We start from the raw sequence: 230,686 nt of genomic DNA, 5'->3' as shown, positions 1-230,686 counted from the left end.
TGCGGCACGGCATTTTGCCAATGAGCTGCTGAAACCTGACGGGGGGATGCTATCCAATACACTTAATCAGAATTCGCCCGCATACAAAGCCGGTTTTGAATGGGCTAAACATGTTTGCATCAACTTTATTGGCCTATTTGATACAGTCGCTGCAATGGTCGATCCACTGAGTGGCGACCTGAATCCCGGAAATGCGCGAAACCCAGGTATCAATCTGTATTTGCCGCCAGATTGTGCGCGCAAGGTAGTGCAACTGACCGCCCAGCATGAGGAACGCTATCTGTTCAGCCTCAATCAGGTTGGCCCCGCCCATGAGGAAATTGCCCTGCCGGGTGTGCATTCGGATATCGGGGGTGGGTACCCAGCAATGATGCATGAGCGGCTGCTGGTTGATCGTCCCAGGGTCATTCCTTTCCAACGCGGTGGAGACAATAGCAGCGCAAATGCCATTCGCGCTACTCGGCAGTGGGACGAGCGCAATACCGTGCAAATGCAACTGATGGGGCTGGGTCTGCCCGGGTCCGGTGAGTTTAAACGAGAGCAAATCAGCCGAGTCGCTCCGAATCAGCGCAATCTGGACGCTACCGATACCGTATTAACTCTGGGGCTGGATCGAAAGGTCAGAGGGGAATTGTCGAGAGTGGCGCTGCGGGTAATGCACGGATGGTCGGTGAAATTTTCGGTACCGTTCAGAAGCATACCCGATACCGAAAAATTTAAACTCCCTAGCGAGCTGCAAGCTATCGCCCAAACCATTATTTCTCAGGCACTCCGCGGCATAAGCGCTCCGCTCTCCCCCGATGAATCTCGCTTTCTTCAAGGCTATTACATACATCGCTCGGCCAACTGGACTACGTCAAGAGGCCTCCTACTTAATCGCCCCAGGGCAGGCGGTAGGGCTATTTATCCAGATCAACCGCAAAAAGGTTATCCCCAATGAAATCGCTTTGTCTGCTGCTCGGCTTGATCATCAGTCTGAGTGCCTGCGCTCGCGACCCGCTTAATCCGCCGCCGCCCAAGCTACCCTACGACCGCTGGAGTATCGGAATGATGGCGCCGAACTATATGGAGGTCTGGGTGGAAAGTGTCGACGTCTTGGACCAGCGAGGTCTTGCCTATTACCGGGTTCACGGCGGGTTGGCCTCAATTCAAACCCCCCCGGATAATCGGGGCAATCCCACTGGCTGGCCTGAGCGTGTGGGCTCCGGGGCGCTCAAGCCCATGACAAACATAGACCTTCCCGAAATAATCTTTGTACGGTGGCAATCCCTAGTGGAGCCGCAGACCTACCATGTTCGGATCAATATTCCCGAGTGGGCGCGGGAGGAAATGCTCAAACCTGACGAGGCCTATTGTCGATTTGACGGCAAGAATGTTACGAGTTACCGGAAGAATGTCACTCTTGGCCTCGCCCCAGGCGGTATCGCCAAAGCCTGGTTAATCGGCGGTTGTCTTGAGCCCATCGAGATTGGACGCTTTGTAGGCAAAATTCACCCGGAAGGCCCGGATCAGGGTCGGTCGGAGGGCCGCTATGCCTTGCCTCTCTCCGAAGAGTCTAAAGCCTATATCAAAGCCCACGGCATTCCCTACGACAGCTGGTAATCCACTGCCCGCTGGGTTTTCACAAATATCAGCGTGCTCTCCGCCGCAGTCAAACGCAATGCATCAAAACTGGGAACGCGTAGCCAGCTGCCCGCTGGCAAGGGCTCACCATTCAGCGCAATGCTGCCCTCCAACACCAGAATTTCGCCCCGGGTCTGACCTGGCAACGGCACCGGCATCGCCTGGGCGTAACGTTGAAGGTTGCTGCATTCGTTAGCAAAGGTATGCAATTGGGCCTGCTCCATGCCTTGGTCCAGTGTCTGCCAGGAGAACTGCTGTGGCTCGAGCCGCAGCGTAGTCATGTCTCCCTGGGCAAACTGGTTGAGCTTGACGAAGATCTGGCAGCCGGGCTGCGAAAACGGACTGTGCCGGGAGCCGGCAGGGCTGCGCAGGTAACTGCCCGCAGGATAATCTCCGCCCTCGTCGCTGAACACGCCGCTCAGCACCAGTATTTCTTCGCCATTGGGGTGACGGTGCTCGGGAAAGCGCGCTCCAGGCAGATACTCGACCAGGCTGGTGACTTCGCCGCTCTCCGGCGCTTCCCGTTCCAGAGGCCAGCGTCTGACCGGCGCCTGCGGCGCATCCAGCCAACGTTGATCGCCGGGGCGGACCAGTACCGCCAGCCGGCGATCCATATTCAGCGGCGTAAAGGAATTGGGCAAGATGATCTCCACAGGCATGAGTGAGTTACCAGCATAACCCCAGTTCCGACCGCTGAGAGGCCGCGCTTGTTACAGAACAAGTAGCCTACTCCGGCAACTGCAAATCCAGTACCAGCGCTTTGAGAAACCGCGAGGCCTCGCCGCCCGTCACTGCACGATGGTCGAAGGTCAGTGATAACGGGAGCAAAGGATGTATCACTACCTGATCTTCCCATGCCACCGGCTGCTTACGCAGGGTGCCGGCACCGATGATGGCCACCTGCGGCGGCATCACTATTGGATTGGCATAGCGGCCAAACAGCGTGCCGAAATTGGACAGCGTAATGGTCGCACCCATCAACTCCCTGGGCGGAATCGAGCGTTTCGCAACATCCTCGCGCAGCTGTGCCAGACCGCGTCTCAAGTCGTCAGGGTCACGCTCGGCGATATCCCGCAGCACCGGCACAAATAGCCCGTCCGGCGTATCCACAGCGACTCCCAGATCGATCTGCGCATGCAGTTGTACCGTAAGCCGCCTTCCATCAAAGCCCGCATTCAAGGCTGGTTGCGCCTTGCAGGCGACGGCGATGGCCCGGGTCAGCCGGATCATCGGATCGCGCACCGGGGCCGTCCAGGCATGCAGGTCGGCATCCTCTACCAGCATCACCGGCACCACCTCGGCATGCGCGCGCGCCATGTTCTTGGCCATGGTCCGGCGCACGCTGCGCAGCGCTTCGCCCTGCCCCTGCCCAAGCGGCTCTGCGGCCCGGCGCACATCTTCTTCGTTGATCAGCCCGCTGTCACCAGAGCCATGCAGGCGCGCCAAATCCACATCCAGTTGCTGCGCCAGACGGCGGATTGAGGGCGTGGCTCTGGCAGGCTGAAAATCCCGGGTGGAGGGCGACATGCCGATATGAAACTCCTCCGCAGCCAGGCCCGCTCTGGCATCCGCCTTGCCCAGATTGCCGACCCCAAGATCACCGACCCCAAGATTACCAACTACAGTACCGCTGTCTTCGGCTTCGCCCTCGAAAACCACCAACGGCTCGCCCACGTGCAACTGGTCGCCCGGCTTACCGAAACAGCGCGCTATCACGCCCGCCTGGGGCGAGGGTACATCGACGATCGCCTTGGCCGTTTCCACCGAGACCAGCAACTGATCCACCTCGACCTGATCACCAGCCTGCACATGCCACTCGACAATCTCCGATTCCTGAAGCCCCTCTCCCAGGTCTGGCAGTTTGAAAGTTTTCATAGCTGTTCTCCGTTCATTACCGCACGCGCGGCCTGACAGATACTCTGCACGTCGGGCAGATAGGCCAGCTCTTGACGCGCGTAGGGAATTACACAGTCGAGCCCGGTGACGCGCAATATGGGTGCGCGCAACGCCTGCCAGGCGTGCTCCTGCAGCAATGCGGCGATTTCCGCGCCCGGGCCATAACTGCGCGCCGCTTCGTGAACAATCACGCAGTGCCCGGTCTTGCTTACCGAGGCGATCAGCGTTTGGCTGTCCAGCGGCTTGAGGCAGGCGACATCAATCACTTCGGCATCCACGCCCTGTTCCGCCAGCAGTGCCGCGGCTTCCAGCGTTTCCTTGAGCGCCGCCCCCCAGCTGATCAATGTAAGATCCTGGCCTTCGCGCAGGGTAAAACAGCTATCCAGCGGCAAAGCCTTACCGTCGTCAGGCACCCGCTGCTGCACCGAGCGATACAGACGCGTGGGTTCAAGAAAGATCACCGGATCCGGATCGGCAATTGCCGCCAGCAGCAGGCCATAGGCCCGCCGGGGCGAGGACGGAATCACTACGCGCAGGCCGGGAATATGCGCGAACAGCGCTTCGGTACTTTCGCCATGATGTTCCGGCGCGTGGATGCCGGCACCGTGCGGCGTACGCACCACCATCGGACAACTTAGCCGGCTGCGGGTACGGCTGCGCAGGCGGCTGGCGTGCGATATCAACTGCTCCATGCCAGCGTAGATAAAGCCCATGAACTGGATTTCCGCGACCGGTTTTAGGCCTTGTGCCGCCATGCCCACGCTGATACCGGCAATCAGCGTTTCGGCCAGTGGCGTATCCATCACCCGGCGGAAGCCAAAGCGCTCGTGTAAACCCACCGTCGCACGGAATACGCCCCCATTGCCGGCCACATCTTCGCCCAGCACGACAACGTCCGGGTCGTCCTGCATCGCCCGGTGTAGCGCCAGATTGATGGCCTCGACCATGCACAGGGATTTGTCCTCACTCATGGTCACCTCCGTTCAGCGACGCCACCCGCTTGCCAAGCTCGGCACGTTGCTGATCGTACTCAGACGGTAACTGGGCAAACAAATGATCAAAGGCGGCGGTGGCCTCTGCCTTTGGCGTACCGCGATAGCGCTCGACCGCGGCAGTGACTGCTTCGCCAAGCTCGGCCTGCAGCGCCTGTTCCTTGTCCTCATCCCATAGATGCTGGCCATGCAGAAAGCGCCGCATGCGGCTCACCGGCTCATGCTTCCAGGCGGCGTTCAGTTCGTCATCAGAGCGATAGCGGCTGGCATCGTCTGCGGTGGTGTGATCACCCAGGCGATAGCTGACGCACTCGATCAGGCTTGCACCTTTGCCTGCACGAGCTCGCTCAATCGCATGCAGCACCCGGTCATAGACAGCCAGCACATCGTTGCCATCCACTTGCTCGCCCGGCACGCCGGCACCCAGCGCTTTGTGCGCCAGGGTGGGCGCAGCGCTCTGCAGGCTGCGCGGTACCGAGATCGCCCACTGGTTGTTATTCACCACAAAGACCACCGGCAGTTGCCAAACGCCCGCCAGGTTCAGGCTTTCGAGAAAGTCGCCCTTGCTGGTCGCTCCATCGCCGCAGGTAGTTACCGCCACCCGTGGCTGCTGGCGCACCCGAAAGGCGGTCGCTACGCCGCAGGCATGACAGGCCTGGGTGGCAATCGGTACGCAGATGGGAAAATCCTCCGCCACCGCCGGGTTTTCCCAGGCGCTGCCCCGCTCGTCTCCGCCCCAATAGAGCAGAATTTCGTGCATGGCCACGCCGCGCTGCAACTGGGTGGCTGTGTCGCGGTAATAGGGAATGAGTACGTCTTCTGAGGCCATGGCCCGGCCGACGGCCGAGCCGATCGCCTCCTGCCCGAGCGTCGAGGCATAGGTACCCAGTTGGCCAGTGCGCTGCAAGGCCACGCACTTTTGATCAAAGCTGCGAACGCGTTGCATGTTTTTGTATAACGACAACAAAAGCGCGTGATCTGCGGTCCAGGCTGGCAGTTCGCCCAGCGGCTGGCCTTCATCGTCAATCAGGCGGGTGTAAGGCAGATTTACCGTCAAAGACATAATGTTTCTCCTCAACCGCATGCTCTGGTGGCTGCCGATGGCGAGTGCCGGTCCGGCCGGTAGGCCGCGACCCCTGATCCACCTGCTTGTGGCCGGCGGACTGACCCGCAGCCGGATGACGCTGCGTGGGCAGGATTCTGCATGACCGAGGACGGTCAGGCAGAACTCGATATGAGTATAGGCAAGAATGCTCCAGGAGCCCCTTTGCCGGCAGCTTTTACTCAAAGGTGCAGCCGCAAGCCATCCTGCAACCCATGTGGTCTATGCTGGTGAGGGAACCGGAGGCGATTTCTCGCGTCCGAGCTGGTAGTTTGCAGCACCTCAACACGCTTGCTCCGCCTTGTGCGTAGCCCAGGCGGATTTAAAAGACCATGGAACAAGGCGCCAATAGATGATTGTCCTCTTACTGATTTTTGCACTGCTCGGATTAGCGTTACTGGCCGGAGGTCTTTGGCTGGCGGCATTAGGGGGCAGCGTCTATTACGCTATCGCGGGCGCAGCCCTGTTGGCAGTGGCCATGTTGATGCGCTCGCGCCGCACGGCAGCACAACTGATCTACGCCTTGCTGCTCGCCATTACTGCGGTATGGGCTCTGTGGGAAAGCGGATACGACTGGTGGCCACTGGCAACCCGGCTCGGCGTGTTATTGCTGCTCGCCATTCCGTTATTGTGGCCGGCCAGGCAGGCAAGCCGGGCACCGGCGCTGGTCTTGTTCGGCGTTTGGGCGGTGACCGGGTTGGTTCTGCTCGGCAGCCTGTTCAATGATGCCCACCGTATTGAAGGCGAACTGACGACCGACTCCGTCGTTACCAATCCCGAGCTGGGTCTGGCAGCGGATCAGAACGACTGGCCAAGCTATGGCCGCAGTAATTATGGCCAACGCTATTCGCCGCTGGAGCAGATCACGCCAGACAACGTAGCCGAATTGGACCTGGCTTGGGAGTACCAGACTGGCGATCTGAAAGGCCCGGAAGATGTACTTGAAACCACCTACCAGGCTACCCCGCTTAAAATCGGCAACAGCTTGTTCTTGTGTACGCCGCATAACTGGCTAGTGGCACTGGACGCAGACACCGGCGAAGAACTCTGGGTGTATGACGCCAAGGTACCCGCCGAAAGTCAGCGCCAGCATCAGACCTGTCGCGGCGTGTCCTATCTGGCACCGGCAACTGAGCGCACCAGCGATACCGCCAGCGTGCCTGCCTCGGAGCCAGCCCAGGACCTGGCTGCGATCCGCTGTGATGCGCAGCTGTATATGCCCACCTCGGACGCACGACTGATCGCGGTAGACCCGCAAACCGGCGCCCGCTGCAGCAACTTTGCCGATAACGGCGTACTCGATCTGATGCACAACATGCCCCATACCCAGGACGGCTTCTACTACTCAACCTCGCCTCCTGTGGTCGCCGCCGGCCTGATCGTGGTCGCCGGTGCGGTGAATGACAATTACGACATCAATGCGCCCTCCGGCGTGATCCGTGCTTACGACGCCCGCACTGGCGAGTTGCGCTGGAACTGGGATTCAGCCAACCCCGAAGACACCGCGCCGATCGCCGAAGGTGATACCTACGCCACCAGCTCGCCCAACAGCTGGGCCGTGGCCAGCGCGGATGAAGAGCTGGGGCTGATCTATTTCCCGATGGGTAACCGTACCCCCGACCAATTGGGCATATATCGCACTCCCGAAGAGGAAAAGTACGCCAGCTCCGTGGTGGCCCTAAGCCTGGAAACCGGGCAGGCGCAATGGGTGCAACAGTTCGTTCATCACGACCTGTGGGACATGGACACGCCGGCGCAGCCCAGCCTGGTCGATATTCAGACCGAACAGGGGCTGCAGCCCGGCCTGGTAGTGCCAACCAAACAGGGCGATGTGTACGTGCTGAATCGGGAAACCGGTGAACCGCTGCTGCCGATCAGCGAAGTACCTGCCCCGCAAGGCGCCATTGAAGGCGACTGGACTGCGCCGACCCAACCGGTGTCTGCGCTGAGTTTTGCCCCTGAGCCGCTGCGCTCCGCAGACATGTGGGGCGCCACCCTGGTGGACCAGATGATCTGCCGTATCCAGTTCGAGTCGCTGCATTACGAGGGTCGTTACACACCGCCCTCCGAGCAAGGCACACTGGTCTATCCGGGCAACTTCGGCGTGTTCAACTGGGGCAGCATTGCCGTTGATCCCGAGCGTCAGGTCATGTTCGGCATGCCGGTTTACCTGGCCTTCACCTCCAAACTAGTCGCCAAGGAAGAGGGCAAAGACCTTGAAGGCGCGACCAATTCCGGCGAGCAGGGCCTGAACGAGAACGCCGGGGCCAATTATGCGATAGAGCTGGGGCCGTTCCTCTCCCCGCTTGGTATCCCCTGCCAGCAACCGCCGTGGGGTTACGTGGCAGGTGCTGATTTGCGGACCGGTGAAACTCACTGGAAACACAAGAATGGCACCGTCCAGGATATGACCCCGCTGCCGCTGAAGATCAAGATGGGCGTGCCCGGCATCGGCGGTCCAATCATCACCCGGGGTGGCGTGGCCTTTCTGGCAGCGAGTGTAGACAACTACTTTCGCGCCTATCGTCTTACCGACGGTGAGCAGCTCTGGGAGCAGCGCATACCCGCCGGCGGTCAGGCTACGCCGATGACCTATCTGAATAGCCAGGGCGAGCAGATGGTAGTGCTGGTAGCCGGCGGACATGGTTCGGTAGGCACCACCATTGGCGACTATGTACTCGCGTACAAGCTGGGTTCCGAGGAATAAGTTCCGAGGAATAAGCGGTCAACTGCAGTAGAAACAACAACGGTCGCCGAGCACGGAGGTGCTACGGCGACCGTTGTTCACAAAAGCCTTGGCGGCTACGACTCAAGCGTTATGACGTACATTCCGGGTTGCCGGCAGAATATTCCAGGCTCGGATCTACCATCGCATCAAACTGCTGCAACGCAGTCGAGCCGATCAGGAAAGGGTAGGAAAACGAGGTACGATCAGTCAGATTGACCTCAATATTCTCTTTCACACCACCCATGCACACGGCCATTTCAATCACCGGCCGGGACGTGTAATCCTTGGTTTCGCCTTCAGGTATGTCCGCTGCGCGACGCTTGATCTGGCTGATGCGCACTACCGGCAGCTCCAGCTCTTTACCTTCCTGCTCACCCTCAACAGCCAATTCGAAACGCACCCAGTCTTCGCCATCACGCTTGAACAGCTTGATGTTCTGCGCGCTGAGCGACGCGGTAACCGCACCGGTATCCAGCTTGGCCGGTACTTCCAGATCCAATTCCGGCAGCAAGGCCTTTTCACTCAGCCCGTAAACGTTAGGCTGGTTCGCCGTCGCAGCGCCACAGGTCATTAGCAAAGCAGAGCACAGTGTCAGCATTTTCAGTCGCATGAATAACCTCTTTGAGAACAATTCGCTATGTGTGACTGACACTTGGCGATTTTCGTTCCAATAGGCGACTCCGCGCTCTTGCTCTAAACTGCCCAGCTAATTGCCCGACGCCATTAATTTACCGTTAAGAGCCTGATGATGAACAAGCACCTGCTTTTCACCCTCGTCCTGCTGCTCAGTTGGATGCCACTGGCGCAGAGCCAACAAGGCGATAATCTGGAGGCGGAAATACGCGTCATCGACGCTCCCCAGGACGAGGCCATCCAGCAGCGCTTGACCCAGGTGCTCGGCGCCATTGACGGCCTGGATGCCATTCAGATTCAGGTCAATGCCGGCGTGGTCACCCTGAGCGGCAATGTCAGCAACCTGCGCGTCGCTCGGGATATCGACGACATTGCCCGTCGAGTTGAAGGCGTGGTCTACGTTCAGAATCGCCTGGAAGATGATGTGAACATTTCAGCGCGGGTCCAGCCGCTGACGCGCCGCTTCAGAGACATGAGCGCCAGCGCATTGCAGACGCTGCCAGTGGGCCTGATGGCGCTGGCGATCTTTATCGTCTTCGCTTTGCTTGGCCGCTGGGCCGGCAACCACGACGCATGGCTACGACGAATCGGCCTGTCCGAGCAGGCTTCTAGCCTCGGCAAGCGGATGGTTCGCCTGGTTATCACCGCTATAGGGGTGCTAATCGCTCTGGAGGTCATGGACGCCACAGCATTGGTAGGCGCCATTCTGGGTATCGCCGGCGTAGCCGGCATTGCCGTCGGCTTTGCCTTTCGCAACATCGTTGAGAACTACCTGGCAGGCATCCTGCTCAGCGCCCGCAATCCCTTCAGCATCGGCGACCAGGTGGAGGTCGGCGCATTCAACGGCAAGGTCATGCGTCTGACCTCGCGGGATACGGTATTGATGACCCGCGACGGCAATCATCTGCGCATCCCCAACAGCGTCATCATCACCTCAGCGATGACCAATTTCACCCGCAACCCGCTGCGCCGCTTTGAGTTCAATATCAGCATCCCCAGCCCTCACGACCTGGCCAAGACTCGCCAACTGGGGCTTGACGCGCTTCGCGGCATGCCTGGTGTACTCGACGATCCGGAACCCCAGGGCCTGATCATGGAGCTGGGTGACAGCGCAGCGCAACTGCGCTTTATGGCCTGGATCGATCAACGCGACAGTGATTTTCACAAGTCCCGCAGCGAAGCGATTCGCATAGTGAAACGGGCTTTCGACCAGGCGGCGATAGTCGCACCTTTAGCGACCTACCGGGTGCTGCTGGACAATGATGCACAGTCTGTTTCACATCCACCCGCGATCACAGAAAATCCTGCGCCGACCTCCCACTCAAGCGCCATGGATACCGCGACCGACCTGAGCATAGACAAGCAAGTGGCGGAGGAATTGCGCACATCGGATGAGGAAAACTTGTTGAAATGATCACGCTGTTCTCATAGAGCAGCGCCCATAAAAAAGGGCAGACCAAAGTCTGCCCTGCTGTAATGCAACCACGTGTTTACATACCCGGCATCAATACCGTGTCGATCACATGGATCACACCATTGCTGGCTTTGATGTCCGTATCAGTAACAGTAGCGTCATTGACCTTCACGCCGTCAGAAGCATCAATCGTAAGCATACCGCCCTGCACCGTTTCAGCGCTGGTCATGCTGATCACGTCGGCTGCCATAACTTTACCTGGCACCACGTGGTAGGTGAGTACTTCCGTCAGCTTTTCCTTATCGGCCAACAAGGCTTCCAGATCGGCTTGAGGGATTTTGGCAAAAGCCTCGTCAGTAGGCGCAAACACGGTGAACGGGCCGTCGCCTTTCAGCGTGTCCACCAGGTCAGCCGCTTGTACTGCCGTGACCAGCGTCTCGAAGCTGCCAGCTGCTACTGCAGTATCTACGATGTCCGCCGCGGCTTTCTTGTCGCCATGGTGATCCGCATAAGCGGGAGCCGCTATCAACATGCTGGCGCTGAACATGGCCAGCAAGGTGTAGCGAGCGCGTTGGGTGAAGTTTTGAGTCAGTGCAAACATAGTATTCTCCAAGGAGGGTGTTATGTGAGTTGCACTATCTTTGTACAGTACCTGTACAATAAATTCCTCAATGTACAATCCATGTTACACACCTTGACTATTTCAGCTCATCTCTGAAGTGGTCGATTAGATAGGCAGTAATTGTCGCTACATCCTGCGGCTTGCTATACAGATAGCCCTGCCCGACATCGCACTTCATCTCCCTGAGCAGCTCGTGCTGCGCTTGAGTCTCGATACCCTCGGCGACGATGGACATTTGCAAACTCTGGCCCAGGGCAATGATCGCCCGGGATATGGCACTGTCGTTTGCCGAACCCGGCAAATCGTTGATAAAACCGCGATCAATCTTCAAGGTATCGACCGGCAGGCGTTTGAGCCTGAGCAGCGAAGAATAACCGGTGCCGAAATCGTCAATCGATAGTCGGACTCCCATGCCACGCAGGGCGTCGAGAGTATCTATACAGCGATCGTCCTGTTGCATGATTTCGCTTTCAGTCAATTCCAATTCCAGGTGTGCGGCAGGTAGATTGGCGCCAGCGAGGGCCTTTTTAACGTTGCTAACCACATCGCCACGTTCCAGCGTGGAGCCGGACATGTTCACCGCCACGCAGGTCAGCGGATACCCCGCATCTAGCCACTGACGCATTTGCAGGCAGGCCTGCTGCAGCACATATTCATCAATCGGGATCAGCAAGCCAACATGCTGCGCTACCGGCAGAAACTCCGCCGGAGGGATCAGGCCGCGCTGCGGATGCTGCCAGCGCACCAGCGCTTCAAGAGCGATGACGCGCCCGCTGTGCATGTCGATCTGCGGCTGATAGAACACCTGCAGTTGATGCAGCTTGATCGCCTGGTGCAGATCGGCCTGCAAGGACATCTGCAGGCGGGCATTGTCGGTCAGCGCCTGGGTGTAAAACGCGTAGGTATTGCGGCCATTCTGCTTGGCCTGGGTAACCGCGGCATCGGCATTGGTCAGCAGCTCGCCACCTTCCTGGCCGTCTTCGGGGAAGATGCTCATCCCCAGGCTCACGCTCAGGTGAATGAGTTGCCCGTTAATGTCGAAGGGCCGGGCAAAGCCGCGTTGCAAGCGTTGCGCGATGGGCGTGATGTCGTCAGTCTCGGCAAGGTTTTCCACCAGCATGACAAACTCATCACCCCCTAGACGGGCTAGCGTGTCTTCTTCGCGGCACAGGCGCGACATCCGCTGAGCCGCCTGACGCAGCAGTTCATCGCCGGCGGTATGCCCGAGACTATCGTTAACCGTCTTGAAGCGGTCCAGATCAATAAAGATCAGACCTAGCCGTTGCTCCCGGCGCTTGGCGCGCACCAGGGCGTTGGTCAACCGCTCGGTCAGCAATAGTCGATTAGGCAACCGTGTGAGCGGATCATGGTGCGCGAGAAAGTCGATCTCCTGGCGCGACTGCTTGAGCACGGATATATCCGAGAATACCGCTACGTAATGCGTGAGCTTGCCGCTTTTGTCGTTTACGGTATTGATGGCCTGCCATTGCGGGTATATCTCGCCATCCTTGCGCCGGTTCCATATTTCGCCCTGCCAGCTACCCGTATGGGCCAAGGTTTCCCACATTTCCCGATAGAACAGCTCGTCATGCCAACCGGATTTCAGCAGCCCGGGCTTCTGCCCGACCACTTCATCGTGGGTGTACCCGGTAATACGGCAGAAGGCGTTATTGACGTTGGTAATACGATTACGGCTATCGCTGACCACGACGCCTTCATTGGTACTGTCGAACACCACCGCGGCCTGCTGCAGGCGCTCGTTATCCAATTTCTGCTGAGTGACATCGCAAACGATGCCGACCATGCGGATTGCTCTGCCCTGCGCGTTGCGCACCGCCTGGCCGCGCGCCTGGACCCAGGCGTAAAACCCATCGCGACGGCGGATCCGGTGCACATGATCCAGGCGCTCGGTCTCGCCCCTTATATGCCGGCGCAATTCCGCTTGCAGTGAAAGGCGATCTTCGGGATGCAGGCGCTTTAGCCAGGTGTCCTGTTGATTCATGTCGAACTCGGGCGGATACCCGAGGACCAATTTGCAGCGATCAGAAAAATACAATTCGCCGGAGACGATATCCCAATCCCATACCCCATCATTGGAGCCGAGCAACGCCAGATCGAAGCGTTCTTCACTATGACGTAGCGCCTGCTCCTGTTGCAGACGGCGACGTAGATGGTGGCGCGTGGAGTAGAACAACAGGACACCGGTAACCGTGACGAAAAGCAATCCTTTGAGCGTCTGCAGGCGCTGCTGGGTGATGATTTCCACACCCAGCCATAGCAACACTTTGTCGCTAAACAGAATCCACAGGGTAGCGACTACCATATATGTAAGGCTGATGTGCCAGGCACTGCGACTGGATGTCATGCATTACTCAGTTGTATTCAAGCTTAGTTAGCAATATAGCACTCGCCGATTGTCTGACGGACGTGTCATTTAGCTGTGTCCTGGTCCATAATCGAAATTCCGGTGTTTTTCCGGAAATGCTGAAAGAGGAATAGAAGCCCTATGTGGTATCAAGGTTTACTGCAACTCAGCGGCTGGCAAATCCTGGCCGTCACCCTGGTTCTGACGCATATCACCATCGTCAGCGTCACTGTTTATCTGCACCGTTACTCGGCCCACCGTGCGCTCGAGCTACACCCCGCGCTGCAGCACTTTTTCCGTTTCTGGTTGTGGCTCACAACCAGCATGAACACCCGCGAGTGGACCGCCATCCACCGCAAGCACCACGCCAAATGCGAAACACCGGAAGACCCTCACAGCCCGGTGCATAAAGGTCTGTCTACCGTGCTGCGCAAAGGCGCCGAGCTGTATATGGAAGAGGCCAAGAACGAGGAAACTCTGCGTATCTATGGCAAAAATTGCCCGGACGACTGGATCGAGCGCAATCTCTACAGCCGCTTTCCGATTGCTGGCGTGACCCTGCTGGCGTTCATTGATCTGGCGCTATTCGGCGTGCTCGGCCTGACCGTATGGGCTGTGCAGATGATGTGGATCCCGGTGATGGCCGCAGGCGTGATCAATGGTCTGGGCCACGCATTGGGCTACCGCAACTTTGAATGCAAGGACGCAGCGACCAATATCATGCCCTGGGGCATTCTGATTGGCGGGGAAGAACTGCATAACAATCACCACACCTACCCGAACTCCGCCAAGCTGTCGGTGAAGAAGTGGGAGTTCGATATGGGTTGGTTATGGATCCGCCTGTTCAGCCTGCTGGGGCTGGCCAAGGTGCGGCGTACCGCGCCGATCGCGCATCAGGTCGAAGGCAAGCAGACGCTGGACATGGATACCGCGATGGCGATCTTGAATAATCGCTTTCAGATCATGGCCCAGTACCGCAAGTTGGTGATCAAACCCCTGGTGCAGCAGGAAATGCATCGGGTTGATGAGTCGGTCCGCCACCTGTTTCGCCGCGCCAAGCGCCTGCTCAGCCGCGAAAGCAGTTTGATGGACAGCCAGAATGAAGAAAAACTGCAGCGTGTACTGGCTGAAAGTCAGGCACTGAAAGTGATCTACGAGAAGCGTCTGGCACTACAGCAGATCTGGGGACGCACCAGTGCCAACGGCCACGATATGCTGCAGGCTTTGCGTGAATGGTGTCACCAGGCAGAAACCAGTGGGATCAAGGCGCTGCAGGATTTTGCTGCGACGCTGCGGACCTATTCCCTGCAACCTGCGCCGGGCATGGCACGCTGATCACAGCGCCCTGTTGTGCGTGTCGCCACCACGCGCACAACAGGATAGACTCGGCTTTTTCGCCAACACGCATTATGTGAGGTTGCAAAGGATGCGGACCTTCTTCACCGGCCTGGCTTTGCTGCTGGCAAGCCCTGTGCTGCTGGCATCGACCATCTATAAATATGTCGACAGCAATGGTGTAGTGACCTACACCGACAAGGAAACCAAGGGCGCCGAGATATTCGTGTTTCGCGATGCCATGGTCGAAACCTTCGATAAAGACGTTTACGTCACCACCGACAAGCATGCCGGCGGCGAGACCCTGGTGGTGCACAACGATCTGTATGCGCCAGTGGAAGTTGAGCTGAGCATCGAGTCGGCAAAGAATCTGATCGGCGTACCGGCCAAACCAGTGCGCTGGATTTTGCAACCACGCCAGCAGATGCGCCTGCTGACCCTGGCTCCCGAAGTCGGTGCCGGGCCACCCAGCTACAGCTACAAGCTGAAGCACGCCGTGGGTGACCCACGTGCTAAACATGCGTTGAAGGATTACCCCTTGCCTTGGCAGGGTGGCCCCTTCCGCGTGACACAGGGCCCCGGCGGCGGTTATAGCCATACCGGGGCCAAGGGCCGCTACGCCATTGATATTGCCATGCCGGAAGGCACGCCGATTGTGGCTTCGCGACCTGGCGTGGTGGTGAAAACCGAAAACAACCAGTCTGGCCGCGGTACCAACCCCTCAGGTAACTTTGTACGGCTGCTGCACGATGACGGCACCATGAGTGTGTACCTGCATCTCAAACACCGCTCGGTGGTGGTACAGGAAGGCCAGCGCGTGAATGTAGGTACGCCACTGGGCAAGTCCGGCAATACCGGTAACAGTACCGGCCCGCACCTGCATTTCGTGGTGCAGAAGAATGTAGGGCTGGATACCATCTCCATTCCCTTCGCTTTCACCCAGGCCGTGGACCGGCTGCCCAACTTTGCAGTGGGCGGCGAGCCTTAAGAGCCGACCGGCAACCAATACAAAGCAATATCCAGACAACAAAAAACCCGCCGAAGCGGGTTTTTTGTTGCGGGAGGCAGACCTTATTTGATCTTGCCTTCCTTGTACATCACGTGCTTGCGAACGACGGGATCGAACTTCTTGATTTCGATCTTATCGGGCGTAGTACGCTTGTTCTTATCGGTAGTGTAGAAGTGACCAGTACCGGCAGAAGAAATCAGACGAATTAATTCACGCATGGAACTGCTCCTTAAACTTTTTCGCCACGGGCGCGCATTTCAGACAGGACGACATCAATGCCGCGCTTGTCAATAATACGCATACCCTTGGTGGACGTGCGCAGACGCACAAAACGCTTCTCTGACTCTACCCAAAAACGATGATGCTGCAGGTTAGGCAGAAAACGACGCTTGGTTCTGTTGTTAGCGTGGGAAACGTTGTTCCCAGTCACTGGACCTTTACCGGTCACCTGACATACTCGAGACATGGTTAACCCTCTCCAACCACTTGCCCAACCCGAACTGGTTGGAAGCCATAAAAAATGTGTTTTCCAGCCGGGGCAAGCCTTTATGCCGACCTGCAAATGCATCTGTGCAGGCGCAGCCCCGAGAAGAGCGGAGCTTTATATCAAAAGCAGGCCCTGCAAGCAACGACTTTTGATTATTTCTACTTTATAGCAGGCCCCGTTCAGCAAAGGAAACCGGGTCCCCATCACCTACCACCAAGTGGTCAAGCACGCGTATATCCACCAGCCCCAGCGCTTCTTTCAGGCGCCGTGTAAGCATCTGATCAGCCTGACTCGGCTCGGCCACACCCGACGGGTGGTTGTGCGTAAGAATCACCGCAGCAGCGTTCAGTGCCAACGCCCGCTTGACCACTTCACGCGGGTAAACGCTGGCACTGTCGAGCGTGCCCTGGAACAGCTCTTCGAAGGCGATGACACGGTGCTGGTTATCCAGAAACAGACAGGCGAAGACTTCATGTGGCAGATGCGCCATACGGCTACGCAGGTATTGGCGCACTGCACCAGGCGAGGTGAGCGCCGTGCCGCGCTTGAGCTCCTCGAACAGATGCCGGCGGGCCATTTCCATCACTGCCTGCAACTGCACGTATTTGGCAGGCCCGAGCCCGGGATGCGTGCAAAAATCGGGCATATCCGCCTGCACCAGGGCGCGCAGGCTGCCGAAACCGCTGAGCAGATCGCGCGCCAAGTCCACCGCGCTGCGGCCGGGAATACCCGTGCGTAGAAAGATCGCGAGCAATTCGGCATCCGACAGCGCAGCAGCGCCCTGCTTGATGAGTTTCTCCCGCGGACGTTCGGCGAGCGGCCAATCGGTGATAGGCATGAGCATTTCCCTGCTAGTCAGGCACGTACTTCCTGTTCGTGCGGTGTAATATGGTCGCAGTATAAAAGCTGACGACAAGCGGGTCGATACCCGCCTGCGCAGTCAAATAGCGGCCTTGTGCTAGTATCACTAGGCTGGAATGTGTTCGCCATAGGTCGGCGTAGCTCAGGAGTCAAGCATGCAGCGGTTGGTCAACAAACGGGTTCTTCTGGGCGTCAGCGGCGGCATTGCCGCCTATAAAAGCGCGGAACTGATACGCCGGCTGCGTGATGCCGGCGCCGAGGTGCGGGTGGTCATGACCCAGGCCGCGCGCGAGTTCATCACTCCGCTGACACTGCAGGCGTTGTCGGGGCACCCCGTGCATGGTGATCTGCTCGATCCGGCTGCCGAGGCTGCCATGGGTCATATCGAACTCGCGCGCTGGGCTGATGTGGTGCTGATCGCGCCTGCCACTGCCGATCTGATGGCCCGCCTGGCCCAGGGCCGTGGCGATGATCTGCTGACCACACTGGTACTGGCTACTGATGCCCCGATCGCCCTGGCACCCGCCATGAATCAGGCAATGTGGCGCGATGCCGCGACCCAGGCCAACCTCGATACCCTGCTGCAACGCGGCGTCAGCATCTTCGGGCCCGGCGCCGGCGAACAGGCCTGTGGCGATATCGGCCCCGGCCGGATGCTCGAGCCGACTGATATCGCCATGAAGGTCGCTGGCTGTTTTGAGCGCGGCAGCCTCGCCGGCCTGCATCTGCTGATCAACGCCGGCCCCACGCGCGAGGCCATCGACCCGGTACGCTACATCTCCAATCACAGCTCCGGAAAAATGGGCTTTGCTCTGGCTGAAGCTGCCGCCGAAGCCGGGGCACGGGTCACCCTGGTTGCCGGACCGGTGAACCTGCCGACCCCGCCACGAGTGCAACGGGTGGATGTGGTCAGCGCTGAAGATATGCTCCACGCCTGCCAGGATGCCCTGCCCGCCGATGTATTCATTGCCTCTGCTGCGGTAGCCGACTACCGCCCTGCGCACTGCGCCGACAGCAAGTTGAAGAAAGATCCGCATTCAGGAGACGGCATGACGCTGAGCCTGGTACGCAATCCGGATATTCTCGCCACCCTCTCTTCGCCACCAGCAGGCCAGGCACGTCCCTGGTGCGTCGGCTTCGCCGCTGAAACCAATGAGGTGCTCAGCTACGCCCAGGGCAAACTGAAGCGCAAGAATCTCGATCTGATCATCGCCAATGACGTCAGCCAACCGGGTATTGGTTTTAACAGCGATGACAACGCCGTGACCCTGATTGACCGAACGCTGCAACAGCACAGCCTGCCGCACGCCAGCAAACAGAAGCTGGCCCGCCAGATCATTGCTTTTATAGCCGAACAGCTTGCCCGGCAGCCCTCTTCTCAGACCCCATGACTGACGATTTCATGATCCAGACTTCATAAGGACGCCGTATGCACACACTTCAAGCCAAGGTAATGGACCCGCGTCTGGGTCAGCAGTGGCCTTTGCCGCATTACGCCACCGAAGGCTCCGCCGGACTGGACCTGCGCGCCATGCTGGATGAGCCCCTGACACTTGAGCCTGGCCAGACCCAACTGCTGCCCACCGGACTGGCCATCCATATTGCCGACCCCGGCTTGGCTGCGATGATTCTGCCGCGCTCCGGTATGGGCCATAAGCACGGGATAGTGCTGGGCAATCTGGTCGGCCTGATCGACTCCGATTACCAGGGCCAACTGATGGTCTCTTGCTGGAACCGCAGCCAGAGCGCCTTCACCATAGAGCCTGGCGAACGCATCGCTCAGCTGATTCTGGTGCCGGTGCTGCAAGCAAAGCTGGACATCGTCGACAGCTTCGATAACAGTCAGCGGGGCGCTGGTGGATTCGGCCATACCGGCAGCCATTAACCATTCACGACGCAGTGGGCAGGGAGGCGGTAAGCAGTGATCAAACTAAAAAAACAACAGACGGCCAAAGCAGGATCAACCCTGCCCAGTACTTTGACGCCGTTGCTGCTGGCACTGATAGGTTTGGCTTTGGCGGCGATTCCGATCTGGATTGCGCTGTTCGGCATGGGCAGTGAACGCTACCGCACAGACATGACCAGAGCCTATGCGACGCAACAGGCTGGCGCCCTGAACCAGAGCATTCGTCAACTGGATGCCGACCTTAGCCGGCTGGCCGCCAATCCGCAGTTGCAGGTCGCTCTGCAGCAAGGCGGCAGTGCCAGCATGCAGCGCTTGCTGCGTTACAACCTGGCCGGCAATCTGGCGATTTACACCAACGCCGTCGGCCGCGCTGAGGTGACCGATGCGCAGGATGCGCCGCTCAGCTTTGCCGCCCTGGACATGATTCGGCGCGCCGAACGCAATATGCCGGTACCCATGGAGGTCCACCCGGTGGACGGCCAGTGGCGCCTGTATGCCGTCAAACCCTTGCGCGCTTCAGAGAACGCACCGATTGGTGGCACGCTGATTGCCGTCTTCGAACTGCAGCGGCTTACTTCTGCCCTCCCCGCCCTGCCTGAAGACAGTGGCCAGATTACCCTGACTCAGACCTTTCCCGGCGCCACGGCACAAACGCTATATCAAGCGGGCAGCGGCTTCGGCGAACCGGTGTCGATCTCCAGCGTCAATCCGGCCTGGAGTATCCAGTTCATGGCCGGTCCCGCGCTCAGCGCCGGCCTGGTCAATCCACTACTGTTGCTGGCAGCGGTTCTACTGGCTCTGTTTGGCCTGATGATCGGTCTGTGGCAGTTGCAGCGCAGCTGGACCTCGCGGCTTAACGCGGACGCCGAGGTCCTCATCCAACTGACGCATGGCCACAAGGCCGCCGGCCTGCAACTCGGCCCGCTGGTGCGGGTAGGCCAGAGCATCATGCAATTGGCCAGTGGCAGCGGCCGTACCTTGGGCCCTAGCCCCGAGCGTGAAAACGCTGGCCGGAAACCGTCCAAACCCATCGCCCGCGAAGTGCCTGACAGCCCGGCATTTCAGAACCGGGACATTCTGGATATCGACATCGTCGACAGTGACGATGACGCCTTTGGCATGTCTGGCGAACAGCCCGCCGGGCCTGTGATCCCGGAGATACCTGCAGAGATTTTCCGCGCCTATGATATCCGTGGTGTGGTCGGCAAAACCTTGACTGAAGAAGCGGTGTACTGGCTGGGCCGGGCAATCGGTAGCGAGTCCATCGCCGCAGACGAAGCCAAGATAGCCGTTGCCCGCGATGGCCGGCTCTCGGGGCCGGCGCTCAGTGAGCAGCTGATTCGCGGCCTGATGGACAGTGGCTGCCACGTCACCGATCTGGGCATGGTGCCGACACCCGTACTCTATTACGCCACCCACACCACTGAAGCGACCTCTGGCGTGATGCTCACCGGCAGCCATAATCCGGCCGACTATAACGGCTTGAAGATCGTGATTGCTGGCGAAACTCTCTCTGAAAAGCGCATCAGCGATCTGCACCGGCGGCTGCGCGAGAACGATCTGCACGAAGGTGCCGGCAGCCGCAGGCAACTCGATCTGTTGGACGCCTATCGCCGTCAGATCACCGAAGATGTGGTGCTGGTACGCCCGTTGAAGGTGGTCATTGATTGCGGCAACGGCGTCGGCGGTGTGATCGCCCAGCAATTGATCGAAAGCCTGGGCTGCGAAGTGACGCCACTGTATTGTGAGGTGGACGGCAACTTCCCTAACCATCATCCGGACCCGGGCAAGCTGGAAAACCTGCAGGACCTGATCGCCGAGGTAGCCCGTCAGGGTGCCGACGTCGGCATTGCCCTGGACGGCGACGCGGACCGCCTCGGCGTGGTCACTGCCAAGGGCGATATGATCTATGCCGATCGCCTGATGATGCTGTTTTCCGAAGACATTGTCACCCGTCATCCCGGCGCCGACATCGTCTTTGACATCAAGTGCTCACGGCGCTTGCCGATGCTGATCAGCCGCATGGGCGGCCGGCCGGTGATGTGGAAATCCGGCCATTCGCTGATCAAGGCCAAGATGATTGAAACCGGCGCGATGCTCGGCGGCGAGATGAGCGGGCACATCTTCTTCAAGGAGCGCTGGTTCGGCTTCGATGATGGTCTGTACAGCGCCTGCCGTCTGTTGGAGCTGATGTCCATCCTGACGCAGAACAGTGGCGAGAGCGCCGATATCTTCGATAAGTACCCGGTTGGCCTGGTGACCCCCGAGATAAACCTGAGCGTGGGCGAAGCGCGCAAGTTCGAGATCATCGAGGCGTTGAAAAAGCAGGCGCAATGGGGCACTGGCAAGGTCTCCACGCTGGATGGGATCCGCGTCGACTACCCCTCAGGCTGGGGTCTGGTACGTGCTTCCAACACCACGCCGATGTTGGTGCTGCGCTTCGAGGCCGATCAAGCCGAAGAACTCGAGCGGATCCAGCAACTGTTCCGCGAGCAGCTGGCGCTGGTCGCCAGCGATATACAGCCAACATTCTGAACAATTACCGGCCCGCCCCTGTCATACAGCGGCGGGCCTTGCTTTGCATAGCGGTGATGCCAGGCATCCCGGACTGAATATCTTATCGATAGGAGAATGAGACCCACCATGTTGAGTCGTGACGCCGCCACCCAGGTTTCCCGGGTTCTTACCGAAGCTCTGCCCTATATCCAACGCTTTACCGGCAAGACCATTGTCATCAAATACGGCGGAAACGCGATGGAAAGCGACGAGCTGAAAAACAGCTTCGCCCGCGACATCGTGCTGATGAAAACCGTGGGCATCAATCCGGTGGTGGTGCATGGCGGCGGGCCGCAGATCGGCGATCTGCTCAAGCGTCTGAATATTGAAAGCCAGTTCATTGAAGGGATGCGCGTTACCGATACCCAGACCATGGACGTGGTGGAAATGGTTCTCGGCGGCCTGGTGAACAAGGACATCGTCAACCTGATCAACCAGCACGGTGGTAGCGCCATCGGCCTGACCGGCAAGGATGCGGGGCTGATCAAGGCGCGTCAGCTCAAGGTCACGCGCAACACCCCCGGTATGGACAAGCCGGAGATCATCGACATCGGCCACGTAGGCGAAGTGGTGGAGATCAATACCAAGCTGATCAACAGCCTGGTCTGCGATGACTACATCCCGGTGATTGCCCCGATTGGCGTCGGCAGCGATGGCGCTTCATACAACATCAATGCCGACCTGGTAGCGGGCAAGGTTGCCGAGGCGCTGCAGGCAGAGAAACTGATGCTGCTGACCAACATCGCAGGCTTGATGGACAAGGCCGGCAATGTGCTCACCGGGCTGACCACTGCTCAGGTCGATGCATTGATCGCCGACGGCACCATCTATGGCGGCATGCTGCCGAAGATCCGCTGCGCGCTGGATGCGGTCCAGGGCGGCGTCAGCAGCGCGATCATCGTCGACGGTCGGGTACCAAATGCTGTCTTGCTGGAAATCTTCACCGATACCGGCGTGGGTACCCTGATTACCAATCAGAAGCAGGACTGAACGATGCAACTGGATGACTTCCGCTTCCATCACACGCTGCGCGTGCGCTGGGCCGAGGCCGATATGCAGGGCATCGTGTTCAACGGCCATTATCTGACCTATGCCGACGTCGGTATCACCGAGTATTTTCGCGCGATGGGTCAGACCTACAGCGGCGAAACCGGCGTGAATGGCAGCGACTTTTTCGCCGTGCGTACCCTGCTGGAATACCGCTCACCGGCACGCTTCGATGATCTGCTGGATGTGCATGTGCGCATCGCCCGGCTGGGTAATTCAAGCATGCAGTTTCTGATCGGGATTTATCGCGCTGAGGAGCTGTTGGTCAATGGCGAAATCGTCTATGTGCATGCCGACCAGAGCAGTCGCAGACCGAGCCCGATTCCTGCCAGCTTTCGTAGCGCAGTCAGCGAATTCGAAAAAGTGCTTCCCGAAGGCGCCTGAACGGCGCCCGAGTGGTTGAGCTTGCGGAAAGAGTACTGAGGCGGGGCCGTTCAGCTGTGATCAGCTCTCGCTGTCGCTGGCGCCCAGCAAGTAACCCAGACGTGCGCGCTGATGTACGAAACTGGCGCGTACTTCTTTTATTTCCAACTGCTTGGCTTCGATCAAACGCTCCAGACGCTCGGTTTCATCGTCGGCATGCGCCAGCTCCTGCAGAATCTGCGCATCTATCTCGCGGCCAGCACGTTCCTGCACCGCAGCCCGTTGCTGTAATTCTTCGCGGCGATCCTGCACTCCGTCGATCTCACCGCGAGCGGACTGAATGAGGCTCTCGATCTGGGCCAACTGGCGTGCGTGAGCACGATCCAGATCCGCCTGACTGCTGTACAGCCGCAACAGAGTGGTATCGGATTGGCGTTGACGCGCCTGTGCTTCCCGGGCTTCACGGGTGGCCTGGAGCTCTTCGGGGGTTGGCGCAGCGGGAATGACTTCACGCACGCGGCCGTTGCTGTCCAGCACTTCGTAGCCACGGCTGACAAACTCGGGAGGCACCCGATTGCCCAATACGGTGACCCCCTTGTCATCAACGTAGCGATAGAGCTGCGCCTGCTGACCATAAGCAGCCACACTGATCAGCAGCCCGACGAGCACGCCGGAAAACGACCTCAGCATAAAAACAACACCCCTGTCCTTGGAGCCATGGCTCCCAGTGTACGACCAGACAACCTGCGACAGGGCTGCCGGGACTTATATGCCGAACTCAGCGCGGTACGCCCGCACGGCTGGCAGGTGATGCCGCAAATCGGCGTCTTCTTGCAGAAAATCCAGAACCTGGGTCAGGGAAACAATACTGACAACCGGAATGCCGAAATCGCGCTCGACCTCCTGAATTGCCGACAGCTCGCCCTGTCCGCGCTCTTCCCGGTTAAGGGCAATCATCACCGCAGCGGGCTCGGCGCCAGCGGCCTTGATAATCTCCATCACTTCGCGCACGGCGGTCCCAGCGGTGATCACATCGTCAATGATCAGCACCCGGCCCTCAAGTGGCGCGCCTACCAGCGTGCCGCCCTCGCCATGGTCCTTGGCTTCTTTTCTGTTGAAGCAGTATGGCACATCGCGATCAAAACTTTCAGCCAGAGAAACCGCAGTGACGGCCGCTAACGGGATGCCTTTATAAGCGGGGCCAAAAATCACGTCGATATCGTCCAGCCCGCTGTGCACAAAGGCTTGGGCATAGAAACGACCCAGACGCCCTAACGCAGAGCCGGTGTTGAACAGGCCGGCATTGAAGAAATAAGGGCTCCTGCGACCGGATTTCAGCGTGAATTCGCCAAAGCGCAATACCTGTCGGTCCAGAGCAAAACGTATGAATTCCCGCTGATATTCGTGCATCCCCACCCTCTTCTTAACAAAATCCCCTCAAGCTCGGTTATCATACACGTTCGATTTTTGGGGAGCCATGTATGCGAATTATCAGTCTGAATGTCAACGGCGTCGAGGCGGCGGCCGCCCGAGGTCTGTTTGACTGGCTGCGCACACAAGATGCTGATGTGATTTGCCTGCAGGACATCCGCGTTACCGCCCCCGAACTTGAGCAGGACCCCTACTGGATCGACGGCTACTGGCAATACTGCTTCGAGGCGGAAGTCCCCAGCCAGGGCGGCGTGGCGATCTACACCAAAACCGCGCCCAAAGCGATCATCATGGGGCTGGATTTTGAGCTGGCCGACCGTTACGGCCGCTACATTCAAGCCGATTTTGACAAGGTCAGCATTGGCTGCCTGTTGCTGCCGTCCGGGCGCAATGGCGACGCCGACCTGAATCAGAAATTCAAGTTCATGAACGACTTCACCGGCTACCTGAACAAGCAACGCCGGAAACGTCGAGAGTTTATCTACTGCGGTTCGCTGTTCAGCGCCCACCTGAAGCTGGACGTAAAAAACTGGCGCGACTGCCAGAATGAACCCGGCTTTATGGCGCCGGAACGCGCCTGGATGGATGAGATTTTTGGCAATCTGGGTTATGTCGATGCACTACGCGAAGTGACCCGCGAAGCTGAGCTGTACAGCTGGTGGCCAGATAGCGAGCAGGCCGAGAGCCTGAATCTGGGCTTGCGCTTCGATTACCAGATCCTGACCCCCGGCCTGCGCCGTTTCGTCACCAATGCACAGATCCCCCGTGACGCGCGTTTTTCACAGCACGCGCCGGTGGTCATTGATTATGACTGGACGCTGAGTATCTGAGACGCACTGGCGGTTTGCCGGACGATTCGCGGCGAGGCCGCCGCTCCCACAAGACCACCGCTCCCACAGATGCTGTCTCAACCCGGTAGGAGCCGCGGCCCCGCGGCGAAAGCTTCAAGCTATTTAATGATTCGCCAGCAGAACGGATAGCGATAGGCCTTGCCCTCATTGGCCTTGATCGCGGCGATGATCATCAAGATTACCGCCCCGATAATTACCGCCCAGATCAGCAGAAAGCCGATTACCACAACCATCAGCAGTACACACAGCAATCCCGCCAGCGCGACGCTGATCTGGAAGTTGAGCGCTTCTTTGCCCTGATCATCGATAAAGGGATCCTGATCCTTTTTCAGCTGCCAGACCAACAGCGGCCCAATCAGGCTGCCAAAGGGGATCAGGCAACCCAGAAAGCCCGAGAGGTGGGCAAACATTGCCCACTGACGCGCTTCCGGACCGGGCATCCCGGCATCTACTACCGTTTGAGCTTCATCGATCATTGCCTGAACTCCCTATCGTGGGCTGATGTTGTACAAGCTGAGTCACCGAACCGCGCCAGGGGCGCTTACTCGGTTTCCAGCGCGGCAAGCTGCAAGGCAAACAGCTGATCAACGCCTTGCTTGGCCAATGCCAGCATAGCATTCAGCTCTTCCGCGCTGAACGGCGCAGCTTCGGCAGTGCCCTGCACTTCAATAAAGCCGCCTTTGTCAGTCACGACCACGTTGAGATCAGTGTCTGCGGCGGAATCTTCCAGGTAGTCCAGATCCAGCACTGGTTCGCCCTGATAGATGCCCACGGAAACTGCAGCAATCATCTGTACAGCGGGCATTTTCTTCAGTGCGCCGCGCTGTTTCATGACCCGCAAGGCGTCGACCAATGCCACACAGGCGCCGGTGATGGATGCGGTACGGGTGCCACCGTCGGCCTGGATCACGTCACAGTCGATATACAGGGTATTTTCGCCGAGGCTTTTCAGGTCGACCGCAGCACGCAGTGACCGACCGATCAGCCGTTGAATCTCCAGGGTACGCCCGCCCTGCTTGCCACGACTGGCTTCACGCTGCATGCGCCCACCGGTCGAACGCGGCAACATGCCGTATTCAGCGGTAATCCAGCCCTGGCCAGAACCGCGCAGGAAGCGCGGTACACCGGCCTCGACGCTGACAGTACAGATCACCTTGGTATCACCAAACTCCACCAGCACCGAACCTTCGGCATGCTTGGTGTAATGTCGGGTCAGGGTCACCTGACGCATCTGATGGGCTTCGCGGCCACTGGGACGTTTCATCTATTGAATCCTTGTACTGCAAGTATGTGTGCCTGGGATTATACGGCTCAAGCAGGCGGGGCGACACCTGAGAGTGCGCAGGGGTACAATGCGTTTCCGTTTCCCCTCTGCGAGGCCCACCGATGGTGTATAGCATGACTGCCTTTTCGCGCTGCGAATTGAGCACAGATCAGGGCAACCTTGCCTGGGAAATCCGCTCGGTCAACCATCGCTATCTGGAGCCGAGCTTGCGCATGCCCGAGGCTTTTCGTGAGCTGGAGGGCCCGCTGCGCGAGCGTCTGCGCAAGGAGTTCGCCCGCGGCAAACTGGAATGCACCCTGCGCTTCAACCCCGCCGACCAAAGCGTCGACAGCCTGAAACTGAACCAGCCATTGGTCAGCCAGCTGCTTGCTGCCGCCAGACAGGTGAGCCAGCAATTGGACAATCCAGCGCCAATCAATCCCCTGGAAGTGCTGGCTTGGCCCGGCGTAATGGGCGGCGCACAGGACCACCAGGCGGAAATGACGGCCCAGGCCAACAAGCTGTTCGAACAAGCCGTGGCCGAGCTCAAGACCCAGCGCGCGCGTGAAGGTGCGGAGCTGAAAAAGTTGCTGGAAGAACGCCTTGAGGCAATTTCCGAGCGGGTCGAGACCCTGCGCGAGATGATGCCCAGCTTGCTGGCGGCGCACCGGCAGAAACTGATCGACCGTTTCAACGAGGCGCGCCTGGAGCTCGACGGTACTCGGGTCGAGCAGGAACTGGTGCTGCTGGCACAGAAAATTGACGTTGCCGAAGAGCTGGACCGGCTCGATACCCATGTTACCGAGACCCGCCACGTGCTCGGCGGCAAGGCGGCGATGGGCCGACGACTGGATTTTCTGATGCAGGAGTTCAATCGTGAAGCCAATACCCTCGGTTCCAAAGCCATTGATAGCCGCAGTACTCAGGCTGCCGTGGATCTGAAGGTGTATATCGAGCAAATGCGCGAGCAAGTGCAGAACATCGAATGATGTGGCTGATAATCTCCTGAACCTCTAGAGCGTCCATTTGGCCAGCCAAAGCCCTGACCCAAGCCTCAGCCGTCCCAACGTCTATCGACAGCCGGGCTTTCTGCCCTTTGTCATCGCCCGTCTGATCGCGGTGTTCGCGATGCAGATTCAGGCCATTGTCGTGGCCTGGCAGGTTTACGAGATCACCAACGATCCGCTGTCGCTGGCCTATGTCGGTCTGGCTCAGTTCGTCCCTATGGTCTTGCTGCTGATGCCCGCTGGCGACCTTATTGATCGCTTCGACCGCAAGCGCATTCTGGCCCTGGCCTGGAGCGGTGCTGCGCTATGCAGCGCTGCGCTCTGGTGGTTGTCGGTGACAGGCGTTGAAGACGTCTACTGGTTCTACCTGGCGCTGATGCTTTACGGTAGCGCCCGGGCGTTTATCGGCACCTCATTGCAGAGCCTGTTGCCGCAGATTGTGCCTCGCGATCATCTGGCCCAGGCGATCGCCACCAACAGCATGATCATGCGGGCCGCGACCATTCTGGGTCCGGTGATGGGGGGTGTGCTGTTTGCGCTGGGCGGTGGCGTGCTGACCTATGCGGTCTGTCTCGGCTGCTTTCTCGGGGGTCTCGGGCTACTGCTGCGGGTGCCGGTGCTCTACGCCGAAAAACGGCAGATTCTGGAAGCCACCGCCTGGAAACGTTTTACCGCCGGTATTGGCTTTATCCGCTCGCGGCCGATCATTCTCGGCACTATCTCCCTGGATCTGTTTGCCGTGCTGCTCGGCGGTGTGGTCGCGCTGCTGCCAATTTATGCCAAGGAGGTGCTGCAAGTCGGGCCAGAAGGGCTGGGCGCCTTGCGCAGCGCCATGGCCATCGGCGAAATCATGGTGGGCATTTACCTGAGCGCACGGCCATTCAACCGCAATGTGGGGCGCACCATGTTTATTGCCGTGGCCATTTTTGGCGTCGCCAATCTGGTCTTTGCCCTGTCGACGCTGTTCTGGCTGTCTTTTGGGGCGCTGATGGTCGCCGGCGCCGCGGATATGGTCAGCATGTACATTCGCTCGGCACTGATCCAGTTTTCTACGCCGGATACCATGCGCGGCCGGGTGAATGCGGTCAATATGCTGTTTATCGGCTCATCCAACGAGCTCGGCGTTTTCCGCGGCGGCACCAGTGCCGCCTGGTTTGGCGTGGTGCCGGCGGCGGTGATCGGTAGCTTGTGCACACTCGGTGTGGTCAGCGGCCTGGCGCTGGGCTTCAAGTCCTTGCGCCAGGTCAATAGGTTCGAGGATGCTTCACCTGCAAGCCGCGCCGAAAGCCCTGCTCAGCTTTGAAGCTTGCCAGCCAGTTCGCGTAGCAGGGCCACATCGTCATCAAGCACCATCACCGCTTCGGCGCGCCTGAATGCCACCTGAGCATGCCGCACGGCTACCGGGCGGAACTGGCCGCCCCGCTCCGCCAGTGCCTGAAAGGCCTTTTGCAGGCGCAATTGCACCTCGATCAGCGAGGCACCGTCGCGGGCGATAGGTGGGAAGATATCCTCGAACAACTCATCCAGTTGCAGTGCAGGGACCCACACACGCTGGCAACTTACTTCCTTGCTCTGGTGAATTTCAGCGTCGACGGGCCAATGGGAGAGAATACGCACCGCCCGGCCGATCACGTCAATCGCCGTGCCCGGGTCATTCATGGATGGCGACAGAGCGCGGGAAGCGATCTCGGCCAGCACCGCCAGTCCAAATCGCGGATCCTGATCAAATGAACGCGTCTTGCCCACGGTAAACGCGGCACGCAGGGTATCAAACTGGGCGCTGTCAGTATGAGGGTCGACCCACGCCAGCGGCCGCGACTCGTGCACAAAACTGCCCGGCAAGCTGTTTACATATACCTGCAGACCATGTTCCTGAGCGCAATCCGAGATCTCCTCAACGTCCAGATGCTGTACATAGCCGATGCTATCGGCGTACATCGGAACCCAGCCCTCCGGGAGCTTGCCATCCAGCCAGGGATGACCGCCGACACAGGGATTGTCGATACGGTCAGCCAGCGCCTTGAGCGTCGCCTGCTCCACCCGGTCCGTGGTATCACCAACGCGGCCAAAGGAAGACAGATGATCGATCCAGCGCAACATGGTGATCACGATCATCAGAATCACCAGCAAGGTGAAGGCGAACAACACAATACGCCCGCGTTCGCCGTATATCTCGGTACTCAGGGCGATAATGCCGACCAGGCTGAAGAGAAATGAGCCGAGAAAGGTGGCCAACACGTTCTGCGTGGTGGTGTCCTGCATCAGCAGCCGAATGGCTCGCGGCGTTACGCTGGTGGTCGCGGCCGCATACGCTGAGACCATCACCGTCAGGGAAAAGGTCGTCACCGTCAGCATGCTGGAAGCAAGAATATGCAGGATGGTCTCGACCGAGTCACCGCCGATGCTGATCGGCAAACCTTCAGGCATGACCCGGTCGGCGGCGCTCGCCAGCAGCGCCGCGAGCACTGCCAGCAAGGCGAACAGCGAGGCGCGCACCCAAAGCATTCGGGTCAATTGCGCCAGCACCCACTGCCATTTCGAAATCATGCATTACTCCAGATAAAGGACGGCGCAAGCGCCTTGCCCCGCTAGAATAGCCGCATGTATGCCTACGTAAAGTGCTGAATCATGACGCGGGAGCGCAATCCCCCTATAATCACCCGCATTATTCCAGCCGTTGACCCGCAGGACACCCCTCTGATGACCCAAGCCACTGGCACTCTGTATATCGTTTCTGCGCCCTCGGGCGCAGGCAAAACCAGCCTGGTGAAGGCGCTGATTGATCAGCTCGAGAGTCTTAAAGTTTCCGTCTCCCACACCACCCGAAGCATGCGTCCCGGGGAGCTGGACGGGGTCAATTACCACTTCGTCAGCCGTGACGTCTTCGTTGAGCAGATCAAGCAGGGCGACTTTCTCGAGCACGCGGAAGTGTTCGGCAACCTCTATGGCACCTCGCAAAGCGCGGTAGAGAAAACCCTCGCTGAAGGCCACGACATGATTCTGGAGATCGATTGGCAAGGCGCCCAGCAGGTGCGCCATGCCCTGCCCCAGGCGCGCTCGATCTTCATTCTGCCACCCTCGCGCGAGGCGCTGCGCGAACGCCTGACCAACCGCGGTACGGACGACAATGGCGTGATCGACAAACGCATGTCCCAGGCCCGCGATGAGATCAGCCACTACGTGGAATATGACTTTCTGGTAATCAATGACGACTTCAATACTGCCCTGGATGACCTCAAATCCATCCTGCGCAGTCATCGCCTGAGCCAGGCCTGCCAGCAGGACCGCTATCAGGGTATGTTGGCAGCGCTCTTGTCAGACTAGGGCTCGATTCAGTACACTACACGGTCCGGCGACCCGTTCTGGGCGCGCCGAGCTACGATATTAAAGCCGTTCCGGAGTACACCCATGGCCCGCGTTACCGTTGAAGACTGCCTGGAAAATGTAGAAAACCGTTTTGAGCTGGTTATGCTGGCCACCAAACGCTCGCGTCAGCTGGCCACCGGCGGCAAGGAGCCGAAGGTAGCCTGGGAAAATGATAAGCCCACCGTAGTCGCCCTGCGTGAAATCGCTGGCGGCCTGATTTCCAACGAGATTTTGGCACAGGAAGCCATTCAGGATCAGCAGGAACCGCTGTACTCGATGGAATCAGATCTGGACGAGTAATCGCCTTGCGCAGGTCGGTGACAGGCCACCCGCGGGTGCCAACCACTGGCGCCGAAGCCTGCGCACGCGTGACCGGGAGAATCCCATGCCCGGTATAGAAGCTTTTGCCGAACGGCTCGACCGTTATCTTGAGCCGGACCAGGTCAACCTAGTCCGGCGCGCGTATTTCTATGCCGAGCAGGCCCACGACGGCCAAACCCGTCGCAGTGGCGAGCCTTACGTCACCCATCCCCTTGCCGTAGCCAATATCCTTGCAGACATGCATATGGACCATCAAAGCCTGATGGCCGCCATGCTGCATGATGTGATCGAAGACACCGGCATTCCCAAGGATGCGCTGGTCACCCAGTTCGGTGACACCGTGGCCGAACTGGTCGATGGCGTCAGCAAACTTACGCAGATGACCTTCGAGACCAAAGCCGAGGCGCAGGCGGAGAATTTCCAGAAGATGGCCCTGGCGATGGCCCGCGATATTCGCGTGATTCTGGTCAAGCTCGCCGATCGTCTGCACAACATGCGCACCTTGGGCGCACTGGCACCGGAGAAGCGCCGGCGCATTGCCAAGGAAACCCTGGAGATTTACGCGCCCATCGCCAACCGCCTGGGCATGCATAGCCTGAGTACCGAGTTCGAGGACTTGGGCTTCAAGGCGATGCATCCGATGCGCTCGAACATGATTGATCGCGCGGTGCGCAGCGCCCGGGGCAATCGCAAGGAGTTGCTGAACAAGATTCTCGAGTCTTTGCAAGGCTGCCTTGAGCGCGAAGGCATGCCGGGCAAGGTGATGGGCCGCGAAAAGCATTTGTATGGCATCTATCAGAAAATGCGCGGCAAGCGCAAAGCCTTCACCGAAATCATGGATGTGTACGCTTTTCGCATCATCGTCGACAAACCCGATACCTGTTACCGGGTGCTGGGCGCTGTGCACAGCCTGTATAAACCCTTTCCGGGGCGCTTCAAGGATTACATCGCCATTCCCAAGGCCAACGGCTACCAGTCATTGCATACCACGCTGTTTGGTTTGCATGGGGTCCCCATCGAAATCCAGATCCGCACCGAGGAAATGGAAGACATGGCCAACAACGGCATTGCCGCGCATTGGGTGTACAAGTCCAAGGACGATGTGATCAACGGCCACCACGCGCGCACCCGCCAGTGGCTGAAGGGCGTGTTGGAGCTGCAGCAAAACGCGGGTAACTCGCTGGAATTCATCGAGAACGTCAAGATCGATCTGTTCCCCGATGAGGTTTACATCTTTACCCCAAAGGGCCGCATCATGGAGCTGCCCAAAGGCTCAACGCCGGTTGATTTTGCCTACGCAGTGCATACCGACGTGGGTAACAGCTGCATCGCCTGCCGGGTCAACCGCCGCCTGGCGCCGCTATCCGAGCCGCTGCAGAGCGGGCAAACGGTGGAAGTCATTACCGCTCCCGGGGCGCGTCCGAATCCGGCCTGGTTGAGCTTCGTGATCACCGGCAAAGCACGCAGCAATATTCGTCACTTCCTCAAGCATCAGCGCCACTCCGAATCCATCGCCCTGGGCGAACGTCTACTCGACAAGGTACTCGCGAGCTTCGATACCAGCCTGGCCGACGTTCCGGCAGAGAACATCCAGCAGGTGCTCAAAGATTGCAGTATGGAGCTGATGGAAGATCTGCTGGCTGACATCGGCTTGGGCAACCGTATGGCTTATGTGGTGGCGCGCCGCCTGCTGGCAAGCTCCAGCGTGGTCGAATCGGATGCGGAGACCACCTCCGTGAATACGCCATCGAATACCGACATCCGCGAACTGCCCTTGGCTATCCGCGGTACCGAAGGCCTGGTGGTCAGTTTCGCGCGCTGCTGCAACCCGATCCCAGGGGATCCGATTGTCGGCTATCTGTCCTCCGGCAAGGGCATGGTCATTCACCAGGAAAACTGCATCAAGCTGGCGGACAATCGCCACAGCAATGAAAAGACCCTGCATCTGACCTGGGACAAGAATGTCAGCGGCGAATTTACCGTCGAACTGCAGGTGGAACTGGAAAACGAGCGCGGCATCATTGCCCAACTGGCCGCTGGTATAACCATGGCCGACGCCAGCATCGACAAGATCAGCGTCGACGAGCGTGATGGCCGTATCAGCGTCGTGCAACTGGTGGTGCGCGTTCGCGACCGCCTGCACCTCTCCCAACTGATCAAGCGTATCCGTGCCCTGAAAGGCGTGATGCGCATTACCCGTCTGAAAAACTGACTACCTCTGGAGCATCAATGAACAAGCAAGTGATTACCAGCGACCGGGCTCCGGCCGCTATCGGACCCTATTCCCAGGCCATCAAGGTCGGCAATACCGTGTACCTCTCCGGTCAGATTCCGCTCGACCCAACCAGCATGGAAGTGGTGGAAGGCATGGAGAAACAGATTTGCCAGGTGTTCGACAACCTGAGCGCTGTTGCAGAAGCCGCTGGCGGCACGCTGCAGGACATCGTCAAATTGAATATCTTCCTGACCGATCTGGGGCATTTTGCTCTGGTCAACGAGGTCATGACCCGCTACTTCCAGCAGCCCTACCCCGCCCGCGCCGCGATCGGCGTCGCTGCACTGCCCAAGGGCGTGCCGGTAGAAATGGATGCAGTGATGGTAGTTGGTTAAGAGCGTCATCAGCAGGGGCCCCGCTCGGGGCTCCCTGCCTGCCTGCCTGAAGCACTCGACGCTTTAACCTTCCAGCGTGGCGTCCAGGGTGATCTCGGCATTGAGCAGCTTGGATATCGGGCATCCGCTCTTGGCCTTATTGGCTATCTCTTCGAACTTGGCCTGATCGATACCCGGAATGCGTGCGCGCATCTCCAGCCGTACAGCGGTCACGGCAAAACCATCACTCTGTTTTTCCAGCGTCACCGTGGCCTTGGTGTCGATGCTATCCGGGGTGAAATTTTCCTCGCCGAGCAGCATGGAGAAGGCCATGGAAAAACAGCCGGCATGCGCCGCGCCGACCAGCTCTTCCGGATTGGTGCCGGGAGCATCTTCAAAACGCGTGTTGAAACCGTAGGGATTGTCTTTCAGAGCGCCGCTTTGGGTCGAGATAGTGCCTTTACCTTTTTTAAGGTCGCCTTCCCAGTGGGCTGATGCAGTCTTATTCATGACGTGTCCTCTTTTCAGGTTGCCAGATGAAAGCCAGCCTGATGGCCAGCTTCCGGTCCTGTTGGGACAACGCAAAACCCGGTTCGGTCCATCTGCCTGGTATTGCGCCAGAGCGGACCGCATTGAGCGGTTAATCTGCGCCGAGCATCTCGGCATAGCCTTCGCGGAAACTCGGATACTTTGGCTGCCAGCCGGTTTCGCGCGCCAGCTCGTTACTGCAGCGTTTGCTGCCGACCCGGCCGCTGGTCGCACCCTCAGCCAGCAGACTCACGCCCAATTGAGCGGCCAACCAGCTGGCCACCTCGTGCATGCTCGCTGGCTCGTCATCCACGCCCAGATAACAGGGCGCCAGCAATTCGTCTTCCTCGACCTGCAGCAGCAAATGCTCAAGCAGCGCCGCAGCATCATCACGGTGAATACGGTTGCTGTATTGCACCGGCTCTTGCGGCACACATAATCCACCGCGCACCTGCTCAATCAGCCGGGTACGACCGGGCCCATAGATTCCGGCAAGCCGCACCACGCTGGCCGGCACACCACTGCGCAGGGCAACATCTTCAGCGCGAATCAGCGCCTTGGCAGTGTCGCTGTCCGCCAGGGCCGGACTATTTTCCGTCACCCACTCACCTTCACTTTGCGCATACACGCCAGTGCTGGATACCTGCAGCAGATAGCCTAACTGCTTGCGCCCGTCACCCAGCCAGTCTAATACACGCTGTAACCCTTCAACATACAACTGCTGATAAAGCTCGGCGTCTCGGTTGCCGGCAGCGGGGCAGTAAATCAGATAATCCACCCGCGCTGGCCAGCCGGCGGGTTTGTCGTCCTTCAACAGGTCAGCGGCCAACGGGGTAATCTCCGCAGGCAAAGCAGAGGGATCACGACGCACGCCGGTAACTTGCCAACCACGTTGAACCAGACGCAGACCCAGAGCCGTTCCCAGATCACCACATCCGACAATAAGTACCTGTTTCATTGTTTTCCTCTATCGATCAACCCGCTATGCTTAGGGTCATTGAATATGAGAGCAGTATACGCCATGACTCTGACCGAACTGCGTTACATCGTTACCCTGGCCCAGGAGCAGCATTTCGGCCACGCAGCGGAGCGCTGCCACGTGTCTCAGCCGACGCTGAGCGTCGGGGTCAAGAAGCTTGAGGATGAGCTGGGCGTGATGATCTTTGAGCGCAGCAAGAGTGCGGTCAGGGTCACGCCGATCGGTGAGCGCATCGTCGCCCAGGCGCAGAAGGTGCTTGAAGAGTCGATGACCATTCGCGAGTTGGCCAGCGCAGGCAAAAATCAATTGTCCGCCCCACTCAAGGTCGGCGCCATCTACACCATCGGCCCGTACATGTTTCCGCATCTGGTGCCGCAGTTGCACAACGTGGCACCGGAAATGCCGTTGTATATCGAAGAAAATTTCACTCACGTTCTGCGCGACAAGCTGCGCAATGGCGACCTTGATGCAATCATTATCGCCCTGCCCTTTAATGAGCCAGACGTACTGACCAAACCGCTCTACGACGAGACTTTCAGCCTTTTGATCCCGGCCAACCATCCCTGGGCCGATCGTGATACCGTCAGCCTTGAGGATCTCGACGACAACAAGCTGCTGCTGCTCGGCGAAGGTCATTGCTTCCGCGATCAGGTGCTGGAAGCCTGCCCCAGCCTGCGCAAGAATGACGAGCAGTCACGGCAGACCACGATCGAATCCAGTTCGCTGGAGACCATTCGGCATATGGTCGCTTCCGGTATCGGCATGACAGTGCTGCCGATGTCCGCGGCCGATGATCGTTACTACAGCTCCGAGCTGCTGGTGACCAAACAGTTCAAGACCCCGGCCCCCTATCGCACCGTGGCCATCGCCTGGCGCGCCAGCTTCCCGCGGCCCAAGGCTATCGAGATTCTCAGCGACTCGATTCGTCTGTGCTCTGTAGGCCAAGGCCCTTCAGGTCAATCCAAGGCACGCAAATAACCCTATGCCGCCTGTGCCAGAGACCACCTCGCTAACCGCGCTGAAGGGCATCGGCCCGGCGCTGGCAGAGAAACTGACCAAGCTGGGTCTGAGATCGGTACAGGACATTCTGTTTCATCTGCCGCTGCGCTATCAGGACCGCACGCGGGTCATGCCGATCGGCGCACTGCGCCCGGGCATGGACGCGGTCATAGAGGGCGTAGTGCAAGGCGCGGATGTGGTCATGGGCCGGCGTAAAAGCCTGTTGTGCCGGATTCAGGATGGCAGCGGCACGCTGAGCCTGCGGTTCTACTATTTCTCCGGCGCACTGAAATCCAACCTGCAGCGCGGCAGCCGCTGGCGCTGCTACGGGGAAGTACGCCCAGGCGCATCCGGCCTGGAGATCTACCATCCCGAGCTGCAGAACCTGGACAGCTCCGAGCCGCTACCCGTTTCCGACACCCTCACGCCGATCTACCCAAGCACTGAAGGCCTCTCGCAGCAGCGCTTGCGCAGCCTGTCCGATGCAGCGCTAGCCTGGCTGGCGCAGGGCAACAGCCTGCTCGACCTGTTGCCGGAAGAGATTTCCAACGAATATCGGCTGGGCTCGCTGCACGATGCGATCCGCACCCTGCACCGCCCACCGCCCTCGGTGGATCTGCAGGCACTGGAAGACGGGCGGCATTGGGCGCAGCACCGCTTGGCCTTTGAGGAATTGCTCGCGCACCAACTGACCATGCTGCGCTTGCGCGCCGAATTCCGCGCGCATCAGGCGCCAGCGATGCCGCCTAGCCGGGAGCTGACAGCGCAGTTTCTTAAACGCTTGCCGTTCCCGCTGACCGGCGCTCAGCAGCGTGTTGGCGCGGAAATCAGCACTGATCTGCAACAACGCCAACCCATGCTGCGCCTGGTGCAAGGCGATGTCGGTGCTGGCAAGACGGTAGTCGCGGCCATGGCCGCATTACAGGCGCTGGAAGCGGGCTGGCAGGTAGCCTTGATGGCACCTACCGAGATTCTCGCCGAACAGCATCATGCCAATTTCAGCGCCTGGTTCGCGCCGTTGGGTATTTCGGTCGCCTGGCTCGCGGGCAAGCTCAAGGGCAAGGCCCGGCAGAATCAGCTACAGATGATCGCCACTGGCGACGCCGCCATGGTGGTGGGGACCCATGCGCTGTTTCAGGGCGAAGTGCAGTTCCACAATCTGGGCTTGGCGATCATTGATGAACAACACCGCTTTGGCGTGCAGCAGCGCCTGGCGCTGCGCGACAAGGGCGCCGCTGGGCAGTTCTCGCCGCATCAATTGATCATGACCGCCACGCCGATTCCGCGCACCCTGGCAATGAGCGCGTACGCCGATCTGGATACCTCGGTGCTGGATGAGCTGCCGCCGGGGCGCACACCGGTCAACACCGTACTGATCGCCGACAGCCGCCGCGAAGAGGTGGTCGAGCGCGTACGCGCCGGCTGCGCCGAGGGGCGGCAGGCGTATTGGGTGTGCACGCTGATTGAAGAGTCCGAGCAGCTGCAGGCGCAAGCCGCCGAAGTAACCTGGGAATCGCTCTGCGAGAGTCTGCCGGAACTGTCGATCGGCCTGATTCACGGGCGCATGAAGCCCAGCGAAAAAGCCGAGATCATGGCCGCTTTCAAAGGTGGCGATCTGCACTTGCTGGTCGCCACCACAGTCATCGAGGTCGGCGTGGATGTACCCAACGCCAGTCTGATGATTATCGAAAACCCCGAACGCCTGGGCCTCGCCCAGTTGCACCAGTTGCGCGGCCGGGTGGGGCGCGGCAGCACCGCCAGCCACTGCGTGCTGCTCTATCACGCACCGCTTTCGCATCTGGGTCGCGAACGTCTGGGGATCATGCGCGAGAGCACTGACGGCTTCGTCATTGCTGAAAAGGATCTGCAGCTGCGTGGTCCTGGAGAGGTGCTCGGCACCCGGCAAACCGGCCTGATGCAATTCAGGGTTGCCGATCTGGTGCGCGATGCCGATCTGCTGCCGCGCGTGCAGGAGGCGGCCAGCATGATGCAGCAACGCTATCCTGAGCGCTGCCCGGCGCTGATCGACCGTTGGCTGGCCCACGGGCAACAGTTCGCGCAGGTATAGAACCATTTGCTTTGTAGTCTTGAGCTGTGAGATAGCGACAGTTGCACAGACTTTGTGCAGCGTCACAGCGTAACCCCGGAGCCCATGCTAAGATCTTGAAAAGCGCATGCTACTGCGGTCCAGTGCCCGCTTTAGCGGAAGCAACTCATCCTGTCTCCCTGAACAAGGACCATGCCGATGAATACCCTTGCCGCCTCCGAGGAGGCCAACGCCAGCCTGCCCCACCTGATAGAAAAGCTGCTGCAACAGCAGGGGCTCAGCTATCAGCTGCGACCGTCACGGCATGCCGGTCCGGCGGCTCAGCAGGTCCAGGCCTCGCTGCTGTGCGATAGCCTGGGTACGGTACTGGCCTTGTTTCCCAAAGACCATTTATTGGATCTGAAGAACATCGGCGTGTTGCTCGGCCGCGAGCTGGAGCCAGTCCGCGCCGTGCAACTACAGCGTATTCTGGCCAAACACCAACTTAACCAATTGCCCGGCCTGCCGATACTGTTCAGCTCACCCTGTGTATTCGAGCAAAGCTTGCTGGAGCATCCAACCCTGTGGCTGGACAGCGGCCTGCATGGCTGGAGCCTGGAAATTGATCAACAGGCGGCACGAACTCTGGTCGACAAGGCCAGCGCTGGGCGCTTCTCTATTCGGTTGGACAGCCTGCCGAACCTGCCAGCAGACCCAGCCCAGGACAGCCAGGACCTGACCCGTGCGGTGACTAACTTCACCGCCCTGCGCATGCGTCAGCGCCTGGAAGAAACCATTGAAATTCCACCCATGCCGATCACTGCGCAGAAGGTCATGAAGTTGCGCGTCCAACCCGAAGCCAGCATTGACGATCTGGCCGACGTGGTGGAAACCGATCCAAGCCTGGCGGCACAGGTGGTCAGTTGGGCCTCCTCGCCGTTCTATGCGGCCCCGGGTAAAATCCGGTCGGTGGAGGATGCGATTGGCCGGGTGCTGGGCTTTGACCTGGTGATCAATCTGGCGGTGGGACTATCCCTGGGTAAAACCTTCAGCCTGCCCAAGGATGCACCCGAAGGAAACACCAACTACCGCGAGCAGGCGATCTATACCGCCGCCGTTATTGAAGGGCTGGCCAAAGCCATGCCGCGCGCCAAGCGACCGGAGCTGGGCCTCAATTACCTATCCGGGTTGCTGCACAATTTCGGCTATCTGGTGTTGGCCTTTATCTTTCCGCCTTACTTCAAGACCATCTGCCGGCATCAGGAAGCCAACCCGCATGTATCGGTTGAGCTGATCGATCAGCATCTGCTCGGCGTCAGTCGCGACCAGATCGGCAGCTGGTTAATGCGCTTCTGGGACATGCCTACCGAGGTGGCCACCGCGATCCGCTACCAACATGATGGCGACTACCAGGGACCAGACAGCGTCTACGCCAACCTGGTGTTCCTGGCATTGGCACTGCTGCGCCAGGAGGGCATTGGCGGAGGACCCCTGATAGACATCCCGGACGCGCTGCTCAAGCGCCTGGAACTCACCGATGAGGATGCCCGCCAGGTTGTTCACAAGGTGCTGGATGCCCGTGATGCCCTCAAGGTATTGGTCAGCAGCTATCAGCACGACTGAGCCCGACGCGGCATAGAAATGGGATGTTTTTACGCAGGGTAGCGTCTGCCTCACGGGGCAGTCGTCACATACAGGATCTGGACGGAACAGCTAACCAAGCCCGCGGTCCAGGCATGCGCTGAATGGTATTAATCCGGGAGTCTGGGCCATACGTTGATGGCCTGCCCAGACTCCCGGCAGCGGTAACTCAGTTAACCGACTCTTTCAGGCTCTTGCCTGGTTTGAAGGACACCGTATTACTGGCTTTGATGGCGACAGGGGCGCCGGTTTGCGGGTTTTTGCCGGTACGGGCACCACGATGGCGTTGGAGGAAGGTACCAAATCCGACCAGGGTCACAGTATCTTTGCGGCTGAGCGCCTGGGTGATTTCATCAAGAACCGCGTTTAGTACGCGATTGGCCTGGTCTTTGGTTAGGTCAGCCTTATCGGCAATAGCCGCAGCGAGATCCGGTTTACGCATAGAAGCCTCGTTCGTGTTGTTTTTGTTTTTACTGCCGCTGCATCCTCGCAACGACTTGTCAGGCCGGGCAGAGCTGCCTGGACTGGCCTTCACAGCCTAATCAGAATGGCACGACTATGGCGTACACGCCAGTCGAAATAGTTCCCCGCTGTGCTGTGATTCACTGTTTTCCCGACAAAAGGCAGAAAGGTCCTGCCATTCTGTCGGTTATGTCAGGGCAACCACGCTGCAAGCTGACGATTCAGCTCGAGTTTCTGGCTCACCGCCGCCCCCGTCAACGCGTAGCCTGCCAGTTCGCCCTGCGCGGTATGGAACAGCGCGGTAATATCCGCGCCGCTGCCGCTGATCGTCCAATTGCCGTCGGGCGACGTCACTGGCGGGGCCACTACCAACGGGCAAGCGGGTGTTTTGACCATCACCGGCATGGGGCCGTAGACCAGCTGGGTGGTTTGGCCCGCCAGCGTTTGCGCCAGTGAGCGCGCCGCGGTCATTAACGGCATGACGTACATCAGACTCAGACCCTGCACTTCGGCACAGTCTCCAAGAGCGTAAATTGCCGGATCACTGCTGCGCAGCTGGCGATCGACCTTGACCCCGCGGCCACATTCAAGTCCTGCGTTGCTGGCCAGATCGGTATTGGCGATCAGGCCGATAGCAGACAATCCCAGCTCCGCGTGCAAATGGCTGCCATCGTCCAGCTCGACCTGCAGGCCTTCCTCGGTCGGCTGCATCGCACGTACCGAACGGCCCAGATAAAAGCGCACACCGAGACTTTCCAGCCCAGCCTGAACCGCTGCTGCCACTTGCGGTGGAATCAGCCCGGGCATCAGCTGTGCATCTGGCGCGACTACCTCCACCTGCATGCCGGCACTCGCCAGGTCATTGGCAAATTCACTGCCGATCAATCCGGCGCCGATAATAAGCACCCGTTGCTTGCCGGCCAGCGCGCGGCGAAAACGTGCGTAGTCCTGTAAATCGTTGATCGACAACAGCTGCTCGCCCATCACCGCCGCGTCCGGAAGTTGCCGCGCCTGAGCACCACAGGCCAACACCAACTCGCTATACGGCAGCTCACCGTCAGCATGTGTCAGCGTTTTATTTGCGCGATCGATGCCGGTCACGCGCACCCCTGTCAGCACCTGCGCATTGAGCTGCGCCGCCATGGTCTGCGCATCCTGCATACCCAGCTCATCCGCTTCTTTACCCTTGGCAAAGCCCGTTGAAAGCAAGGGTTTGGAGTAGAAGCGGCCGTCATCCGCGGTGACCAGCAGCAACTCTCGCTGGCTGTCGAGCTTGCGAAATTCGCGGGCCAGGTTGTAGCCGGCCAGACCGGTTCCCAGAATGATCAGTGGTGCGCTGTCAGACACGTCGTACTCCTGTGGCTGCTTCAGCCAATCTCGATCATTTCAAAGTCTTCCTTGCCAACGCCACAATCAGGGCACTGCCAATCACCGGGCACGTCTTCCCAGGCCGTACCGGCAGCGATGCCGTCGTCCGGCCAGCCTTCCGCTTCATCATAAATAAAACCACAGACAACACATTGCCACTTCTTCATACGGCTACCCATCACGGTTAAAGGAGACTGGGGCAGACACTACCGCAAATGCCCAGCAAGGCCAAGACCGCCGCAGGCCAGCGTAACACTCTGTATTCATGCTAATCTTGGCCGCCTGAATGACTGCCCAGGACTGAGTCCACGCCGTGTCTTTACCTCCTTCGTCACCGCCTGCAACGCCGCAATGGTATCCGGTGGAACAACACCCGGACCCGCCCGGCCTGACGTTACTCGACTGGTTGAATGACCAGGGGTCGCTGACCTTGCGTCTGACCGACGCTGGCGCGGATGACTTTCACGTGCAGCTACTGGTACAGCAGAGCCAGCCGGCACGGGCAGATGAAGCGCAGGCGCTGGGCATCTCAGTGGGTGAGCCGGTCTGGACCCGCGAAGTACTGCTGCATACGGCCGGCGCGCCACGCGTATTTGCCCGCAGCGTGGCCCCACTGGCGGCCGTCAGCGCCTCGAATATTGATCTGCAGAGCCTGGGTACGCGCAGCCTGGGGCTGTTACTATTCAGCAATCCGAAGGTCACTCGCGGACCATTGCAGATCAGCCGCTATCCATCTGCGTGGTTGCCATCGCCCTGGGCGGAGCAGCAGGCAGATTGCTGGGGCCGCCGCTCGCTGTTCAGCGACGGTGAGTTGTCATTGCTGGTATGCGAAGTGTTTCTGCCAGGCTGGCCCGCGGGCTGAATCGATATTCAACAGGAGTACAGCTGTGCCCGGTTTTGTTACCACTACTCTCGCGCGTCTGCATCCGCGCGCGCCGGATTTTTTCCAGCTGATGCGTCTGGACCGACCGATCGGCACCTACCTGTTGTTGTGGCCGACGCTCTGGGCGTTGTGGCTGGCCGCGGAAGGTATCCCGAGCATCCCGGTGCTGATCATTTTCATATTGGGCGTCATCTTTATGCGCGCCGCTGGCTGTGTGATCAACGATTTTGCCGACCGCAAGATCGATGGGCACGTCAGGCGTACCCGCGAGCGCCCGATGGCAACCGGGCGCATTTCCGAGCAGGAAGCACTGATTACCTTCGGCATATTGGTCGGCATCAGCGCCGTGCTGGTGTTAGCCACCAACGGTCTGACCATCGCCCTGTCCTTCGGTGGGGTGTTTCTGGCAGCCATCTACCCGTTCTGCAAGCGCTTCACCTTTTACCCGCAACTGGTATTGGGGGCGGCCTTCTCGTGGGCTATCCCGATGGCGTTTGCCGCGCAGACCAACAGCCTGCCGATACTGCTGTGGCTACTGTATATCGCCAACCTGCTGTGGACGGTGGCCTACGATACCCAATACGCCATGTGTGACCGCGAAGACGATCTGCAGCTCGGCGTGAAGTCGACCGCCATTCTGTTCGGTGAGGCCGACCGCCTGGTGATAGGCGTGTTACAGGGCCTGACGCTGATCTGCCTGCTGGTTGTCGGCAGCCGCTTCGAGCTAGGGTTGTTCTACTACCTGGGACTGATCGGCATGCTCCTGGGTTTCGGTTGGCAGCAGTGGCTGATCCGCGATCGTGATCCACAAGCCTGTCTGCGCGCATTTTTATCCAATCACTGGGTCGGCATGCTGGTTTTTATCGGCTTGGCGCTGCACTTTGCAGTGAATGCCCCGGCGGTTTAAGGCCGGATCTCGGCCGAATTAACCGAGCCGCCATCCCGGCGTCACACAACTGCAACAAAAGTGTTATCTAATCGGCGCATATCAGCAGAATGCAACGGGATGGCAATACCATGGCAGGCAAGACCATACTGATCGTCGATGATGAAGCCCCAATCCGGGAAATGATCGCGGTAGCGCTGGAAATGGCGGGCTATGACTGCATCGAAGCAGAAAATACCCAGCAGGCTCACGCCTGTATTATCGATAAGCAGCCGGACCTGATCCTGCTTGACTGGATGCTACCAGGTACCACAGGGATTGAGCTGGCCAGGCGTCTCAAGCGCAACGAGATGACCGCCGAGATTCCGATCATCATGCTCACCGCCAAAGGTGAGGAAGATAACAAGATCCAAGGCCTGGAAGTCGGCGCCGATGATTACATCACCAAGCCGTTTTCACCGCGCGAGCTGGTCGCCCGCTTGAAGGCCGTACTACGCCGTGCCGGCCCTGCCGATAACGATGCGCCGATCGAGATCAATGGTCTGCATCTGGACCCGGCCAGTCATCGCGTCACCATTGATGACCGCCCCGCCGATATGGGCCCGACCGAATACCGCTTGCTGCAATTTTTCATGACCCACCAGGAGCGCGCCTACACTCGCGGCCAGCTGCTGGACCAGGTCTGGGGCGGCAACGTTTACGTTGAAGAACGCACGGTCGACGTGCATATCCGCCGCTTGCGCAAGGCGCTGGGTAACCAGTACGAGCACCTGGTACAAACCGTGCGCGGCACCGGCTACCGATTCTCGACCAAAAGCTGATACCGATCTGGTGCATGACGCATGCACCTCAGTGACGTAATGTATGGGTTTGAAAGCTTATGGGAGCAAGCGTGAGGACAAACTGGCTGGGCGGCGTGATCTATCGCCTGTTCTGGATTCTTCTTCCCTGCCTGATCGCGGGATTGATATTCGGTCAGATAGCCTGGGCACTGGTTGTCGGCCTTAGCGCTTATCTGGTGTGGAACCTGCGCCAGATGCTGCGCTTCCACCAGTGGCTGACTACCCAACCCAACGAGCCCCCACCCGAGACCAGCGGCGTCTGGGGTAATATCTTTGACAGCATTCACCATTTGCAGCGACGCAATAACCGCATGCGCACGCGCCTGCAATTGGTCATTGATCGTATTCAGGCGTCCACCGCCGCACTGAGTGATGCCGTCGTCATGATCGACAGCAAAGGCAAGCTGGAATGGTGGAACCACGCCGCCGAGCGCATGCTCGGGCTGCGCGCTCCGGATGACAGCGGGCAATACGTGACCAATCTGATTCGCGATCCGCGTTTCGTCGATTTCTTTGAAACCGGCAATTATCGTGATCCACTCGACATCCCCTCACCGATTGATGTCAGCACCTGGCTGCAATACACCGTCACCCACTACGGTGAAGGCGAACGGCTGATGGTCGTGCGGGACGTTACTCGTCTGCATAACCTTGAGCAGATGCGCAAGGATTTCGTCGCTAACGTATCCCATGAGTTGCGCACCCCCTTGACGGTGGTGGTCGGCTATCTGGAAACCATGCAGGACAGCGAAGAGCCAATCAATCCGCGCTGGAAACGACCTCTGCACCAGATGCAGCAACAGGCGTCGCGCATGCAGAGTCTGCTCAATGATCTGCTGATGCTGGCACGACTGGAGACCGGCGATGAGGTGACCGAAGAAACCGCGGTGGACATCGACCTGATGTTGATCGGCATTCGCCGCGACGCCCAGGCGCTGTCGGGCGAGCGCAACCACCAGATCACCCTTGATGCGGCGAGCAAGACGCGCCTGCGCGGTAGCGAGATGGAACTGCGTAGCGCTTTTTCCAATCTGGTGTTCAATGCCGTGAAATACACGCCGGACAACGGCGAAATTCACATTCGCTGGTGGCAGGACGACAAGGGCGCGCATCTGAGCGTGGCGGATAACGGTACCGGGATCGCTGCGCAACATATCCACCGCTTGACCGAGCGCTTCTATCGAGTGGATTCCAGCCGCAGTACTCACACCGGCGGTACCGGCCTGGGGCTGGCCATCGTCAAACACGTGTTGCTGCGCCACCAGGGCAAGCTGGATATCGTCAGCGCGCCAGACAAGGGCAGCACGTTTATCTGCCACTTCCCTGCTGCAAGATTAGTCTGAGCCCATCCGGCCGAGCCTGTTCGGCCAAGCCTATCTGGCCGAACCTGTCCGGTCGAACCTGTCCGGCCGAGCCTCACGCGCTCGGCGAATAATGCCGCTGGGCGCTACCCGACGCGATCAGGCGGGACAGGTACTCCATTTTCTGCGGGTCTTGATCGACGAATTTGAGCGTCACTTTCAGCCACTCGCAGTCCACAGTGGCTTCCATTGCCGCGACGCTGTGAACGTAGACGTTCATCCGCGCCACAGACTGATCAGCATCCTGCTCCAGATCCAGCACTCCACTTTCAAATACCTGAGGTAGACGCTCGCCCCGGCGCACTACTACCAGCGCGTCACGCAGGCTCAGCGCCTTGACCACGCAGGCGAACTGTTCACCCGCCAGACGCAACTGGGCCTGGCCACGAATCTGCTTTTCTGCGGTTTCCGGTGGTTTCTCCGCCGTTTGGGTGGCCGGCGTCAGGCGTTCGAAAGGGTTGACTGGCGGCGCTTTCGCCACGGGCGGGGCTGCCGGAGCAGACGCTTTGCCACCCATCAAATTGCTCACCGAGTCATGCGCGGTGCCGGTACTCGCCTGCGGCTGACGTCCCATCAGCAGTTCCAGCTTGCCGCTGCGATGCAGCGCCTTCTTCACCTTGGCACTGAGCTGATCGTTGGTAAAAGGCTTGCCTATGTAGTCGCTGACCCCGGACTGGATCGCCTCGATGACATTTTCCTTGTCACCGCGACTGGTCACCATGATGAACGGGGTTTTCTCCGAGCCTGGCTGGACGCGGAACCACTGCAGCAGTTCCAGCCCGCTCATCTCCGGCATCTCCCAATCACAGAGAATAAGGTCGAAACCCTGACGACTAAGCACTTGTTGCGCTTTGCGTCCGTTCACCGCCTCTTCGATCTGCAAACCGGGGAATTGTCCACGCAGGGCTTTCTTCACCAGATCGCGGATAAAGGGCGCATCATCCACTATCAGGGCCGATACTTTAGCCATCTCATTTCTCTTGAGCTGAATTTCAGTCCAAGCTTAGCGCAGACCGCCGCTAAACCACAGACATGTCAGCGAATCCTGCGCCGGAAACAGACAAACAGCGCAAATGCGCAGGCCCGGGCCGGCATTTGCACTAACATATGGTAACCGCTCTAACACGGGCTATGAGCTACGCAAAAGCCGCGACGGATCGCGCCTTAAAGTGTGCCCTTCAAGGCATTTAGAAACAGTTGCTGGTACTGAGTCGCATCCATCTGCACTGCGTTGGTACGCGCAGTAACGTCCCGTGCGGACATCTTGCCGATAGTCTCGGCCTGACTGTCGTCCATGCCGATATCGGCCAGAGTATGCGGAATATCAAGCTCGGCACGCAATTGTAGAATCCACGCCAGGACGCCTTCAAAGCCCGGGGTGGGCAAGTCCAGATAACGCGACAGACGCAGCATTTCAGGTTCGATCTGCGCGCGATTAGCCTGTAGTACATAGGGCATCATGATCGCATTCAGCAGCCCGTGATGGCTGTCGTAAAGCGCGCCCAGGGTATGCGACACCGCATGAATAGCACCCAGACCCCGCTGAAATGCCACCGCGCCCATGCTGGACGCCACCAGCATCTGTTGGCGTGCTTCCACATCCTGCCCGTTGGCCGTGGCGCGCGGCAGGTATTCCTTGACCAGACGCATGCCCTCCAGGGCGACGGCTTCGGCCATCGGATGGTAGAGCGGCGTGCAGTAGGCTTCCAGGTTGTGCGCCAGCGCATCCATACCGGTAGCGGCAGTGAGTTTGGGCGGTAGGCCCAGGGTCAGCTCGGGATCCAGAATGACAATGCCCGGCACCATCTTCAGGTGAAAAATCGGACGCTTGACGTGCTTGTCTTCGTCAGTGATCACCACCGCCTGGCCCACTTCCGAGCCGGTACCGGCAGTGGTCGGCACGGCGACCACCGGCAGCATCTTGCTGGCGTCTACCGTGCCCGGGTTGGCTTCGAACAAGCCGCAGCTCTGGTGGGCAATCAGCGCAATGGCCTTGGCCGCATCGATAGCGGAGCCTCCGCCAAAGGCAATCACACCATCGTGTTCACCGGCTTTCAATGCGGCCACACCGTCGGCGACATTAGTGCCAGTGGGATTACCTTTGATCGCACTGAACAGCCCCACTCGCAGCCCTGCATCACGGCAATTCTGCAGCGCCGCTTCGACCATGGGGAAAGCAGCCAGACCCGGATCGGTGACCAGCAGCGGCGCCTGCATGCCCAACTGCCCACAACATTTGCCGAGTTCACGAATACGCCCGGCGCCTACCCGCATCGCGGTGGGGTAGTGCCAGTTCATGCTGTAGGACGTGATTTCCATGTTGCCTCCAATACAATTGCCGAAGAAAGTGTCACCGGCGCCATAGCGCGCAGATGCACAACAATAGATACAGAACGATTTTGTGTCCCGAAACATACCCAAACATGCTGACCGCGTCCATTGCTGTTCTCTGCCAAGGCATTATCAGCCCCGCCCAAAAGGAGCCGCGCCTACGTATTCTGCGACAAATCGCCACTTGTGTTGTCCAGGTTAAAGCGGCAATTTGATTGCATGCTGCGTAAAAGCCGTCATTCAGATCGGCACTACGCACCTGATTAGCCCTGTGAGGAAACACCATGAAACATTTGATACTACCCTTGATGACTGTCGGCGCTCTGCTCGCCGCCCCTCTGGCGCTCGCTGACGGCGAAGCACTGTTCAACAGCAAGCCCTGCGTTGCCTGCCATAAAGTAGACAGCAAACTGGTCGGCCCCGCGCTGAAAGATGTCGCGGCCAAATACAAAGGCGAAGAAGGCGCAGTAGCGACTGTTGCCGGACATATCAAAAACGGCGTCTCCGGTCTGTGGGGCCCGATCCCGATGCCGGCCAACCAGGTCACCGACGAAGAAGCCACTGAACTGGCCGAGTGGGTTCTGAGCCTGAAGTAAGTACCTCTGGATGCGGGCTTCTTTTCCGGTTTCAGGGTAATACCGCCGACGCCTGTGCTGTACAGCACGGCACATGCGCTCGGTACGGTATAAGCTCTGCCCATCTTCTCTGCACGTCCAAGCGCCTATACCTGCAAGACTCTCGTACAACCTCTTGCCATTTTCCTGATCTTCTGTATCGTTAAACGACGATAAACGATATGAAGTGGCTCTATGACCAAGCTTAACGTCAATACGCTCGCCAAGCTTGCCAAGGCACTCGGCCATCCTGCGCGGATTCGGATCGTGCAACTGCTGGTTGATCGGCAAAGCTGTATCGGCGGGGATATCGTCGAAGAAATCGGTCTGGCGCAATCAACCGTCTCGGAACACCTGCGCATTCTGAAGGCGTCGGGGGTCATCACCGGTGAAATAGAGCACCCGCGCATCTGCTATTCACTCAACCCGGCAACCCTCAGCGAGCTGGCAGACTGGCTCGACAACGCTGTGCGCCAGGCGGCCACACAGGATCAGGATTGCAGTATTCCCGACCGGATGCGTAGCCATGACTGATTCCAGCAGCTCCATCTCCGCTTTCGAACGCTATCTGTCGGTCTGGGTGGCGCTGGCCATAGCGGCCGGTATAGCCTTGGGTAGTTCGCTGCCTGGGGGTGTGCAGTGGCTGGCATCCATGGAATACGGCTCAGTAAACTTCATCGTCGCGGCTCTGATCTGGTTCATGGTCTACCCAATGATGGTGTCGGTGGATTTCAGCAGCCTCAAGCGTGTTCATGAGCGACCCAAGGGCTTGATTATCACCCTGGTGGTGAACTGGCTGATCAAGCCTTTCACCATGGCTGGTCTGGGTGTGCTGTTCTTCCATTATTTCTTTATTGATCTGATCGATCCGGCCAACGCCAGCCAGTACATTGCCGGCTTGATCCTCCTTGGCGCAGCGCCGTGCACGGCCATGGTGTTTGTCTGGTCGCAGCTGACCAAGGGCGATCCCAATTACACCCTGGCCCAGGTTGCACTGAACGACGTCATCATGATCTTTGCCTTTGCGCCTATCGTGGCACTGCTGCTCGGGGTGACTGACATCGAAGTACCCTGGGCAACGCTGATTCTCTCGGTAGCACTGTATGTACTGATCCCGCTGATTGCCGGTGTGCTGACGCGCTGGCAAATCAGCGCCGGGGCCAGCTCGAAAAAGGCTGCGGAAGAGGCGGTAAAGCGCTTTACGTCCGAGGTAAAACCCTTGTCCGTGCTTGGCCTGCTGGCCACTGTGGTGTTGCTCTTTGGCTTCCAGGGCAATGTCATTCTGCAACAGCCACTGCTGATTGGTCTGATCGCAGTGCCCCTGCTGATCCAGTCCTACGGCATTTTCGCCATCGCTTACGCTGCGGCGAGGCTATGGAAGGTCCCGTTCAATGTCGCTGCGCCCTGCGCAATGATTGGCACTTCAAACTTTTTCGAACTGGCCGTCGCCGTGGCCATCGGCATGTTCGGCCTCAACTCTGGAGCCGCGCTGGTAACCGTGGTGGGTGTACTGGTGGAAGTGCCAGTGATGCTGTCGCTGGTGGCGTTTGCCAACCGCACCCAGCACTGGTTTCCCCGCCGGCAAAGCCAGTAAAGATGTTGAAAACATAAACGTCCCTAACCAGACCGCCGGCTGCGACAGCCGGCGCACATTAGTCACCTGAAACAGTTTGCGGAGCAAGCCGGTGAGTAAGCATTTTCTGATCTTTCTCGGCACTACTCGGGACAGCACACCACCGCGGCCAGCCCGCCTCGGTCTGCGCGTGGCACGTGCCTGTCTGGCGCATATAGACGCGTCAGACAATTCGGCCGAGCTGATTGACCCGCTGGACTATGACCTGGGCACGGTCTTCAAACCGCACTTTGCCTATGCTCCCAGCAAAGCGCCGGCAGCGCTGGAAAAGCTGGCTGAAAAGATCAAGATGGCAGATGGTTACGTGATGGTCAGCCCCGAATACAATCATTCGATGAGCCCGGCATTGGCGCATCTGCTGAATCATTTCGGCAGCTCGCTGTTTTCCTACAAACCCAGCGCCATCGTTACCTATTCCGCCGGGCAATGGGGGGGCGTGCGTGCTGCGGTGGGTATGCGCAGCTTCCTCTCGGAAATGGGCTGCCTGCCGGTTTCAGCGATGATCCATGTGCCTGAAGCACAGACTGTTTTGACAGAAGAAGGTGGGTGGTCAGCCGGCAGCGACTTGAAGCGCTGGAATGGCTACCTGGGGCGTACATTCGAACAGCTTGATTGGTGGGCCAGTGCGGCCCAGCGGCAACGGGGCGAAGACGACCCCCACAAGCGAATCTCTGCGTTCACTAAAAGCCCGACCCAACGCAACGCGCCATGACTCTTTTTGGTGCGACCGCGTTACTTGAAGCAGCGCCTCTGTTACGGGCTCAAGCCGCGACAGACAAAGATTGAGACGCAGCCCGCATTCCCTTACCATAGCGCTGTTTTAGGAATGTCAACGATCATTCACCGCATGAGTGAAGATAATAAATACAACAGACCATTATTGAGTAATCCATGCACGAATTAGACAAGGACCCGCTACCCAAGGGGGAGCTGGCGCTCAAGATCACTGCTCTGCCGCGCGACGGTAATAGCTTTGGTGATATTTTCGGCGGCTGGCTGGTATCGCAGATGGACATCGCCGGCTCCAGTACCGCAGCCCGCTTGGCGCGTGGCCGTGTGGCAACCGTCGCCATCGATCGGATGGGGTTTATGGTACCGGTACCGATCGGCGCGCAGTTGGCCTTCCATGCCCACGTGCTGGAAATCGGTCGCAGCTCGGTGAAGATGCTGGTCGAGGTCTGGAGCGAGGATCTTGCCCACGACGAAAGCCGCAAGGTGACCGAAGCCATATTCGTTTTCGTCGCCATCGACGACCGCGGCCGGACGCGCATTATTCCGTCCTGAAACGAACCGCCCTTATCGTCTGCCCCTAGCCTGCCCGGTGCTGAGTGCCGGGGCGCTTCTATCTGGAACACCCCTGCCATGCCCGGTCGATTTGCCTCCAGTTGCCTGTCTATTGCCCGCCTCATCGATACGCTGAATAGCGTCATGGGACGGCTACTGAGTTGGCTGACGCTGGCCATGGTCCTGCTGACGGTGTTCGTCGTCGCGATGCGCTACGGCTTTGATCTGGGCGCTACCGCCACCCAGGAACTGGTGATGTACTGCCATGCGCTGGTGTTCATGGGTGCGGCCGCCTGGGCTCTGCAACGTGACGCCCATGTGCGGGTCGACATCTTTTTCCGCAGCATGCCGCCGCGGCGCCAGGCGCTGGTCGATCTGACCGGCAGTTTGATCTTCCTGCTACCCATGTGCCTGTTTCTGGCCTGGAACTGCTGGGATTATGTGGCGGTGTCCTGGGCGCGCAATGAGCGCTCCGCCGATGCCGGTGGGCTGCCCTGGGTTTATTGGCAAAAGAGCATCATCCAGCTTTTGGTTGCCAGCCTGCTTTTACAAGCCTTGGCGCAAATCATCAAGACCGCCTGCGTGCTTGCCGGAATTCTACCCACGCACCTGCCTGACGTACCGATAACAGAGCAACCGGGAGAGCACCTGTGAGCCTGCCGGAATTCATGGCCATCGGGCTGTTTATCTGCCTGTGTCTGACGTTGATGGCCGGCTACCCGGTGGCCTTTACTCTCGGCGGCTTGTCGCTGCTCTTTGCAGGCGCCGGCGTGCTGCTGGGCGTATTCGACCCGAGCTTCTTCGGCGCCCTGCCCAGCCGTCTGTTCGGCACCATGAACAACGCGACCTTGCTGGCGGTCCCGCTGTTCGTATTCATGGGGGTGATGCTGGAAAAGTCCCGTGTCGCCGAAGACCTGCTCGAATCCATGTCGCGGCTGTTCGGCGGCCTGCGGGGCGGCCTGGCGTTTTCCGTGTGCCTGGTCGGTGCCTTGCTGGCGGCCAGCACCGGCATAGTCGGCGCCACCGTGGTGACGCTGGGTCTGCTGGCGCTGCCGACCATGCTCAAGCGCGGCTATGATCCGGCGCTGGCCACCGGCACACTCGCGGCGACCGGCACGCTGGGGCAGATCATTCCGCCCTCCATCGTGCTGGTGCTGCTCGGTGATGTGCTGTCCAACGCCTATCAGCAGGCGCAGTTGCGCATGGGCATCTTCTCACCCAAGACGGTCACGGTCGGCGATCTGTTTATGGGCTCCCTGCTGCCCGGGCTGTTACTGGTGCTGCTGTACCTGGCCTACCTGGCATTGGTCGCCTGGCGGCAGCCGGCCAAACTGCCGGCGATGAGCAAGGAAGAGCGCGGTGAATTGCACGTGGGCAAGTTGTTTGCCGCACTGCTTCCCCCGCTTTTGTTGATACTCACCGTGCTGGGCTCGATTCTCTGGGGTATCGCCACGCCCACCGAGGCCGCTGCCGTCGGCGCCGTGGGCGCCACCTTGTTAGCCATCGCCAAGCGGCAACTGACCTTCCGCCGGCTGCGTGAAGTGACCACCGCGACCACCGACATCAGCGCCATGGTGTTCATGATCCTGATCGGCGCCTCGATTTTCTCGCTGGTGTTCCGCGGCTTTGGTGGTGAGGACATGATCCACGGGCTGTTCAATCAACTGCCCGGTGGCGTCTTTACCGCGACGTTGCTGGTGATGCTGGTGATCTTTCTGCTCGGCTTTATTCTCGACTTTATCGAGATCACCTTTGTCGTGGTGCCCATTGTCGGTCCGGTGCTGTTGATGATGGGCCTGGACCCCATCTGGCTCGGCGTGATGATCGCGCTGAACCTGCAAACCTCTTTCCTGACGCCACCCTTCGGCTTTGCGCTGTTCTATCTGCGCGGCGTCACACCGCCCAGCGTGCCTACCTCTGCGATCTACCGCGGGGTGTTGCCCTTTATTGCGATTCAGTTATTGATGCTGATCATAGTCGCAATCTGGCCGGGGCTGGTTACCTGGTTGCCCGGGCTGCTCTAACGCGTTGCGACTTGGGCGGTGCTCTGAGCCGCGGCTCAGTCGATCACCCAGACGACTTCGCCAATGATATTCTCACTGCTGACTGGGCCCCAGTGGCGACTGTCGGATGAATCGTCGCGATTATCGCCGACAAAGAAGTATTGGCCTTCAGGCACGACAAAGGTGCCGGTGGCCGGCGATACCGGCTGGCTCATATGGCGGATGTGATAGCTCACTGCGCCAGCGGTTTCAGTCAATAGCTGCTGCTGTTCGTCCTGCATATCGGATTGCACTGCCAGCGCCTGCCCGTTGACCAACACCGTGCGCTCGGTGAACTCCAGGCGGTCCCCCGGCAGACCAAGCAGGCGCTTTACATAAGGTACATTGAGCTCGGGATGCAGGAATACATACACCTCGCCCCGGTGCATCTGCTGCGGATCGGTCACACCCGGCGTCCCCAGGTTAAGTCCCAGGCTCGCGTAATGACCAAACCCCAGCTTGCGCACCACAATGCGATCGCCCGCTTCCAGCGTCGGATTCATCGATGCGGAAGGCACGGTAAAGGGCTCGTAAAGAAAGCTGCGAAACGCAAAGATGCTCATTACCAGACACAGATACAGCCCCAGACTGACCCACCAGCGTGCATACCAGCCGCGCACCTGGCGCCTGTCATAGCGGCGAATCAACCACCAGGCATGCAGCGGGCAAAGCACGCTCAGCAGCAGATTGAAATAACCCACCGTCCAGTAAAAATCCGCCGCCAGCGCACAAAGCGCCAGCAACAGATAGACGGCGAAAATGCGTGGACGGTTGATATAGAGAAAGACAAAAGGCTGCACCACCACGCCCAGCACCAGGGCAATCCAGGCTCGCGGAGACCATGTGGCGGCAGTAGCAAAGTTCGTTTCAGCTGTGGGGTCAGGTTGGGTCAAGGTCTCACCTCGGTTAACGTCCGGGGTATAGACCGGTCATTTATACAGTTGTTGCACACTCACGCATCCTGACCCCTGCGACCCAATGACGCTATCGCTGCCCAGCTCACGGAACGGCAAAGAACAGCTCCTCGCCCTGATGCAGCACCACCGGAACGACAGGGTCATACACCGCATTCTCCGAACCGACAAAGATGAAGGCCCACTCAGGCAGTTCGGCACTTAATCGCAGGTAGAAAGCGCTAACGTCGAACTCGGCGAGCGGTTGAGTTTCCATACGGTACTGCTGGCTCTGCCCGTTACCGACCTCCAGATACTGAGCTGTCAGCCTGCGAACACTCAAGGGATTGGCCTGAACCGGCGTATAGGACTCCGCTTCGCCATGCCCTGCCAACTCGGGAGTCTGTACGCGCTGCATCTGGCCTTCCGGGTTCAACCGCGGAGCTTCCCGGCTGGTAAAGGCGCCGTCCAGAACACAGGACCAGTCCAGACACAGCGGCCCCTGGACCCGCAACACCCGGCGAGCGCTTTTCTTGCCCTCTGCCGAGACGTCAATCCACTCGAAAGGTTGCGTTTCATAGCCCTCCGGCAAGGCCCGAGCGGCCGCCTGTTCGACGACCTCTGACCAGGCGGTTCGGGCGGCAAGGTCATTTTCCGCTCGGCTGGCCGGCATCCAGCCGATCACGCCAATACCGGCGCGGCTGTGCAAGGTCGGATCCGTGCGGGCGCTGGTGGTCATAAAGGCTGCCTGCACCGGATAGCTTGCTGGCTCGGCGCGGCCGACATTCAGGGGCGCGAGTTCGCTGACCAGAGCCGCTTCAGCTGCCTGGATCAACGCCGCTCGGTCATCGACCGCTGACGGCGGCACCCGCAGATCATGCAGGCCCTCTGCCTGCCCCGCGGCCGTCATCATCAACATCGCGGTGGATTCCCGCTCCTGCGATTGCTCAAAAGCAGCGCAGCCGGTCAGCAACACGGCAAAACAGGTCACAACGAAAAACGTTCTCAAGACATACTCCAGATGATCCGAAAGCCCGCAAAGCGCGGAACAGCGTCATTCTGCTGGCTGTCAACCGCGCAGGTCATACATGGTTTTCTCACTGATCGCGTGATACGCCCAGACCTTTTCCCTGAAAGCCTCCATCGAGTCCCAGACTTGCCGATTCAACGCGTCGGCGTCGGCGGTTTCCTCGAGCACTTCCTTGGACAACTCGCGCAAACGATCAAGCACCTCATCCGGCAAACGGCGCAACTGGACCTGATGTTCATTGACCAGCGTATCCAGCGCATCGGCATTTCGCCGGGTATATTCGTCGAGCATGAACTGATTGGTCGAGCGCGCAGCTTCGCGGACGATGCCTTGCAGGTCCTCGGGCAAGGTCTCGAAGGCTTGCTGGTTGATACTCAGCTCCAGGACCGCGCAGGGCTCCTGCCACCCGGGGTAGTAATAATACTTGGCGGCCTGGTGCAGACCAAAAGCCAGGTCGTTGTAGGGGCTGACCCAGTCAGTGGCGTCGATCACGCCATTTTGCAAGGAGCTGAAAATCTCGCTACCCGGCAGATTGACCGTGGTCGCGCCGGCACGCGCCAGCACCTCGCCGCCAAACCCCGGCATGCGTATCTTCAAGCCGCGCAGATCATCCAGACTGTTGATTTCCTTGTTGAACCAGCCAGCCATCTGCACGCCGGTGTTGCCGCAGGGCAAGGGCAATACACCCATGCTGGCGTAGGCCTGCTGCCATAACTCCAGCCCACCACCTTCATATAGCCAGGCGTTCATTTCCTGGGCATTCATACCAAAGGGGACCGCAGTAAAAAAGGGCGCAGCCGGGCTTTTGCCCTTCCAGTAATAGGCGGCGCTGTGGCCCAATTCGGCGGTGCCACTGGACACCGCATCGAAGACTTCCAACGCTGGCACCAGTTCACCAGCGGCAAACACCTGCACGGTCAGCCGGCCGTTGGAGAGGCTGTTCACCGTCTCGACAAAACGCTGCGCAGTGGTGCCCAGGCCGGGAAAGTTCTGTGGCCAGGAGGTGACCATTTTCCAGCGAAAACGCTGCTCTGGCTGAGTCGGGCTCTCGCCGGTCGAGGCGGTCTGATCAGAGCAGGCGCTGAGGGCAACAGCGCCCAGGCCGAGGCCGGCGGCAGTAAGAAGTTGACGTCTTTTCATGAACAAGCTCCAAGCTTCAAGCGGCAAGCTTCAAGCTGTCCGCACAACGCTAAATATGGTGTGTTTTAACCCGCTAACGCTACACAACGAAGCAACCGGTGACCCTCAAAAACCTGCGTTATCTGGACTGCTTGCCGCTTGTAACTTGCCGCTTGCAGTTGCTTCAAACGCTAAAGCGCTTGAAGCTTCGCATAGGAGACCATCAGCCATTTGCTGCCTTCGTCGTCGAAATTGACCTGAATGCGTGCCTGTGCACCCTGCCCTTCGTAATTCAGCACCACGCCTTCGCCAAACAGCGTATGCATGACCCGCTGGCCCAGCGCGAAACCGGTGCTTTCGGTGGCGTCATTCTGGAACAGACTGCTGGTGCTCGCGTTGCCGGGGCCAAAGGGACGGCTGACCTGGTTGCCCATGCGCACTTCGCGGATCAGCTCGGAGGGGATCTCGCGAACAAAGCGGGAGACCTTGTTGAAGGTTTCGCTACCGTAAAGCCGCCGGGTTTCAGCCCAGGTGATCACCAGTTGCTGCATCGCCCGGGTAATACCCACATACGCCAGGCGCCGCTCCTCTTCCAGACGGCCGGGCTCCTCCAGGCTCATCTTGTGCGGGAACAGCCCCTCTTCCACCCCGGCCAGGAACACCAGTGGAAACTCAAGACCCTTGGCGCTGTGCAGGGTCATCAGTTGCACGCTGTCTTCAAAGCGGTCGGCCTGGGTTTCTCCGGCTTCCAGCGAGGCATGGGCGAGAAACGCCAGCAGGGTATCGCCCTCGGCCTCTTCATCAGCCTGATCATTCTCGAACGCCCGCGCAGCAGAGACCAGTTCTTCCAGGTTTTCCACCCGCGCCTGGCCCTTCTCACCTTTCTCATTTTCGTGAAACTGCAGCAGGCCGCTGTGTTCAATCACCTGCTGGGCCATGCTGTACAGCGGCACCCCTTCCACGCGCACGGTGATATCTTCAATCAACTGACAGAACGTCTGCACCGCATTCGCTGCGCGACCGGGCAGGCCCTTGTTGTCGAGCAGATCACAGGCCGCCTGCCACATGGACACGTCCTGTTGGCGCGCATGCTGGCGCAGACCTTCGACAGTCTTGTCACCGATACCGCGGGTCGGCAGGTTGATGATCCGCTCCAATGCACCATCGTCGCCGCGATTGGCCACCAGGCGCATATAGGCCATGGCATTCTTGATTTCCGCGCGTTCGAAAAAGCGCTGCCCGCCATAAATGCGATAGGGCACGGCCGCACGCAGCAGCGCCTCTTCCAGCACTCGGGACTGGGCGTTGGAGCGGTACAGAATGGCGATCTCGCTGCGGTTCATGCCGTCGCGCACGGCCTGATCGATACGCTCGACAATAAACCGCGCCTCGTCCTGCTCATTGAAGCCAGCATACAGGGCAATCGGCTCGCCCTCTTCGCCCTCGGTCCACAACTCCTTGCCCATGCGCCCGGCATTCTGGGTGATCAGCGCGTTGGCGGCATTCAGAATGCACGCAGTGGAGCGGTAATTCTGCTCCAGGCGGATCAGTTCGGAGTTCGGGTAATCGCGCTGGAACTGGTGAATGTTCTCGATCTTGGCCCCGCGCCAGCCGTAGATCGACTGGTCGTCATCGCCGACCACCATCAGACTCGGCGTCTTGCCGGCGATCAGACGCAGCCAGGCGTACTGCACCGCGTTGGTGTCCTGAAACTCATCGACCAGCATATGCTTGAAGCGCGCCTGATATTGCTCTCGCAAGGCGTTGTTATCACGCCACAGCTCCAGCGAACGCAGCAGCAATTCGGCAAAATCGACCACACCGGCACGCGCACAGGCCTGCTCGTAAGCCTGATAGATGCGCAGCATGGTAGTCAGAAACAGGTCACCGGCGGCCTGGATATGTTGCGGGCGCAAACCTTCGTCCTTCTGCCCGTTGATCCACCACTGGGCCTGACGCGGTGCCCACTGATTCTCGTCCAGCGCCAGCTCGCGGATGACCCGCTTGACCAGCCGCAGTTGGTCATCGCTATCGAGGATCTGGAACTGTTCGGCCAGACCGGCTTCTTTCCAGTGCGCACGCAGCAAGCGGTGCGCCAAGCCATGGAAAGTACCCACCCACATGCCTTGGGGGGAAATACCCAGCAGTTGTTCGATGCGGTGACGCATCTCATGGGCGGCCTTGTTGGTAAAGGTCACCGAAAGAATGCTCCAGGGTGAGGCGTTCTCGACCTCGACCAACCAGGCAATCCGGTGCACCAGCACACGGGTTTTGCCCGAGCCGGCACCCGCCAGCACCAGCTGCTGGCCGGGGGTGGCGGTTACGGCCTGGCGTTGGGCGTCATTCAGGGAGTTGAGCAGATGCGAAATATCCATCGGCGCATTCTACCAGCCGTGGCGGCAAACTCGGAAGCAATGACGGACAGGCCCAACCCAGAGGCTTTGTTTTGCATTTTTTTGCCAAATGGGGGGCTGTGCCTATCTGAGCTCTAGTGTAAGGTTACGCCAGTAATGTCGCATTGCCGACTGAATGCGGCTCGATATCGATAACAAGAAACGCCCAGCGTTCCAGAGGAACTGCGTCACATGACGTTTCCCCCATTACAACCAGTCGTCAACCGGCAGGACCGGCGTATCCGCGAACTCGATACGCTGTATGAGTACTCACGACTCCCCCAATGGCTGATCATGCTCAGCGCCCTGGTGATTACCACCCTGATGTGGAATGCCGCGCCGCGCAGCATGCTGCTCGGCTGGCTGACCGTGGTAGCCGTTCTGATGCTGTTGCGCAGCCTGCTGGTGCGTCACTACCGGCAGGCGCCACCGAACACGCGCTTGCGGCTGCGTTGGACCCTGCTGTTCTATCTCGGCAACCTGGCGTCAGGAATGTGCCTGGCCTGGGTTCAGCTGTATCTGGTGCCGCTCGATACATTCAATCTGCAAGCTCCCGCCTATGGCCTGACTGCCGGCGTCAGCCTCTGCGTGAGCATTATCTACGCCAGCCGTTTTATGGCGTTTGTGACCTTCGCCGTACCTGCCTGGTTACCTCCCACCTTGTACCTGCTGGGTCAGGGCGGGCCTACCAGCCCGTACTGGGGGCTGATGGGCGTGACCCTGTTTGGTTGTCTGTTGCTGGGCGCTGCCTTTATCAACCGTTCAGTGAGCATGGCGATGCGGGCCAACGCCCGTAATGAGGCGTTGGTAGCCGGGCTGGACGATTCGCGCCAGCAAGCCGAAGCTCTGAACCAGCAACTGACCCGCGAGATACAGCAGCGCAGGCAAGCCGAGCAACGCCTGCGCGAAAGCCACACCGAGCTGGAAGAGCGGGTGTCCCGGCGTACTCTGGAGCTGCAACAGGCCAGTGATGCCCTGCAGGCCAGCGAAGCTCAGCTCAGCCTGGCGCTGGATGCCAGTCAGCTGGGTCTGTGGGACTGGGATCTGGTGAGCGATCGCGTCTACCATTCGCATGTCGAAGAAATATTCGGGCTGGAAGAGGACTCGGTCACCTCGATGCTGCACCACCTCAAGCCGCGCCTGCATCCGGATGACTCGCCACTGGTGCGCGATACACTGCTCAAGCACATGAAGGGCCAGATCCCGTCTTATCGCATCGAGTATCGGGTCAAGCATGCCGATGGCTCCTGGATCTGGGTGGAGGACAGCGGCCGTGCCGTGGCACGTGACGAACACGGTCGCGTGCTGCGCATGATCGGCACCCGTCGCGATGTCAGTGCGCGCAAGCAGCAGGATGAGCAGGCGCAGTTGGCCGCGACGGTATTTCAGGCCACTGCCGAAGGTATTTTCATTCTTGACCCGGAGCTGCGAATTCTCTCGGTCAACCACGCTTTCAGTGTGATAACCGGCTACGCGCTGGAAGAATGCATCGGTCATCCGATCTACGACCCGGTAGTACAGAGCAAGAACCAGCAATCCCTGGAAGATCTGAAAAACTCGCTGCAGACGGCGGATCGCTGGGAGGGTGAGCGCGTCGGCCAGCGCCGCAGCGGTGAGCTGTATCCGCAGTGGATGCAGCTGGCGGTAGTGCGCGACAGCAGTGGCACCATCAGCCACTACGTCGGTTTTTTTGCTGATCTGAGCGTGCATCGCCAGACCGAAGAGCAATTGCAGTACCTGACCACCCACGACGCCCTGACCCAGCTGGCCAACCGCAACATGTTTACCCAGCGGCTGCAGGAGGCGACCTCCAGGGCGCGGCAGAATGGCAGCACGCTGGCGTTGATGCATGTGGATCTGGATCGCTTCAAGTACATCAATGACACCCTCGGCCACAAGGTAGCCGATGAACTGCTGCAACAAGTGGCGGTGCGCTTGCGCGAGCTGACGCCGGAATCCAACTCCCTGGCGCGTCTGTCGGCGGACGAATTTGTCATCATCATCGAAGACGATACCCAGCCCGAGCAGCTCGCCCACCGTGCTGATCAGGTGCTAGAAGTACTGCGCCAGCCGGTGACTATCGGCGAGCATGAATTGATCGTCACCGCCTCGGTTGGCATCAGCCAGTTCCCGAAAACCGCGCGCGACAATCTGGTGCTGATCACCCAGGCCAACCAGGCGATGCAGCACGCCAAACATCTGGGCGGCAACGGCTTCCAGTTTTTCACCGACAGCCTGCAGGCCTACAGCCTGGATCGCCTGCAGCTGGAAAACCAACTGCGCAAAGCCCTGGATGACGACCAACTGGTGGTGCATTACCAGCCCAAGTTGCACCTGGCCACTGATCAGATCGGCGGCGCAGAAGCGTTGGTGCGCTGGCAGCACCCTGAGCGCGGGCTGATCATGCCCGGGCATTTCATCGAAATTGCCGAAGAAACCGGCATGATCATCGCCCTGGGCGATGCAGTGCTGGTCAAGGCCTGTCAGCAGGCGGCCGAGTGGTACCACTGCGGGCCGGCACCAATACGCGTGGCGGTGAACCTGTCAGTGCAGCAGTTACGCCAGAATCACTTTGCCGAGCGGATCGCGCAGATTCTCGCCAGCGCCAATCTGCCTGCGGAAATGCTCGAACTGGAACTGACCGAAAGCATGCTGCTCGAACACCTGGATGCGGTCACGGAAAACATCGCTGCATTGCAGAAAATGGGCATCAAGCTGGCCATCGACGACTTTGGTACCGGTTACTCGTCACTGGCGTATCTGAAGCGCTTCCCGATCAGCACGCTGAAGATCGACCGCGCGTTTATCAGCGAGCTGAACGAATTCAGCGAAAACAACGCGGCCGATCACGATGCGGCAATCGTCCGCGCCATTATCGCCATGGCGCATAGCTTGAACATGAACGTGGTGGCTGAAGGTGTCGAGGAGGCCGGGCAGTTGAGCTTTCTCAAGCAACACGGCTGTGACGAAGTGCAAGGGTATCTGATCAGCCGTCCGCTACCGGCCACTGGCTTTACCGCCCTGCTGCTGGAAAATGCCGAAGCTCAGGCAGCGGAATAAAAGCTTGATCCAGCTTGTAGCCTGAACGTACTGGGAAAATCTAACGCTCGTCCAGCCAGGCGTGGCCGAGCCGGTCCAGCAGGCTGTCTGCCGCATCCGGCCCCCAGCTGCCGGCAGCGTAACGTTTGGGCGAGCGGTAGCAGTCCTGCCAGCCTTGAATGATCGGGTCGACCCAGCGCCAGGCGGCCTCAATTTCGTCACGACGCATAAACAGGGTGGCGTCGCCTTCGATCACATCCAGTAGTAAGCGCTCGTAGGCGTCCCAGCGACGGCGCTTGAACGCATCGGCGAAATTCAGATCCAGCTCGACTTCCTGCAGAGCCATGCCGCGCCCGGGGGTCTTGGCCATCAGCGACAGACTGATGCTTTCATCCGGTTGCAGGCGAATCACCAGACGGTTATGGGCTGGTTCATCGCTGCCGCCAAACAGCCGGTAAGGCACCGCCTTGAACTGGATGACGATCTCCGACTTGCGCTGCGCCAGCGCCTTGCCGGTGCGCAGGTAAAAAGGCACGCCAGCCCAGCGCCAATTATCTATTTCGGCTTTGAGGGCGACGAAGGTTTCGGTGTTGCTGTCGTGGTCGACACTTTTTTCAAAGTAATACGCCGGCAGTTTTTCGCCAGCGCGCTCACCATTGGAATATTGCCCGCGTACGGTGCTGTCCTGTACGTCCATCCCCGAAATCGGCCGCAATGCCTCGAGGATTTTCAGTTTCTCGTTACGCACGGCCTCCGGCTCGAAATGCACCGGCGCCTCCATGGCCACTAGACACAGTAGCTGGAGCAGGTGGTTCTGCACCATGTCACGCATGGCGCCAGCGTGATCGTAGTAATCCCCGCGATTCTCCACGCCCACGGTTTCCATCACGCTGATCTGTACATGATCGATATGCGCATTGCGCCACAACGGCTCGAACAGCGCGTTGCCAAAGCGTAGCGCCAGCAGGTTCTGCACCGCTTCCTTGCCCAGGTAGTGATCGATGCGGAATACCCGCGCCTCGTCGAATACGCTGCCAATGCCGTCGTTGATCGCATTGGCGGTAGGCAGGCTCTGCCCCAGCGGTTTCTCCAGAACGATGCGCGAGCGCCCATCGGTCAAACCGACCGATGCCAGATGCCGGGCGGTGGCGGCAAACAGGTTGGGGAAGGTAGCCAGGTAGAACAGCCGCACCCGATCGGATTTTTTGCCCAGGGCCTTGGCCAGCTTGGGAAATTCCACCCGCTGGCTGACATCCAGGCTCATGTAGTCGAGCCGCTCGGCAAAGCTGTCCCAGCTGTGCTGATCGAAATCGCCCTGGGCCACGTACTGGCTGACATGCCGTTGCACCAGCTGGTGATAAGCAGGCAACTCATGCCGAGCACGCGCCAGCGCCAGGACCCGGGTAGCCGGATGCAGATGATTATCGCGATGCAGGTAGTATAGCGCCGGCAACAGTTTGCGTAGCGCCAGGTCACCGGTCCCGCCAAACACTACAATGTCACAGGCCGCGCGGTGTTGCGAAGGCACGATGCGTCTCCAGATAGTCTCAGGATCAAGGCGAAGAGCGGATTTTTGTAGTATAACTACAAGAATCGATCCTCCAGATCCTCAGACTAACATGAAGCCAACGTGAATCTGCTCCAGCATATCGCCGCCAGTCGCCTCCTGCTCCGCAAGTCCGAGCTGAAGGTGGCTGACCATGTACTCGCCCACGCTGCGTTGGTCATGCACTCGTCCATGGCCGACCTGGCGCGGGAGGTGGGTGTCAGCGAACCGACCATCGTGCGCTTCTGCCGGGCCATTGGCTGTACCGGATTTCAGGATCTGAAGCTGCGGCTGGCGCAGAGTCTGGCTGCGGGTGCGAGCTTCGGGCAGTTTTCTATCAGCGAAGACGATAACACCGACCAACTCTCGCACAAGATTTTCGATACCACCCTGGCAACGCTGATGGAGGTGCGCGAGAGCCTTGATCCGCTGCGGCTGGAACAGGCGATCGCTGCCCTGAGCGTCGCTCGCCGGGTGGAGTTCTACGGCTTCGGCGCATCGGGGGCGGTTGCCAGCGATGCGCAGCACAAGTTCTTTCGCCTGCAGGTCTCCACCGCGGCTTATTCCGACCCGCATATGCAGGCGATGTCTGCCGTGACGCTGGGGCCGGAGGATGTAGCCGTGGCCATTTCGCAAACCGGTCGCACCAAGGACCTGCTGCATTCGGCAGCGCTGGTCGCAGAGACCGGGGCGACGCTGATCTGCCTGTGCCCCAGCCACACGCCGCTGGCGGATCTGGGCAGTATTCACATTGCCATTGATGTGACCGAGGACACTGACATCTACACGCCGCTGTCCTCACGCATCGCGCATCTGGTGGTGATCGACGTGCTGGCCATGGGCATGGCCATGCGCCGCGGGCCCGAACTGGTCAACCACCTGAAGAACGTCAAACGCAGCCTTCGCGGCCTGCGCCTGACCCACAAGGCTGGTCAGCGCGCCGCAGAAGGCCAGGACTGAACTGTCTTCAGAACCGATTAACCTGCATTTTTAGACACCCAAGGAGCGCCAATGCCGATCGCCATGGCCCGCCATATACTGGTCAAAACCGAGGCCGAAGCTGCCCAGCTGAAAAAGCGCCTGGCCGCTGGCGAAGCTTTTGACGTGCTGGCAAAAAAGCACTCCACCTGCCCGTCGAAGAAGCGCGGCGGCGACCTGGGTGAGGTCAAACCGGGTCAGATGGTCCGCGCTATTGATCAGATCATTTTCAAGAAGCCACTCAAGCAGATCCATGGCCCGGTCAAGACCCAGTTCGGTTATCACCTGGTGCAGGTGTTCTTCCGTGACTGACTGAGGTCACCTGTCACGCTCAGATCACACCGCAAGCCAAGCGGGCGCCGCCGCCGCCCAATGGTTTGGGATCATCCGAGTAGTTGTCGCCACCAGCGTGAATCATCAGTGCTCGGCCCTGCAACTGCTCGACCGACTTCAGACGCGGCGCTAGCACCGGCGTTGCCGCGTTGCCCTGCTCGTCGACGTAAAGTGCGGGTAGATCGCCGAGGTGGCCATCAGCATAGGGACCTAGATGCTCGCCCTTGCCATCCGGGTCAAAGTGCCCGCCAGCGCTTGCCGCTGCTGACATTTCCCCTTCCTTGTGCGCGGGATAACAACTACCGTGCTCATGCACGTGAAAGCCATGCATGCCGCTTGGCAGCGACGTCAATTCAGGCGTAAACAGCAGGCCATGCTCGGTTTCTTCGATGCTGATCTGACCCACCTCTTCACTGGTGCCCTGAGCATTAACCTTGGAAACGGTTACGCTGGTGGAATCGGCAAGAGCATAGCCGGTTCCCAGTATGCTCAGCATCAGCGTAGCTGCTACCTTTCTGGCCAGGCCAGTGGCTGCTATCGGTTGGCTACTGGAGCTTGCGGCGCAGAAGGAGGATGCGAATTGGTTCTTGATATTCATCTTTATTTCTCCATTAATGACGCTGAGCCCTACACTACGGACTTAACGAATACAGCTGCATAACGGTAAAATACCGGCCTAGGGCCATCATCACCCTGAACGATAACCGTCATGTATTGGTAGCCGCAGGAACAGCCAAGTTCCGGCAAGTTATATTTATCAGGAACAAGCAGAGCCGTTTGCCTATCATAGGCTGTGATGGATCGAATGCGCCGGAGACAGCATGACCAAAGTATTTATAGTGGAAGACGAAGAGCTGATTGGCATGCTGTTGGAAGAGATGCTGACAAACAGCGGTTTCGAGGTCGTAGCGCGTGCAACAGAACTGGAACAGGCGCAACGCATAGGTGCGTCTGAAAGCATGGATATCGCGCTTCTGGACATCAGCCTGTATGGCGAGCCGGTGTTTCCGCTAGCGGTACAATTAAAGGAACGGGGTATTCCGTTCGTATTTACCACTGGGTACGGCGCAGCCGGCTTACCTGCAGAATGGGCCGGCTATCCGGTATTCTGCAAGCCATACAATATGCAGGAATTGACAGAGAGCTTATCTCAGCTGGCCCTCCAGGGTAGCTGATAGAACAATCTGAAAATCAGACGCAAACCAAATGAATAATATGACCAATGGCTTTCTCGGTGGTGGGGGCGAGATGGGCCAGCTTACCCGGATTCATGATTGGGCAAGTTCCCCGCTCGGCACGCCCGACACCTGGCCACAGCCATTGCAGACCGTGGTTAGCCTGGTGCTGGGCTCGAATCAGGCCATGTTCGTCGTCTGGGGGCCAGAACACCGTCTGATCTACAATGATGCGTACGCACAGGTGCTGGGCAACAAACACCCGGCCGCCCTGGGCGAGCCATTTCTTGAGGTATTCGCGGAGATTCGCGAGGATCTGCTCCCGATCATCGAGATCACCTACACCGGGCAATCGGTACATATGGCCGACATCATGTTGATGATCGATCGCCGCGGCTACTCAGAAGAAACGCACTTCACCTTTTCTTACACGCCGATTCGCGATGAAGCTGGCGTAATTGCTGGCTTTTACTGCCCGCTTACCGAAATTACCGCCCGCGTACTGGCTGAGCGGCGGCTGGCCGAAGAGAGCCTTAGGCAAAGGCAGCTGTTTGAACGTGCACCGGGGTTTATCGCCATTCTCAATGGCCCGACCCACACCTTCGATTTCTACAACCAAGCCTTCGCCACTTTAGTCGGCCGCCATGATTTTTCCGGCAAGACCGTGCGCGAAGTCTTGCCGGAACTGGAAGGACAAGGTTTTTACGATCTGCTGGATCAGGTCTACCAGACCGGCGAACGGGTGATCTCCTCGGGGGCGCCAGTCAGTCTGCGACGCTTGCCTAACGGGGCAATCGACAACCGCTTCATCGACTTCATTTACGAACCCGTGCGCGACGAGAATGACCAGATTACCGGCATCTTTGTCGAGGGTTACGACGTCACTACGGCCTATCGGTCACAAGAGGCATTGCGCGCCAGCGAGCGCCGTTATATCGCGCTGACGCAGGTATTGCGTGAGATGAACGAAACCCTGGAACAACGGGTGGCCGAGCGAACCGCCGAGCGCGACCGGGTGTGGCACAACTGCCGAGATCTGCTGGCGATCGTGGGGCCGGATGGCATTTTCCGCGCGGCTAACCCTGCTTGGGCGGTGATTCTCGGCTACCAACCCGAGGAAGTGGAAGGCCGGCATTTTCTCGATTTTGTCTGGTCTGAAGATGGCGAGTTTTCCGCAAAGGGTTTTGACAGTGCGGTAGTCGGTATACAACTGACTGATTTTGAGCACCGTTGCAAACATCGGGACGGCACCCCCCGGTGGATATGCTGGTATACCTCTACCGGGGGCGACTCGGTTTACGCCTATGGCCGCCACGTCACTGCTGAAAAATTGCAATCCGAAACCTTGCTGAAAACCGAAGAACAATTGCGCCAGTCGCAGAAGATGGAAGCGGTGGGCCAGCTCACCGGGGGCATAGCTCATGACTTCAATAACATCCTCACCGGCATTATGGGCTCTTTGGAGCTGATGCAGATGCGTATAGCGCAGGGGCAACCTGAATCCATCGAGCGCTATGTTAAAACCGCCATGGACTCCTCCCAACGTGCTGCAGCGCTGACTCACCGCCTGCTGGCCTTCGCTCGGCGCCAGCCGCTGGATCCCAAACCGGTTAATGCCGGCGCTCTGGTCTACAGCATGGAAAAACTCATGCGCAGTACCCTGGGTGAGCAGTGCCTGATCGAGTTCGATATCGAAGACCCGCTGTGGACCACGTTGTGTGACCCCTATCAGTTGGAAAGCGCAGTACTGAACATAGTGATCAACGCCCGTGATGCCATGCCCGACGGCGGCACCCTGAAAGTGACTGCGCGTAACAGCAATAGCTGCCACGAATCGCAACTGAAAAAACTCGTGGATGAGTGTGTAGTGCTCTGTATCAGCGACACCGGTACGGGTATGTCGGACATTATTCAGCAACGCGCAACCGAGCCCTTTTTTACCACCAAACCCCAGGAACAGGGCACCGGGCTAGGTCTGTCGATGGTCTATGGCTTCGTCAAGCAGAGCGAGGGACACCTGGAAATCGTTTCTGAAGAAGGCCACGGCACCAGTATTAATATCTATCTACCACGCTTCCAGGAAATGCAGACGGCAGAACCTGCCGCGTTGGAGCAACTTGAAGAACACCCGCTGCGTACTGGTCTCAAGGTGCTGGTGGTGGAGGATGAAGCTGTGATTCGCGATATGGCCACGGAGATGCTGCGCGATCTCGATTGCGATGTATTGCAGGCTGAGGATGGGCCGACTGGTCTGGCTACGTTCCGCGCGAACGAGGGCATCGATCTATTGATTACCGATATCGGCCTGCCGGGAATGAATGGCTACCAGCTTGCCGGGCAAGCCATGGAACGGGTGCCGGGCTTGAAGGTATTGCTGATCACCGGCTATGCGGAAAATGCCATTCAGGCACAGGGCTTTATGCGACCCGGTATGGAAATGCTGACCAAACCCTTCAGCGTCAGCACCCTGAAGCACAGGGTGCAACGCATGCTGCAGTTCAGTTAGGTTCAGCTACTGCCCGGGGCGTCCGACGCTGCGACGCCGCGCATCTCTGACGGCGGCTGCGGAAAGCCGCTGCGATCACTGTAGTCATACACAGTAGCGAGCTGATGTTCGCTGGCCAGACCCTTGGCGCAGCGCTCATCCATTGTTGCTATTGCAGCAACACCGCCCGCAGCCAAGGCAGCGTTCAGCGGCTTGTCACCACAATGCATGGTTATGCCCAGTGCAGCCAGATCCAGTGCGTCCCCGGCCAGCCGCGCCTTGACCCAGGGCTCGGGTTTGTCGCTCAGCAGGAGCCCGGCGCCAGTTGCCAGCTCGCGTAATCCGCACAGGCGCAGCAGCACGCCGGTAGACGCCGGTAAACCCAACGCTCGCGCCAGCGGTACGGGAGCACAAAGCTCAACCAGGCCCAGGCCAATACTGAACCAGCCGAGATGCCGTGCAGATTTCCGCGCAGGGTGATTGATCGGATATTCCTGATATTGCTCACGTGCAAGTGTCATCGGTGATCTCCTCAGGGTTTGAGCACGACTTTGACGCAGCCGTCCTGTTTGTCACGAAAGGTCTTGTACATCTCCGGCCCCTGCTCCAGACCCACGGTGTGGGTGATAACGAAAGAGGGATCGATCTGACCCTCCTGAATGCGACGCAGCAGGTCATCAGTCCAGCGATTGACATGAGTCTGACCCATGCGGAACGTCAGCCCCTTGTTCATGGCGGCACCAAAGGGGATCTTGTCGACCAACCCGCCATACACACCGGGAATCGATAGAATGCCCGCTGGTCGGCAGACGTAGATCATTTCCCGGAGAACATGCGGCCGGTCGGTTTCCAGCATCAAAGCCTGTTTCGCGCGGTCATACATGGAGTCGATAGAGCGCGCGGCATGCGCTTCCATACCTACCGCATCGATACACTTCTGCGGCCCCTTGCCCTGCGTCAATTGCTGCAGGCGCTCAAGCACGCTTTCCTCGTCGAAATTGATCGTCAGCGCGCCACCGGCGCGGGCCATCGACAGGCGCTCGGGCACATTGTCGATACACACCACTTGCTCGGCGCCCATCATGATCGCACTGCGAATGGCGAATTGACCGACCGGCCCGGCACCCCAGATTGCTACCGTATCGGTTGGCTCGATTTCACACTGGGCAGCGGCCTGCCAACCGGTGGGGAAAATATCCCCCAGAAACAGCACCTGCTCATCGGTCAACCCCTCGGGAATCACCACCGGCCCGACATCGGCATAGGGCACGCGCACATACTCGGCCTGGCCACCGGCATACCCACCGGTCAGATGCGTATACCCGTAAAGCCCGGCGCCGCTGTGCCCGAACATCTTGTCGGCGATATGCTTGTTGCGGTTACTGCGCTCGCACACGGAAAAATTCCCGCGCCGACACTGGTCGCAGTCACCGCAAACGATGGTAAAAGGCACTACGACCCGGTCGCCGATCTTCAGCTTGTGTTTGGCTGAGCCGAGCTCCACCACTTCGCCCATGAATTCGTGGCCCAGGATGTCGCCGTGCTTCATGCCGGGCATGAAGCCATCGTGCAGGTGCAAATCCGACCCGCAAATCGCACAGGCCGACACCTGCACAATCGCATCGCGTGGGTCTTCTATTTTTGGGTCGGGGACGTGATCGTCGCAGCGGATATCATTCTTGCCATGCCAGCGTAGCGCTCTCATGAAAGTCTCCTGTTCCGATAGGTGTGCTGACCCGCCGGGGCGACTTCTACGCATGCTGGTGATGCCAGCCTGTGGGCTGGCGAGTGGCCGCGGCGGGGCGCTTACTGAAATTTAGTAAGGCCTGCGCCGGGAAAGTTGCGGTTATATTTGCACAGAGGCGGCGGTACCTGCCTTTAGGGTTAGGCAGGCACCGCCGATCAGGACTGTTAGAAGTCCAGAGTAGTAGACAGGATAAAGGTCCGCGGAGCGCCGACGGTCAGGTAGCCTGCACCCGGATAGCCGCCTGCAGATGCCCAGTAGTCACGATCAGCGACGTTCTCGACACGGGCACGCAGGGTCAGTTGCTGCTCGTCATTGATCAGCGTGGTGTAACGGGCTCCAAGATCAAACCGGGACCATGATGGCACCTTCTGGGTGTTGTTCAGGTCCGCGTACTGGGAGCTGGTATGAATGGCTCGTGCGTCTACCGACAGGCCGTTGACACCTGGCACCATCCAGTCGACACCAACATTCGCCTGAGTAGTAGGTGAGCCAATCGCCTCATTGCTCTCCAGCTCCGTATCCAGCAGGCTCAGGCCACCCAATACGGTCAGACCAGGCATCGGCTGGCCGAAAGCAGTCAGTTCAACGCCACGGTTGCGCTGGTGACCGATGATCTGGAATTCGGCATCCTCTACACCCGCCACTTCCTTGCGGCTCTGAAATACGCTGAGACCGCCCCCGATGCGGCCGCCATCATATTTGAGGCCCGCTTCGACCTGCTCGGTCTTGTACGGCTCCTGCCCTTCACCGGCGTTTGTTACCGGCTGACCATTGGCGAGGTCAGGCGCGACGTCGCCCTTCACCAGACCTTCGATGTAATTCACATAGCCGGAGAGGCCCGGCGTAAAGCGATACAGCACGCCAGCAACGGGCGTCACTGCGCTGTCGGAATAGGAGGCATCTACGTTGCGATCACCAGAGGTGTAGTCGTAACTATCGGTCTTGATATTCTGATGGCGCGCACCGACGGTAACCTGCAAACGATCGTCCATAAACGACAGCACATCAGCCAACGCCAGGCTGCGTGTCTGAACGCGACCCACCAGCAGAGGGTTGCTCAAGTCGCCGCCAGTGAAGAAGGTTGGCGCAGGAGCGATGACATCCGACGGGTTGTAAATGTTACCGGCAAAGGCGCCGGACATGCCGTAGGCGTTGCGCTCTTCGGAATGAAAGGTCGAAGCCGAAGCGGTCACGGTATGGCCGACAGCGCCGGTGTTGAAGCGTGCCCGCAGACCCGCCTCACCGGTGCGAACCTTGTCTTCGCGGGTGTTATCAAAGCGCGAGCTTGAGCTGTCGCCTTGCGCATTGTTCACCGTCGGGTTGGCAAAGGAGGTGGACTCATCGCTCTGACGCATACCTGCCGCCGCCCAACCGGTAAATACCTCGTTGAAATCATACTCGACGCGCAGTGTGCCGAAGTTGTCGCGTGCGTTGGAGTAAGTCCACGGCTGCGCGATGCTCTGCGACGCATCCGGAGCGGAGGTGATATCCACGCCCGGGGCAAAGGTGATGCTCGGCTGCAATGCATCCAGCTGATGATCCTGGTGACCCAGGTCGGCGGAAATACGCAGGCCGTTATGCCGGTAGTCCGCGCCCAGTGAAACCAGGCTCAGCTCCTGGGAAGCGTCATCCACCGAGGTATCTCCGTCACGGCGGGCCATATTCAGGCGCAGGCCAAAACGGTCGTCCTCGGAACGCCGGGCAAAATCACCGGCCACATAAGCTTCGCCGCCGGAGCGCACGCCGGCGGTAACCTGGTTCAAAGGCGTGTTGGGGGCACGCTTGGGCACAACGTTGACCGCGCCGCCCAGGCCGCTGCCGCCAGGGGCCGCGCCATTGAGAAAGGCGTTGGCGCCGCGCAGCACTTCCACCCGCTCGATCAGCTCTGCGCCCAGATACTGACGGGGCAGCAAACCGTACAAACCGTTATAGGACATATCATCGGAAAAGATCGGCAGTCCGCGTACCAGATAAACCTGCTGATAGTTGCCAAACCCGCGCGCCACGCGCACCGCCGGATCGTTCAGCAATACATCACCCACGCTGGCGGCCTGTTGGTCCTGAATCAGCATCTGGGTGTAGCTGGTCAAGGCAAAGGGCGTTTCCATATTGTCGCGGTTACCCAAGATACCCACTCGCCCGCCTCGCGCTACCTGACCACCGGCATAGGCCGGACGCAGACCTTCAGCGGAAGCGTCGGCGCTGGCGCGCACTTCCATCGAGGGCAGGTTCAGTGGATCTTCGGCGTCGGTGCCGGTGGAGGTTTGCGCGTAGCCGGTCAAAGGCAGCACGGAGAACATCGTCAACGACAGCAAGGTGCGTTTGAAAGGAGTGGCATGCATGGGGAAGAAAGTCTCTTGAGGTAAGCGAAACTACCCGACGGGCAGTAGCGAACCGCACAGTCAGCGCGCGAATCGCTAGAAATTAATACAAACAATTCGCATTATACTTACTCAAGAGCGATTGAACAGAGGCTGACGCCCGAGGAACTAGTCGCGGTGGGAGAGGATCGCGTCCAGCAGGCCGGGAAAGCGCGCATCCATATCCGTGCGGCGCAGGGAATTCATATGCGTGGTCCCTACCCCCTGGGTCATCACCAGGCCGGCATCACGCAGCACCCGGAAATGATGCGACATACTCGATTTAGGCCGTCCACCGTCCAGCTCGCCGCAACTGGCCTCCGGCACCCCCGCCAGATGCCGGACGATTTCCAGGCGCACAGGATCGCTGAGCGCATAGAGCACACGCTCGAGTTCAAAGTCATTTACCGCAGGATGTTTGAAAGGTCGCATGGGTGGAATAATACACGGCGGGTTGCCATTCATCCATAGTTCCAATATTATCGAACAACTGAACAAGTACTGATCTTGCCCTATTCTATGGAGTCAATATGTCCGCCCTATTCCAACCCTTCACGTTAAAAGACGTTACGTTGCGCAATCGCATTGCCGTGCCGCCCATGTGCCAATACTCGGCCACCGACGGCTTGATCAACGACTGGCATCAAGTGCACCTGGCTGCGCTGGCGCGCGGCGGCGCCGGGCTGGTCATCGTCGAGGCCACTGCAGTGGCGCCGGAAGGCCGTATTACCCCCGGCTGCGCCGGTATCTGGAACGACCAATTGGCGCAGGCATTCGTCCCAGCCGTGAAGGCGATAAAGGCGGCGGGCTCGGTCCCGGGTATTCAAATTGCCCACGCGGGCCGCAAGGCCAGCGCCAATCGCCCCTGGGAAGGCGACGATCATATCGCTGACAGCGACGCTCGCGGTTGGCAGACGATTGCCCCATCCGCCCTGCCCTTCGGCGCCAATTTACCCAAGCAGCCCGAGGCCATGAGCCTGGACGACATCGCGCGCGTTCGCGACGATTTCGTCGCCGCCGCTCAACGCGCCCGAGATGTTGGCTTTGAATGGCTGGAGCTGCATTTCGCCCATGGTTATCTGGGGCAAAGCTTCTTTTCCGAGCATTCCAACCAACGTGACGATGCCTACGGCGGCAGCGTAGAAAAGCGCAGCCGCTTTCTGCTGGAAACCCTGGCCGCCGTGCGCGAAGTCTGGCCGGAGAATCTGCCATTGACCGCCCGCTTCGGTGTGCTCGAGTTTGACGGCCGGGATGAGCAAACCATGCAGGAATCCATCGAGCTGACCCGTCAGTTCAAGGCCACCGGACTGGATATGCTCAGCGTCAGCATCGGCTTTTCCACACCCGAGGCCAAAATCCCCTGGGCGCCCGGCTTTATGGGCCCGATTGCCGAGCGTGTACGCCGCGAAGCGGGTATTCCGGTGTCCTCAGCCTGGGGCTTTGGCGAGCCGCATATCGCTGAAAAAGCCGTGAAGGATGGGCAGCTGGATCTGGTTATGGTTGGCAAAGCGCATCTGGCCAACCCGCATTGGGCGTATTTCGCTGCGCGCGAGCTGGGCATCGACAAGGCCTCCTGGACCCTGCCGGCACCCTATGCGCATTGGCTTGAGCGGTACTAAGCTCGGCGTTATTCGTCCACCTTGCCCAGCGCCAGTTTCTCAATGGTGCTGATCAGGCTTTCATAGGACACCGGCTTGCTCAGGTGCTGGTTAAACCCGGCCCTGAGCGCTTTGTCGATGTCCTGATTGCCGCCATAGCCGGTCAAGGCGATGGCCGGCAGTGATTTGAAGGCCGGCAGCTCGCGCAGGGCTGCGATCAACTGATGCCCGTCCATTGTCGGCATGCCGATGTCGGAGATGATCAGGTCGAAATCCTGCTCATTCGCCTTGGCAGCAACCAACGCATCCGGGGCGCCGGAGAAACTGGTGACCAGTGCCTCTTCGGTCTCGAGCAGCATAGTCATTACCTCAAGCACTTCCAATGAGTCATCCACCAGCAGCACCCGCAAGTCGTGCAACCTGCCAGTGGGCACTGCGCGCCCTTTATCTTCTTCCTGCTCCCCCCCTTCCAGATAAAGCGGCAGCCAGACTGTAAATGCACTGCCCTTGTCGATGCCCTCCGATCTGACCTGCACGTCTCCGCCATGGGCCTCGACCAGTTGGCGCACCAGCGACAGGCCGATGCCCAAGCCGTCACGGTGAATCCGTACATGTTGCGTATCTGCCTGACCAAACAAGTCGAACACCTTGTCCAGATACTCAGGCGCGATGCCTTCACCGGTATCACTTACATCCAACTGCGCCCAATCCCCGGAGCGGGTCGCACTGATAGTGATCTCGCCGGTAACCGGGGTGAATTTCAGCGCATTGTTCAACAGGTTCCAGATGATCTGTTCCAACCGCGTCGAATCCACATTGATCAGCAAACGCTGCACGTCAGACTCTTCTACATGCAACGTCAGCGTGCGTTCCGGCTCATCACTGTGGACTACCTCGAGTACATCGCGCAGCACGCTGCCCAAATCAACCTTGTGGCAATCGAGTTTGAGCTTGCCCGTGTGTACGCGGCTGACATCCAGCAGATCATCAATGATTTGCGCCTGACTCCTGACCGCCTCATTGATGGTTCTTACTGCTTTCGCCACGCTGGGCGTGCGTTTGGTTATAGGCAGACGGCCGAGCAGCTCAGCGTTGAGCTGGATGAGATTCAACGGATGCTTGAGCTCATGGGACATCACGGCGAAGAACTCATCCTTGAGCTGGATGGTATTTTGCGTCTCTACCAGTCTTTTGGCCTGTTCATCATGGCGTTGCTGCCGGTCAGTCAGGTCGCGGGCGATTTTCACATAACCGCGCAGATGATCATTCTGCAAAGGATTGACTACACCGCTACAATAAAACCGCGAACCATCCTTGCGCATATGCCAGCGCTCGTCCTCGGCGCGACCACTCTCACGCGCCCGGCGCAACTCGGTTTCCGGCACGCCTGCAGCTCGATCTTCCGGAGTGAAGATCAAATGACAAGGCTGACCTTCAGCCTCGGCCTTGGAATAACCGAAGATCAGTTCGGCGCCTCGGTTCCAGCCGGTAATCAGCCCTTCGGTGTCCTGCACAATAATGGCGTAATCTTCAGTGCTTTCGGCCACCAGGCGCATGCGCTCTTCGCCCAGGCGCAACTCAGCTTCCGCCGCGCGCCGGCCGGAAATATCGATAAAGGTCAGCACCGCGCCTTCGATGTGGTCATCGCTGGTGCGGTAAGGCAACAAGCGCGCGATATACCAGCGGCCGTCGCTGCTGCGCACCTCGCGTTCGACCAATTTGAGTGATTCGAACACCAGAGTGGCGTCATCAGCCAGATCGGGATAATCCAGGCGGTGGGTAATATCCAGCAGCGAGCGCCCTGAATCGACCGGCAGCATGCTGAATATCTGCGTAGCCCGGGGTGTGAACCATTTGATGCGCATACCGCGGTCGACAAACACGGTAGCGATGTCGGTAGAGGTGATCAGGTTCTGCAGGTCATCATTGATCTTGCCGGTCTCTTCGACCTTGGATTTGAGTTCGTAGTTGACTGTAATCAGTTCTTCATTGATCGACTGCAGCTCTTCCTTGCTGGTTTCCAGCTCCTCCGTCGCCGAACGCAACTCTTCGTTTATCGCCTGCAATTCCTCGTTGGAGGCCCGCAATTCTTCATGCGAAGTGCCAGACTGCTCCAGCGTATTCTGTAGATGCAGCTTGGTTCGCTGCAGCTCTTCCTCAAGCAGGGTTAATACTGTGTCCTTGCTCTGATTCTGCTTTTGGTCCTGTTCGTCTTTCTGCTCGCCGGAGTCGGTAATCGTATCTTCGACTTCATCGAACATGACCAACACAAACTCGCCGCCGGCGGTTTCATCCTTGAAGGGTTTGGCCACCATATGCACGTGGTAGGCGCGGTCACCACGACGTACCCTGACCCGCCGTGCCTCGACGCTCTTGCCTGTCTGCTGCGCCTGGTACAACGCTGTCCGTAGCTCCAGACGCAATTCCGGGGCGACCACCGCCAGCAGGTTGCGCGACGGCTCGCCACCCATAAACCGGAGAAAATGCCCGGCACGATCAGACATGTGCACGATGTCCGCATCGGTATCGACTATGACACTGGGCGGCGCGTACTGCTCAAGCACCCGTTGGTGTACTTCGGCAAAGGATTGCTTGCGAGGCTGCATCACTGGAGCCGGAATTTCCAGCCGCGGGTTGCCGTTGGCACTGGGCACTACTGGTACATGGCGGGCAGGGCCGGGGCCGTTCTTGGCTCGGTAGATTCTGTTCTTCTTGTCTATCGGGGTAAACAGATCAGCACAAATGTCGGCCGACTCCGAAGTACCCAGAAACAGATAACCACCTCGACGCAGGGCGAAGTGGAACATCTCGAGAATCCTGCGCTGGGCGTCTCTGTCCAGATAGATAAGCAGGTTGCGGCAGCAGATCAGATGTACATGGGAAAAAGGCGGATCGCGCAGCAAGCTGTGCTGAGCAAACAGGATCTTTTCGCGAATCTCCTTTTTGACCTTGTAGTGGGTCTGGTTCTTGATGAAGTACTGGCGCAGTCGCGGTGGCGCCACGTCGGTAATGATCGACGCTGGATAGATGCCTGCGCGGCCGACGCTGATGGCGCGCTCGTCTATATCCGTTCCAAACACCTGCACCTTGACCTGTGCTGCTTCGAGCTGCACCTGATCTGCCAGCAGCATGGCGAGCGAGAATGCCTCTTCCCCGGTGGAGGTACCCGCCGACCAGACCCGCACGCCCGCTTTCTCGTCACCCGGAAAATCCATTCCGAAACGGAACAGTTGTGGTATTACATCCCGCTCCAGCGCTTCAAAGGCTTCGCGATCGCGGAAGAAATTGGTCACGCCGATAAACATGTCATCCAGCAACGGCTTGGTTTCTTCCGGATGTGCTTGTAGATACTCATGGTAGGAGGTCATATCCGGCTGGGCGTTGACCTGCATGCGCCGCTCTATTCGCCGCAGCACCGTGGCGCGCTTGTAGTGAGCGAAATCATAACCGGTGCGGTTGAACAACAGGGCCAGGACTGCTCGAAGAGCCGCTTCTGCCGCTTCACCATCATCGGTAGCATCATTAGCCGCAGCGGCGCTTATTTCCGGATCTCCTGTCTCCGGCATATGGATACTGCAGGCGTTACGCCAAAGCTCCATCAATTTCTGAGGCATCTCCGCTACCGGCAGTACCAGGTCAACCATGCCGGTAGCGATGGCGCTGCAAGGCATGCCATCGAACTCCGCATCGGCCGGTGACTGGGCCATGGTGACGCCGTTCTGCTCTTTGATGCGCGATAACCCGGAGGCACCATCAGATCCTGTACCTGAAAGCACCAGGCAAAAGGCGCGGTTCTTGTGCACATCGGCCAGGTCGCGAAAGAACAGATCAATGGCCGCGTGCCGGGGTCTGGCGGAGTCGGGTTTGCGCACGCGCAAATGGCCGTCGTTCGTAGACAGCAGCAGAGCCGGCGAAATAATATAAACGTGGTTTTTTTCTATTGGGATGGCTTTGCGGACCTGGAGCACCGGCATTTTGGTGACCCCCTGTAGAATACGATCAGCGCTGCTTTCATGGTCCGGCGACAAATGCATGATGATGACAAAAGCCATGCCATTTTCATTCGGCATGTGCTCGAAAAATTTGAGCAGGGCCTGCAAACCGCCCGCTGAAGCGCCGATGCCCACGACCGGAAAAGACAGATGACTCAGCATCAATTCTGGCTGATTTTGCGGCACGTTTGGCGAGCGCCTTTTTGGAGGTTCGACCATTACATCCTCTGCTCAATAAAACTCATGCATTGCCTGCCCCAACCTGAAATATCCGATTCTCAACTGCCGGAGTGGTTCCCGTCACAGAAACTGCAAGCGCTTATCATAAAACAACTTTCCCAAGGGTACCCAGCAAACCACCTGAACGATAGTCAGACCTGCCAGTCACAACAGATAAGAGCCCCTTTTTCAACTGCTTAAACGGCACACCAGGCTAATATCAAACGGAGCTATTGATGGATCACGGAATTACCATGCATGAAACGCTGTTCCGCACTCAGCCTACGGAAGCTAATACCGAGAAACTCAGCACGCTGGTGTCGCAATTGAAACGCAGCCATGACTTGCTTGCCGCTCTATGCGAGCCAAATTTGAATATTGCCGATCTGCTCCCCTGTGACGGAGCTGCTGTCGGCCTGGCGGGCGAGATTCGCTTGCTAGAGGACGGCCGGCTATTCGACCACAATGAGGCATCAGCGCGACAGTTGATGAATGAGTTGGTGCGAAAGACGCCGCAGCAATGCAGCTATCAACTGGATTGGCAAGACGATCTCGGGGAAGCTGAAAGACCCGCAGCCATAAAAGTGCTGGCATTGCCATTCGATCGTCAATCCAATGGCTGGCTTTGCTGGTTTCGCAGCGCTGAATCCGCTTCCGACTGGACAGAGCAGGAAGTATTTCTGGCAGAAACGCTGCGTCATGAGGTGCTGGAAATCAGCTTGGCGCAAGCGAAAGCGTTTGGCGCCAAGCAACGCCGCCTGATCTCCACCCTGGGCCACGGACTGTGTAATCCGTTGCAGTCAATCAGCATGTCCGCCGCTTTGCTCAAACCTCACGACCAGCGCAGCACCGAACTGCGTGAGCATATCAATGCAGCCAGTGAGAATATGCTGCAGCAGATCCAGCGTGTACTGGAAGTCAACCGGCTACATGGTGGCGAGAGTCCTCGGCTGAATACAGCCCCGACCAATATATCCAACCTGATAGCAAGTGAGATCAGTCGACTGCGCAACTCAGCGCCGCAACTGAACCTGCAAGCCAGTATCGATACCGATCTTCAAGTAATGATCGATCCCGAAAAAATGATCGAAGCATTCAGGCACCTGTCGAACAACGCCATACAATACGCCACTCCCGGCACGCCACTCAGCGTCACCATGGCTGGCAATCCGCTTACTCGAGATGTTGAGATGGAGGTCAGCAACTATGCCCCCACCCTGCCCCCCGAGCAACTTGGCTCCATGCTCAGCCCGCATCGGGGCGGGGATGACACCACCTCGCAACCCAGCAAGCAACTGGGTATCGGGCTGTTTGTCGCCTCGCGCATCGTCCAGGCACACGAGGGCCACCTGAGCGTGCAGCAGAGCAATGGGGTCATCTCCTTCAGGATCACCCTTCCCGCACGCATCAGGGCTGAAGTGAAGCCGCTCTGAACCCTTTGCGGCTGCTGATGGCCGTGCAGCAGTCGAGCAACAATGGTATTTTTAGCCATTACTCCCTACACAGCAGAACTGCCAATGTCTTCAATCATTCCGGATTCCACTTATCGCTACGGGTTGATAAGCCGCGCATTGCACTGGGGCATGGCGCTCTTGCTTGGGTGGCAGTTTTTCACCACCGCGGTACGGGTACTGATGGAAGATTCTGCGCTGGACGAGTTTACCTGGGGCACCCACAAGGCTGTCGGCACCTTGCTAATGACATTGATTCTGCTCAGAGTGCTCTGGGCGTTGATCAATCTTCGTCAACGGCCGCCGTCTTTGAGCATTGCGGCCCGGCTGGGTCACCTGGCGCTGTACGCACTGATGCTGATCATCCCGCTCCTGGCGCTATTGCGTCAGTACGGCTCAGGCCGCGAATTCGCCGCATTCGGCCTGCAGCTAATGGCCGGATTCGAAGGAGAGATAGAAGCGCTTACCGCGCCAGGCAATCTGCTGCATGGCTGGCTTGGCTGGACGCTGCTGGCGATGATTGTCGGCCACATCGGCATGACCTTATATCACCGCCGGCACCCCATCGAGAACGTACTCCCACGCATGATCAGCAAACTGCGCGACTGAGTCCCCTCCGGCTGGCCGTCCGACGGCCAGCCCTGTCACTTGTGCCGCATAGTCAGTACAATATGCGGCCCGCTTTACTGCTGCGCTCACCTTGCGCCTCGTCTGCGGCCACTCCATTTGCTCTTCGCAGGACTCTATTGTGATCTCCACCGCCAATATCACCATGCAATTCGGCGCCAAGCCGCTGTTTGAAAACGTGTCTGTCAAATTCGGCGGGGGTAACCGTTACGGTCTGATCGGCGCCAACGGCAGCGGCAAGTCGACATTCATGAAAATTCTTGGCGGCGATCTGGAGCCCTCCGGTGGCCAGGTCATGCTCGAGCCCAATGTACGCCTGGGCAAGCTGCGCCAGGACCAGTTCGCCTATGAAGAATTCACGGTGTTGAACACCGTGATCATGGGCCACGAAGAATTGTGGCAGGTACACGCCGAGCGCGACCGCATTTATTCTCTGCCGGAGATGAGCGAAGAGGACGGCATGAAAGTCGCCGACCTGGAGACCGAATTTGCCGAAATGGACGGCTATACCGCCGAGGCCCGTGCCGGCGAATTGCTGCTGGGCCTGGGCATTCCTCTGGAGCAGCACAACGGCCCGATGAGCGAAGTCGCTCCGGGTTGGAAATTGCGTGTATTGCTGGCACAGGCTTTGTTTTCCGATCCGGAAGTCCTGCTGCTGGACGAGCCAACCAACCACCTGGATATCAATACCATCCGCTGGCTGGAAAGCATTCTGACCTCGCGTAACAGCACCATGATCATCATTTCCCACGATCGCCACTTCCTCAACAGCGTGTGCACGCATATGGCTGACCTGGATTTCTGCGAGCTGCGTCTGTTCCCGGGCAACTATGATGAGTACATGATGGCCGCGACCCAGGCGCGTGAACGCCTGCTCTCGGACAACGCCAAGAAGAAGGCGCAAATCGCCGAATTGCAAACCTTCGTCAGCCGCTTCTCCGCCAACGCCTCCAAGGCCAAGCAGGCGACCAGCCGCGCCAAGCAGATCGACAAGATCCAGTTGGACGAGGTCAAGCCCTCGAGCCGGATCAGCCCGTTTATCCGCTTCGACCAGAACAAGAAGCTGCACCGCCAGGCGGTGATCCTCGATCACGTCAGCCAGGGCTTTGACGGCAAGCCGCTGTTCAAGAATCTCAGCCTGCAGATCGAAGCCGGTGAGCGCGTGGCGATCATCGGGCCAAACGGCATCGGCAAGACGACGCTGCTGCGTACTCTGGTCAATGAACTGACGCCGATGGCCGGCACGGTCAAGTGGGCGGAAAGCGCCGATCTGGGCTACTTTGCCCAGGAACACGCTGATGACTTCAAGAACGACTGGACCCTGTTTGACTGGATGTCGCAGTGGACCACCGGCGGCGAGCAATTGGTGCGCGGCACCCTCGGGCGCATGCTGTTTTCCAACGATGACATTCTGAAATCGGTGAAGGTGATATCCGGTGGCGAGCAGGGCCGCATGCTGTTCGGCAAGCTGATCCTGAAGAACCCCAACGTGATGATCATGGACGAGCCGACCAACCACCTGGACATGGAATCCATCGAAGCGTTGAACCTGGCGCTGGAAAACTACCCCGGCACGCTGATCTTCGTCAGCCATGACCGCGAATTCGTCTCCAGCCTGGCGACCCGCATCATCGAGCTGAACGAAAACGGCGTGACCGACTTCAACGGCAGCTACGACGACTACCTTCGTGAGCTGGGCGTTGCGGTCTGAGTTTCAATTCCCCAGCAGTTGCAGCAGGTAGCGGCTATCGAGTAGTACCCAGTCCACCCAGAACAGCTGGTGGGCGAGAATGATCAGCCAGCATAGCTGCTGGTAGGAGGCCTTGCGGGTCTTGTGACGCAGCACCTGCTGCGCAATAAGCGCCCCGGGCCAACCGCCTAAAAACTCCGACAGGTGCAAAACCTTTTCCGGCGTCCGCTGCAGCGACTGCTCGGCGGCACGTTTGTCTGACCAATACAGAAACAGGCTAATTAGGCTGACGCCGCCATAGGCCGCCAGTGGCAAGATCCAGCCCTGCCCATTCAGCATCTGCAATGAACCGATCAACGGCAGAAGGCATAGCGCCAACCAGGCCATCAGCTTCGGCAACTGATACTGAACGGAAGCGCTACGCCGAACTGCCACTTTCCTTGCAGTGGCAGAGCGACCTGTTGTAGCGGGCTTGCTCGCCCTGCCAGCAGGCGGAAGGCCTGATGGCTCCTTGGGCTTGCGCCGAATAGCGGGACGATCGAGGCTCAGCCCTTCCCCGCGCATATGAGTAGCCCGCAACCGTCCTTTTGCATCCTTGCCTGCCAGATACAGCACGGTGTCACCCTGACTCGGACGAGCGTCTCCGCGCATAACCGAAATATGCACAAACAGCTTGGTGCCGCCGTTTTCCGGTTGAATAAAACCAAATCCCTTGCCGTCATCCCAGCTCAGCAATACGCCCCGTTGCTCCATTAACAGATCTCGAATATCCAATGTTGTGGGCAGCTATTGTCTATTACCTACCGCTTTTCCGGTAGCCGCCCACTCCATCGCTGGCTAAAACACCTGGATATTGGGAGTTGTTAATGTCAGCCCCTGGCGACCCGCCAAAGACGCGCAATGTCAGCAGCACGGGCCTGCAACTGCGAAGCTGCGCCCGCCATCGCTTCCTGGAGTACCATAGGCCCCGGCGTCAGGCTGAACGCCGCATCGATACCTGCCTCATAAAGCCGTTGATATCCTTCACCAAGGCTCCCGGCCAGGGCGATAACCGGCACTCCCGCCGCTTTGGCGATGCGCGCCACACCTACCGGCGTCTTGCCGTGCAGGCTCTGGCCATCCAGCCGGCCTTCGCCGGTAATCACCAGATCCGCGCCTTGAACGGCTTGCGCCAAACCCGACAGCTCGGCCACCAGCTCAATCCCCGGACGAAACCGCGCGTGCAGCACCGCGGCAGCAGCGAACCCCAGCCCGCCAGCAGCGCCCACGCCAGGCTCATGGCGTAAATCGACACTGATGGTCTTGGCCAATACGTTGGCAAAATGGCCCAACGCCCGGTCCAACTGCTCCACCTGTTCTGCGCTGGCACCTTTCTGCGGCCCGAACACATGCGAGGCGCCGCGGGGCCCACACAGAGGGTTGTCGACGTCAGCCGCCACCATGAATTCCACGCGGTCCAGCCGCGCGTCCAGACCATCCAGATCGATGTAGTGCAACGCCTGCAAGGCGCCCCCACCCGGAGCGAGGGGCTGATCCTGGTTATTCAGAAAACGAGCGCCCAGGGCTGCCAACAAGCCAGTACCCGCATCGTTGGTTGCGCTGCCACCCAGACCCAGAATAATCCGCGTAGCGCCCGCATTCAGTGCGGCTGCGATGAGTTGCCCGGTGCCGAAACTGCTGGCTTTGAAAGCATCGCGCTGCTCGCTGGGCACACAATGCAAGCCGCTGGCAGAGGCCATTTCGATCACCGCCTGGCCATCACCCAGCCAACCCCAGTGGGCGCTGACCGGCTCCCCCAACGGGCCTTGGACCAGCGCCTCGCGGCGCTCGCCTCCGGTGGCAGCCAGTACCGCGTCCACCGTCCCCTCGCCGCCATCGGCCATTGGAAATAGCCCGATTTCCGCCTCCGGATAGACGCTCGCCCAGCCTGCGGCAATAGCTTCAGCGACGGCGTTGGCGCTCAGACTCTCTTTGAATGAGTCCGGGGCGATGATGACTTTCATCGCTTTGCTCACAGCAGGATCAGGCTAAGCAGCCAAACGGTCAGCATACCGGTCAGCCCCTGAATCAAGGTGGCCATGGTCTGAGCCTTGTACGCCGTGGCGACGCTCATGCGGCTGAACTGGGTGACCACCCAGAAGAAGCTGTCATTGGCATGCGATACGGTCATCGAGCCGGCGCCGATGGCCATTACTGTCAGCACCCGGCCCATTTCGCTATCCAGGCCCAACTGGCCAAGCATCGGTGCCACCAGCGCCGAGGTCGCAACCAGCGCCACGGTAGTCGAGCCCTGCGCCGATTTCAGCGCTGCAGCCACCAGGAACGGCATAAACAAACCGATGCCCAGTGCCGACAGCGTTTCCCCAAGGTAGTCGCCCAGCGGCGTGACTTTGAGCACTGCGCCGAAGGCACCGCCGGCACCGGTAATCAGCAGGATGGGCGCAGCGGCGAGGATGCCCTCGACCACCCGATCATGAAACTCCTGGCGCTTGTTGTCCGATTTCAGCAGCGTACAGGCCAGGCCCAGACCGACGGCCAGCGCGATGACTGGCTGACCGAGAAAGGCCATGACGGTGTAAATAAAGCCTTCGCCGACGGGCTTGGCCGGGAGGTTGGCCAGGGTACCCAGGCAGATCAGGCCGATGGGCACGAAGATCGGCGCAAAGGCTTTGCCGACGCTGGGCAGCACACCGTAACTATCGCGCATCTGTTGATAGTCTTCGCTGGCCATGATGGGCGCGCCATCCTCCTCCAGCGGAATATCCTTGCCAATAAACCGGTTGGCCCACCACATCCCGGCCAATGCGGTGACCGCCGAGACAAACAGACCGACCAGAATCACCAGCCCCAGGCTGGATTCCAGCCCCAGATTACCCGCAGCCGCGATCGGGCCCGGCGTGGGCGGGACGAAAGTATGCGAGGCATACAAACCGGTGGCCAACGCCACACTCATGGCAATAACGGAAATTTTCATCCGCGCCGCCAGGGCGTTCTTGAGCGAGTTGAGGATCACGTAACCGGAGTCGCAGAACACCGGAATGGATACCAGATAGCCGATGATCGACATGGTCAGGGTGGGGAAGCGCTCGCCCAGTAAGCGGATCACGGTTTCCGCCATGGTGATGGCGGCACCGCTGCGCTCAAGGATCACCCCGATGATGGTGCCAAAGGCGATAACGATGCCGATATAACCGAGGATCCCACCGAAGCCGGTGGTGATGTGTTTGACGATTTCCATCGCCGGCACCTGATAGGCAAAACCGGCCAACAAGGCGGCGGCGAGCAGGGCCAGGAACGGATGCAGCTTGAAGCGAGTGGTCGCCAACACGATAAAGACGACCAGGGCGACCAGAATCAGAACAAGACCCATGACCGAACTCCTTATTATTGTCTGAGGGGTGGGATACGCAGCCCAACATTGTCGCCCAGCCGCCGTGCAAAATCCTTATGCACAGGCAACACCCGATAGCGCCCCCGCAGATAAAATACTGTGCAGTTGCACAATTACTCGGCCGATCGCCATTCACCTTGCAACGCCATGCTCAGCGCCAGCTGCATGCGGTGATCGGCCCTGCTCAGGTCAAGCGCGCTGAGCTGCCCGATGCGCTCCAATCTGTAGCGTAGCGTATTACGATGAATGCCGAGCTGCGCGGCACTGAATTGCGCCGAGCCGTCGTGCGCCAGCCAAACCCGCAAGGTATCCAGCAAGACGTCCTGCGCATCCGCCAAGCGCAGGCGCTCAAGGGGTGCCAACAGTTGCCTGACGGTCCAGGACTCGCGCTGGGCATGCAGTAAAGCAGTGAGGCGAAAATCCTCCAGCGCCAGATACCGCCTGGGCAGCGCCAGGTCTTCGGCAAAATCGCGCAAGTCCAGGAGCGCCTGACAGGCTTGGCGCAGATCGGCCAATGATTCGACCGGCTCCGCAGTATGCACACGGCGTAGTGGCCAGTGCCGCCGGTCAGCCTGCTCGAGCCAGGCATGATCAGCCGCGGCATTCAGCGGCGAGCGCAACCACAGCACAGCGTTGGCTCCCAGTGGCAGGACCACATGCTGGGGATGCCGCTCGCGCATCTGCATGATCAACTGCGCCTGCGTAGTGGCGCTGTCAGCTTCCCGGGCAAGACTCAGCAGGCAGGCCTGCCGCGGCCAGGCCAGGGCCAGACCCAGATGCTCGGTATCAATCTGCAGGCGGCCGAGAGAATAGCCATCATCCAGCAGGTGCGTGAGCCAGGTCTCCTGCTGCTGGTTATGCCACTGCCGCTCGGCATATGAAGCTCGCTGCTCCACCAGCATCTCCGCGGTCATCCGCAGCAATTCGGCCAGCGGCCGAACCTGCTCTGGATCGCCGGTAATGCCCAGCACCCCTATCAACCGCCCTTCGTGCATAAGCGGCAGATTCACTCCCGCGCGGACCCCTAGCAGGCAGGCGGCGGCCTCGGCGTCGATCTCCACCACACGCTGGTTGGCCAGTACCAGTTGCGCCCCTTCGTGGCGGGTATGCAGTCGCGTCGGGTCGCCGCTGCCAATGATCATGCCCTGCGTATCCATCACATTGAGGTTATGCGGCAGGATGGCCATTGCACGGTCAACGATGTACTGCGCCAGGGTGGTGTCCAGTTCGATCATCTAGGGCTCTCCGCTCAGGTTTCGGAGCATAGCAGCGCTGAACAAACTTTTTCAGCGGATAGTGGTCTGATAGGTACCGCAACTGATTTAAAAGTGAGCCCCTTGAACAGATCTACCGATACCAGCCCCCAAGCCGAACAACGTCTGGTAAGAAGCCTGACCCAGGCGTGCGAGGCAGCAAAGTTGGAGATTCCCGGTTTTCTCTGGCTGACGCATGAGGGCGACCGTAATCTGTCGCCAGGCAACCTGCACGTGGTCTGGGTGTTCGACACGCAGGCGAGTCTGGCCCACGCGCTGGAGACTGGCCAAGGCAAACGCATGTACGAACTGACCTCCAAGGCCTTTACCGAAGCGGCTATTGCGGTTACTGCGGCCGAAGCACATGTCAGTTTTGATACCGAAGAAGCCTGCCAGCGGCACAATAACGGCAACTGGCAGGCTCGCTTGTCGATGCTGCGTTTACGCCATTAAAGGCAACCTCTGAAAATTCATCGCTACGCAACACTCCTGTCACTCATCTGTCATGCCAACGGGACAATCTGAAGCTTCTCGCTCAGAGCTACCCGAGTCTCCCGCCGCTATTTCGGAGGATGCAGCATGACTGTTGACCAGGACAACCTTGACGACTCTACCAGCAACGTACGTAAACAACGGCGCCAGCAGGAAGACAAGAAGCGCATGGCCTACCGCCGTGCGATCGAGGACTATCGGGAAAGCAAGGCGCTGCACGCGCTGGTGTGCGACTTCCCCGATCTGATCGGTACTCCGCAGAACCACCAGCGCCTGCATTGACGAAACGGTGGCAGCTGACCGCCTTAGCCGTTATCAGAACGCATATTGCAGCTTTACTTCGGCATTGCGCGGTGCGCCATAGAAACCCCCGTTATAGATAAAGGTGGTGTAGTAAGTACGGTCCAGCAGGTTATTCAGGTTCAGGCTGGCGGTCAGACCCGGAAGCAGTTCCTGGCGAGCCATCAGGTCCACCACTGCATAGCTGCCCTGTTCTGCCTTTTCGCCATTGGGGCCGGAATTTTCCTTGTAGATATCGCCCTGCCAGCGCACCGCGCCGCCCACCACGGTGCGGTGGGGTCCATCGAGCAGGTCGTAGGTGCCGGATAGCCGGAACATGTCTTCGGGCTCGTAGGTCAGCGCTGCCTCACCTTCGGCGTCTTCGGCCTCGCGATGGGTATAGCCGGCGTACAGGCGCGCCCGCGGCGTGACTTCGCCGGACACTTCCGCCTCGAACCCTTTGGACACCACCCCTTCTCGCGGGCGATAGCGCTGCTCGCCATCAATCATGCGGTCCGGTTCGGCTACGTTGTCCTGTTCGATGCGAAACACCGAGAGCGACGCATTCACACGTTCATTGAGAAACACGGCCTTGATGCCGGCGTCATAGCTGGTGCCCTCGATGGGTGCGAGGACCTGGTTACTGAGGTCCCGATTGGATTGGGGATTGAAGATTCGGCTGTAGCCGGCATACAGCGAGTAGGTTTCATTGATGTCATAGATGACGCCGCCGTAGGGGGTCACCTCATCGGTATGGCTGTACTCGTCAGTCTTCTGCTTGTTGACCCACTCCTCCCGCTCCCAGTCGCTGACCCGGAACCCCACGACCACGGCAAAGGCATCGGTAACGCTTAGCCGCGCCGCACTGTAATAGCCGGACTGGTCAGTGGTAGCCTTGCGAAAGCGTGAGGCCTGCTCGTTGAACACCGGGCGCGGATAGTCCCAGTCATAGAAGCTACCGGGATCAGGCTGGGTCACCGGGTCGTACCATTCCCGGTCGTTGGTCTCCCGGGCGCGGTTCCAGCCGACTATCAGCTCGTGCTCACGCCCCATGAATTCGAAAGGCCCGCTGGCGAACAGGTTCACCCCGGTCTGGCTACGGTCGACACTGAAACTGTTTAGGGAGCTATTGAAGCCGGTGCCGGTGTCCTGGTCGATGTAGCCAGACAGATACTGCATGCGGCCAAAGTAATCACCCTGCAAATGGCTCACCGAGAGCTTGGCATTCCAGCCATTGGCGAACTGATGCACCAGGTCGGCGAAGTAGATGCTGCGTTCCTTGTCCCAGACCGTCCAGTCAGTGCCGGTGGTAGTAGAACGGGAAAAGTCGGTGCGCTGCCCGTTGGAAAAGAACAATGGCACCGGCTCGCCGTAGGTGGTCCCGTCAGAACCCAGGTTCTGGTAATCCAGGCCAAATGACAGTGTGGTGTTTTCCGTCAGGTCGATCTCGCCGATACCGTAGAGCACCTCACGTTGCTGGTGAAGAAAATCCATATAGGACTTGTTGTCCTGGTACGCGGCCACCAGACGGCCACGTACGCGGCCGTTTTCGGTCAGCGGCCCGGACAGGTCGGTTTCGGCGCGGTACTTGTCCCAGCTACCGGCACTCAGACTAGTGCTGCCCTGGAATGTCCGGGTTGGCCGCTTGCGCACCAGGTTGATCGCAGCCGAGGGGTTGCCCGCGCCACTCAATAGACCCGCCGCACCGCGCACCACTTCCACCCGGTCATAGATCGCGGTATCTGCCAGAAAGTCACCCTCCACGCTGCTTTGCGCTTCCACCGGGGTGCCGTCGATCTGCACATGGGTAATGGGGAAGCCCCGCGCCGAGGGGAAGACCCGGTCGCTTTCCGCCTGATTGACGCTGACGCCGGTGGTCTGGCTCAACGCGGCCGCCACGTCATTCAGGGCAAAGTCGTCCATCTGCTGACGGGTGATAACGGCCACCGATTGCGGTGTCTCCCGTGGCGCCAGATTGAGCCCGGTCGCCGAGCGCATATTGCTGGTGGTGTAGGAGCCGGTGTTCTCGGTCACGCTCTCGTCGAGCGCGCCTTTCTCGGCGGTCACGGTAACCGGTGCAAGATTGGTTACATCGTTGCCTTGACCCGCACTTGGCGCCTCTTCGGCTCGCAATGCTGTTGTCGAGGCACTGGCTATAACCAGACTCGCGGTAAGTACCCATTTCTTGCGCTGCAACATGGGAAATCTCCTTGTTCCACAGGTTGTCGGGCCGAACTACTCCGGCCCTGTGGTATTGGGTTGGGTCAAAAGCTGTACTTGAGGGTGAGCTTGCCGTTACGCGGCTCGCCATAGGCGTACTGGCTATAGAAGCCGATCTGGCTGTAATACTTCTTGTCGAGCAGGTTATCGATATTCAACTGGGCACTGAGGGCGTCGCTGAGCTGGTAGCGGGCCATGACATTGACCAGGGCGTAGGATGGCTGCTCGAGCTTTTCCTTCTCGCCCAGCGGATTGGTCGCCACTGTGTAGTTGCCATCCTCCCAGTTGACACCGCCGCCCAGGGTCAGCCGGTCAAGACGGTAGGTACTGAAGACATTCGCCGTGCGTCGCGGGAACCTCGTATTCACCGGCTCTCCGTCGGCGTCCTTGGCACTGAACTGGGCCCAGCCAAACAACAGGTTCCAGTTGTCGGACAGCGCGCCGGAAAGCTCGATCTCATAACCATCGCTGGTGGTCCCTTGCGCGGGGTAGTACGCCTGAGCTATTCCACCAGGCACAACCGCTCCGACGTCCGGCTGGGCGAGGTTGTCCTGCTCTATGCGGAACAAGGCGAGCGAGGCGTTCAAGCGGCCGGCAAAGTACTCACCCTTGACCCCGGCTTCGTAGTTCTGGCCCTCGAGCGGCTCCAGGAAATCGCCGTTGCGGTCCTGATATTCCTGCGGATTGAAAATCTCCGAGTAACTGACATAGGCTGAATGCTGATCGTTGATGTCGTAGATCAGGCCGGCATAAGGTGTCAGTTCCCTGTCGTGATCAAACTCATACAGCTCGCCATCCCATTTCCTGCCGTTGGTGTCCCAGTTGCTTATGCGGCTACCAATGATCAGTTGCAGGGGGTCAGCCAGTTGCAGGCGTGCGACTGCGTAAGCACCCAGCTGGTCGATATCCTGGGTGGTATAGGTGCTGGAGGGACCCCATTGCGGCTCGGGGTGGGAACCGTCCCACTCGTAGTAGTTACCCGTCGGTGATGTCCCCAGTCGCGGGCGGTTGTCAGTTACCAGCTCCTGCTGGCTATGCATGAGCCCGACGGTGAACTCGTGTTCACGACCGGCAAAGCGGAAGGGAGTGTTGACGTAGAGGTCCAGGGTGTCCTGTTCGCGCCTGACGTCGTACCAGCTGGCGCCGCCACTCATGCCCAGCCCGGTTGTCTTGTCAGGTGCGCCGGACAGCCAGAGCAGGCGCAGATCACCCTCGTTGATGCTGCGGGTGTAGGCCGCGTATAACTTCACCCCGGAATCAAATACGTGCTCGAGGTTGGCATAATATGTCGTGTGCTCGGAAGCCCATTCCGACCAATCGGTGCCGTTGGTTTTCGACCGACTCCAGTCGGTGCGCGTACCGTCGCTGAACCAGGTCGGCAAACCACCCCACATCGAACCGGTCGGGCTGTTCTCCTGGTAACTTGCGCCCAGATTAAGCAGGGTCCGCTCGGTAAGATCGATCCCAAGCGTACCGAAGAGTACCGATTTTTCCGTTTCCAGCAGATCTATATAGGAGTCCTGCTGCAGATAACTGCCGACTACCCGGCCGCGGATCGTGCCGCTTTGATTCAGCGCATCAGCCACGTCGAAGGTGCCCTGGTAACGATCCCATGAGCCCGCCTGACCACTGACAAATCCTGTGAGCTGGTCACTGTCGGCACGCTTGCGTACCAGGTTGATCGCTGCCGACGGGTTGCCGGCTCCGGTGACCAGGCCGGTCGCGCCGCGGACGATCTCCACCCGGTCATATAGAACTGTATCCATCTCGGTTTCACCCGCAGCCCAACCGCTGGTCCAGGTCGTCGGCACGCCGTCGATCTGCAGATTGGTAATATCAAACCCGCGCGCGGAAAATCCGCTGCGCGAACTGTCAAACGCCTTGCTGGACACACCGGTGGTCATGTTCACCACGTCCGTAATCGACTCCAGCGCCATGTCATCGATTACCTGGCGGGTGACCACCGAGACCGACTGGGGTGTTTGGCGAATGGGTAGCGAGAGCCGGGTGGCGGTATTCATCGAATCGGTGGTGTAGGATTCGGTGCCTTCGGTAGTGGGGGTTCTGCCCGCCTTCGCCGTAACCGTGACCGCCTCAAGCGTTATGCTTTCATCATTCTGCGTTGATGCTTCTGTGGCACTCTGAGCCGAGACCGGTGAGATGCCTGCGACGGCGAGACTGATGCTGAGGGACAATAGCGAGCGACGGATGGCAGGACTGGATAAACGCAGGGAATGGGACATGAATCTGACCTTGGCAATGAAGTGAATACCTCTATGCCGAGTGGGTGACGCAAACCCGTAAAAATAAATTGCGCCAGGCCGAAGTCCGCGAGGTTTCCGCCCTCTCGGAGGCCAATCCGCTAAACTCGCTTTCAACTACCTGCAGTCGCTGCCAGGCCAGGCGGTGCATCGGGTGAGCGCGCAGCCACTGGTCGAACGCATGGCGAATATTTTCATCCCCCGCCTCCGCGCCCAAGGCAACGGCCCAGGCAATCGCCCGCTCCAGCACGGGCTCGGAGATCTCAAGGGGTTCGCTGGTATTGCTCATCGGTTTATCCCATCAGAACGCAATAACAGTGGCGCAGCGCCTGGGCCATGTCCTTTTCCACCGTACTCAGCGATACGCTGAGCTGCTCGGCTATCTGCGGGTAACTTTTGCCCTCCAGCCGCGACAGCAGAAATACTCGACGCACCCGGGGGTTGAGCCCGTCGAGCAAGGCGTCGATCCGCGCCAGCGCCTCGACAATCTGCAGGTGTTCTTCGGGTGAAGGCATGTCGGCCTCTGGCAACGAGGCGAGCTTGTCCAGCCAGGCACGCTCCAATGCTTGTCTACGTCTGCAATCGACCATAAGACCATGGGCGATACGCGCCAGGTAAGCGCGGGGTTCTTCCAGAATGGGCAGACTCGCCCGGCCTAGCAAGCGCAGGAAAACATCCTGCACCAGATCAGCCGAGGTCTCCCTGCAACCCACGCGACGGTACATCACAGCCCTCAGCCACTGGCTGTGGTGCGCGTAAAGTCGGTCCAGAGCAGGCTCTGCCGCTGACAGCATGGTCGTGGCTCACATCAAAAACTGAGACACGGATACTACTGCTAACGATAATGATTCGCAATGGCGTTAGGTAATTGTACCTTTTGCATTCAACCTAGTTCTTCAGAGTGAACCGGCTAGCAATGCGCTTGATGGCCGCCCGCTCTTCACGCAAATAAGCCAGAAAGGCTTCGGCGACCGGAGTCATGCGCTTGCCGCGGGCATGCACCGCACACCAGCTGCGATACAGCGGCAACTCAGTGAAATCCAGACGTACCAGGTCGCCATTGCGCAAGAACGCCGCTGCCGAATGCTCCGAGACCAAGGCGATGCCCAACCCGGCTGCGGCGCCCTGCACCATGCTTTCGCCCGAGCCCATTTGCATGGTGTGCTGTAAATGCACCCGGCGCTGGACGAAGAAATCATCGCAGGCCTTGCGTGTGCCCGAGCCGGGCTCACGCTGCAGCACGCACTGGGTTTCCAGCTCCGCCAGCGCCAGTGAAAGTTGATTGGCCAGGGGATGACTGGGCGCAGCCACGGCAATAATGGCGTTGTTGAGGAACGGGAAGAATTCCAGCGCCCGATCCTCCGGCACCAGACCCATAAGCACGATATCGTCCTGATTGTCCTGTAACCGCTGGATGACCTGTGAACGCCGGGTGACTTCCAGGCGGAAACTGACCTGGGGAAAGCGCTGGCGAAATTCCGCCAACAGATGCGGCGTCAGGTATTGAATGCTACTCACCACCGCCAACCGCAACTCGCCCTGAAGACTGCCCTGCAAGGTGCTCAGGCTCATGTCCAGACTGTCCAGGCGGGCAAATATATCGCCACTGGCCTGCAGCAGGCTGTCAGCCGCTTCAGTCATATACAGCTTCTTGCCGACATACTCGAACAACCCCTGCCCGACCAGTTCCTCCAACTGACGAATCTGCTGACTCACCGCCGATTGAGTCAGCGACATCTCTTCCGCTGCCCGGCTGTAGGACAGGCTCCGGCATACCGCCTGGAACACCTGCATCTGCCGCAGGGTCAACCGATAGAGGGATTTGCGCATGCTGGACTACCCTTAAAGAAGACTAAAATGCATCTGCCGTCAGGATGTATAAGTTATTACTTATACTCAAGCTCATTATTATTCATTTTTCATCGACGCCGTGCAGGCGTAGGTTAAACCTACCGATCACCACCAAGAGGACAGCGGACGTGATCAAGAAGATTCTTATCGCCAACCGCGGAGAAATTGCCGTACGAATAGTTCGCGCTTGCGCGGAGATGGGCATTCGTTCCGTGGCTATCTACTCCGAAGCCGACCGTTACGCGCTGCATGTCAAACGTGCAGACGAGTCTTATAACCTGGGCAGTGAGCCCCTAGCGGGCTATCTGAATGCCCGGCAACTGGTCAATCTGGCGGTGCAAACCGGCTGTGACGCGCTGCACCCAGGCTATGGTTTTCTTTCCGAAAATGCCGAGCTGGCCGACATTTGCGCCGAACGCGGCATCAAGTTTATTGGCCCCAGTGGTGATGTCATCCGCGGCATGGGCGACAAAACCGAAGCCCGGCGCAGCATGATCAGGGCTGGCGTACCCGTGACACCGGGTACCGATGGCAACCTGGCCGATCTTGCCGAAGCCCTGAGCGAAGCCGAACGCGTCGGCTACCCGATCATGCTCAAGGCCACCTCGGGTGGCGGTGGTCGGGGTATTCGTCGCTGTAACAGCCGCGCCGAGCTGGAGCAGGCCTGGCCACGGGTTATTTCCGAAGCGACCAAGGCCTTCGGTTCGGCCGACGTGTTTCTGGAAAAATGCATCGTCAATCCCAAGCATATCGAAGCGCAGATTCTCGCCGACAGCCACGGCAACACCGTGCATCTGTTCGAGCGTGACTGTTCGATCCAGCGGCGTAATCAGAAGCTGATCGAGATCGCCCCCAGCCCGCAGCTGACCCCCGAACAACGCGCCTATATTGGTGATCTGGCGGTCAAGGCTGCGCAGGCGGTGGGCTATGAAAACGCCGGCACGGTGGAGTTTCTGCTCGCCGAAGGCGAGGTGTATTTCATGGAAATGAACACCCGCGTCCAGGTTGAGCACACCATTACCGAACAGATCACCGGTATCGATATCGTTCGCGAGCAGATCCGCATTGCCTCTGGTTTGCCGCTGTCGGTCAAGCAGGAAGACATTCAGCACCGCGGCTTCGCCATCCAGTTCCGCATCAATGCTGAAGACCCGAAAAACGACTTTCTGCCCTCGTTCGGCAAGATCACCCGCTACTACGCCCCCGGCGGCCCCGGCGTGCGCGTGGATACTGCAATCTACACCGGCTACAGCATTCCGCCCTATTACGACTCCATGTGCCTGAAGCTGATTGTCTGGGCGCTGACCTGGGAAGAAGCGCTGGACCGCGGGCTACGGGCGCTGGACGACATGCGCCTGCAGGGTGTGAAGACCACCACGGCCTACTATCAGGAGATTTTGCGCAACGAGGAGTTTCGTTCCGGGGTATTTGACACCAGCTTCGTTGAAGCCCACCCCGAGCTGACGCGCTACTCGGTCAAACGTAAACCGGAAGAATTGGCGCTGGCCATTGCAACGGCCATTGCCGCCCATGCCGGACTTTAAAGGCAGCCAGAAGCTGGAAGCGGTTCGCCCTCCTATCAACTTCCAGCTTCAAGCTTTGAGCTTCAAGCTCATCAGGAGATAAAGAAATGAGCACCACACGCAAGATCACTGTTACCGACACCATCCTGCGCGATGCCCACCAATCGTTGCTGGCCACGCGCATGCGCACCGAAGACATGCTGCCGATCTGCGAGAAGCTCGACCAGGTGGGCTACTGGTCGCTGGAAGTCTGGGGCGGCGCGACTTTCGATGCCTGCATTCGCTTTCTCAAGGAAGACCCCTGGGAGCGCCTGCGCCAGCTGCGCGAAGCGCTGCCCAACACGCGCCTGCAGATGCTGTTACGCGGGCAGAATCTACTCGGCTACCGCCACTACAGCGACGATGTAGTGCGCGCTTTTGTCGCCAAGGCCGCAGCCAACGGTATCGACGTGTTCCGCATCTTCGATGCGATGAACGACGTGCGTAACCTGGAAACCTCGATCAAGGCTGTCAAGGACAGCGGCAAGCATGCCCAGGGCACGATTGCCTACACCACCAGCCCGGTGCATACCGTCGAAGCCTTCGTAAAACAGGCGCAGACAATGGAAGCGCTGGGCTGCGACTCTCTGGCAATCAAGGACATGGCCGGTCTGTTAACGCCCTATGCCACCGGTGAACTGGTCAAGGCGCTGAAAGCCGAACAATCATTGCCGGTGTATATTCACTCGCATGACACCGCCGGCCTCGCCGCCATGTGTCAGCTCAAGGCGATCGAAAACGGCGCCGATCACATCGATACCGCCATTTCCAGCATGGCCTGGGGCACCAGCCACCCGGGTACCGAGTCCATGGTCGCGGCGCTGCGCGGCACGCCGTTTGATACCGGCCTGGACCTAGAACTGCTGCAGGAAATCGGCATGTATTTCCACGCCGTGCGCAAGAAATACCATCAGTTCGAGAGCGAGTTCACCGGGGTGGATACTCGCGTGCAGGTGAACCAGGTGCCGGGCGGTATGATGTCCAACCTGGCCAACCAGCTGAAGGAGCAGAATGCACTGGGCCGTATTCAGGAAGTGTTTGACGAAATTCCGCGCGTGCGCGCAGACCTGGGCTTCCCGCCACTGGTCACGCCCACCTCGCAGATCGTCGGCACCCAGGCGGTATTCAACGTGCTGGCCGGCGAGCGCTACAAGACCATCACCAACGAGGTAAAACTCTACCTGCAAGGTCGTTATGGTCAGGCACCCGGCGAAGTGAATGCCGAGCTGCAGCGCCGCGCCATTGGTAACGAGGCGGTGATCGACGTGCGTCCTGCCGATCTGATCAAGCCGGAAATGGACAAGCTCAAGGCCGAAGTCGGCAGCCTGGCCGAATCTGAGGAGGACGTGCTGACCTACGCTATGTTCCCGGAGATTGGCCGCAAGTTTCTCGAAGAGCGTGCCGCTGGTACGCTCAAGCCGGAAGAGCTGTTGCCCGCCCCCGGCGCGCCAGGCAAGCCAATGGCCGAAGATGGCGCCCCGACCGAGTTCATCATCGACGTCCACGGTGAAAGCTACCGCGTTGACATCACCGGCGTCAGCGTCAAGGGTGATGGCAAGCGGCATTTCTACCTGAGCCTGGACGGCATGCCTGAAGAAGCCGTTTTTGAGCCCTTGAACTCCTTTAGCGGCACCGGTGGCAGCAGTCGCAAGCAGGCCAGCCAGCCGGGCCACGTGACCACCAGCATGCCCGGCAACGTGGTGGATGTACTGGTTGCGGTCGGCGATGTGGTCAAAGCCGGCCAAGGCGTTCTGGTCAGCGAAGCCATGAAGATGGAGAGCGAAATCCAGGCGGCGATCGCCGGTACCGTCAAGGCCGTGAACGTGGCCAAGGGTGACCGGGTCAATCCAGGTGAGATCCTGATTGAAATCGAAGCCTGACGTCTGTCAGCACCGGCGTCCGTTCGGCGCCGGTGCTGCATGAATGACAGAGAACGTCTATCTGTACAGCCCACCCGGAACAAGAGACTGCACATGAATAATGACGAGAAACACAACGAAACGGCTGAAGAGGCCCTCCAGCATATTGTCGACGGCTTCAATCGCTTTCGCCATGAGATTTATCCCGATCAGCAGGAGCTGTTCAAGAAGCTGGCTCACGAGCAGACACCCCGGGCCATGTTCATTACCTGTGCCGATTCCCGAGTCGCCCCCGAACTCATTACCCAAAGCGCACCTGGCGACCTGTTCGTCTCGCGTAACGTCGGCAACGTGGTGCCGCCCTACGGTCAGATGATGGGCGGGGTCTCTACCGCGATCGAGTTTGCGGTGCTGGCGCTGAACGTTCACCACATCATCATCTGTGGCCACTCCGACTGCGGCGCAATGAAAGCGGTACTCAACCCGGCGACCCTGGATTCGCTGCCCACGGTCAAAGCCTGGCTGCGGCACGCCGAGGTGGCCAAGATCGTGGTGGAAGACAACTGCACTTGTGAAGCAGACAAGCTGGGCATGATGACCGAGGAAAACGTCCTGGCCCAGTTGCAGCATCTGGCGACGCACCCCTCCGTGGCATCGCGCCTGGCCCGCGGTGAGCTGTTTATCCATGGCTGGGTGTATGACATCGAAACTGCGCAGATCCGTGCCTATGACGCCGACACCGGTGAATTCCGGCAGATCGGCGATGGTCCGCTGCCCATGGCTACACCCAGAGCGCGCTACCCATCGCCATCCAAGCGCTTGAAATAACGCGGATAGATAGCGGGCCCTTGTCATATCTCCCGACCATGCATTCTGTATTGGCGTCAATCGGGTTATACTCTGCGGCTTGATTTCAATCTGCAGGCTGGCTCGTCTTTCAATCGGCCTGTGTTCTCCAAGCCACTCCAGTTCTCTGGCGTGGCTTGTTGGTTTTTACCGTCCAAGGGCGGAACACTGAGCGAGGCAGAAAATAGATGACCGCATTGGTTGGCGTGATCATGGGCTCCAAGTCAGACTGGTCCACTTTGAGCCATACGGCGGATATGCTGGATAAGCTCGGCATTCCCTATGAAGTGAAAGTGGTCTCTGCCCATCGCACACCGGACCTGTTGTTCCAGTACGCCGAAGAAGCGGCGGGCAAAGGCATCGAAGTGATCATCGCCGGTGCCGGCGGTGCTGCCCACCTGCCCGGCATGTGCGCGGCCAAGACCCACCTGCCAGTGCTCGGCGTGCCAGTGCAGTCTTCCATGCTTTCAGGCGTGGATTCATTGTTGTCGATCGTACAGATGCCCGCTGGTGTGCCCGTTGCGACGCTGGCCATCGGCAAGGCTGGCGCGATCAATGCCGCGCTGCTGTCTGCCAGTATCCTCGGCGGCAAATACCCCGAGTATCACCAGGCGCTGGAAGCCTTTCGCAACCAGCAGACCGAAACCGTGCTGGACAACCCCGACCCGCGTCAGGCCTGAGGACAATGCAATGAAGATTGGTGTCATTGGTGGTGGACAACTCGGACGCATGCTGGCACTGGCCGGCACCCCCCTAGGCCAGCAATTCGCCTTTCTCGATCCCGCACCTGACGCCTGCGCCCAAGCCCTCGGCGAGCATATTCGGGCTGACTACAGCGACCGCGATCATCTGCGCCAACTGGCTGATGAAGCCGACGTGGTGACCTTCGAGTTTGAAAGCGTGCCAGCGGAAACAGTGGCCTTTCTTTCGCAGTTCGTTCCTGTTTTCCCCAATGCCGAATCGCTGCGTATCGCCCGGGATCGCTGGTTTGAAAAATCCATGTTTCAGGACCTCGGCATCCCCACCCCGGAATTTGCCGATATCCAATCCCAGGACAACCTTGATGCAGCGGTGAAACGCATCGGTCTGCCGGCGGTCATGAAAACCCGCACCCTGGGCTACGATGGCAAGGGCCAAAAGGTCTTGCGGCATGCAGAGGACGTGCAAGGCGCCTTTGCCGAACTGGGCAATGTACCCTGCATTCTTGAAGGTTTCGTGCCCTTCACCGGCGAGGTTTCATTGATCGCCGTGCGCGGCCGGGACGGCGAAACCGCCTTCTACCCGCTGGTGCACAACACCCATGAACAAGGCATCTTGCGTCTGTCGATTGCCAGCACTGACCACCCGTTGCAGGGCCTGGCTGAGGACTACGCCAGCCGGGTACTCAAGCAGCTGGATTATGTCGGCGTACTCGCATTCGAATTCTTCGAGATCGACGGCGGTCTGAAGGCCAACGAAATCGCCCCGCGCGTACACAACTCCGGGCACTGGACCATTGAAGGGGCCGAATGCAGCCAGTTCGAAAACCACCTGCGCGCGATCGCCGGCCTGCCCTTGGGCTCCACCGCCAAGCTGGGTGAAAGCGCGATGCTCAACTTTATCGGTGAAGTGCCGGCAGTGGACAAGGTCACCGCGATCAGCGATTGCCACCTGCATCACTACGGCAAAGCCTTCAAAAGCGGCCGGAAAGTTGGCCACGCAACGCTGCGCTGTGCAGATGCCGCCACGTTAAAGGGCCGTATCAGTGACGTTCAGCGTCTGATCCAGCCCTAGTCTCTTCTCACCCCCATTGCATTGCCCCTGTTACTGGACGCCTGCTTGTCAGACGCCCAGTAACAATTGCCCGTTACAGATCAACATGCTCTATGCTCAGAGCAAGATAGGCACGATGGAGGCTGGCAGCGCGCCGACCTCATCGACGACCACGGGCCACCGCTATTATGGAATTCAAGGATTATTACGCCACGCTCGGTGTGGAACCGGACGCGGACGACAAGGCGATCAAAACCGCCTATCGCAAACTCGCGCGCCAGTACCATCCCGATGTCAGCAGCCTGGCCGGCGCCGAGGAGAAATTCAAGGAAGTTGCTGAAGCCTACGACGTGCTGCACAGCCCGGAAAAGCGCGCCGAGTACGACGAACTGCGCCTCGCGCGACAGCAGCGGCAACGCTACAGCAGCGCGTCACAGGGTGCGCCAGCAGGGTCAGCAGGAAGCGATCAGGACTTTGCCGACTTCTTCGCGTCGATGTTTGGTTCGGGATCTGCTCACCAATCGCCCTTTGGCGACAACCGCTTTGCTCAGAAAGGCAGTGACGTGGAAATAGAGATGCCGGTATTTCTCGAAGAAACGCTGGAAAGCACCAGCAAACCTGTGGAGTTCATGCTGCCCTACCGGGATGAGCGCGGCCGGATGCAGGAGCTGAAAAAATCCCTCAAGGTCAAGATTCCTGCCGGCGTGCGTGATGGTGAGCGGATACGCCTGAAGGGCCAGGGCGCACCGGGCAGCGGCAATGCGGCGAATGGCGACCTGTATTTGCACATTCGTCTGGTACCGCACCCGCTGTTCGACGTGGAGGGGCATAATCTGGTGATTACCGTGCCGCTGGCTCCCTGGGAAGCGGCGCTGGGGGCCAAGGTGACGATCCCGACATTGGCCGGCAAAATCCAATTGACCATCCGCCCCAACAGCCAATCAGGACAGCGGCTACGTATCAAGGGCAAGGGCTTGGTCGGCAAGAGCGGGCCGGGCGATCTGTTTGCCGTACTCAAGGTCGTCATGCCCCAGCACGCTGACGAGGCAAGCCAAACACTGTGGACGCAACTGGCCAAAACTGCCGAGTTCGATCCACGAGCAGAGTGGAGCCAGGCATCATGACCACCGTGACCCAGGTACACATCAAATTTGCAGAGCTGAGGCAGTGTGTGAGCCTCAGCGAGGAACAATTGCTCGAGTTGGTGGCGGAAGGGATTCTCACACCGGAGGCGGGCAAACTGCCTGAGGAGTGGGAGTTCAATAGTACCTGCGTCAGCATCGTGCACAAAGCGGAACGCCTGCACCATGAATTGACGGTTGAATGGTCCGATATCCCTTTGGTATTGGGCTTGCTTGAGGAGGTACAGCAACTCAAGGCGGAGAATGAGTATCTCAAACAACGCCTCAGCCGCTTCTTGCAGGACGAACAACACTGACGCTCCTCAATCAGATGCTAGCCCCCCTTCGCCAAAGGCGCTGAAAAATATTTGCTTGGCAAAGCCCGTGGTCTTCGGGAAACTCCTGGGGCTTGAGTTGTCTCAGCCTGTATCCTTCCTGTTTTGAGTTCTGATTTATGCGCCTGCTTTATCTTGTCTGCTTATGCCTTGTATTGTCGGCGACTGCACACGCCGCTCCCCGCACCGTGGACTGGCTCGACCTGCTACCCGAAGAGGATTATCAGGCGATGCTGGAAATGCCTGAGATTGGCCATGACGGCAAGACCGAGGCGCCGGGTGACTTTACCCAAAGCATGCGTCAGCGAGACGATCTTCCAGCCGTCATGTACTCCACCCGCGTGGTCGAATCCTTCGACAAACAGCAGGTGAAAATCGCTGGATTCCCCGTGCCGCTGGAAACAAACGAGAATGGCGACTACACCTCATTTTTCCTGGTGCCTTATGCCGGTGCCTGCATCCACGTCCCACCGCCACCACCCAATCAGATCATTCTGGTGGATTACCCGCAGGGTATCGCCATTGACGATATCTACGAAGCATTCTGGATGTCTGGCACGCTGCATATTGAGCTGACCAGTAATGCGCTTGCAGATGCCAGTTACCGCGTTGACGCGGACCAGGTGTGGGTCTACGACGGCGAGTGAATCGCTGGTCTCCCCCTTCCGGGTGGGTAACCCGCCATCCAATTCCGGTATGCTTGGCGCTTCGCCCATGAGTTAACCAGGAGTTCAGATGGAATCGCTGATTGGTTTTACGGGTCTTGCGCTACTGGTGCTGTTTTACCTGCGCAAGTACCTGCTGAGAAAGGAATCTCCGCAAACACAGGCTTTGCCTTTCAGCGGTGAGTTGTATCAGGTCGGTCTGGCCTGTGTGGCCAAGCGGGCGCACAACGGCGCTACCTCTACGGTGGTTGTCATGCCCGGCTTTGTAGAAAACTTTCTGTATTTCACTGAATACTATGCGGACCCGGCCATCGAGCTGATTCTGCTGACCAGCGCTGACTACCATGTGCCGGTCACCAACCCGCGATTGTCCCAGGCAAAGTGGGCCGCCGCGCCAAAAGCTCGGGCGGGCAGCATTGCCTATGATGCGCAGGTGTTGAATCTGGCGCTGACGCACCTGGTGACGACTCCGAATGTGCGTGTGCACGGCCATTCGCGCGGGGGCGCGGTAGCCTTGGAAGCGGCCCGTCAGCAACCCGCGCTATTCGAGCAGATTGAAGTCATTCTGGAAGCACCGGTGCTACCCCAGGGCCAGCCCTATACACCGATGCCTGCTCTAGCTCGATGGTTACTGCCGTTCTTTTTACCCTTCTGGCAGCAGCAGCCCATCAATGAGCGCAATCGGAAAATCTGGGGCCCGCTGGATAATCCGCGCAAGCGCGAACTGATCATGGGCGTGCCTTTCAACCCCAAGCGTGCAGCAATCATGCTGGCCAACCTCAAGGATATGGCGGACTGGATGCCGAATACCAGCACCGATATCTACCAATACGTCAAACGCGGCGCGATCCTGGTTCCCGGCGATGATCGTGTGCTGCAAAGTGCCGCGATGCTCGCTAGCGCCCGGCAGGCAGAGAACCTGCAGATCATCGAGATCGAGGGGGGCAGCCATTTTGTTCTGCCCGACCACCCGGACAGCATCCCACCGCTGCGGCCTAACTGACCATGGCTTATCAGTTCGAACCGATAGCGCTGGTCCGCTCCTGCTTCAGCGAGAAATTCGCCATACCCAGGCAGCCGAGTCTGGCGCCCGCCGCCAGCGGCGTGATCGAAATGTTACCGCCCTATGATCAACCTGAGGCGGTCGCCGGGCTGGAGGGCGTGTCCCACCTGTGGCTGCTGTTCGTGTTCCACGCCGCGCCGTCGGGTCCGACCCATCTTCGGGTCAGGCCTCCGCGATTGGGTGGCAACCAACGCATCGGCGTTTTTGCCAGCCGATCGACCCACAGACCCAACCCTATCGGCCAGTCCGTGGTAAAACTCGACGGCATCGAGCCGGGCCGTCTGCGGATCTCGTCGATCGATTTACTGGACGGCACCCCCATCCTCGATATCAAACCCTACGTGCCCTACGCCGACAGCCTGCCAATGGCCAGCAATAGCCTGGCCGATGCCGCGCCAGTCCTGCTGGCGGTTGATTGGGCACCCACCGCCCTGCAACAGGCCCGAGACCAGGCTGCCCGGCTGCGCCAACCAGTGGTCGAGTTAATCGAGCAGTGTCTGGCGCAGGATCCCAAGCCTGCTTATCAGCAGCCGGGGACGGAGCGCCGCTATGGAGTACGCTTCTGGGATCTGAATGTGTGCTGGCATTACCCGCAGCCTGATCGTATCTGCGTTTTGTCTATCGAAAAGATCCTGCCCGCCGCGCACTGAATCGCCGTGCGGTAGCTGCCTATCCCGCCCCGGGGCGCGACTTAAGCAGGCATCAGCAGCTATACTCGCGCCATTATCGGCTCGCCGGTTGTGCCTTCGCTGTATGACTCAACGGCGTAGCCTGACGACTAATCTGCCCGAGAGGATGCCTGATGTTTGATCTGAGCCATGTGGCCTTGCTGATGCTGGCGGGCCTGATCGGCACCTGGATATGGCGAGGCCTGGGCTTGCGGGACCGGGCTCTGATTCTGGTCAGGCAGCATTGCAAGCAGGTAGATGTGCAGTTGCTCGACGAAAGCATCGTCCTTAACCGAATCCGTCTGGCACGCAATCGCGGCGGGCGCTTTGGAGTAGTCCGCCGCTATGGGTTTGAGTTTACCGTCACGGGTGAAAGGCGATACAACGGCAATATCCAGCTGCACGGGGCGCGCCTGCTCGGCATAGAATTAGCACCGCACCCCTTTCCGGGATCGGGACCGGATGATCCGAATCTGCGCGAAAAATTGCTATGAATGCCGCTGAACTGTCGCACTATTGCCTGAGCCTGCCCGGCGCTCGAGAGGACCTCAAATGGGGTCAAAATCGGGTGTTCTCGGTCGCCGGTACCAAAATGTTTGCGCTGATTGATTTGACCACTGATAGCTGCGCGTTCAAGGTGGATCAACCCCTTTTTCTCGGATTTTGCGACCGGCCAGGGTTTCATCCTTCGCCCTACCTGGCCCGCGCGCACTGGGTAAGCCTCGACTATCCTTACAAGCTCACCACTGAGGAGCTGCGCGGATTGGTCCGCGAATCTCATCAGCTGGTGGTCGGCAGGCTGCCAAAACGCCTACAAGCAGGCCTGATCCTTCCCTGATGGCACGATTTGCAGGTTTGAGGGGAGAGGTGCAGGTTCCACGTGGAACCCTCTGGGCTGGCAGCAGCCGGGCTCTGGCTTTATGCTTGGCAGCATGATCGAGAATATCCCTACCCATTTGATAGCCGGCCCCTTAGGTGCGGGCAAGACGACATTGCTCAAACAGCTGTTACATCAGCGGCCGAGCGGCGAAACATGGGGCATATTAATCAACGAGTTCGGGCAGATCGGTATCGATGCCGCTCTAATGGAAAACGACGCCCAGGGCGTTGCCCTCGCAGAAGTGCCGGGTGGCTGCCTATGTTGTGTGAACGGCCTGCCTTTTCAGGTCGGATTGAACCGTCTGCTGCGTAAAGCGCGACCGACTCGCGTGTTTATCGAAGCGTCAGGGCTTGGCCATCCACTCAGGCTGCAGCAGCAGTTGGTGGCCCCGCCCTGGCAAGGGGTACTAGCGCTGCAGCCGTTGATCATGGTTCTGGACGCCGGCCAACTGGCCAGCGGCAAACCGTTGGCGGAGTCGCAGCGCCTGGCTTTGCCAGAGGCCGGGTTATTACTGTTGAATAAATCTGCAGGTTTGGACGCTGTTGCCAAACGGACGATTGCTTCTTCACTTCCAGAGCGACCCACAATCTGGTGTGATGAGGCCAATATCAGTTTTGACCTTTTACCCACAACCATGGCCCCGGCCCGCAACGAGCCCACTACCCTTACTGACGCCGCCGCTTCTCCGGACATGCCGGCCTTGTGGAGAACGACACAGGATTGGCATTGCATGGTGCAGAGCATGGATGACCACCACAGTATCGGTTGGCGAATGCACCCTGATGTGCTGTTTGACCCGGAAGCACTGCAGAGCTGGCTGGCGACGCAGCGTTGGATCCGCGCCAAAGGCGTTGTGCATACCACTGGCGGCTGGATGGCATTCAATGCCTTGCCAGGGGAGACGATCACCTGGCAACACAGCGGCTGGAACAAGGATAACCGCATTGAGCTACTGACAGCACAACGCCCCGACCGGATGGCGCTACAGAACAGCTTGCGGGCGGCCACGAGCACCCATTAAGGTAGAACCTTTTACGCAGCGCAGACGATGAAATTTACCCTTTTCAGCAGTGCAATGCTGGCTCTGTTCAGCTCTCAGGTAATGGCGACGGCGTGCGTGATCAGCTCCAATGACGATCAGTTGCCGATCCGCATGTGCCAGCAGAACATCAACATACCGCCGTCGCTATTCACCGACAGCTTCTGCCAGCCGCAAATTCCCGACCGCTCCTTTGACGTGGCTTTTACCGAAGCATGTCCTGAAGGCGCCTACGGTATCTGTCATGGCGCGAAAACCCCGGGCGTGGCCTACGAACAGGCAATCCATTATTACAGCGACGCCGACGATGCACCGATACTCAAAGCGTACTGTGAAAACATCAGCGAAGGGCGTTGGGATACGCCCTGAGGGCAGTTATACGGAGGGCACCGGCAATGCCAGCAACTCATCCATCGGTAACTGCTGGCCTACGGTAAGGCCCAGGCGGGCAGCGGTCCCTTCCGGCAACTCCAGTACAAAGCGTAAAGGGCGATCGGCCTGGTAGATGTCGCAGGGCATATTCCGGCATGGCGGCACCGCGGCAAAGATATGGGTAATCTGTCCACGCTCATTGATATAGACCAGATCAAGACTGATCTGCATGTTGCGCATCCAGATGGCCGGTACTGTACCCGCTGGAAAATCGAACAACATCCCCTCATCAGGGCCCAATCTCCGTCCCATCAAGCCTTGGCGGCGGCTTTCCGGGTCAGCCACCCGCTCTATCCGGAAGGTTTCATCCGCCAGCTGCATGGTCCACCACTCGCCTTCAGCAGCAGGTTCGGCCACCACGCTGCAAGCCAGTATCAACAGTATGCAGCCCGTCAGAGCAGTCAGGAGTGAGCGCATCAGAGGTTATCTTTGAGTAGGTTCTGGTAGACCATATTAGTCAGATACAGCCTGTCTTGTTCATTCAGGTCAACAAATTCGACGCCGGTCGCTACCTGGCTATTGGCCGTTTCATCGCGGCTAACCGCGCGCACCTTGGCATTGATGGTCAGATACACATCCAGCCCCGACGGGTTGATACGAAACGAGAGTTTTACATCGTCGCCCTTGGCGGCTACCGGTTTGGGCGACATCATGCGAGCGCCACCGCAACTGAGGTCGACGATCTTGGCCGCCGCCGAACCGGCAGGACCATTTACCGAGGTTACCAGTTCCACTGATACCCGCGAGGAGCCGCGGATACGCATGGACTGTACGGTTTCCGGGTAGGCCAGATGCAGATAGGGGAAAGGTGACAGGTTCGACTTGATCACGCGCGTCTTGTAAGCGACCGCATCCTTACCCACAAACCCGCGGACCAGAAACTGTTGGCCTTCCTTGACGAATACCAGACGCCCCTGAACTGTGGGAGAAGTCACCATCAGGCTCACGGGTGCGTGAAAACCGATCATGCGTACCTGGTAACGCTCGGCATGCGTCGGATGCAAGGTCTGCAACTGCACCAGATCCCCGGGGGCTAGCTGAACTTGCGACAAACTGGAGATCTGTACCTCCGCGGTCGCACCATTGCCGGCAACATCAAGCTTTTCTTCGGCCGCGTTGCGTTCGGGGGCCGCTCGAAAGAGTCCCATCTTCAACAGCTGAGCCAGTAACGGTTCGCTATCAATAATGCGCGATTGCTCCAGCAACACACTGCCCTCAGCGTCCAGAACGTCCCATGGCAAGGGTTTACCCACGCCGACTTCTTGTTCTGTAAGGGGTATCAAAGTCACGCTTGGTCTCCATTCCAAATCGGGGATCACTACCCCGCAAATGTATCACAGGCGTAACAGGCACAGTGCTATCAATCTGTTCCAGAATCTGGCTGACCGCGCTGGACGGCTGCAGCCAGGGCTGCATCAGGAATATATGTCATCCCGCGTCCAGGGCAGGTGGTGCTGCCCCCCTGGCAGCGGTTTGACCGCCAGTATCTGGTGAATATTCATCCAATTTTTGCGGAATCCATAGGCACAGCCGGCGAGGTAGATGCGCCAGATGCGCAAGGTCTTGTCTGACACCAGCGCTCGAGCGTCCTCCAGCCGCGCCTCGAGGTTGGTACTCCAATGCTCCAGGGTGCGCGCATAGTGAAGACGCAGGCTTTCTACGTCGACCACCTCAAGCCCCTCCTCGCTCATACTGGCAATGGCCGTGGACAGGTGTGGTAACTCGCCGTGGGGGAACACATACCGGCCGATAAAGGTCCCGGCGCCACGACTTACCGGGCGGCCGTCAACGTATTTGGCGGTGATGCCGTGGTTCATTACCAGTCCACCAGGCTTGAGCTGGTCATACAGAATTTTGAAGTAATGTTGCAGATTGGCATGACCGACGTGCTCAAACATGCCGACGCTGACCACCTTGTCGAACGCCTGGTCGCCGGGCAGATCCCGATAATCCTGTAGCTGTAGCTCAATGGACGCTTCCAGCCCCTGTTCGGCATTTTTCTCCCTGGCCAGTTCGAGCTGTTCCTTGCTCAGGGTGATCCCGTATACGCTCACGCCATAGTGCCGCGCCGCGTGACGAGCCAGACCGCCCCAGCCACAACCCACATCCAGCAGACGCTCTCCCGGCTTCAAGCGGAGCTTTCGGCATAGGTGATCCAACTTGTTGATTTGCGCCTGGGCCAGGCTGTCGTGCAGGGGATCGCGGAAATACGCGCAGGAGTAGACCATCTCCGGGTCAAGCCAGAGACGATAGAAATCATTGGAAATATCGTAGTGGTATGCAATGGCTTCGGCATCCATGGCCTTGTCATGCGTCGTACGTAAGCGCGCCGGCTCACTATTGTCCCCGAGCAGGCCCATGCTCAGGTGGTCGGCAATCTCGACCACATCCATGATCGGGCCCCGTACGTCCATGCGCTGGTCAATGAACGCCTCTCCAAGCTTGTCCAGGCTGGGTTGGCGCAGCTCGTTGAGCAACAATGGGTCCAGGATCTCAAGAGTTACTCGCGGATCTGGACCCAAATCTAGACTCGGCCCGCCCGCCAGACTGACTCTCAAGGGCAGCTTCAACTTGCTCAGGCTTTCGGACAGTTGCGTCAGCATACCGACACTCCAAAGCGATCAAATAGCGGTTAGCCATCTCTCCATTCAATATAGATCAAGTTGCTCAGCTGTCACGTCGCCAGCAGATGCCTTATTCAGGTCTTCTTGTTCGGACGTTTCCAACCCTCGATATTCTTCTGCCTGGCGCGGCCTACCGCCAAGGCCTGGGCCGGCACATCCTGGGTGACAGTGGAACCCGCTGCCGTGGTCGCGCCGGCGCCAATGCTGACTGGCGCTACCAAGGCGGTGTTGGAGCCGATAAACACCCCATCGTCTATGCGCGTGACGAACTTGTTCACCCCGTCATAGTTGCAGGTGATGGTACCCGCACCGATATTGACTTGGGCTCCCACTACCGCATCACCTACGTAGGACAGATGATTGATTTTGGAGTCAGCGCCGATTTCAGCTTTTTTGGTTTCGACAAAATTGCCGATTTTCGCCCCGGCATGCATCCGCGTGCCTGGACGCAGCCGCGCATAAGGGCCGATATCGCAGCGTTCGCCGACATCGGCGCCGTCGATATGGCTGAACGCTTTGATCACAGTACCGGCGGCGATACGGCTGTTACGGATGACGCAATGTGGTCCAATGTCGACGTTATCTCCAATCTCGACCTCGCCTTCCAGCACCACGTTGATATCCATGAAGATATCCCGCCCAACCCTGACCTTGCCGCGTACATCAAGGCGGGCCGGATCCGCCAGGGTAACGCCTTCGCTCATCAAGCGCAGGCCTTCACGCTGCTGCCAGGCGCGCTCAAGTACCGAAAGCTGCTGACGGTTGTTTGCGCCCATTACCTCGAGCTCATCCAGCGGTTGCGCTACTTCGACCGGCACCTTGTGGCCGACTGCCAACGCCACTACGTCGGTCAGGTAATATTCGCCCTGGGCGTTGTCATTCGACAGGCTGGTCAGCCATTGGGCTGCCTGGTTACCGGGCAGCGACATGATGCCGGTATTACCCTCAGTGATCAGCAGATGCTCAGCGCTGGCATCCTTTTGCTCGACAATGGCCTCTACAGCGCCGCCAGGGCTGCGAACGATACGACCGTAGCCTGTTGGGTCAGCCATGGTCACCGTCAGCAACCCCAAGGCCTGTGAACCGGCCTGTGCACTCAGTCGCTGCAGCGTCTCGGCACGCAGCAAAGGCACGTCACCGTAGAGCACCAGGATCTGATCCGCATCGGTGATGTCAGGCAGCGCCTGAGCCACTGCATGCCCGGTACCGAGCTGCTCGCTCTGCACTACCCAGTTGATATCGTCCGCCGCCAGAGTTTCACGAACCTTGTCCGCCCCGTGGCCGATCACCACATGAATGCGCCGGGGTGTCAGCGCCCGGGCGCAATCGATAACATGCCCAAGCATCGGCTTGCCAGCGACCGGGTGAAGCACCTTGGGCAGTGCTGAACGCATACGGGTGCCCTGGCCGGCGGCGAGGATGACGATATCCAATATCATAGTGAGAACCGTGGTTGGTGAAGAGTGGGTAGATGATAGCAAAGCTGCAAGCGGCTTGCGGTCCAATAAAAAAGGCAGCCGAAGCTGCCTTTTTTATTGCCAACGAACTCAGCGGTTATTAAACGCTGGTCCGCCGTATTTCTTGCGCAATTCCTGCACGGTACGTAGCTGGGCTGCAGCTTCAGCAAGACGCGCAGAAGCGGAACCGTAATCGAACTCGGACCCCTTCTCGCTCAAGGCCTTTTCAGCGGCCTTTTTCGCTTCTACTGCAGCTGCTTCGTCGATGTCGCCAGCACGGATAGCCGTGTCGGCAAGCACCTTGACCATGCTCGGCTGGATCTCCAGGAAGCCGCCGGAAATGTAGAACACTTCCTCGCTTCCATCCTGCTTGATCACCCGAACCGGGCCGGGCTTGAGGTCGGTGAGCAACGGCGTGTGGCCTGGCAGAATGCCCAGATCACCCATGTTACCGTGTGCGACGACCATCGAAACCAGGCCTGAGAACAGCTCTTCTTCCGCGCTGACGATATCGCAGTGCACTGTCATAGCCATGTCATTGCCTCGATTCTGCGCCCGCTTGCGCGGGCGCTAGCATTACATTTTCTTGGCTTTCTCGATGGCTTCATCGATGGTGCCGACCATGTAGAACGCCTGCTCGGGCAGGTGGTCGAACTCGCCATCCAGAATGCCTTTGAAGGCACGGATAGTGTCCTTCAGAGAAACGTACTTGCCTGGCGAACCGGTGAAGACTTCGGCCACGAAGAACGGCTGCGACAGGTAACGCTGGATCTTACGAGCGCGGGCTACCAGTTGCTTGTCTTCCTCGGACAGTTCGTCCATACCCAGAATCGCGATGATGTCCTTCAGCTCTTTGTAGCGCTGCAGAACATACTGTACGCCGCGGGCAGTATCGTAGTGCTCCTGACCAATCACCTGGGGGTCCAGCTGACGGGAGGTGGAGTCCAGCGGATCTACTGCAGGGTAGATACCCAGCGAGGCGATATCACGAGACAGTACCACGGTCGCATCCAGGTGAGCGAAGGTGGTGGCTGGCGAGGGGTCAGTCAAGTCATCAGCTGGTACATATACCGCCTGAATCGAGGTAATGGAGCCCTGCTTGGTGGAGGTAATACGCTCCTGCAGAACACCCATCTCCTCGGCCAGCGTCGGCTGATAACCTACCGCTGAAGGCATACGGCCCAACAGTGCGGATACTTCGGTACCGGCCAGGGTGTAACGGTAGATGTTGTCGATGAACAACAGTACGTCACGACCTTCGTCCCGGAATTTCTCGGCCATGGTCAGGCCAGTCAGTGCTACGCGCAGACGGTTACCCGGCGGCTCGTTCATCTGACCGTAAACCAGGGCTACCTTGTCCAGTACGTTGGAGTCCTTCATCTCGTGATAGAAGTCGTTACCTTCACGAGTCCGCTCACCCACACCGGCAAATACGGAATAACCGCTGTGCTCGATGGCGATGTTACGGATCAGCTCCATCATGTTGACGGTTTTACCCACACCGGCACCACCGAACAGACCGACTTTACCGCCTTTGGCGAACGGGCAGATCAGGTCGATAACCTTGATGCCGGTTTCCAGCAGTTCGTTGGAGCTGGCCTGTTCTGCGTAGGAAGGTGCTGGGCGGTGAATGCCCCAGCGCTCTTCTTCGCCAATCGGGCCGGCTTCGTCGATAGGGTTGCCGAGTACGTCCATGATCCGGCCCAGGGTCTTGATGCCCACGGGAACGTTGATGGCTGCGCCGGTGCTGGTGACGGCCAGGCCGCGCTTGACACCTTCGGTGGTACCCATGGCGATGGTTCTTACGATGCCATCACCCAATTGCTGCTGGACTTCCAGGGTCAGACCCTTTTCGTCGACATGCAGCGCGTCATACACCTTCGGCACGCTGTCACGTGGGAATTCCACGTCAATGACGGCACCGATGATTTGAACGATACGTCCGCTACTCATGTTTGGTTCCTCTAAGTGGTATGAAACCGTTATCGTCTGTCCGAAGCCTCAAGAGACTGCGGCGGCGCCGCCGACGATTTCCGAAATTTCCTGGGTGATCGCAGACTGACGAGCTTTGTTGTAGATAAGCTGCAGGCTGTCGATGATATCCCCGGCGTTGTCGGTCGCGTTTTTCATTGCGATCATCCGTGCCGCCTGTTCGCTGGCGTTGTTCTCGATCACTGCCTGATACACCTGCGACTCGATATAACGGGTCAACAGGCCATCGAGCAGCTCGTTGGCGTCAGGCTCGTAAACGTAGTCCCAATGCCCCTTGAGTTCCTCTTTGTCAGCCGGAACCAGCGGGATCATTTGTTCGACCTTGGGCGTTTGCACCATGGTGTTCACAAAGGCATTGGAAACCAGGTACAAGCGGTCGATACGACCTTCCTGATAACCATCGAGCATGACCTTGACGCTACCGATCAGATCATTCAACGAGGGCTGTTCGCCCAGGTGACTGATCGAAGCGACAACGTTACCGCCGTAGCTACGGAAGAACGCCTGCCCCTTGCTGCCGATCACGCACAGCTCGGTCTCGACGTTACGGTCACGCCACTCTTTCATGTTTTGTACCAGCGCCTTGAACAGGTTGGTGTTCAAGCCACCGCAAAGACCCCGATCCGTACTGACCACGATATAGCCGACCCGTTTGACTTCACGCTCTTGCATGAACGGGTGACGATATTCGGGATTGGCATTGGCCAGATGGCCAATGACCTGACGGATACGCTCAGCGTAGGGACGGCTGGAGGCCATGCGCTGTTGTGCTCTGCGCATTTTGCTGACCGCCACCTTCTCCATGGCGCTGGTGATCTTCTGAGTACTTTTGATACTCGAAATTTTACCGCGTATCTCTTTTGCGCCTGCCATGTCTCACCTTTCAGGTTAGCCCGAGGCCAGATCGCACGATGCGGGACATGATCGAATCATGCCCCGCGCTCGGCTTACCAGCTCTGGGTTGCCTTGAAGTTCTCGATGCCAGACTTGATACCGGCTTCGATCTCGTCGTTGTAGTCGCCCTTCTCGTTGATCTTGGCCAACAGATCGGCCTTGTCACGTTTGAAGTAAGCGAGCAAAGCCTTCTCGAACGGGCCGACCTTGTTCAGCTCGACATCGACCAGGAAGCCCTTCTCGGCAGCGTACAGACTGATGGCCATGTCAGCGATCGACATAGGCGCATACTGGTGCTGCTTCATCAGCTCGGTAACCCGCTGACCATGCTCCAGCTGCTTACGGGTAGCCTCATCGAGGTCCGAAGCAAACTGGGCGAAAGCCGCCAGTTCACGATACTGGGCCAGCGCGGTACGAATACCACCGGACAGCTTCTTGATGATCTTGGTCTGGGCTGCACCACCAACACGGGATACCGATACACCGGCGTTAACGGCCGGGCGGATACCTGCGTTGAACAGGTTGGATTCCAGGAAGATCTGGCCGTCAGTGATCGAGATCACGTTGGTCGGTACGAAAGCAGACACGTCACCGGCGAGGGTTTCGATGATCGGCAGAGCGGTCAGAGAACCGGTCTTGCCCTTGACTTCACCGTTGGTGAGCTTCTCGACATAGTCCTCGGAGATGCGCGATGCGCGCTCCAACAGACGGCTGTGGAGATAGAACACGTCGCCAGGGTAGGCTTCACGACCCGGCGGACGGCGCAGCAACAGCGAGATCTGACGGTAGGCAATAGCCTGCTTGGACAGATCATCGTAGATGATCAGCGCGTCTTCACCACGGTCACGGAAGTACTCGCCCATGGTGCAGCCGGAGTAAGGTGCCAGGAATTGCAGGGCAGCTGGCTCGGAAGCGGAAGCCGCGACAACGATGGTGTTGCTCATCGCGCCGTGCTCTTCCAGCTTGCGTACGACGTTGGCGATGGTCGACTGCTTCTGACCGATAGCCACGTACACACACTTGATGCCGGAATCTTTCTGGTTGATGATCGCGTCGATCGCGATGGCCGTCTTACCTGTCTGACGGTCACCGATGATCAGCTCACGCTGACCACGGCCAATCGGGATCATCGCATCGATGGACTTGTAGCCGGTCTGTACCGGCTGATCTACCGACTTACGCCAGATTACGCCAGGCGCAACCTTTTCTACCGCGTCAGTCAGTTTGGCATCGATTACGCCCTTGCCGTCAATCGGGTTACCCAGTGCGTCAACAACGCGACCAAGCAACTCGGGGCCGACCGGAACTTCCAGAATACGACCGGTACATTTGGCTGTCATGCCTTCGGTCAGATTCAGGTAATCACCCAATACAACAGAACCCACGGAGTCCTGCTCCAGGTTCAGTGCCATACCGTATACACCACCGGGGAATTCGATCATTTCCCCGTACATCACATCAGCAAGGCCGTGAATGCGCACGATACCGTCGGAAACGCTGACGATGGTGCCTACATTGCGAGCCTGCGAAGACACATCGAGTTTCTCGATGCGCTGCTTGATAATTTCGCTAATTTCGGAAGGATTCAATTGCTGCATGCCATGTCCCTCAAATCAGGATTTCAACGCCTCGGCCAGCTTATCCAGCTTGCCGCGGACCGAACCGTCGATGACCAAGTCACCCGCACGAATCAACACACCGCCGATCAAGGCCGGGTTGATGGTCACATGAGGAGTTACTGTCCGGTCTAACCGCTTGGAAAGAGCGGTTGCCAGCGTTTTCTGTTGATCGTCGCTCAGCTCAAAGGCGGATTCCACCTCGACAGCCACGCTACGATCATGTTCTGCCTTGTGTTGCTCATAGAGCTCGGCAATAACCGGGATCAAGGGCAAACGGTCATGCTCAGACAGCGTCCGGATAAAATTACCGAAAGCGTCGTCTACATGACCCTCGCACACCATGAGCAGGTCGTCGGCCTTGCGTTCCTCGGTCAGACCGGGATTACGCATCCTCGCGGCAAAAGCTTCATCCTGAACGGCTGCTGCTGCCAGGGTCAGCATGCCCAACCAGGCATCCAGACCACCGGCAGCAGAAGCGTGTTCAAAAGCTGCTTTTGCGTAAGGCCGAGCTAGCGTATTGATAGTAGCCATAGCTCGCCTCGCTTAGAGTTGTGAGGCCAATTTGTTGACCATCTCACTGTGCGCCTTGGCGTCGATTTCCGACCCCAGAATTTGCTCAGCGCCCCGAACAGCCAGCACGGCCACCTGGGCCCGAAGGTCATCCTTGGCGCGATTCACTTCCTGTTCGATCTCGGCCTTAGCGGCTGTGATCAGACGTTCACCTTCAGAACGTGCCTGCTCTTTAGCTTCCTCAACAATGAGGTTGGCACTTTTGTTGGCTTGCTCGATGATCTGAGTAGCCTGTTCCTTGGTTTCACGCAGGGTCTGGGAAGCTTTCTCTTGGGCCAGGTCAAGGTCACGTTGGGCGCGGCCAGCCGCATCCAGACCTTCAGCGATTTTTTTCTGGCGCTCTGCCATGGCTGCCGTGATCGGCGGCCACACGTACTTCATGCAGAACCAGACAAAAATAGCGAAGGCAATCGTTTGACCAAACAGCGTCAGATTAATATTCACAGCGATTTACCTCGTGCTATTCGTTGAGTCCCGGATCTCTTGATCCAGATGATAGGTCCGGCAAACCGTGGCTTACCGGAGATCAGTCATCTGAATTAAGCGGCAACGCCAGGGGCAACAACGAAGATCAGGTACATCGCGATACCAACACCGATCATCGGCACGGCGTCAAGCAGACCGGCCATCAGGAAGGTTTTGGTTTGCAGCTGCGGGCCCAGCTCAGGCTGACGTGCAGTGGATTCCAGCAGCTTGCCACCCAGCAGGGCGAAGCCGATACCGGTACCCAGGGCGCCCAGACCGATCATGATGGAGGCAGCAATGATTACGAGTTCCATAATTACTCCTAAAGTTCAAGGTTGCAGTTCAAGGTTGGTTGATTGAACAGGGTTCGAGTGCGGTCAGTGAGCATCCTCATGAGCCGCACTTAGATACACCACAGTCAGCACCATGAAGATGAAGGCCTGTAGCGGAATGACTAGAATATGGAAGATTGCCCATGGCACGTTCAGACCCCACTGGAGGTAGAACGGCAGCAGCGCGATCAGAATAAACACCACTTCACCGGCGTACATGTTACCGAACAGTCGTAGTGCCAGACTCAGTGGTTTGGTCAGCAGGCCGAGCAGTTCAAGGAACAGGTTGAACGGAATCAACGCCCAGTGCTTGAAAGGGGTGAAGGACAGTTCCTTGATAAAGCCGCCGAAGCCCTTGACCTTGAAACTGTAGAAAATAATCAGGATGAAGACACCCAGGGAAATACCAAAGGTACCGTTCGGATCAGCCGTCGGCACGATCTTGAAGTAATCCAGTCCCAGAGCGGTGGCCAGGCCGGGGATGTAATCCACCGGTATCCATTTCAGGGAGTTCATCAGGAACACCCAAACGAAAATGGTCAATGCCAGAGGTGCAACCAGGGCGTTACGGCCGTGGAAAGTATCCTTGACGATGCCCTGGATGAACTCCACGGTCATTTCGACCACGTTCTGCAACTTGCCCGGCACGCCGACAGTGGCGCGCTTGGCGACGGTGCGGAACAGGAACAGGAAAATCAAACCCATGAATACCGACCAGCCCAGGGTATCCACGTGAAACGCCATAAAGCCCATGTCGGTTGCTTCAGCGCCTGATTGGGCTAGCGTCCAGGTGGTTTCCTGAACAACTGTGCCGTCATAACGCTCGTAACCTGCGGGCAATTTGCCGTAAGTGAGGTTCTGCAAATGGTGCTGGATATATTCAGCTGAAGTGCCTGCCATATTTGCCTCTGACTAATGCTTTTGAAATCGTTTGACTATGAGCAGGCCACTGGCTCCGACGGCCAGCACCGCGAGGTAACCGGCAAATACTGCGGTCGCCTCCAGCGGCTTTACACCTACCCACACCAGCACAAAAAGTGCGGCGGTCAATATTATTTTGCCAGCCTCGCCGGAATAGAATTCACGAACGATGGCCTGGGCTGATCGGGCTCCGCTATAGCGGTACACCCGATAAGCAAAATAGGCATTGGGGACCAGCGCAACAAGTCCACCCAAGAGGCCGGAATATCCGGCTACAGGATTCTGGAAAAACCACAGAATCAGCGCTGCCAAAAGGGCGACGCAAGCTTGAAGCACCAACACCGGGAAAGCTGGCAAGCGATGGAAAGGGGTTCTATTGGGCGTTCTTGCGTCCATTTACCCGCCTCGCGACCGCTGCTTCAGGTTCTTTTCCGGGGCTTTCCCCGCAACAAACTGGTGCATTTCACCAGCTAAAATAGCGCGAGGAGTATAGGTTGAATAATCCTCCGATTCAACACTAACCGGGCGAATCCCCCGTCTTTTCAATCAGTAGGCCGCATTCGACGGCCGTTTGGCGACTATGACGTCCCTTCCGTATTCACCAACTGGCTCACTTGATATGCATCAACACGCCATCAAGTTCATCCAGTGAGCTATAGCTGATAACCAGTTTGCCCTTGCCCTTGGCGCCGTGCTGAATTTTCACTTCGGCGCCTATACGTTCGGCAAGATCCTGTTGCAACCGCTCAATATCAGGATTGGCGCGGGTATCCCCGGCTTCGCGGCGAGGATTCAGCCACTGGCGCACCAATGCTTCAGTCTGACGAACGGTCAAACCTTTGGCGACTACCTGCCGGGCCGCAGCGGTCTGATCCTCGCTGGGCAAACCCAGCAGAGCCCGAGCGTGGCCCATTTCCAGATCGCCGCGTTCCAGTAACAATTTGACATCATCTGGCAGCGCCATCAGACGCAGCAGATTGGTAATGCTGACCCGGGATTTGCCCACCGCGTCAGCCACCTGCTGCTGGGTCAGTTCGAACTCCAATTGCAGGCGTTGCAGGGCGATGGCTTCTTCGATCGGGTTGAGATCTTCGCGCTGAATGTTCTCGATCAGCGCCATGGCGATAGCCGCTTCGTCGGGTACATCGCGGATTACCGCCGGGATCGAATCCAGTCCGGCTTGCTGAGTGGCACGCCAGCGCCTTTCACCGGCGATGATTTCGTAACGGCCTTCGGCAATCGGGCGGACCACAATCGGTTGCATGACGCCTTGCACACGAATGGAATTGGCCAGCTCTTCCAGAGCCTGGGGATCCATGTCGCGGCGGGGTTGGTATTTGCCGCGCTGAATCAGATCAACCGGTAATTCCTTAAGCAGTTGCTCCTGATTCTCGGATCCCTGACCGGCGCTGTTGGATTGCCCTAGCAGCGCATCCAGCCCCCTTCCCAAGCCGCGTTTCTTGACCGCCATGCCGGTATTGTCCTTTTATTCGATTAGTCGTTCGCGCTCGCCAGAGCACTTGCTTTGGCAGCTTGTTTGGAGCGTCTTACCACTTCGCCGGCCAGCGCCAGATAAGCCACAGCACCTCGGGATTGCTTGTCATAGGTCAGCGCCGGCATGCCAAAGCTGGGCGCCTCGGCCAGACGCACATTGCGCGGGATCACGGTCTGGTACAGCTTGTCACCAAAGTGACTGGTCAACTGCGCCGATACATCCAGCGTCAGGCTGTTGCGCGGATCGTACATGGTGCGCAGCAAGCCTTCGATCTGCAACGAGGGATTGAGTACCGAGCTGATGCGCTGGATGGTATTGACCAGCGCCGACAGGCCTTCCAACGCATAGTATTCGCATTGCATGGGGATAATCACCCCATCGGCGGCGACCAATCCATTGACGGTCAACATGTTCAACGAGGGCGGGCAATCGATCAGAATGTAATCGTACTGACTGCGCAGGGTTGTCAGAGCGTAGCGCAGACGGCTTTCCTTCATCTTCACATCGAGCAGTTCGACTTCCGCAGCGGTCAGATCACCGTTGGCCGGCAATATGTCATAACCCCCGTTTTCGGAACGTTGCAGCGCCTGCTTCAACTCACAGCGACCGGTCAGCAACTCGTAAACCGAATTCTCCAGATCGGATTTGTCGATACCGCTACCCATGGTCGCATTGCCCTGGGGATCCAGATCCACCAGCAATACCTTGCGTTTGGTAGCAGCCAGCGAGGCGGCGAGGTTGATGCAGGTGGTGGTCTTGCCGACGCCGCCTTTCTGGTTGGCTATTGCCAATACCTTGCCCACTATGACCTCCTATCCGTTGTCAGCCTGAACCTGCCGTTGCAGTATCAGCAGATGTCGGCTGCCCTGGCAACCGGGTACCGCCAATTGTGCGCTGTCAGTGACCTGGAAGTCGACCGGCAATGCAGCCAACTCCTCCTCCGGATACTGCCCCTTCATTGCCAGCCAACGTGTATCGGTATCGCTCAGATGACGTGTCAGATGGGTAAAATCAGCGAGGGAACTGAAGGCCCGGGAGACAATGCCGTGAAACGGCTGCTCTGCCTGATAGGCTTCCACGCGGTTCTGCACCACGGTCAGATTGGCCAACCCCAACTCCAGTCGGACCTGGGTGAGAAAGCGGGTTTTCTTGCCATTGCTATCGAGCACGGTGAAGCGCGCATCAGGCCGCATGATTGCCAGAATAATCCCCGGCATACCGCCGCCACTGCCCACATCCAACCAGCGTTCGCCTTGCACGTAGGGCAAAATGCTCAGACTGTCGAGCAGATGGCGGCTGACCATTTCATCCGGATCGCGCACCGCGGTCAGGTTGTAAGCCTTGTTCCATTTGTGCAACAGCTCGAGATAGGCCAGCAGCTGCCGAGTTTGTTCCGGGCTCAGCTCGATGCCCAGCGCGGCAGCACCTTGAATAAGTTCAGCAGCATGATCGGCCATCGCGCTCACGCCTCTCTTGCCAGGCTGCTGCCCGCGGCGCTGCGTTTTTTCAGATGGATCAACAGCAGGCTGACCGCCGCCGGCGTTACACCCGGAATGCGCGAGGCCTGACCCAGGGTTTGCGGGCGCACATCCGCGAGCTTGTGCTTGATCTCATTGGACAAGCCATTGAGCGTCAGATAGTCCAGCCCCTCGGGCAGCAACGTCTGTTCGTGCTGCCGCAAACGGTCGATCTCTTCCTGCTGTCGCTCGATATAGCCGGCGTACTTGGTATGGATTTCCACCTGTTCCGCGGCATCCGCAGGAATATCCACCTTGCCAGTCAGTTCGCACAGGGCCGTGTAGTCCACTTCTGGACGACGCAGCAGATCGAGCAAATTATATTCGTGGTTCAGCGGCGTGGCGTAGCGCTCGGCAAAAGCTTTGCCGATCTCACTGTTGGGCTGCACCCAGGTGCTGCTCAGACGCTTGCGCTCGGCGTCGATTGCTTCGCGCTTGGCACTGAAGACCGACCAGCGATGATCATCGACCAGTCCCAGCTCGCGGCCTTTCTCGGTCAAACGCAGATCGGCGTTGTCTTCGCGCAACACCAGGCGATATTCCGCGCGTGAGGTGAACATGCGGTAAGGCTCACGCGTACCCATGGTGATCAGATCATCGACCAGCACGCCGATATAGGCTTCATCACGACGCGGGCACCAGGCTTCCTGGTCCTGCGAGCGTCGCGCAGCGTTCATACCCGCGAGCAGGCCCTGGGCAGCGGCTTCTTCGTAACCGGTAGTGCCGTTGATCTGCCCAGCAAAGAACAAGCCTCCAATCACCTTGGTTTCCAGCGAATATTTCAGATCCTGCGGGTTGAAATAATCGTACTCAATGGCGTAACCGGGACGCAGGATGTGCGCGTTTTCCATGCCCTCGATCGACTGCACAACCTGCAGCTGCACATCAAACGGTAGCGAAGTGGAAATGCCGTTGGGGTAGAGCTCGTGGGTGGTCAAGCCTTCGGGCTCGATAAACACCTGATGCTGATTCTTGTCGGCGAAGCGGTGAATCTTGTCTTCGATCGAAGGACAGTAGCGCGGCCCAACGCCTTCGATCACCCCGGTGTACATCGGCGAACGATCAAGATTGTTGCGGATGATCTCGTGGGTGCGTTCGTTGGTATAGGTAATCCAGCAGTTGACCTGTCTCGGGTGTTCACTGACGTTACCCAGAAACGACATTACCGGCAGAGGTGTATCGCCGGGCTGCACGGTCATCTTGCTGTAATCCACTGTGCGTCCGTCAATGCGCGGCGGCGTACCAGTCTTCAAGCGGTCCACGCGCAGGGGCAACTCACGCAAACGATCAGCCAGGGCAATCGCCGGCGGATCACCAGCACGGCCACCGGAGTAGTTATCCAGACCTATGTGAATCAAGCCGCCGAGGAAGGTACCGGTAGTCAACACCACGTTGTCGGCATGGAAACGCAGACCCATCTGAGTAACAACCCCACATACCTGATCGTTCTCGACAATCAGATCGTCACAGGCCTGCTGGAATATCCACAGATTGGGTTGGTTTTCCAGCATTTCACGAATGGCCGCCTTGTACAGAATACGGTCAGCCTGAGCCCGCGTGGCACGCACAGCCGGGCCTTTGCGGCTGTTGAGTACGCGAAACTGAATACCCGCCAGATCAGTTGCCCTGGCCATGGCTCCACCCAGAGCATCGATTTCCTTGACCAGATGGCTCTTGCCGATACCGCCGATAGCAGGGTTACAGCTCATCTGCCCAAGCGTCTCGACGTTATGGCTCAGCAGCAAGGTCTTCACGCCCATACGAGCAGCAGCCAGTGCGGCTTCGGTGCCAGCATGGCCCCCGCCTACAACGATTACGTCAAAACGACTTGGAAATTGCACGGTAAACCTCGTTGCCAGACAAGGGCTGGCTTCGGGAAAAGGGGCTGATTATAGGCTTGTGTTGAGAAAATTGCAGCCTTGTGCTGGATGTTTTTTGAACAGCCGGTCAGACAGGTTGGGGCACTCTCGACCTACTCAGCTCATTAGTAGAATAAATTAAAAAAAGATTTAAAAAGCTTTATGTAGTTAATGTTAATGAGTAAGCACATTTCTGTGAGTAACTGCTTTAAACCTATATAAATCAATTGATTGGATGGAAAGAAAGGTTGTGGTCAGGCTGGGGTTGAATGGGTCCGTAAGCGGTGTGTTACTTGTGTATAACTTGCATGCTTATCCACAGGGGTTTTTGAGTGCAGGTTGTACACAGACTTTCGACCCAGTCTCAAGGCTAGTTGTGCACAGGGCTCAGTCAGGTAAAACGAGGTTAAATAAGCGTACAGAAGGGAAAAATAAGCGAAAAAAAAGGTCAACGAAGGTGCCATTTCGAGGGGGTGATCAAAATTTCAGTATTAGCGGACTGTTTACTTGCCAATGCAGAAGCTGGAGAAGATCCGGCCAAGCAGATCATCGGCGCTGAATTCGCCGGTAATGCTGCCAAGGGCTTGTTGCGCCATGCGCAGGTCCTCTGCGAGCAACTCCCCTGCCCCCATCAGCGTTAACTGGTCGTGACCATGAGACAGGTGCTCGCTGGCCTGTTCCAATGCCTGCAAATGGCGTCGACGCGCGCTGAACAGGCTTTCCGATGCTTGCTCATAGCCCATGCAGGTTTTCAGGTGCTCACGCAGCAGCTCCACACCCTCGCCAGTACGAGCACAGAGCTGGATGGTCACGCTGCCATCAACCGCCTGTTGCTGGCCTGGCGGCTGACCTATCAGGTCGATCTTGTTGTGAATCAGGGTCACCTTGCTGGGGTCGGGTCGCTGCAGCAGAAATTCTGGCCACAGGTTTTCCGGATGATGCGCCTCGGGCTGCGACGCATCGACCATCAACAGGATCCGGTCGGCCTCGGCGATGGCGGCCATGGCGCGTTCAACACCGATCTTTTCGACCTGGTCTTCAGTATCCCGCAGCCCCGCAGTGTCGATGATATGCAGCGGCATGCTGTCAATGTGAATATGTTCGCGCAGGATATCCCGGGTGGTGCCGGCGATATCGGTGACGATGGCGCTGTCCTTGCCCGCCAAGGCATTAAGCAGGCTGGATTTGCCCGCATTGGGCCGGCCGGCGATGACCACGGTCATTCCGTCGCGTAACAACGCGCCCTGCCCGGCTTCCCGCTGCACCTGCCGGAGTTGCTCACGGACTGTCTGAAGCTGGGCCAACACGTGACCATCAGCGAGAAAATCAATTTCTTCTTCCGGGAAATCAATGGCCGCTTCCACATAGATACGTAGCGCAATAAGCGCCTCAGTCAGCGCATTGACCCGCGTGGAAAACGCGCCCTGCAATGAGTGCAACGCGTTGCGCGCTGCCTGCTCCGAACTGGCCTCGATCAGGTCGGCAATCGCCTCGGCCTGGGCCAGGTCGAGTTTGTCATTCAGAAACGCCCGTTCACTGAATTCACCAGGGTTGGCCAAGCGCGCGCCGGCGTGCAGACAGGCTTTGAGCAGCAGATCCAATACTACCGGCCCACCGTGCCCTTGCAGCTCCAGTACATCTTCGCCGGTGAAGGAATGCGGCCCGGGAAAGTACAGCGTCAGGCCTTGATCCAGCGCCACTTCCTGCTGCCAGAAGGTACCGTAATGGGCATGCCGTGGTGTGGGCTGAATACGCGTTATCTGTTCGGCAATAGCCAGTGCGGCCGGTCCGGATACGCGGATAATCCCTACCCCACCCTGACCTGGCGGTGTGGCGATGGCGGCAATGGTATCGGCGTGATAGCTGGGCATGGTCATTCTCTGGTTACGCGTGTCGGGATGCTGATGTAACGCTAGTGGAAAGACAGATAGCAAAACGCCCCGATATCGGGGCGCGTGCTTAGCTCTGCGGACGGCGGGATTACTCGCCTTTTGCTGCAGCGCCTTTTTCGATCTGACGGGTAATGTACCACTGTTGTGCGATCGACAGCATGTTGTTGACCACCCAGTACAGCACCAGACCTGCCGGGAACCAGAGGAAGAAGAAGGTAAAGACGATCGGCAGCATCTTCATTACCTTGGCCTGCATCGGATCCGGTGGTGCCGGGTTCAGCTGCTGCTGGATGAACATGGTGGCGCCCATCAGGATCGGCAAAATGAAATAGGGATCCTTGAGCGACAGGTCGGTGATCCAGCCAAGCCACGGCGCCTGACGCATCTCGACGCTTTCCATCAGTGTCCAGTACAGGGCAATAAACACCGGCATCTGCACCAGGATAGGCAGACAACCGCCCAATGGATTGATCTTCTCTTTCTTGTACAGCTCCATCATGCCTTGGGACATTTTCTGGCGGTCGTCACCATGCTGTTCACGCAGCGCCTGCAGCTTGGGTGCAACGCGGCGCATGTTGGCCATGGAACGGTAGCTGGTAGCCGAGAGCGGGAAGAACACCAGCTTGATCAGTACGGTGAGCAGGATGATGCTCCAGCCCCAGTTACCGACAAAGCTGTGAATCAGGCTCAGCACCCAGAACAATGGCTGGGCAATCCACCAGAGGAAGCCGTAGTCGACCGTCAACTCCAGGCCAGGGGAGATTTCTTCCAGCCGGTCCTGAATTTTCGGACCGGCATAAAAGTCAGCGCTGATGCTGGCCTGCTGGCCGGGTTCGACGATGGTGGCGGGGCTGGTGAAGCCAACGATGTAGTTGCCTGCACTGTCCTTGCGCGTTTGATAAACATGCTGCTGATCGGCAGGCGGAATCCAGGCGCTAACGAAATAATGCTGCAGCCAGGCAACCCAACCCCCGCTGACAGTTTCTTTCAGGCGAGTATCGTCCATGTCAGACAGGGTAACTTTGGTGTAGGACGCGTCTGAACTCCAGTAGGCAGCACCCAGGTAAGTCGCCATACCGGTAGCACTGGAACTGGAAGGATCGGCGCCGTCATCACGCTTGATCTGGCCGAACAGATTACCGGTCCAGACTTCGTCACTCTGGTTGTCCACCAGGTAATCGACGTCTATCAGGTACTTGCCACGGGTGAAGGTAAAGCGCTTGATATAGCTGACATCGTTTTCTTCAAAACGCAGGTCTACTACCAACTGCTCATCATCGCCCAGGCTGTAGCTCTGGCTTTCAGCACTGTACAACGGGCGACCGGCAGAGCGGGCATCCGGTCCGTTCTTACCGGTAAGTCCACTTTGCGCTACGTAGGTCATAGCGTTGGAGTTTTCCAGAATCGGGAAAGGCAGATCTGGACGATCCTTGCGCACCGGATACTGGGGTAGCGACAAGGTCACCAGATCACCACCACGGGGATCAATTTCCGCACGCAGTGTATCGGTCTCGATCCTGATCAGATTACCGCTGGTATCGGCTGGCGTTGCCGCGGTTTGCGGCACTTCTGCGTCACCACCGGGCTCTACTGCAGGTGGAACATCACTGGTAGCGGCGCTGCTGTTACCGGTCTCGCCGGCATTCTGCGATTCGGGTAATGACGGGACTTCATCATTTCCAGACTGGCTGGATTCCGTGGCAACCGGCGGCAATTCATCGCCCTGGCCATAATCAGCATTCCACTGCAAAACCATGAGATAGGTAATCACGAGCAAAGCAGCTATGAGGATATTTCGTTGCATGTTCATGGTTTATTGGTCATCTGAGAAGAAGGTGTGGCAGAAGCAGGCGGTACCGGATCGTATCCACCGGGATTCCAGGGATGGCAACGGCTCAAACGCTTAGCACCCAGCAGACTGCCCTGGATAAAACCATGTTGTTCAATGGCTTCTTGGGCATAGCAGGAACAGGACGGGTAGAAACGGCAATGACTGGCCATCAGCGGGCTGATAGCGTAGCGATATACCTTGATCACTCCGAGCGCGAGGTTACGCATTGGATGACGGGGGTCCGGAATGGCGTGAACGTGGCGGCTTGTCCGTTGACCGGGATAGCCTGCGCCACATGCCTTTGAACAGCTCATGTAACGCAGCATTATCCAGTTCACCCAGGCCCTTGCGAGCTAGGACGACAATGTCCAGATTGCCCAGTTCCGGCTTGTTCAGCCGGAATGAGTCTCGAGCTATACGTTTGATCCGATTGCGATCAACGGCTCGTCGGACACTTTTTTTGGCAATTACCAGGCCCAGTCTTGGCTGGTCCGTGGTATTTGCCTTGGCCAACAGCAAGACATAAGGCCCGGAAGCCTTGCGGGTGGCACCATCGAATACGTTCTTGAACTGACTTGGCGTTAACAGCCTGCACTCAGGACCGAATCCGAAATCCACCTGCAAAACCGGGTCTTAAGCTGACAGACGCTTGCGGCCTTTGGCGCGACGGCGTGCCAGTACGTTACGACCGTTAGCAGTAGCCATGCGAGCGCGGAAACCGTGGTTACGCTTACGCTTCAAAACGCTGGGTTGAAATGTTCTTTTCATCTTGAGTTACCTGATTAATTCGCGTCAGAGCCAGTGAGCCCTTTCAAGGGACCGGCAATTCTAGAGAATAACCCTGTGCAGGTCAATTCGATTTACGCCCTGAAGACTATTAAAAACAATATAAAATCAATTCTTTAAAGAGATTAATGAAGTTAATACTAATGGTTAAACGATTTACTGTGGATATCTGCAAAAACCACTTAGAAATCAGTTTGTTCCGTAGCGCAAAAAGGTGTGTGCAAGCGGTTGGTGGATGGGGCGATCTCCTGTGCCCAGCCTGTGGATAGAAAGGCGTCTTATCCACAGGCTGTTTTATCCACCGTATTCGGGGGCGCTTACACACAATCTCTAAGCTGGCTTATGCACAATGCTCAAGGCCGCGCCATGCAAGGGATTTGCCATGCGGGTCAATCCGTTCTGACTAAAGTAGCGGGTGTGATAGTGCTCTTTGAGCTACCAAGAGTGTGGATAAGTAGGCCCCGAAAGCGCTAGAATAGCCGCTGAAAATACGCCTTCAAATCGCCAGTAAACGGGTTTGATTTGTCCAACAATAAAGCCGTATGCGGCTGATGTTCCGGGGGATATTTGTGTCGGTTGTACTCTGGCAGCAATGCATCGATTTTTTGCGTGATGAGCTTCCATCCCAAGAGTTCAATACCTGGATCAGGCCTCTGCAGGTTGATGGCGATCAGACTGAGCTGCGCCTTTACGCGCCGAACCGCTTTGTCCTTGACTGGGTAAACGACAAATACCTCAATCGGGTTCAGGAGCTGCTTGACGACCTCTCCCAGGGCCAGGCGCCTTTGGTGTCTTTGCTTATAGGTAGTCGCCGGGTGGCGTCGACCGTGCGAGCGCAAGCGGGAGCTCCGGCTCCAGTGCAATCCGTTGCGGCGTCCGCGGATACCGTGCAAACCGCCAGTGCTCCGGTGACACCACGTACCCAGGTTATTGCCCAGGGTTTTCAACCAGAGCAATCCCAGGGTGTACGTATAGATGAAGAAGATCCGCGCCCGCCGCAGCGCGCTGATCAGGCCGGACCCAGTTCACCAGTCATCAAGCACACCAGCTACCTGAACCGCAGCTTTACCTTTGAAAACTTCGTTGAAGGTAAATCCAACCAGCTGGCTCGCGCTGCCGCTTGGCAAGTCGCCGACAACCCCAAGCATGGATACAACCCGCTGTTCCTGTATGGCGGCGTAGGCCTGGGTAAGACCCACTTGATGCATGCGGTGGGTAACCATCTATTGAAGAAGAATCCCGCAGCCAAGATTGTGTACCTGCACTCTGAGCGTTTTGTCGCCGACATGGTCAAGGCCTTGCAGATGAACGCGATTAACGATTTCAAACGTTACTATCGTTCTGTGGATGCATTGCTGATCGATGACATTCAGTTCTTTGCCAAGAAAGAACGCTCCCAGGAAGAGTTCTTCCACACCTTCAATGCGCTACTTGAAGGTGGCCAGCAGGTCATCCTCACCAGTGACCGCTACCCCAAGGAAATTGATGGGTTGGAAGAGCGGCTTAAATCTCGGTTTGGGTGGGGGCTTACGGTGGCAGTTGAACCGCCGGAGCTGGAAACCCGTGTAGCGATCCTGATGAAGAAAGCCGAGCAGTCGCGGGTCGATCTGCCGCATGACGCTGCTTTCTTTATCGCTCAGCGTATTCGCTCGAATGTGCGTGAACTGGAAGGTGCGCTCAAGCGAGTGATTGCCAGCGCGCATTTTATGGGCCGCGATATCACCATCGAGTTGATTCGCGAATCGCTCAAGGATTTGCTCGCACTGCAGGATAAGCTGGTGAGCATCGATAATATCCAGCGCACTGTTGCCGAGTACTACAAGATCAAGGTATCGGACGTATTATCCAAGCGTCGCTCGCGTTCGGTAGCAAGACCTCGGCAAGTAGCCATGGCCCTGTCCAAGGAATTGACCAATCACAGTTTGCCCGAAATTGGTGATGCGTTTGGCGGCCGGGATCACACTACGGTTTTGCACGCCACACGGAAAATTGCCGAGTTACGTGAAATGGATGCGGATATCCGCGAAGATTACAAAAACCTGCTGAGGACACTGACCACCTGATGTTCGGGTGCGGTGTTCAGCACAAGATAACCTGCACGAGGTCGAAGGAAGACAATGCAATTTACCATTCAGCGTGAAGCCCTGTTGAAACCCCTGCAACTGGTTGCCGGGGTAGTAGAACGTCGGCAGACATTGCCTGTGCTGTCCAATGTGCTGTTGGTAGTGGATGGTAGTACGTTGTCGATGACTGGTACCGACCTGGAGGTCGAGCTGGTCGGACGTATCAATCTGGAAGAGCCGGCAGAAGCGGGTGAGATTACCGTGCCGGCGCGCAAGCTGATGGATATCTGCAAGTCGCTTCCGGATGACGTTGCACTGAGTTTCAAGGTTGAAGACAACAAGGCGATCATCAAGGCTGGCCGCAGCCGGTTTACCCTGGCTACCCTGCCCGCCTCCGACTTCCCCAATGTCGAAGACGGTCCTGGCTCACTCAGCTTTGCGATCAATCAGAATAAATTGCGCCGCCTTATCGAGCGTACCAGTTTTGCCATGGCGCAGCAGGACGTTCGCTATTATCTGAATGGCATGCTGCTGGAGATCAATAAAGGTCAACTGCGTGCAGTGGCTACTGACGGGCACCGCATGGCGATGTGTACTCAGGATGCGAATATCGATTATCAGGAACGCTATCAGTTGATCGTGCCGCGCAAGGGTATTCTTGAATTGGCGCGGCTGTTGGGTGAAGCGGACGACCTGGTGAATATCGTCCTCGGCACTCATCACATCCGCGCAACCACAGGCGATTTCACTTTCACCTCCAAACTGGTTGACGGTAAGTTTCCGGATTACGAGCGCGTGTTGCCACGCGGTGGCGACAAGATTGTAATTGCCGAGCGACAAGTGCTTCGCAACGCATTCAGCCGTACCGCGATTCTATCCAACGAAAAATACCGTGGTATTCGCTTGATGCTCAGCGATGCGTTGCTGAAAATTCAGGCCAACAACCCTGAGCAGGAAGAAGCCGAAGAAGATATCGCTGTCGAGTATGAGGGCAGTGCGCTGGAGATCGGTTTTAACGTCAGCTATCTGCTGGATGTGATGAACGTGCTTGGCAGCGAACAGGTGAAGATGATCCTGTCCGATGCCAACAGCAGCGCCCTGGTGCAGGAAGCCGAATCCGATGACAGTGTTTACGTCGTCATGCCGATGCGTCTTTAAGCCCGTTTAATGCCCCTCAAAAAGCTATCTGTCACCGCGGTGCGTAATCTGCACCCGGTGACAATCTCCCCATCCCCCCGCATTAATCTGATCTACGGCGACAATGGCAGCGGCAAGACCAGCCTGCTCGAAGCCATTCATATCCTGGGCCTCGCCCGTTCGTTCCGCAGCACACGCTTGCAACCGGTTATCCAGCACGAACATCAAGCTTGCACAGTCTTCGCTGAAGTGGCGTTGGCCAGCGGCGTGACTACATCGATGGGTATAACCCGAAGCAAGCAAGCGGACTATCAAATTCGCATCGACGGTCAGACTATCCGGAGTACCGCGCAACTGGCGGACACGTTGCCACTTCAACTAATCAATCCAGATAGTTTTCGTTTGCTTGAAGGTGCTCCCAAGCAGCGTAGACAGTATCTTGATTGGGGTGTGTTCCACGTGGAACATCAGTTTCTCAGCACGTGGCAGCGGGTGCAAAAAAGCCTCAAGCAACGGAATTCATTGCTGCGACGTGGTAGAATCGAACGTTCTCTGCTGACGCCGTGGGAATTGGAGTTCTGCGAAGCCAGTGAGCGTATGGACGCCTTCCGGCAGGCCTATTTACTAAAGCTCAAGCCCGCATTTGAATCGGTGCTTGGCCAGTTGATAGAGCTGGATGATCTGACGCTCAGCTACTTCCGTGGCTGGGATAAAGAACGCAGCTTGCAGCAGGTGCTTGATTCTCAGTTTGAGCGCGACTGCCAGTTAGGTCATACCCAAGCTGGACCACAGCGAGCAGATTTGCGCTTGCGCATAAAAAGCATGAACGCTGCCGAGGTGTTATCTCGAGGGCAGCAGAAATTGGTTGTTTGTGCCCTGAAGATTGCTCAGGGACACCTATTAAAGGAGCGTGGCCGTCAGCAGGATTGTATTTTTCTGGTTGATGACCTGCCCTCCGAGTTGGATGAACAACACCGTAATGCCCTGTGCAGGCTTCTAGAAGCGCTCAATTGCCAGGTATTTATTACCGGTGTAGAAGCAGAACAGCTAGCGAACAGCTGGCAGACAGATACATCCTTGTCGATGTTCCACGTGGAACATGGGCACATTGTGCAGACCGACCGTCGTCTGGAGTGATTAAAAAATGACCGAAAATAGAGCCTACGATTCATCCAGTATCAAGGTACTTAAAGGCCTTGATGCCGTGCGGAAACGCCCCGGCATGTACATCGGTGATACGGATGACGGTACCGGGCTGCACCATATGGTGTTTGAGGTAGTAGACAACTCGATCGACGAGGCGCTGGCGGGTCACTGTAGTGACATCACCATTACCATGCATACGGATGAATCCATCACCGTAAGGGATAACGGCCGCGGCATCCCCGTGGATATGCACGAAGAGGGTGTTTCTGCCGCAGAGGTCATCATGACCGTGTTGCACGCCGGTGGTAAGTTCGATGACAACAGTTACAAGGTTTCAGGCGGCTTGCACGGGGTCGGGGTATCGGTAGTCAACGCTCTCTCCGAAGAGCTCATACTGACCATTCGCCGCGCCGGCAAGGTGTGGGAGCAGACCTACAGCCACGGCGTGCCTCAGGAGCCTCTGAGAGAGGTCGGCGATACCGATACCACCGGTACGCAGATCCACTTCAAGCCGTCGGCAGAGACCTTTACCAGCATCAGCTTCAGCTGGGATATTCTAGCCAAACGACTGCGCGAACTCTCCTTCCTCAACTCCGGTGTGGGCATCCATCTCTCCGACGAGCGCTCCGGCAAGAAGGAACTGTTCAAGTACGAAGGCGGGCTGCGCGCCTTTGTTGATTATCTCAACATCAACAAGTCGACTATCAACTCTGTATTCCATTTCGATCTGCAGCGCGATGACGGTATTGCCGTTGAAGTGGCAATGCAGTGGAACGACAGCTTTAACGAAAGCATTCTGTGCTTCACCAACAACATTCCACAGCGCGATGGCGGTGCTCACCTTGCCGGTTTCCGCAGTGCCCTCACCCGTACACTGAACAGCTATATTGAGCAGGAAGGTCTGCTGAAAAAGCTCAAGGTCAGCACATCGGGTGATGATGCGCGGGAAGGGTTGACCGCGATCATCTCGGTGAAAGTGCCAGATCCCAAGTTCTCTTCGCAAACCAAGGACAAGCTGGTTTCCTCCGAAGTGAAGACGGCGGTCGAGCAGGAAATGAACAAGTTTTTCTCCGACTACTTGCTGGAGAAGCCGGGCGAAGCCAAAGCCGTCGTCGGCAAGATGATTGATGCGGCGCGTGCGCGTGAAGCAGCGCGCAAGGCTCGTGAAATGACGCGCCGTAAAGGCGCACTGGATATCGCTGGTTTGCCCGGCAAGCTGGCTGACTGCCAGGAAAAGGATCCGGCGCTGTCTGAACTGTACATAGTGGAGGGTGACTCTGCGGGTGGCTCGGCGAAACAGGGCCGTAACCGCAAGACCCAGGCAATTCTGCCGTTGAAGGGCAAGATCCTCAACGTGGAAAAAGCCCGCTTTGACAAGATGCTCTCCTCCGCCGAAGTGGGCACCCTGATTACTGCGCTGGGTTGTGGTATTGGCCGCGACGAGTTCAACGTCGACAAGTTGCGTTACCACAACATCATCATCATGACCGATGCTGACGTCGACGGCTCGCACATCCGGACTCTGTTGCTGACCTTCTTCTTCCGGCAGATGCCGTTGCTGATCGAACGCGGCTATATCTACATCGCTCAGCCACCGCTGTACAAGATCAAGAAAGGCAAGCAGGAACAGTATCTGAAAGATGACGAAGCACTTGAGGAATACCTGACGCAATCGGCGCTGGAAGACTCTTATCTGTTTGTAAACGAAGATGCACCCGGTATTACCGGTGAAGGTCTTGAGCGTATCGTTCAAGAGTTCCGCTCGGTAATGAAGACGCTGAAACGCCTGGCGCGCCTGTACCCACTGGAACTGATGGAACACTTTATCTATCTGCCGCGTTTGACTCTGGATAACCTGGCCGATAAAGCCTTTATGCAGAGCTGGGTAGCGCAGTTCGAAACCATGGTGAAAACCGGCGAGAAATCCGGCCAGCAATACGCTGTGAGCCTGCGAGAGGATAAAGAGCGCCACCTGTGGCTGCCTGAGGTCGAATCGATCTCTCACGGCCTCTCAAGCTACTGCACTTTCAACCGCGATCTGTTCGCCAGTAACGATTACCGTACTATGGCGGAGCTGGGCGAGAAGTTGCAGAGTCTGTTAGAAGAAGGCGCGTATATGCAGCGCGGCGAGAAGAAAAAGCCAATTACCCATTTCAAGGAAGGTCTGGAGTGGATGATGAGCGAAACCGCCCGCCGGCATACCATTCAGCGCTACAAAGGGCTGGGTGAGATGAACCCTGATCAGCTGTGGGAAACCACCATGGATCCGGAAAGCCGGCGCATGCTCCGCGTCAATATCGAAGACGCCATCGCTGCGGATCAGATATTCAATACGCTGATGGGTGACCACGTAGAACCGCGTCGTGAATTTATCGAAACCAATGCCCTGGCGGTGTCTAACCTCGACGTGTGATTAGCCCCCGGGCGCTTGGGTGCGCCGGTGTTGCTGGCGTCTTCAGGGTAGAGGAAGTGGTAAAGGCGCGTTCAACGCGCCTTTTCTTTATGCCCCATTCAAGTAACCGGAGCTGGTGGCGCAGGCCGGTGGGAGTCGAGCGATGAGCAAAGGGCCTGATAAGCAAGATTGGTTTGCCGCTGGGCTGAAGGAGCGGTTGCCCAAGGAAATGCGCGATGCTTTCACCCCCGAACAGGTGCAAGCACTGAAGATTGCCTTCGGCGCCCGCCGCTGGGGGCGGCATCCGGTAGATCTGCGCGGCACTGTGAATTTATGGCGCTCGCGTTATTACTTTGTATTCCTGCTGGGCCGCAACCATCGAGATCTCTCACGTGCCGAAGAGTCGCTGTCTCGAGCCGGCAAGGCTTTGATACTTTTCGGGTTTTTAGTTTTTTCGATGCTGGTTGGCGTTGTTGCTTTGTATATCTTGAAATCGGCTTTAGGCATTAATCTTTTCCCCAGTTTTTCCCTGGGTTTATGGGACTGGATGAAGGGTAGCTGACACCTCCAGCACTTCCGCCTTATATAGAGCAGTACAACATGAATAAGACAGCCTCGGTCATCGGTCAACTCGAAACGCTTTCAGAGCAATTGGAAGCACTGGCACCTTGCCCCTTCTCGCGCTCGATCTTTATCGGCTGGTTACTCCAGCGGCTCCAATCGCTTCAAGGCGCAGGGCTATCCGGGAAAGAGCTCAAAGCTCAGCTGGAAGCAAGCTATCTGGCCTGGGTTGAATCTGCCTGAAACGACCTTGTTAGCGTCAGCCTCAGGAGCTTCTAGCTATTTGAAATCGTCGGTCAGGTCAGAATCGAAGGAACTGGCAGCTTTTTCAGCTGGTCGTGGTGCTGCAACTGGTGCAGGCGCTGCAGCGGAGGACGACCCGGACGACGCTTCCATTTTTGCCCGGAGCATCAAATCGTTGCGCGAGTCAGCCAAACGCAAGGCTTCCTTGAGCGTAATGGCTTTTTCGCTTAGCAACTGAAACAGATGCTGGTCGAAAGTCTGCAGCGTGTTGTCATCGGTAGCGCGAGTCATAGCCGCACGGATATCCTGGGTTTCGTCCCGGGCAATCAGGTTGACGATATAGGGCGTACGTACCATCACCTCGACGACCGGCAGCCGGGGTTTGTTGATACCCGTAGCTAAGCGTTGGCCAATGATGGCCGCCAGGTTGGCGGCGATATCGCCTAGCACCTGACTCCTGGAGTCCTCCGGAAACATATTGGCCATCCGGTCAACGGCTTGCACGGTGTTGGTTGCGTGCATGGTTGCCAGTACGAGGTGCCCGGTTTCGCTGTAATGCAGCGCATGTTGCATGGTGGCGCGGTCACGTATTTCACCGATCATGATCACGTTTGGCGCTTCGCGCAGCACGTTGTGCAACGCATCGGCAAAGCTATGGGTATCCAGACCGACTTCCCGTTGATCGATGATGGATTCCTTGTGCTGGTGCAGGAATTCGATCGGATCTTCAATACAGACAATATGCCCGGCGCGGTTGCTGTTGCGATAGTCGAGCATGGACGCCAAGGTGGTGGACTTGCCTGATCCGGTCGATCCGGTGACCAGGATCAAGCCGCGGTCGAGCATCACCAGCTTGCCGAGCACAGGCGGTAAGCCCAGGTCACTGAAGCTGGGAATCTGGTGATTGATATAGCGGATAACCATGGCCACTTCGCCGCGCTGCACATAGACGTTGGCGCGAAACCGCCCTACGCCCTGCAACCCGACAGCGAGGTTCATTTCCAGATCGCGCTCAAATTCGCCGATCTGTTTTTCGCTCATCAAGGCATAAGCCATTGTTTTTACAGAGCCTTTCGCCATTGGCTCGTCACCCAGCTTGACGAATGCGCCCTCGCGCTTGATGGTCGCCGGCGCACCTACGCTGAGAAACAGATCCGAACCCTTGAGTTCGGCCAGACGCCGCAAGTACTCGTTGACCTCCATACGGCACAGCTCCCTATCGATGCAAAAGACTCAGGCGTGACCTTTCGGCCATTCCCCGCGCTGGGACGCCAGGGCCTGATTGATCCAGGCTTCAGTCTGTTTGTTGATTTCCACAATAGCACGCGGATCACTGCCTTTGGGGTACAGCGCCGGGCCGATCATGACCTTGATGGTGCCCGGGCGCTTGCCCCAGCCTACCTTGGGCCAGAACTCGCCAGCATTGTGCGCCACAGGCACTACCGGCGCGTTGTTGGCACAGGCCAGAGCCGCCCCACCCCGGGAAAATTTGATGGTGGTCCCCGGCAGCATCCGCGTGCCCTCCGGGAACACCAGAATCCAGAAGCCGTCAGCCAGGCGTCTGCCGCCTATCAGACTCAACTGCTTGAGTGAATCACGGCCATTCTTGCGGTCAATCGCAATCGGTTTAGCCAACGCAAAAGCCCAGCCGAAGAAGGGGACATAGAGCAGCTCCTTCTTGATCAATTGCGTCTGCGGCTGAAACACCTGTTGCAGGAAAAAGGTTTCCCAGGTGCTCTGGTGGTTAGCCAGAACAACGCCAGGCTGGTCAGGAATATTCTCCCGGCCAGTCACTTCATAGTTGAGGCCCACCAGGTGCTTGGCCAGCCATATGGCCATGCGGCTCCACCAACTGATAATCAATTTCGAGCGCAGCTTGGCAGAGGGTATGAAGGGCGTGATGATCAGCATCAGCAGGCCCCAGAGACCCGCGCTGGCGGCCAGCAGCAGATAGAACAGAATGACGCGCAGGGGCATCAGCACAGACATGGTTCAGTTTCCAGAAGGTAATCGACCACAGCGGCCAGGTTGTCAAAAATCAGCGTGCCCTCAGGTAACGCTTTTTGTTCGGTCAAGACGCCCTTGCCGGTGCGAACCAGAAAAGGTCTGCATCCGACGGCCACGCCGGCTTGCAGGTCACGCAGGCTGTCGCCGACGGTAGGTACTTGCTGCAAGGATAGATCAAAGTGCTCGGCTATCTGTCTGAACAAGCCTGACGCCGGCTTGCGGCAATCACAACCTGCGTCCGGTGTGTGCGGGCAATAGCGAATCAGATCCACCTTGCCGCCCTGCTCTGCGACCAGCTCGATCATGTGTTGATGCATCACCTGCAAGGTGCCCTCGCTGAAATAGCCACGCCCCAGTCCGGATTGATTGGTGGCAACTGCGACAGTCCAACCAGCCTTGCTGAGACGGGCAATGGCGTCGATCGAACCGGGCAGCGGCACCCATTCGTCCAGGCTTTTGACGAAGGCGTCCGAGTCTTGGTTGATAACACCATCGCGATCAAGAATGATCAGTTTCATATAACCCCGGCTGCAAGCGCCAAACCGGGCTATGCAGCCGGTTTGGCGTTAAAGCAAAAAGTACCTTATCCCAACAGCGAAATGTCAGCGACGCCCAGAAACAACCCGCGCAGGCGTGCCAGCAGCGCGTAGCGATTGGCGCGTACTGCCGGGTCTTCGGCATTCACCAGGACCTGATCGAAGAACGCGTCCACTGGCTCGCGCAGGCTCGCCAGGCGCTCCAGCGCGGCACTGTACTCACGTTGTGCGGCCAGCGGCGTCACGGCCTTGTCGGCCTCGACAATGGCGTTGGCCAGCGCCTTCTCAGCCGGTTCCTGCAACTGCACCAGGGTGATTTCTGCAGCGACCGGGCTGTCGGCCTTGGACAGGATATTCGACACACGCTTGTTCGCGGCTGCCAGTGCTTCGGCCTCGGGTAGGCGGCGGAACAGTTGTACTGCCTGCACGCGCTGATCAAAGTCCAGTGGCGACGCGGGGCTGACGGCGCGCACTGCCTGGTACACCGCGACATCGATGCCCTCATCCTCGTAGCGCGCGCGCAGGCGATCGAAGATAAAGTCCTGCACCTGGCTCGCGAGGTTTTCGCTCTTCACGCTGTCGCCGTACTGCTGCACAGCCACCTGAATCGCAGCATGCAGATCCAGTTCCAGACCTTTCTCGATCAGAATCCGCAACACGCCCAAGGCGGCGCGGCGCAACGCGTAAGGGTCCTTGCTGCCGGTCGGCAGCATGCCGATACCGAAGATACCGACCAGGGTGTCAAGCTTGTCCGCCAGCGCCACCGCGGCGCCGGTCAGGGTGCTAGGAAGTTCCGCACCGGCACCGCGCGGCATATATTGCTCGTTCAGTGCCAGTGCGACATCTTCAGCTTCGCCATCGTGCTGGGCGTAGTAATAACCGGCAATGCCCTGCAGTTCGGGAAACTCGCCGACCATCTCGGTGGCCAGGTCACACTTGCTCAGCAGACCGGCGCGCGCGGCCTTGTCGGGCGCCCCGCCGATCTGCCCGGCGATAAAGGCGGCCAGGCTGGAAATGCGTTGGGCCTTGTCGAACACCGTGCCCAGCTGGGCTTGAAACACCACATTGGCCAGGCGCTGGTTGCGGTTCTCCAGCGGGGTTTTCTTGTCCTGCAGGAAGAAGAACTCGGCGTCGGTCAGGCGCGGGCGGACGACCTTCTCATTACCGGAAATGATCTGCGCCGGGTCCTTGGATTCGATGTTAGCCACGGTGATAAAGCGCGGCAGCAGTTTGCCATTGGCGTCCAGCAGGCAGAAGTACTTCTGGTTGTCCTGCATGGTCGAGATCAAGGCTTCCTGCGGCACCTCGAGGAAGCGTTCTTCGAAGCTGCAGACCAAAGGTACCGGCCACTCGACCAGCGCTGTGACTTCATCCAGCAGGTCGTCGGGCATGATCGCCGTGCCCTGCTGCTCGGCGGCCAGCTCTTCTACGCGCTGACGAATCAGCTCGCGGCGTTCGGCGAAATCGGCAATCACGTGGCCCTTGCGCAGGTCATCGGCGTAGCTCGCGGGAATACTGATGCGAATCTCTTCCGGGTGATGGAAGCGGTGCCCGCGTGAGCTGCGCGCAGCGTGCTGGGAGAGAATCTCCGCCGGAATGATTGAATCGCCCTGCAGCATCACCAGCCACTGGGTCGGACGCACGAATTCGGTCTTGCTGGCTGCCCAGCGCATGCGTTTGGGAATCGGCAGCGCTGCCAGAGCGCGGTCGACAATGTCCGGCAGCAGGTCGGCGGCGGGTTGGCCGGGAATGCTTTGTACATAACGCAGCTTGGGGCCACTCTGATCCAGGTCAGCTACCGACACACCGCATTTCTTGGCAAAGCCTTCGGCCGCCTTGGTCGGCTTGCCTTCGCTATCGAAGGCGGCCTGCAGTGGTGGGCCGTCCATCTGTTGCGTGCGATCCGGCTGCTGCACGGCCAGTTGGTCGACCAGAACGGCCAGACGCCGAGGCGCGGCGTAATAGCGCGCGCTCTGAAATTCCAGCCCGGCTTCGTTCAAGCCTTTTTCTACCCCGGCGAGAAAGGCTTCTGCCAGCGTTTTCAGCGATTTGGGGGGCAGCTCTTCGGTGCCCAGCTCTACCAGAAAATCCTGAGCCTGCATTATTCGGCCTCCTTGAGTTTGGCCAGTACTTCGTCACGCAGTTCGGGCGTGGCCATGGGGAAGCCAAGTTTGGCTCGGGCTTGGAGATAGCTCTGGGCGATAGCACGGGACAGCGTACGCACGCGCAGGATGTATTGCTGGCGGGCGGTTACCGAAATGGCCCGGCGCGCGTCCAGCAGGTTGAAGGCATGTGAGGCCTTGATCACCATTTCATAGGCTGGCAGCGGCAGTTCGGCGGCCATCAGCCGGTTGGCCTCGCTCTCATAGAAATCGAACAGTTCCAGCTGCTTCTCGACATTGGCGTGTTCGAAGTTGTAGGTCGATTGTTCGACCTCGTTCTGATGAAACACATCGCCGTAGGTAACCTTGCCGAACGGGCCGTCGGAATAGACCAGATCGTAAACCGAATCGACACCCTGCAAGTACATCGCCAGCCGCTCGAGGCCGTAGGTAATCTCGCCAGTCACCGGATAGCATTCAACCCCGCCGACCTGCTGGAAATAGGTGAACTGGGTCACTTCCATGCCGTTCAACCAGACTTCCCAACCCAGACCCCAGGCGCCCAGCGTGGGCGATTCCCAGTTATCCTCGACAAAGCGCACATCATGCACCTTGGTATCCACGCCAATGTGATTCAGCGAATCCAGATACAGCTCCTGCATGTCGCCGGGGTTGGGCTTCAAGACCACCTGGAACTGATAATAATGCTGCAGGCGATTGGGGTTCTCGCCGTAGCGGCCGTCACCCGGGCGGCGGCTGGGCTGCACGTAGGCGGCGTGCCAGGTTTCCGGGCCGATGGCGCGCAGGAAGGTGGCGGTGTGAAAGGTGCCGGCGCCCATCTCCATATCATAGGGCTGGAGGATCACACAGCCCTTCTCTGCCCAGTAACTCTGCAGGGCAAGGATCAGGCCTTGGAAGCTTTGCGTGGCTGGATTGGTCTGAGTCACGTGATTTGTCCGGTTAGGCTTTAAAATAAAGGCCGCAGTATACAAGCAGACGGCCCCGGACATACAGGAATGGCGTGGATTTGGCAGGGCAATTTGCGCGGATCGATACTCCAGGTTAGCGCTGGATGCTCTCCATCTCGGAGTCGACGGCCGCAGACTTGCTTCCCTGTTCTTCTCCCGCTACTTCAGCCTGCCAGCCACCACCCAGTGCCACGAACAGCGCTACTTGCGCAGTGGCTAACGCGGTGCGGCCCTGCAGGTAGCTCTGACGGGCCTGCAGCAGGCCGCGCTGGGCATCCAGCACTTCATCCAGATTGGCTTCACCCAGCCGGTAACTGGTGCTGGCCAGATCAAAGGTACGCTGGTAATGCGCAAGGCTGCGCTGCAGGGCGGCATGCCGGCGCTGCTGCCCGGCACTGGTCGCCAGGCCGCGCTCTACATCGATAAGTGCTTCCGCCAGGGCCTGCTGGAAGCCGATATAACTGCTCTCGCCTTCCAGGTCAGCCAGATCGATAGCCGAGCCGCGCCGGCCGAAATCCAGGATCGGCAAGCCAAAGGTGGCACCAATGCGTGAGAAGTTCGAGGCCGAGCCATAGTCGCCGTTGATGCTCATGCCCGAACGGCCTACTGCGGCTTGTACGGCGAGCGTCGGGAACAGGTCGCGCCGCGCCGCCAGTGATTGCAAACGCGAACCTTCCAACTGGGCGGCCGCGGCGATCAGATCCGGTCGCCGGCGCAAAAGATCCAGCGGCTGGCCAGCGGGGATGGGTCTTTCAGCCAACGGAACCCGGGCCTGCGCGGGAATCTCCCCGGCTGTGGTGCCTGGCGGTTCGGCGAGCAGGGTGTCCAGCCCGAGAAGGGCTTCGTCCAGGTTGATCTCCAGCTCAGCCAGATCGGCCTGCAGTGACGCCTTTTCCGCAGCTGCCGCCTCGACATCCAGGCGGGTCACCTCGCCAGCCTCAAACAGCAGCCCGGCAACCCGTTCAAGCTCGCTGGCGATCTCGATACCTTCTTCCAGCAGGGCGAACTGGTTCTGCAGTGCGCGCAGTTGGATATACCCTTGAGCCGTATTGGAGGCTACTGCCAGACGGGCAGCAATGGCTTCGGCCTGGGCCGAGCGAACCATCTGTCCAGCGCTCTGGGTCCGGGCTCGGGTGGCGCCAAACAGGTCGAGTTCCCAACTGGCCTGCAGCGCCAGTTCCCAGCTGTCGAAGCGAATATCGTCATCCAGGCCGAATTCGGCCAGCGGGCTGTCCGGCTCGACATCCTGATCATTTTCGATCCACTGGCGACTGGCGCTGCCTGGCAGGTCCAGGGCTGGAAAGAGTCCCGCGCGGGATTGGCGCAGTTGGGCCCGCGCGCTGTTGACCCGCAGCATCGCCAGGCGCGTGTCATAGCTCTGCTGCATGGCCTTGCTGACCAGCCGCGTCAGCGCCGGATCTTCAAACTGCTGCCACCAGTTGGCCAGGGTTTCGGCGTCGACTGCCTGGCTGTCGGCGGTGTGAAGCCAGGTATCCGGTATCTCTGGTTCGGCGTGCTCTGGCACGCTGGAGCAGGCGCTCAATGCTAGCGTGAGCAGAGCTGGAAGGTAAAAGCGGCGGCGCATGATCATGCGACCTCCTGCTGTTTTACCCGCATGAACAAGGCATACAGGCAGGGAACGGCGAGCAGAGTCAACAGCGTCGCAAAAGCCAGCCCGCCCATGATGGTTACCGCCATATTGGCGAAGAACGGATCGAACAGCAGCGGCACCATGCCGGCCACTGTGGTTCCGGCTGCCATGACCACAGGACGGAGTCGCGAAGTGGACGCCTCGATGATTGCGGTCATGCGCGGCACCTCGTCCTCGATCTGCCGGTCAATCTCGTCCACCAGCACTACCGCATTCTTGATCAGCATACCGGTCAGGCTAAGCAATCCTAGCAGGGCCATAAAGTCGAATGGTTTGCCGGTGATCAGCAACGCGAAAGTTACCCCGCAGACTGCCATCGGCACTACCGCCCAGATAATCAGCGGCTGCCTGACCCGCGCGAACAACAGCACAGTGACCAGCATCATTGCCAGGTAGGGCGCCGCAAGGGTGCTGGCCAGCGCCTGCTGTGCATCCGAGGATTGTTCGTAGTCGCCGCCCCACTCCATGCTGTAGTTGTGCGGCAGCTCCATGGACTCGATCAGTGGGCGGATACGTTGGTGCGCTTCATTGGTATTTTCACCGTCGGCCGGTTCCGCACGAATGGCGATGGTGCGCTCGCGATCGTAACGGCGAATCATGGTATTTTCGCTGACGTATTCAACGCCATCAGCGACCTGAGCAAGCGGCACGTATTCGCTAATGGCCGGGCTCCATATCAGCCGTTGCAACAGATTATCGGCGTCAACCCGATCATGCTCGTCGGCGCGCAGCAGAATCGGGATCAGCTCATCTCGTTCACGGAAGACGCTAACCTGGGTTCCTTCGCTGGCGGCGGCCAATGAGCGAGCCACGCTCTGTTGGGTCAGCCCGGCATCAGCCAGGCGCTCCAGTGCCAGAATGGGGCGCAGGCTCAGCACCGGCTGGCGCCAGTCATCGCGAATATTGAACACCTCGCCCTCATCCTGAAGGCGGCGCTGGCCCTCGGCGGAGAGCTCACGCAGCACGTCCAGATCCGGGCCGCTGATACGGGCCTCCAGCTTGGCTTCGGCATTCGGGCCAAATAGAAAGCGTGCAGCGCTGCTGTCGGCTGCCGGGTAGCGGCGCGGCAGTTCCTGGTTGATCTCACGGACCAGGCCGTCGATCAGCTCCGGGTCCTCGGTGCGCACAAGAAAATGCATCAACGATGAGTTGGGCTGCTCGGGCATGTAGGTCAGCATAAAGCGCGAGGCGCCAGCGCCGACGTAGGTGGATACGTCGGTCACACCATCCAGCGCCGCAAGGTAGTCCTCGACCTCTTCTGCGCGATCGCTGGTGGTACGGATATCCGTGCCCTGCTGCAGGAACAGATTGACGTAGAACAGCGGCGTACTGGAGGCGGGGAAGAAGCTTTGCTGTACACGGGAAAAGCCGAATACGCTGGCGGCGGTTAATAGCGCCAGTACCATGACCGTCAACCAGGGGCGCAGCAGTAATCGTGTGGCCGTGCCGCGAAAGTAATCGTAGGCGCCGCCGCGGTACAAGGATTGGTCGGCCGAGCCGGGATCGGCGTCGCTGCTGCTCTCGGCATTCCCATCGGTCTCCTGTTTGTCCCGCAGCAGATAATGGCCGAACAGCGGTACCACCAGCAGCGCCAGCAGCCAGCTCAGCAACAGCGATACGGCAATCACGAAGAACATCGAAAACAGGAATTCACCGGTCACGTCCTGTGACAGACCAATCCCGGCGAAGGCCAGAATGCCGATGATGGTCGCTCCCAGTAGCGGCCACTGGGTTTGCTGCAGGGTCTTTTGCGCGGCAGCCAGCAGTTTCAGACCGCGGCGCTGCTGGATCAGCATGCCGTCACAGACCACCACGGCATTATCCACCAGCATACCCATGGCGATGATCAGCGCGCCCAGGGAAATGCGCTCCAGCTCAATGCCCCACAACCACATCAGCAGCAAGGTGCCAAGGACGGTGAGAAACAGCACCGCGCCGATGATGGCGCCAGCGCGCAAGCCCATGGCAATACAGAGGACGGCCACGACGATCGCTACCGAGAGAAATACGTTGAGTGCAAAGCTGTTGACCGAATCGTCGACCACCGTATGTTGCTCGTACAGTGGGTGCAGCTCGGCGCCCAGGGGGATACGGTGCTGCACGCTCTCCAGCCGTGCCTCCACGGCTTGCCCGACCTCGACGATGTTGCTGCCGGATACGCCACTTACTCCCAGGGTCAGCGCTGGCTGACCGTTGTGGCGGATGATCTGCACTGGCCGCTCAGCGTAGTCGCGGCGAATCTCGGCGATGTCGCCAAGCAGAATATTCTGTGTGCCCTGGCCCACCGGTAACGCGCGCAACGCTTCCAGCGAGTCAAAACTGCCGGATGGACGGATGCGCAGAAACAGTTCACCGCTGCGCAGTCCACCGGCATCGACCACCGCGTCGGCATCGCCAAGGGCCGCGATGATTTCTTCCGGCGACAGGCGTAGCGCGGCCAGACGCGCCTGATCCACTTCCACCAGCACGCGTTCCTCATGTACGCCGCTGATCTCGACCTTGGCGACGCCCTCGGCAGTGAGCAGTTCGCGGCGCAGCTCCTTGCTCAGCTCGTGCAGTTCGTGCAGGCTCAGACCATCGCCGGTCAACGCATAGAAGATGCCAAAGACATCGCCGAAATCATCATTGACCATCGGCGGATCGATATCCGGCGGCAGTTCGCCCTGTGCATCAGCGACCTTGTTGCGCAGCTCGTTCCAGACCTGGGCCAGCGCCTCGCCCTTGTAACTGTCCTGAATCACCACGCGAATTTCTGCCGCGCCGGGCATCGAGCGTGAGCGAATTTCCTTGATCTGCGACATCTGCTGAATGGCGCTTTCCAGCGGTTCAGTAACTTCCTGTTCTACATCCAGCGCCGTCGCCCCGGGATACTGGGCGTTGACTATGGCTTCCTTGATAGTGAATTCGGGATCTTCCAGGCGGCCAATTTCGAAGAAGGCAATGATGCCGCCAATCAGGCAGATAAGAACCAGGACCCAGGTATTGACCGGCTTGCTGATGGCGTAACGAGCAAAATCCATGGCTCAGTCCCGGCGCTGTGTCTGGATCGGCAGGCCTTCGCTGACCTTGTTGCCGCCTGCAACAATGACTTCGCTGCCAGCGCGTAACTGTGCGCCGCTGATCAGCGCCCGTCCGTCTTCGATTGATTCCAGCACCAGATCCTGGCGCCGCGCTTCGCCCTCTACCGCCAGCCAAATGTAATGCTGATCATTCTCGGCGGTCTGTAGCGCGGACAGGGGTATCAGAAAGCGTTCCTGCTGACGCTGTTCCTGCGAGGCCGGTAATTGCAGGCTGACGCGCATGGCCATTCCCGGCAGCAGATTGAAGTTCTCCGGCGGCTCACCCTGGAGGATAAGCCGGTAGGTTCGCGAGCCTTCGCGGGGCTGAGTGCTGTGCTCCTTGTAGCGCAAGGGCAGGCTCAGCTCGCCAATCACCAGATGGCCTTCAGCGTGTAAATCGGGTCCCAGAGGTACACTCAGGGCTGCCCGTTCGGAGAGGTCGACACCGACCTCGATATGCCGGTTGTCCTGTACCAACAGAATCGGCGTACCGCTGTCGACCACCATATCCGGCTCGGCCATGCGCTGGGCGACCACACCGTCAAAGGGGGCCTTCAGGGTGCTGTGGGTAATATTGCGGCGCGCAGTATCACGGGCCACTTCGGCCGACGTCAGGCCTGCCTCCAATGGCTCGATGGCGGCGCGGGAAAGAATACCTTCGGCAAGTAGATTGCGTTTGCGCGCCAGGTCAGCCGCCAGCTGGCGCTCTTGGGCCTTGGCATCGCGCAGCTGCAGCTGATAGTCGGTATCGTCCAGTGTTGCCAGAGGCTGACCACGGGTGACCTGCGTGCCTTCATCCACCAATATGCGCTCAATCTGGCCCGGTACCTGGAAGGAAAGCTGGGTGCTGGTCACGCTTTCCACCACTCCGGCAAAATGCAGCGCCTGGGGCTCGGCGTCAGCCGCTTGCAGCTTCTCGACTATGGCGATGCGCGGTGGCGCGGGGGCGGGTTCTTCGCCATTGGAACAGCCGCCTAGCAACAGTGCGGCGCCAGCCAGTAACCCCAGGCATGATGGGCGGATCTCGGCATATGCGGATGGTGGCAGCATTCGGGCTCCTGCTTGAAATGCGCTGTTGCGTCGGCCATACGGGTATGAATCGGCGCTGATCGAGTGTGCAAGTTCAGATAGAACTCGAAACAAGCGTCTAGTTCCCTGCTCGGTGCTCTCTCAGTGGTTACTCCGTCCACTGCGGCTTCGCTGCTACAATGTGCTGACCTTTAATTCGGGAATACCTCTATGGCTGCTATCGGGCGCTTCAACACCCTGCAAATCGTCAAGCATACCGGCTTTGGCCTCTACCTCGACGGCGGGCCCGATGGTGAGATACTGCTACCCAATCGCTATATCCCGAAAGATACCCCAACTGAGGTAGAGGACTGGCTGAACGTCTTTATCTACCTCGATAGCGAAGACAAGCTGATTGCCACCACCGAGACGCCCAAGGCGCAGGTCGGCGAGTTTGCCAGCCTCAAGGTGGCAGAGATCAACCGGGTCGGATTGTTTCTGGACTGGGGGCTGCCGAAAGATGTGCTGTTGCCGCATTCCGAAGAAAAGCGCCCGCTTGAGGTCGGCAATTATTGCGTGGTCTACCTGTATCTGGATAAGCACACCCGCCGCATTACCGCTACCGCGCATCTGGATCGGCATCTGGACAAGACGCCGCCGCGCTACAAGGTCGGTGAGCAGGTCAGTCTGCTGATTGCCGGAGTAACCGATCTGGGTTTCAAGGCGATCATCAATGGCCAGCACTGGGGCCTGGTGCACAAGAATGAAGCTTTCAAGTTCCTGCGCAACGGCATGCAGGAAGTCGGCTACATCAAGGAAATTCGTCCTGACGGCAAGATCAGCCTGAGCCTGCAACCGGTGGGTAGTGACGCTGGCGACGCATTGCAGCAGCAGATCATGCAGCGGCTTGAGGAGCATGACGGCGTACTGATGATCAGCGATAAAAGCCCGCCGGAATTGATCGCCAAGGAGTTCGGCGTGAGCAAGGGCAACTTCAAAAAGGCCATTGGCGGACTCATGAAACTCGGCCATATTCGCATTCAGCCGGATCGAATTGAAAAAGTCTGAGCGGGTGGAGAACCACCCGGTTCAGTATCAGGAGGGTTGATGTCCAGTTCCGAGGTTGTACCGCAGCGCTGCCAATGGTGTTCCACCGATCCGATCTACCAGGCTTACCACGATAGCGAGTGGGGCGTGCCGGAGCGCGATGCCCAGCGCTTGTTTGAAAAGCTGCTGCTGGATGGTTTTCAAGCGGGGCTGTCGTGGATCACCATTCTGAAAAAGCGCGATCGTTACCGCGAGGTTTACCGCGGCTTTGATCCGCAGTTCATGGCCAACCAGACCGATAACGACCTGCTCGATCTGCTTGAAGATACCGGCATCATTCGCAACCGTCTCAAGGTCAAAGGCGCACGGCAAAATGCCCAGGCCTGGCTGCGGCTGAGCGAGCAGACCGATCCTGGCGAATGGATGTGGCAGTTTGTCGGCGGCGAGCCGCTGATCAATCACTTCACCAGTATCAGTCAGGTGCCAGTTAAAACGGCTGAAGCGGAAGCCATGAGCAAGGCGCTGAAGAAAGCCGGTTTCACCTTTGTCGGCCCGACCATCTGTTATGCCTTCATGCAAGCCACCGGCATGGTTATGGATCACACCACCGACTGTTTTCGTTACCCTGCCCTTTGCGGCGCCTAGTAATGAGACGGTGTTTTCGCCGGCCTTCTCGCCGCCTGGCTATAGGATCATTACAATGGCCGTTTATCAAACGACGGGAGTAGCTTGTGGAGCGGCTTAAAGGCGCCATCATTGTCGGATTTCTCCGGCTGTTTTCCAGCTTGCCGTTTGCCCTCGCCCAGCGCTTTGGTGCGGCAGCGGGCTGGCTGATGTGGAAGTTACCCACTCGTTCCCGCGAGGTGGTAAGGACTAATCTTCGCCACTGCATGCCGGAGCTGAGTGCGGCTGAACTGGAAGACTTGGTTGGCAGAACCTTGCTCGACACCGGCCGCAGCTTTGCAGAGAGTGCCTGCGCCTGGATGTGGAAGCCGCAGAAGACAGTGGGCCTGATCAAGGAAGTTGAGGGTCTGGAAGTGTTGCAGGCAGCACTGGCCAACGGCAGGGGCATCGTCGGCATCACCAGCCATCTGGGTAACTGGGAAGTGTTGAATCACTGGTATTGTTCGCAGTGCTCGCCGGTTATTTTCTATCGCCCGCCAAAGCAGAAAGCGGTTGATGATCTGCTGAAAAAGCAGCGTGTGCAACTCGGCAACAAGGTGGCGCCCTCGACGCGCGAAGGCATCATCAGCGTCATGCGCGAAGTGCGTAAGGGTGGCGCTGTGGGCATTCCCGCCGATCCAGAGCCGGCGCTCAAGAGCGGCGTGTTCGTGCCCTTTTTTGCGGTGCAGGCACTGACCAGCAAGTTTGTGCCCAATCTGCTCAAGGGTAACGACGCCCAGGCAATCTATCTGCACTGCCTGCGGCTGCCGGATAACGCTGGCTTCAAAGTCGTAGTGGAAGCGGCGCCCGAAGCGCTTTACAGTGACGATGCCGACGCCGCTGTAGCGAGCATGAGCAAGACCATTGAAAGTTATGTGCGGCGCTGGCCGAGTCAGTATATGTGGAGCATGAAGCGCTTCAAGAAACGCCCGCCGGGCGAGAAGAAATGGTACTGAGCCATCAATAACAACAACCGGATTGTCGGGGGATAGACCATGCCCAATCAACGCCAGCATCCGCGCACGCCAATGCGCTGCCGGATCAAGATCAGCCATCCTGATGTCGGTGACCTGTATGGCTTCACCCGCGATTTGTCCGATGGTGGTGTATTCGTTGAGAACGCCGACCTGACCTGCCTGCAACCGGGTACCGAAGTTCGCGGGCAGGTTCAGGACATGCCAATCGAAGCCCCGGTGCTGGCAATGATGGTACAGCGGGCGATTCCGGGCGAAGGCATTGGTTTGGCGTTTATCGATGCTGAAGAGGACGCTGAAGACTAATCTCAACGTCTCCAGAACATCGGGGTGAAGAGTACCAGCAGGGTGAAGACTTCCAGACGTCCGAGCAGCATGGCGAAGCTGAGTATCCACTTCACTGTCGATGAAAGCTCCCCGTAGTGCGTGGAAACCTCGCCCAGACCCGGGCCCAGGTTGTTGATACAGGCGGTCAATGCTGAAAAGGCCGTGACAAAGTCCAGCCCGGTGCCGAGCAGAATCAGAAACAGCACGGCAAAGGCAAATACGTATACCGCGCAGAACCCCCACACCGCCTCCACTACCCGGTCCGGCACCGCCTTGTTACCCAGTTTTACCGGGAACACGCCATGCGGGTGCAGCAGTTTCTTGGTTTCCCGCGAGCCCTGTTTGTACAGCAGCAGCACGCGGATAACCTTCATGCCGCCGCCGGTTGAACCGGCGCAGGCGCCAATAAAGCTCGCGTACAGCAGCAGGAACGGCAGAACCGTCGGCCAGGCCGAAAAGTCAGTGACGCCAAAGCCGGTGGTGGTCGCAATCGAGACAGTCTGAAAAGCCGCGTAACGGATAGATGTCCACACATCGTAATACTGGAAATGGATCAGGATGACCGCGCAGACAATGAACAGCGCGGCGATGATCAGGATATAGGCGCGACACTCCGGATCCTGCCAATAGCTCTTTACCGAGCGGAAGCGCCAGGCGAGAAAGTGCAGGGCGAAGTTGATGCCGGAAATCAGCATGAACAGGATGCAGATCAGTTCGATCAACGAACTGTCATAATGACCGATGCTCGCATCATGGGTGGAAAAGCCGCCAATCGCCACCGTCGAAAAGCTGTGGCCGACCGCATCGAACAAGCTCATGCCGGCGGCCCAGTAGGCCAGGGCGCAGACTAACGTCAGGCCGGCATAGATGTACCAGAGTACCTTTGCGGTCTCGGCAATACGCGGGGTCAGCTTGTTTTCCTTCAGCGGCCCGGGCATTTCCGCCCGGTACAGCTGCATGCCCCCAACACCCAGCATCGGCAGGATCGCCACCGCCAGTACGATGATCCCCATACCACCGAACCACTGCAGTTGCTGGCGATAATAGAGCAAGGTGCGGGGCAGTGTATCCAGGCCGGTAATCACCGTCGCCCCGGTGGTGGTCAGCCCGGAGAAAGACTCGAAAACCGAGTCGGCGATACTCAGGTCGGGCATATCCAGCAGATACAAGGGCACCGCCCCGAACAGCCCCAGTACCAGCCAGAACAGCACCACAATCAGGTAACCGTCGCGCGTGCGTAGTTCATTGCGCTGATGGCGCGCCGGGAGCCAGATCACCAATCCAGCAACCATGGTGATCAGGAAGGCGACAATAAATGCTTCGCGGGCCTGCTCGCCGTAAAAGAATCCGACCGCCACAGCGGGCAGCATGCTGGTGGAAAACAGCATCAGCAGAATGCCGAGAATGCGCTGGATCTGTGTGAACTGCATGCGCGTCCTTACCTGCCGTACATCAGGAAGAAATGATCATCAGAAGAACGTCAGCCCGACCTGGAACAGGCGTTCTACATCGCGAATATGCTTCTTGTCGATAACGAACAGAATCACGTGATCTTCGGACTCGACCAAGGTGGAGTCATGGGCAATCAATACCTCTTCGTTGCGAACGATCGCGCCAATGGTAGTACCCGGGGGCAAATCGATCTCACCGATCTTGCGGCCTACCACCTTGGACGAGCGCGAGTCGCCATGGGCGACCGCCTCGATCGCTTCCGCTGCCCCGCGGCGAAGCGAATAGACGTTGACGATGTCGCCGCGGCGTACGTGCGTGAGCAAGGTGCCGATGGTCGCCTGCGACGGGGAGATGGCGATATCGATCTCGCCGCCCTGCACCAGATCCACGTACGCCGGGTTATTGATCAGCGCCATGACCTTGCGTGCACCCAGCCGCTTGGCCAGCATCGAGGACATGATGTTGGCTTCATCGTCGTTGGTCAGCGCGCAGAAGATGTCCACATCCTCAATGTTCTCTTCGATCAGCAGTTCCTTGTCCGAGGCACTGCCGTGCAGCACGATGGTCTTGTCCAGGTTCTGCGACAGATAGTCAGCACGCGCCTTGTTCTTCTCGATAATGCGCACGTTGTAACGGCTCTCGATGGCTTCCGCCAGACGTTCGCCGATGTTGCCGCCGCCAGCGATAAGAATACGTTTGTAGTTCTTCTCCAGGCGCCGCAACTCGCTCATTACCGCGCGGATATCGTGGGTAGCGGCAATGAAGAAGACTTCATCGTCGGCCTCGATAATGGTGTCGCCCTTGGGGATGATCGGCCGGTTCTTGCGAAAGATGGCCGCTACCCGGGTGTCGACGCCGGGCATATGCTGGCGCAGAAAGCGCAGCTCCTGACCGACCAGCGGGCCGCCGTAATAGGCGCGTACCGCAACCAGTTGCACCTTGCCTTCGGCGAAATCCAGCACCTGCAAGGCACCTGGGTTTTCGATCAGGCGTTTGACGTAGGTGGTCACCGCCTGTTCCGGGCTGATAAGTACGTCGATCGGCACGGCTTCGTTATGGAACAGCCCACCCCGGGTCAGGTACGCCGATTCGCGAATACGCGCAATCTTGGTGGGCGTACGGAACAGCGTGTACGCCACCTGACAGGCGATCATATTGGTTTCGTCGCTGCTGGTAACGGCGATCAGCATATCCGCGTCATCGGCACCGGCCTGGCGCAGAACGGTCGGAAAAGAGCCTTTGCCGACCACGGTACGAATGTCCAGGCGGTCGCTCAATTCGCGCAGGCGCGGGCCGTCGGTGTCTATCACGGTAATGTCATTGGCTTCGCTGGCCAGCTCGGCGGCCAGGCTGCCACCTACCTGACCGGCACCGAGAATAATAATTTTCATGTAACGGCTGTCCCCTTATCCTCAGGAGTGTAGCTCCGTGCCGTGTGGCTGGCGCTAACTTTCATCAGTTTTGCCAGATAGAAGCCATCATGGCCATTCTCTTGCGGCAACAACTGCCGACCATGCGGCTGCGGCAGGCCGTAGTCGGCGACGATAGACAGCTCCCTTGCGCCGGGCTGGCGCTGAAGAAAGTCATCAATCACCTCAGTGTTTTCCTCGGGCAATACCGAACAGGTGGCGTACACCAGAATGCCGCCGACCTCGAGCGTCTGCCAGAGGCGGTCGAGCAGCTCGCCCTGCAGGGTCGCCAGTGCAGCAATATCTTCGGCCTGGCGAGTCAGCTTGATGTCCGGATGCCGGCGAATAACGCCGGTGGCGGAACAAGGGGCATCGAGCAGGATGCGCTGGAACGGCTGGCCATCCCACCAGGCGTCGAGGTCGCGACCGTCTGCTGCCTTCAATGTCGCGCTCAAGCCCAGACGCTGCAGGTTTTCGCGTACCCGTTGCAGCCGTCGCGGCTCCAGGTCCAGCGCAACCAGCTCCTGCAGTGCTGGTTGCAGTTCAAGTATGTGGCAGGTCTTGCCACCCGGGGCGCAGCAGGCATCCAGCACACGTTGCCCGGATTGCAGTTCAAGCAGAGGCGTAGCCAACTGCGCTGCTTCATCCTGAACGCTGACCCCGCCCTTATCGAATGCAGGCAAACGATAGACGTCGCAGGATTGCTCAAGGCTGACACCCACCGGGCTGAACTCGCTGGCAGTAGCAGCGAAGCCGGATTCAAGCAGGCTGGTCAGATAATCCTCGCGCGTACCTTGCAACGCATTCACGCGCAGGGTCATCGGCGGGTGCTGGTTGTTGGCGGCACAGATTGCTTCCCAATGCTGCGGCCAGTCTGCCTTGAGCTGCTTCTGCAGCCAGCGGGGATGCGCCAGGCGAATAGTTGGGTCGCGTTCCAGCCCATCCAGTAGCGCCTCGCTTTCGCGCTGCGCGCGACGCAACACGGCGTTGAGCAAACCCTTGGCCCATGGCTTTTTCAGCGCTTTGGCGGCATTTACCGTTTCATCAATCGCGGCGTGGGCTGGAATGCGAGTAAACAGCAGTTGATAAAGGCCCACCAGCAGCAGTGCGTGCAGATCCCGGTCGGCGGCTTTCAGGGGTTTTTCCAGCAGCGCGTTAGCCAGGCCGTCCAAGCGTTGAAACCAGCGTGCGGTACCAAACGCCAGTTCCTGGGTCAGCGCCTGATCGCGCTCGGAGACATGCTGCATTTGCGCGGGCAGGCTGGTACCCAAAGATGCCTTGCCGGCCATCACGGTCGCTAACGCATTGGCAGCAGCCAGGCGCGGGCTCACAGGCCGTTGTCCAGCCGCTGCCCTGGGGCAAACTGGTCGCGCCGGGCATTATAGATATCGCTGAAGTTCAGCGGCTTGCCGCCGGGTAACTGCAGCCGGGTCAGGCGCAAGCTTCCGGTGCCGCAACCGACCAGTAGCCCGGCTTTGCTGCAGTCGAGAATTTCACCGGGTTGGCCGTTGTCGGTTTCCGGCTCGGCGGCGTGCACTTTCAGCGCTTTTCCCTGCCAGCCAGCGTGGGCCAGTGGCCAAGGATTGAACGCCCGTATCAGTCGGCTCAGCTCCAACGCGGGACGTTGCCAATCGATAGCCGCTTCGGCCTTGTTAAGCTTGTGCGCGTAGGTCGCCAACCCATCGTCCTGAACCTCGCCTTCCAGCGTGCCTGCCGCCAGTCCAGCGATAGCTTGAATGACCGCCTCGGGACCCAGCTGTGCGAGCCGGTCGTGCAGACTGCCGCCGGTGTCAATGTCGGCGATGGGGGTGCGAACCTTGAGCAGCATAGGGCCGGTATCCAGCCCGGCTTCCATACGCATGACGGTGACGCCGCTTTCGCTGTCGCCAGCCTCAATCGCCCGCTGAATCGGCGCGGCGCCGCGCCAGCGTGGCAACAGCGAGGCATGGCTATTGATGCAGCCCAGGCGAGGAATATCCAGCACCGCTTGCGGCAGGATCAAACCGTAGGCGACCACGACGAACAGGTCGGGTTTCAGCGCGGCCAGTTCTGCCTGTGCTTCTTCATTACGCAGGCTGGCAGGCTGGAACACCGGCAGCCCATGCTGCAGCGCCAGTTGCTTGACCGCGCTCATGGCCACCTTCTGCCCACGGCCGGCGGGGCGGTCCGGCTGGCTGTATACGCCAACGACCTGCAACTTGGCGTTTATCAGCGCCTGCAGGTGGGCAGCGGCAAATTCCGGGGTGCCAGCGAAAACAATACGTAGAGAAGAGGAGTCCATGCTGTTCCTGATACGGCTAAATAAAAAGGCTTGCCGAAGCAAGCCTTGCAATGCGGTTGGGCGTCAGGCGCTGGCCTGTTGCTTGTGCAACTTTTCCAGTTTTTTGCGAATCCGGTCACGTTTCAGGTTAGAAAGGTAATCGACGAACAGCTTGCCGTTCAGGTGATCGCATTCGTGTTGAATACACACTGCCAGCAAACCCTCGCAGACCTCGTCAAAGGCCTCACCCTCGCGGTTCAACGCCTTGACCCGCACGCGTTCGGGACGGGTAACGGTTTCATAAAAGCCGGGGACTGACAGGCAACCCTCCTGCATTCCCTCCAGGTCCTCGGTCAAAGGCTCTAGTTCGGGGTTAATAAACACCCGCGGGTCGTTGTTGTCCTCGGAAATGTCGATTACCACCACCCGTTCGTGCACATTCACCTGGGTCGCTGCCAGGCCAATACCCGGAGCGTCGTACATGGTTTCGAACATATCGTCGACCAACTGACGGATGCGCGCATCCACCGCCACCACTGGTTTAGCAATGGTCCGCAGGCGTGGGTCAGGAAATTCTAAAATGTTTAATATGGCCATGTCTGTTTGTGACGCAATTGTGGAATAAATCTAATTTGTGCTGCTAAGATGATGAGCAGCTTGGAAATAGAACGGATTTGACGTATTAAAGCCTCCGTCAAACCTGGTTGCTGGCCTCTATAATAAAGGGATTCATGTCATGAGGAAAACATTACTCGGCCTTCTGCTGCTCTCAATCAGTTTTTGGGCGCAGGCACAGGAGCCCGTTTTTAGGGATGGTCATCCGGAACGGTACCAGGTTGTGAAGGGGGATACACTTTGGGATATCGCCGGGCGCTTCCTTAACCTGCCATGGAAATGGCCAGAAATATGGCATGCGAACCCGCAGATCAATAACCCTCATCTGATTTATCCCGGCGATATGATCTCGCTGGTGTATATCGATGGCCAGCCGCGGTTGATGGTCAATCGCGGTCAGGGCGGCAATATCAAACTGGCTCCTACCGTACGCTCGCAGCCAATTGCCGAAGCGATTCCGACCATTCCGTTGGAAGCGATCAACGCCTTTCTCAGGGCCGGCCGTATTATTGATGACCCCGCTGTACTGGAAGCCGCGCCTTACATTATCGGCGGTCAGGCGGAGAGTGTGGTGGCAGGTGCGGGCAGTCGCGTCTATGCACGTGGCGACATCGATCCGTCGATTCCGGGCTATGGCATCTACCGCCGTGAGAAGGCCTATACCGATCCACAGACAGGTGAGTTTCTCGGTATTCACGCCCAGGAGCTGGGCCATGGCGAAGTAGCGGCCATTGAACGTGATATCGCGACTCTGGATATCTCGCGTAGCAATCAGGAGATCCGCGTTAACGATCGTCTGCTGCCTACCGAGGAGCGCCCGCTGGCGTCCACCTTCTTCCCCAGTGAGCCGGCCGGCGAGATTGATGGCCTGATTCTGGACGTACCCAATGGAGTCACTCAGATTGGCCAGTACGATGTGGTACTGATCAACAAGGGCGCTCGGGACGGTCTCAAGGAAGGCAGCGTGCTGTCGATCTTCAAGACCGGTGAAGTGGTACGTGACCGCGTGCAGAATGATCAGGTCAGCCTGCCCGATGAGCACGCCGGTTTGATGATGGTGTTCCGCGCCTATGACAAGATGAGCTATGGCATCGTGTTGGAAGCCAGCCGTCAGATGGCGATCATGGACAAGGTACGCAATCCCTGAGTCTGGGATTTTCAAAGTCTTGAGGCACCGCCTGAAACGGGCGGTGCCGCGTTCTGATCAAGGATGATCCATGCACTACCCCCTGTCCGATAGCCGACAGGCCTTTGTGGTTCTGTCTCTGCTTGATGGGTTTGGCGCACGCGCCGTCACCCGCCTTTTACCGCACTTCCCTTGCCTCGCCGATGTGCTCGACGCCGATCTGTTGCGTCTGCAATCACTCGGACTCAAACCGCGCGCTATCGAATCCGTACAAGCCTGGCAGCGCGGTGATGCCGCGCTGTTGGCGCGTTTCGAGCGGGTGCAGACCTGGTTGGAGCAATCCGGATGCAGCGTGCTGTGTCTGGACTCGCCGGACTATCCCTCCTTGCTCAGAGAGATTGCTGACCCCCCACCCCTGCTGTATCTGCGCGGTGATCCCGGCTTGCTGCATGATCCGCAACTGGCGATGGTCGGCACCCGCCACCCTGGCCCGCACGGCGCCGCGACCGCGCGCGCCTTTGCCCGCAGCTTTACCGCCAGTGGCTTGCTGGTGACCAGTGGCATGGCCTTGGGCATCGACGGCGCCTGCCATCAGGGCGCGCTGGATGCGGAGGGTCAGACAATCGCGGTATGGGGCACGGGGCTGGACAACTGTTACCCCAGGCGACATAAAGCGCTGGCCGCGCAGATTGTTGAAAAGGGCGGCTTGCTGGTATCGGAATTGCCGCCGGATGCATCAGCGCAGCCGGGCCAGTTTCCACAAAGAAACCGGATTATCAGCGGTCTGAGCTTGGGCACGCTGGTGGTCGAGGCCAGCCTTAACAGCGGCTCGCTGATTACCGCGCGCCTGGCGCTGGAGCAAAATCGCGAAGTCTTTGCCATGCCCGGCTCAATCCACAACTCCCAGGCCAAGGGCTGCCATCAGCTGTTGCGCCAGGGCGCGCATCTGGTCGAGACAGTGCAGGATGTGCTGGACGTATTGAAGCTGCCGCTGAAAGCCGCACTGGCTGCGGCCGAAGGTTATGACGATGTCACACAGGCGCCTGATAGCCCATTATGGCGCTGCCTGGACCATCAGCCAGCGAGTATTGACTGGCTCAGCCAGCACAGTGGTCTGGCGGTGGAGCAGGTGATGTACGAGCTGCTGGATCTGGAACTGGCCGGCCACGTTCAGCAAACCCCGCATGGGTTTTCCCGCCGCTGATCGCCACGCCTAAGCGCTTGAGCCTGCGGCGTGGCTCGGATACTGTCACAGCATTGATGGCTTATCGAGGACAGCATGTTGGCAAACTGGCGTATCAGACAGGTAGAACGCATTCTTCATGCAGGCGGCGTGATTGCCTATCCGACTGAGGCGGTTTGGGGGCTGGGTTGCCATCCCTGGAAGGCTGATGCGGTCGAGCGGCTTCTGGAACTGAAGCAACGCCCGGTGGAAAAGGGCCTTATTTTAGTCGCCGGCGAGATTGAACAGTTTGATTTCCTGTTGTGGGATTTGCCGGATGGTCAGTTGGCCAAACTGCGGCTGTCCTGGCCCGGCGCCAACACCTGGCTGGTACCCCATCAGGATCGCTTGCCGCCGTGGATCACCGGGCAGCATGAGACGGTCGCGTTGCGCGTCAGCTCGCATCCATTGATCCGACAGTTGTGTGCAGTCTGTGGGCCACTGGTGTCGACTTCGGCTAACCCTTCAGGTCGGCCGGCGGCGCGTTCGCGTTTGCGCGTGGAGCAGTATTTTCATCAGAATCTGGATGCAATTGTGCCTGGCGCATTGGGTGGGCAGCGCAATCCCAGTATCATCAGGGACTTGCAGACCGACCAGATCATCCGCCCGTCCTGAGGTAAGCCCGTGAAAGATATGCCCGATGCCACCGATGTTGCTGCCGTCAAAGACTACCTGATGGGGCTGCAGGATCGCATCTGCGCCGCACTGGAGTCAGCCGACGGTCAGGCGACCTTTCAGGAGGAATGCTGGGAGCGCCCGGGCGGCGGCGGTGGACGCTCGCGGATTATCGAGAACGGCGGCATGCTGGAAAAGGGCGGCGTGGGCTTTTCCCATGTACACGGCGACAGCATGCCACCTTCTGCCACAGCGCAACGCCCGGAACTGGCTGGCCGCTCTTTCCAGGCCATGGGCGTGTCGCTGGTCATGCATCCGAACAACCCGCATATCCCTACCTCACACGCCAATGTGCGGTTTTTCGTCGCCGAGATGCCGGGTGCCGATCCGGTCTGGTGGTTTGGCGGCGGCTTCGATCTGACGCCCTACTATGGTCACGAAGAAGACTGCGTGCACTGGCACCAGGTCGCACACGACGCCTGCAAGCCGTTCGGCGATGATGTCTATCCGGCGTACAAGGCCTGGTGTGATGAATATTTCTACCTCAAGCACCGCCAGGAAGCGCGTGGTGTAGGCGGGCTGTTTTTCGACGATCTGAACAAATGGGGGTTCGAACGCAGTTTCGAATTCCAGCGGGCGATCGGCGATGCCTATGTCGAGGCCTATCTGCCGATTGTCGAGCGTCGCCGCAATACCCCTTATAGCGCCGAACAGAAGGCTTTTCAGGAGTTTCGCCGCGGGCGTTATGTGGAATTCAACCTGGTCTATGACCGCGGCACGCTGTTTGGTCTGCAGACCGGCGGGCGCACCGAATCCATTCTGATGTCGCTGCCGCCCACCGTACGCTGGGGCTACAACTGGCAGCCGGAGCCCGGCAGTGAAGAGGCGCGGCTGGCTGCGGAATTTCTGCCGGTGCGCGATTGGCTGGGGCTGCATCCATGAGCATTGATCGCTATGCGGTGATCGGCAATCCAATTGGCCACAGCAAGTCGCCGCTGATCCATCGCTTGTTCGCCGAGCAGACCGGCGAACAGCTGACCTACGAGGCGTTATTGGCGCCGCTGGATGATTTTGCCGGCTGCCTGCGGGCGTTTTTGCTTGAAGGCCGTGGCGTCAATGTCACGGTGCCTTTCAAGGAGCAAGCCTGGGTGCTGGTTGATCAGCACAGCAAGGCCGCTCACCGTGCCGGGGCCGTCAATACCATCATGCGTCTGGAAGACGGCACGCTGCTGGGTGACAACACCGACGGCAAAGGGCTGGTACGTGATATTCAGGCCAACGCCGGCTTTCCCCTGGCGGGCCTCAAGGTACTGCTTCTGGGAGCTGGCGGTGCGGCGCGCGGCGTGATTCAACCGCTGTTGGACGCTGGCCCCAAGCACCTGTGCGTGGTTAATCGTACGGTGAGCAAAGCCGAGGAGCTGGCGGCGCTGTTTGTCGATCAGGGTCCGATCAGTGCATCGGGCTTTGACTGGATTGAAGAGTCGGTTGATCTGATTATCAATGCCACGTCAGCCAGCCTGGGTGGCGAGGTGCCGGATATTTCGCCGAAGCTGATTCGCCCGGGGCATACGCTCTGCTACGACATGATGTATGCCAGTGAGGCGACCCCGTTCAATCGGTGGGCCGCCGAACACGGCGCCGCGCGCTGTATGGACGGGCTGGGTATGCTGGTCGAGCAGGCCGCCGAGGCCTTTCTGTTATGGCGCGGTGTGCGGCCTGACACCGCGCCAGTACTGGCGGCGTTGCGCGGATAGCTAGGCTATGGCGGTAGGCGCTGAACCAAGGCATTGTTAACACCATTAACGGTAGGAGCCGCGGCCCCGCGGCGAAAACGGACTCCGCCTTCGCGCCGAGGCCGGCGCTCCCACCAAGCAAATGCCTAGCTCTGGAAGAGTCGAGTTCCCTTCGGACCAAGCGATATAGCGTGCAGCGCAGATGATTCAGATGGAACTCGGCCTTCCCGGTGAGTTACTGACTGCGTGCCTGCTGCACCGCTTGCGACAGAACCGATACCAGACTCAGCACATCCTTGACCCCCTGCTCCGGCGAATCGGCATTGGCGATCTGCTCGACCAGCGCCGACCCCACCACAACACCTTCGGCGTCCAGCGCAAAGCGCGCTGCCTGCTCCGGCGTGCGAACGCCAAAGCCGACACAGACCGGCAGATCAGTCTGCTGCTGAATCGCGCCAATCGCATCGCGCACCGTGGCGTTGTCCGCCTGCCCTACCCCGGTCACGCCATTGAGCGACACGTAGTAGAGAAAACCGCTGGCGCGATCCAGTACTGCTGGTAGCCGTTTGGCGTCGGTAGTCGGCGTGGCCATACGAATCATGTCCAGCCCCGCTTCGCGTGCCAGGGGGCCCAGTTCGCTGTCGTGCTCGGCAGGCAGATCGACAATCAACAGACCATCCACACCCGCTTCCCGGGCATCACGCATAAAGGCTTCGGGACCATAGCGGTAGATCGGGTTGTAATAGCCCATCAGCACCAGCGGGGTGCTCTGATCCTCAAGGCGAAACTGGCGAACCATTTCCAGAGTTTTCAGTTGCGTTTGCCCCGCATTCAACGCTCGCACGGCAGCGGCCTGAATGGTCGGGCCATCGGCCATCGGATCGCTGAAGGGCATGCCCAGCTCGATGACGTCCGCGCCTGCCGCCGGCAATTGCTTGAGCAGTGACAGACTGGCGTCATAGCCAGGGTCACCCGCACAGATATAGGTCACCAGCGCGGAACGGTTGGCGGCTTTGAGTTCGGCAAAGCGTCCGGCTAAACGTGAGGTCATGCTTTTTCCTCCATCAGACGCAATACGGTCGGCATGTCCTTGTCACCGCGACCGGACAGGCAGACAACCATCAGATGATCCTTGGGCAACAGCGGCGCGCGCTTGGCGACTTCTGCCAGCGCGTGGGCGGTTTCCAGTGCCGGAATAATACCCTCCTGGCGACAGCAGACATGGAAAGCATCCAGCGCCTCGGTGTCGGTCACCGCGGCATAATCGACCCGGCCCTGTTCGTGCAACCAGGCGTGTTCCGGGCCGATACCCGGGTAATCCAGGCCGGCGGAGACCGAATGCGCGTCGGTGATCTGGCCGTCGTTGTCCTGCAGCAGGTAGGTGCGGTTGCCGTGCAACACACCGGCCACGCCGCCTTTGAGGCTGGCAGCATGCTTGCCGCTGTCCAGGCCTTCACCGGCGGCTTCCACGCCAATCAGCTGCACGCTGGGGTCATCCAGAAACGCGTGAAACAGCCCCATCGCATTCGAGCCGCCGCCAATGCAGGCCACCAGGCTATCGGGCAGGCGCCCTTCGCGGGCTTGCATCTGCACTCGCGTTTCCCGGCCTATTACCGCCTGGAACTCGCGGACCATGGTGGGATAGGGATGCGGACCGGCAACCGTGCCGATCATGTAAAAGGTGTTGTCGACATTGGTGACCCAGTCGCGTAATGCCTCGTTCATCGCGTCCTTCAGGGTGCCGGTGCCGGAGGTGACGGGCACGATCTCGGCGCCCATCAGGCGCATGCGTGAAACATTATCGCGCTGGCGTTCGATATCGGTGGCGCCCATATAGACCACACAGGGCAAGCCGAAGCGCGCCGCCACGGTGGCGGTCGCCACGCCGTGCATGCCGGCGCCCGTTTCGGCGATGATCCGGGTTTTGCCCATGCGCTTGGCCAGCAGCACCTGACCGATGCAGTTGTTGATCTTGTGCGCGCCGGTGTGGTTCAGCTCTTCGCGCTTGAAGTAGATCTTGGCGCCGCCATACAGCTCGGTCAGGCGCTCGGCAAAATACAGCGGGCTGGGCCGGCCGACGAACTCGGCCTGAAAGCGGTCGAGCTCGGCGAGAAAGTTCGGCTCGCTCAGGGCGGTGTTGAAGGCCTGCTCAAGATCGAGAATCAGCGGCATCAGGGACTCGGCGACAAAACGCCCACCGAAGGAGCCGAACTGGCCTTGGGCGTCTGCACCGCGACTGAAATTGGTGTTGGTCTGCATAATCGCTACCTCTTTTGAATTGCGCTCAGACTAGGGTAGGCAAGCGAGAAAAAAAACCGATAAGATGGCACGAACCTGTGAGAAAAAGTGACATATAGATATGAGTCGTGATCTTCCCTCACTCAATGCCTTAAGGGCCTTCGAGGTTGCAGCGCAACTGGAAAGCGTGAGCCAGGCTGCGGAACAGTTGAATGTAACGCACGGTGCGGTCAGCCGCCAGATTCGCACATTGGAAGAAGAGCTTGGCGTCAGCCTGTTTGAAAAAGTTGGTCGCGGCGTGCAACTGACGCCGGCAGGCAGAAGGCTGCGTGATGCCAGCCGCGATGCTTTCGATGGGCTGCGCAGCGCTTGTGCTGATATTCGTCAGGCGCAAGCGCACGCACCCTTTCTGCTGGCCTGCCCGGGCAGTCTGCTGGCGCGTTGGTTTATTCCCCGGCTGGACCGGTTGAATAGCGAACTGCCGGGTTTGAATTTGCATCTGTCTGCCAGCGAAGGCGAGATGGATCCGCGCAAGCCTGGCGTCAGTGCCACGCTGCTCTTCGCCGAGCCACCCTGGCCAGCGGATATGCAGGTGTACGAGCTGGCCAAAGAGCGTATTGGCCCGGTGTTCAGCCCGCGCTATGCGGGCGCGGCGGCGCTGTTGGATCAGCCTGCAGACAAACTCTTCACCGAAGCATTGCTGCATACGCACTCGCGCGAGCAAGCCTGGCCAGATTGGGCCAGAGCCAGCGGACTCGATCCGGCCGAGCTGCATCAGGGTCAGGGCTTCGAGCACCTGTATTATCTGCTGGAAGCAGCGCTAGCCGGCCTGGGCGTGGCGATCGCGCCGCAGCAACTGGTCGCTGACGACATCGCTGCTGGGCGCTTATTGGCGCCCTGGGGCTTTGTCGGCACCTCCAACTGTCTGACACTCTGGACCAGCGCCCGCGCGTCGCAAACCCAATCAGCGCGCCTGGCGGATTGGTTGCGGGTTAACCTTCAGGCCGAGGCTGACTAAACCTGCACTGACTCATCCTGCAGTTAGGGCGCCATTCGCGCATCCAGGCTGTTCTGCGCCAGACGCTGAGCCTGCTCGCGGGTCATGCCCAGGCTGTCGTGCAGTGCCATGAAGTTCTCGGTCACATAGCCGCCGAAGTAAGCGGGGTCATCGGAATTGACCGTGACCTTGACGCCGCGCTCCAGCAATTCAAGAATCGGATGCTCGGCCATATCATCAAAGACGCAGAGCTTGGTATTCGATAGCGGGCACACAGTCAGCGGAATCTGCTCCTCGATCAGCCGATCAATCAGCTTCGGATTCTCCGTCGCTCGCACGCCATGGTCAATGCGGCTGACTTTGAGCAGGTCCAGCGCCTCCCAGATATATTCCGGCGGCCCCTCCTCTCCGGCATGAGCCACGGCCGCAAAGCCCTCTCCGCGAGCCTGTTCGAACACTCGCTGGAACTTGCTTGGTGGGTGACCCATCTCCGAACTATCCAGACCCACAGCAAAAAACGCGTCGCGGTAAGGCATGGCCTGCTTGAGCGTTTTCAGCGCTTCTTCCTCGGGTAAATGCCGGAGGAAACTCAGGATCAGGCCGCTGCTGATGCCGAGTTGCTTGCGCCCGTCCTGCAGCGCCTGGCTAATGCCGTTCAACGCCACTTCAAAGGGGATGCCGCGCTCGGTGTGAGTCTGCGGATCGTAGAAAGGCTCGGTATGCACCACATTCTGTGCCTGGCATTTGAGCAGATAGGCCCAGGTCAGATCATAGAAGTCCTGCTCGGTACGCAGTACGTCAGCGCCCTGATAGTAGAGGTCGAGAAATTCCTGCAGGTTGTTGAAGGCGTAAGCGTCACGCAGTTGCTCGACCCCAGCCCAAGGCAGGTCGATGGCGTTACGCCGGGCGAGGGTGAACAGCAGTTCCGGCTCCAGCGAACCTTCCAGATGCATGTGCAATTCGGCCTTGGGTAGGCGGTTGAGCCAGTCGTACATAAGGGAGCCTCATTCAATCGCGGGACGTTCAGAGCAATGTACTGAATTGCAGCGGCGCTGTCCTCAGTGGTGCATCAAGCTCATGCTAGGATTAAGCCCAAAGAATGTTGCCGGAGAATCCGCATGAGCCTGCCTGTCGTAATGCACCGCCCTGATCAGCATGCGCTGTCCCATAGCCGCATGGCGCGCTACCGCTATTGGCTGCAGGCGCAAGGCGCCTCGCCCGGAACGGATTATCAGGCGCTGCATGCGTGGTCGATAGCGGACATCGAGGCGTTTTGGCAGAGCATCTGGGACTATACCGGCGTGATCGCTGCTACGCCTGCGGGCAAGGTGCTGGAAAGTCATGCCCTGCCCGGCGCGCGCTGGTTTCCCGAAGTGCGCTTGAACTTCGCCGAGAATCTGTTGCGTCACGCGTTGCAAGGTGACGCCCAAGCGCCAGCCTTGCATGCGCGCTCGGAGACGCGGCCCGATTTTACCCTGAGCCGCGCCGACCTTTTGAATCAGGTGGCGGCGCTGGCGGCCTGGTTGAACGACAGCGGCGTATTACCCGGCGATCGCGTGGCGGCCGTGGTGGCGAATATTCCCGAGGCGATCGTCGGTATGTTGGCCTGCGCCAGTCTCGGTGCGGTCTGGTCCTCGGCCTCGCCGGATTTTGGCACCAGTGGCATTCTTGATCGCTTCAGCCAGATCGAGCCACGGGTGCTGATCTGCGTGAACGCTTATGGCTATGGCGGCAAGGTATTCGACCGTCGGCAACAGGCGTTGGAGTTGCGCTCCCAGTTGCCTTCGGTCGAGCAGTTGCTGATGATCGCCAATGTGCCGGATCTGGCGCTTCCGGAAGGGGTGGTCGACTGGTCTGCGGTACAGCAACAACACGCCGCCGCCGAACTGCAATTCGCCGCGCTGCCCTTCGATCATCCGCTGTATATCCTTTACTCCTCAGGCACCACCGGAGTGCCCAAGTGCATCGTGCATGGCGCCGGCGGCACATTACTCCAACACAGCAAGGAGCTGATGCTGCACGGCGATCTGGGGCCGGACGATGTGCTGTTCTACTTCACCACCTGTGGCTGGATGATGTGGAACTGGCTGGCCTCGGGGCTGGTTACCGGTGCCGAACTGGTGCTGTTCGATGGCAATCCCGGCCATCCTGATCTGAACGCACTCTGGCAATTGGCCGAGGATTACCGCGTCACGCATTTCGGTACCAGCGCCAAGTTTCTCGGCGGTTGCCGGAACGCCCATCTGCAGCCTGGTCAGCAGTTCGATCTAAAGCCAATGCGCGTGCTGCTCTCCACCGGCTCTCCGCTGTTGCCGGAGGATTACGACTGGGTCTATCAGGCGGTCAAGGCCGATCTGTTGCTGGCCTCAATTTCCGGCGGCACCGACATCGTCTCCTGTTTTGTCGGCGCTGCACCTCTGTTGCCGGTGCGTCGTGGGGTGATCCAGTGCCGCATGCTCGGCATGGACGTGCAGGCCTTCGATGAAAATGGCGCGGTGGTTATCGGCGAGCGGGGGGAGCTGGTCTGCCTGCAGCCGGCACCCTGCATGCCGCTGGGGTTCTGGAACGATGAAGATGGCAGCCGCTACCGCGCTGCTTACTTCGAGCGGTTTCCGGGGGTGTGGGCGCATGGCGACTATATCGAGTTCGACGCCGAAGGCGGCTGCATCATCCATGGCCGCAGCGATGCAACCTTGAACCCAGGCGGCGTGCGCATCGGCACGGCGGAGATCTACCGCCAGGTAGAAACTCTGGAAGAAATCGCCGACAGCCTGGTAGTCGGTCAGGATTGGGAAGGGGATGTGCGGGTGCTGCTGCTGGTAGTGATGAATCCGCAGCAACAGCTCGACGACGCGCTGCGCCAGCGCATCCGCCAGCGTATTCGTGAGCATGCCAGCCCGCGGCATGTACCAGCGCGGATCGTACAGATTGAGCAGGTGCCCTATACCCGTAGCGGCAAGAAGGTCGAATTGGCCGTCGCCAAGTTGCTGCGCCGCGAGCCGATCACCAATCGGGAAGCACTTGCCAACCCTGAAGCGCTGGATCAGATCGCCGAACATGCCGAGATCTGGCAGTAGTCTGTGACCTCATGACGCAGGGCAGAGCCGCCGTAGCCGGGCTGTCGGATTGATAATGCTTGTGATTTAGTTTACATTCCGAGGCAGCAATTCCACTCCCTCTCCTGCTGTCCGGAGCCTGCATGTTTCAACTGGAAGGCGTGACCTTCTCTGTGCCCCAACGCACCCTGCTCCAGCCGCTTGATCTGACTCTGGATGAAGGCTGCATGACCGGGCTGATCGGACACAATGGCTCGGGAAAATCGACTCTGATCAAATTGCTGGCCCGCCAACAGGCGCCCAGCGCTGGACACTTGATGCTCGATGGCCGGCCCATGGCCGCCTGGGCCGACCGTGATTTTGCCCGTCAGGTGGCTTACCTGCCGCAGCAGTTGCCTGCCGCGGAAAACCTCAGCGTGCGCGAACTGGTCGGCTTCGGGCGTTACCCCTGGCACGGGCTGCTTGGACGCTTCGGCAAGACCGATCGCCAGCAGGTTGAACGGGCGATGCACCTGACCGACGTTGGCGGATTTGCCGAGCGGATGGTCGACAGTCTGTCCGGTGGCGAGCGTCAGCGAGTCTGGTTGGCCATGCTGCTGGCCCAGGAAACCCGCTATCTTTTGCTCGACGAACCGACCTCGGCACTGGATATCGCCCACCAGGTAGAAGTTCTGGCGCTGGTGCGTGATCTGAGCGAGGAGTTGGGGTTGGGCGTCATCGTTGTACTGCACGATATCAATATGGCCGCGCGTTACTGCGATCATCTGATTGCCCTGCATTCCGGCCGCTTGCTGATGCAAGGCAGTCCGACCGAGCTGATGACCGATCTGCACCTGGAGAGTATCTATGGTGTGCCCATGACGGTCATGGCGCATCCCCATCAACCCGTACCCTTTGCGGTGGTCCAGGCCTGAAGCCGCCGGTATGGATATGCTGAAATGACCCCCCTGCGCAGCTTGCTGCTGGCTCTCTGCCTGGCGCTATCGGGCACAGGAATGATGGCGGCGCCCGCCTCCGGAGCGCCCGCCGCCGAGCGCATTGCGGTGATCGACTGGGGGCTGGCCGAAACCCTGTTGGGCATTGGTGTCACGCCCCTGGCTGTGGCGGATCTGGACAACTACCGGCGCTGGGTCAGCGAACCCGTGATGCCGGACGCGGTGCATGATCTAGGCCTGCGCACCGAACCAAACCTGGAACTGCTCGCGCAGCTGAACCCGGCGCTGATTCTGATCACCCCGCAGTTCGAAGGCCTGCGCGCCAAGCTGGAGCACATCGCTCCGGTAAAAAGCCTGTCGATCTATCGCCCCGAATCCGATCCTTATGACAACGCGGTACAAGTCACTCGCGAACTGGCCGCGCTGACCGGTCACCAGGCCGAGGCCGAGGCGCTGATTATGCAACTGGACAGCCAGCAGGCTGCACTACGTAAACGCCTGAAAAGCCAGCCGCAACCACCGCTGTTGTTGGTCAGCTTTATTGATGATCGGCATGTACGTGTTTCTGGCGGCAGCAGCCTGTTTTCCGCGGTTCTCAAGCGCCTTGGGCTGACCAACGCCTGGGCCGGAACGGACAACTATTGGGGCTATGCCCAGGTTGGCATAGAACAGCTGGCCACCCAGCCTGACGCGACCCTGATCAAATTACTGCCCATGCCGCTGGATGCAGATCGCGCGCTGCAGCGTTCCGTACTCTGGCAGGCGATGCCCTTCGTGCGCGCCGGCCGGGTTCATGCGTTTGCGCCGACTTGGCAGTACGGCGGCTTGCTGTCAGCCCAACGTTTTGCCCGCTTGCTGGAAGAGGCGCTGCTGGATGAGTGAAGCCGTGGCGGGACGCTTTTCAGTCGGCAAAGGAGTGTTGGCATTGCTGGCGCTGGGCTTGCTGTTGGCTTTGCTGGATCTGCGCCAGGAGCTAGCGCCAGCGCAGTGGTGGCAGGCGCTCTGGACGCCGGACCGGGACAATCTGGATCAGTTGCTGATGCACTACAGCTGGTTGCCTCGGCTGTTCGTCGCCCTGCTCTGCGGCGCGGCCTTGGGCCTTGCCGGCTTGCTGATGCAGCAGGTGTTGCGCAACCCGTTGGCCTCGCCAACCACGCTGGGCGTGGCCAACGGCGCACAGTTGGCATTGGCGCTGGCCACCTTGTATGCGCCCGGTTTGCTGGTGATCAGAGAGTGGGTGGCGCTGGTCGGCGGTGGGCTGAGCATGCTGCTGGTCTACGCTTTGGCCCGGCGCCGGGGTATGTCGCCATTGAGCCTGATCCTGGCCGGCATGGTGCTCAGCCTGTATCTCGGCGCGCTGAATGTGATGCTGATGATGCTGCAACCCCAGGGGCTGACCTCGCTGTTTATCTGGAGCGCCGGTTCGCTGAGTCAGAACAGTTGGGACAGCGTGCTGTTTCTGCTCCCGCGCTTGCTGTTGGTCGCTGTGCTGGTGGCCTGGTTGATACGCCCTTTAAGCCTGTTGGAGCTGGAAGAAACCGGCGCGCGTAGTCTGGGTGTGTCGCTGGACCGAGTACGCCTGGGTGGGCTGGCGCTGGCAGTTTTCCTCACCGCTTGTGTGGTCAGCGTCGTCGGTCTGATCGGCTTTATCGGCCTGGCGGCCCCGGCTATTTGCCGGCTGATGGGCGCCAGAACCCTGCGCCAGCGCTTGATCTGGACGCCTTTGCTGGGCGCCGCGCTGCTGTGGCTGGCGGACCTGGGCATCCAGCAACTCAGCGGCCAACTGGATGACATGCTGCCCACCGGCGCTGTTACCGCGCTGCTTGGCGCGCCACTGCTGTTGTGGCTGCTGCCGCGCATGCGCATGGGCGGCGGTCGCCCGCAGCTGAACTCGGCGATGGTGCTGTCGACCCCGGCCCGCCCGCTCAAGCTGCTGTGGATCGGCGGCCTGTTGCTGGCGCTGATCGCGCTGGCGCTGTGGTTTGGCCGTGGCGCCGAGGGCTGGCAGTGGATTCTGGATCCGCAGGTGGTGCAATGGCGCACACCTCGCGTACTGGCGGCCGCGGGGGCAGGCCTGATGCTGGCGCTGGCCGGCACACTGCTGCAACGCCTGACCGGCAACCCTCTGGCCAGCCCGGAAATCATGGGCATCAGCGCTGGCGCAGCCATGGCGCTGATGGCCATGGTCTTTCTCTGGCCGGGCGCGCCGCTGGTGGCGCGGCTGGTGCTCGGCTGCCTGGGTGCGCTGGTCACCTTGCTGATCATCATGGGCTTTGCCCGACGCCAGAGTTTCTCGCCTGAACGATTGCTGCTGGTGGGTATTGCCATCAGCTCACTGTTCGATGCGGTGCAGATGCTGGTGCTGTCGATGAACGATCCGCGCGGGCAGAGCCTGCTCGGATGGCTGGCCGGTTCGACCTACCATGTGCAGCTGCCGACCAGCATCATGGCGTTGGTTATTGCTGCTGTGTTGCTACTGTTATGCCTGCCGCTCGGCCGCTGGCTGACCTTGCTGCCGCTGGGTGAAGACACGCCGCGCAGCCTGGGCGTGCCGCTGGCACGGGCACGCCTGAGCATCATGCTGCTGGCGGCGCTGCTGACCGCGGCGGCCACGCTGCTGGTTGGCCCGCTAAGCTTTATCGGGCTGATGGCGCCTCACCTGGCGCGGCTGCTCGGCTTCAATCAGGCGCGTACGCAGCTACTCGCAGCCGGCCTGCTCGGTGCCGGCGTCATGGTCGCTGCTGACTGGCTGGGGCGCAATCTGCTGTTCCCAACTCAGTTGCCGGCGGGCCTGCTGGCGGCGTTGATCGGCGGCGCTTATCTGATCTGGGGCCTGAGCCGGCGCCCGCGCTGAAACAGGCTGCCACTTACGTCGACTTCCCTGGCCCCGTTCATGGGTTCACAATGGGTGGCATATCAATCCGCCTGGGAGCCAGAATATGAAAGCTGTTGGATATCAACAAGCCGGTGATCTTGATCGTGCCGACGCGCTGCAAGACATCGAATTGCCCCGCCCCGAACCCGGTCCGCGTGATCTGCTGGTCAAGGTCGCTGCCGTTTCGGTTAATCCGGTAGACGCCAAGATCCGCCGCAACCGCGCACCTCTGACTGGCGCCTATGACGTGCTCGGTTGGGATGCGGTCGGTACCGTTGAGGCTACAGGCGCCGAGGTCAGCGCGTTCAAGGCAGGTGACCGGGTCTACTACGCTGGTGCGATTAACTGGCCCGGCTGTAATGCCGAATACCATCTGGTCGACGAGCGCATTGTCGGCCATGCGCCCGCCAGCCTGAGTGATGCACAGGCTGCTGCTCTGCCACTGACCGCCATCACCGCCTGGGAGCTGCTGTTTGATCGCCTCGGCGTCACCGAAGGCGGCGGCGCCGGCCAGACTCTGCTGGTGATCGGCGGCGCCGGTGGCGTGGGTTCAATCCTGGTGCAGCTGGCGCGTCAGTTAACCGAACTGACAGTGGTGGCGACGGCCTCGCGGCCAGAAAGCGTGCAGTGGATCAGCGACCTGGGCGCGCAGCATGTGATTGACCACAATCAGCCGATGCTGGCGCAGTTGCAGGCTATAGGCATAGAGCAGGTTGAACTGGTTGCCTCGCTGACCCACACCGCCGAGCATTATGAGCAATACATTGAATGTCTGGCGCCGCAAGGCAAGCTGGGCCTGATCGATGATTTTGACAGCCTGGACGTTCTCAAGCTCAAACCCAAGTGTCTGTCGCTGCACTGGGAGTTCATGTTTGCCCGCAGCCTGCATCAGACTCCGGACATGATTGAACAGAGCCGACTATTGAACCGGGTTGCTGAGCTGGTCGACAAGGGCACCTTGAAAACCACCCTGGGTGAGCACTTTGGCACTATCAACGCGGCCAATCTGCTCAAGGCCCATCGCCTGCTGGAAAGCCACAAGGCCCGGGGCAAGCTGGTACTCGAAGGCTTTTAACCTGTAGCGGCAGGCCCTTGCGCTTGCCGCTTCTGCCATCCGCTGCTAGGGTTAGCTCATCCCTCGGGATGCTCCCTCTTTATCTCTGGAACATGAATCATGAGCTTTGCACCGTACTCAGTCGCCTCTGTCATCGCCCTTTCGGGCGCAGCCGTTCGCGGACTGACATCGGCGCCGGTGCAAAGCCCTAACGTCGCCTGCAACATGGCGGCACCTCCTGTCGCAGCGCCACCGCCGTTGATCGGTGCTGCAGATCTTTCGCCGCCACGGCGCGTGATCTGAAAACACACTCCCTCTTTTTTGCATTTCCCCTGAAGGCTGGCTGACCTGCTGGCCAGATAGTTGCCGGTGAATAGGCGACTGTCGGCATGGGAAGCGCAGTGTTTTGACAGGTGATAAGTATGCTATTGAACAAATCGACCTGGGTCGCTCTCGGCCCTACCGCACTCTTCGTGCTGCTGTGGAGCAGTGGTGCGATCTTCTCCTCCTGGGGGCTGCAGCACGCCTCCGCCTTTGCTTTTCTATTTCTGCGTTTCGTTATGGCCTGCGTGGTACTGGGTTTGTTGGCCAGTTACCGGCGACGCTGGTTGCCCGCCTTGGGTTCGCGGCGGCGGGTCGTCATGGTCGGGATTCTGCTGACGGGTGGCTACACGATCTTCTACTTGCTGTCGCTGGATCAGGGCATTACCCCGGGCGTGCTCGCGACGGTGTTGGGCGTGCAACCGATTCTGACGCTGTTGCTGGTAGAGCGCCGAGTGTCCTGGATGCGCATTGCCGGGTTGCTGCTGGCGCTGGGCGGGTTAACGCTGGTGGTGCTGGAAAGCCTGCTGGCCGCGCGCTTTTCGCTGTTGGGCATCAGCCTGACTCTGGCCGCGCTGGCGTGTATCACGCTCGGCTCGATATTCCAGAAAGGCCTGCAGCAGGCACCGATGGATGTGCTGCCGCTGCAATATCTGATCGGCCTGTTGATGTGCCTGCTGTTTCTACCCTTTCAGCCATTCGAGTATGAACTGACGGTGGGCTTTATCGTGCCGCTGATCTATATGGGCGTAGTGATTTCGGTGCTGGCGACGCTGTTGCTCTACCGGCTGATTCGCGCGGGCAATCTGGTCAATGTCACCAGTCTGTTCTATCTGGTGCCGGGTGTGACCGCAGGGCTGGATTATTTATTTCTGGGTAATCGCATGGCGCCGCTGAGTTTGCTCGGCATGCTGGCGATTCTGAGTGGCCTGGCGTTGGTGTTTCGCAATACGGGCGTGCCGATGCGCGAAAGCCGGAAATAGAGGGATCGATATTTGATCCTTCAGCCCCCGCCTGTGTGTTGAGCACAGCCGTTGGCGGGCTGACTTAGGGCCGGTGGTGCTTTCGTCGGGTCAGATACTGGTGCAAGTAGGTCTCGGATTGACCCTAGTGCGAGTACCAGAAAGGCAATGGCACACAGTCGGTAGGTGGCGCGTGCCCATTGCATGCCCGCTTTTCGAAATACTCGGTCGACGATGGCGGCGCAGACGAAGCACCAGATAAACGACGACAGCATAAATCCGGTGAAGAACAGGCCGTAGTCGGTTGCAGTTGGTTCCGTCACTCCGACCGCGCCCAGAGCACTGCCCATGGCGGCCCAGTAGGCGATATTCTGCGGATTGGTCAGCGACAAAAGCATGCCAGAACGCAGTGCCGAGCGCCTAGACGCGTTCCCCTGTGCTTCGATATGAAATTCTGCGCTGGCGCTCTTCCACGAGTCCTGCGCCAGCCATAGCAGATACACAATACCGGCGATGCCGATGGGCCACCGTAGCCAATCGATTTGCAACAATAGCCCGATACCCAGAAGCCCCAGTACTGCCCAGACAGCATCGCCCACTAGGGATCCAAGCTGGACGTCAAGGGCCGGGCGGAAGCCGCCCCGCACGCCCTGGCGTACTGTTTCGGCGAAGACCGCGCCGGGAGCGGCATTGAATATCAGACCAAGTATGAAGGCGGAGGTAAGCAGCACAAGCATTATAGTTTCTCACGGGGGGACACATACTAGTGTCGCAGACGTGCCTCCGGAGAGGCAATGCTAGCGCTGCTGCTTATGCATGGATTAGTCCCATGCCGGGGCGAAATCCGGATTGGCAATCCGCTCGCCGCGCTCCAGCGCGGCGATGGCGGCCACATCTTCCTGGCTGAGCTGAATCTTCGCTGCGTCCAGGTTGGCCTGTTGATTGGCGCGCTTGGTCGAGGATGGAATCACCACGTAGCCAGATTGCAGTAACCAGGCCAGGGCCACTTGCGCTGGGGTCACCTGGTGCGCGGTGGCAATCGCCTGCAGCACTGGATCCTGCATTACCTTGCCCACTGCCAGCGGCATATAGGCCGTTAGCTGAATACCTTGCTCGCGGGCGAATTCGGCCAGCTTGCGGTTATGCAGGAAGGGGTGGATCTCGACCTGGTTGGTGGCGATGTTCTCGGCGCCAACCAGATCAATCGCCTGGGTCAGATGCTCAATGGTGAAGTTGGAGACGCCAATGGCGCGGGTCAGGCCCTGTTCGCGCGCCTCCAGCAGCATCGGCAGATACTCCTCCATCGGCACCTTGTCTTCCGGCGACGGCCAGTGAATCAAGGTCAGATCGACCTGCTTCAAACCCAGTTTTTGCAGGCTTTCCTGCAAGCTGGGAATCAGCTTCTCCGGCTTGAGGTTGGTAATCCAGATTTTGGTAGTGATAAACAGCTCATCGCGGGGGATACCGCTGGCGGCGATGGCTTCGCCGACTTCCTTTTCATTGTCATAAATCTGCGCGGTATCGATATGCCGGTAACCCAGCTCCAGGGCAGTAGTGACCGCATCAATTACCTCCTGTCCCTTGAGGCGAAAAGTACCAAACCCTAGTGGTGGAATCGTCATGAGGTTATCTCCCTTGGTATTCATATGCTGATCAGTTATCCGCCACCGCAGTGGCGCTTGGGAATTCTGTGTCGTCACGATCCAGCCGACCGCTCCAGAGCGTCAGGCCGACGGCGCTGAGCACCACCAGTGCGCCGATCCAGGTGGTATGAATCAGTCCGGGTCCAGCAACGATCAGGCCGCCGAACCAGGCGCCCCCGGCGATCCCCAGATTGAACGCGGCGATATTCAGCCCGGATGCCACGTCCACCGCCTGCGGCGCATAATGTTCGGCCTGCTGCACAACATACACCTGCAAGCCCGGTACGTTGCCAAAGGCGACTGCTCCCCAGAGCAGCACGGTCAGCAGTGCCAACCAGGGCGTACTGGCGGTAAAGGTCAGCGCCAGCAGCACCGCCGCCAGACCGAGGAAAATCATCACCAGTGCTTTGATCGGCCCCAAACGGTCAGCCAACCGGCCGCCAAGAATATTGCCGAAGGCCACCGACACACCATAGACCAACAGCACCAGGCTGACAGTTCCCGCAGTGAAACCACTTATTTCCTGGAGGATAGGCGCCAGATAGGTAAAGGCGATAAAGGAGCCACCGTAGCCGACTGCGGTCATCGCGTAGACCAGCAGCAGGCGCGGTTGGCGCAGCACGCTGAGTTGTTGCAACAGCGATGCGGGAGCATTGTGCTGGATGCCTTTGGGAACAAACAGCAGGCTGCCGATAAAGGCGATCACGCCCAACGCGGATACAGCGAGAAAGGTTTCGCGCCAGCCAAACTGCTGACCGATAAAGGTGCCCAGCGGCACGCCGGTGACCAAGGCCACGGTCAGACCGGTGAACATGATGGCAATCGCGCTGGCAGCCTTTTCGCGGGGTACCAGGCTGGTAGCGATGGTTGAACCAATGGAAAAGAACACGCCATGGGCCAGGCCGGTGACCAATCGCGCGAGAATCAGCGACTCGTAACCGGGCGCCTGCCAGGCGAGCAGATTACCCAGGGTGAAAATTACCATCAGCGATAGCAGCAACAGCTTACGCGGTACCCGACCGGTCAGCGCGGTCAGCAGGGGCGCGCCTATGGCGACACCGAGCGCATACAGGCTGACCAGCAGGCCGGCCGAGGGCACACTCACGCCCAGGTCCAGGGCAATGGTCGGGATCAGACCAACGATGACGAACTCGGTGGTTCCTATGGCGAAGGCGCTGAGGGTCAGCGCCAGAAGTGCAATGGGCATGGCATTTTCTCGGTGAGTGAATCAGGTGCGCAGTGTGCCCGGTGCATCTTTGCTGAATAAGAGGGTAGCGAGCATTTCATTTTTGACTAAAATGCATGAATGAAAACGACACTTGATGAGTTGCAGGCCTTTGTCCGGGTGGTAGACAGCGGCTCGATCAGCGCTGCGGCGGAACAGGTGGACCAATCCGCCTCCGGGATCAGCCGGGCGCTGAGCCGGCTGGAAGGCAAGCTCGGCACCACGCTGCTGCGGCGTACCACCCGGCGATTGGAGCTGACCGAAGAAGGCGTGGCCTTTCTTGCTGACGCCCGGCAGATTCTGCATGCGGTGGAAGCCGCAGAGGAGCAGATCGCCCTGCGTCGTCAGCGTCCGGCTGGGCGTTTGCGCGTCAATGCTTCCACGCCAGTGATGCTGCACATCATCGTGCCGTTGCTCGAGAGCTTTCGCGCGCGCTATCCGGAAATTGATCTGGAGCTGGACAGCGACGAACTGTATATCGACCTGCTGGAGCAGCGTACCGATGTGGCTATTCGCGTCGGCACACTGCGTGACTCGACACTGCATGCCCGCTCACTCGGTCATAGTCGATTAAGGATCCTCGCCAGCCCAGAGTACCTTGAGGCGCACGGTATTCCGCAGCAGGTTGAGGAGCTTGCCACGCACAAATTGCTCGGATTTACCCAGCCGGAGAGTCTAAACCACTGGCCGCTACGCCATGCGCTGGGCGATCGCTTCGCGATTGAGCCAGCGATCAAGGCGTCCAACGGCGAAACCCTGCGGCAACTGGCGCTGGATGGCCAAGGCATTGCCTGCCTGTCGGATTTCATGACACTGGCAGATCGTAGACAGGGCCGTTTGGTGGAGGTGCTTGCCGAGTATGACAATGGCCATCAGCAGCCAATCCACGCGGTGTATTACCGCAATACGGCCCTGGCCGCGCGCATCACCTGTTTCCTTGATCACGTTCAGGACTGGATGAGCGCTGAGGCAAACCGTTAGGCTAACCTTCTATCTGCTTTCATCAGGAGAAACCCATGAGCGCACACCCATTGCTGGGCAGCCAGCTCCCCATCATCCAGGCACCCATGGCCGGGGTTCAGGACAGCAAGCTGGCGCTGGCGGTCTGCCGTGCCGGCGGGTTGGGCTCGACCCCCGCCGCCATGCTCAGCCCCGAGGCACTGGCCGCGGAACTCAAGATCATGCGCGAGCAGGCCGCTGGGCCATGGAATGTGAATTTTTTCTGCCATACCCCGCCGACAGCGGATGACCAGCGCGAAGCGGCCTGGCGCCAGGCGCTGGCGCCCTATTATCAGGAACTGGACCTGGATATCGATAGCATCCCCAGCGGTGCCGGGCGCAGGCCTTTTGATGCCCAGGCACTTGAGCTTTTGCGCGAGTGCAAGCCGCCGGTGGTCAGCTTTCATTTTGGCCTGCCGCAGCCCGAGCTGCTGGATGAGCTGAAAAGCTGGGGTACCACGATACTCTCGTCGGCGACGACGGTGGAGGAAGCACTCTGGCTGGAAGCCCATGGTGCGGACGCGGTGATTGCGCAAGGCCTGGAAGCGGGCGGGCATCGCGGGATGTTTCTGACCGAAGACGTCACCACCCAGGTCAGCACCTTCGCCTTGCTACCGCAGATCGTCGAGGCTGTCAGGTTGCCGGTCATCGCCGCGGGCGGGATAGCCGATGCTGCCGGGGCGCGCGCCGCCATGGTATTGGGCGCGGTAGCGGTGCAGGTGGGTACGGCTTACCTGTTGTGCCCCGAAGCCAACACCAGTGCCGTACATCGCCTGGCGTTGCAAAGTGAAGCAGCGCTGCACACGGCGCTGACCAATGTGTTTTCCGGGCGCCCGGCACGCGGCATCGTCAATCGGGTGATCCGCGAGCTGGGGCCGATCAGCCAACTGGCGCCGGCTTTCCCCATGGCCGGTACGGCGATCACACCCTTGCGCGGCGCAGCGGAAAAGCGCGGCAGTGGCGATTTCTCACCGCTCTGGGCCGGGCAGAATGTACGCGGCTGTAAACCGATATCCGCCACCGAACTGACCCGCCTGTTGATGGGTGCGGACTAGCGCTCACGCCTGTTTGAATTGCTGCGGATCGTAGCCAGGGGGCGGTTTGCAGGTATGCGGACAGGTGCTGCAAAGCTTTTTGCCCGGCAGTTTGTAGCGGATGCAGCAATTCAGTCGTTCACGCTGTAAGTCGGGCTCGCCCTCGCGCGGCACATAACGGATGCTGTCATGCAGAGGGTTGCGGAAGCTATCCGGGCGGCAACGCTGGGTGATCAACTCCCCAGCCTGATCCATCAAGCTCTGGCGTACCGGGTACTTACCCAATTCCCCGAGGATCCACTCCAGATAGTGCCCGGCGCTGCTCCAGAGCACCTTGGGTGAGAGTTTCACCTGACTGCTCAGGGTGCGAATCAACGGATCCAGATGCCCATCGAGCAGATCGGCGAAGCGCTCAAAGGCGTTTCTGGGCTCGTTCGGCCAGGCGTGACCTGCATCAGGCAACTGGAACGCGGCGGGCAGGCCATCTTCGCCCATGATAATGCGCAGATCCTGGGCCCGCACCGGCAGTTTCCAGTTGGCATTCAGGCTGGCAATGATTACTGGTGGGATCAGTCGCAGGAAATGGTATTTGATCCAGATCGAGACCAGCGCACGACGGTCCCCGTCCCTGTATTGCGGTGCAAAGCGCATCAGACAGGCTTCCACATGCGCTGGCGCCAGGTACTCCTGCATCGACAGCGAGGGTCGCGGATCGTCGCTGAACACCAGAGTTTCACCCAGCGCTACGAGAGGGTCTGGAAATAGCGCTGTCAGGGCGGGTTGCATGGCGTCTCCACGCCGGCCTTGGTAGCCGGCTAAGGGAAGCGGCGCCCGAGAATGTGGCAGGCGCCTGCGAAGGGCGTCAATCTAAACCATTATCATTCATATATTCAAGAGCGCATCGGCGCTGGCGCTCGCGCGTTGCTCGCCAACCAGTTCCAGCAGGCGGCCATTGTCCATCTTCAAGACGCGGTCGGCCTGGTCGAAATAGTGGTCGTCATGGGTAATCGCGATCACGGTTTTGCCCGCCGCCTTGAACTGCGGCAGCAGCTCGCGATAGAACAGCCGGCGGAACAGCGGATCCTGATCGGCGGCCCATTCGTCCAGCAGCAGAATGTCGCGTTGCTCGAGCAGACCCAGCAGCAGCGCCAGGCGTTTGCGCTGGCCCTGGGATAACTGAATATCGCTCAAGCGGCCATCGACGATGCCGACCTTGTGCTGCAGATGCAGCTTGCTCAACCAGCTGTCCACTTCGGCATCGGGCACTTCGTTGCCGTCCTTGCCCAGCAAGCGGCTGAATAGATGAAAGTCACTGAATACGCTGGCGAACATCTGCCGGTAAGCGCTCAGCTCCTGTTCGGCCACGGGCCGGTCGTCCAGGCTGATCTGGCCACTGTGCGGGCGGTACAAGCCGGTGAGTAGTCGCGCCATGGTTGACTTGCCACTGCCGTTGCCGCCAATCACGAAAATCACTTCGCCACGGCGCACGGTCAGATCCAGCGGGCCAACATCAAAGCCTTCGCCCTCTTCTGCCGGATAGCGATAAACCAGCGATTGCAGCCGCAGCTCCTGCCAATCCGATTTCAATGGCGCGACTTCGTGGAAGGCCTCGGTATGCGGCGTCAGCGCCAAGGTTTCCAGCTTGTTCAGCGATACTTGAGCCGTGATCAGATGCGGCAAGGTATTAACCGCAGCGACCATCGGCGTGCGCAGAAACAGCATGGTCAGCGCGTAGGTGGCGGCGACCGCAGGTTCAGCCCAGCCCAGGCCGCCGGCGAGAAAGAACACCAGGCCGATCAGCCCCAGCACCATGATATTCGCCCAGTTGCCGGACAGCCCATAGAAGGTATCGGCGCGGATGATCTCGTCACGGTACAGGCGTGCGTTGTCGTCGAACTCTTCCTGGTACAGACGGTTGGCGCGGTGACGGTTTAGCGCCAGTTCCTTGCGCCCTTCAATCACGTCCTGATAGTTGCCATACAGGCGATCTTCAGCTTCGCGCATGCGCTGGATATGCCGATGCACGCGGCTGACCAGCAGCCAGCCGACGACAAAGGTCAGGCCCAGCCAAAGCAAAGTGGTGATAAACAGTGGGCCGGACAACCAGGCCAGGTAGACAAAAGCCGCCAGCGTCAGCGCCATGCCGTAGAGCATTTCCGGCAGGCCGACAAAGGCCACGGTGATATTGCGGATATCGGTCGACAGGCTGGCAAGAATGCGCGCGCCACCGATCTGCTCGATACGCTCTATGTCGGTATCTAGCACGCGTTTGACCAGCGAGCGACGCATCCGGTAAACAAAGCCGTGGCTCAGACGATGCAAACCAATTTGCGCGCCCGTGGCGCACAGCAGCAGCGCGCAGAGTAGCCCGGCAAAGCCCAGCAGCGCCTGGCCAAGGTCGTCAGTGCCGGCGATCAGGCGGTTGTTTACATAGGCGATCACCGCAACGCTGAGCAGGGCGCTGCCGATGCTCAGCAACATGATGCCAAGTAGCGGCAGGCGGTTATCGCGGAATAACAGAGACAGCAATTTCATCAGGATTGATCCGGTCAGCAGAATGGGCGCAGCTTAAAACAATCAGATTGAAAGTAAATGAGAAAGATCATCTTTCAATGCGACCGATTGCTGCTCGGCCGCGCCGGTTCAGGCTGACAGGCGACTGGTCATTTCCGCTAGATGCGCCACGCCCTGTTCGACTTCAGCAATGCCCGAGCTGACTAGAGCAATGCCGTCCTGGCTCTGGCCTGAGCTTTCGCTGATGAGCTCCATCTGCACGTGGATCTTGGCGATCAGTCCGGCATTGGCCTGTACCACGCTGCCGATTTCCATGGTCGCTTCGCCGGTTCGGGCCGCAAGCTTGCGTACCTCATCGGCCACGACCGCAAAGCCTCGACCGGTATCTCCGGCGCGAGCCGCTTCAATTGCCGCGTTCAACGCCAGAAGGTTGGTTTGATCGGCAATCGCACGAATGGTGGTAACGATGGCCGCAATGCTGTTCGACTGAGCACTCAACTGTTGGCTGATGTCACTGGCTTCTTTGACCTGATCGGTAATCTGACCGGAGATTCGCACTGCGTCTTCGAGCGCGTGCCGTGCCTGAGAGGTGATCTGTGATGTTTCCTCGGAGGTTGTTGCAGCAACTTCGGCGGCATTTTGCGCGTCCATCACTCGCTGGGTGATGTTCGACGCAAATTTGATCACCTTGTAGACTTTGCCTTCAGTATTCACAATCGGATTGTAGGTTGCCTCCAGCCAGATCACATTGCCCTGAGCATCCTTGCGCTCAAATCGCCCCGAGTGAAATCTGCCGGCGGCGAGATCGGACCAGAACCCGGGGTTTTCACGGTAGAACTGACGCTCGCAGAATATCTCATGGTGTTTTCCCTTGATGTCCGCCAGCTTGTAACCAGTCGTCCGCAGGAAGTTGTCATTGGCATGCAAGATATCGCCCTGGGGCGAAAACTCGATCACTGCCAGTGATTTGTCCAGGGCATGGAACATCGCGTTGCGGTCCATCAGTGCCTGCTGGTTCTCGGTCACGTCGGCGGAAATCTTGATGATCTTGGTTACTTCCCCATGCTCGTTACGTACCGGGAAGTACGAGGCCTCCAGCCATACAGCCTCGCCGGAGCGTTTCAGCCGCTTGAACGTACCTGTCTGGCTTATACCGGCAGCCAGCTCGTTCCAGAATTGGCGATAGGCTGTCGATTTCGCATAGGCTGGGTCGCAAAAGGTTCGATGGTGTTTTCCACGAATGTCTTCCAGTTGGTAGCCAACAATACCGAGAAACAGGTCATTGGCGGTCAGAACCTCGCCCCGGACCGAGAATTCGATCCAGCCCATGTTTAGACGAACGGCATTCAGGTCGTTTTTGAGATCGTGAACGGTCCCCTGTAATCCATTGACTTCCTGTTCCAGACGTTTACCCCATTTATGCAGCAGCATATTGAATTCCTTTAGTGTCAGGGAGTGGTATTCGGTTTAGCGCCAGCGAATGCTTCAGCCATCCAGCACTGCGATAATTGAGCGTACCCAGGTCATACGCTGACCCTCCCGGAGCTATGTGGAATCTGATTGAGGGCACTGATCAGCTCTACAATCTGCTGTCGCAAGCGAGCGTAGGTAGCCTGCTGGCAGGCCGCGCTCTGGTTCTGTCGGGCCTGGTCCTGCAATTGCCGGGCGGTATCCGCAACGTCATCGGCGGCGAACGTGCCAGCCAGTCCCTTGAGCGTATGCGCCAGCCTTGCGACCACGTCGTGATCCTGCTGACGAATGCCCTCTTCCAGAGTCTGGAGGTAACCGGGAGCATCCTCCAGAAACAAGCCGGTAATGATCTCCAACAGTGCTTTGTCGCCACCCAGTCGGCTGAGGATACGCGGCAGATCCAGCCGATTGGCTACCGCCCAGCTTGCGCTAATGCCGTGAGCGGGCAGAATCTGGGTAGCTTCAAGCAACAGGTTTTCCAACGAGTATTCAGCGGGGCTTGGGTGGGGTATTCGGACGGTTGCCAGCTGGCGGATAGTATCGATTAGCAGAGGCCCATCCACCGGCTTGGAGACGTAACCCTGAATGTCCTCTGCCAGATATCGTTCGCGATCCCCTTTCATCGCGTTTGCAGTCAAAGCGATGATAGGCACCGGCATCAAACCTTGTTGCTGCGCGCGCTGCCGAATGGCAGCGATGGTCTGCATGCCGTCCATGACCGGCATCATCATGTCCATCAGTATCAGATCGAACGATTCGCGCTCCAGCATGGTCATCGCCTGCTCACCGTTTTCTGCACATCGACAATGCATGGCGGCCTTTCTTAACAGTGACTCGGTTAGCTTGCGGTTGATCAGGTTGTCTTCGACAATCAGCACCCGGAGTATGGGAAGACCTTTGGCTGGGGCGTTGGTCGTCGGGGGCTGTCCTTGTCCTTGTCCCTGTCCCTGTCGCTGTCCTACTACACGTTGCAACTCATCGATAACCACTGGTTTGACCAGGCAGCGTATGAGTTCCTGGCGTTTGGCAGAACGAGAGGTTTCCGGCAGATTGCAGGGAAGGATCAGAGTGATGCGATCAGCCTCGAGCAATTGCTCGCCCAACACACTGCGGATAGTCTGGCTGCCACTTGTGTCGGGCATGTGTTCTTCTATAAGCAGAAACTCAAAAGCTGCGTCTGCGAGTTTGGCCTCGCGCAGCAGAAACAGGCCTTCCGAGCCGCTGCATGCTTCGATTAGATTGATGTGCAAGGTCCGCAACATGACGGCCAAGCTGCTTCGGGTTATGGGGTCATCTGCGATCAGCAGCGCGCGGCGAGCCGCCGGGAGGTGGGTGGGGTCCGGTGGGACCGCCAGCACTGGAATATCGAAGTAGAAGCTGGCCCCTTCACCCCGTGTGCTGGTGACGCTGATTTCTCCGCCGAGGACTACCGTCAGCCGCCGTACGATAGCCAAACCCAGACCTGAACCTTCAAACTGCCGAGTGCTAGCGTTGTCTATCTGGGTGAAGGCGTCAAATATATGGCTGAGATTGTCTGCTGCGATTCCAGGACCTGTGTCCTGGATCTGGAAACGCAGCCGGCCAGTATTGTCGCCGCCGGTTTGCCAGCCAACATGCAGGCAGACTGTCCCGTGTTGCGTGAATTTGAGTGCGTTTCCCAGCAGATTAAGCAATACCTGGCGCAGACGGGGAGCGTCGACCATGATTTCGCAGGGCAGTCCTGGCTCCAGCGCATATTTGAAGTCGAGCTGCTTCTCCCAGGCTTTGGGTGCCAAGGACTTCATGACATGCCCGACCAACTGCAGCAACACGGTTTTCTCCGGCTGAACTTCGATCTTGCCGGCTTCGATCTTGGATAGATCCAGCACGTCGTTAATGATCTCAAGCAGGTGACTGGCAGAGAGGCGCGCCAGTTGCAGCTGCTCGTGTTGCTGTTGAGGCAGGTCCGAATCGAGCGCCAGGTCGAGCATACCAATCACCCCGTTCATGGGCGTGCGAATCTCGTGGCTCATATTGGCGAGAAACTGGCTCTTGGCGGTGTTGGCAGACTGGGCACTGAGCACTTGCTTTTTCAGCTCGGCTTCATACAGACACGCATGGATTGCGAGTGCGAGTTTAGCCATAAGTTGCTGCAACGAGATCACCAGCTCCGGACGTAGCTGGGCCGTTCTTTTTTGCAACATCAACACCCCGAACCCTGGAAGGCTGAAGCAATGACATTCTGCTTTAGAGCTGATCAGGCAATAGGAGGTCTGGTGTCCTGTGGCAATATCCGCAAAAGTGGAGTCCTCGAAGGTGCCATCAAGTGCTGCGGTTCTGGGCATATGCAGGATAGGCGTCCATTCGGCGTGGTCAGGCTGTTGCTGCATGACGCACAAGGCAGAGCCGTTCAGTGCGCGCAGCAGGGTCGTGCAGCACTCCTTGAGCATGCTCTGCAGTTCGAGGCTGTTGCCGATAGAAAGCGCAATCTGGTACAGGATCTCGGTGTTGTCGGCCCTGTGCATTAGAGTTGTTCCAGGCGGATACTGAGAGGAGGCTTGGCGAAGCAAGCAAGCACACAACTTTTGTTGTAAAACTCCAGATAGCCTTTTCCGCTGTTGGCGATCTCGCCGAGGGTCAGCACGCCAAACACGTCAAGCTGCTGATTGTTGCTCAGCAATGCGATTTCCAGCTCCATGTCAGCACCGAGAAACTGGGCTCTGGATAGCGAATCGAACACCAAGGCAATGTTGGAACGGTGACACTCGAGCTGTTCCAGTTCCTCAAGCTCATTGATCGCAACATCGCGTGCCAGTCGAGCCGCGGTCAGCAAGTCAGCTGCACTGGCATGCAATACATGTATAAATTCGCCGGCGGGTATCTCACCGAGGCAGATCAGCCCACCGTCGACATCTGCCGCGATAACATCCCGGACCACGACTTCGCTGTCCATGCGGCTGATACCCAGTGGGTGTGCGTTGGCTTGGTGGGGCAGTGAGGGTTCGCTCAGAGCCACATTGCTGTGCAGCGCCAGCTCATGATGGTAGACCGATAAAGCGGGTTGCCAGTCCAGGCTGCGAATGATGTTCTGTTCGGATTCCGTGACTGTGTAGCTGGCGGACATTGGCGCCCAGCCGTGGGCCACACCCACACCGCTGCCCAGTGCCAGACGGGCGACCAGCGCGGCGTCGCGAAGAACACCTTGGGGCGTAATGATGCAGGCGGCTGGCTGCATATTCTGCGCCCCAGCGCCGCCGCCAAGAATATTCATTTGTAAGCCGCATTGGTTGAAGAGCGCTTCGACTAGACGCGAGATGCCGGTAGTCAAGCCGTCGACCAGAACCATGAGAGTTGCGTTGGCACGAGTTAATGAGTGGCACGCCGCAGGCATTTCCGCAACCATCTGTTCGAGACTCTGTGCGGGATTGCTCAACTCGGGCAGCACCAGCAGGTCTGGACGATGAGTCAGGCCAATGCACAGGGTCCCACGTTCATGGCTGTCGCCCTGGGCGATTAACATAGGAAACAGTCCGCCGAATACCGGCTTGCGCTGGCGCTGCAGGAGACTGTCCAGCCAGCCCTCCGGCCAGCCGTTCTGTGAGGTGGCAAACAGCATGACGGCCTGAATGCTCGGGTCGCACTGATATTCGTCCAGCTGGCTCTGAAGCCAACTGACAGACCCGCCAGCGTCAAAACGAATTATCATGCGCTGGTCCTCTCTGCGGAAACATCCTGTTTCTGTGCATTGTCGGTGGCCAGCTGGAAGACCATGGTTTCCACTTCATCGGCCGTAATCGGCCGGGAAAGTAAAAAACCCTGTATGACGTCCACTGCCAGCGCGTCCAGGTAGTCAAGCTGGCGCTGTTCTTCGACACCCTCGGCCAGACAGGTAATGCCCATCGCCGAACAGTAGGCAGTCAGCGATCGCACTATGGCTCGACTCCCTTTGCTGGTGGTGATGTTTTTGATAAAGGTACGATCCACTTTCAGAACGTCATGCGGGAAGTGCAGCAGATACTCCAGAGAAGAATGGCCCACGCCGAAGTCATCAATGGCAATGCGTACACCCAGACGTTTCAACTCGGACAGTTGTTCAATCGTCTTCTGTGGGTTGACCATCGCCATGCTTTCGGTGATTTCCAACTCGATCATGTCGGGTGGGCAGCGGGTCTCATGGCATAGCCGCTGGACCAGGACGGGCAGATCAGAAGACTCGAATTGGCTGGACGCCAGATTGACTGCCGTTCTGATCCTCAAACCCCGGGATTGCCACAGAGCAACCTGTCTGCAGGACTCGGCAAGGACCCATTCTCCCAGCTCATCGATCAGTCCCATATCCTCCATTGCCGTAATGAAGGCTGCTGGCGGCAGCAGGCCACGACGTGGGTGTTGCCAGCGAACCAGCGCTTCAACGCCCTCGATCTGACCATTTTCCAGAGACTGCTGAGGCTGATACAGCAGGGAAAATTCCTGATTGACCAGTGCTTGGCGGAGTTCTGTTTCCAGCATTAACTGATCGTCTTCGGCGCCGGGCGGGAGTTGCTCATGGCAGCACAAACTAATGCCCTTGTTCGGCCGGGCCTGTCGCTGGGCGCCAAACGCTCTCTGTAACAGGCTTTCCTGTGGGGCATCATTGTTATTGTCAGAGGTAAAGCCAAGTGTGAAATTGAGAAATATCTGCCTGGCGTTAAGTTGCCAGGATTGCGTGAGTGGTACTAATAACCGATCCAGTTGTGCGCTAATTCCGGTTGAGGAAGCGTGTGACAGGGGCAGCGCAAGGGCGAAACTGTCTGCTTCCAGTCGCGCTAGGATTGCATTTTTAGGCAAGCAACTGCGGAGTCGCTGGGCAACCATCATCAGCAGTTGATCGCCGCTTTTGCTGCCCAGTGAATCGTTTATCCGATGCAACTTGCAGATATCAAGCACAGCAACTACCAGTCTCTGGTCCGGATTTTGTTGGTTGCGCTGCAGTGTCAGCAGGCGCTGAAAAAGTCGTCTGTTGGGTAAGCTGGTCAGCTGATCATGTTCTGCTAGATATTGTACTTGCTGCTGGATGGCCCTTTGTTCAGTCACGTCCTGAAATGCGCCGCGCAGTTGGCCATCCTCTTGCTGAGCATCGGTAATCAGCCGAAGTACACGGGCGCGGCCTGAGGACCTGAGCACAACATCGACATCTACCGGTACCTGGTTGGATATGGCTGCCCTGAACAATGTGGTCAGATGTGCCGCCTGTTCAGGGTCGACCATTTGCATCAGTTCGGTCACCTGGCTGGGTAGCACTCTGTCCTGCGATATGAGTTTGTGTGCATCGGCCGACCATTTCATCCTTCCGCTGGCAATGCCCAGTTGCCAGAAGCCCATGTTGGCCAGGCGACAGGCAGTAGTCTGATCCTGATAGGCTCGACGCAACGCGTGGTCGCGTTCGGCGTCCCGCAATGCATAACGCACGCGTTGGGTCAGCAAAGGGAGGTTGATGGGTTTGGTGATGAAGTCGGTGGCGCCGGTTTCAAAAGCCGTGTTGATTGAGTCGACATCGTCGTAGCCGGTCAGCATCAGCACAGGCAGCTCCGTATGCCGTAGGCGCAGTTCACGGCAAGCGGTGAAGCCGTCCATGATAGGCATGCCTACATCCATCAGCACCAGCGCTGGCGCGACTTGCTCGGCCTGATGCAGAGCTTCCAGGCCATTGGCGGCGAGCTGAACTAGATAGCCTTCGCTTTCCAGCCCATGGGCCAGCAAGCGACGGAGGATGGGATCATCCTCGACCACCAGTATGACTTGTCGTCCTGCATCATCCATGATGCTGGCGATTCTGCGGAAACTGTTCGAGTATTTCTTGACTGTGCGCTCCGCCCTTCAAGACAAAAAGAGGATTGCCCGGGGGCGAAGCTCGATGAAAAGCCAAGCGGGTTCCGCTGGTTGAAACCTGATAAAGCATAAAGGGGCCTGTTTCCATGATCATTACTGAAACAGAGCAAGAGCCGGGCCATAAAGTCTGAAGCGGCGAGCTAAAGAGGTCGCCGGTGGAATTGGAAGAAATTTCTCATGAATATAATTGCATTATGCGATTATCGTTGCATTTCGCAATTGCATACTGCAAATTGGATCAATTGGGAGTTAATCAAGTTCGCTCAGTAACCTGTCTATCTGTAACAGCAGGCTATTCAATTGTTGTGATGTGAGCAGTTGATCGCGCTCCAGACGTTCGGCTTCAACTGCCTGGTCGTAGCCGCGGGCGCCCGCGGTGCCTAGCACTCCCACGAGGGAATGCAACGCACGCTGACGCGCCTCTGGTTTCGGGTCGTTGCGCAGGCTCTCGAGAGAGCGTGACACATCTCTAATCATGAGCGTGATATAGCGCTCGCGCGCGTCGTTCGGAAGCGCTGCCAGCTTGCTGAGTACCGGCCCGTTCCCAGGAGTCATGCCCTGCTCGTTCAGCAACCGAGTTAGGCTGTCAGGACTTATCGGCTTGACCAGCAATCCGCGGAAACCGCCATGCAGAAAGTCGAGTTGTTGCTGGTAGTCGGTGTCAGCGGTAAATGCGATGCACGCTAGCTCCGGATCAATATGTTGCAGTTCCACGCTTAGAGCCGAGCCGCTACCTTCGGGCATGTTTATGTCGATCAAGGCCAGGTTGAAGGAGTTAGCCTGCAACGCTCGTATAGCGCCAGCGAAGTCATCGCAGCCAACGACAGTGCATCCCTGATGTTGCAGGAGCGATTGGGCGATAATCAGGTTGGAGGCGTCGTCATCCACCACCAGCACATGTGGGGATGAAGATCGCACGTGTAAGGCCATTTCTTTGGCTCCGAAGCCGTAGTGGACGTAAATTGGGGGGTATTGCCAACTCAGTATGGCCGCCATGCCAATCCCGCACCAGCCTCGCTTGTATTGCGAAAAGGGAAATAAAATGAATTCGGCAGGACTGTTATTGGTAGAAGATTCCCAGTCCACCTCCATGCTCTACGAGATTTGGCTCTCTGTCCTGGGTGTACCCATGACGCTAGTGGAAGACGGTGCCCAAGCACTCGACTGGCTGGAGAACAATACTCCCAGTGTTGTGTTGCTGGATCTGCATCTGCCTGACATGGCTGGGCTGGATATCTTGCGCTCCATTCGGCAGCGCGGCTTGCAGTGTGAGGTCATTGTTATCACTGCAGACAACTCTCAACGGCTAGCAGTGCAAGCCATGGAGGAAGGTGCGCAGGATTTTCTGGTGAAGCCGGTGGATGCCGACCGGCTGAGAGTGAGTGTGAGGAACGCGCTGCGGGCGCGCAAGTTGGAAAGTATCGCTAGTAACCTGGCGGCGACAGTCAATGCCCCACCACCACCGGGTTTTATCGGCTCATCGATTCAAATGCAGTCTCTCTATCATACACTTCGTCTTATCGCTCACTCCGATGCGCCGGTGTTTATCAGTGGCGAGAGCGGCACCGGAAAGGAACTCTGTGCCTCGGCGATCCATCAATACGGGCCACGCAGAAATAAACCTCTGGTTGCCTTGAATTGTGCTGCCATCCCCAGCGAACTCGTTGAGTCGCAGTTATTTGGTCATATCAAAGGAGCGTTTACGGGTGCTGTTGCCAGCCGGACCGGGCTTACTGAACAAGCACATGGCGGCACCTTGTTTCTTGACGAAGTAACCGAGCTAAGCCTTGAGGTGCAGAGTAAGCTCCTGCGGTTTTTACAAACTGGAGAAATCACTCCAGTAGGCACTTCGATCAGCAAGCATCTCAATTGTCGGATCGTCTGCGCAACCAACCTGGATATCCGTAAACGAGTGGAAAAGGGGTTGTTCCGTGAGGATCTCTTCTATCGGCTGCACGTTGTGCCCCTGTTGATTCCCCCGTTACGCGAGCGGGGAGGTGACATTGTGGAAATCGCTACGGCATTGCTATTGCAATTTTCGACTGTAGAAGGAAAACGCTTCAAGGGGCTTTCAGAATCCGCGCGACAACTGTTGCAGGCCTATTCATGGCCAGGCAATGTCCGGGAGTTGGAAAATACCCTTCGCCACGCTGTGGTCATGCACAACGGGGACTGGCTTGAAGCGGCCCATATTGTTCTACCAAAAAGCCGTTCAGTTGCGCTTTCCGATCAGGCTCCGGTCGACGAACAGGCTGCGGGCATTCTGCCTTTGTGGCAGGTTGAGCGGGATGCCATAGCGCGCGCCCTCGCTCACTGCCAAGGCAATGTTGCCCAGGCTGCAGCGCTTCTCGAGGTAGCGCCATCCACGCTGTACCGGCGGATGCAGGCAAAAAACGCCTGACTGTTCTACGCAACGACCCGATTTCGGCCATCCTTCTTGGCCTTGTAAAGATGGGCATCAGCTTTTTCCAGAGGCTCGACGATCTGCCACGCACTTTGTTGATTACATGCGCTGATGCCGGCACTGAAACTGCACTGGAATGAGGAGCCTGCTGCGCCAGTGAAATACAAGTCGTGGAACGCAGAGCGGATCTCGTCAAGAATAGCTTTGGCATCCGCTGCATCGCAATCAGGAAGGACCGCAAGAAACTCTTCACCGCCATAGCGTCCTAGGCGGTCGATCTTGCGCAAGCGCTGGCGTAACAGATTGGCTAGCGCCCGGATTACGTTGTCGCCAACGGCGTGGCCGTGCTGGTCGTTTACGCTTTTGAAGTGATCTATGTCGATCATAGCCACACTGGCCGGGCGACGCATACGTGCAGCCCGTTCCATTTCGATAGCCACCTGTTCCTTTATGTCGGCGTGTTTTAGCAGACCGGTAAGGCTATCACGGGCCAAGGCATGACTGACACGCCGTGCCCTTTGGGCGCGAGAATATACAGTAGTAAGCAGCGCGTTATCACTGATGGGTTTGGTGATAAAATCGTCGCCGGCTTTCATTAGCGCTTGCATCTGGCGCGTGGCGTCAGTTTCGGCGGAAATGTACAGAATCGGCACGCGCAACCAGTCGTCATTAAGACGAATTACCTGGGCAAGCTCCGGCCCGGAGTACTCTGGCATGTTGACGTCCATCAACACCACTTCTGGGGTGAAGTGCGCCAACTGCTGCAGTAACTGAGTGGGCTCAATTACCACCTCTGCCAACATCCCGGCACTGCTCAGCACGGCTTCAAAGCGTCTTGCCAGATCCAGGTCATCGTCAACAATAAGAACCCGAAAGGGTTCGTTCTGCAAGCTGTTGAAGCAACCCTCCAGGCGGTTCTCCAGCGCGGGCAAATCGACTGGGCGAGTAAAGAATCCCTGGGCTCCAGCCCGTACCGCTTGGATCTGATCGGCGAAATTGTCATCTTCTGAGATAACGATCAAAGGCAAGGGGCTTTCCAGCTGAGATTGCAGGCCCGCCAAATAATCCAGACCCGCGCGGTCGATGCCTTTCTGCCCCACCGCCACGACCAGCGCATCCGGTAATGTTTGCTTTAGTGCTTCACGCAAGGTTTTGAAAGTAGTAAACCCTTGGGTTTGATAGCCGAAACTGTTCAACGTCTGGCTGGTTGCCGCGAGCAGCATTTTATCTGTTTCAAGAATGGCAATCAGCTTGGATCTGGATAGGGGCTCAGTCAATGGCGATACGATGCGCTCACTAGGTTGTTCGTCATCAATATCGAACAACCAGTGCGGCAGGGCATGAATACCTCTCACCAGACGCTGCCGTGAGGCAGGATCAAGATAGTTCTGGCTTATGCAGTTCTTCGCCACTTGTTCCAGCTTGCGCGCTTGCAGGCCCAGATCGGTAAAGCCAAAGGTACCCGCTGAACCTGCAAGTTTATGCAGACCGTTACGCAGGCTGATGACGTCTTCAGGCACGGTGTCGGCATCAATGGGCAATTGGTCAGCCGCGAGCTGCATATCTTGCAGTTCGACCTCAAGGTGACTGCGGAATACCTTTGTCAGCTCCGAGAGCTGTACCTTGAGCTTGGCGGCTTTAGGCACGGGCTTGTAACCATATGGCTTTGATCTGGCTAGACAGGGTCATCGGATCAAACGGCTTGATAATCACCCCGGCAGCTCCGAGCCGGTAATATTCCTGGATTTCCTGTTCTTGCACTTTAGCGGTCATAAACACCACGGGCGTGTCCTTCACCGTCGGCAGACGGCGTAATTGTGCAAGAGTCTCTGGACCATCCATGCCGGGCATCATGACATCCAGCAGGATCAGTTGGGGGGCAAAACGTTCGACCTGCTCCAGCCCCTCGGAACCGGAGCTGCAGCTGATCATGGTAAAACCGCCAACGATTTCCAGCGCCACTCGAGCAACTTCCTGAATCGACAGGTCGTCCTCGATATGCATGATTTTTTCCAGCTCTATCATTTTTCCATTATCCATGCTGCTGAGATTCGGGGTCTTCATCGGATGTTGACTTTCATTGCAGAGTACTTGCTTTTGTCCATGCGGGCGAGGCGCGCCGGTTCAGTGCCTAGATACCTGTCGTTGCTGGGAATAGGCACCAGAAAGTTGAACCCTTCCCTGGGTCCGAGATGAAGCCCACTTCCCCGCCCATGCGCTCGGTCAGTTCCTTGCTGATTGCCAGACCAAGACCTGTCCCGTTGTTATGGCGTGTGTTGCTTGCGTCCACCTGGGAGAATTTTTCGAACATGTTGTGATGAAAGGCCTGTGGAATACCTATCCCAGTGTCGGTAACGCTGATTTTTACCTGATTGCCGTCCAGCAAGGCATCGACAATTACCTGCGAGCCAGGGGAAGAAAATTTCGCCGCATTGGAAAGAAAATTGGTCAGCACCTGGCCGAGCCGCTGAGCATCTATGTCGACGTATACGGCATCCAGTGTCCCAACCAATAGACGGACTTGATATTGCTCGGCGTAGCTCGCATTGTCGTGCAAGGTTTGCAGAACAATAGGGGTGAGCTGCTGTTCGACCATCCTGAGTGACATTTTGCCGGCAGTCAGCTTGTCCATATCCAATAGATCATTGATAAGACTGTTAAGGCGCAGACTATTATTGTGAGCCACTCCGATCAGGCCTGCCATGTGGGTAGGTAATGGCCCCATGGCCCCGCCATTAATCAACCCTAGGGCGCCGGAAATGGCAGTAACCGGCGTACGCAGCTCGTGACTGACGGTAGAGACAAACTGGCTTTTCAGCTGATCGATCCGGTGCTGTTCGGTCGCATCCCAGATAAAGCCGCTGAGCCACAGCAGTTTGCCGACACTATCAAATTCGCCTCGGCCTTTTTCCTTTACCCTGACTTCCCGGCCGTCAGCGTGGATCACCCTGTAGGTTAGTTCAAATACCTCGTGCTTGCTTATCTGCTCTGCAGCTTTGTAAGTCAGATGAAGGTCTTCAGGATGCACTATGCTGGCATAGGTTCTTGTGTTGCTATCCACGAAATCGCTGGCTGGATAGCCAGTTATGCGGCTGACCTCCTCACTAAGATAAGTCATGGTCCAGTTTCGATCATTGCGGCAATGGTATACCGCGCCGGGTAAATTACTGACCATATAGCGAAAGCGAGACTCGCTTTTTTGCAGGGCTTGGGTTGTCTCGATCAGGTCGGTGATATCGGTCGCTACGCTGAGGAAACCAGTCAAATTGCATTGCTGATCAACAATGCTGGTGATCGTCAGGTTCACCAGCCGTCGGCCGCCATTCTTGCTTACGTAGGTCCAGTGCTGCGTCTCGGGCAGCCCTTGCCGCACATTTGCAAATAACGCGTCCTCGTAGCTGACAGGGTGCCCCAGCTCTTCGGACAGCTGCTCGGCGCGGCGTTGCAATTCGGTATTCAGGTGGAAGAGGTTTGGGGAGTGTTTGCCGATCATTTCATCAGCGCTGTAACCCAATAGTTTTTCTGCACCGCTGTTGAAAAGCGTAATAACGCCATCAAGACCGATGGCAATAACTGATACCTCAGTAGATGCGTCGATGACTGCCCTGAGAAATGCGCGCGCCTCGGATACTTCCGCATCCCGCTGCATTTCCCGGGTTATATCGACATGTGTGCCACTGACCCACAACGGATTGCCCTGCTCATCGCGGCTGATCAAACGTCCGCTACTTTTGACCCATACCCAATGGCCGTCTTTGTGCAACATCCGCGAGATGCTGTCGTAAAATTCCTGTTTGCCGGCCATGTGCCGGGCAAGTATCTGTGAGGAAACGGCCAGGTCGTCGGGGTGAAACAGGTTTCGCCAGACTTCATTGACTGGTGACAATTCTTCTAGCCGGTAGCCGACAATGTTGGCCCAGCGCTCGTTAAGCAGCACTTCTCCGGTCTGGATATTCCATTCCCAGGTGCCCACATTAGTGCCGACAATTATGCTTGCCAGCCTCATGCGCTCGTGTCCCAGGGCAAGTTCCATATGCTTGCGTGCGGTTATGTCGGTGGTAAAGCCATGCCAGATCAGATCACCGCTTAACAGCCGCTGGGGCGTGGCATTCCCTAACAGCCATAGCTCCCCTTTGTCAGGATGTATGGTTCGAAACTCTTCGCGCCAAATAGTTAGCCGAGCGGCGGAGACTTCAAGACTACGCATCACCGAATCGCGGTCCTCGGGATGAATAGCGTTGATTACGTCGCTTGCGTCTGTTCCCGCCTGTGCCGGGCTGACGCCGTAAAGATCTTGAAGACCCTCGCTGCAATAGGGAAACCAGGAGCGCCCATCCGATGACTGCTGATATTGGTAAACCATTCCGGGCAGGTGCTGGGCCAGTTTGCTAAGTCGGTCAATCAGCTCGCTGTGCTCCTGCTTCATGCTCCAGCGACCAAGAGTGCCGCTAACCCAGCGGCCCATCAGGCGAACGAACTCAAGCTCTGTCTCGTCAAAGGGCGTTGCACGAGGTTGAAGGGTGGAGAAGTTTAAAGTGCCGTAGGGCTCATTATTCGCGGTCAGGGCAATGCCCAGATAACACTCATGCTTGAACCTTTCGTAACAGGGGTGCTGCTTATATTGCGATTGCCCCATGAACTCAATCGCCAACACTTCGTCCTGTTGCAGTGTTAGCGCACAGTAGGTGGACGCCAACTCGAACTCCTGGCCATCTCGAAAATGTACTTCGGTACTGTGCTGGGCGATGACCGTGTAGAGAGCGTTTTCGACGCGGCTCACGGTGCCAAAATCCATTTGCAAATACTGGCATCCCAGCTCGAGAGCTTGCGTGAGCAGGTTGGCTGTGTCCTGACTGGGCAGCGCGGCAATTTCGTTCAAGGCTCTGAGGGCCAAGCGCTTCCTGTCCAAACGAAGACTGATGATGCGTTCGTCGCTGTCCTTGCGCAGCGCATGCACCATCTGTCCAAGAGTACTGAGTAGCGGTAGCAGGAAATCCACATCCTGTTGAGAGTAGCCTTCAGGGCGATTGGCTAGGCCAATCATGCCGACCAACTCTTCCCCAAACAATATCGGCAAGCCTAGATACGCGTACAACGCCGGGTGCCCTGGCGGCAAGCCACCACGATGTGGATCATTCACCGGGTCATTGCTGATGTAGGGGATAGCGTGCTGGAGTACCTGACCAATCAAGCTGTCCAGCTGGCTGAAGATCATCCCCTTTTCCAGCCGCTTTTGATAGAAAGCCTCGCTGTCGGCATCCCAGGCTATGTTGCTGATGGCATAGGTCTGCATGTACGGACGGCGTTGATCATCCAGCAGCACTTGGCCGACAAAGCCGAACTGGCTTCCCGTCAGCGCCAGAATTTGCTCAAGTAGCTGATCGAAGCTGTCGCTGAGGTTACTGTCATTGATGTAGGCAGATTGAGCATGGGCAATAATGCTCAAGAGTGCGCGGTCCTGTTCGCGTTTGCGCATAGTCTCCCTGAGGCGCGCCTGCTGGAGCTTTTCCTGCCGCCGAACGTTTTCCCTGGACGCCAACATCAAGCCACCCACCAAAGACAGCGCCGCCAGAAAGGCGGCTAGCCAGGTCAACATCGCCTGACGACGCTCACTTTGATAATCCTGCCAAAGAGGGGTGATATCGCGCCAGACCAGAATCATCGCCATTGCCTGGTCAGCGTCATCCGCGTCCCGCTGTTCATTCAACACAGGAATATGGCTGACCAGATAGCGTCGCCGGTCTATTACCAGCGTTGAGGGCTGCCAGTTCTCTGCCATCTTGTTCAGTGAACCATCGCGCAGCCAAGTGGATATTTCTGGTCGAGAGAAACGTTCCAGCCACCAGTCGCCATCACCGATCAAAGTAAGTTCGGCTGTTCGCTCGTCCCACACCACGTCGGCCAAGTTGCGCTTGTTAAGTAGCAGGGCCAAGCCTGACTGCAGATCGATGTCCAGTTGGCGCAACTCCGGCAGCATGCCAAAGCCAACCTCCAGCGTCGCTATTACGGGGCTACTGGACAGGTTGGTAGCGTGAATCGGCACGATGCCGCGCATTCCGGTACCGTGCCTGCCGGCTTCCATTCCGCTGACAAGGATACCTTCGCGCTGAGCGCGATCTACCAACGGACGTGTATCGGTCAGCTTATCGCCCCAGGTACTGGGTTCGTGCATGCGCAAGAGACTGATGGCACCAGGACTTAAATGAATATGCAATTCAACCGCGCCAGCGGATTGGAGTACCGACCATGGGCCAGACAACTTTCTGGCCAACTGGCCTCGCAAGGTTGCAACCTCGGCGCCAGCGAGTCCGTCGGCGCTCGCCAGAGCGCTAATTCGCCTTATTAAAGCCAGGGTTTCAATATCTTCGGACAAACTCTGAGCGGCTATCAGCGCCTGACGTTTTAGTGATTGCTGGGATTGTTCTACTGCTAGACGCTGCAGATTGGATTGGCTGGAGAGTTGATGCTCCCAGAGCGTCTGACGTTTGAAAAGGTCCGACCAGCCCAGGAACAGGAAGAAGGCGCCCAACAGCAGCGCTCCGGCCAGGTGTAGCAGAATGTCTTTATTGGGGATGAGCTTCGCACGCATGGGCTTTTCCAGCGGGCAGGGGTGGCCCACGCACAACAGCAGTTCGTCATAGTGTCATGCCATGGAGTACGCGGCTATAGACGATCGCTACAGACTGTTACTCAGGTGCCCGCCATCTACATTGATGATGGTGCCGGTCATGAAGGAACCGGCCTCACTGGCCAGCAGTAGCAAAGGCCCGCTCAACTCTTCCAACTGGCCGAGACGCCGCATCGGTACCTTTTCCTTGATGTACTGCTGGCCCTTCTCCGATTCGAAATAGTCGTTGTTCATCTCGGTGCGGAAGTAGCCGGGAGCAATCGCATTGACGCGGATCTTGTCCCGCGCCAGCTCAATGGCCATCGCCTTGGTCAACTGCACCACGCCAGCTTTGGCCACGGCGTAATGGCTCAGACCCTGGCCAACTCGCAAGCCGAGAATGGAGGCGATATTGACGATGCTGCCACCCTGCCCGGATTTGGCCATGGCCACAGCGGCGCGATGCGCTACGCGCCAGGCGCCGTCCAGGTTGGTATCGAGCATGCTGCGCCAGTTGCCCTCGGTCATCTTGAGAAAGGGCACGCCCTCGCCGATACCGGCATTGTTGATCAGGATGTCCACGCTGCCGAACTGGGTTTCAGCGGCGGTGAAACCGGCGTCGATGCTCTCGGCGTCGGTCACATCCATGGTCACGGCCAGCGCCTGATAGCCTTGATCCTGCAGATCCTGAACCAGCCTTGCCAGACGGTCAGCCCGGCGTGCTGCCACTACCACGCTTGCGCCAGCCGCGGCGAGCACGCGGGCAAAATGTTCACCCAGGCCGCTGGAAGCACCGGTAATCAAGGCGGTTTTGCCGGTCAGGTCAAAGCGTTGTTCATTCATGTTCGGAATCCTTTGCTAGTCATTTCGAGACAGTATCAAGCAAGCAGAGCGCGGGCTCCAGTATGTTGCAGGGGGGTGATAATTCTCAATCAATTGGCAAGCGGATAGTGACGCGCAAGCCGCCCAATGTGCTCTCGTCCAGTTCGATCTGGCCCTGGTGACGTTCCACTACCCGCTGCACGATGGACAGGCCCAGCCCGGCGCCGGGATGATCACTGCGAGTATAGAACCGCTCCAGCAACCGCCCGCGCTCGGCTACCGGCACGCCCTTGCCGCTGTCTTCGATGCTGAGTAACAGGAACTCCACAGGCGCCTGTTCACGCTGCAAACGAAGTTGAATGGTACCGCCGTTCGGGCAGTGCTGAATGGCATTGCCGAGTAGATTCTGCAGTAGCATGCCCAGGCTGCCGGGCTCCATATCCAGTGTTTCGGGTAGCGTCGGGTCGGTATCGAATAGCAGCTCCTGATGCTTCTTCAGTGCTAGCGGCAGCAGCTGCGCCAGTTCACTTCGGCAGGTCTGTTGCAGGTGCACGGGCTGACGCTCGCGCTGTTGCTCGTCGCCCAGTCGTGCCAGTGTCAGCATCTGGCTGACCAGCCGCGTCGCCCGTTGAACGCCGGCATGCAGGTGGCTCAGTGCTGTCTCTCGCTCTGCCGGATCCGTTGCCGCCCTGGCGTTGTCGGCATGGATCTGCAGGATCGCCAGCGGTGTACGCAGCTCGTGGGCCGCATCGGCGATAAAGCGCTGTTCGCGGGCCAGCAACTGCCCTAGCTGATCGAGCATGCGATTCAGCGCCGCCTGCATGGGCTCCAGTTCCACGGGTATATTACTGATCAGCAGGGGTTGCAGGCTGTCGGGATCACGTTGGCGGATCTGCCGCGCCATGCGTTCCAGCGGTTTGAGGCCCGAGCCGATGGCCAGCCAGACCAGCAACAGCATCAACGGAATGCCCACCAGATCGGGAATCAGGGTGGAGCGCACTATCTTTCCGACCAGTTCGCCGCGCACATCCGCCCGCTCGCCGACCCAGATGGCCAACTGCTGCTCCGGATCGAGCAATACGTAGCGCCGCCAGCGTTGCTCACCCTGCCCCAGATCGCTGAAGCCCGGCTGCCAGTTGTCCTCGCCGATGACCGGCACATTGAACGAGCGCGCGATGATCTGACCGTCAGCATCACGAACCTGATAGGCCAGTTTGCTTTCATAGCGATGGCCCAACGTAGGCTGCTCGCCCGCAGACTCGATCAGTGCCTGGGCCAGCTGTTGATGATCGATCTGGGCTTGCGGCAGGCGCAGCAAACCCTGCAATACCCGCGCGCTTTGACCCAGTTGGGCGTCGAACAGCTCTTGTATTTCGTGAGCGGCGTCGCGGTAGCTGACCGCACTGAGGATCAATGAACCAATCAGCAGCAGCCCGAGGACGCGCAGCAGAATGCGCTTGCGGATTGAACTCATGCCTGGCGCTCGATCATGTAGCCGACGCCGCGCAACGTCCTGATCAGCTCGGGAAAGAGCTTGCGCCGCAGGTGATGGATGTGGACTTCCAGGGTATTGCTGTCGACCTCCTCGTTCCAGCCATACAGAACCTGTTCCAGGCGATCACGGGTCAGTACCCGGTCGGGCTGGGCGATCAGCTCGTGCAGCAGAACAAACTCCTTGCGCGACAGGCCGACGGCCTTGCCCTCCAGAGTGACCTGCTGACTTTGCGGATCGAGGATAACCCCGCGCAGGCTGATCAAAGGTTCAGCCCGGCCATTGCTGCGCCTGAGCAGCGCACGCAGGCGCGCCTTGAGTTCGGCGCTGTCGAAGGGCTTGGTCAGGTAGTCGTCTGCGCCGGCGTCCAGCCCGGCGATGCGGTCGCGAACACCGTCGCGTGCGGTAAGGATCAAGACCGGCACGCTGTGGTGTCGATCACGCAAAGCCTTGAGCACCTGCAGGCCGTCCATGCGCGGCAGGCCCAGATCGAGAATGGCCAGGTCAAAGGGTTCGCTGCTCAGGGCATGTAGTGCGCTGGCGCCATCCTGCAACCAGTCGAGCGTGTAACCCTCGGTTTTCAGCGCGGTCAGAATGCCCTCGCCGAGGGATTTGTCGTCTTCTACCAACAGCAGTCGCATGTAGTGTACTCAAAGGGTTTTCAGCAGCTCGCGGATCTCTTGCTGCCGGCCCTTGTCGGCCAGTTCGCGGCCGGGTCTGGGTGAGGCTGCCTGTGCTTTCAGCAGTGCCGTTCTGGCTTCAGCATAGCGCTTTTGGTTGATCAGGTAATCCGCCCAGAAATAGTTGCTGTCTATGCCGTCGGGGTTCAGGGTCAGGGCCTTCTGCAATAGCTCGGCGGCCTTCTCATCGTCGCCGAAACCGATCGGCCAGCCAGGCACTTGATAATAGAGCGCGCCCAGGCTGGTATAGGCTGAACCTTGCAGTGCTTCGGGCTCCAGCGTCAACGCCTGCTCCAGTTCGGCCCTGGCCTCCTTCACCTTGCCCAGCGCACCGAGGCCGCCTTCGGCGCCAGCCCAACTGCTCAGAATAATGCCTTGCCAGATATGCGCAGCGGCGCTGTCGGGATTGGCCTCGGTCAGCTGGCGCGCCTGATCGGCCAGCACGGAAAAGGCCTGGGACTGTTGGTTGGCTGGCAACTCATACTGAATCTGCGCCCAAAGCTGCTGCAGTTCACTGACGTCTGCTGCTTGGGCGGCAATACTCAGTCCCCATAACGCGGCGGTCAGGGCCAGCTGTTTGATCTTGTTCACGGGCGTTGCTCCAATAGGGAAGTGGGTTTTTGGCTTTCTGCCGCAGAACTGCCTGCCACAGCACCGGCTGCCGCAAATTTTGCGTAATGCTGGATGGTCGGGAGCTGGCGATGAAGAGCTTTGTCCATCAGGGAGGGCAGCAGCCCATTCAGACGAACAAACAGGCGTTCGGGCCAGCCGAGGTGCACTTCGCGCAAGTCTCGCTGCAATGCCCGGATCAGCTGGGCTGCGACTAGCTCCGGGCTGTCCGTGGCTACCCCCAGGAAGCGATTCATGGCGTTTACCTGGGTGCTGTTCATTTCCGTATTGGTCGCACGAGGTGCCAGGTAAAGCACGCCCACGCGGGTATCTGCCAGTTCGCGACGCAGCGCCTGGGAAAAGCCGCGCAGGGCGAATTTGCTCGCGCAGTAGGTGCTGAATCCGGCGTAGCCGATCGAGCCGAAGGTCGAGCCGATATTCACCACACAGGCTTGCGGCGCAGCTTTGAGCAGAGGCAAAAGAGCGCGGGTAAGCTGCAGGTTGGCGGTCAGGTTGATGCCGATCAGCTCGGCGATCGCCGCATCATCCATGGACTCGAACAAGCCGAAGTGGTTGACCCCCGCAGCGTTCACCAGCAGGTTGAAACCGGGTAGTTGTCGCGCTGCGGCGACCACTCTGGCTCGGTCTTCTGGCAGCCGAAGATCAGCTTGCACACTGCTCACTCGGGAGCCGAAATCCGCCTCCATAGCGCGCAAGGCGTTTGCCTGACGGCCTACCAACAGCACGCGAGCTCCGGCCTGGCAGAGTGCCGCGACCATGGCGTAGCCCATGCCGCCGGTCGCGCCGGTCAGTACCACAACACTATCCTGCAAGCGCATGGGGCACCTCCATGGAGCCAGGCAGGCTGCGGAACATGTCGGCGTACAACCGGTAGATAACCCGTGCTGTGTGAATGATCGCCTGCTGATCTGCCGGATCCTCCAGGCGGTTGACCAGTTGCTCGAAAAACTTCATGTGCTCCTGATCCAGCGCGCCATGCGAGGTCAGATAGCTGAACGCCTTGTCCGGCAGCCCCAGGCCTTTTTGCAGGCTGCCCGCAGCCTGGCTGGCGAGTGCGATACTGGTGCCTTCAAGCACGAATACCATGCCCAGCATGGAGACCGGGTTGAGACGGTTGATGCGGTCATACATGGTGCTGACCATCAGCTCCGTGGCCAGTGCCGGCTCCCCGTTGCGTACCGCCTCGGCGTCTGCGCCGCAGGCGCGCAGATCGTTGAGGATCCATTCCTGATGGCCAAGTTCCTCTTCGATATATTCGGCCATCGCATTGCGAATCCACTCCTGCCTGGCGCTCAACCTTGCCCCGCACGCCATCAGCAGCGGCACGGTGTGGCTGACGTGGTGAAATGCCTGGGTCAGAAAGGCGATATAACTGTGACGTTGGACCTGGCCTGCCAATGCCGCCTGGATCAGCGGCGAGGCAAACAGGTATTGGCGTTCGGTTTCAGTGCTCTTGTGCAAGCGGTCAAAAAATTTCATGCGTTGATTCCTCGGGTAACAGATCCAGCAGAGCCTGCTGGTATTGCTGGAAAATCGCTTCCCGGCGCAGCCGTCCATTGCTGGTCAGCAGGCCGTTGGCAGCGGTAAAGGGTTGAGAGATCACCAGCCAGTGGTGCACTCGCGCATAAGCGGGTAAGTCAGTATTGGCACGGGCGATAACAGCTTTGATCTGCGCGTGGCTGACGTGGGCCGGGTCCGCCACCACCAGGAGCGCCAGATTGCTGGGCAGGGCCTCGCCGTGGACGAAAGCCTGGGCAATGGCCGGATCACTGGTCAGCTCCGCCTCCACCCATTCCGGATTGACGTTGCGGCCAAACGCAGTGATGAACTGGTTTTTCTTGCGCCCAAGAATCGTCAGATATCCATCGTCAAGACGGCCAATGTCGCCGGTGGGCCAGGGTGAAGGCACCGGGTCAACGCTGCCCAGGTATCCCAGTGGGCCGCTGCCATGCACCAGCACCTCGCCGTCAGCTGCGATGCTGATACTCACGTGCGGCAGTGCCTTGCCCACGCTACCAGGGCGGTGTTGCGCCGGACGATTCAGGCACACCACCGAAGCGCACTCCGACAGGCCATAGCCCTCGTAAACCGGCCAGTGCAATCGTGCTGCCTGGTCGAGCAATGCAGGTGCAATGCGCCCGCCGCCGACGGCGATAAAGCGCAAGCTGGTCGGTAGCTGTATTCCGGCTTCGGCCGCCCGTAACAGGCCATGCAGCAGTTGCGGCACCAGTACCAGGCTATGCGGCTGAGCCTGCTGCAGCACCTGTGACAGGCGTTGAATATCCAGGGTGTTGTTACGCACGCCGCTATGTTCGGGTAGCTGAATGCTGGCGCCGGCCAACAGCGCGGCGTAGACGCCGATGTTGTCCAACAGCACCCCAAGCGGTAGTAGCACCAGGTGACGCTCGGGGGTCACTTCGGCGCAGGCTGCCTGCAGACTCAGCGCGACCGCCATCAATGCGTTTGCGCCCAGACAGACGCCCTTTGGATGGCCGGTAGTGCCCGAGGTAAAGGTGATTTTGCAGGTGCCCTCAGGTATCGCTGCGGCTGTCGACGGCATTGATGATGTCGGCCGCTGCCAGCCCAGGCTCGTGCGCCTGAAGCCCAATTGCGCAGGGTCGACTCCGCCAGGCAAATCGCCGATCACGGTGTCGACATCAGCACTGGCGAGCAGATGCGTGACCTGGCCGGCGCTGAAAAAAGTGGGCATGGGTATGCATACAAGATCAGTGTGAAGTAGCGCGAGATCCCAGAGGATCCATTCGCAGCCGTTCTCCAGCGCAAGTGCCACGCGGCGACAGCCAGCCTCGCTCAGCCGTTTGCTGCGGTCGACGATCTGGCCAGGGAGCTCCCCGTAGGTCAGGCTGCCATTGTCATCCTGCAAGGCCGTCCTTGTAGGTCTGCTTTCGGCGTGCTGGTTCAGCGCCATCCAGAAATGATCAGGCGCTGGCATGGTTTGCCTCCTGTGGCTGTGCGTACCGCGCCTGATAACCCAGGCGTTGAAAGGCGTCCCGTTGATTGAGCTGGGCGAGACCTTCGGGGATATAGCCGGCCATCACCCGGGGGCGTGTCGCGTAATAACTACCCCACTCCGCCTGCTGTCGGCCCAGCCGTGCAGGGTCGGCCATCCCCAGGTCGATGGGGCTCAGGGCCAGGCGCTGGAAGCTGTTGAGCAGCATCGCTGTGCCGGTAAATACCACCCAGCTAAAGCCTTGTGCAGCCAGGTAGTGAGTCAGGGCAATAATCAGCATGCGTGCCGCGCCGGGTGCCAGAGCCGCCAGGTTGCCCACCTCGATCATCTGTTCGCGCTGCATGGCAATGCCACTGCGTTGGCGGATCTGGGTGCAGGCGGGAATATCGAGATACTGTTCAAGGAAAAGCGGGCTTGCGCTGGCAGGACGTAGACCGACGACGGCCTGCAGAGCGCCCTTGTGGCGCAGGCCAAGTAGTTGTGGCATGTAGTGCTTCACGGTGGCGCCGTAGGTCTCGGCAAACCGCTGGTGTATGAAGGCTTCGAACTGCGCGCGTAGCGGGTCGGTACTCGCCTGACCGCTGTTCAGCTCCAGTTGGTATCCCTGACTGAAGGTGGCCAGCGGTGATAGTGGTGTAATAAGTGAGTCTGTCATGAGCTTCTCTCCAGTGATGCAGAGAAGCTTGCTAGGTGAAACTTAAGATTCGCTTAAGCGCTGAAGACTTGTTGATGCGCCCATCAACGCACTGTTATCACCTCCAATCGGAACGGCCTCAGCCACCCAGCACGCTCTGCTTGAGCTGCACGCCCTCGCTGTCCATGACCGTCAGGTGCACGGGCAGGCACTGGGCGACGCTCTGGGAGACGGTGCAGAACTGTTCAAACTGGTCGAGGATCCGCTCCAGCCGTTCAATTTCTCCCTGAGCATGGCCCAGATGCAGGGTGACGTTGACCTTGGCTACCCGCAGGCGATTGTCCGCATTGCGGCCAAGCTCGCCGCTCGCCTCTGTGCGCATACCGTCGCTGGGTTGCTTGAATTTATTCAGGGCGAATATCAGGCTGTCGGTCAGGCAGCTTGCCACTGCGCTGATAAGCAGCTCGACCGGGCTGGGCCCTGCTGCGGCGCCAAGTGGCGCGGGCTCGTCGGTCAGGATCGCTGGTGTTTCACTGCCGAATTCAACCTTGAAACGATAAGCCTCTTCCTGCTCCAGATTAACGCTAACAATGTTGTCACTCATAAATGGCTCCTCACTGGGACTTGAAAAATTGCGGCTTGAATACAATCTATTTTTATATATATTGTAAGTCAATAGATTGTTATCGAGGGACCCCATGCCATCTACCACCGACGCTGTTGATCTGCTGCGCCTGCAGCAAGCCGCCGACAAGGCTTTGACTTTGCTCAAGGCGCTGGGCAATCGCGACCGTCTGATGCTGCTTTGTCATCTGGCCGAAGGCGAACGCAATGTCGGCGAACTGGAAGCCACCCTTGGCATTGTGCAGCCAACCCTGTCCCAGCAGCTGGGTGTGCTGCGGCGCGAAGGTATGGTGACAACCCGGCGTGAGGGCAAACAGATTTTTTACCGTATCGCCAGCGCGGAAGCCCTGGCGGTTATCGAGACGCTGTATCAATTATTTTGCGCCGAGGAGAGCTAGAAATGACAGTCGATTGGGTGAGTTTTACCCCCTGGTCAGCGTTGATCGGCGGGGTCATGATTGGTCTGGCTGCTGCCCTGCTGGTGGTATTCAATGGGCGTATCGCTGGTATCAGCGGGATGCTCGGCGGCCTTCTGACACCGCGCCAGGCAGGCAATGGGGAGCGGCTGTTATTTGTTCTCGGCCTGCTGCTGGCGCCACTGATTTACTGGGTTGTGCATAGTCGCCCGACGATGGTGATTGAGGCCGGCCCTGTGGCGCTGGTGGTAGCCGGTTTGCTGGTGGGTTTCGGCTCTAGGATGGGGTCGGGTTGTACCAGTGGTCACGGGGTTTGTGGCCTGGCGCGGCTTTCTCTGCGTGGGTTTGTGGCAACACTGGCCTTTATGGGTGCGGGCTTTATCAGCGTGTTCTTACTGCGCCATGTCTGGGGAGCCTAAGTAATGCGTAAACTCATAGCGTTCGCTAGCGGCCTGCTGTTCGGGCTCGGGCTGATTATTGCGGGTATGGCTAATCCGGCCAAGGTGCTCGGGTTTCTCGATTTATTTGGAGCCTGGGATCCGTCGCTGGCACTGGTGATGGCCGGCGCAATCGCTGCGGCTTTTCTGCCGATGCAGTGGGCCCAGCGTGCGTCTCGCTCACTCAGCGGCGAACCCATGCAACTGCCCGATACCCATAGGCTTGATCGACGTCTGGTGCTCGGCGCGCTGATTTTTGGTGCGGGCTGGGGCGTCGCCGGGTTCTGCCCGGGGCCAGCAGTAGTTGCCCTGGGCGCCGGCGTTCCGCAAGCGTTGCTCTTCGTTGTGGCGATGCTTGCAGGTATGCTGTTATTCAAATTCTTTGACAGATGGACCACTGCCTGATGCTGGAAAATCGTCGCCTGCAGCCCCCCGGTGGTACTGGCATTCTTGCGTGGGCCCGGCATTATCGTCGTGCGTGGTTGAGTGGTGATTTGACCGCCGGTTTAGTGGTCAGCGTGATGATCATTCCGCAGAGCATGGCTTACGCGATGCTCGCCGGCCTGCCGGTACAGATCGGCTTGTATGCCAGTCTGCTACCCTTGATTGCCTACGCGATTTTCGGCAGCAGCATGAACCTGTCGGTGGGTCCTGTCGCGGTCACCGGTCTGATGACCGCAACGCTGCTGGCGCCGATGGCGACTATTGGCAGTGATCAATATCTGCAGTTGGCGATCTGGCTGGCGCTGCTCTCGGGTGTCATGTTGTTTGTCTTCGGACTTTTACGACTGGGTTTTCTCGCCAACTTCCTCAGTCATCCGGTGATCAGCGGTTTTATCAGCGGGGCGGCGATTCTGATTGTGCTCAGCCAATTGCCGCATCTGCTCGGCGTGCCGCGTCTGCCGGCTAATCCGCTGCAGTTGCTCAATGACTGGCAGATAATCAACAGCGTGGTGCTGGGCTTCGGGCTGATCTGTCTACTGCTGCTGCTGTATGCGCGCAGTCTGCTCTCCGGCCACTTGAAAAAGCTGGGTTTCAAACAGGAGCTGGCGACGCTGTTGGCACGGCTGGCGCCGATTGTGGTGGTCGGGTTGGCCATGACGGTCACGGTGCTGGGCCAGTTGGCCGAGCGCGGGGTGCCAGTGGTGGGCAGTCTGCCGCTGGGCCTGCCGTCGCTGTATTGGGTCACGCCGGATCTGGGTAATCTGCGCTCGCTGTTGCTGCCCGCGGCGCTGATCAGTCTGGTCAGCTTTGTCGAGAGCGTCTCTATTGCCCAATCCCTGGCCCGGCACAAGCGCCAGAGTATCGATGCGAATCAGGAACTGCTTGGGCTGGGCGCTGCGAACCTGGGCTCAGGCCTGACCGGCGGTTTTGCCGTATGCGGCGGCTTTTCCCGTTCGGTGGTGAATGTCGAAGCAGGTGCGAATACGCCGCTGGCGGGCATTGTGGCAGCGGTGATTATCGGGCTGATCCTGGTCACTATTGCGCCGATTTTCGCTCATCTTCCGCTGGTGGTGTTGGCCGTTATCATCCTGGTAGCGGTCACTCCGCTGATCGACGTGGCCAGCTTGAGACGCGCATGGCGCTATGACCGCGCCGAAGGGCTGACGCTGTTCAGCACCGCTGCGGGCGTGCTGTTGCTGGGTATTGAGGGCGGTATCGTTCTGGGTATCTGTCTGTCGATTGCCGCGCAGTTATGGCGCGGTAGTCGCCCGCATGTGGCCGTGGTCGGCCGAGTGCCGGGCACGCAGTATTTCCGCAACACCAAGCGCCACCTGGTGGAAACGGCGCCGCACACGCTGGCACTGCGCATCGATGAGAACATTTTCTTCGCCAATACCAAGGCCATTGAGTTTTCCATTCAAAAGGCCCTGCGTGACTACCCGGATACCCGCGAGGTGCTGCTGATTCTCTCGGCGGTCAACCATATCGACGGAACCGGGCTGGACATGTTGAGCGAGTTGACCGAAGGCTTGCTGGAGCGCGATGTCCACGTGCATCTGGCCGAAGTAAAAGGCCCATTGATGGATCGGCTGGACAGTACGGACTGGCTCAAACAACAGGTGCGCGAAGTCTTCCCCAGCACGCATATCGCCTTTAATACCTTAGGCAGCCTCAAACGCCCTGGCGCCCTGCCCGAGCAGGCTTGAGGCTAAACCACAGGCGCTATCCACATGCCGCTGGCGCCCCACACGGCCAGCGCTGTCAGCAGCAGCGCCAGAATCAGAGCATGGGCTCCAGCAGGCCGCGCTGGCTCAACTGCGACGGATACGTCGCGCTGGCCGTGGATCATGCTGCCCATCAGCGGCCGACCCCGGCACTGATACACCAGCACCGCGAGCGCATGCAGCCCTAACAGCAGATAGATAAACAGCTCGGTGCTGCGGTGCCAGTCGCTCGCTAACCCGACTAACCAGGACGGCACTTGCCAGGCCAAGGGGCCGCTGAAGGCGACATCATCGCTGCTGACCAAACCGCTCAGGGCTTGGAAGCCGAGCAGCCCCAGCAGCGCGAATACCGAAAGCGCGCCGAGGGGGTTGTGGCCCAGCCCCGACCAACTGCCCTTCAGGTAAGCGCTGATCCGGCTCGGTGTGGGGAAGAAGCTGGCGAAGCGCGCATAATGGTTCCCCAGCACGCCCCACAGCAGGCGGAACACCAGCAGGCCGAACACGCTCAGGCCGAAGCGGCCATGCCAAAGCATCCAGTCCCCGCCTAGTTGTGCACTAATCAATGAGCCGCTGATCGCCAGCACCAGCAGCCAGTGAAACAGCCTTGTTGGCAGATCCCAGACAGTAACCCGCACAGCGCACCTCCGCAGAATGAGTGCGCAGGCTAACGCTGGCAGTACGTTGCGGCAAGGACTCTAGAGCTGGCGCGCCAACTTGTCGCGGAGCTTCTCTGGATGATTGCCGGCGGCCTTGTCCAGCTCGGCCAGTTCTTCCGGCACATACCAGTGCAGAGTGTCGGACTGGTAGGCCTGCCACACCACCTTCGCCACTTCCACCGCCTCGATCACGCGGAAGGCACCGGTCTCGGCAGCGGCTGCCAATAACTCTTCATCCGGCATGCCGGTGCGGATCAGCCCTGGCAGCACATCGGCAACACGAATGTCATGGCGACGGAATTCGTTGGACAACGCCTCGGTCAGGCCCTTGACCGCATGCTTGGTGGCGGAATACACCGCGATCAGCGGCATGCCCATGGTCGCCGAGGAGGAAGAGGTAGTGAAGCACAGCGCATTCGGCGTGGCCTTGAGCAGTGGCAGCGCGGTGTAGATGCCGTTCAACACGCCGATGAAGTTCACCTGCACGATGCGCATCTGCTCGTCGAAGGGCATCTCGTCAAAGAAACCGCGCATCGCGATCCCGGCATTGTTGAAGAGAATATCCATGCGCTCGCCGGTCGCTTCGCTGAAAGCGTTGACCGCCCGTTCGAAGGCCGCTTTGTCGCTCACGTCCAGCTGGCCGACCATGCAGTTCTCGGCGCCCAACTCAGCCTGTAACGCTTCCAGCCCGCTCTGATTCAAGTCAAAGGCGCCGACAAACCAACCCTGCTGCTGAAACAGACGCGCGGTTTCCCGGCCCATACCGGAAGCAGCACCGGTAATGAAAATCGACTGACGACCTGCGGCTAGTGACATGCGAGATTTCCTTTTATCTGAACGGTGAGAGTGGCGACTGCCAGCACGTTAGCACTGTCTGCGGCGCCTGGGAGCCAAGCGCTAGTTAAGCTGATTGGGTGGCAATCATTCTGATTATGAGCAGCAAAGGGCGATTCCAGACGGCCTGTCATGGCAATGTCACATCACGGGACTAGCCTGCGTGAGCCTATCCTGTTGTGAGGTGACCATGTTTTCCACCGTTCGTACGCGCATCCTCTGCTTTGCCTTTATCTCCGTGAGCGCTCTGGCTGCGTTGGCAGTGTTGTCACTGCTGATTATTAACGAGGCGGAAACGGCCTCCAAGCGGCTGATCACCGCCGGCCTGCAGGAGTCCTGGATGCTTGAGGACCTGGAACAGGATCATCGGCAATTGCAGGATCTGGCCTATAAGGTCAAGGCGCAGCTGCTGCTCTGGAATGAGATTACCCCGGCGTTTGAAGCGCTGGCGGTATCGCTGCCCGAGCATTGGCAAGTGATCGAACAGAGCCAGCAGTTGGGCGAGTGGGCGGCGACCCATGATGAGCACTTTCAGGGGGTGCTGGCGCTGTTGGCCAAGCTTGAGCCCGGCATTCGCGAACAGAGCTATTACAGCGTCGGCCAGGTGGTCGACTTCTCGCTGTTTCCAGCCCTGGAACCGATGCTCGCCTCAATCGAAGAGAGAAAGCGCGCAAGCCGTAGCATGATTCAGCAGGACTCATCGCAGTTGCTGGCCTATCTGAACGAGCAACAGGCGTTCCTGATTGTCGGTTCTGCGGTGTTCCTGATCGCCATTATTCTGATGACGCTGTGGCTCAGGCGCACGGTGATCGTCCGGTTGCAGAATATTGAAAGTGATATCAAGCAGATGGACGCCACTTCGGATCTCAGCCGCACGCCGGTGGTCACCGGCAAGGATGAAGTCGCCGGCGTGGCCCGTGCTCTCAATGGTCTGGTCGGGCGCTTCGATCAGTTTGTCGGCGATATCCGCCATTCCGCCGCCAGCCTGAATCAGCGCTCCGCGACCCTGGACGCCGAAGCGGAGGCAGTCCAGGCCGCCTCTGAAACCACCCGTGAGCAGATTGAAGAGGTGAATAACTCGATGGGCGCTATCGCCGGTCAGGCTTCGGAAATCGAGTCGGTCACCGAGCTGTCGGCCGCCAAAATACGCGAAGCGGTGCTGGCCAACGCGCAGGTTCAACAGGGCCTGCAAAGCAGCGAGGCAGCCGCCAATAACGCCGTCGATGTGATCGTGCGCGTCTCCACCTCGATCCAGGCGCTGGGCGAATCCACCAGCAAGATCGAGCAGGTAATCGGCGTGATTGCCGCCATCGCCGACCAGACCAACCTGCTGGCGCTGAATGCGGCGATTGAAGCTGCACGTGCCGGCGAACATGGGCGCGGCTTTGCGGTGGTCGCCGATGAGGTAAGAACCTTGTCCCAACGTACCGCCGATTCCACCCGCAATATTCGCCAGTGGGTCATGGATCTGGTCGAAGGGGTCAGCGGCGTGGATGCGCTGCTGGGCGAAATGCACGCCGCCGGTGCCGACAACCGAACCAATCTCGATCAACTGAAAACCCACCTCACGCGTCTGGCGGGTCAGTTTGTAGAAATGGAAACCAGCAGCCACCAGGTCTCACGCTCGGTCTCATTGCAGCGCGATGAACTCAACCTGATCAAACAACGCTCGGCCATGCTCAGAGAAAGCTCGGTGCTGCTGATGGGCAGCGTGAATCAGTCCCGGGAAATCAGCGAATCGCTGCGCCAGGAGTCGCTGTCGATGCGGCAATTGACCGAGCGGTTTCGGTCGGCGGGTGCGGTTTAACTGATTTCCTGAGCACTCTGGCTTTAGGGCAGCTTGGAAAGTGTGCCCTGAGTATCAATTCGGTCCATTGCGATTGCACCTCCTCTTGCCCTATGTATGATCATGCCTCTTGTCACCGCCGGTGTTGCGGTGAACTGGCATTAGTACAGGGAGGTTTCACACGATGCTCAGCATAGGAATAGGCTCTAAAACGTCGACCGGCGGCTCCGTCATTGAGGGTAACAGCGGCATATTATTTGATGGTCTTGTCGCCAGCTCAGTCGGTCACAAAGCAACCTGCCCTGCCTGCAAAAAAGGTGTAGGTGAAATTGTTGCGGTAGGTGCAAGAACCACAATTTTACCGGCAGGTCCTGCGGCGAGAGCTGGTGACTATGTTGCATGTGGTTGCCCGCCTGGAGCTAATAAGCTAATCGCGAAGGGCACAGTCAATGTAGGCGCCGAAGCGGGAAATGGTGTTGCCAGAGTTGATTCAAGCTTGGCGGCAGCCGCTAAGCGGTCGCTCTTGACGGGCTCATTTGACGCTAACCAGCCTATTGCCAAAGGTCAAGACACCAATATTATGCACGTGGAGGCCAGCGACGTTTTTTTTGCCGTCGGGGATAGCTCCGAAAACCCTGATAGTCGAGATGTACTTCTTAATTATCAATTGGACGCTCAAGAGTTCAATCTGCGGCAGGTTGCCTTCCTACCTGCTGAGGGCGTTGGCGTTAACGGCACATTTTTCATCAAAGGATCATTGAGCTTGAGTGGGCGAGAGCTATTTATCTCGGCTATGGGGTTCACAGCAGCAGATCACATGGGCACTGTACATTTTCAAGCTGCAGCAAAGGTTCTTATAGATGGGCGGCAGATTTTGTCGACCCCACTAGTGGTAGATCGAAATGAAGCTGGGCTCTGGCCGAATGACCAATACGTTCCTATAGGATCTGCAGTTTTAACCTTACCGGCTCCTGAGCTTGGTAATGTGGTTCAAGTCGTTATAAGCGGTGGCTACATCTACAGTGCGCCAGAGGGAAGCGCCGTCCCTATACCGCCTACTGGTGCCGTGACGATTCCCCTGCCCATAGTGAAAGCGAAATGAAAAATCTCATTATTCTTTTTTTGTTCAGCCTGGTTGCTACGGCGTGTACGTTTGAATCCGACAACGAGCAGGGAAATAATCAAAGGGCTCCTTCTGAGCGGAATGAAGTTCCTTCCGATAAGGCTCGGCAGGCTTCAGAGCTCATGTCTCAAGCAAACGGACATATTCAGAGCCGACAATATCAACAGGCTCTTACTGACGCTGAAGCTGCTTTGGAGATAGTGCCAGAACAAGCCGAAAATCGCTTTTTATACTGCATGCTTCAAGAACGGGTGAATGACTCGATGCCAGGCGGAAAGGCTTGTTATGCAAAGGTGGTGGAAGAGCTATCCCAGAACAGCGACAGCCCGTGTGAGGCCAATCTCAATTGTGTAGTAGCCGACTTGATGGCGGAGGGTGACCATTCATTGAAGCGGAAAGAGCATTTTCTGAGCTTGCCCGCATCTGATGCCGAATCCGAAGTACACCATTATCTATTGGATGATTTTGAGCGAGACCGGTATCTACATATGATCTTGCCCTAGCGGGCGTTTAGGCCTTCACGCAAAGTAATCCTGCATCCAGTCAAACAAGGTATCGCTGCTCAGCGCGGTGACATCGATCTGCTTGAAGTCACCGCTCACTTCTTCTTCACGGGTAACGAACTGGTAGAGCACAGTGCCCGGCTGCTGATCATGCAGAACCAGGGTGATGCGCCGCTGCGTGCGCAGGCAATCGATGGATATGACGTCGGCGGGTATGCCGCTATCACGCATCCCCTGCCGTACTTCCACTACCGGGTTGATATGCTCGTGCGCCGCCTGAATGCGGGCATGGGCATCGCTAACCAGGTCGGAAAGGGTTTTCAAGGGGGCTTCTGTCATCGGGCTGCCATGCTCCAGGTGAACAAACGGTATTGGGTTGCGAGACCAGATCAAGTCAGCACTGACTTGTTCCGGGCTCGGGCTTGAAGAATATCACGCAGCCATGCATCACCCGAAAGTCCAAACCAAAGGGCGAAGGTTATCTGAAACAGAGCATGAGCCAATTAGACCCGCTATTCGGCTCACAATATGAGCCGAATAAGTGTTATATTCGGCTCAGGCTCTACAGGAATAACCTTCCATGCATAACTCGCTCTGGATCTGGCAGCAGCCCAAGTGGCCGCATTTTACCTGGCAGGCAGAGCGCCTGGCGCCGCTGGTGCGCGCCTGTACTCAGTCGCAGGGGCGGCTATTGGGGATGGCCGGCGTAGTGGATGCGGATACCGAGGCGCGCAGCAGCCTCGACGCCCTTCTGCAAAATATACTCGCCTCGTCGGCTATCGAGGGAGAAACCCTGAACGTAGGGTCGGTACGTTCCTCTCTCGCCCGGCGGTTAGGGTTGAGCGCTGACGGCAGACCTAATCCTCGCAGCGAGGGTTATGCGGAACTGCTATTGGATGCGACCGGTAACGCTGGTCAGTCACTGACGCTGGAGCGGCTCTGCGCCTGGCACGAAAGGTTGTTCCCCGACGATGACTTTCCATTGCTTGAGCGCGTCCGCGTCGGCCAGTTGCGCGGCGAGGAGCCCATGCAGGTGGTCTCTGGCCGGCTGGACCGGCCAAAAGTGCATTTCCAGGCGCCGCCGCGTGCGGTTCTGGAACCGGCGCTGGAGGATTTTCTTCAGTGGTTTGAACGCAGCCGCAGTGATACGGGGCTGGACCCCTGGTTGCGTGCCGGCATCGCGCATTTCTGGTTTGTGACCCTGCATCCCTTTGATGACGGCAATGGCCGTCTGACGCGGGCTATCACCGATATGGCATTGGCGCAGGGCGATGGCCAGGCCATTCGGTTCTATGCCATGTCGGCGAGCATTCTGGAAGACCGTTCCGGCTACTACCGCATTCTCGAAACCAGCCAGAAAGGTGGGCTGGATATCACCGCCTGGCTGGAGTGGTTTCTCACTACCCTGCTCAACAGTCTGGAGCAGGCGCTGGTGCGTATAGATCGCGTCCTGGCCAAAACACGCTTCTGGCAGTCGCATCGCGCCGATGGCCTGCTGCCGGAACAGGTCAAGGTGCTTAACCGACTGCTGGATGGCGGCGAGAAAGGTTCCGAGGACGGGATCAGCGCGGCGCAGTATCAAACGGTGGCGAAGGTATCCAAAGCGACGGCGACACGCCACCTGGCAGACCTGCTGAGCAAGGGCTGTTTGACGCGCCTGCCAGGCGGCGGCCGCAGTACGCGCTATCAGATAGCCTGAATCAACGCTGGGCAAAACCCGGAATGCGAAAGCGTTTGCGGTAGGCGCTGGGGGTCAGGCCGGTGATGCGTTTGAACAGGCGGCGGAAGAACGCCGCATCTTCATAGCCAATGCGCCAACTGATCTCGTCAACTGAACAGCTTGTGCGTTCAAGGCGCCGTTTGGCGTCCTCGATGCGCAGGCGTTGCACATAGGCAATCGGCGTCAGGCCGGTAGCGCTGGCGAAATGTCGCTTGAAGGTGCGCTCAGCCAGCCGTGAACGGCGGATCATTTCTTCTACCGGATGGGCGACGGAAAAATGCTCGGCCAACCACTGCTGCGCGTCCAGAATTTCACCATCACCGTGCTCCTGATTGCCCTCGAACATGATGTAGGGTGTCAGGCCATCCTGGTGCCACTGCAATGCGAACAGGCGCGCCACGTCCTGCGCCGTGGCGGCGCCGGCGAAGCGCACAATCAGATACAGCACCAGATCGTGCCAGCTCATGGAAGCGCCAGAGCTGACCAGTTCCTCATGCGTGCCTGATACCACCAGCACCCGTTCGGGATGAATCGGGATGCCGGGATAGCTGGCGGCAAATGTCTGGGCGTAGCCAAAATGCACGGTCGCGTCCTTGCCGTCGAACAGACCGGTTTCGGCCAGCAAAAACATACCGGAGCAAGCTGAACACATTAGCGCTCCGCGGCTGTGCATCAACTGCAGCCAGGTAACCAATTTTGGGTAGCGCTTTTGCCGCCATCCTTCTGCCCGTAGCAGCACGGCGGGAACAATGACAATGTCTGTGGACTGTATTGCGTCTACTGCCCGCTGCACTGTGATCGGCACGCCGCTGGCCAGCGTCATCGTACCTGCTGCTTCTCCCACTAACTCGATATGAAAGGGTGGCGGCGTGTCCGGGTCACCCATCCCCATTAGCGTTATCGCGTTCAACACATCGTATATACCGGCGATGGTCGACATCACCGCATCAGGAAAAGCTACAAGGCTCACATGTTGTGGGGCGCCTGCAACCTGGTCGCTTCGTTCATCAATGGGAGTTGTGTCGTTCATGGCGGTGATCCTCGCCGTTACACACAAGCAGCGTGGCATAAATGGACCGTTTTCAGGTCGTTCCGGCTCTTCAGTTACCTCGCTAGCGGCAGCGATCATGTGCGGGCAATCCAATCTCCCTGTGAACAAAACTCTGAAGGAGCCCTACCATGAATATGCCTGTTATCGATGAAAGTAAACTGGAGGCCTTTGTGATGCGAGCGATGGGTGATCTGGCTGCCGGCTATGGCGGCATCATGATCACCCTGGGCAACAAACTGGGCCTGTACAAGACCCTGGCCGGTGCCGGCCCGCTCAGCGCAGCGGAGGTGGCCAAGCGCAGTACCTGCGCTGAACGCTACGTGCGCGAATGGCTGAACTCCCAGGCCGCCTCGGGCTATGTGGATTATCACCCTGCCAGCGACACTTATGAACTGGCACCGGAGCAGGCCATGGTGCTGGCGGATGACGAAAGCCCGGTGTTCTTGCCGCCTGCCTGGCAGGTGCCCGCATCCATGTGGTTCGATGAAGAGTTGTCGCTGGAGGCCTTTCGCACTGGCAAGGGCGTGAACTGGGGCGAGCATGATCATCGCCTGCAATGCGGCGTAGCAGCGTTCTACCGCAACGGTTATCGCAGCAGCCTGGTGCCGGAGTGGTTGCCGGCGCTCGAAGGCGTGGTGGAGAAGCTTGAAGCAGGCATTAACGTCGCGGATGTGGGTTGCGGTCACGGCCATTCCACAGTGTTGATGGCCAAAGCCTTTCCGAATTCGCACTTTTACGGCTATGACGTACACGCGCCTTCACTCGAGGAGTCCACGCAGAATGCGATAAAAGCCGGGGTAACCGATCATGTCGAGTTTCAGGTAGCCAAAGCGGTGGACTATCCGGACAAGCAGTATGGCCTCATCTGCTTTTTTGACTGCCTGCACGACCTCGGCGACCCGCTGGCAGCGGCGCAACATGCGGCCAAGGTGCTGGCTCCGGATGGCGCGGTGTTGCTGGTCGAGCCCTTTGCCAATGATCGGCTGGAGCAGAACATGTCGACCGTTGGCCAGCTTTATTACTCAGCCTCCACCTGCATCTGCTGTGCTCATGCGATCTCGGAAGGCGGTACCGAAGTGCTCGGTGCCCAGGCCGGAGAGGCGCGCTTGGCCGAGGTGTTCCGCAAGGCCGGCTTCAAGCATTTCCGGCGTGCGGCGGAAACGCCCTTCAATCTGATTCTGGAGGCGCGGCGCTAAGGTTGGTCCCGTTGGCGCGGCGGATGTGGCTGCCGGATTGGGCTTATATCCAGCGCATTTATTGCACATGCTTTCCTATGGCTGGGCAGTCAGACTTGAAGTTGCGCATCACCTACTCAGAGGGTGTCGCCTGTCTGAATGCCCAGCCCCGCCGGTCAGAGGGCAAATGTGATCCAGCCGGTGGAGTGCAGATATTTGCCCAGCATAACCAGGCACACGGTGACCACTAGCAAGCGTAGCTTGTTGGGGTCGATCTTGTAGAGAAAGTGCACACCGGTCCAGGCGCCGATAAATTGCCCGACCATCATTACCAACCCCACCTGCCACACCACATTGCCGTAGAGGGTAAAGACGATCAGCGATGAAAAGTTGGTGGCGAAATTCAGCGGCTTTGCCGTGGCCGTGGCGGCAATCAGCTTGGCCCTGCGCAGCATTACATTGGCCAGGGTGAAAAAAGACCCCGTGCCCGGCCCGAACATGCCGTCATAAAAACCGATGCCGGGAATCACCGCGTAGGTGAAGGTTTTGCCACTGACCTTGGTGCCCAGGTTCGCGGCTTTGCCGGGTTTGTAGAGGATGAAGTAGACCGCAATAAAGGTCAGCACCAGCGGAACGGCCAGGGTCAGGTACTGCTGATTCACAAAATGCACCGCTACCGTACCCAGTGCCGAGCCCAGAAAGGCTCCGATCACCAGCGGGCGAATATGTCGCAGGCGGATCTTGGATTTTCTCAATAGCAGCGCAGTAGCCGTGCCGGTGCCCAGGCAACCCTGCAACTTGTTGGTACCCAGTGCATTGATCGGCGACATGCCCGAGAGCATCAACGCCGGAATGGTAATTAACCCGCCTCCCCCCGCCAGGGTATCAATGGTTCCCGCCAAGACCGCCACAGCAAACAACAACCCGATCAGCTCGAAAGAGATTTCCACATACGCTCGATATGCTTTGAACTAGTGATGACCCGGCAAGGCGCTGGAGATTCCGTTGCAGATATCCAAGGTTGGCGAAGGCCAGCTCAACCGCGCTTCACCGCGACCACCGATAAAATATGCCAGTGCTTGGTTCTGCCCAGCGCAGTTATACCCTGCTCGTTACGCTCATGCAGCTCAATGATGTCAAAGCCCGCAAACAGATCGGTAACCTGCTGCCGGGTCAGTGGCGTCGTCACGGTCCGATAACCTGTCGCCCAGCTATCATCCATACCCATAAAATCACCGGAAAACACACCGCCAACGGCAAGGCTCGACGCCATCGCCTGCCAGGTAGCTGCAAAGCGCGCCGGATCAGCAAAGAACAGACTGGAGTGGGCGATCATCACGCCGCATCGTGGGTAGGCATAGTCTTCAAACGCCGCCTGGGAAATGCTCACCTGCGCGTCACCGGCAAAACGATCCCGGCACAGCGAGACTGAATCGGAGTTCACATCAAAGCCATGCACCTGGTGACCCCGCGCCGAGAGAAAGGCGATATCGCTTCCAGTGCCACAGCCGCAATCAACAGCCACTTGCAAGCCCGAAGTATTCAAGCTTACGGCCAGTTCGGTGCGGGAGGAGTGAGGGCGGCTCAAGGCCTTCTGGTAATACTGCTGCCAGACGTCGGTGGTGTTATCCATGAAGCAAGAGCTCTGTTCTACGGAGAGATTGTCTCAATCAGCTCCATCATTTCCGGGTAGCTATATATCGCACTTTTCTCCGGCGCCTGCAGCGCAGCTGCAACCATCGCCTGGGCGATCTCGGTAGTGCGGATGGAGCGATACTTGGCCGGCATCAATGGGGTGAAAAGGGACAGAGCCGAAGACAGCAAGGGCGGTGTATGCCGCGAGCCTATAATCATCGCTGGCCGAAAAATACTCACCACCGCCGGGCCTTGATCCAACACCGCCGCTTCCGCCTCGCCCTTGACGCGCGCATAACGCGGCAAACCCGGAGCACCAGAGCCAGTGGTTCTAGCTTTGATATTAGCGCCGATGGCCGACATAAACGCAAAGTGCTGCACCTTGCCAGAGGCCTTCAAGCCACGCGCAAAAGCAACGTTAAGCTCAACGTCCACGGCGCGGTGCTGCTCAAGTGAAAGCTTCGCCGTACCCGCGCCTACGCCCAGCACGCTGAAGCCCACCGCTTCGTTGTTGCACTCGGTGAGTACTTCAATAACGGCTTGCTCAAGGTGGGTTGGCGTCATATCGGATACTAGCCGTTGCTCCACTTTCGCCTCGGTTGGCAGATTGAGAGGCTGCCGGGTCAAGGCGATGATGTGGCTAAAAGCGCTGCAGCGTACTAGCTCGTCGAGTAGAGCCTGCCCGACGGAGCCGGAGGCGCCGAGGATGATGGCGGTTTTATCGTTCATGGTGTGGCCCGTACTCTGGTGTTGATCCGGCATGGAGGTCTTCGACGCTTATGATAGGCCACGTCGGAAAGCAGCGTGATATTCGGGCTGACGTCCTGGCTTATCCTTGCACACAACCCGTTCGGCAATGCAGGGCATTCCCTCGTCAATCAATGACTCTGACCCCATCGATTAATTTTACTCATAGAGCTCTGGCATACCTTCATACAGTTCTCGTGCGGTTTCACGTGCCTGCGCCCTCTTCCATTCAGGAAGCGCTGCGTTTTCTGAATTCCTCAGTGACCAGCGATACATTTCTTTAAATATATGCTCAATCTCGCCAGTAAACTTCCCCCCACTTTCCTCAATTAATATTTGACCGAGTTGACCCAGCGATATAGGGAGGTTAAGAGCTTCGCTTGCTACACCTGACTTGGCGGCCATTGCCCCATACTCAATGGCTTTCCTAAGGCCGAATTTTAGAACGCTAGGATCATCTTTTCCCTGACACAGTATTATATTCCACTGTGCCACAAGCTCTTGACACTGTGAATTTCCAGATTTTGCGAAAGCTTCAATTTCCTCCATATACGCTCTTGCATCAGGCTTCTTAGATATCTCTTCCCATATTTCGGGTTTAAATATTTTATCTAACAGGTCTGAATTATTTTTAAGGCTTAGGCTAAAATTAGATGGTGTAGAAATATCTAATTTTTGCTTGTTGAGAAAAAGCGGCATTTAATATTCCTTCTTTAGTCTTTTTTCTTAGACTGTTCAGTTCGGTTTTTGCATTCAAGCTCATTCAAACATTCGTGCCCAACAGTATTCGTGCGTTTAACGGTTGAAATGTGAGCGACTATTCCACACTTTCGGCACTTGGTGTTGCTGACGATATTCATTAACTTGTCCATCCAAAGGAATAAAGCTGCACTATACTAGCTTGCAGGTAATTGGGGTCATGTACGTAATTGGGGTCAGAGTGAAGTTTTTAAATCGATATAAGTTTAACGTTACTCTGGCCCCGAATTCCTGGATGTAGATGTAGCGTTACTCTGAATCAGATGTATGCGCTTCATGATAGCGAAAGATAGCGTAAATTTTGGCGCGCGATTTATTGTTTGAACCTCACCATCGACGACATATGCTATCTTCTGCCATGGAAGAAAGTGGGGTCCAATAAAGGTTTCTCACTTTAATGTTTATCTGAACTGACCCCGGTTTTCTAACTCGTTAAGGCTTTGAATTAAGATATACCTTGCCCAGCCATTCATTGTCTACATTGGCTCGTTTAATGTCACCACTCCTAGCTAAATAATCTACAATTCCAATCAAATCCACTTCGTCAATATCGAACCATTCACCCCTTACACGCTTGGAAGAGAACTTGGAATGAAGGTGCTTTTCAGCAAAATCAGGGGCAGGGATGGCTATTCTTAAGACAGTCGAAGGTTGCTCTGATTGTAGCGTCCTCTCTCTTACCTGAGGGTGCTTGCTCTTTCCGATCTTATACAGTTCATTTCTTAGATCTTGCATTAAATACAAATATGTTATGTATTTTGATCTCTTCAGATTTTCATGTTCTTCAGCATCGTTCTTTGCTATTTCTTTAGCATTCAAATTCTGTTTCTTGGCTTCGATGTCAAGCATTCTAGATTTAATAAAGTTATTCATTTTAAATACGTGCCTGTCACATCCCAAAATCAAGTATGACGCGTCATCGCTATACGAGATCGCCAGCGTCTCGTCGTCATTACATGTTTCAACATATGCTTGCATACACGCTTCAGCTCTCAACTGCTTGAGCGCTAGCTTGTCATGAAAATCAGAATAGGCTTCAAGTGGTATGTTGTTTGAAAACAAAAACAATAAACGCTTTTGTTGTTCCAAGGCATCAACCCAATTTTCCGAAATCAGGAATGACCTTAAACAGTTGGTAAAAGAGCTTAATCCGCTCGGAAGCAATCCGTCCACATTATCTGGATCACCGCCATCTGGGAACTTTAATTGCTCAATTTCAATTTGAAAAAACTTGTCTGGAATATCAAATTTTGGCGGTGCCTCGTAAGAATTTATCTCCTTCGTTATTAGTTCGAAATCACTGTGCAAAAGGTCGTAAAATTTCAGGTATCGCACTACTCCAGGCCCTAGAGCAATACTATAAACAGGGACTTCGTACTCCCGGTCAGGGTGCTCTGGACGCACGATATGGATAAACATTGAGTTTTGTGTCACGAAGCACCTCTTGCTTTAGATTCCGGGGCACACCATAAGCGCTTTGTTAGCTGCCATCACTGGGTTTTTCTCGCTCTATGTAATGGGTGATTTCGGGGAGTAGTGTTTGCGTAATTCTAGTTTGCCCAGCAAAAACCAGCCAACACCAAATGAATAGTAAAATCAGAGGAACTATTAATAGTCCCAGACCTTCACTACTTTCACCGCCTTTGCTTTCCTCATCACTTTTTTTACTGGCTGTGGAGCTTGCCATATCTCTGAGTACTGCTACTCCGCAGGCGCTTATATATATCGCTCCTGATGCATAAAGTATTAAGTCGTGGGCTGATGTGAAAAGTTGTTGGCTTAGTGTTCTTGGTGGGGCTAGATATATAAGAAGGATAGCCGTGAAATTCACTAGTGCTGCTAGCGGGACTGATGCGAATAGCGCTGCTACATCGTGTTTTCTTGCAATTTTTCGAATGATTATTGCCGAGACAATGGTTGAGGATAGAAAGTACGATGCAATTACAAAAATGTTTCCAAGGTTGATTTCCAGAGCTTGGGTTGTTAAGTCGCTACGTGTTTGTCCGATTGCTTCAGGTGTGACTTTGTACTGGGCTGCTGCAAGAATTAAGCTCAGAGCGGCTACTAGCACGCCGATTGCGCCTGTGACTACAGTAATTGGTGAGCGTTGAAACTCAGCTGAAGCGCTATCAATCAGTCTCATTTATTCATGTGCTCGGGGGGTGGTTTGCTCAAGTTGGCACCTAACAGTGATTAAATCGTACTCGTCGTTAATACGCGACATAGCACTCCTCTGCTCCAGCGATCTTTCATGAATAAAGCCATATGCTTATTTTCCCTCCCTACAACCGATTGCACGTTCAGCCGCACGCCATTTAACACGTTATAGCCGAATACACAGCACCTCACGCCAGCCAGCAATGGCAGGTGGGTTTGGATGTCTTAAGAAATTAGATCGGGCATCCTTGCCACCGAAGAGGGCTGCAATTTGGCAGTTACTGGCATAGTGATACTTTTTTTGCCGAGGTGCCAACCTTCTTTTACAGCTGGGCGCCTAGGCTGCTGGTGCTGGATGGAGTTGGCCGAGGAAATGCTCTGACTTACATATCCACCAAAGCTTTACCCAACAACAACGTCCCAGAAATCACCAGCAAGCTGTAGAGGAACACGCGAAAGCGGTGTTCATTCAGACGGTGGTGCAGGAACTCCCCGAGCAGTGCGCCGATCACCAGCAGCGGGATAAAGGTGACCACTCTGGGTAGGGCGGGCACCAGGGTGCCGTCCAGCAGGAAGATAACGCACAGGCAGGTATTGAGGCTGAACCAGGTGCTTAGCAGGGTGGCGCGCAGGTGGCTTTTGTTTAGTGGGGTGCCGGCCATGGCGTAGACCAGCAGGGCGCCGCCGGAGGCGAACAGGCCGTGGGTAATGCCGGCGCCGAAGGTGAGCACGCGGCTGAGCACGGGCGGATGCGGGTGCACCGTATGCTTGTGGTACATGCGCCAGAGTTCGCGGGTGGAGAACCACAGCACCAGCAGGCCGAAGGCGGCTTTGAGCAATTGGTCGCCGAGCCAGGGGCGCATCAGGTAACCGGCCAGGGTGCCGGCTAGCATCAGTGGCAGTATCAGCTTGAGCAAGGTTGGCCAATGAATATGCCGGCGGTTGCGCCAGGCCATATAGCCGCTCATCAGCACATTCAGCGCGATCATTACCGGTATCAGCTGCGACAGCGGCAACAGCAGCGCACCCAGGGACAGGGCGATGATCAGGCTGCCGAAGCCGGTGATGGCTTCAACCGTGTAGGCCAATAATATAAAGGCGCCGACCCAGATCCAGGGATCATGCAGCATGGTGAAACCGTTTACAGGGTGAGGTCATGATGGATGGCATAGAGTTCGGTTTGTAGGGTCGCTGAATGGGCGGGATAGGGTAACCTGATTTCAACCTTGGGTCGCCTCTGCGGGCTGTTTTGTGGGAGCGCCGGCCTCGGCGCGAAGGCGCGGCTCCTACCAGCTTCGGTGTCCGCTTTAGCGCAGCTCACCGGCAAAGCGTTTACGTACCTGTCGCAGATACAGCGCCGGGGCGATGCGCCAGAGCAGAGCGCCGAAGCGAGATACCGGCTCGGGCAGTATCCAGCGTTTGCGCTGTTGCAGGCTGGTGTCGATCAGCTCGGCCATCCACTGAGCGCTGCGCATGCCGCCGACCATGGAACGGGGATGTTTGGCGATGTTGCCATCCTTGCCCAGGGCGTGGTTTTCGATGGGTGTATCGAGAAAGCTGGGGTAGGCCATCAGGATATGAATATCGTCGGCTTCCAGCTCCAGGCGCAGCACTTCGAAGAATTGCGTGAGTGCGGCCTTGGCTGCGCAGTATGCAGCACGGCCGGGGACTGGCATCCAGCCGGCCATGGAGCCAATGCAAATGATCTGTCCGGTGGACTCGCGCAGCATTGGCAATGCGGCCAGGGTCAATTCCACCGGGCCCTGCCAGTCCACCGCCATGACCTTGCGAAACACCGCAGGATCCGTCTGGTGCGCTGGTGAGCGATGAGTAATGCCGGCGTTGTTAACCAGCAGATCAAGCTGACCGAAACGCGCGTGGGTCTCGTCGATCAGAAAATGAATATCCGCGGCACGGGTGATATCGCAGGTGACCGTCAGCACCCTTCCCGGATTATTCAGTTCTGCCGCTCGATTCTTCAGGCCGCTTTCATCGATGTCGGCCAGCACCAGGCTGTGCCCTGCAGCAAACCAATGTTGGGCCATTGCCCAACCCAGGCCAGAGGCGGCGCCGGTGATCAAAATTACGCGCATGGGGCGGGCTCCCTTTGGTCGCCAGTTGCAAGCTTTAAGCTGCAAGCGGCAAGATTAGTGCAGACCGAGCTGCTGGTAAGTTAATTGGGAAACTTCAGGCATCCAGTTGACTGCCTGATTGAGTATCCCATCCTGATGCTTGCAGCTTCGTTTAGCTCCGGAGTCGATTGCACTCAACAAAATACTCGAAGGTTTCGGCGGAGGTTTTGCTGAGCGGGTAGCCGAATTCTTCCTTCAAACGTCGATTGCTCAGTACTGGCCGGTAGCGCAGAAAGTTGACCTGCGCGGGGCTGGTGGGTTTGCCGCGCCATTGGGCGATTTGCAGGCCGGCTTTGACCAGCCATACGGGCAGGGTCAGCAGCGGTTTGTTCAGGCGTTTGGCGATCTCGGCCATGGTCAGGGCACCGTCGCCGGCCATATTGTAGATGCCGCTCTTGTCTTCACGCAGGCCCATTTCCATAGCGCCGATCACGTCTTCATCCCAGATAAACACGAAGGGCGAGTCGCTGCCCTTGAGCGCGAGAATGCGCGGCGCCATAAACAGGTCGGTAATCTGGTTGCGCGTGTCTTTGCCCAGCACGGTGCCGGGGCGGAAAATCAATTGCTGCAATTCGGGATGCTGCTGGCGATAGCTGGCCAGCAGTTCTTCGATCTGCCGTTTGTGATCGGAGTAGGCGAATTCGGGATTGCCGCGAATCGCGTCCTGTTCGTCGATCCATTCGGGGTTGTCTGCATAGTAGCCGTATGCGGCACCGGAGCTGGTCACGGTCAGGTGTTTTACGCCGGCCTGAATACAGCATTCCAGCACATTGCGCGTGCCGTTGACGTCGATGTCGAAATCCCGCGCGCGATCCTTCGAGGCCTGGAGAATCGAGGCCAGGTGCACCACGTGGGTGATGCCCTGTTCTTTCAGCAGCTCGGCCAGGCTGGCAGAGCGTACATCCAGTACCTGGACGGGGAAGGTCAGATCATCGCGGGCGCGAATGTCGGTGCCGATCACGTGATAATGGGCGGCCAGCCGGTTGCCCAGTTGATGGCCGATATAGCCGGCGGCGCCGGTGATCAGAATACGTTTAGTCATGTGCGGTACGCGCCCAGATTTGTGAAAGAGTGAGACCGGAAACCAGATGCCAGACGCCCCAGAAAGCAGTGATCAGCATCATGCCGCCGGCTTCGGGGAAGAAGGTGAAGAGGATCACCAGACCCAGGCCGGAGTTCTGGATGCCGACTTCCATGGTCACGGCGCGGCGGTCGGGCACCGGCAGTTTCAGTAGCCACCCCATGCCGTAACCTAGGGACAATGCCAGCAGGTTGTGAAATACCACCAGCCAGAAGAAGCTGTGAAAGCGCTCGATAAACAGGCCGAAGTTGTTAAAAAAAGCGATGCCGACAAACCCCAGAAACACCAGCAGCGAGGCGATGCGCAGCGGCTTTTCACTGCGCGCGACCAGCTCCGGCAGCTTGCGCCCGGTGATCATTCCCAACACCAGCGGCAGCGCCAGTACCAGTAGCACCAGCAGCAGAATGCCGCCCGGCTCCAGGGTGATTTGCGTGAGGTATTCGCGGGTATGCGGGTTCAGCCAGCCGTAAAAGGCAAAATTTAGCGGTGTGAGCACCGTGGCCGCCAGGCTGGAGACGGCGGTCATGCTGACCGAGACGGCGACATTGCCCCGGCCCAGCCAGGTCATGATGTTGGAGAAACTACCGCCCGGGCAGGAGGCGACCAGAATCATCCCCAGTGCCAGTTCGGCATCAATCCTCAGCGCCCAGGTAAACAGGCAGGTGGCCAGCGGCAACAGCAGAAACTGGGCGAACAGGCCCGCCAGGGGTGCCACCGGCGCCAGAGCGATACGTTTGAAATCCTCCAGCCGCAGGCTGAGTGACACGCCGAACATCATGCAGGCCATGATGATGTTCAGCAGGATCAGACTCGCCGGGTCGAACTGGATTGGCAACGCGCCACTCATGCGTGGGCCGCTTTGGCTGCTGCAGGCTCGGCGGGTGGCGCCTCGAGTTCATCGATATGCGTCTTCAGCGCCTGCAGGTAGGCGTGCTTGTTGACGTAATAGGCCATGCGCGCGAGCTTGATGTACTCGTAGCCGCCGTCCAGATTGACCCCTGCCCGCTCCTGCTTGATCTGCTTGAAGGCCTTCGCTGCGGCGCTGCCCTGCTGTTGTTCGCGGATATACAGCGCGACCAGTTTGGCCTGCTGGTTGCGCCCTTCCCAACCCAGGCCGGCGGCTTCGATCATGCCCATCATGAACAGGTTGTCGTGCTGGGGATGGAATACGTTCATATACAGCTGCGGGGCGTCGTGGCCGGCGGGCCAGTTCAGGTGCTTGCGGTCGATAAAGGGATAATCGAGCAGGTACCCGGTGGCCATCAGGATCAGGTCATAGTCGGCGCTTTCACCGTCGGTGAAGGTCACGGTGTGGCCGTCGATCTGGCGGATGTCGCGGCGCGGTTTGATATCGCCATGTCCCAGGTGATGCAGTACCAGTGAATTGACCACCGGGTGCGATTCGTACATGCGGTAATCGGGATCGGGCAGGCCATAGTCGGACGGCTTGCCGATGACCATGCGGATCATCGCGGCGTCCATGCGTTGCTTGAGCGGGCGCGGCAGTTTCAACTTGCCGCCGAGGGTGTCGATGGGCCGGCCCTTGAGAAATTTGGGCAGGAAGTAATAACCGCGGCGCAGGCTGATATCTACTGAGGTGGCGTGGTGCACGGCGTCCACGGCGATGTCCGCGCCGGAATTGCCGCAGCCGACGATCAGCACGCGCTTACCCTGGAATACGGCCGGGCTGCGATACTCGGACGAGTGCATCAGCTTGCCGGCGAACTCACCGGGCAGCTTGGGGATATTCGGCGTGTGCAGGGTGCCGTTGGCGATCAGCACGCCATCGAACAGGCGTGATTGCTGCTCGCCGTTGCACTCGGTGACCAGCCGCCAGCTGTCGCCTTCGGGCTCCATGCTGATGACGCGGGTGGCAAATTCGTATTGCGCCTTGAGATTGAAGTGCTCGGCGAAGTCGCGAAAGTATTGGCGCAGTTCGCTATGGTGCGGATAGAAGGCCACCGAATCGCGCATGGGGAACTCGCTGAATTCGGTCATGCGTTTGGAGGAGATCAGGTGCGCGGTGTCGTACATGGTGCTGTGCGGGTTATCGATATCCCACAGCCCGCCCACGTCGTTGTGCAGTTCCAATCCGGTAAAGCCGATGCCCTGCTTCTGCAGGTTGCGGGCTGCGGCCAGGCCCATCGGGCCAGCTCCAATGACGGCGTACATGGGTGTTTTCCTCTTGTTGTTTTTTTGTTCTGGTTCTAGTCTGCGTTCTGCGTTAAGGAACGTTGATTGAGGTGGCTCCGAGGTTTCCGCGTCATTGCGGATAGCCTGGGGCGGACATGCTACGAGCCATCCATGGGGCTCTCGGGAAATGCTGATTGCCAGGTTTGCGTGGTGGCGCTATTGCCCACCCGCTGTTCCAGACGCGCTACAAGTACATCCCTGTTCGCTCGGCGATGACCATCCCTGGTCATCGACGGTCTGAAACAGCGGGTGGGCAACAGCGCTTGTCTAGCTCCGTGCGAATCAGCATTTCCCTCTTCATGGGCCTGGTGCAGTCAATCAACGTTCCCTGCATCTTTGTGCAAGGTTATGATCCGAGTCTAGTCGAACGCCTGCGGGCGGTATCGCACCAAACGGGACAAGGGACCAGCAATTCAGGCCATGACGGATTCTGCCGAACACAGTGTCACCCCACGCTACGGTCAAGCCATCGTGCAAGCCGCAGAGCGCCTGGGCTTGACCCTGCCCGTGCACCTGACGGAACGCATTCGCCACGCCGAGCGGGTACCGTTGAGCTGGCAGGATGAATTGTGGGAGGCGTTTTGCACTGCCAGTGGCGATCCGCTGGCTGGGCTGCGTCTGGGGCTGGAGATTCAGGTGGGGCATCTGGATAGCGTCGGCATGCTGCTGGTCACCTGCGACACGCTGGGCGAAGCGCTGGAAGAGTTGATCGAGTACGCGCCGGTGATTGGTGACGGCGGCGAATTTCAGCTGCATCGGCATAGCGGACAAGTGTATATCGACTATCAACCACACCTGTCGATTCGTCAGCCTGAGCGGGTCGAGGCGGTGATGGCGAGCATGTTGAAACTGACGCGCTGGGCCACTGGTGAGCGCTTTCAACCCAGCGGTATCTGGTTTGCGCATGCGCCTTTGGCGCCGCTGGATCATTATGAACAGCTACTCGGCTGCCCTGTCCATTTCAATGCGCCCTGCAACCATCTGGGTTTTGCCGCCGCGCAACTGGAGCTGCCGCAGATCCAGGCTAACAGTGCCCTGCGCGATCACCTGCGCCGGTTGGCGGATCAGACGCTGACCGAGCTGGGCCAGCACAGCTTGAGCGCGCGCGTGCAGCAACTGGTGCGGACGTATCCGCGTTGGGGTAAGGAGCGCATCGCTGAACAACTGGAATTGAGCGGCCGGCATCTGAATCGCAAGCTGGCTGAAGAGGGGTTGTCTTTCAAGAGTCTGCGCGAAAGCGTGCAACAGCAGATAGCCTGCGATGCCTTGCAGGCGGACAAACGCGTGGCGGAGATTGCCGAGCAGTTGGGGTTTTCCGATGAGAATGCTTTTGTGCGCGCCTTCCGCCGCTGGCAGGGGGTAACGCCAGCGCGCTTCAAGGCGCAGGGTGGCGGACGGGATTGAGCCGTCCGCCTGCCAGCCTTACCAGAAGCCGACGTGCATTTGCGCGGACTCTTCTTCCAGCAAGGGTCCGATCACTTCCACCTTGCGCTGGCCGGCGGCAAAGATGACGCGGCATGGCAGGTCGAGCGTGGGGTTTTCTGGGTGGTTGCCGGTCAGCTCCTTCAAGCGCTTTTCGCTGGCGCCATAAACCACACGACCGATACCCGCCCAGTAGGCGGCGCCGGCGCACATGGCGCAGGGTTCGGCGGAGGTATACATGGTGCAGCGGGCCAGCAGCTCGGCCGGGTAGGTGGTGCTGGCGCGGGTCATCAGTACGCGTTCGGCGTGGCCGGTCATGTCTTTGTCGGGCAGAAAGGCGTTGATCTGCTCCATCAGCACCTGGCCCTGATCATCGACCAGGATTGCAGCGAAGGGGTGGATTCCCTGGCGGCCAGCTTCTTCGGCGAGGCGAAAACTCTGGCGCAGGAAGGCAATGTCAGTCTCGGTTGGGTTCACAACGTGGTCCTGTTATTCATGGGTGGTGTTTATTTTTTCTTCGGCAGGCTCCAGGCGAAGAAGATTTGCTGGGTCCACTGCACCGACTTGAACAGCAACAGGCTGACGGCGGCGAGGAAGAACAACCCGGCAAAGGCCTGGGGAATCTTGAAGAACGAGGTGGAGAACTGGATGAAGTAGCCAAGGCCCTTCTCTGCCGCGACGAACTCCGCGACCACGGCACCGATGATCGCCAGGGTGATCGCGACTTTCAGCCCGCTGAAAATATGCGGAATGGCGTAGGGGATGCGGATCTGCCAGGTTTCCCGGCGCAGCGGGGCGTCCAGTGAGCGACTCAGCTCAATCAGTTCCGGCGGCGTTTCGTTGATGCCGGTAGCGGTGGAGACCACCAGCGGGAAGAACGTCAGCAGGCAGGTGATCAGCACGCGTGAGGGATCGTCCGAGCCCATCATCACGATGATCAACGGCGCCACGGCAACTACCGGCGTTGCCTGAACTACCACCAGCAGCGGATACAGGGTGCGTGACAGCAGCTCCGAGCGCATCATGATAATGGCCAGCGGAATGCTGATCACGATGGACAGCGCGAAGCCCATCAGCGCCACACGCAAGGTCGCCCAAAGGTGATCCAGCCAGCGGACCATCTCCACTTCAAAGAAGGCTGCGCCAATCGCGCTGGGCGCGGGCAGCACGTAGGCTGGCAATTCGAATACCCGGCAAACCACTTCCCAGAGCACAATCAATCCGGCAAAGAACAGCCAGGGTGAGGCATTCATCATCATCTTGCGCATAGCCACCTCAGGCCGCACTCGGTTGGGCTGCCGCCGCCGGTTCGTAAATATGTTTTCTGATCCGGTCCGTCAGCGCGCTGAACTCGGGTAGTTTGATGGTATCGGGTGAGCGCGGCCGTGGCAGGTCGATGTCGATCAGATCGAGCACGCTGCCAGGGCGCTTGCTCATGACCAGCACCCGGTCGGAGAGCAGCACGGCCTCGGAAATCGAGTGGGTAATGAAGAGTACTGTTTTGGGCTGCTCATCCCAGATCTTCAGCAGATCGAAGCCGATCTGTTCACGGGTCATGGCATCCAGTGCGGAGAAGGGTTCGTCCATCAACAGGATGTCCGGATTGAGCAGCAGTGCGCGGACGATGCCGACGCGCTGTTGCATGCCGCCGGACAATTCGTCGGGCATTTTCTCGGCAAAGGCGTCCAGACCGGCCATCGCCAATAGCTCGTTGGCGCGCTGCTCGTCTGCCCGGCCATAACGACCGTATTTGTGTTTGAGCGGGAACAGCACATTCTTGCGCACGTTCAGCCAGGGCAGCAGGGTCGGCTTCTGGAACACGATGCCGACGTCATCGCGCGGCCCGCTGACCGGCTTGCCAAAGACGCTGACCTGACCTTCGCTTGGTAGCAGCAGGCCGGATACCATGCGCAGCAAGGTCGACTTGCCGCAGCCGGACGGCCCCACCACCGCCACGAATTCGTGACGGTGGATTTCCAGATCGATATTACGCACGGCCATCGGGCTGTCTGGCGCCGGATCATAGCGGTGTCCGACGCCATCCATCCGAACGAAAGCGCGCTCGGTGGGTTGGCTCATATTACTTCGACTCCGGCATGAAGCCGCGGTTGATGATGGTTTCAGGGTCCAGCGAGTCGGTGCTCAGTTCATTGGCGCGGGCTACCCACTCCCATGTGCTGGCGACGCGTTCTGGGGTCATGGTGCCCAGGCCGTCGGCTTCGCTGATCTCGTTGTCGACCAGTACCTTGGTGTCGTTGATCTGGCCCACGGCTACGGCTGGGTCCACTTCAGGCACCATGGTATGCAGGTCCTGGGCAGCGGCTTCAGGGTCGTTCATGGTGAATTCCAGCGACTTGGCGTAAGCCTTCATAAAGCGCTTGGCTACATCGGGGCGCTCCTCAAGAAACTTGTCGCTGGCGACGACTGCCGAGCTGTACAGCGACAGGCCAGCTTCCGACCAGGGCAGTACGCGAATATCCTTGCCAGCGCTGGCGGCCTGGTCCTTGAACAGCGCCACGTTGGTAACCCAAGCGATGATTGCATCGGTATTGCCGGTGATCAGCATCGGGCCCAGTGCGCCGGGGTCGGATTTGGTCAGGGTGACCGCATCCGCTGGCATGCCGTTTTCCTCAAGTACCAGCGGCAAGAATGCGTTGGATGAGGTGAAGGGTGACGTCGCTACCTTCTTGCCCTGGATATCGGAAATGCTTTCGATATCGCTGCTTGAGAGCATGAAGAAGGCGTGCGGCGCCTGGTTGAAGATCATGTAGATGGCGCTGACCGGAACTTCTTCCTGTGCGCGAGCGGCCATCAATGCGCCGATGTCGGCACTGCCCAGATCGGCCTGGCCGGTGGCAATCTTGGTGATGGCATCGGTGGAACCGCGACCGCTGGCGATGCTGACCTCCAGATCCTCATCGGCAAAAAAGCCCTGCTGGATACCGACGTAAACCGGCGCCTTGTCACCGCCGGGCAGCCAGTCGAGCTGATAGGTTACCTTGTCTGCTGCAGTGGCCAGACCGCTGCCTGCGATGGCGAGGGTGATCGCCAGAACCTTGAACGTGTTCTTCAACATGTGTCTCTCTCCGGGGTAGGTAATTCTGTCGGTCAAATATCCTGACCAGTTAGGCAGGTTTTTACTTGAAGGAGCAAAATGTGGGCCATCTTTCGCAACCGGCGTCGCTCTGGGCAAAAAGCCTGCAAGTCAGGGGCCGCAAGCACGTTGCCATGCCCAGGCGCCGTTTTGCTGGGGCCCGGAAGGCAAGGTCGTGCGCAAAAATGGTGCAGGCTGGTGGTTGACGCACGGGTGAAGTGCAGAGAGGGACGCTAGGCCGCGCAGGTGGCTGACGACCAGCCTCAGGACGAGGCCGATTCGCCAGCAGTTGCTGCCCGGGTGCGAGCGGCTTGACGACGATCCGCCAGCCCGACGACGAGGATGCCCGCTGCGATCAGTACAAAGCCGATGAGATCGGTCTGGCTGGGCCGTTCTCCCAGAAACCAGGCGGCGGACAGCAGGCCCACCGCGGGCACCGAAGCGGAGCTGAGCGACAGGCTGACGGCCGGCAGGGATCTGATCGCAGCCACCTGAGCGGCCACACAAAGCCCGGAGGCGACGGTGCCGCTGAACAACAGTGGCCAGAGAAAAGTGGTGTCCCAGATAATCTCACTCGGGTCTTCTACCAGCAGCGCGATGGGCGTGAGTACCAGTACCGACATCAGCAGTTGCCAGGGAATCAGCGAGAGCACTTCGCCGTGCCAATGGTGACGGCGAACGTGAATCAGTCCGGCGGTCCAG

Annotated in this window: 214 protein-coding genes (2 of these 214 running past the window's edge); 92 read left to right on the top strand and 122 right to left on the bottom strand. The window is 58.6% G+C overall.

Going from position 1 to position 230,686, the window contains the following annotated elements; translation table 11 throughout:
- Positions 1–940 carry the 3' portion of a PAAR domain-containing protein gene (locus EAO82_RS02660; RefSeq protein WP_096345619.1) on the top strand. Its footprint begins 950 nt before the window's first position, so the window shows 940 of its 1,890 coding nt (coding positions 951–1,890); the start codon falls outside the window, past its left edge; its stop codon occupies positions 938–940.
- Positions 937–1,602, top strand: coding sequence for a DUF2931 family protein (locus tag EAO82_RS02655; RefSeq protein WP_096345618.1), 666 nt, complete (start codon positions 937–939; stop codon positions 1,600–1,602). Before EAO82_RS02660 ends, EAO82_RS02655 begins: the two co-directional genes overlap by 4 nt.
- Here the strand turns inward: EAO82_RS02655 and EAO82_RS02650 are convergent.
- The 4 genes from EAO82_RS02650 to pdhA form a co-directional block, all read right to left on the bottom strand.
- Entirely contained in the window at positions 1,587–2,264 is a 678-nt protein-coding gene (locus tag EAO82_RS02650; RefSeq protein WP_218838564.1) for a cupin domain-containing protein, read from the bottom strand. The two genes, EAO82_RS02655 and EAO82_RS02650, sit on opposite strands and share 16 nt — an antisense overlap.
- 85 nt (positions 2,265–2,349) lie before the next feature.
- Positions 2,350–3,498, bottom strand: coding sequence for a dihydrolipoamide acetyltransferase family protein (locus EAO82_RS02645; protein ID WP_096345617.1), 1,149 nt, complete (start codon positions 3,496–3,498; stop codon positions 2,350–2,352).
- Positions 3,495–4,490 carry an alpha-ketoacid dehydrogenase subunit beta gene (locus EAO82_RS02640; protein WP_096345616.1) on the bottom strand — a complete coding sequence of 332 codons (996 nt, stop codon included), beginning with the start codon at positions 4,488–4,490 and terminating at the stop codon, positions 3,495–3,497. Before EAO82_RS02640 ends, EAO82_RS02645 begins: the two co-directional genes overlap by 4 nt.
- Positions 4,483–5,574 carry a pyruvate dehydrogenase (acetyl-transferring) E1 component subunit alpha gene (gene pdhA / locus EAO82_RS02635; protein ID WP_096345615.1) on the bottom strand — a complete coding sequence of 364 codons (1,092 nt, stop codon included), beginning with the start codon at positions 5,572–5,574 and terminating at the stop codon, positions 4,483–4,485. Before pdhA ends, EAO82_RS02640 begins: the two co-directional genes overlap by 8 nt.
- A 391-nt stretch (positions 5,575–5,965) precedes the next feature.
- On the opposite strand from pdhA, the gene EAO82_RS02630 reads away from it, so the two are divergent.
- Positions 5,966–8,320, top strand: a complete 2,355-nt coding sequence (locus tag EAO82_RS02630; RefSeq protein ID WP_096345614.1) for a glucose/quinate/shikimate family membrane-bound PQQ-dependent dehydrogenase — start codon at positions 5,966–5,968, stop codon at positions 8,318–8,320.
- A gap of 109 nt (positions 8,321–8,429) precedes the next feature.
- Here the strand turns inward: EAO82_RS02630 and EAO82_RS02625 are convergent, their stop codons facing one another.
- On the bottom strand, positions 8,430–8,951 hold the full coding sequence (locus EAO82_RS02625) for an ATP-dependent zinc protease (protein ID WP_096345613.1): 522 nt from the start codon (positions 8,949–8,951) through the stop codon (positions 8,430–8,432).
- Between the two features lie 138 nt (positions 8,952–9,089).
- On the opposite strand from EAO82_RS02625, the gene EAO82_RS02620 reads away from it, so the two are divergent.
- Positions 9,090–10,388, top strand: a complete 1,299-nt coding sequence (locus tag EAO82_RS02620) for a mechanosensitive ion channel domain-containing protein (protein ID WP_174958684.1) — start codon at positions 9,090–9,092, stop codon at positions 10,386–10,388.
- 76 nt (positions 10,389–10,464) lie between these two features.
- On the opposite strand, the gene EAO82_RS02615 is transcribed toward EAO82_RS02620, so the two are convergent.
- Positions 10,465–10,989: a fasciclin domain-containing protein gene (locus EAO82_RS02615; RefSeq protein WP_174958681.1), complete on the bottom strand. Its 525-nt coding sequence runs from the start codon at positions 10,987–10,989 to the stop codon at positions 10,465–10,467.
- A gap of 97 nt (positions 10,990–11,086) precedes the next feature.
- Positions 11,087–13,375 (bottom strand): putative bifunctional diguanylate cyclase/phosphodiesterase, encoded by a 2,289-nt coding sequence (locus EAO82_RS02610; RefSeq protein WP_096345611.1) that lies wholly within the window; start codon positions 13,373–13,375, stop codon positions 11,087–11,089.
- A gap of 141 nt (positions 13,376–13,516) precedes the next feature.
- On the opposite strand from EAO82_RS02610, the gene desA reads away from it, so the two are divergent.
- Positions 13,517–14,710, top strand: a complete 1,194-nt coding sequence (gene desA, locus EAO82_RS02605; protein WP_096345610.1) for a delta-9 fatty acid desaturase DesA — start codon at positions 13,517–13,519, stop codon at positions 14,708–14,710.
- Between the two features lie 91 nt (positions 14,711–14,801).
- On the top strand, positions 14,802–15,698 hold the full coding sequence (locus EAO82_RS02600; protein WP_096345609.1) for a peptidoglycan DD-metalloendopeptidase family protein: 897 nt from the start codon (positions 14,802–14,804) through the stop codon (positions 15,696–15,698).
- 83 nt (positions 15,699–15,781) lie between these two features.
- Here EAO82_RS02600 and rpmG read toward each other — a convergent pair whose 3' ends face one another.
- From rpmG to radC, 3 genes are all read right to left on the bottom strand, one after another.
- Entirely contained in the window at positions 15,782–15,937 is a 156-nt protein-coding gene (gene rpmG, locus EAO82_RS02595; RefSeq protein WP_022960960.1) for a 50S ribosomal protein L33, read from the bottom strand.
- 11 nt (positions 15,938–15,948) lie between these two features.
- Entirely contained in the window at positions 15,949–16,185 is a 237-nt protein-coding gene (rpmB, locus tag EAO82_RS02590) for a 50S ribosomal protein L28 (protein WP_022960959.1), read from the bottom strand.
- Between the two features lie 184 nt (positions 16,186–16,369).
- Entirely contained in the window at positions 16,370–17,044 is a 675-nt protein-coding gene (radC, locus tag EAO82_RS02585; RefSeq protein ID WP_096345652.1) for a RadC family protein, read from the bottom strand.
- A 178-nt stretch (positions 17,045–17,222) separates the two neighbouring features.
- Here radC and coaBC point away from each other — a divergent pair, with 178 nt between their 5' ends.
- From coaBC to EAO82_RS02560, 5 genes are all read left to right on the top strand, one after another.
- The gene (coaBC, locus tag EAO82_RS02580; protein WP_096345608.1) at positions 17,223–18,458 is read left to right on the top strand and encodes a bifunctional phosphopantothenoylcysteine decarboxylase/phosphopantothenate--cysteine ligase CoaBC; all 1,236 of its coding nucleotides are present in this window, start codon (positions 17,223–17,225) and stop codon (positions 18,456–18,458) included.
- A gap of 38 nt (positions 18,459–18,496) precedes the next feature.
- Positions 18,497–18,952, top strand: a complete 456-nt coding sequence (gene dut, locus EAO82_RS02575; RefSeq protein WP_096345607.1) for a dUTP diphosphatase — start codon at positions 18,497–18,499, stop codon at positions 18,950–18,952.
- Between the two features lie 36 nt (positions 18,953–18,988).
- Entirely contained in the window at positions 18,989–21,508 is a 2,520-nt protein-coding gene (locus EAO82_RS21080) for a phosphomannomutase/phosphoglucomutase (protein ID WP_321540961.1), read from the top strand.
- A 108-nt stretch (positions 21,509–21,616) separates the two neighbouring features.
- Positions 21,617–22,519 carry an acetylglutamate kinase gene (gene argB / locus EAO82_RS02565; RefSeq protein WP_096345606.1) on the top strand — a complete coding sequence of 301 codons (903 nt, stop codon included), beginning with the start codon at positions 21,617–21,619 and terminating at the stop codon, positions 22,517–22,519.
- Positions 22,520–22,522: 3 nt separating this feature from the next.
- Positions 22,523–22,960, top strand: a complete 438-nt coding sequence (locus EAO82_RS02560) for an acyl-CoA thioesterase (RefSeq protein ID WP_096345605.1) — start codon at positions 22,523–22,525, stop codon at positions 22,958–22,960.
- 60 nt (positions 22,961–23,020) lie between these two features.
- Here EAO82_RS02560 and EAO82_RS02555 read toward each other — a convergent pair whose 3' ends face one another.
- Positions 23,021–23,629 carry a DUF4124 domain-containing protein gene (locus EAO82_RS02555; RefSeq protein WP_096345604.1) on the bottom strand — a complete coding sequence of 203 codons (609 nt, stop codon included), beginning with the start codon at positions 23,627–23,629 and terminating at the stop codon, positions 23,021–23,023.
- A gap of 75 nt (positions 23,630–23,704) precedes the next feature.
- On the bottom strand, positions 23,705–24,349 hold the full coding sequence (gene pyrE / locus EAO82_RS02550) for an orotate phosphoribosyltransferase (protein WP_096345603.1): 645 nt from the start codon (positions 24,347–24,349) through the stop codon (positions 23,705–23,707).
- 71 nt (positions 24,350–24,420) lie between these two features.
- Between pyrE and EAO82_RS02545 the strand changes: the two genes are divergently transcribed.
- Positions 24,421–25,200: an exodeoxyribonuclease III gene (locus EAO82_RS02545; protein ID WP_096345602.1), complete on the top strand. Its 780-nt coding sequence runs from the start codon at positions 24,421–24,423 to the stop codon at positions 25,198–25,200.
- 119 nt (positions 25,201–25,319) lie between these two features.
- Here the strand turns inward: EAO82_RS02545 and EAO82_RS02540 are convergent, their stop codons facing one another.
- Both EAO82_RS02540 and rph read right to left on the bottom strand, forming a co-directional pair.
- Positions 25,320–25,697 carry a DUF4870 domain-containing protein gene (locus EAO82_RS02540; RefSeq protein ID WP_096345601.1) on the bottom strand — a complete coding sequence of 126 codons (378 nt, stop codon included), beginning with the start codon at positions 25,695–25,697 and terminating at the stop codon, positions 25,320–25,322.
- Positions 25,698–25,762: 65 nt separating this feature from the next.
- Positions 25,763–26,485, bottom strand: coding sequence for a ribonuclease PH (gene rph / locus EAO82_RS02535; RefSeq protein ID WP_096345600.1), 723 nt, complete (start codon positions 26,483–26,485; stop codon positions 25,763–25,765).
- Between the two features lie 122 nt (positions 26,486–26,607).
- On the opposite strand from rph, the gene EAO82_RS02530 reads away from it, so the two are divergent.
- Together EAO82_RS02530 and EAO82_RS02525 are read left to right on the top strand one after the other, a co-directional pair.
- Complete coding sequence (locus EAO82_RS02530) at positions 26,608–27,474, top strand: YicC/YloC family endoribonuclease (RefSeq protein ID WP_096345599.1); 867 nt, start codon at positions 26,608–26,610, stop codon at positions 27,472–27,474.
- A 37-nt stretch (positions 27,475–27,511) separates the two neighbouring features.
- Positions 27,512–28,795 carry an MFS transporter gene (locus tag EAO82_RS02525; protein ID WP_096345598.1) on the top strand — a complete coding sequence of 428 codons (1,284 nt, stop codon included), beginning with the start codon at positions 27,512–27,514 and terminating at the stop codon, positions 28,793–28,795.
- Here the strand turns inward: EAO82_RS02525 and EAO82_RS02520 are convergent.
- On the bottom strand, positions 28,786–30,039 hold the full coding sequence (locus tag EAO82_RS02520; RefSeq protein WP_096345597.1) for a DUF2254 domain-containing protein: 1,254 nt from the start codon (positions 30,037–30,039) through the stop codon (positions 28,786–28,788). The two genes, EAO82_RS02525 and EAO82_RS02520, sit on opposite strands and share 10 nt — an antisense overlap.
- A 153-nt stretch (positions 30,040–30,192) precedes the next feature.
- Between EAO82_RS02520 and gmk the strand changes: the two genes are divergently transcribed.
- The 4 genes from gmk (at position 30,193) to EAO82_RS02500 (ending at position 33,789) form a co-directional block, all read left to right on the top strand.
- Entirely contained in the window at positions 30,193–30,816 is a 624-nt protein-coding gene (gene gmk, locus EAO82_RS02515; RefSeq protein ID WP_096345650.1) for a guanylate kinase, read from the top strand.
- Between the two features lie 84 nt (positions 30,817–30,900).
- A complete protein-coding gene (gene rpoZ / locus EAO82_RS02510; protein WP_022960916.1) occupies positions 30,901–31,158 on the top strand; it encodes a DNA-directed RNA polymerase subunit omega in 258 nt (85 codons plus the stop codon).
- A gap of 85 nt (positions 31,159–31,243) precedes the next feature.
- Positions 31,244–33,391, top strand: a complete 2,148-nt coding sequence (spoT, locus tag EAO82_RS02505; RefSeq protein ID WP_096345596.1) for a bifunctional GTP diphosphokinase/guanosine-3',5'-bis pyrophosphate 3'-pyrophosphohydrolase — start codon at positions 31,244–31,246, stop codon at positions 33,389–33,391.
- Positions 33,392–33,408: 17 nt separating this feature from the next.
- Positions 33,409–33,789: a RidA family protein gene (locus tag EAO82_RS02500; RefSeq protein ID WP_096345595.1), complete on the top strand. Its 381-nt coding sequence runs from the start codon at positions 33,409–33,411 to the stop codon at positions 33,787–33,789.
- Positions 33,790–33,852: 63 nt separating this feature from the next.
- On the opposite strand, the gene EAO82_RS02495 is transcribed toward EAO82_RS02500, so the two are convergent.
- Together EAO82_RS02495 and EAO82_RS02490 are read right to left on the bottom strand one after the other, a co-directional pair.
- Complete coding sequence (locus EAO82_RS02495) at positions 33,853–34,278, bottom strand: OsmC family protein (RefSeq protein ID WP_096345594.1); 426 nt, start codon at positions 34,276–34,278, stop codon at positions 33,853–33,855.
- A gap of 130 nt (positions 34,279–34,408) precedes the next feature.
- Positions 34,409–35,254, bottom strand: a complete 846-nt coding sequence (locus EAO82_RS02490; RefSeq protein ID WP_096345593.1) for an NAD-dependent epimerase/dehydratase family protein — start codon at positions 35,252–35,254, stop codon at positions 34,409–34,411.
- 63 nt (positions 35,255–35,317) lie between these two features.
- On the opposite strand from EAO82_RS02490, the gene EAO82_RS02485 reads away from it, so the two are divergent.
- The 3 genes from EAO82_RS02485 (at position 35,318) to EAO82_RS02475 (ending at position 39,923) form a co-directional block, all read left to right on the top strand.
- On the top strand, positions 35,318–36,253 hold the full coding sequence (locus EAO82_RS02485; protein ID WP_096345592.1) for a hydrogen peroxide-inducible genes activator: 936 nt from the start codon (positions 35,318–35,320) through the stop codon (positions 36,251–36,253).
- 4 nt (positions 36,254–36,257) lie between these two features.
- On the top strand, positions 36,258–38,342 hold the full coding sequence (gene recG / locus EAO82_RS02480; protein ID WP_096345591.1) for an ATP-dependent DNA helicase RecG: 2,085 nt from the start codon (positions 36,258–36,260) through the stop codon (positions 38,340–38,342).
- Between the two features lie 177 nt (positions 38,343–38,519).
- Complete coding sequence (locus EAO82_RS02475) at positions 38,520–39,923, top strand: aminoacyl-tRNA deacylase and HDOD domain-containing protein (protein WP_096345590.1); 1,404 nt, start codon at positions 38,520–38,522, stop codon at positions 39,921–39,923.
- Between the two features lie 187 nt (positions 39,924–40,110).
- On the opposite strand, the gene EAO82_RS02470 is transcribed toward EAO82_RS02475, so the two are convergent.
- From EAO82_RS02470 to EAO82_RS02460, 3 genes are all read right to left on the bottom strand, one after another.
- Positions 40,111–40,383, bottom strand: a complete 273-nt coding sequence (locus EAO82_RS02470; RefSeq protein WP_096345589.1) for an HU family DNA-binding protein — start codon at positions 40,381–40,383, stop codon at positions 40,111–40,113.
- A 212-nt stretch (positions 40,384–40,595) separates the two neighbouring features.
- Positions 40,596–41,750, bottom strand: coding sequence for an NAD(P)/FAD-dependent oxidoreductase (locus EAO82_RS02465; RefSeq protein ID WP_096345588.1), 1,155 nt, complete (start codon positions 41,748–41,750; stop codon positions 40,596–40,598).
- Between the two features lie 20 nt (positions 41,751–41,770).
- Complete coding sequence (locus EAO82_RS02460; RefSeq protein ID WP_096345587.1) at positions 41,771–41,938, bottom strand: rubredoxin; 168 nt, start codon at positions 41,936–41,938, stop codon at positions 41,771–41,773.
- 146 nt (positions 41,939–42,084) lie between these two features.
- Between EAO82_RS02460 and EAO82_RS02455 the strand changes: the two genes are divergently transcribed.
- From EAO82_RS02455 to phoR, 4 genes are all read left to right on the top strand, one after another.
- Positions 42,085–42,633, top strand: a complete 549-nt coding sequence (locus EAO82_RS02455; protein ID WP_231703269.1) for a chorismate--pyruvate lyase family protein — start codon at positions 42,085–42,087, stop codon at positions 42,631–42,633.
- A gap of 25 nt (positions 42,634–42,658) precedes the next feature.
- A complete protein-coding gene (gene ubiA, locus EAO82_RS02450; protein WP_231703268.1) occupies positions 42,659–43,561 on the top strand; it encodes a 4-hydroxybenzoate octaprenyltransferase in 903 nt (300 codons plus the stop codon).
- Between the two features lie 110 nt (positions 43,562–43,671).
- A complete protein-coding gene (gene phoB, locus EAO82_RS02445; RefSeq protein ID WP_096345648.1) occupies positions 43,672–44,361 on the top strand; it encodes a phosphate regulon transcriptional regulator PhoB in 690 nt (229 codons plus the stop codon).
- Positions 44,362–44,432: 71 nt separating this feature from the next.
- Positions 44,433–45,725 (top strand): phosphate regulon sensor histidine kinase PhoR, encoded by a 1,293-nt coding sequence (gene phoR / locus EAO82_RS02440; RefSeq protein ID WP_174958677.1) that lies wholly within the window; start codon positions 44,433–44,435, stop codon positions 45,723–45,725.
- 73 nt (positions 45,726–45,798) lie between these two features.
- Here phoR and EAO82_RS02435 read toward each other — a convergent pair whose 3' ends face one another.
- Both EAO82_RS02435 and EAO82_RS02430 read right to left on the bottom strand, forming a co-directional pair.
- Positions 45,799–46,713 (bottom strand): response regulator, encoded by a 915-nt coding sequence (locus tag EAO82_RS02435; RefSeq protein WP_096345584.1) that lies wholly within the window; start codon positions 46,711–46,713, stop codon positions 45,799–45,801.
- A gap of 194 nt (positions 46,714–46,907) precedes the next feature.
- Positions 46,908–48,062 carry an iron-containing alcohol dehydrogenase gene (locus EAO82_RS02430; RefSeq protein WP_096345583.1) on the bottom strand — a complete coding sequence of 385 codons (1,155 nt, stop codon included), beginning with the start codon at positions 48,060–48,062 and terminating at the stop codon, positions 46,908–46,910.
- Positions 48,063–48,358: 296 nt separating this feature from the next.
- On the opposite strand from EAO82_RS02430, the gene EAO82_RS02425 reads away from it, so the two are divergent.
- The 7 genes from EAO82_RS02425 to EAO82_RS02395 all read left to right on the top strand — a co-directional run bounded on the left by EAO82_RS02425 (position 48,359) and on the right by EAO82_RS02395 (position 53,629).
- Entirely contained in the window at positions 48,359–48,670 is a 312-nt protein-coding gene (locus EAO82_RS02425; RefSeq protein ID WP_096345582.1) for a c-type cytochrome, read from the top strand.
- Positions 48,671–48,883: 213 nt separating this feature from the next.
- Positions 48,884–49,222, top strand: coding sequence for an ArsR/SmtB family transcription factor (locus EAO82_RS02420; RefSeq protein WP_096345581.1), 339 nt, complete (start codon positions 48,884–48,886; stop codon positions 49,220–49,222).
- On the top strand, positions 49,215–50,282 hold the full coding sequence (gene arsB / locus EAO82_RS02415; protein WP_096345580.1) for an ACR3 family arsenite efflux transporter: 1,068 nt from the start codon (positions 49,215–49,217) through the stop codon (positions 50,280–50,282). The genes EAO82_RS02420 and arsB overlap by 8 nt, the downstream gene beginning before the upstream one ends.
- A gap of 91 nt (positions 50,283–50,373) precedes the next feature.
- On the top strand, positions 50,374–51,033 hold the full coding sequence (locus EAO82_RS02410; protein WP_096345579.1) for an NADPH-dependent FMN reductase: 660 nt from the start codon (positions 50,374–50,376) through the stop codon (positions 51,031–51,033).
- Between the two features lie 179 nt (positions 51,034–51,212).
- Entirely contained in the window at positions 51,213–51,605 is a 393-nt protein-coding gene (locus EAO82_RS02405; RefSeq protein WP_096345578.1) for an acyl-CoA thioesterase, read from the top strand.
- A gap of 78 nt (positions 51,606–51,683) precedes the next feature.
- On the top strand, positions 51,684–52,259 hold the full coding sequence (locus EAO82_RS02400) for a TRAP transporter small permease subunit (protein ID WP_096345577.1): 576 nt from the start codon (positions 51,684–51,686) through the stop codon (positions 52,257–52,259).
- 2 nt (positions 52,260–52,261) lie between these two features.
- Positions 52,262–53,629 carry a TRAP transporter large permease subunit gene (locus EAO82_RS02395; RefSeq protein ID WP_096345647.1) on the top strand — a complete coding sequence of 456 codons (1,368 nt, stop codon included), beginning with the start codon at positions 52,262–52,264 and terminating at the stop codon, positions 53,627–53,629.
- Positions 53,630–53,664: 35 nt separating this feature from the next.
- Here the strand turns inward: EAO82_RS02395 and lepB are convergent, their stop codons facing one another.
- From lepB to uvrD, 4 genes are all read right to left on the bottom strand, one after another.
- Positions 53,665–54,540, bottom strand: a complete 876-nt coding sequence (lepB, locus tag EAO82_RS02390; protein WP_143520278.1) for a signal peptidase I — start codon at positions 54,538–54,540, stop codon at positions 53,665–53,667.
- A 106-nt stretch (positions 54,541–54,646) separates the two neighbouring features.
- The gene (locus EAO82_RS02385; protein ID WP_096345575.1) at positions 54,647–55,549 is read right to left on the bottom strand and encodes a hypothetical protein; all 903 of its coding nucleotides are present in this window, start codon (positions 55,547–55,549) and stop codon (positions 54,647–54,649) included.
- Positions 55,550–55,609: 60 nt separating this feature from the next.
- A complete protein-coding gene (locus EAO82_RS02380) occupies positions 55,610–56,710 on the bottom strand; it encodes a TRAP transporter substrate-binding protein (RefSeq protein ID WP_096345574.1) in 1,101 nt (366 codons plus the stop codon).
- Positions 56,711–56,880: 170 nt separating this feature from the next.
- Entirely contained in the window at positions 56,881–59,064 is a 2,184-nt protein-coding gene (gene uvrD, locus EAO82_RS02375) for a DNA helicase II (protein ID WP_096345573.1), read from the bottom strand.
- A 210-nt stretch (positions 59,065–59,274) separates the two neighbouring features.
- Here uvrD and EAO82_RS02370 point away from each other — a divergent pair, with 210 nt between their 5' ends.
- Entirely contained in the window at positions 59,275–62,142 is a 2,868-nt protein-coding gene (locus tag EAO82_RS02370) for a GGDEF and EAL domain-containing protein (protein WP_096345572.1), read from the top strand.
- Between the two features lie 40 nt (positions 62,143–62,182).
- Here the strand turns inward: EAO82_RS02370 and zwf are convergent, their stop codons facing one another.
- Entirely contained in the window at positions 62,183–63,649 is a 1,467-nt protein-coding gene (gene zwf / locus EAO82_RS02365; protein WP_096345571.1) for a glucose-6-phosphate dehydrogenase, read from the bottom strand.
- 102 nt (positions 63,650–63,751) lie between these two features.
- Between zwf and hexR the strand changes: the two genes are divergently transcribed.
- Entirely contained in the window at positions 63,752–64,627 is an 876-nt protein-coding gene (gene hexR, locus EAO82_RS02360) for a transcriptional regulator HexR (RefSeq protein ID WP_096345570.1), read from the top strand.
- Positions 64,628–64,678: 51 nt separating this feature from the next.
- On the top strand, positions 64,679–64,957 hold the full coding sequence (locus EAO82_RS02355) for a peptidylprolyl isomerase (RefSeq protein WP_096345569.1): 279 nt from the start codon (positions 64,679–64,681) through the stop codon (positions 64,955–64,957).
- Between the two features lie 19 nt (positions 64,958–64,976).
- Here the strand turns inward: EAO82_RS02355 and sodC are convergent, their stop codons facing one another.
- Entirely contained in the window at positions 64,977–65,474 is a 498-nt protein-coding gene (sodC, locus tag EAO82_RS02350) for a superoxide dismutase family protein (RefSeq protein ID WP_096345646.1), read from the bottom strand.
- Between the two features lie 325 nt (positions 65,475–65,799).
- Here sodC and EAO82_RS02345 point away from each other — a divergent pair, with 325 nt between their 5' ends.
- Positions 65,800–66,153: a response regulator gene (locus EAO82_RS02345; protein ID WP_096345568.1), complete on the top strand. Its 354-nt coding sequence runs from the start codon at positions 65,800–65,802 to the stop codon at positions 66,151–66,153.
- Between the two features lie 31 nt (positions 66,154–66,184).
- Positions 66,185–68,659 (top strand): PAS domain-containing protein, encoded by a 2,475-nt coding sequence (locus tag EAO82_RS02340; protein ID WP_096345567.1) that lies wholly within the window; start codon positions 66,185–66,187, stop codon positions 68,657–68,659.
- Between the two features lie 2 nt (positions 68,660–68,661).
- On the opposite strand, the gene EAO82_RS02335 is transcribed toward EAO82_RS02340, so the two are convergent.
- The 4 genes from EAO82_RS02335 to EAO82_RS02320 form a co-directional block, all read right to left on the bottom strand.
- Complete coding sequence (locus EAO82_RS02335; RefSeq protein ID WP_096345566.1) at positions 68,662–69,159, bottom strand: transcriptional regulator; 498 nt, start codon at positions 69,157–69,159, stop codon at positions 68,662–68,664.
- A gap of 11 nt (positions 69,160–69,170) precedes the next feature.
- Positions 69,171–70,343: a zinc-dependent alcohol dehydrogenase gene (locus EAO82_RS02330; RefSeq protein ID WP_096345565.1), complete on the bottom strand. Its 1,173-nt coding sequence runs from the start codon at positions 70,341–70,343 to the stop codon at positions 69,171–69,173.
- 206 nt (positions 70,344–70,549) lie between these two features.
- Positions 70,550–72,727 carry a TonB-dependent receptor gene (locus EAO82_RS02325; protein WP_096345564.1) on the bottom strand — a complete coding sequence of 726 codons (2,178 nt, stop codon included), beginning with the start codon at positions 72,725–72,727 and terminating at the stop codon, positions 70,550–70,552.
- A gap of 147 nt (positions 72,728–72,874) precedes the next feature.
- Complete coding sequence (locus tag EAO82_RS02320; RefSeq protein ID WP_096345645.1) at positions 72,875–73,177, bottom strand: ArsR/SmtB family transcription factor; 303 nt, start codon at positions 73,175–73,177, stop codon at positions 72,875–72,877.
- A 98-nt stretch (positions 73,178–73,275) separates the two neighbouring features.
- Here EAO82_RS02320 and EAO82_RS02315 point away from each other — a divergent pair, with 98 nt between their 5' ends.
- Positions 73,276–74,364 (top strand): NADH:flavin oxidoreductase/NADH oxidase, encoded by a 1,089-nt coding sequence (locus EAO82_RS02315; RefSeq protein WP_096345563.1) that lies wholly within the window; start codon positions 73,276–73,278, stop codon positions 74,362–74,364.
- A gap of 8 nt (positions 74,365–74,372) precedes the next feature.
- On the opposite strand, the gene EAO82_RS02310 is transcribed toward EAO82_RS02315, so the two are convergent.
- Complete coding sequence (locus EAO82_RS02310; protein ID WP_096345562.1) at positions 74,373–78,554, bottom strand: CheR family methyltransferase; 4,182 nt, start codon at positions 78,552–78,554, stop codon at positions 74,373–74,375.
- 236 nt (positions 78,555–78,790) lie between these two features.
- Here EAO82_RS02310 and EAO82_RS02305 point away from each other — a divergent pair, with 236 nt between their 5' ends.
- The 3 genes from EAO82_RS02305 to EAO82_RS02295 all read left to right on the top strand — a co-directional run bounded on the left by EAO82_RS02305 (position 78,791) and on the right by EAO82_RS02295 (position 82,343).
- Positions 78,791–79,987, top strand: coding sequence for an ATP-binding protein (locus EAO82_RS02305; RefSeq protein ID WP_096345561.1), 1,197 nt, complete (start codon positions 78,791–78,793; stop codon positions 79,985–79,987).
- An 84-nt stretch (positions 79,988–80,071) separates the two neighbouring features.
- The gene (locus EAO82_RS02300) at positions 80,072–80,614 is read left to right on the top strand and encodes a cytochrome b (protein ID WP_096345560.1); all 543 of its coding nucleotides are present in this window, start codon (positions 80,072–80,074) and stop codon (positions 80,612–80,614) included.
- A 139-nt stretch (positions 80,615–80,753) separates the two neighbouring features.
- Positions 80,754–82,343: an ABC-F family ATPase gene (locus EAO82_RS02295; RefSeq protein ID WP_096345559.1), complete on the top strand. Its 1,590-nt coding sequence runs from the start codon at positions 80,754–80,756 to the stop codon at positions 82,341–82,343.
- 3 nt (positions 82,344–82,346) lie between these two features.
- On the opposite strand, the gene EAO82_RS02290 is transcribed toward EAO82_RS02295, so the two are convergent.
- The 4 genes from EAO82_RS02290 to EAO82_RS02275 all read right to left on the bottom strand — a co-directional run bounded on the left by EAO82_RS02290 (position 82,347) and on the right by EAO82_RS02275 (position 86,948).
- Positions 82,347–83,075 carry a DUF1294 domain-containing protein gene (locus EAO82_RS02290; protein ID WP_096345558.1) on the bottom strand — a complete coding sequence of 243 codons (729 nt, stop codon included), beginning with the start codon at positions 83,073–83,075 and terminating at the stop codon, positions 82,347–82,349.
- 116 nt (positions 83,076–83,191) lie between these two features.
- Complete coding sequence (locus tag EAO82_RS02285) at positions 83,192–84,325, bottom strand: glycerate kinase (protein WP_096345644.1); 1,134 nt, start codon at positions 84,323–84,325, stop codon at positions 83,192–83,194.
- Between the two features lie 8 nt (positions 84,326–84,333).
- Positions 84,334–85,692, bottom strand: coding sequence for a GntP family permease (locus EAO82_RS02280; protein WP_096345557.1), 1,359 nt, complete (start codon positions 85,690–85,692; stop codon positions 84,334–84,336).
- A 134-nt stretch (positions 85,693–85,826) separates the two neighbouring features.
- Positions 85,827–86,948, bottom strand: a complete 1,122-nt coding sequence (locus EAO82_RS02275; protein WP_096345556.1) for a sugar diacid recognition domain-containing protein — start codon at positions 86,946–86,948, stop codon at positions 85,827–85,829.
- Positions 86,949–87,050: 102 nt separating this feature from the next.
- Between EAO82_RS02275 and EAO82_RS02270 the strand changes: the two genes are divergently transcribed.
- A complete protein-coding gene (locus EAO82_RS02270) occupies positions 87,051–87,419 on the top strand; it encodes a hypothetical protein (RefSeq protein WP_096345555.1) in 369 nt (122 codons plus the stop codon).
- 126 nt (positions 87,420–87,545) lie between these two features.
- Positions 87,546–87,740: a PA3496 family putative envelope integrity protein gene (locus EAO82_RS02265; protein WP_096345554.1), complete on the top strand. Its 195-nt coding sequence runs from the start codon at positions 87,546–87,548 to the stop codon at positions 87,738–87,740.
- Between the two features lie 33 nt (positions 87,741–87,773).
- Here the strand turns inward: EAO82_RS02265 and EAO82_RS02260 are convergent, their stop codons facing one another.
- The 5 genes from EAO82_RS02260 to EAO82_RS02240 form a co-directional block, all read right to left on the bottom strand.
- Complete coding sequence (locus EAO82_RS02260) at positions 87,774–89,936, bottom strand: TonB-dependent siderophore receptor (protein ID WP_096345553.1); 2,163 nt, start codon at positions 89,934–89,936, stop codon at positions 87,774–87,776.
- Positions 89,937–90,001: 65 nt separating this feature from the next.
- The gene (locus EAO82_RS02255; RefSeq protein WP_096345552.1) at positions 90,002–92,200 is read right to left on the bottom strand and encodes a TonB-dependent siderophore receptor; all 2,199 of its coding nucleotides are present in this window, start codon (positions 92,198–92,200) and stop codon (positions 90,002–90,004) included.
- Positions 92,201–92,231: 31 nt separating this feature from the next.
- Positions 92,232–92,507 (bottom strand): FecR/PupR family sigma factor regulator, encoded by a 276-nt coding sequence (locus tag EAO82_RS02250; protein ID WP_096345551.1) that lies wholly within the window; start codon positions 92,505–92,507, stop codon positions 92,232–92,234.
- A gap of 4 nt (positions 92,508–92,511) precedes the next feature.
- Positions 92,512–93,012, bottom strand: a complete 501-nt coding sequence (locus EAO82_RS02245; RefSeq protein WP_174958674.1) for a sigma-70 family RNA polymerase sigma factor — start codon at positions 93,010–93,012, stop codon at positions 92,512–92,514.
- Positions 93,013–93,106: 94 nt separating this feature from the next.
- On the bottom strand, positions 93,107–94,048 hold the full coding sequence (locus tag EAO82_RS02240) for a LysR family transcriptional regulator (protein ID WP_096345550.1): 942 nt from the start codon (positions 94,046–94,048) through the stop codon (positions 93,107–93,109).
- 149 nt (positions 94,049–94,197) lie between these two features.
- On the opposite strand from EAO82_RS02240, the gene EAO82_RS02235 reads away from it, so the two are divergent.
- From EAO82_RS02235 to EAO82_RS02170, 14 genes are all read left to right on the top strand, one after another.
- The gene (locus tag EAO82_RS02235) at positions 94,198–95,613 is read left to right on the top strand and encodes an acetyl-CoA carboxylase biotin carboxylase subunit (protein WP_096345549.1); all 1,416 of its coding nucleotides are present in this window, start codon (positions 94,198–94,200) and stop codon (positions 95,611–95,613) included.
- Between the two features lie 86 nt (positions 95,614–95,699).
- Entirely contained in the window at positions 95,700–97,511 is a 1,812-nt protein-coding gene (gene oadA / locus EAO82_RS02230; RefSeq protein WP_096345548.1) for a sodium-extruding oxaloacetate decarboxylase subunit alpha, read from the top strand.
- A 93-nt stretch (positions 97,512–97,604) separates the two neighbouring features.
- The gene (locus tag EAO82_RS02225; RefSeq protein WP_096345547.1) at positions 97,605–98,318 is read left to right on the top strand and encodes a carbonic anhydrase; all 714 of its coding nucleotides are present in this window, start codon (positions 97,605–97,607) and stop codon (positions 98,316–98,318) included.
- A gap of 206 nt (positions 98,319–98,524) precedes the next feature.
- Positions 98,525–99,016, top strand: coding sequence for a 5-(carboxyamino)imidazole ribonucleotide mutase (gene purE, locus EAO82_RS02220; RefSeq protein WP_096345546.1), 492 nt, complete (start codon positions 98,525–98,527; stop codon positions 99,014–99,016).
- A 10-nt stretch (positions 99,017–99,026) separates the two neighbouring features.
- Complete coding sequence (locus tag EAO82_RS02215; protein ID WP_096345545.1) at positions 99,027–100,109, top strand: 5-(carboxyamino)imidazole ribonucleotide synthase; 1,083 nt, start codon at positions 99,027–99,029, stop codon at positions 100,107–100,109.
- Between the two features lie 167 nt (positions 100,110–100,276).
- Entirely contained in the window at positions 100,277–101,212 is a 936-nt protein-coding gene (gene cbpA / locus EAO82_RS02210; RefSeq protein ID WP_096345544.1) for a curved DNA-binding protein, read from the top strand.
- Positions 101,209–101,526: a chaperone modulator CbpM gene (locus EAO82_RS02205; protein ID WP_096345543.1), complete on the top strand. Its 318-nt coding sequence runs from the start codon at positions 101,209–101,211 to the stop codon at positions 101,524–101,526. The genes cbpA and EAO82_RS02205 overlap by 4 nt, the downstream gene beginning before the upstream one ends.
- 137 nt (positions 101,527–101,663) lie before the next feature.
- Positions 101,664–102,191 (top strand): DUF3299 domain-containing protein, encoded by a 528-nt coding sequence (locus EAO82_RS02200; protein WP_096345542.1) that lies wholly within the window; start codon positions 101,664–101,666, stop codon positions 102,189–102,191.
- Positions 102,192–102,279: 88 nt separating this feature from the next.
- Complete coding sequence (locus EAO82_RS02195; protein WP_096345541.1) at positions 102,280–103,212, top strand: alpha/beta hydrolase; 933 nt, start codon at positions 102,280–102,282, stop codon at positions 103,210–103,212.
- 2 nt (positions 103,213–103,214) lie between these two features.
- Positions 103,215–103,922 (top strand): tRNA (N6-threonylcarbamoyladenosine(37)-N6)-methyltransferase TrmO, encoded by a 708-nt coding sequence (tsaA, locus tag EAO82_RS02190; RefSeq protein ID WP_096345540.1) that lies wholly within the window; start codon positions 103,215–103,217, stop codon positions 103,920–103,922.
- 152 nt (positions 103,923–104,074) lie between these two features.
- Positions 104,075–104,434, top strand: coding sequence for a DUF3301 domain-containing protein (locus tag EAO82_RS02185; RefSeq protein ID WP_096345539.1), 360 nt, complete (start codon positions 104,075–104,077; stop codon positions 104,432–104,434).
- Positions 104,431–104,778 (top strand): MmcQ/YjbR family DNA-binding protein, encoded by a 348-nt coding sequence (locus EAO82_RS02180; protein WP_096345538.1) that lies wholly within the window; start codon positions 104,431–104,433, stop codon positions 104,776–104,778. The genes EAO82_RS02185 and EAO82_RS02180 overlap by 4 nt, the downstream gene beginning before the upstream one ends.
- Positions 104,779–104,872: 94 nt before the next feature.
- Positions 104,873–105,841 carry a CobW family GTP-binding protein gene (locus EAO82_RS02175; protein WP_096345642.1) on the top strand — a complete coding sequence of 323 codons (969 nt, stop codon included), beginning with the start codon at positions 104,873–104,875 and terminating at the stop codon, positions 105,839–105,841.
- 27 nt (positions 105,842–105,868) lie between these two features.
- Positions 105,869–106,228, top strand: coding sequence for an NADH:ubiquinone oxidoreductase (locus EAO82_RS02170; protein ID WP_096345537.1), 360 nt, complete (start codon positions 105,869–105,871; stop codon positions 106,226–106,228).
- Positions 106,229–106,234: 6 nt separating this feature from the next.
- On the opposite strand, the gene EAO82_RS02165 is transcribed toward EAO82_RS02170, so the two are convergent.
- The 22 genes from EAO82_RS02165 to rpmH form a co-directional block, all read right to left on the bottom strand.
- Positions 106,235–106,708 (bottom strand): DUF192 domain-containing protein, encoded by a 474-nt coding sequence (locus tag EAO82_RS02165; protein WP_096345536.1) that lies wholly within the window; start codon positions 106,706–106,708, stop codon positions 106,235–106,237.
- Entirely contained in the window at positions 106,708–107,580 is an 873-nt protein-coding gene (locus EAO82_RS02160; RefSeq protein ID WP_096345535.1) for a flagellar brake protein, read from the bottom strand. Before EAO82_RS02160 ends, EAO82_RS02165 begins: the two co-directional genes overlap by 1 nt.
- A 126-nt stretch (positions 107,581–107,706) precedes the next feature.
- Positions 107,707–108,894: a C17 cyclopropane fatty acid synthase CfaB gene (cfaB, locus tag EAO82_RS02155; RefSeq protein WP_096345534.1), complete on the bottom strand. Its 1,188-nt coding sequence runs from the start codon at positions 108,892–108,894 to the stop codon at positions 107,707–107,709.
- Between the two features lie 95 nt (positions 108,895–108,989).
- Positions 108,990–110,354, bottom strand: a complete 1,365-nt coding sequence (glmU, locus tag EAO82_RS02150) for a bifunctional UDP-N-acetylglucosamine diphosphorylase/glucosamine-1-phosphate N-acetyltransferase GlmU (RefSeq protein WP_096345533.1) — start codon at positions 110,352–110,354, stop codon at positions 108,990–108,992.
- Positions 110,355–110,462: 108 nt separating this feature from the next.
- Positions 110,463–110,906, bottom strand: a complete 444-nt coding sequence (locus EAO82_RS02145; RefSeq protein WP_096345532.1) for a F0F1 ATP synthase subunit epsilon — start codon at positions 110,904–110,906, stop codon at positions 110,463–110,465.
- Positions 110,907–110,948: 42 nt separating this feature from the next.
- Positions 110,949–112,325: a F0F1 ATP synthase subunit beta gene (gene atpD / locus EAO82_RS02140; RefSeq protein ID WP_096345531.1), complete on the bottom strand. Its 1,377-nt coding sequence runs from the start codon at positions 112,323–112,325 to the stop codon at positions 110,949–110,951.
- 48 nt (positions 112,326–112,373) lie between these two features.
- The gene (gene atpG, locus EAO82_RS02135) at positions 112,374–113,237 is read right to left on the bottom strand and encodes a F0F1 ATP synthase subunit gamma (RefSeq protein ID WP_096345530.1); all 864 of its coding nucleotides are present in this window, start codon (positions 113,235–113,237) and stop codon (positions 112,374–112,376) included.
- Between the two features lie 74 nt (positions 113,238–113,311).
- Positions 113,312–114,856 carry a F0F1 ATP synthase subunit alpha gene (gene atpA / locus EAO82_RS02130; RefSeq protein WP_096345529.1) on the bottom strand — a complete coding sequence of 515 codons (1,545 nt, stop codon included), beginning with the start codon at positions 114,854–114,856 and terminating at the stop codon, positions 113,312–113,314.
- Positions 114,857–114,871: 15 nt separating this feature from the next.
- Complete coding sequence (locus EAO82_RS02125) at positions 114,872–115,408, bottom strand: F0F1 ATP synthase subunit delta (RefSeq protein WP_096345528.1); 537 nt, start codon at positions 115,406–115,408, stop codon at positions 114,872–114,874.
- A 12-nt stretch (positions 115,409–115,420) separates the two neighbouring features.
- Positions 115,421–115,891 carry a F0F1 ATP synthase subunit B gene (locus EAO82_RS02120; RefSeq protein ID WP_096345527.1) on the bottom strand — a complete coding sequence of 157 codons (471 nt, stop codon included), beginning with the start codon at positions 115,889–115,891 and terminating at the stop codon, positions 115,421–115,423.
- Positions 115,892–115,986: 95 nt separating this feature from the next.
- The gene (atpE, locus tag EAO82_RS02115) at positions 115,987–116,226 is read right to left on the bottom strand and encodes a F0F1 ATP synthase subunit C (RefSeq protein WP_022960829.1); all 240 of its coding nucleotides are present in this window, start codon (positions 116,224–116,226) and stop codon (positions 115,987–115,989) included.
- Between the two features lie 63 nt (positions 116,227–116,289).
- Positions 116,290–117,144, bottom strand: a complete 855-nt coding sequence (atpB, locus tag EAO82_RS02110) for a F0F1 ATP synthase subunit A (RefSeq protein WP_096345526.1) — start codon at positions 117,142–117,144, stop codon at positions 116,290–116,292.
- 12 nt (positions 117,145–117,156) lie between these two features.
- Positions 117,157–117,561 (bottom strand): F0F1 ATP synthase subunit I, encoded by a 405-nt coding sequence (locus EAO82_RS02105; protein WP_096345525.1) that lies wholly within the window; start codon positions 117,559–117,561, stop codon positions 117,157–117,159.
- Between the two features lie 214 nt (positions 117,562–117,775).
- A complete protein-coding gene (locus EAO82_RS02100; RefSeq protein WP_096345524.1) occupies positions 117,776–118,636 on the bottom strand; it encodes a ParB/RepB/Spo0J family partition protein in 861 nt (286 codons plus the stop codon).
- A gap of 23 nt (positions 118,637–118,659) precedes the next feature.
- Positions 118,660–119,463, bottom strand: coding sequence for a ParA family protein (locus tag EAO82_RS02095; protein ID WP_096345523.1), 804 nt, complete (start codon positions 119,461–119,463; stop codon positions 118,660–118,662).
- A gap of 9 nt (positions 119,464–119,472) precedes the next feature.
- A complete protein-coding gene (gene rsmG, locus EAO82_RS02090) occupies positions 119,473–120,117 on the bottom strand; it encodes a 16S rRNA (guanine(527)-N(7))-methyltransferase RsmG (RefSeq protein ID WP_096345522.1) in 645 nt (214 codons plus the stop codon).
- Positions 120,118–120,122: 5 nt separating this feature from the next.
- Positions 120,123–122,018, bottom strand: coding sequence for a tRNA uridine-5-carboxymethylaminomethyl(34) synthesis enzyme MnmG (gene mnmG / locus EAO82_RS02085; protein ID WP_096345521.1), 1,896 nt, complete (start codon positions 122,016–122,018; stop codon positions 120,123–120,125).
- Between the two features lie 521 nt (positions 122,019–122,539).
- A complete protein-coding gene (gene mnmE, locus EAO82_RS02080; protein ID WP_410402922.1) occupies positions 122,540–123,907 on the bottom strand; it encodes a tRNA uridine-5-carboxymethylaminomethyl(34) synthesis GTPase MnmE in 1,368 nt (455 codons plus the stop codon).
- Between the two features lie 109 nt (positions 123,908–124,016).
- Positions 124,017–125,738 (bottom strand): membrane protein insertase YidC, encoded by a 1,722-nt coding sequence (gene yidC, locus EAO82_RS02075; protein ID WP_096345519.1) that lies wholly within the window; start codon positions 125,736–125,738, stop codon positions 124,017–124,019.
- Positions 125,735–125,986 (bottom strand): membrane protein insertion efficiency factor YidD, encoded by a 252-nt coding sequence (yidD, locus tag EAO82_RS02070; protein ID WP_218574510.1) that lies wholly within the window; start codon positions 125,984–125,986, stop codon positions 125,735–125,737. The genes yidC and yidD overlap by 4 nt, the downstream gene beginning before the upstream one ends.
- Positions 125,979–126,377 (bottom strand): ribonuclease P protein component, encoded by a 399-nt coding sequence (gene rnpA, locus EAO82_RS02065; RefSeq protein WP_096345641.1) that lies wholly within the window; start codon positions 126,375–126,377, stop codon positions 125,979–125,981. The genes yidD and rnpA overlap by 8 nt, the downstream gene beginning before the upstream one ends.
- Positions 126,378–126,392: 15 nt before the next feature.
- Complete coding sequence (rpmH, locus tag EAO82_RS02060; protein ID WP_084671860.1) at positions 126,393–126,527, bottom strand: 50S ribosomal protein L34; 135 nt, start codon at positions 126,525–126,527, stop codon at positions 126,393–126,395.
- Positions 126,528–127,096: 569 nt separating this feature from the next.
- Between rpmH and dnaA the strand changes: the two genes are divergently transcribed.
- The 6 genes from dnaA to EAO82_RS02030 all read left to right on the top strand — a co-directional run bounded on the left by dnaA (position 127,097) and on the right by EAO82_RS02030 (position 134,087).
- Positions 127,097–128,608, top strand: coding sequence for a chromosomal replication initiator protein DnaA (gene dnaA, locus EAO82_RS02055; protein WP_410402921.1), 1,512 nt, complete (start codon positions 127,097–127,099; stop codon positions 128,606–128,608).
- A gap of 54 nt (positions 128,609–128,662) precedes the next feature.
- Positions 128,663–129,766 carry a DNA polymerase III subunit beta gene (gene dnaN, locus EAO82_RS02050; RefSeq protein WP_096345517.1) on the top strand — a complete coding sequence of 368 codons (1,104 nt, stop codon included), beginning with the start codon at positions 128,663–128,665 and terminating at the stop codon, positions 129,764–129,766.
- 9 nt (positions 129,767–129,775) lie between these two features.
- Complete coding sequence (recF, locus tag EAO82_RS02045) at positions 129,776–130,882, top strand: DNA replication/repair protein RecF (protein WP_096345516.1); 1,107 nt, start codon at positions 129,776–129,778, stop codon at positions 130,880–130,882.
- Positions 130,883–130,889: 7 nt separating this feature from the next.
- Positions 130,890–133,304, top strand: a complete 2,415-nt coding sequence (gene gyrB / locus EAO82_RS02040) for a DNA topoisomerase (ATP-hydrolyzing) subunit B (RefSeq protein WP_096345515.1) — start codon at positions 130,890–130,892, stop codon at positions 133,302–133,304.
- A gap of 142 nt (positions 133,305–133,446) precedes the next feature.
- A complete protein-coding gene (locus EAO82_RS02035) occupies positions 133,447–133,845 on the top strand; it encodes a 3-phosphoshikimate 1-carboxyvinyltransferase (RefSeq protein WP_096345514.1) in 399 nt (132 codons plus the stop codon).
- Between the two features lie 38 nt (positions 133,846–133,883).
- Complete coding sequence (locus EAO82_RS02030; RefSeq protein ID WP_096345513.1) at positions 133,884–134,087, top strand: hypothetical protein; 204 nt, start codon at positions 133,884–133,886, stop codon at positions 134,085–134,087.
- A gap of 36 nt (positions 134,088–134,123) precedes the next feature.
- Here EAO82_RS02030 and EAO82_RS02025 read toward each other — a convergent pair whose 3' ends face one another.
- The 8 genes from EAO82_RS02025 to EAO82_RS01990 form a co-directional block, all read right to left on the bottom strand.
- Positions 134,124–135,290 carry a PilT/PilU family type 4a pilus ATPase gene (locus EAO82_RS02025; protein ID WP_096345512.1) on the bottom strand — a complete coding sequence of 389 codons (1,167 nt, stop codon included), beginning with the start codon at positions 135,288–135,290 and terminating at the stop codon, positions 134,124–134,126.
- A 30-nt stretch (positions 135,291–135,320) separates the two neighbouring features.
- Positions 135,321–136,076, bottom strand: a complete 756-nt coding sequence (locus EAO82_RS02020) for a lysophospholipid acyltransferase family protein (protein WP_096345511.1) — start codon at positions 136,074–136,076, stop codon at positions 135,321–135,323.
- Positions 136,064–136,612, bottom strand: a complete 549-nt coding sequence (gmhB, locus tag EAO82_RS02015; protein WP_096345510.1) for a D-glycero-beta-D-manno-heptose 1,7-bisphosphate 7-phosphatase — start codon at positions 136,610–136,612, stop codon at positions 136,064–136,066. The genes EAO82_RS02020 and gmhB overlap by 13 nt, the downstream gene beginning before the upstream one ends.
- Before the next feature lie 65 nt (positions 136,613–136,677).
- Complete coding sequence (gene glyS / locus EAO82_RS02010; protein ID WP_096345509.1) at positions 136,678–138,732, bottom strand: glycine--tRNA ligase subunit beta; 2,055 nt, start codon at positions 138,730–138,732, stop codon at positions 136,678–136,680.
- Positions 138,732–139,679: a glycine--tRNA ligase subunit alpha gene (gene glyQ / locus EAO82_RS02005; protein ID WP_096345508.1), complete on the bottom strand. Its 948-nt coding sequence runs from the start codon at positions 139,677–139,679 to the stop codon at positions 138,732–138,734. Before glyQ ends, glyS begins: the two co-directional genes overlap by 1 nt.
- Before the next feature lie 115 nt (positions 139,680–139,794).
- Positions 139,795–141,285, bottom strand: a complete 1,491-nt coding sequence (locus tag EAO82_RS02000) for an efflux transporter outer membrane subunit (RefSeq protein ID WP_096345639.1) — start codon at positions 141,283–141,285, stop codon at positions 139,795–139,797.
- A gap of 2 nt (positions 141,286–141,287) precedes the next feature.
- Positions 141,288–144,371 (bottom strand): efflux RND transporter permease subunit, encoded by a 3,084-nt coding sequence (locus EAO82_RS01995; protein WP_096345507.1) that lies wholly within the window; start codon positions 144,369–144,371, stop codon positions 141,288–141,290.
- 3 nt (positions 144,372–144,374) lie between these two features.
- Entirely contained in the window at positions 144,375–145,460 is a 1,086-nt protein-coding gene (locus EAO82_RS01990; protein WP_096345506.1) for an efflux RND transporter periplasmic adaptor subunit, read from the bottom strand.
- A gap of 189 nt (positions 145,461–145,649) precedes the next feature.
- Between EAO82_RS01990 and EAO82_RS01985 the strand changes: the two genes are divergently transcribed.
- The 4 genes from EAO82_RS01985 to EAO82_RS01970 all read left to right on the top strand — a co-directional run bounded on the left by EAO82_RS01985 (position 145,650) and on the right by EAO82_RS01970 (position 148,408).
- A complete protein-coding gene (locus EAO82_RS01985) occupies positions 145,650–146,486 on the top strand; it encodes a S1 RNA-binding domain-containing protein (protein WP_096345505.1) in 837 nt (278 codons plus the stop codon).
- Positions 146,487–146,525: 39 nt separating this feature from the next.
- Positions 146,526–147,110 carry a DNA-3-methyladenine glycosylase I gene (locus tag EAO82_RS01980; RefSeq protein ID WP_096345504.1) on the top strand — a complete coding sequence of 195 codons (585 nt, stop codon included), beginning with the start codon at positions 146,526–146,528 and terminating at the stop codon, positions 147,108–147,110.
- An 86-nt stretch (positions 147,111–147,196) separates the two neighbouring features.
- Positions 147,197–148,084 (top strand): lysophospholipid acyltransferase, encoded by an 888-nt coding sequence (locus EAO82_RS01975; protein ID WP_096345503.1) that lies wholly within the window; start codon positions 147,197–147,199, stop codon positions 148,082–148,084.
- 39 nt (positions 148,085–148,123) lie between these two features.
- Complete coding sequence (locus tag EAO82_RS01970; RefSeq protein ID WP_096345502.1) at positions 148,124–148,408, top strand: PilZ domain-containing protein; 285 nt, start codon at positions 148,124–148,126, stop codon at positions 148,406–148,408.
- A 2-nt stretch (positions 148,409–148,410) separates the two neighbouring features.
- Here the strand turns inward: EAO82_RS01970 and EAO82_RS01965 are convergent, their stop codons facing one another.
- The 5 genes from EAO82_RS01965 to def form a co-directional block, all read right to left on the bottom strand.
- A complete protein-coding gene (locus EAO82_RS01965) occupies positions 148,411–149,859 on the bottom strand; it encodes a TrkH family potassium uptake protein (protein WP_096345501.1) in 1,449 nt (482 codons plus the stop codon).
- A gap of 39 nt (positions 149,860–149,898) precedes the next feature.
- Positions 149,899–151,272 carry a Trk system potassium transporter TrkA gene (gene trkA, locus EAO82_RS01960; RefSeq protein ID WP_096345500.1) on the bottom strand — a complete coding sequence of 458 codons (1,374 nt, stop codon included), beginning with the start codon at positions 151,270–151,272 and terminating at the stop codon, positions 149,899–149,901.
- Positions 151,269–152,621 carry a 16S rRNA (cytosine(967)-C(5))-methyltransferase RsmB gene (gene rsmB / locus EAO82_RS01955; RefSeq protein ID WP_096345499.1) on the bottom strand — a complete coding sequence of 451 codons (1,353 nt, stop codon included), beginning with the start codon at positions 152,619–152,621 and terminating at the stop codon, positions 151,269–151,271. The genes trkA and rsmB overlap by 4 nt, the downstream gene beginning before the upstream one ends.
- On the bottom strand, positions 152,618–153,571 hold the full coding sequence (gene fmt / locus EAO82_RS01950) for a methionyl-tRNA formyltransferase (protein WP_096345498.1): 954 nt from the start codon (positions 153,569–153,571) through the stop codon (positions 152,618–152,620). Before fmt ends, rsmB begins: the two co-directional genes overlap by 4 nt.
- Before the next feature lie 63 nt (positions 153,572–153,634).
- Positions 153,635–154,147, bottom strand: a complete 513-nt coding sequence (gene def / locus EAO82_RS01945) for a peptide deformylase (RefSeq protein ID WP_096345497.1) — start codon at positions 154,145–154,147, stop codon at positions 153,635–153,637.
- A 139-nt stretch (positions 154,148–154,286) separates the two neighbouring features.
- Here def and EAO82_RS01940 point away from each other — a divergent pair, with 139 nt between their 5' ends.
- The 5 genes from EAO82_RS01940 to aroE all read left to right on the top strand — a co-directional run bounded on the left by EAO82_RS01940 (position 154,287) and on the right by aroE (position 158,882).
- Complete coding sequence (locus EAO82_RS01940; protein ID WP_096345496.1) at positions 154,287–155,312, top strand: LysM peptidoglycan-binding domain-containing protein; 1,026 nt, start codon at positions 154,287–154,289, stop codon at positions 155,310–155,312.
- A 70-nt stretch (positions 155,313–155,382) separates the two neighbouring features.
- Positions 155,383–156,495 (top strand): DNA-processing protein DprA, encoded by a 1,113-nt coding sequence (dprA, locus tag EAO82_RS01935; protein ID WP_096345495.1) that lies wholly within the window; start codon positions 155,383–155,385, stop codon positions 156,493–156,495.
- Between the two features lie 75 nt (positions 156,496–156,570).
- On the top strand, positions 156,571–157,128 hold the full coding sequence (locus tag EAO82_RS01930) for an L-threonylcarbamoyladenylate synthase (RefSeq protein WP_096345494.1): 558 nt from the start codon (positions 156,571–156,573) through the stop codon (positions 157,126–157,128).
- 18 nt (positions 157,129–157,146) lie between these two features.
- Complete coding sequence (gene hemF / locus EAO82_RS01925) at positions 157,147–158,070, top strand: oxygen-dependent coproporphyrinogen oxidase (RefSeq protein WP_096345638.1); 924 nt, start codon at positions 157,147–157,149, stop codon at positions 158,068–158,070.
- Positions 158,071–158,072: 2 nt separating this feature from the next.
- Complete coding sequence (gene aroE / locus EAO82_RS01920; RefSeq protein ID WP_096345637.1) at positions 158,073–158,882, top strand: shikimate dehydrogenase; 810 nt, start codon at positions 158,073–158,075, stop codon at positions 158,880–158,882.
- A gap of 214 nt (positions 158,883–159,096) precedes the next feature.
- On the opposite strand, the gene trpA is transcribed toward aroE, so the two are convergent.
- Together trpA and trpB are read right to left on the bottom strand one after the other, a co-directional pair.
- Positions 159,097–159,912 carry a tryptophan synthase subunit alpha gene (gene trpA, locus EAO82_RS01915; RefSeq protein WP_096345493.1) on the bottom strand — a complete coding sequence of 272 codons (816 nt, stop codon included), beginning with the start codon at positions 159,910–159,912 and terminating at the stop codon, positions 159,097–159,099.
- A complete protein-coding gene (gene trpB / locus EAO82_RS01910) occupies positions 159,909–161,120 on the bottom strand; it encodes a tryptophan synthase subunit beta (protein ID WP_096345492.1) in 1,212 nt (403 codons plus the stop codon). The genes trpA and trpB overlap by 4 nt, the downstream gene beginning before the upstream one ends.
- Before the next feature lie 100 nt (positions 161,121–161,220).
- On the opposite strand from trpB, the gene EAO82_RS01905 reads away from it, so the two are divergent.
- Positions 161,221–162,117 carry a LysR family transcriptional regulator gene (locus EAO82_RS01905; protein ID WP_096345491.1) on the top strand — a complete coding sequence of 299 codons (897 nt, stop codon included), beginning with the start codon at positions 161,221–161,223 and terminating at the stop codon, positions 162,115–162,117.
- A gap of 23 nt (positions 162,118–162,140) precedes the next feature.
- Here the strand turns inward: EAO82_RS01905 and EAO82_RS01900 are convergent, their stop codons facing one another.
- Positions 162,141–163,091: an adenosine deaminase gene (locus EAO82_RS01900; protein ID WP_096345490.1), complete on the bottom strand. Its 951-nt coding sequence runs from the start codon at positions 163,089–163,091 to the stop codon at positions 162,141–162,143.
- Between the two features lie 123 nt (positions 163,092–163,214).
- Here EAO82_RS01900 and EAO82_RS01895 point away from each other — a divergent pair, with 123 nt between their 5' ends.
- The 6 genes from EAO82_RS01895 (at position 163,215) to EAO82_RS01870 (ending at position 171,320) form a co-directional block, all read left to right on the top strand.
- The gene (locus tag EAO82_RS01895; RefSeq protein ID WP_096345489.1) at positions 163,215–165,173 is read left to right on the top strand and encodes an acetoacetate--CoA ligase; all 1,959 of its coding nucleotides are present in this window, start codon (positions 163,215–163,217) and stop codon (positions 165,171–165,173) included.
- Positions 165,174–165,295: 122 nt separating this feature from the next.
- Positions 165,296–166,066 (top strand): ATP-binding cassette domain-containing protein, encoded by a 771-nt coding sequence (locus tag EAO82_RS01890; RefSeq protein WP_096345488.1) that lies wholly within the window; start codon positions 165,296–165,298, stop codon positions 166,064–166,066.
- A 24-nt stretch (positions 166,067–166,090) separates the two neighbouring features.
- Positions 166,091–166,969: a Fe(3+)-hydroxamate ABC transporter substrate-binding protein FhuD gene (gene fhuD, locus EAO82_RS01885; RefSeq protein ID WP_096345487.1), complete on the top strand. Its 879-nt coding sequence runs from the start codon at positions 166,091–166,093 to the stop codon at positions 166,967–166,969.
- Entirely contained in the window at positions 166,962–168,941 is a 1,980-nt protein-coding gene (gene fhuB / locus EAO82_RS01880; protein WP_096345486.1) for a Fe(3+)-hydroxamate ABC transporter permease FhuB, read from the top strand. Before fhuD ends, fhuB begins: the two co-directional genes overlap by 8 nt.
- 85 nt (positions 168,942–169,026) lie before the next feature.
- Positions 169,027–170,037, top strand: a complete 1,011-nt coding sequence (locus EAO82_RS01875; protein ID WP_096345485.1) for a zinc-binding alcohol dehydrogenase family protein — start codon at positions 169,027–169,029, stop codon at positions 170,035–170,037.
- 401 nt (positions 170,038–170,438) lie between these two features.
- Positions 170,439–171,320, top strand: a complete 882-nt coding sequence (locus EAO82_RS01870) for a DMT family transporter (protein WP_096345484.1) — start codon at positions 170,439–170,441, stop codon at positions 171,318–171,320.
- A 20-nt stretch (positions 171,321–171,340) separates the two neighbouring features.
- Here EAO82_RS01870 and EAO82_RS01865 read toward each other — a convergent pair whose 3' ends face one another.
- From EAO82_RS01865 to EAO82_RS01855, 3 genes are all read right to left on the bottom strand, one after another.
- The gene (locus EAO82_RS01865) at positions 171,341–172,036 is read right to left on the bottom strand and encodes a LysE family transporter (RefSeq protein WP_096345483.1); all 696 of its coding nucleotides are present in this window, start codon (positions 172,034–172,036) and stop codon (positions 171,341–171,343) included.
- Positions 172,037–172,120: 84 nt separating this feature from the next.
- Entirely contained in the window at positions 172,121–172,921 is an 801-nt protein-coding gene (gene dkgB, locus EAO82_RS01860; protein WP_096345482.1) for a 2,5-didehydrogluconate reductase DkgB, read from the bottom strand.
- 31 nt (positions 172,922–172,952) lie between these two features.
- Positions 172,953–174,149, bottom strand: coding sequence for an MFS transporter (locus tag EAO82_RS01855; protein WP_096345481.1), 1,197 nt, complete (start codon positions 174,147–174,149; stop codon positions 172,953–172,955).
- Positions 174,150–174,248: 99 nt separating this feature from the next.
- On the opposite strand from EAO82_RS01855, the gene EAO82_RS01850 reads away from it, so the two are divergent.
- A complete protein-coding gene (locus EAO82_RS01850) occupies positions 174,249–175,148 on the top strand; it encodes a LysR substrate-binding domain-containing protein (RefSeq protein ID WP_096345480.1) in 900 nt (299 codons plus the stop codon).
- 35 nt (positions 175,149–175,183) lie between these two features.
- Positions 175,184–176,221, top strand: a complete 1,038-nt coding sequence (locus EAO82_RS01845; RefSeq protein WP_096345479.1) for an NAD(P)H-dependent flavin oxidoreductase — start codon at positions 175,184–175,186, stop codon at positions 176,219–176,221.
- Between the two features lie 3 nt (positions 176,222–176,224).
- Here EAO82_RS01845 and fhuF read toward each other — a convergent pair whose 3' ends face one another.
- The 7 genes from fhuF to EAO82_RS01810 form a co-directional block, all read right to left on the bottom strand.
- Entirely contained in the window at positions 176,225–176,986 is a 762-nt protein-coding gene (gene fhuF / locus EAO82_RS01840) for a siderophore-iron reductase FhuF (protein WP_096345478.1), read from the bottom strand.
- A 96-nt stretch (positions 176,987–177,082) separates the two neighbouring features.
- Positions 177,083–178,735 carry a multidrug ABC transporter permease/ATP-binding protein gene (locus EAO82_RS01835; protein WP_096345477.1) on the bottom strand — a complete coding sequence of 551 codons (1,653 nt, stop codon included), beginning with the start codon at positions 178,733–178,735 and terminating at the stop codon, positions 177,083–177,085.
- A 108-nt stretch (positions 178,736–178,843) separates the two neighbouring features.
- Positions 178,844–180,145: a methyl-accepting chemotaxis protein gene (locus tag EAO82_RS21075; RefSeq protein WP_096345476.1), complete on the bottom strand. Its 1,302-nt coding sequence runs from the start codon at positions 180,143–180,145 to the stop codon at positions 178,844–178,846.
- A gap of 92 nt (positions 180,146–180,237) precedes the next feature.
- Positions 180,238–182,688: a hybrid sensor histidine kinase/response regulator gene (locus tag EAO82_RS01825; protein WP_096345475.1), complete on the bottom strand. Its 2,451-nt coding sequence runs from the start codon at positions 182,686–182,688 to the stop codon at positions 180,238–180,240.
- Entirely contained in the window at positions 182,688–183,869 is a 1,182-nt protein-coding gene (locus tag EAO82_RS01820) for an FIST signal transduction protein (protein ID WP_096345474.1), read from the bottom strand. The genes EAO82_RS01825 and EAO82_RS01820 overlap by 1 nt, the downstream gene beginning before the upstream one ends.
- Entirely contained in the window at positions 183,866–185,962 is a 2,097-nt protein-coding gene (locus tag EAO82_RS01815) for a putative bifunctional diguanylate cyclase/phosphodiesterase (RefSeq protein WP_096345473.1), read from the bottom strand. The genes EAO82_RS01820 and EAO82_RS01815 overlap by 4 nt, the downstream gene beginning before the upstream one ends.
- A 318-nt stretch (positions 185,963–186,280) precedes the next feature.
- The gene (locus tag EAO82_RS01810; protein WP_231703267.1) at positions 186,281–187,117 is read right to left on the bottom strand and encodes a response regulator; all 837 of its coding nucleotides are present in this window, start codon (positions 187,115–187,117) and stop codon (positions 186,281–186,283) included.
- Between EAO82_RS01810 and EAO82_RS01805 the strand changes: the two genes are divergently transcribed.
- On the top strand, positions 187,017–188,432 hold the full coding sequence (locus EAO82_RS01805) for a sigma-54 dependent transcriptional regulator (protein ID WP_321540960.1): 1,416 nt from the start codon (positions 187,017–187,019) through the stop codon (positions 188,430–188,432). The genes EAO82_RS01810 and EAO82_RS01805 overlap by 101 nt on opposite strands.
- 5 nt (positions 188,433–188,437) lie before the next feature.
- On the opposite strand, the gene EAO82_RS01800 is transcribed toward EAO82_RS01805, so the two are convergent.
- The 12 genes from EAO82_RS01800 to EAO82_RS01745 all read right to left on the bottom strand — a co-directional run bounded on the left by EAO82_RS01800 (position 188,438) and on the right by EAO82_RS01745 (position 202,875).
- The gene (locus tag EAO82_RS01800) at positions 188,438–190,081 is read right to left on the bottom strand and encodes a diguanylate cyclase (RefSeq protein ID WP_231703266.1); all 1,644 of its coding nucleotides are present in this window, start codon (positions 190,079–190,081) and stop codon (positions 188,438–188,440) included.
- A complete protein-coding gene (locus tag EAO82_RS01795) occupies positions 190,074–190,460 on the bottom strand; it encodes a response regulator (RefSeq protein WP_096345634.1) in 387 nt (128 codons plus the stop codon). Before EAO82_RS01795 ends, EAO82_RS01800 begins: the two co-directional genes overlap by 8 nt.
- A 106-nt stretch (positions 190,461–190,566) precedes the next feature.
- Positions 190,567–195,024, bottom strand: coding sequence for a PAS domain-containing protein (locus EAO82_RS01790; protein ID WP_096345471.1), 4,458 nt, complete (start codon positions 195,022–195,024; stop codon positions 190,567–190,569).
- A gap of 87 nt (positions 195,025–195,111) precedes the next feature.
- The gene (locus EAO82_RS01785) at positions 195,112–195,885 is read right to left on the bottom strand and encodes an SDR family NAD(P)-dependent oxidoreductase (protein ID WP_096345470.1); all 774 of its coding nucleotides are present in this window, start codon (positions 195,883–195,885) and stop codon (positions 195,112–195,114) included.
- An 85-nt stretch (positions 195,886–195,970) separates the two neighbouring features.
- Complete coding sequence (locus tag EAO82_RS01780; protein WP_096345469.1) at positions 195,971–197,338, bottom strand: ATP-binding protein; 1,368 nt, start codon at positions 197,336–197,338, stop codon at positions 195,971–195,973.
- Positions 197,335–197,997 (bottom strand): response regulator, encoded by a 663-nt coding sequence (locus EAO82_RS01775; protein WP_096345468.1) that lies wholly within the window; start codon positions 197,995–197,997, stop codon positions 197,335–197,337. Before EAO82_RS01775 ends, EAO82_RS01780 begins: the two co-directional genes overlap by 4 nt.
- Positions 197,998–198,006: 9 nt before the next feature.
- Positions 198,007–198,627, bottom strand: coding sequence for a tetratricopeptide repeat protein (locus tag EAO82_RS01770; RefSeq protein WP_096345467.1), 621 nt, complete (start codon positions 198,625–198,627; stop codon positions 198,007–198,009).
- Complete coding sequence (locus EAO82_RS01765) at positions 198,624–199,484, bottom strand: SDR family oxidoreductase (protein ID WP_096345466.1); 861 nt, start codon at positions 199,482–199,484, stop codon at positions 198,624–198,626. The genes EAO82_RS01770 and EAO82_RS01765 overlap by 4 nt, the downstream gene beginning before the upstream one ends.
- On the bottom strand, positions 199,468–200,145 hold the full coding sequence (locus EAO82_RS01760) for a TenA family transcriptional regulator (protein ID WP_096345465.1): 678 nt from the start codon (positions 200,143–200,145) through the stop codon (positions 199,468–199,470). The genes EAO82_RS01765 and EAO82_RS01760 overlap by 17 nt, the downstream gene beginning before the upstream one ends.
- Positions 200,132–201,619 (bottom strand): AMP-binding protein, encoded by a 1,488-nt coding sequence (locus EAO82_RS01755; protein ID WP_096345464.1) that lies wholly within the window; start codon positions 201,617–201,619, stop codon positions 200,132–200,134. Before EAO82_RS01755 ends, EAO82_RS01760 begins: the two co-directional genes overlap by 14 nt.
- Entirely contained in the window at positions 201,606–202,292 is a 687-nt protein-coding gene (locus EAO82_RS01750) for a thermostable hemolysin (protein WP_096345463.1), read from the bottom strand. Before EAO82_RS01750 ends, EAO82_RS01755 begins: the two co-directional genes overlap by 14 nt.
- 118 nt (positions 202,293–202,410) lie before the next feature.
- Entirely contained in the window at positions 202,411–202,875 is a 465-nt protein-coding gene (locus EAO82_RS01745; protein ID WP_096345462.1) for an OsmC family protein, read from the bottom strand.
- Between the two features lie 94 nt (positions 202,876–202,969).
- On the opposite strand from EAO82_RS01745, the gene EAO82_RS01740 reads away from it, so the two are divergent.
- The 4 genes from EAO82_RS01740 to EAO82_RS01725 are packed head-to-tail and all read left to right on the top strand — an operon-like array spanning position 202,970 to position 205,898.
- Positions 202,970–203,293, top strand: coding sequence for an ArsR/SmtB family transcription factor (locus EAO82_RS01740; protein ID WP_096345461.1), 324 nt, complete (start codon positions 202,970–202,972; stop codon positions 203,291–203,293).
- A 2-nt stretch (positions 203,294–203,295) separates the two neighbouring features.
- Complete coding sequence (locus tag EAO82_RS01735) at positions 203,296–203,730, top strand: YeeE/YedE family protein (RefSeq protein WP_096345460.1); 435 nt, start codon at positions 203,296–203,298, stop codon at positions 203,728–203,730.
- A gap of 3 nt (positions 203,731–203,733) precedes the next feature.
- Positions 203,734–204,153 (top strand): YeeE/YedE family protein, encoded by a 420-nt coding sequence (locus tag EAO82_RS01730; RefSeq protein WP_096345459.1) that lies wholly within the window; start codon positions 203,734–203,736, stop codon positions 204,151–204,153.
- Positions 204,153–205,898, top strand: a complete 1,746-nt coding sequence (locus EAO82_RS01725; protein WP_096345458.1) for a SulP family inorganic anion transporter — start codon at positions 204,153–204,155, stop codon at positions 205,896–205,898. The genes EAO82_RS01730 and EAO82_RS01725 overlap by 1 nt, the downstream gene beginning before the upstream one ends.
- Positions 205,899–205,900: 2 nt before the next feature.
- On the opposite strand, the gene EAO82_RS01720 is transcribed toward EAO82_RS01725, so the two are convergent.
- Together EAO82_RS01720 and EAO82_RS01715 are read right to left on the bottom strand one after the other, a co-directional pair.
- The gene (locus EAO82_RS01720) at positions 205,901–206,551 is read right to left on the bottom strand and encodes a cytochrome b/b6 domain-containing protein (RefSeq protein ID WP_096345457.1); all 651 of its coding nucleotides are present in this window, start codon (positions 206,549–206,551) and stop codon (positions 205,901–205,903) included.
- A gap of 60 nt (positions 206,552–206,611) precedes the next feature.
- Positions 206,612–207,388: an SDR family oxidoreductase gene (locus EAO82_RS01715; protein ID WP_096345456.1), complete on the bottom strand. Its 777-nt coding sequence runs from the start codon at positions 207,386–207,388 to the stop codon at positions 206,612–206,614.
- A gap of 208 nt (positions 207,389–207,596) precedes the next feature.
- Here EAO82_RS01715 and EAO82_RS01710 point away from each other — a divergent pair, with 208 nt between their 5' ends.
- The 3 genes from EAO82_RS01710 (at position 207,597) to EAO82_RS01700 (ending at position 210,818) form a co-directional block, all read left to right on the top strand.
- Entirely contained in the window at positions 207,597–209,213 is a 1,617-nt protein-coding gene (locus tag EAO82_RS01710) for a methyl-accepting chemotaxis protein (RefSeq protein ID WP_096345455.1), read from the top strand.
- A 163-nt stretch (positions 209,214–209,376) separates the two neighbouring features.
- Positions 209,377–210,294 carry a PAAR domain-containing protein gene (locus EAO82_RS01705; protein ID WP_096345454.1) on the top strand — a complete coding sequence of 306 codons (918 nt, stop codon included), beginning with the start codon at positions 209,377–209,379 and terminating at the stop codon, positions 210,292–210,294.
- Positions 210,291–210,818, top strand: coding sequence for a hypothetical protein (locus EAO82_RS01700; RefSeq protein WP_096345453.1), 528 nt, complete (start codon positions 210,291–210,293; stop codon positions 210,816–210,818). The genes EAO82_RS01705 and EAO82_RS01700 overlap by 4 nt, the downstream gene beginning before the upstream one ends.
- Before the next feature lie 15 nt (positions 210,819–210,833).
- Here the strand turns inward: EAO82_RS01700 and EAO82_RS01695 are convergent, their stop codons facing one another.
- Positions 210,834–211,157: a hypothetical protein gene (locus EAO82_RS01695; protein WP_096345452.1), complete on the bottom strand. Its 324-nt coding sequence runs from the start codon at positions 211,155–211,157 to the stop codon at positions 210,834–210,836.
- Positions 211,158–211,398: 241 nt separating this feature from the next.
- On the opposite strand from EAO82_RS01695, the gene EAO82_RS01690 reads away from it, so the two are divergent.
- A complete protein-coding gene (locus tag EAO82_RS01690) occupies positions 211,399–212,517 on the top strand; it encodes a Fic family protein (protein WP_096345451.1) in 1,119 nt (372 codons plus the stop codon).
- 1 nt (position 212,518) lies between these two features.
- Here the strand turns inward: EAO82_RS01690 and EAO82_RS01685 are convergent, their stop codons facing one another.
- Positions 212,519–213,568, bottom strand: a complete 1,050-nt coding sequence (locus tag EAO82_RS01685) for a GlxA family transcriptional regulator (protein ID WP_096345450.1) — start codon at positions 213,566–213,568, stop codon at positions 212,519–212,521.
- 149 nt (positions 213,569–213,717) lie between these two features.
- Between EAO82_RS01685 and EAO82_RS01680 the strand changes: the two genes are divergently transcribed.
- Entirely contained in the window at positions 213,718–214,785 is a 1,068-nt protein-coding gene (locus tag EAO82_RS01680) for a class I SAM-dependent methyltransferase (protein WP_096345449.1), read from the top strand.
- 155 nt (positions 214,786–214,940) lie between these two features.
- Here the strand turns inward: EAO82_RS01680 and EAO82_RS01675 are convergent, their stop codons facing one another.
- From EAO82_RS01675 to EAO82_RS01625, 11 genes are all read right to left on the bottom strand, one after another.
- Complete coding sequence (locus EAO82_RS01675; RefSeq protein ID WP_096345448.1) at positions 214,941–215,714, bottom strand: TSUP family transporter; 774 nt, start codon at positions 215,712–215,714, stop codon at positions 214,941–214,943.
- Between the two features lie 86 nt (positions 215,715–215,800).
- Positions 215,801–216,397 carry a class I SAM-dependent methyltransferase gene (locus tag EAO82_RS01670; RefSeq protein ID WP_096345447.1) on the bottom strand — a complete coding sequence of 199 codons (597 nt, stop codon included), beginning with the start codon at positions 216,395–216,397 and terminating at the stop codon, positions 215,801–215,803.
- Between the two features lie 17 nt (positions 216,398–216,414).
- Complete coding sequence (locus EAO82_RS01665) at positions 216,415–217,128, bottom strand: NAD(P)H-binding protein (RefSeq protein ID WP_174958667.1); 714 nt, start codon at positions 217,126–217,128, stop codon at positions 216,415–216,417.
- Between the two features lie 177 nt (positions 217,129–217,305).
- Complete coding sequence (locus tag EAO82_RS01660) at positions 217,306–217,845, bottom strand: hypothetical protein (protein ID WP_096345445.1); 540 nt, start codon at positions 217,843–217,845, stop codon at positions 217,306–217,308.
- A gap of 492 nt (positions 217,846–218,337) precedes the next feature.
- The gene (locus tag EAO82_RS01655; RefSeq protein WP_143520277.1) at positions 218,338–219,339 is read right to left on the bottom strand and encodes a GIY-YIG nuclease family protein; all 1,002 of its coding nucleotides are present in this window, start codon (positions 219,337–219,339) and stop codon (positions 218,338–218,340) included.
- 46 nt (positions 219,340–219,385) lie between these two features.
- Positions 219,386–220,048, bottom strand: a complete 663-nt coding sequence (locus EAO82_RS01650) for a hypothetical protein (protein ID WP_143520276.1) — start codon at positions 220,046–220,048, stop codon at positions 219,386–219,388.
- Positions 220,049–220,445: 397 nt separating this feature from the next.
- Entirely contained in the window at positions 220,446–221,192 is a 747-nt protein-coding gene (locus EAO82_RS01645) for a sulfite exporter TauE/SafE family protein (protein ID WP_096345443.1), read from the bottom strand.
- A 177-nt stretch (positions 221,193–221,369) separates the two neighbouring features.
- Complete coding sequence (locus EAO82_RS01640; RefSeq protein WP_096345442.1) at positions 221,370–222,155, bottom strand: SDR family oxidoreductase; 786 nt, start codon at positions 222,153–222,155, stop codon at positions 221,370–221,372.
- A 151-nt stretch (positions 222,156–222,306) separates the two neighbouring features.
- Positions 222,307–223,236, bottom strand: coding sequence for an SDR family oxidoreductase (locus EAO82_RS01635; RefSeq protein ID WP_096345441.1), 930 nt, complete (start codon positions 223,234–223,236; stop codon positions 222,307–222,309).
- Complete coding sequence (locus EAO82_RS01630) at positions 223,229–224,122, bottom strand: bile acid:sodium symporter family protein (RefSeq protein ID WP_096345440.1); 894 nt, start codon at positions 224,120–224,122, stop codon at positions 223,229–223,231. Before EAO82_RS01630 ends, EAO82_RS01635 begins: the two co-directional genes overlap by 8 nt.
- Entirely contained in the window at positions 224,119–225,447 is a 1,329-nt protein-coding gene (locus EAO82_RS01625) for a flavin-containing monooxygenase (RefSeq protein WP_096345439.1), read from the bottom strand. The genes EAO82_RS01630 and EAO82_RS01625 overlap by 4 nt, the downstream gene beginning before the upstream one ends.
- Before the next feature lie 441 nt (positions 225,448–225,888).
- Between EAO82_RS01625 and EAO82_RS01620 the strand changes: the two genes are divergently transcribed.
- Entirely contained in the window at positions 225,889–226,872 is a 984-nt protein-coding gene (locus tag EAO82_RS01620; RefSeq protein ID WP_096345438.1) for an AraC family transcriptional regulator, read from the top strand.
- A gap of 18 nt (positions 226,873–226,890) precedes the next feature.
- Here the strand turns inward: EAO82_RS01620 and EAO82_RS01615 are convergent, their stop codons facing one another.
- From EAO82_RS01615 to EAO82_RS01595, 5 genes are all read right to left on the bottom strand, one after another.
- Positions 226,891–227,367 carry a nucleoside deaminase gene (locus tag EAO82_RS01615; protein WP_218838563.1) on the bottom strand — a complete coding sequence of 159 codons (477 nt, stop codon included), beginning with the start codon at positions 227,365–227,367 and terminating at the stop codon, positions 226,891–226,893.
- Between the two features lie 29 nt (positions 227,368–227,396).
- A complete protein-coding gene (locus EAO82_RS01610) occupies positions 227,397–228,158 on the bottom strand; it encodes an ABC transporter permease (protein WP_096345437.1) in 762 nt (253 codons plus the stop codon).
- 7 nt (positions 228,159–228,165) lie between these two features.
- On the bottom strand, positions 228,166–228,969 hold the full coding sequence (locus EAO82_RS01605) for an ABC transporter ATP-binding protein (RefSeq protein WP_096345436.1): 804 nt from the start codon (positions 228,967–228,969) through the stop codon (positions 228,166–228,168).
- Position 228,970: 1 nt separating this feature from the next.
- Positions 228,971–229,966, bottom strand: a complete 996-nt coding sequence (locus EAO82_RS01600) for an ABC transporter substrate-binding protein (protein ID WP_096345435.1) — start codon at positions 229,964–229,966, stop codon at positions 228,971–228,973.
- Between the two features lie 281 nt (positions 229,967–230,247).
- Positions 230,248–230,686, bottom strand: partial view of a DMT family transporter gene (locus tag EAO82_RS01595; protein ID WP_096345434.1) — the end only. Its footprint extends 524 nt past the window's final position; the window shows 439 of its 963 coding nt (coding positions 525–963); its start codon lies off the right edge, out of view; it ends in the stop codon at positions 230,248–230,250.

Origin of the sequence: Halopseudomonas pelagia (genome assembly GCF_009497895.1) — a bacterium.
Classification (GTDB): domain Bacteria; phylum Pseudomonadota; class Gammaproteobacteria; order Pseudomonadales; family Pseudomonadaceae; genus Halopseudomonas; species Halopseudomonas pelagia_A.
The sequence above is the reverse complement of the archived record's forward strand: the minus strand, read 5'-3'. Positions and strand labels throughout refer to the sequence as shown.

Excerpts from the sequence above, each read along its gene's own strand:
- EAO82_RS02260 (WP_096345553.1), bottom strand. The coding sequence starts at position 89,936 with ATGTTGCAGCGCAAGAAATGGGTACTTACCGCGAGTCTGGTTATAGCC.
- EAO82_RS01610 (WP_096345437.1), bottom strand. The coding sequence starts at position 228,158 with ATGCGCAAGATGATGATGAATGCCTCACCCTGGCTGTTCTTTGCCGGA.
- EAO82_RS01765 (WP_096345466.1), bottom strand. The coding sequence starts at position 199,484 with ATGCGCTTGCAGGATAGTGTTGTGGTACTGACCGGCGCGACCGGCGGC.
- EAO82_RS01985 (WP_096345505.1), top strand. The coding sequence starts at position 145,650 with ATGGCTGCTATCGGGCGCTTCAACACCCTGCAAATCGTCAAGCATACC.
- EAO82_RS01890 (WP_096345488.1), top strand. The coding sequence starts at position 165,296 with ATGTTTCAACTGGAAGGCGTGACCTTCTCTGTGCCCCAACGCACCCTG.
- EAO82_RS02620 (WP_174958684.1), top strand. The coding sequence starts at position 9,090 with ATGAACAAGCACCTGCTTTTCACCCTCGTCCTGCTGCTCAGTTGGATG.
- fmt (WP_096345498.1), bottom strand. The coding sequence starts at position 153,571 with ATGGACTCCTCTTCTCTACGTATTGTTTTCGCTGGCACCCCGGAATTT.
- cbpA (WP_096345544.1), top strand. The coding sequence starts at position 100,277 with ATGGAATTCAAGGATTATTACGCCACGCTCGGTGTGGAACCGGACGCG.
- EAO82_RS02420 (WP_096345581.1), top strand. The coding sequence starts at position 48,884 with ATGACCAAGCTTAACGTCAATACGCTCGCCAAGCTTGCCAAGGCACTC.
- EAO82_RS01855 (WP_096345481.1), bottom strand. The coding sequence starts at position 174,149 with ATGCCCATTGCACTTCTGGCGCTGACCCTCAGCGCCTTCGCCATAGGA.
- EAO82_RS02100 (WP_096345524.1), bottom strand. The coding sequence starts at position 118,636 with ATGGCGGTCAAGAAACGCGGCTTGGGAAGGGGGCTGGATGCGCTGCTA.
- EAO82_RS02520 (WP_096345597.1), bottom strand. The coding sequence starts at position 30,039 with ATGATTTCGAAATGGCAGTGGGTGCTGGCGCAATTGACCCGAATGCTT.
- fhuD (WP_096345487.1), top strand. The coding sequence starts at position 166,091 with ATGACCCCCCTGCGCAGCTTGCTGCTGGCTCTCTGCCTGGCGCTATCG.
- EAO82_RS02470 (WP_096345589.1), bottom strand. The coding sequence starts at position 40,383 with ATGCGTAAACCGGATCTCGCTGCGGCTATTGCCGATAAGGCTGACCTA.
- EAO82_RS02545 (WP_096345602.1), top strand. The coding sequence starts at position 24,421 with ATGCGAATTATCAGTCTGAATGTCAACGGCGTCGAGGCGGCGGCCGCC.
- EAO82_RS02560 (WP_096345605.1), top strand. The coding sequence starts at position 22,523 with ATGCAACTGGATGACTTCCGCTTCCATCACACGCTGCGCGTGCGCTGG.
- EAO82_RS01705 (WP_096345454.1), top strand. The coding sequence starts at position 209,377 with ATGCTCAGCATAGGAATAGGCTCTAAAACGTCGACCGGCGGCTCCGTC.
- uvrD (WP_096345573.1), bottom strand. The coding sequence starts at position 59,064 with ATGGATATTTCGCATCTGCTCAACTCCCTGAATGACGCCCAACGCCAG.
- EAO82_RS02330 (WP_096345565.1), bottom strand. The coding sequence starts at position 70,343 with ATGAGAGCGCTACGCTGGCATGGCAAGAATGATATCCGCTGCGACGAT.
- EAO82_RS02640 (WP_096345616.1), bottom strand. The coding sequence starts at position 4,490 with ATGAGTGAGGACAAATCCCTGTGCATGGTCGAGGCCATCAATCTGGCG.
- EAO82_RS02035 (WP_096345514.1), top strand. The coding sequence starts at position 133,447 with ATGAGCAAAGGGCCTGATAAGCAAGATTGGTTTGCCGCTGGGCTGAAG.
- EAO82_RS02655 (WP_096345618.1), top strand. The coding sequence starts at position 937 with ATGAAATCGCTTTGTCTGCTGCTCGGCTTGATCATCAGTCTGAGTGCC.
- EAO82_RS01835 (WP_096345477.1), bottom strand. The coding sequence starts at position 178,735 with ATGAAATTGCTGTCTCTGTTATTCCGCGATAACCGCCTGCCGCTACTT.
- EAO82_RS02405 (WP_096345578.1), top strand. The coding sequence starts at position 51,213 with ATGCACGAATTAGACAAGGACCCGCTACCCAAGGGGGAGCTGGCGCTC.
- EAO82_RS01605 (WP_096345436.1), bottom strand. The coding sequence starts at position 228,969 with ATGAGCCAACCCACCGAGCGCGCTTTCGTTCGGATGGATGGCGTCGGA.
- EAO82_RS02460 (WP_096345587.1), bottom strand. The coding sequence starts at position 41,938 with ATGAAGAAGTGGCAATGTGTTGTCTGTGGTTTTATTTATGATGAAGCG.
- hemF (WP_096345638.1), top strand. The coding sequence starts at position 157,147 with ATGCCCGATGCCACCGATGTTGCTGCCGTCAAAGACTACCTGATGGGG.
- def (WP_096345497.1), bottom strand. The coding sequence starts at position 154,147 with ATGGCCATATTAAACATTTTAGAATTTCCTGACCCACGCCTGCGGACC.
- EAO82_RS02265 (WP_096345554.1), top strand. The coding sequence starts at position 87,546 with ATGACTGTTGACCAGGACAACCTTGACGACTCTACCAGCAACGTACGT.
- EAO82_RS02020 (WP_096345511.1), bottom strand. The coding sequence starts at position 136,076 with ATGTCTGTGCTGATGCCCCTGCGCGTCATTCTGTTCTATCTGCTGCTG.
- EAO82_RS02340 (WP_096345567.1), top strand. The coding sequence starts at position 66,185 with ATGAATAATATGACCAATGGCTTTCTCGGTGGTGGGGGCGAGATGGGC.
- EAO82_RS01700 (WP_096345453.1), top strand. The coding sequence starts at position 210,291 with ATGAAAAATCTCATTATTCTTTTTTTGTTCAGCCTGGTTGCTACGGCG.
- EAO82_RS01755 (WP_096345464.1), bottom strand. The coding sequence starts at position 201,619 with ATGCCAGCGCCTGATCATTTCTGGATGGCGCTGAACCAGCACGCCGAA.
- EAO82_RS02285 (WP_096345644.1), bottom strand. The coding sequence starts at position 84,325 with ATGAAAGTCATCATCGCCCCGGACTCATTCAAAGAGAGTCTGAGCGCC.
- pdhA (WP_096345615.1), bottom strand. The coding sequence starts at position 5,574 with ATGTCTTTGACGGTAAATCTGCCTTACACCCGCCTGATTGACGATGAA.
- fhuF (WP_096345478.1), bottom strand. The coding sequence starts at position 176,986 with ATGCAACCCGCCCTGACAGCGCTATTTCCAGACCCTCTCGTAGCGCTG.
- EAO82_RS02170 (WP_096345537.1), top strand. The coding sequence starts at position 105,869 with ATGAAATTTACCCTTTTCAGCAGTGCAATGCTGGCTCTGTTCAGCTCT.
- EAO82_RS01745 (WP_096345462.1), bottom strand. The coding sequence starts at position 202,875 with ATGAGTGACAACATTGTTAGCGTTAATCTGGAGCAGGAAGAGGCTTAT.
- EAO82_RS02320 (WP_096345645.1), bottom strand. The coding sequence starts at position 73,177 with ATGCGACCTTTCAAACATCCTGCGGTAAATGACTTTGAACTCGAGCGT.
- EAO82_RS01850 (WP_096345480.1), top strand. The coding sequence starts at position 174,249 with ATGAAAACGACACTTGATGAGTTGCAGGCCTTTGTCCGGGTGGTAGAC.
- EAO82_RS01695 (WP_096345452.1), bottom strand. The coding sequence starts at position 211,157 with ATGACAGAAGCCCCCTTGAAAACCCTTTCCGACCTGGTTAGCGATGCC.
- EAO82_RS01740 (WP_096345461.1), top strand. The coding sequence starts at position 202,970 with ATGCCATCTACCACCGACGCTGTTGATCTGCTGCGCCTGCAGCAAGCC.
- EAO82_RS02335 (WP_096345566.1), bottom strand. The coding sequence starts at position 69,159 with ATGACACTTGCACGTGAGCAATATCAGGAATATCCGATCAATCACCCT.
- EAO82_RS02315 (WP_096345563.1), top strand. The coding sequence starts at position 73,276 with ATGTCCGCCCTATTCCAACCCTTCACGTTAAAAGACGTTACGTTGCGC.
- EAO82_RS02425 (WP_096345582.1), top strand. The coding sequence starts at position 48,359 with ATGAAACATTTGATACTACCCTTGATGACTGTCGGCGCTCTGCTCGCC.
- rpmG (WP_022960960.1), bottom strand. The coding sequence starts at position 15,937 with ATGCGTGAATTAATTCGTCTGATTTCTTCTGCCGGTACTGGTCACTTC.
- EAO82_RS01735 (WP_096345460.1), top strand. The coding sequence starts at position 203,296 with ATGACAGTCGATTGGGTGAGTTTTACCCCCTGGTCAGCGTTGATCGGC.
- EAO82_RS02030 (WP_096345513.1), top strand. The coding sequence starts at position 133,884 with ATGAATAAGACAGCCTCGGTCATCGGTCAACTCGAAACGCTTTCAGAG.
- EAO82_RS02325 (WP_096345564.1), bottom strand. The coding sequence starts at position 72,727 with ATGCATGCCACTCCTTTCAAACGCACCTTGCTGTCGTTGACGATGTTC.
- pyrE (WP_096345603.1), bottom strand. The coding sequence starts at position 24,349 with ATGCACGAATATCAGCGGGAATTCATACGTTTTGCTCTGGACCGACAG.
- EAO82_RS01970 (WP_096345502.1), top strand. The coding sequence starts at position 148,124 with ATGCCCAATCAACGCCAGCATCCGCGCACGCCAATGCGCTGCCGGATC.
- dnaN (WP_096345517.1), top strand. The coding sequence starts at position 128,663 with ATGCAATTTACCATTCAGCGTGAAGCCCTGTTGAAACCCCTGCAACTG.
- recG (WP_096345591.1), top strand. The coding sequence starts at position 36,258 with ATGCCGCCTGTGCCAGAGACCACCTCGCTAACCGCGCTGAAGGGCATC.
- EAO82_RS02000 (WP_096345639.1), bottom strand. The coding sequence starts at position 141,285 with ATGCGCCGCCGCTTTTACCTTCCAGCTCTGCTCACGCTAGCATTGAGC.
- EAO82_RS02435 (WP_096345584.1), bottom strand. The coding sequence starts at position 46,713 with ATGGCTAAAGTATCGGCCCTGATAGTGGATGATGCGCCCTTTATCCGC.
- EAO82_RS02215 (WP_096345545.1), top strand. The coding sequence starts at position 99,027 with ATGAAGATTGGTGTCATTGGTGGTGGACAACTCGGACGCATGCTGGCA.
- EAO82_RS02105 (WP_096345525.1), bottom strand. The coding sequence starts at position 117,561 with ATGGACGCAAGAACGCCCAATAGAACCCCTTTCCATCGCTTGCCAGCT.
- phoB (WP_096345648.1), top strand. The coding sequence starts at position 43,672 with ATGGCAGGCAAGACCATACTGATCGTCGATGATGAAGCCCCAATCCGG.
- coaBC (WP_096345608.1), top strand. The coding sequence starts at position 17,223 with ATGCAGCGGTTGGTCAACAAACGGGTTCTTCTGGGCGTCAGCGGCGGC.
- EAO82_RS01690 (WP_096345451.1), top strand. The coding sequence starts at position 211,399 with ATGCATAACTCGCTCTGGATCTGGCAGCAGCCCAAGTGGCCGCATTTT.
- dkgB (WP_096345482.1), bottom strand. The coding sequence starts at position 172,921 with ATGACGATTCCACCACTAGGGTTTGGTACTTTTCGCCTCAAGGGACAG.
- EAO82_RS02305 (WP_096345561.1), top strand. The coding sequence starts at position 78,791 with ATGGATCACGGAATTACCATGCATGAAACGCTGTTCCGCACTCAGCCT.
- sodC (WP_096345646.1), bottom strand. The coding sequence starts at position 65,474 with ATGCTGAGCATACTGGGAACCGGCTATGCTCTTGCCGATTCCACCAGC.
- EAO82_RS01940 (WP_096345496.1), top strand. The coding sequence starts at position 154,287 with ATGAGGAAAACATTACTCGGCCTTCTGCTGCTCTCAATCAGTTTTTGG.
- EAO82_RS01760 (WP_096345465.1), bottom strand. The coding sequence starts at position 200,145 with ATGAAATTTTTTGACCGCTTGCACAAGAGCACTGAAACCGAACGCCAA.
- EAO82_RS01725 (WP_096345458.1), top strand. The coding sequence starts at position 204,153 with ATGCTGGAAAATCGTCGCCTGCAGCCCCCCGGTGGTACTGGCATTCTT.
- radC (WP_096345652.1), bottom strand. The coding sequence starts at position 17,044 with ATGCCTATCACCGATTGGCCGCTCGCCGAACGTCCGCGGGAGAAACTC.
- EAO82_RS02280 (WP_096345557.1), bottom strand. The coding sequence starts at position 85,692 with ATGGGTCTTGTTCTGATTCTGGTCGCCCTGGTCGTCTTTATCGTGTTG.
- EAO82_RS02630 (WP_096345614.1), top strand. The coding sequence starts at position 5,966 with ATGATTGTCCTCTTACTGATTTTTGCACTGCTCGGATTAGCGTTACTG.
- spoT (WP_096345596.1), top strand. The coding sequence starts at position 31,244 with ATGCCCGGTATAGAAGCTTTTGCCGAACGGCTCGACCGTTATCTTGAG.
- EAO82_RS01650 (WP_143520276.1), bottom strand. The coding sequence starts at position 220,048 with ATGAGACTGATTGATAGCGCTTCAGCTGAGTTTCAACGCTCACCAATT.
- EAO82_RS01905 (WP_096345491.1), top strand. The coding sequence starts at position 161,221 with ATGAGTCGTGATCTTCCCTCACTCAATGCCTTAAGGGCCTTCGAGGTT.
- EAO82_RS01670 (WP_096345447.1), bottom strand. The coding sequence starts at position 216,397 with ATGGATAACACCACCGACGTCTGGCAGCAGTATTACCAGAAGGCCTTG.
- rpoZ (WP_022960916.1), top strand. The coding sequence starts at position 30,901 with ATGGCCCGCGTTACCGTTGAAGACTGCCTGGAAAATGTAGAAAACCGT.
- EAO82_RS02205 (WP_096345543.1), top strand. The coding sequence starts at position 101,209 with ATGACCACCGTGACCCAGGTACACATCAAATTTGCAGAGCTGAGGCAG.
- arsB (WP_096345580.1), top strand. The coding sequence starts at position 49,215 with ATGACTGATTCCAGCAGCTCCATCTCCGCTTTCGAACGCTATCTGTCG.
- yidD (WP_218574510.1), bottom strand. The coding sequence starts at position 125,986 with ATGCGTAACCTCGCGCTCGGAGTGATCAAGGTATATCGCTACGCTATC.
- EAO82_RS01930 (WP_096345494.1), top strand. The coding sequence starts at position 156,571 with ATGTTGGCAAACTGGCGTATCAGACAGGTAGAACGCATTCTTCATGCA.
- EAO82_RS01870 (WP_096345484.1), top strand. The coding sequence starts at position 170,439 with ATGCTATTGAACAAATCGACCTGGGTCGCTCTCGGCCCTACCGCACTC.
- EAO82_RS01750 (WP_096345463.1), bottom strand. The coding sequence starts at position 202,292 with ATGACAGACTCACTTATTACACCACTATCACCGCTGGCCACCTTCAGT.
- EAO82_RS02485 (WP_096345592.1), top strand. The coding sequence starts at position 35,318 with ATGACTCTGACCGAACTGCGTTACATCGTTACCCTGGCCCAGGAGCAG.
- EAO82_RS01825 (WP_096345475.1), bottom strand. The coding sequence starts at position 182,688 with ATGCACAGGGCCGACAACACCGAGATCCTGTACCAGATTGCGCTTTCT.
- EAO82_RS02645 (WP_096345617.1), bottom strand. The coding sequence starts at position 3,498 with ATGAAAACTTTCAAACTGCCAGACCTGGGAGAGGGGCTTCAGGAATCG.
- EAO82_RS02310 (WP_096345562.1), bottom strand. The coding sequence starts at position 78,554 with ATGGTCGAACCTCCAAAAAGGCGCTCGCCAAACGTGCCGCAAAATCAG.
- EAO82_RS02300 (WP_096345560.1), top strand. The coding sequence starts at position 80,072 with ATGTCTTCAATCATTCCGGATTCCACTTATCGCTACGGGTTGATAAGC.
- EAO82_RS01995 (WP_096345507.1), bottom strand. The coding sequence starts at position 144,371 with ATGGATTTTGCTCGTTACGCCATCAGCAAGCCGGTCAATACCTGGGTC.
- EAO82_RS01805 (WP_321540960.1), top strand. The coding sequence starts at position 187,017 with ATGGCCGCCATGCCAATCCCGCACCAGCCTCGCTTGTATTGCGAAAAG.
- atpD (WP_096345531.1), bottom strand. The coding sequence starts at position 112,325 with ATGAGTAGCGGACGTATCGTTCAAATCATCGGTGCCGTCATTGACGTG.
- glyS (WP_096345509.1), bottom strand. The coding sequence starts at position 138,732 with ATGCAGGCTCAGGATTTTCTGGTAGAGCTGGGCACCGAAGAGCTGCCC.
- gmk (WP_096345650.1), top strand. The coding sequence starts at position 30,193 with ATGACCCAAGCCACTGGCACTCTGTATATCGTTTCTGCGCCCTCGGGC.
- EAO82_RS01660 (WP_096345445.1), bottom strand. The coding sequence starts at position 217,845 with ATGCCGCTTTTTCTCAACAAGCAAAAATTAGATATTTCTACACCATCT.
- EAO82_RS02615 (WP_174958681.1), bottom strand. The coding sequence starts at position 10,989 with ATGTTTGCACTGACTCAAAACTTCACCCAACGCGCTCGCTACACCTTG.
- EAO82_RS02145 (WP_096345532.1), bottom strand. The coding sequence starts at position 110,906 with ATGGCTATGACAGTGCACTGCGATATCGTCAGCGCGGAAGAAGAGCTG.
- EAO82_RS02600 (WP_096345609.1), top strand. The coding sequence starts at position 14,802 with ATGCGGACCTTCTTCACCGGCCTGGCTTTGCTGCTGGCAAGCCCTGTG.
- trkA (WP_096345500.1), bottom strand. The coding sequence starts at position 151,272 with ATGAAAATTATTATTCTCGGTGCCGGTCAGGTAGGTGGCAGCCTGGCC.
- EAO82_RS02175 (WP_096345642.1), top strand. The coding sequence starts at position 104,873 with ATGATCGAGAATATCCCTACCCATTTGATAGCCGGCCCCTTAGGTGCG.
- EAO82_RS02255 (WP_096345552.1), bottom strand. The coding sequence starts at position 92,200 with ATGTCCCATTCCCTGCGTTTATCCAGTCCTGCCATCCGTCGCTCGCTA.
- atpE (WP_022960829.1), bottom strand. The coding sequence starts at position 116,226 with ATGGAACTCGTAATCATTGCTGCCTCCATCATGATCGGTCTGGGCGCC.
- EAO82_RS02355 (WP_096345569.1), top strand. The coding sequence starts at position 64,679 with ATGCCGATCGCCATGGCCCGCCATATACTGGTCAAAACCGAGGCCGAA.
- EAO82_RS02250 (WP_096345551.1), bottom strand. The coding sequence starts at position 92,507 with ATGAGCAATACCAGCGAACCCCTTGAGATCTCCGAGCCCGTGCTGGAG.
- EAO82_RS01710 (WP_096345455.1), top strand. The coding sequence starts at position 207,597 with ATGTTTTCCACCGTTCGTACGCGCATCCTCTGCTTTGCCTTTATCTCC.
- gyrB (WP_096345515.1), top strand. The coding sequence starts at position 130,890 with ATGACCGAAAATAGAGCCTACGATTCATCCAGTATCAAGGTACTTAAA.
- EAO82_RS01635 (WP_096345441.1), bottom strand. The coding sequence starts at position 223,236 with ATGACTAAACGTATTCTGATCACCGGCGCCGCCGGCTATATCGGCCAT.
- EAO82_RS02495 (WP_096345594.1), bottom strand. The coding sequence starts at position 34,278 with ATGAATAAGACTGCATCAGCCCACTGGGAAGGCGACCTTAAAAAAGGT.
- EAO82_RS01845 (WP_096345479.1), top strand. The coding sequence starts at position 175,184 with ATGAGCGCACACCCATTGCTGGGCAGCCAGCTCCCCATCATCCAGGCA.
- rpmB (WP_022960959.1), bottom strand. The coding sequence starts at position 16,185 with ATGTCTCGAGTATGTCAGGTGACCGGTAAAGGTCCAGTGACTGGGAAC.
- tsaA (WP_096345540.1), top strand. The coding sequence starts at position 103,215 with ATGGCTTATCAGTTCGAACCGATAGCGCTGGTCCGCTCCTGCTTCAGC.
- EAO82_RS01980 (WP_096345504.1), top strand. The coding sequence starts at position 146,526 with ATGTCCAGTTCCGAGGTTGTACCGCAGCGCTGCCAATGGTGTTCCACC.
- oadA (WP_096345548.1), top strand. The coding sequence starts at position 95,700 with ATGAGCACCACACGCAAGATCACTGTTACCGACACCATCCTGCGCGAT.
- EAO82_RS01640 (WP_096345442.1), bottom strand. The coding sequence starts at position 222,155 with ATGCGCGTAATTTTGATCACCGGCGCCGCCTCTGGCCTGGGTTGGGCA.
- EAO82_RS02540 (WP_096345601.1), bottom strand. The coding sequence starts at position 25,697 with ATGATCGATGAAGCTCAAACGGTAGTAGATGCCGGGATGCCCGGTCCG.
- EAO82_RS02275 (WP_096345556.1), bottom strand. The coding sequence starts at position 86,948 with ATGATCGAACTGGACACCACCCTGGCGCAGTACATCGTTGACCGTGCA.
- argB (WP_096345606.1), top strand. The coding sequence starts at position 21,617 with ATGTTGAGTCGTGACGCCGCCACCCAGGTTTCCCGGGTTCTTACCGAA.
- dut (WP_096345607.1), top strand. The coding sequence starts at position 18,497 with ATGCACACACTTCAAGCCAAGGTAATGGACCCGCGTCTGGGTCAGCAG.
- recF (WP_096345516.1), top strand. The coding sequence starts at position 129,776 with ATGCCCCTCAAAAAGCTATCTGTCACCGCGGTGCGTAATCTGCACCCG.
- EAO82_RS02185 (WP_096345539.1), top strand. The coding sequence starts at position 104,075 with ATGTTTGATCTGAGCCATGTGGCCTTGCTGATGCTGGCGGGCCTGATC.
- EAO82_RS02165 (WP_096345536.1), bottom strand. The coding sequence starts at position 106,708 with ATGCGCTCACTCCTGACTGCTCTGACGGGCTGCATACTGTTGATACTG.
- EAO82_RS01730 (WP_096345459.1), top strand. The coding sequence starts at position 203,734 with ATGCGTAAACTCATAGCGTTCGCTAGCGGCCTGCTGTTCGGGCTCGGG.
- EAO82_RS02180 (WP_096345538.1), top strand. The coding sequence starts at position 104,431 with ATGAATGCCGCTGAACTGTCGCACTATTGCCTGAGCCTGCCCGGCGCT.
- EAO82_RS02500 (WP_096345595.1), top strand. The coding sequence starts at position 33,409 with ATGAACAAGCAAGTGATTACCAGCGACCGGGCTCCGGCCGCTATCGGA.
- mnmE (WP_410402922.1), bottom strand. The coding sequence starts at position 123,907 with ATGCCCAGCTATCACGCCGATACCATTGCCGCCATCGCCACACCGCCA.
- trpA (WP_096345493.1), bottom strand. The coding sequence starts at position 159,912 with ATGACCTCACGTTTAGCCGGACGCTTTGCCGAACTCAAAGCCGCCAAC.
- dprA (WP_096345495.1), top strand. The coding sequence starts at position 155,383 with ATGCACTACCCCCTGTCCGATAGCCGACAGGCCTTTGTGGTTCTGTCT.
- EAO82_RS01620 (WP_096345438.1), top strand. The coding sequence starts at position 225,889 with ATGACGGATTCTGCCGAACACAGTGTCACCCCACGCTACGGTCAAGCC.
- EAO82_RS01600 (WP_096345435.1), bottom strand. The coding sequence starts at position 229,966 with ATGTTGAAGAACACGTTCAAGGTTCTGGCGATCACCCTCGCCATCGCA.
- trpB (WP_096345492.1), bottom strand. The coding sequence starts at position 161,120 with ATGCAGACCAACACCAATTTCAGTCGCGGTGCAGACGCCCAAGGCCAG.
- rsmG (WP_096345522.1), bottom strand. The coding sequence starts at position 120,117 with ATGGCCGATCATGCTGCTGAACTTATTCAAGGTGCTGCCGCGCTGGGC.
- EAO82_RS02400 (WP_096345577.1), top strand. The coding sequence starts at position 51,684 with ATGCCCGGTCGATTTGCCTCCAGTTGCCTGTCTATTGCCCGCCTCATC.
- gmhB (WP_096345510.1), bottom strand. The coding sequence starts at position 136,612 with ATGAAACTGATCATTCTTGATCGCGATGGTGTTATCAACCAAGACTCG.
- EAO82_RS02195 (WP_096345541.1), top strand. The coding sequence starts at position 102,280 with ATGGAATCGCTGATTGGTTTTACGGGTCTTGCGCTACTGGTGCTGTTT.
- rph (WP_096345600.1), bottom strand. The coding sequence starts at position 26,485 with ATGAAACGTCCCAGTGGCCGCGAAGCCCATCAGATGCGTCAGGTGACC.
- EAO82_RS02225 (WP_096345547.1), top strand. The coding sequence starts at position 97,605 with ATGAATAATGACGAGAAACACAACGAAACGGCTGAAGAGGCCCTCCAG.
- EAO82_RS02345 (WP_096345568.1), top strand. The coding sequence starts at position 65,800 with ATGACCAAAGTATTTATAGTGGAAGACGAAGAGCTGATTGGCATGCTG.
- EAO82_RS02625 (WP_096345613.1), bottom strand. The coding sequence starts at position 8,951 with ATGCGACTGAAAATGCTGACACTGTGCTCTGCTTTGCTAATGACCTGT.
- EAO82_RS01865 (WP_096345483.1), bottom strand. The coding sequence starts at position 172,036 with ATGCTTGTGCTGCTTACCTCCGCCTTCATACTTGGTCTGATATTCAAT.
- EAO82_RS01875 (WP_096345485.1), top strand. The coding sequence starts at position 169,027 with ATGAAAGCTGTTGGATATCAACAAGCCGGTGATCTTGATCGTGCCGAC.
- EAO82_RS01625 (WP_096345439.1), bottom strand. The coding sequence starts at position 225,447 with ATGTACGCCGTCATTGGAGCTGGCCCGATGGGCCTGGCCGCAGCCCGC.
- glmU (WP_096345533.1), bottom strand. The coding sequence starts at position 110,354 with ATGATATTGGATATCGTCATCCTCGCCGCCGGCCAGGGCACCCGTATG.
- EAO82_RS01775 (WP_096345468.1), bottom strand. The coding sequence starts at position 197,997 with ATGCGACTGCTGTTGGTAGAAGACGACAAATCCCTCGGCGAGGGCATT.
- atpA (WP_096345529.1), bottom strand. The coding sequence starts at position 114,856 with ATGCAGCAATTGAATCCTTCCGAAATTAGCGAAATTATCAAGCAGCGC.
- yidC (WP_096345519.1), bottom strand. The coding sequence starts at position 125,738 with ATGAACATGCAACGAAATATCCTCATAGCTGCTTTGCTCGTGATTACC.
- EAO82_RS01665 (WP_174958667.1), bottom strand. The coding sequence starts at position 217,128 with ATGAACGATAAAACCGCCATCATCCTCGGCGCCTCCGGCTCCGTCGGG.
- EAO82_RS02610 (WP_096345611.1), bottom strand. The coding sequence starts at position 13,375 with ATGACATCCAGTCGCAGTGCCTGGCACATCAGCCTTACATATATGGTA.
- EAO82_RS02475 (WP_096345590.1), top strand. The coding sequence starts at position 38,520 with ATGAATACCCTTGCCGCCTCCGAGGAGGCCAACGCCAGCCTGCCCCAC.
- EAO82_RS02245 (WP_174958674.1), bottom strand. The coding sequence starts at position 93,012 with ATGCTGTCAGCGGCAGAGCCTGCTCTGGACCGACTTTACGCGCACCAC.
- EAO82_RS01815 (WP_096345473.1), bottom strand. The coding sequence starts at position 185,962 with ATGGATGATGCAGGACGACAAGTCATACTGGTGGTCGAGGATGATCCC.
- EAO82_RS01685 (WP_096345450.1), bottom strand. The coding sequence starts at position 213,568 with ATGAACGACACAACTCCCATTGATGAACGAAGCGACCAGGTTGCAGGC.
- fhuB (WP_096345486.1), top strand. The coding sequence starts at position 166,962 with ATGAGTGAAGCCGTGGCGGGACGCTTTTCAGTCGGCAAAGGAGTGTTG.
- EAO82_RS02555 (WP_096345604.1), bottom strand. The coding sequence starts at position 23,629 with ATGCTGAGGTCGTTTTCCGGCGTGCTCGTCGGGCTGCTGATCAGTGTG.
- EAO82_RS02125 (WP_096345528.1), bottom strand. The coding sequence starts at position 115,408 with ATGGCTACTATCAATACGCTAGCTCGGCCTTACGCAAAAGCAGCTTTT.
- EAO82_RS02025 (WP_096345512.1), bottom strand. The coding sequence starts at position 135,290 with ATGGAGGTCAACGAGTACTTGCGGCGTCTGGCCGAACTCAAGGGTTCG.
- EAO82_RS21075 (WP_096345476.1), bottom strand. The coding sequence starts at position 180,145 with ATGCTGCTGCATAAATGGGGTAAACGTCTGGAACAGGAAGTCAATGGA.
- EAO82_RS01900 (WP_096345490.1), bottom strand. The coding sequence starts at position 163,091 with ATGTACGACTGGCTCAACCGCCTACCCAAGGCCGAATTGCACATGCAT.
- rpmH (WP_084671860.1), bottom strand. The coding sequence starts at position 126,527 with ATGAAAAGAACATTTCAACCCAGCGTTTTGAAGCGTAAGCGTAACCAC.
- EAO82_RS02490 (WP_096345593.1), bottom strand. The coding sequence starts at position 35,254 with ATGAAACAGGTACTTATTGTCGGATGTGGTGATCTGGGAACGGCTCTG.
- EAO82_RS01820 (WP_096345474.1), bottom strand. The coding sequence starts at position 183,869 with ATGATAATTCGTTTTGACGCTGGCGGGTCTGTCAGTTGGCTTCAGAGC.
- EAO82_RS02530 (WP_096345599.1), top strand. The coding sequence starts at position 26,608 with ATGGTGTATAGCATGACTGCCTTTTCGCGCTGCGAATTGAGCACAGAT.
- EAO82_RS02240 (WP_096345550.1), bottom strand. The coding sequence starts at position 94,048 with ATGCGCAAATCCCTCTATCGGTTGACCCTGCGGCAGATGCAGGTGTTC.
- EAO82_RS02380 (WP_096345574.1), bottom strand. The coding sequence starts at position 56,710 with ATGAAAAGACGTCAACTTCTTACTGCCGCCGGCCTCGGCCTGGGCGCT.
- EAO82_RS01785 (WP_096345470.1), bottom strand. The coding sequence starts at position 195,885 with ATGAATGAACAACGCTTTGACCTGACCGGCAAAACCGCCTTGATTACC.
- EAO82_RS01895 (WP_096345489.1), top strand. The coding sequence starts at position 163,215 with ATGAGCCTGCCTGTCGTAATGCACCGCCCTGATCAGCATGCGCTGTCC.
- EAO82_RS01790 (WP_096345471.1), bottom strand. The coding sequence starts at position 195,024 with ATGCGTGCGAAGCTCATCCCCAATAAAGACATTCTGCTACACCTGGCC.
- EAO82_RS01795 (WP_096345634.1), bottom strand. The coding sequence starts at position 190,460 with ATGATAGAGCTGGAAAAAATCATGCATATCGAGGACGACCTGTCGATT.
- desA (WP_096345610.1), top strand. The coding sequence starts at position 13,517 with ATGTGGTATCAAGGTTTACTGCAACTCAGCGGCTGGCAAATCCTGGCC.
- EAO82_RS01780 (WP_096345469.1), bottom strand. The coding sequence starts at position 197,338 with ATGAGTTCAATCCGCAAGCGCATTCTGCTGCGCGTCCTCGGGCTGCTG.
- EAO82_RS01715 (WP_096345456.1), bottom strand. The coding sequence starts at position 207,388 with ATGTCACTAGCCGCAGGTCGTCAGTCGATTTTCATTACCGGTGCTGCT.
- EAO82_RS02200 (WP_096345542.1), top strand. The coding sequence starts at position 101,664 with ATGCGCCTGCTTTATCTTGTCTGCTTATGCCTTGTATTGTCGGCGACT.
- cfaB (WP_096345534.1), bottom strand. The coding sequence starts at position 108,894 with ATGCTGACGCAACTGTCCGAAAGCCTGAGCAAGTTGAAGCTGCCCTTG.
- EAO82_RS02430 (WP_096345583.1), bottom strand. The coding sequence starts at position 48,062 with ATGGAAATCACGTCCTACAGCATGAACTGGCACTACCCCACCGCGATG.
- atpB (WP_096345526.1), bottom strand. The coding sequence starts at position 117,144 with ATGGCAGGCACTTCAGCTGAATATATCCAGCACCATTTGCAGAACCTC.
- purE (WP_096345546.1), top strand. The coding sequence starts at position 98,525 with ATGACCGCATTGGTTGGCGTGATCATGGGCTCCAAGTCAGACTGGTCC.
- EAO82_RS01680 (WP_096345449.1), top strand. The coding sequence starts at position 213,718 with ATGAATATGCCTGTTATCGATGAAAGTAAACTGGAGGCCTTTGTGATG.
- EAO82_RS01630 (WP_096345440.1), bottom strand. The coding sequence starts at position 224,122 with ATGAGTGGCGCGTTGCCAATCCAGTTCGACCCGGCGAGTCTGATCCTG.
- dnaA (WP_410402921.1), top strand. The coding sequence starts at position 127,097 with ATGTTCCGGGGGATATTTGTGTCGGTTGTACTCTGGCAGCAATGCATC.
- EAO82_RS01990 (WP_096345506.1), bottom strand. The coding sequence starts at position 145,460 with ATGCTGCCACCATCCGCATATGCCGAGATCCGCCCATCATGCCTGGGG.
- EAO82_RS02370 (WP_096345572.1), top strand. The coding sequence starts at position 59,275 with ATGACGTTTCCCCCATTACAACCAGTCGTCAACCGGCAGGACCGGCGT.
- EAO82_RS01645 (WP_096345443.1), bottom strand. The coding sequence starts at position 221,192 with ATGCTGCATGATCCCTGGATCTGGGTCGGCGCCTTTATATTATTGGCC.
- atpG (WP_096345530.1), bottom strand. The coding sequence starts at position 113,237 with ATGGCAGGCGCAAAAGAGATACGCGGTAAAATTTCGAGTATCAAAAGT.
- EAO82_RS02290 (WP_096345558.1), bottom strand. The coding sequence starts at position 83,075 with ATGGAGCAACGGGGCGTATTGCTGAGCTGGGATGACGGCAAGGGATTT.
- EAO82_RS01965 (WP_096345501.1), bottom strand. The coding sequence starts at position 149,859 with ATGCAGTTCACACAGATCCAGCGCATTCTCGGCATTCTGCTGATGCTG.